The sequence below is a fragment of the Agrobacterium sp. 22-210-1 genome, assembly GCF_053522525.1.
The window spans coordinates 379,983-607,326 of the sequence record NZ_JBNWCI010000001.1 but is presented as its reverse complement, the minus strand read 5'-3'; the positions used below and the strand labels follow the sequence as shown (position 1 = coordinate 607,326).

General features: G+C 59.1%; 218 protein-coding genes, 2 tRNA genes and 2 other RNA genes (2 of these 222 only partly in view). 103 read left to right on the top strand and 119 right to left on the bottom strand.

Translation table 11 applies throughout. The features are described from left to right. Nucleotides 1–893: the 3' portion of an alpha/beta hydrolase gene (locus tag ACQZ5F_RS02990; protein ID WP_052817959.1), read on the top strand. Its footprint begins 76 nt before the window's first position; only the last 893 of its 969 coding nucleotides appear in the window; its start codon lies off the left edge, out of view; its stop codon occupies nt 891–893. Between the two features lie 37 nt (nt 894–930). Here the strand turns inward: ACQZ5F_RS02990 and ACQZ5F_RS02985 are convergent, their stop codons facing one another. Then, nucleotides 931–1,356, bottom strand: coding sequence for a DUF1801 domain-containing protein (locus ACQZ5F_RS02985; RefSeq protein WP_052817960.1), 426 nt, complete (start codon nt 1,354–1,356; stop codon nt 931–933). Nucleotides 1,357–1,519: 163 nt separating this feature from the next. Between ACQZ5F_RS02985 and ACQZ5F_RS02980 the strand changes: the two genes are divergently transcribed. Together ACQZ5F_RS02980 and ACQZ5F_RS02975 are read left to right on the top strand one after the other, a co-directional pair. After that, complete coding sequence (locus ACQZ5F_RS02980; protein ID WP_046798139.1) at nt 1,520–1,975, top strand: PRC-barrel domain-containing protein; 456 nt, start codon at nt 1,520–1,522, stop codon at nt 1,973–1,975. Nucleotides 1,976–2,177: 202 nt separating this feature from the next. Further along, on the top strand, nt 2,178–2,747 hold the full coding sequence (locus ACQZ5F_RS02975; protein ID WP_263647256.1) for a DUF922 domain-containing Zn-dependent protease: 570 nt from the start codon (nt 2,178–2,180) through the stop codon (nt 2,745–2,747). A gap of 7 nt (nt 2,748–2,754) precedes the next feature. Here the strand turns inward: ACQZ5F_RS02975 and ACQZ5F_RS02970 are convergent, their stop codons facing one another. Next, entirely contained in the window at nt 2,755–3,357 is a 603-nt protein-coding gene (locus tag ACQZ5F_RS02970) for a J domain-containing protein (RefSeq protein WP_046798137.1), read from the bottom strand. 397 nt (nt 3,358–3,754) lie between these two features. On the opposite strand from ACQZ5F_RS02970, the gene ACQZ5F_RS02965 reads away from it, so the two are divergent. Then, nucleotides 3,755–4,108 (top strand): nuclear transport factor 2 family protein, encoded by a 354-nt coding sequence (locus ACQZ5F_RS02965; protein ID WP_046798136.1) that lies wholly within the window; start codon nt 3,755–3,757, stop codon nt 4,106–4,108. Nucleotides 4,109–4,272: 164 nt separating this feature from the next. Here the strand turns inward: ACQZ5F_RS02965 and ACQZ5F_RS02960 are convergent, their stop codons facing one another. Both ACQZ5F_RS02960 and ACQZ5F_RS02955 read right to left on the bottom strand, forming a co-directional pair. Further along, nucleotides 4,273–5,508 carry a tyrosine-type recombinase/integrase gene (locus ACQZ5F_RS02960; RefSeq protein ID WP_448730978.1) on the bottom strand — a complete coding sequence of 412 codons (1,236 nt, stop codon included), beginning with the start codon at nt 5,506–5,508 and terminating at the stop codon, nt 4,273–4,275. Beyond that, entirely contained in the window at nt 5,505–5,954 is a 450-nt protein-coding gene (locus tag ACQZ5F_RS02955) for an Arc family DNA-binding protein (RefSeq protein ID WP_448730979.1), read from the bottom strand. The genes ACQZ5F_RS02960 and ACQZ5F_RS02955 overlap by 4 nt, the downstream gene beginning before the upstream one ends. 84 nt (nt 5,955–6,038) lie before the next feature. Here ACQZ5F_RS02955 and ACQZ5F_RS02950 point away from each other — a divergent pair, with 84 nt between their 5' ends. The 15 genes from ACQZ5F_RS02950 to ACQZ5F_RS02880 all read left to right on the top strand — a co-directional run bounded on the left by ACQZ5F_RS02950 (nt 6,039) and on the right by ACQZ5F_RS02880 (nt 17,132). Next, nucleotides 6,039–6,203 carry an Arc family DNA-binding protein gene (locus ACQZ5F_RS02950; RefSeq protein WP_448730980.1) on the top strand — a complete coding sequence of 55 codons (165 nt, stop codon included), beginning with the start codon at nt 6,039–6,041 and terminating at the stop codon, nt 6,201–6,203. A 70-nt stretch (nt 6,204–6,273) separates the two neighbouring features. Then, nucleotides 6,274–6,630: a hypothetical protein gene (locus tag ACQZ5F_RS02945; protein WP_448730981.1), complete on the top strand. Its 357-nt coding sequence runs from the start codon at nt 6,274–6,276 to the stop codon at nt 6,628–6,630. Continuing rightward, complete coding sequence (locus tag ACQZ5F_RS02940; RefSeq protein WP_448730982.1) at nt 6,623–6,826, top strand: DNA-binding protein; 204 nt, start codon at nt 6,623–6,625, stop codon at nt 6,824–6,826. Before ACQZ5F_RS02945 ends, ACQZ5F_RS02940 begins: the two co-directional genes overlap by 8 nt. A gap of 284 nt (nt 6,827–7,110) precedes the next feature. Then, a complete protein-coding gene (locus ACQZ5F_RS02935) occupies nt 7,111–7,923 on the top strand; it encodes a hypothetical protein (RefSeq protein WP_448730983.1) in 813 nt (270 codons plus the stop codon). Continuing rightward, a complete protein-coding gene (locus tag ACQZ5F_RS02930; protein WP_448730984.1) occupies nt 7,920–8,216 on the top strand; it encodes a DUF6074 family protein in 297 nt (98 codons plus the stop codon). The genes ACQZ5F_RS02935 and ACQZ5F_RS02930 overlap by 4 nt, the downstream gene beginning before the upstream one ends. Then, a complete protein-coding gene (locus ACQZ5F_RS02925) occupies nt 8,213–8,599 on the top strand; it encodes a hypothetical protein (RefSeq protein WP_448730985.1) in 387 nt (128 codons plus the stop codon). Before ACQZ5F_RS02930 ends, ACQZ5F_RS02925 begins: the two co-directional genes overlap by 4 nt. Nucleotides 8,600–8,613: 14 nt before the next feature. Further along, nucleotides 8,614–9,474 (top strand): hypothetical protein, encoded by an 861-nt coding sequence (locus tag ACQZ5F_RS02920; RefSeq protein WP_448730986.1) that lies wholly within the window; start codon nt 8,614–8,616, stop codon nt 9,472–9,474. Between the two features lies 1 nt (nt 9,475). Next, complete coding sequence (locus tag ACQZ5F_RS02915; protein WP_448730987.1) at nt 9,476–9,817, top strand: hypothetical protein; 342 nt, start codon at nt 9,476–9,478, stop codon at nt 9,815–9,817. Further along, nucleotides 9,777–10,100 (top strand): phage tail assembly protein, encoded by a 324-nt coding sequence (locus ACQZ5F_RS02910; protein ID WP_448730988.1) that lies wholly within the window; start codon nt 9,777–9,779, stop codon nt 10,098–10,100. Before ACQZ5F_RS02915 ends, ACQZ5F_RS02910 begins: the two co-directional genes overlap by 41 nt. Further along, a complete protein-coding gene (locus tag ACQZ5F_RS02905) occupies nt 10,097–10,417 on the top strand; it encodes a phage tail assembly protein (protein ID WP_448730989.1) in 321 nt (106 codons plus the stop codon). Before ACQZ5F_RS02910 ends, ACQZ5F_RS02905 begins: the two co-directional genes overlap by 4 nt. A 310-nt stretch (nt 10,418–10,727) precedes the next feature. After that, on the top strand, nt 10,728–12,884 hold the full coding sequence (locus ACQZ5F_RS02900) for a phage tail tape measure protein (RefSeq protein WP_448730990.1): 2,157 nt from the start codon (nt 10,728–10,730) through the stop codon (nt 12,882–12,884). Then, nucleotides 12,884–14,188 (top strand): S49 family peptidase, encoded by a 1,305-nt coding sequence (locus tag ACQZ5F_RS02895; protein ID WP_448730991.1) that lies wholly within the window; start codon nt 12,884–12,886, stop codon nt 14,186–14,188. Before ACQZ5F_RS02900 ends, ACQZ5F_RS02895 begins: the two co-directional genes overlap by 1 nt. Nucleotides 14,189–14,200: 12 nt before the next feature. Continuing rightward, the gene (locus tag ACQZ5F_RS02890; protein ID WP_448730992.1) at nt 14,201–15,232 is read left to right on the top strand and encodes a major capsid protein; all 1,032 of its coding nucleotides are present in this window, start codon (nt 14,201–14,203) and stop codon (nt 15,230–15,232) included. A 67-nt stretch (nt 15,233–15,299) separates the two neighbouring features. Further along, nucleotides 15,300–16,385 carry a phage late control D family protein gene (locus ACQZ5F_RS02885; protein ID WP_448730993.1) on the top strand — a complete coding sequence of 362 codons (1,086 nt, stop codon included), beginning with the start codon at nt 15,300–15,302 and terminating at the stop codon, nt 16,383–16,385. A 237-nt stretch (nt 16,386–16,622) separates the two neighbouring features. Continuing rightward, the gene (locus ACQZ5F_RS02880; protein WP_448730994.1) at nt 16,623–17,132 is read left to right on the top strand and encodes a hypothetical protein; all 510 of its coding nucleotides are present in this window, start codon (nt 16,623–16,625) and stop codon (nt 17,130–17,132) included. Nucleotides 17,133–17,260: 128 nt separating this feature from the next. Here the strand turns inward: ACQZ5F_RS02880 and ACQZ5F_RS02875 are convergent, their stop codons facing one another. The 5 genes from ACQZ5F_RS02875 to ACQZ5F_RS02855 all read right to left on the bottom strand — a co-directional run bounded on the left by ACQZ5F_RS02875 (nt 17,261) and on the right by ACQZ5F_RS02855 (nt 19,037). Beyond that, the gene (locus ACQZ5F_RS02875; RefSeq protein ID WP_448730995.1) at nt 17,261–17,941 is read right to left on the bottom strand and encodes a hypothetical protein; all 681 of its coding nucleotides are present in this window, start codon (nt 17,939–17,941) and stop codon (nt 17,261–17,263) included. Between the two features lie 16 nt (nt 17,942–17,957). After that, complete coding sequence (locus tag ACQZ5F_RS02870) at nt 17,958–18,251, bottom strand: hypothetical protein (RefSeq protein WP_448739309.1); 294 nt, start codon at nt 18,249–18,251, stop codon at nt 17,958–17,960. Further along, nucleotides 18,248–18,508, bottom strand: a complete 261-nt coding sequence (locus tag ACQZ5F_RS02865) for a pyocin activator PrtN family protein (RefSeq protein WP_448730996.1) — start codon at nt 18,506–18,508, stop codon at nt 18,248–18,250. Before ACQZ5F_RS02865 ends, ACQZ5F_RS02870 begins: the two co-directional genes overlap by 4 nt. A gap of 2 nt (nt 18,509–18,510) precedes the next feature. Further along, nucleotides 18,511–18,801 (bottom strand): hypothetical protein, encoded by a 291-nt coding sequence (locus ACQZ5F_RS02860; RefSeq protein WP_448730997.1) that lies wholly within the window; start codon nt 18,799–18,801, stop codon nt 18,511–18,513. A 160-nt stretch (nt 18,802–18,961) separates the two neighbouring features. Beyond that, nucleotides 18,962–19,037 (bottom strand) — tRNA-Thr (locus ACQZ5F_RS02855). A gap of 210 nt (nt 19,038–19,247) precedes the next feature. Here ACQZ5F_RS02855 and ACQZ5F_RS02850 point away from each other — a divergent pair. After that, on the top strand, nt 19,248–20,987 hold the full coding sequence (locus tag ACQZ5F_RS02850; RefSeq protein WP_225339160.1) for a GGDEF domain-containing protein: 1,740 nt from the start codon (nt 19,248–19,250) through the stop codon (nt 20,985–20,987). A 33-nt stretch (nt 20,988–21,020) separates the two neighbouring features. Here the strand turns inward: ACQZ5F_RS02850 and ACQZ5F_RS02845 are convergent, their stop codons facing one another. From ACQZ5F_RS02845 to ACQZ5F_RS02825, 5 genes are all read right to left on the bottom strand, one after another. Further along, entirely contained in the window at nt 21,021–22,130 is a 1,110-nt protein-coding gene (locus ACQZ5F_RS02845) for an endonuclease/exonuclease/phosphatase family protein (RefSeq protein WP_448730998.1), read from the bottom strand. A gap of 59 nt (nt 22,131–22,189) precedes the next feature. Next, nucleotides 22,190–23,218 carry an ABC transporter ATP-binding protein gene (locus ACQZ5F_RS02840; protein WP_225339159.1) on the bottom strand — a complete coding sequence of 343 codons (1,029 nt, stop codon included), beginning with the start codon at nt 23,216–23,218 and terminating at the stop codon, nt 22,190–22,192. Next, complete coding sequence (locus ACQZ5F_RS02835; protein WP_137084767.1) at nt 23,206–24,900, bottom strand: ABC transporter permease; 1,695 nt, start codon at nt 24,898–24,900, stop codon at nt 23,206–23,208. Before ACQZ5F_RS02835 ends, ACQZ5F_RS02840 begins: the two co-directional genes overlap by 13 nt. A 9-nt stretch (nt 24,901–24,909) precedes the next feature. After that, nucleotides 24,910–25,893 carry an ABC transporter substrate-binding protein gene (locus tag ACQZ5F_RS02830; RefSeq protein WP_149900249.1) on the bottom strand — a complete coding sequence of 328 codons (984 nt, stop codon included), beginning with the start codon at nt 25,891–25,893 and terminating at the stop codon, nt 24,910–24,912. Between the two features lie 331 nt (nt 25,894–26,224). After that, on the bottom strand, nt 26,225–27,469 hold the full coding sequence (locus ACQZ5F_RS02825; protein ID WP_137084771.1) for an aminotransferase-like domain-containing protein: 1,245 nt from the start codon (nt 27,467–27,469) through the stop codon (nt 26,225–26,227). A gap of 274 nt (nt 27,470–27,743) precedes the next feature. On the opposite strand from ACQZ5F_RS02825, the gene ACQZ5F_RS02820 reads away from it, so the two are divergent. Continuing rightward, entirely contained in the window at nt 27,744–28,217 is a 474-nt protein-coding gene (locus ACQZ5F_RS02820; protein WP_137084773.1) for an RbsD/FucU family protein, read from the top strand. After that, nucleotides 28,204–28,770: a hypothetical protein gene (locus ACQZ5F_RS02815; protein WP_137084775.1), complete on the top strand. Its 567-nt coding sequence runs from the start codon at nt 28,204–28,206 to the stop codon at nt 28,768–28,770. Before ACQZ5F_RS02820 ends, ACQZ5F_RS02815 begins: the two co-directional genes overlap by 14 nt. 52 nt (nt 28,771–28,822) lie before the next feature. Here ACQZ5F_RS02815 and ilvC read toward each other — a convergent pair whose 3' ends face one another. The 3 genes from ilvC to ACQZ5F_RS02800 form a co-directional block, all read right to left on the bottom strand. After that, nucleotides 28,823–29,842, bottom strand: coding sequence for a ketol-acid reductoisomerase (ilvC, locus tag ACQZ5F_RS02810; protein WP_046798127.1), 1,020 nt, complete (start codon nt 29,840–29,842; stop codon nt 28,823–28,825). A gap of 49 nt (nt 29,843–29,891) precedes the next feature. After that, the gene (locus tag ACQZ5F_RS02805) at nt 29,892–30,545 is read right to left on the bottom strand and encodes a TetR/AcrR family transcriptional regulator (RefSeq protein ID WP_046798126.1); all 654 of its coding nucleotides are present in this window, start codon (nt 30,543–30,545) and stop codon (nt 29,892–29,894) included. A 409-nt stretch (nt 30,546–30,954) separates the two neighbouring features. Further along, on the bottom strand, nt 30,955–31,863 hold the full coding sequence (locus ACQZ5F_RS02800; RefSeq protein ID WP_137084777.1) for an AraC family transcriptional regulator: 909 nt from the start codon (nt 31,861–31,863) through the stop codon (nt 30,955–30,957). Between the two features lie 189 nt (nt 31,864–32,052). Between ACQZ5F_RS02800 and ACQZ5F_RS02795 the strand changes: the two genes are divergently transcribed. Next, nucleotides 32,053–33,099 carry an NAD(P)-dependent alcohol dehydrogenase gene (locus ACQZ5F_RS02795; RefSeq protein ID WP_052817970.1) on the top strand — a complete coding sequence of 349 codons (1,047 nt, stop codon included), beginning with the start codon at nt 32,053–32,055 and terminating at the stop codon, nt 33,097–33,099. A 228-nt stretch (nt 33,100–33,327) separates the two neighbouring features. Here ACQZ5F_RS02795 and ACQZ5F_RS02790 read toward each other — a convergent pair whose 3' ends face one another. Together ACQZ5F_RS02790 and ACQZ5F_RS02785 are read right to left on the bottom strand one after the other, a co-directional pair. Continuing rightward, complete coding sequence (locus tag ACQZ5F_RS02790) at nt 33,328–34,593, bottom strand: NAD(P)/FAD-dependent oxidoreductase (RefSeq protein WP_225245604.1); 1,266 nt, start codon at nt 34,591–34,593, stop codon at nt 33,328–33,330. A 71-nt stretch (nt 34,594–34,664) separates the two neighbouring features. Next, nucleotides 34,665–35,420 (bottom strand): pyridoxine 5'-phosphate synthase, encoded by a 756-nt coding sequence (locus tag ACQZ5F_RS02785; protein WP_137084779.1) that lies wholly within the window; start codon nt 35,418–35,420, stop codon nt 34,665–34,667. Nucleotides 35,421–35,653: 233 nt separating this feature from the next. On the opposite strand from ACQZ5F_RS02785, the gene ACQZ5F_RS02780 reads away from it, so the two are divergent. Further along, nucleotides 35,654–36,349 carry a MerR family transcriptional regulator gene (locus tag ACQZ5F_RS02780; RefSeq protein WP_137084781.1) on the top strand — a complete coding sequence of 232 codons (696 nt, stop codon included), beginning with the start codon at nt 35,654–35,656 and terminating at the stop codon, nt 36,347–36,349. Between the two features lie 78 nt (nt 36,350–36,427). Here the strand turns inward: ACQZ5F_RS02780 and ACQZ5F_RS02775 are convergent, their stop codons facing one another. Beyond that, nucleotides 36,428–37,555, bottom strand: a complete 1,128-nt coding sequence (locus ACQZ5F_RS02775; RefSeq protein ID WP_046798120.1) for an ATP-dependent DNA helicase — start codon at nt 37,553–37,555, stop codon at nt 36,428–36,430. Between the two features lie 124 nt (nt 37,556–37,679). On the opposite strand from ACQZ5F_RS02775, the gene ACQZ5F_RS02770 reads away from it, so the two are divergent. Then, on the top strand, nt 37,680–38,966 hold the full coding sequence (locus tag ACQZ5F_RS02770; protein WP_225339158.1) for an SDR family oxidoreductase: 1,287 nt from the start codon (nt 37,680–37,682) through the stop codon (nt 38,964–38,966). Beyond that, nucleotides 38,966–39,448: a DUF2269 family protein gene (locus ACQZ5F_RS02765; RefSeq protein WP_225339157.1), complete on the top strand. Its 483-nt coding sequence runs from the start codon at nt 38,966–38,968 to the stop codon at nt 39,446–39,448. Before ACQZ5F_RS02770 ends, ACQZ5F_RS02765 begins: the two co-directional genes overlap by 1 nt. A gap of 6 nt (nt 39,449–39,454) precedes the next feature. On the opposite strand, the gene ACQZ5F_RS02760 is transcribed toward ACQZ5F_RS02765, so the two are convergent. Together ACQZ5F_RS02760 and ACQZ5F_RS02755 are read right to left on the bottom strand one after the other, a co-directional pair. Then, a complete protein-coding gene (locus ACQZ5F_RS02760) occupies nt 39,455–39,937 on the bottom strand; it encodes an SRPBCC family protein (protein ID WP_080841961.1) in 483 nt (160 codons plus the stop codon). Continuing rightward, nucleotides 39,934–40,293, bottom strand: a complete 360-nt coding sequence (locus ACQZ5F_RS02755) for an ArsR/SmtB family transcription factor (RefSeq protein ID WP_046798117.1) — start codon at nt 40,291–40,293, stop codon at nt 39,934–39,936. The genes ACQZ5F_RS02760 and ACQZ5F_RS02755 overlap by 4 nt, the downstream gene beginning before the upstream one ends. A gap of 142 nt (nt 40,294–40,435) precedes the next feature. Here ACQZ5F_RS02755 and ACQZ5F_RS02750 point away from each other — a divergent pair, with 142 nt between their 5' ends. Genes ACQZ5F_RS02750 through ACQZ5F_RS02740 form a run of 3 tightly spaced genes read left to right on the top strand, consistent with a single transcriptional unit; the run spans nt 40,436 to nt 42,142 of the window. Next, nucleotides 40,436–40,816, top strand: a complete 381-nt coding sequence (locus tag ACQZ5F_RS02750) for a COG4315 family predicted lipoprotein (protein ID WP_080841959.1) — start codon at nt 40,436–40,438, stop codon at nt 40,814–40,816. Beyond that, nucleotides 40,800–41,357, top strand: a complete 558-nt coding sequence (locus ACQZ5F_RS02745) for an RNA polymerase sigma factor (RefSeq protein WP_225339156.1) — start codon at nt 40,800–40,802, stop codon at nt 41,355–41,357. The genes ACQZ5F_RS02750 and ACQZ5F_RS02745 overlap by 17 nt, the downstream gene beginning before the upstream one ends. Then, complete coding sequence (locus tag ACQZ5F_RS02740) at nt 41,354–42,142, top strand: anti-sigma factor family protein (protein ID WP_225339155.1); 789 nt, start codon at nt 41,354–41,356, stop codon at nt 42,140–42,142. The genes ACQZ5F_RS02745 and ACQZ5F_RS02740 overlap by 4 nt, the downstream gene beginning before the upstream one ends. Before the next feature lie 6 nt (nt 42,143–42,148). Here the strand turns inward: ACQZ5F_RS02740 and ACQZ5F_RS02735 are convergent, their stop codons facing one another. Beyond that, nucleotides 42,149–42,742 carry a LysE family translocator gene (locus ACQZ5F_RS02735; RefSeq protein ID WP_046798113.1) on the bottom strand — a complete coding sequence of 198 codons (594 nt, stop codon included), beginning with the start codon at nt 42,740–42,742 and terminating at the stop codon, nt 42,149–42,151. A gap of 163 nt (nt 42,743–42,905) precedes the next feature. On the opposite strand from ACQZ5F_RS02735, the gene ACQZ5F_RS02730 reads away from it, so the two are divergent. Further along, on the top strand, nt 42,906–43,751 hold the full coding sequence (locus ACQZ5F_RS02730) for an aldo/keto reductase (protein ID WP_225339154.1): 846 nt from the start codon (nt 42,906–42,908) through the stop codon (nt 43,749–43,751). Between the two features lie 135 nt (nt 43,752–43,886). Here ACQZ5F_RS02730 and ACQZ5F_RS02725 read toward each other — a convergent pair whose 3' ends face one another. The 4 genes from ACQZ5F_RS02725 to ACQZ5F_RS02710 all read right to left on the bottom strand — a co-directional run bounded on the left by ACQZ5F_RS02725 (nt 43,887) and on the right by ACQZ5F_RS02710 (nt 47,302). Next, nucleotides 43,887–44,420: an SRPBCC family protein gene (locus tag ACQZ5F_RS02725; RefSeq protein ID WP_225339153.1), complete on the bottom strand. Its 534-nt coding sequence runs from the start codon at nt 44,418–44,420 to the stop codon at nt 43,887–43,889. Further along, nucleotides 44,413–44,781 (bottom strand): ArsR/SmtB family transcription factor, encoded by a 369-nt coding sequence (locus ACQZ5F_RS02720; RefSeq protein ID WP_046798434.1) that lies wholly within the window; start codon nt 44,779–44,781, stop codon nt 44,413–44,415. Before ACQZ5F_RS02720 ends, ACQZ5F_RS02725 begins: the two co-directional genes overlap by 8 nt. Nucleotides 44,782–44,916: 135 nt before the next feature. Further along, entirely contained in the window at nt 44,917–45,489 is a 573-nt protein-coding gene (gene ilvN / locus ACQZ5F_RS02715; protein WP_003507555.1) for an acetolactate synthase small subunit, read from the bottom strand. Nucleotides 45,490–45,508: 19 nt separating this feature from the next. Further along, a complete protein-coding gene (locus ACQZ5F_RS02710) occupies nt 45,509–47,302 on the bottom strand; it encodes an acetolactate synthase 3 large subunit (protein ID WP_046798110.1) in 1,794 nt (597 codons plus the stop codon). A 381-nt stretch (nt 47,303–47,683) separates the two neighbouring features. On the opposite strand from ACQZ5F_RS02710, the gene ACQZ5F_RS02705 reads away from it, so the two are divergent. Beyond that, nucleotides 47,684–49,693, top strand: coding sequence for an ATP-binding protein (locus tag ACQZ5F_RS02705; protein WP_225339152.1), 2,010 nt, complete (start codon nt 47,684–47,686; stop codon nt 49,691–49,693). Between the two features lie 9 nt (nt 49,694–49,702). Here the strand turns inward: ACQZ5F_RS02705 and miaA are convergent, their stop codons facing one another. Continuing rightward, complete coding sequence (miaA, locus tag ACQZ5F_RS02700; protein WP_448730999.1) at nt 49,703–50,599, bottom strand: tRNA (adenosine(37)-N6)-dimethylallyltransferase MiaA; 897 nt, start codon at nt 50,597–50,599, stop codon at nt 49,703–49,705. Between miaA and serB the strand changes: the two genes are divergently transcribed. Together serB and ACQZ5F_RS02690 are read left to right on the top strand one after the other, a co-directional pair. Next, nucleotides 50,598–51,488: a phosphoserine phosphatase SerB gene (serB, locus tag ACQZ5F_RS02695; protein ID WP_137084793.1), complete on the top strand. Its 891-nt coding sequence runs from the start codon at nt 50,598–50,600 to the stop codon at nt 51,486–51,488. The genes miaA and serB overlap by 2 nt on opposite strands. Then, on the top strand, nt 51,485–52,057 hold the full coding sequence (locus tag ACQZ5F_RS02690) for a GNAT family N-acetyltransferase (RefSeq protein ID WP_046798106.1): 573 nt from the start codon (nt 51,485–51,487) through the stop codon (nt 52,055–52,057). Before serB ends, ACQZ5F_RS02690 begins: the two co-directional genes overlap by 4 nt. Before the next feature lie 24 nt (nt 52,058–52,081). Here ACQZ5F_RS02690 and ACQZ5F_RS02685 read toward each other — a convergent pair whose 3' ends face one another. The 7 genes from ACQZ5F_RS02685 to ACQZ5F_RS02655 form a co-directional block, all read right to left on the bottom strand. Then, nucleotides 52,082–52,831 (bottom strand): SDR family oxidoreductase, encoded by a 750-nt coding sequence (locus tag ACQZ5F_RS02685; protein ID WP_052817980.1) that lies wholly within the window; start codon nt 52,829–52,831, stop codon nt 52,082–52,084. Nucleotides 52,832–52,919: 88 nt separating this feature from the next. Then, a complete protein-coding gene (locus ACQZ5F_RS02680) occupies nt 52,920–54,464 on the bottom strand; it encodes a Do family serine endopeptidase (RefSeq protein WP_052817981.1) in 1,545 nt (514 codons plus the stop codon). A 304-nt stretch (nt 54,465–54,768) separates the two neighbouring features. After that, complete coding sequence (gene hflC / locus ACQZ5F_RS02675; protein WP_046798103.1) at nt 54,769–55,695, bottom strand: protease modulator HflC; 927 nt, start codon at nt 55,693–55,695, stop codon at nt 54,769–54,771. 1 nt (nt 55,696) lies between these two features. After that, a complete protein-coding gene (hflK, locus tag ACQZ5F_RS02670) occupies nt 55,697–56,818 on the bottom strand; it encodes an FtsH protease activity modulator HflK (RefSeq protein WP_046798102.1) in 1,122 nt (373 codons plus the stop codon). A gap of 143 nt (nt 56,819–56,961) precedes the next feature. Beyond that, a complete protein-coding gene (locus ACQZ5F_RS02665) occupies nt 56,962–57,489 on the bottom strand; it encodes a dihydrofolate reductase (protein ID WP_225339150.1) in 528 nt (175 codons plus the stop codon). Beyond that, complete coding sequence (locus ACQZ5F_RS02660; protein WP_137084801.1) at nt 57,486–58,280, bottom strand: thymidylate synthase; 795 nt, start codon at nt 58,278–58,280, stop codon at nt 57,486–57,488. The genes ACQZ5F_RS02665 and ACQZ5F_RS02660 overlap by 4 nt, the downstream gene beginning before the upstream one ends. Nucleotides 58,281–58,372: 92 nt before the next feature. Then, nucleotides 58,373–58,681 carry a DUF2853 family protein gene (locus tag ACQZ5F_RS02655; protein WP_035242256.1) on the bottom strand — a complete coding sequence of 103 codons (309 nt, stop codon included), beginning with the start codon at nt 58,679–58,681 and terminating at the stop codon, nt 58,373–58,375. Between the two features lie 142 nt (nt 58,682–58,823). On the opposite strand from ACQZ5F_RS02655, the gene ssrA reads away from it, so the two are divergent. The 5 genes from ssrA (at nt 58,824) to ACQZ5F_RS02630 (ending at nt 61,043) form a co-directional block, all read left to right on the top strand. Continuing rightward, nucleotides 58,824–59,197, top strand: a transfer-messenger RNA (tmRNA) gene (gene ssrA / locus ACQZ5F_RS02650). A 229-nt stretch (nt 59,198–59,426) separates the two neighbouring features. Further along, complete coding sequence (locus tag ACQZ5F_RS02645; protein ID WP_046798099.1) at nt 59,427–59,939, top strand: SspB family protein; 513 nt, start codon at nt 59,427–59,429, stop codon at nt 59,937–59,939. Nucleotides 59,940–59,982: 43 nt separating this feature from the next. Further along, the gene (locus ACQZ5F_RS02640; RefSeq protein ID WP_046798098.1) at nt 59,983–60,186 is read left to right on the top strand and encodes a DUF4169 family protein; all 204 of its coding nucleotides are present in this window, start codon (nt 59,983–59,985) and stop codon (nt 60,184–60,186) included. A 105-nt stretch (nt 60,187–60,291) separates the two neighbouring features. After that, the gene (locus tag ACQZ5F_RS02635; RefSeq protein WP_137086027.1) at nt 60,292–60,501 is read left to right on the top strand and encodes a ribbon-helix-helix domain-containing protein; all 210 of its coding nucleotides are present in this window, start codon (nt 60,292–60,294) and stop codon (nt 60,499–60,501) included. 212 nt (nt 60,502–60,713) lie between these two features. Continuing rightward, nucleotides 60,714–61,043, top strand: coding sequence for a hypothetical protein (locus tag ACQZ5F_RS02630; RefSeq protein ID WP_225339149.1), 330 nt, complete (start codon nt 60,714–60,716; stop codon nt 61,041–61,043). Nucleotides 61,044–61,284: 241 nt separating this feature from the next. Here the strand turns inward: ACQZ5F_RS02630 and ACQZ5F_RS02625 are convergent, their stop codons facing one another. The 4 genes from ACQZ5F_RS02625 to ACQZ5F_RS02610 form a co-directional block, all read right to left on the bottom strand. Next, on the bottom strand, nt 61,285–64,983 hold the full coding sequence (locus ACQZ5F_RS02625; RefSeq protein WP_448731000.1) for an AsmA family protein: 3,699 nt from the start codon (nt 64,981–64,983) through the stop codon (nt 61,285–61,287). A 91-nt stretch (nt 64,984–65,074) separates the two neighbouring features. After that, the gene (locus ACQZ5F_RS02620; protein WP_225339147.1) at nt 65,075–66,487 is read right to left on the bottom strand and encodes an FAD-binding oxidoreductase; all 1,413 of its coding nucleotides are present in this window, start codon (nt 66,485–66,487) and stop codon (nt 65,075–65,077) included. A gap of 134 nt (nt 66,488–66,621) precedes the next feature. Further along, nucleotides 66,622–69,771 (bottom strand): efflux RND transporter permease subunit, encoded by a 3,150-nt coding sequence (locus ACQZ5F_RS02615; protein WP_080841956.1) that lies wholly within the window; start codon nt 69,769–69,771, stop codon nt 66,622–66,624. Continuing rightward, entirely contained in the window at nt 69,768–70,934 is a 1,167-nt protein-coding gene (locus tag ACQZ5F_RS02610; protein ID WP_225339146.1) for an efflux RND transporter periplasmic adaptor subunit, read from the bottom strand. Before ACQZ5F_RS02610 ends, ACQZ5F_RS02615 begins: the two co-directional genes overlap by 4 nt. Nucleotides 70,935–71,160: 226 nt before the next feature. On the opposite strand from ACQZ5F_RS02610, the gene ACQZ5F_RS02605 reads away from it, so the two are divergent. The 3 genes from ACQZ5F_RS02605 (at nt 71,161) to ACQZ5F_RS02595 (ending at nt 75,066) form a co-directional block, all read left to right on the top strand. Further along, nucleotides 71,161–71,571, top strand: coding sequence for a carboxymuconolactone decarboxylase family protein (locus ACQZ5F_RS02605; RefSeq protein ID WP_225339145.1), 411 nt, complete (start codon nt 71,161–71,163; stop codon nt 71,569–71,571). 102 nt (nt 71,572–71,673) lie between these two features. Next, nucleotides 71,674–74,148, top strand: coding sequence for an ATP-dependent helicase (locus ACQZ5F_RS02600; RefSeq protein ID WP_225339144.1), 2,475 nt, complete (start codon nt 71,674–71,676; stop codon nt 74,146–74,148). 105 nt (nt 74,149–74,253) lie between these two features. Further along, a complete protein-coding gene (locus ACQZ5F_RS02595; protein WP_225339143.1) occupies nt 74,254–75,066 on the top strand; it encodes a glycosyltransferase family 25 protein in 813 nt (270 codons plus the stop codon). 173 nt (nt 75,067–75,239) lie between these two features. Here the strand turns inward: ACQZ5F_RS02595 and betI are convergent, their stop codons facing one another. Continuing rightward, nucleotides 75,240–75,839: a choline-binding transcriptional repressor BetI gene (betI, locus tag ACQZ5F_RS02590; RefSeq protein ID WP_225339207.1), complete on the bottom strand. Its 600-nt coding sequence runs from the start codon at nt 75,837–75,839 to the stop codon at nt 75,240–75,242. Nucleotides 75,840–75,940: 101 nt separating this feature from the next. On the opposite strand from betI, the gene choX reads away from it, so the two are divergent. From choX to ACQZ5F_RS02570, 4 genes are all read left to right on the top strand, one after another. Beyond that, a complete protein-coding gene (gene choX, locus ACQZ5F_RS02585; RefSeq protein WP_225339142.1) occupies nt 75,941–76,873 on the top strand; it encodes a choline ABC transporter substrate-binding protein in 933 nt (310 codons plus the stop codon). Next, nucleotides 76,870–77,703, top strand: coding sequence for an alpha/beta fold hydrolase (locus ACQZ5F_RS02580; RefSeq protein ID WP_225339141.1), 834 nt, complete (start codon nt 76,870–76,872; stop codon nt 77,701–77,703). The genes choX and ACQZ5F_RS02580 overlap by 4 nt, the downstream gene beginning before the upstream one ends. Before the next feature lie 132 nt (nt 77,704–77,835). Continuing rightward, entirely contained in the window at nt 77,836–78,318 is a 483-nt protein-coding gene (locus tag ACQZ5F_RS02575) for a DMT family transporter (protein WP_225339140.1), read from the top strand. Further along, on the top strand, nt 78,315–78,740 hold the full coding sequence (locus ACQZ5F_RS02570) for a DMT family transporter (RefSeq protein ID WP_225339139.1): 426 nt from the start codon (nt 78,315–78,317) through the stop codon (nt 78,738–78,740). The genes ACQZ5F_RS02575 and ACQZ5F_RS02570 overlap by 4 nt, the downstream gene beginning before the upstream one ends. Before the next feature lie 16 nt (nt 78,741–78,756). Here ACQZ5F_RS02570 and ACQZ5F_RS02565 read toward each other — a convergent pair whose 3' ends face one another. After that, a complete protein-coding gene (locus ACQZ5F_RS02565; protein WP_448731001.1) occupies nt 78,757–80,025 on the bottom strand; it encodes a DUF2778 domain-containing protein in 1,269 nt (422 codons plus the stop codon). Nucleotides 80,026–80,476: 451 nt separating this feature from the next. Between ACQZ5F_RS02565 and pncA the strand changes: the two genes are divergently transcribed. Further along, on the top strand, nt 80,477–81,103 hold the full coding sequence (gene pncA / locus ACQZ5F_RS02560; RefSeq protein ID WP_046798431.1) for a bifunctional nicotinamidase/pyrazinamidase: 627 nt from the start codon (nt 80,477–80,479) through the stop codon (nt 81,101–81,103). Nucleotides 81,104–81,111: 8 nt separating this feature from the next. On the opposite strand, the gene ACQZ5F_RS02555 is transcribed toward pncA, so the two are convergent. Continuing rightward, entirely contained in the window at nt 81,112–81,348 is a 237-nt protein-coding gene (locus tag ACQZ5F_RS02555) for a DUF2164 domain-containing protein (protein ID WP_046798086.1), read from the bottom strand. 180 nt (nt 81,349–81,528) lie between these two features. On the opposite strand from ACQZ5F_RS02555, the gene ACQZ5F_RS02550 reads away from it, so the two are divergent. Then, complete coding sequence (locus ACQZ5F_RS02550; protein WP_052817995.1) at nt 81,529–82,248, top strand: AzlC family ABC transporter permease; 720 nt, start codon at nt 81,529–81,531, stop codon at nt 82,246–82,248. Further along, entirely contained in the window at nt 82,245–82,559 is a 315-nt protein-coding gene (locus ACQZ5F_RS02545; RefSeq protein ID WP_052817996.1) for an AzlD family protein, read from the top strand. Before ACQZ5F_RS02550 ends, ACQZ5F_RS02545 begins: the two co-directional genes overlap by 4 nt. On the opposite strand, the gene ACQZ5F_RS02540 is transcribed toward ACQZ5F_RS02545, so the two are convergent. Beyond that, complete coding sequence (locus tag ACQZ5F_RS02540; protein ID WP_448731043.1) at nt 82,556–84,397, bottom strand: aminopeptidase P family protein; 1,842 nt, start codon at nt 84,395–84,397, stop codon at nt 82,556–82,558. The genes ACQZ5F_RS02545 and ACQZ5F_RS02540 overlap by 4 nt on opposite strands. A gap of 293 nt (nt 84,398–84,690) precedes the next feature. Here ACQZ5F_RS02540 and ACQZ5F_RS02535 point away from each other — a divergent pair, with 293 nt between their 5' ends. Beyond that, nucleotides 84,691–84,864 (top strand): hypothetical protein, encoded by a 174-nt coding sequence (locus tag ACQZ5F_RS02535; protein ID WP_003522343.1) that lies wholly within the window; start codon nt 84,691–84,693, stop codon nt 84,862–84,864. Between the two features lie 148 nt (nt 84,865–85,012). Here ACQZ5F_RS02535 and ACQZ5F_RS02530 read toward each other — a convergent pair whose 3' ends face one another. From ACQZ5F_RS02530 to ACQZ5F_RS02520, 3 genes are all read right to left on the bottom strand, one after another. Next, nucleotides 85,013–85,891, bottom strand: a complete 879-nt coding sequence (locus ACQZ5F_RS02530; RefSeq protein ID WP_046798082.1) for a 50S ribosomal protein L11 methyltransferase — start codon at nt 85,889–85,891, stop codon at nt 85,013–85,015. Between the two features lie 93 nt (nt 85,892–85,984). Beyond that, a complete protein-coding gene (gene sco, locus ACQZ5F_RS02525) occupies nt 85,985–86,584 on the bottom strand; it encodes a cytochrome oxidase assembly protein Sco (RefSeq protein ID WP_046798081.1) in 600 nt (199 codons plus the stop codon). Between the two features lie 141 nt (nt 86,585–86,725). Further along, on the bottom strand, nt 86,726–86,884 hold the full coding sequence (locus ACQZ5F_RS02520; protein ID WP_175414491.1) for a hypothetical protein: 159 nt from the start codon (nt 86,882–86,884) through the stop codon (nt 86,726–86,728). A 226-nt stretch (nt 86,885–87,110) separates the two neighbouring features. On the opposite strand from ACQZ5F_RS02520, the gene ACQZ5F_RS02515 reads away from it, so the two are divergent. After that, complete coding sequence (locus tag ACQZ5F_RS02515; RefSeq protein WP_448731002.1) at nt 87,111–87,578, top strand: chemotaxis protein CheW; 468 nt, start codon at nt 87,111–87,113, stop codon at nt 87,576–87,578. Between the two features lie 78 nt (nt 87,579–87,656). Here ACQZ5F_RS02515 and ACQZ5F_RS02510 read toward each other — a convergent pair whose 3' ends face one another. The 4 genes from ACQZ5F_RS02510 to gcvA are packed head-to-tail and all read right to left on the bottom strand — an operon-like array spanning nt 87,657 to nt 90,348. Continuing rightward, nucleotides 87,657–88,202, bottom strand: a complete 546-nt coding sequence (locus ACQZ5F_RS02510) for a GNAT family N-acetyltransferase (RefSeq protein WP_225339134.1) — start codon at nt 88,200–88,202, stop codon at nt 87,657–87,659. Nucleotides 88,203–88,255: 53 nt separating this feature from the next. Beyond that, nucleotides 88,256–88,747 (bottom strand): CreA family protein, encoded by a 492-nt coding sequence (locus ACQZ5F_RS02505; RefSeq protein WP_225245630.1) that lies wholly within the window; start codon nt 88,745–88,747, stop codon nt 88,256–88,258. Between the two features lie 46 nt (nt 88,748–88,793). Next, nucleotides 88,794–89,402: a 3'-5' exonuclease gene (locus ACQZ5F_RS02500; RefSeq protein WP_046798079.1), complete on the bottom strand. Its 609-nt coding sequence runs from the start codon at nt 89,400–89,402 to the stop codon at nt 88,794–88,796. Between the two features lie 43 nt (nt 89,403–89,445). Continuing rightward, complete coding sequence (gcvA, locus tag ACQZ5F_RS02495) at nt 89,446–90,348, bottom strand: transcriptional regulator GcvA (protein ID WP_137084826.1); 903 nt, start codon at nt 90,346–90,348, stop codon at nt 89,446–89,448. 197 nt (nt 90,349–90,545) lie between these two features. Between gcvA and ACQZ5F_RS02490 the strand changes: the two genes are divergently transcribed. Continuing rightward, nucleotides 90,546–91,472, top strand: a complete 927-nt coding sequence (locus ACQZ5F_RS02490; protein WP_052818001.1) for a DMT family transporter — start codon at nt 90,546–90,548, stop codon at nt 91,470–91,472. Nucleotides 91,473–91,765: 293 nt separating this feature from the next. Then, nucleotides 91,766–92,302, top strand: a complete 537-nt coding sequence (locus ACQZ5F_RS02485) for a GNAT family N-acetyltransferase (protein ID WP_225339133.1) — start codon at nt 91,766–91,768, stop codon at nt 92,300–92,302. A gap of 4 nt (nt 92,303–92,306) precedes the next feature. On the opposite strand, the gene ACQZ5F_RS02480 is transcribed toward ACQZ5F_RS02485, so the two are convergent. From ACQZ5F_RS02480 to ACQZ5F_RS02440, 9 genes are all read right to left on the bottom strand, one after another. Beyond that, on the bottom strand, nt 92,307–93,203 hold the full coding sequence (locus ACQZ5F_RS02480; RefSeq protein WP_225339132.1) for an aminoglycoside phosphotransferase family protein: 897 nt from the start codon (nt 93,201–93,203) through the stop codon (nt 92,307–92,309). Nucleotides 93,204–93,267: 64 nt separating this feature from the next. Further along, nucleotides 93,268–95,442 (bottom strand): NAD-dependent DNA ligase LigA, encoded by a 2,175-nt coding sequence (ligA, locus tag ACQZ5F_RS02475; RefSeq protein ID WP_225339131.1) that lies wholly within the window; start codon nt 95,440–95,442, stop codon nt 93,268–93,270. Nucleotides 95,443–95,556: 114 nt separating this feature from the next. Then, the gene (gene recN / locus ACQZ5F_RS02470) at nt 95,557–97,230 is read right to left on the bottom strand and encodes a DNA repair protein RecN (protein WP_225339130.1); all 1,674 of its coding nucleotides are present in this window, start codon (nt 97,228–97,230) and stop codon (nt 95,557–95,559) included. A 15-nt stretch (nt 97,231–97,245) separates the two neighbouring features. After that, on the bottom strand, nt 97,246–98,112 hold the full coding sequence (locus ACQZ5F_RS02465; RefSeq protein ID WP_046798072.1) for an outer membrane protein assembly factor BamD: 867 nt from the start codon (nt 98,110–98,112) through the stop codon (nt 97,246–97,248). Between the two features lie 235 nt (nt 98,113–98,347). Continuing rightward, nucleotides 98,348–99,307: a UDP-3-O-acyl-N-acetylglucosamine deacetylase gene (gene lpxC, locus ACQZ5F_RS02460; protein ID WP_142840265.1), complete on the bottom strand. Its 960-nt coding sequence runs from the start codon at nt 99,305–99,307 to the stop codon at nt 98,348–98,350. A 270-nt stretch (nt 99,308–99,577) separates the two neighbouring features. After that, nucleotides 99,578–101,326 carry a cell division protein FtsZ gene (ftsZ, locus tag ACQZ5F_RS02455; RefSeq protein ID WP_052818007.1) on the bottom strand — a complete coding sequence of 583 codons (1,749 nt, stop codon included), beginning with the start codon at nt 101,324–101,326 and terminating at the stop codon, nt 99,578–99,580. Nucleotides 101,327–101,418: 92 nt separating this feature from the next. Then, nucleotides 101,419–102,750, bottom strand: coding sequence for a cell division protein FtsA (ftsA, locus tag ACQZ5F_RS02450; RefSeq protein WP_003522206.1), 1,332 nt, complete (start codon nt 102,748–102,750; stop codon nt 101,419–101,421). After that, the gene (locus ACQZ5F_RS02445) at nt 102,747–103,679 is read right to left on the bottom strand and encodes a cell division protein FtsQ/DivIB (RefSeq protein WP_052760216.1); all 933 of its coding nucleotides are present in this window, start codon (nt 103,677–103,679) and stop codon (nt 102,747–102,749) included. Before ACQZ5F_RS02445 ends, ftsA begins: the two co-directional genes overlap by 4 nt. After that, a complete protein-coding gene (locus tag ACQZ5F_RS02440; protein WP_046798069.1) occupies nt 103,667–104,593 on the bottom strand; it encodes a D-alanine--D-alanine ligase in 927 nt (308 codons plus the stop codon). Before ACQZ5F_RS02440 ends, ACQZ5F_RS02445 begins: the two co-directional genes overlap by 13 nt. 543 nt (nt 104,594–105,136) lie before the next feature. Here ACQZ5F_RS02440 and ACQZ5F_RS02435 point away from each other — a divergent pair. Continuing rightward, nucleotides 105,137–106,441, top strand: coding sequence for an MFS transporter (locus ACQZ5F_RS02435; RefSeq protein WP_046798068.1), 1,305 nt, complete (start codon nt 105,137–105,139; stop codon nt 106,439–106,441). A 167-nt stretch (nt 106,442–106,608) separates the two neighbouring features. Here the strand turns inward: ACQZ5F_RS02435 and ACQZ5F_RS02430 are convergent, their stop codons facing one another. From ACQZ5F_RS02430 to ACQZ5F_RS02360, 15 genes are all read right to left on the bottom strand, one after another. Further along, nucleotides 106,609–106,872 carry a hypothetical protein gene (locus ACQZ5F_RS02430; protein WP_225339128.1) on the bottom strand — a complete coding sequence of 88 codons (264 nt, stop codon included), beginning with the start codon at nt 106,870–106,872 and terminating at the stop codon, nt 106,609–106,611. A gap of 6 nt (nt 106,873–106,878) precedes the next feature. Next, nucleotides 106,879–107,844, bottom strand: coding sequence for a UDP-N-acetylmuramate dehydrogenase (gene murB, locus ACQZ5F_RS02425; RefSeq protein ID WP_225339127.1), 966 nt, complete (start codon nt 107,842–107,844; stop codon nt 106,879–106,881). Continuing rightward, complete coding sequence (gene murC, locus ACQZ5F_RS02420) at nt 107,841–109,256, bottom strand: UDP-N-acetylmuramate--L-alanine ligase (protein ID WP_052818011.1); 1,416 nt, start codon at nt 109,254–109,256, stop codon at nt 107,841–107,843. The genes murB and murC overlap by 4 nt, the downstream gene beginning before the upstream one ends. Beyond that, entirely contained in the window at nt 109,253–110,389 is a 1,137-nt protein-coding gene (murG, locus tag ACQZ5F_RS02415; protein WP_225339126.1) for an undecaprenyldiphospho-muramoylpentapeptide beta-N-acetylglucosaminyltransferase, read from the bottom strand. The genes murC and murG overlap by 4 nt, the downstream gene beginning before the upstream one ends. Before the next feature lie 6 nt (nt 110,390–110,395). Next, entirely contained in the window at nt 110,396–111,550 is a 1,155-nt protein-coding gene (ftsW, locus tag ACQZ5F_RS02410; RefSeq protein ID WP_046798063.1) for a putative lipid II flippase FtsW, read from the bottom strand. A gap of 5 nt (nt 111,551–111,555) precedes the next feature. Next, nucleotides 111,556–112,965 (bottom strand): UDP-N-acetylmuramoyl-L-alanine--D-glutamate ligase, encoded by a 1,410-nt coding sequence (murD, locus tag ACQZ5F_RS02405; RefSeq protein WP_225339125.1) that lies wholly within the window; start codon nt 112,963–112,965, stop codon nt 111,556–111,558. A 3-nt stretch (nt 112,966–112,968) separates the two neighbouring features. Then, a complete protein-coding gene (mraY, locus tag ACQZ5F_RS02400; protein ID WP_046798061.1) occupies nt 112,969–114,069 on the bottom strand; it encodes a phospho-N-acetylmuramoyl-pentapeptide-transferase in 1,101 nt (366 codons plus the stop codon). A gap of 23 nt (nt 114,070–114,092) precedes the next feature. Continuing rightward, on the bottom strand, nt 114,093–115,526 hold the full coding sequence (locus ACQZ5F_RS02395; RefSeq protein ID WP_046798060.1) for a UDP-N-acetylmuramoylalanyl-D-glutamyl-2,6-diaminopimelate--D-alanyl-D-alanine ligase: 1,434 nt from the start codon (nt 115,524–115,526) through the stop codon (nt 114,093–114,095). Beyond that, on the bottom strand, nt 115,523–116,983 hold the full coding sequence (locus ACQZ5F_RS02390; protein ID WP_225339124.1) for a UDP-N-acetylmuramoyl-L-alanyl-D-glutamate--2,6-diaminopimelate ligase: 1,461 nt from the start codon (nt 116,981–116,983) through the stop codon (nt 115,523–115,525). Before ACQZ5F_RS02390 ends, ACQZ5F_RS02395 begins: the two co-directional genes overlap by 4 nt. A gap of 59 nt (nt 116,984–117,042) precedes the next feature. Further along, complete coding sequence (locus ACQZ5F_RS02385; RefSeq protein ID WP_046798058.1) at nt 117,043–118,785, bottom strand: peptidoglycan D,D-transpeptidase FtsI family protein; 1,743 nt, start codon at nt 118,783–118,785, stop codon at nt 117,043–117,045. Continuing rightward, on the bottom strand, nt 118,785–119,339 hold the full coding sequence (ftsL, locus tag ACQZ5F_RS02380; RefSeq protein ID WP_046798057.1) for a cell division protein FtsL: 555 nt from the start codon (nt 119,337–119,339) through the stop codon (nt 118,785–118,787). The genes ACQZ5F_RS02385 and ftsL overlap by 1 nt, the downstream gene beginning before the upstream one ends. A 1-nt stretch (nt 119,340) precedes the next feature. Then, nucleotides 119,341–120,366, bottom strand: a complete 1,026-nt coding sequence (gene rsmH / locus ACQZ5F_RS02375; protein ID WP_225339123.1) for a 16S rRNA (cytosine(1402)-N(4))-methyltransferase RsmH — start codon at nt 120,364–120,366, stop codon at nt 119,341–119,343. Nucleotides 120,367–120,380: 14 nt separating this feature from the next. Then, on the bottom strand, nt 120,381–120,821 hold the full coding sequence (gene mraZ, locus ACQZ5F_RS02370) for a division/cell wall cluster transcriptional repressor MraZ (protein WP_046798055.1): 441 nt from the start codon (nt 120,819–120,821) through the stop codon (nt 120,381–120,383). Nucleotides 120,822–121,441: 620 nt separating this feature from the next. Next, the gene (locus ACQZ5F_RS02365) at nt 121,442–122,443 is read right to left on the bottom strand and encodes an NADP-dependent oxidoreductase (protein ID WP_225339122.1); all 1,002 of its coding nucleotides are present in this window, start codon (nt 122,441–122,443) and stop codon (nt 121,442–121,444) included. 50 nt (nt 122,444–122,493) lie between these two features. Continuing rightward, nucleotides 122,494–123,309, bottom strand: coding sequence for an oxidoreductase (locus ACQZ5F_RS02360; protein WP_225339121.1), 816 nt, complete (start codon nt 123,307–123,309; stop codon nt 122,494–122,496). Nucleotides 123,310–123,398: 89 nt separating this feature from the next. Here ACQZ5F_RS02360 and ACQZ5F_RS02355 point away from each other — a divergent pair, with 89 nt between their 5' ends. Then, nucleotides 123,399–123,830 (top strand): winged helix-turn-helix transcriptional regulator, encoded by a 432-nt coding sequence (locus ACQZ5F_RS02355; RefSeq protein WP_448731003.1) that lies wholly within the window; start codon nt 123,399–123,401, stop codon nt 123,828–123,830. Between the two features lie 75 nt (nt 123,831–123,905). Here the strand turns inward: ACQZ5F_RS02355 and rnpB are convergent. From rnpB to ACQZ5F_RS02325, 6 genes are all read right to left on the bottom strand, one after another. Continuing rightward, an RNA gene (gene rnpB, locus ACQZ5F_RS02350) (RNase P RNA component class A) lies at nt 123,906–124,307 on the bottom strand. A gap of 56 nt (nt 124,308–124,363) precedes the next feature. Then, a complete protein-coding gene (locus tag ACQZ5F_RS02345) occupies nt 124,364–125,554 on the bottom strand; it encodes an NAD(P)/FAD-dependent oxidoreductase (RefSeq protein ID WP_225339119.1) in 1,191 nt (396 codons plus the stop codon). 59 nt (nt 125,555–125,613) lie between these two features. Continuing rightward, nucleotides 125,614–126,801, bottom strand: coding sequence for an NAD(P)/FAD-dependent oxidoreductase (locus ACQZ5F_RS02340; protein ID WP_225339118.1), 1,188 nt, complete (start codon nt 126,799–126,801; stop codon nt 125,614–125,616). 153 nt (nt 126,802–126,954) lie between these two features. Then, nucleotides 126,955–127,494 (bottom strand): lytic transglycosylase domain-containing protein, encoded by a 540-nt coding sequence (locus ACQZ5F_RS02335; RefSeq protein ID WP_046798048.1) that lies wholly within the window; start codon nt 127,492–127,494, stop codon nt 126,955–126,957. 247 nt (nt 127,495–127,741) lie between these two features. Continuing rightward, entirely contained in the window at nt 127,742–128,521 is a 780-nt protein-coding gene (locus ACQZ5F_RS02330; protein WP_046798047.1) for an N-acetylmuramoyl-L-alanine amidase, read from the bottom strand. After that, complete coding sequence (locus tag ACQZ5F_RS02325; RefSeq protein ID WP_035220735.1) at nt 128,518–129,258, bottom strand: J domain-containing protein; 741 nt, start codon at nt 129,256–129,258, stop codon at nt 128,518–128,520. The genes ACQZ5F_RS02330 and ACQZ5F_RS02325 overlap by 4 nt, the downstream gene beginning before the upstream one ends. A gap of 331 nt (nt 129,259–129,589) precedes the next feature. Here ACQZ5F_RS02325 and ACQZ5F_RS02320 point away from each other — a divergent pair, with 331 nt between their 5' ends. The 7 genes from ACQZ5F_RS02320 to ACQZ5F_RS02290 all read left to right on the top strand — a co-directional run bounded on the left by ACQZ5F_RS02320 (nt 129,590) and on the right by ACQZ5F_RS02290 (nt 137,302). Next, complete coding sequence (locus ACQZ5F_RS02320; RefSeq protein ID WP_046798429.1) at nt 129,590–130,801, top strand: pyrophosphate--fructose-6-phosphate 1-phosphotransferase; 1,212 nt, start codon at nt 129,590–129,592, stop codon at nt 130,799–130,801. A gap of 51 nt (nt 130,802–130,852) precedes the next feature. Continuing rightward, nucleotides 130,853–131,488 carry a LysE family translocator gene (locus ACQZ5F_RS02315; protein WP_225339116.1) on the top strand — a complete coding sequence of 212 codons (636 nt, stop codon included), beginning with the start codon at nt 130,853–130,855 and terminating at the stop codon, nt 131,486–131,488. Nucleotides 131,489–131,613: 125 nt separating this feature from the next. Continuing rightward, nucleotides 131,614–132,696, top strand: coding sequence for a lytic transglycosylase domain-containing protein (locus ACQZ5F_RS02310; RefSeq protein WP_137084861.1), 1,083 nt, complete (start codon nt 131,614–131,616; stop codon nt 132,694–132,696). Nucleotides 132,697–132,955: 259 nt separating this feature from the next. After that, nucleotides 132,956–134,206 (top strand): BtaA family protein, encoded by a 1,251-nt coding sequence (locus ACQZ5F_RS02305; protein ID WP_225339115.1) that lies wholly within the window; start codon nt 132,956–132,958, stop codon nt 134,204–134,206. Continuing rightward, nucleotides 134,203–134,919 carry a class I SAM-dependent methyltransferase gene (locus tag ACQZ5F_RS02300; RefSeq protein ID WP_225339114.1) on the top strand — a complete coding sequence of 239 codons (717 nt, stop codon included), beginning with the start codon at nt 134,203–134,205 and terminating at the stop codon, nt 134,917–134,919. The genes ACQZ5F_RS02305 and ACQZ5F_RS02300 overlap by 4 nt, the downstream gene beginning before the upstream one ends. 253 nt (nt 134,920–135,172) lie before the next feature. After that, nucleotides 135,173–135,952 (top strand): glycoside hydrolase family 25 protein, encoded by a 780-nt coding sequence (locus tag ACQZ5F_RS02295; RefSeq protein WP_046798428.1) that lies wholly within the window; start codon nt 135,173–135,175, stop codon nt 135,950–135,952. Between the two features lie 123 nt (nt 135,953–136,075). Next, nucleotides 136,076–137,302: a lytic murein transglycosylase gene (locus ACQZ5F_RS02290; RefSeq protein ID WP_046798042.1), complete on the top strand. Its 1,227-nt coding sequence runs from the start codon at nt 136,076–136,078 to the stop codon at nt 137,300–137,302. 463 nt (nt 137,303–137,765) lie between these two features. Here ACQZ5F_RS02290 and metF read toward each other — a convergent pair whose 3' ends face one another. The 3 genes from metF to ettA form a co-directional block, all read right to left on the bottom strand. Then, nucleotides 137,766–138,659 carry a methylenetetrahydrofolate reductase [NAD(P)H] gene (metF, locus tag ACQZ5F_RS02285; RefSeq protein ID WP_052818025.1) on the bottom strand — a complete coding sequence of 298 codons (894 nt, stop codon included), beginning with the start codon at nt 138,657–138,659 and terminating at the stop codon, nt 137,766–137,768. Between the two features lies 1 nt (nt 138,660). Further along, nucleotides 138,661–139,674 carry an ArsR/SmtB family transcription factor gene (locus ACQZ5F_RS02280; RefSeq protein ID WP_046798040.1) on the bottom strand — a complete coding sequence of 338 codons (1,014 nt, stop codon included), beginning with the start codon at nt 139,672–139,674 and terminating at the stop codon, nt 138,661–138,663. 161 nt (nt 139,675–139,835) lie between these two features. Further along, the gene (gene ettA, locus ACQZ5F_RS02275; protein ID WP_046798039.1) at nt 139,836–141,485 is read right to left on the bottom strand and encodes an energy-dependent translational throttle protein EttA; all 1,650 of its coding nucleotides are present in this window, start codon (nt 141,483–141,485) and stop codon (nt 139,836–139,838) included. Nucleotides 141,486–141,632: 147 nt separating this feature from the next. Here ettA and ACQZ5F_RS02270 point away from each other — a divergent pair, with 147 nt between their 5' ends. From ACQZ5F_RS02270 to ACQZ5F_RS02255, 4 genes are all read left to right on the top strand, one after another. Further along, the gene (locus tag ACQZ5F_RS02270) at nt 141,633–142,583 is read left to right on the top strand and encodes an alpha/beta fold hydrolase (protein ID WP_052818349.1); all 951 of its coding nucleotides are present in this window, start codon (nt 141,633–141,635) and stop codon (nt 142,581–142,583) included. A 100-nt stretch (nt 142,584–142,683) separates the two neighbouring features. After that, nucleotides 142,684–143,886, top strand: a complete 1,203-nt coding sequence (caiB, locus tag ACQZ5F_RS02265) for a succinate--glutarate CoA-transferase (protein WP_225339112.1) — start codon at nt 142,684–142,686, stop codon at nt 143,884–143,886. Next, the gene (locus ACQZ5F_RS02260) at nt 143,883–145,550 is read left to right on the top strand and encodes a thiamine pyrophosphate-binding protein (protein WP_448731004.1); all 1,668 of its coding nucleotides are present in this window, start codon (nt 143,883–143,885) and stop codon (nt 145,548–145,550) included. The genes caiB and ACQZ5F_RS02260 overlap by 4 nt, the downstream gene beginning before the upstream one ends. Nucleotides 145,551–145,630: 80 nt before the next feature. Further along, the gene (locus ACQZ5F_RS02255; RefSeq protein WP_137084867.1) at nt 145,631–146,395 is read left to right on the top strand and encodes a HugZ family pyridoxamine 5'-phosphate oxidase; all 765 of its coding nucleotides are present in this window, start codon (nt 145,631–145,633) and stop codon (nt 146,393–146,395) included. Nucleotides 146,396–146,606: 211 nt separating this feature from the next. On the opposite strand, the gene ACQZ5F_RS02250 is transcribed toward ACQZ5F_RS02255, so the two are convergent. From ACQZ5F_RS02250 to ACQZ5F_RS02240, 3 genes are all read right to left on the bottom strand, one after another. Further along, nucleotides 146,607–146,948 (bottom strand): RidA family protein, encoded by a 342-nt coding sequence (locus tag ACQZ5F_RS02250; RefSeq protein ID WP_052818029.1) that lies wholly within the window; start codon nt 146,946–146,948, stop codon nt 146,607–146,609. 48 nt (nt 146,949–146,996) lie between these two features. Next, complete coding sequence (locus tag ACQZ5F_RS02245) at nt 146,997–147,335, bottom strand: protein tyrosine phosphatase family protein (RefSeq protein ID WP_046798035.1); 339 nt, start codon at nt 147,333–147,335, stop codon at nt 146,997–146,999. A gap of 131 nt (nt 147,336–147,466) precedes the next feature. Further along, a complete protein-coding gene (locus tag ACQZ5F_RS02240) occupies nt 147,467–148,300 on the bottom strand; it encodes an aldose 1-epimerase family protein (RefSeq protein WP_046798034.1) in 834 nt (277 codons plus the stop codon). A gap of 156 nt (nt 148,301–148,456) precedes the next feature. Between ACQZ5F_RS02240 and ACQZ5F_RS02235 the strand changes: the two genes are divergently transcribed. Continuing rightward, nucleotides 148,457–149,848: a L,D-transpeptidase family protein gene (locus tag ACQZ5F_RS02235; RefSeq protein WP_080842543.1), complete on the top strand. Its 1,392-nt coding sequence runs from the start codon at nt 148,457–148,459 to the stop codon at nt 149,846–149,848. 67 nt (nt 149,849–149,915) lie between these two features. Here the strand turns inward: ACQZ5F_RS02235 and ACQZ5F_RS02230 are convergent, their stop codons facing one another. From ACQZ5F_RS02230 to ACQZ5F_RS02190, 9 genes are all read right to left on the bottom strand, one after another. After that, nucleotides 149,916–151,121, bottom strand: a complete 1,206-nt coding sequence (locus tag ACQZ5F_RS02230) for an MFS transporter (protein ID WP_225339110.1) — start codon at nt 151,119–151,121, stop codon at nt 149,916–149,918. Between the two features lie 46 nt (nt 151,122–151,167). Further along, nucleotides 151,168–151,791: a TetR/AcrR family transcriptional regulator gene (locus ACQZ5F_RS02225; RefSeq protein WP_448731005.1), complete on the bottom strand. Its 624-nt coding sequence runs from the start codon at nt 151,789–151,791 to the stop codon at nt 151,168–151,170. Nucleotides 151,792–151,959: 168 nt separating this feature from the next. Next, nucleotides 151,960–152,676, bottom strand: coding sequence for a ParA family protein (locus ACQZ5F_RS02220; protein WP_225339109.1), 717 nt, complete (start codon nt 152,674–152,676; stop codon nt 151,960–151,962). Nucleotides 152,677–152,840: 164 nt separating this feature from the next. Continuing rightward, complete coding sequence (locus ACQZ5F_RS02215) at nt 152,841–153,215, bottom strand: hypothetical protein (protein ID WP_225339108.1); 375 nt, start codon at nt 153,213–153,215, stop codon at nt 152,841–152,843. A gap of 18 nt (nt 153,216–153,233) precedes the next feature. Further along, entirely contained in the window at nt 153,234–154,379 is a 1,146-nt protein-coding gene (locus tag ACQZ5F_RS02210; protein WP_225339107.1) for an iron-containing alcohol dehydrogenase, read from the bottom strand. Beyond that, nucleotides 154,376–155,764, bottom strand: coding sequence for an aldehyde dehydrogenase family protein (locus ACQZ5F_RS02205; protein WP_448731006.1), 1,389 nt, complete (start codon nt 155,762–155,764; stop codon nt 154,376–154,378). The genes ACQZ5F_RS02210 and ACQZ5F_RS02205 overlap by 4 nt, the downstream gene beginning before the upstream one ends. An 18-nt stretch (nt 155,765–155,782) precedes the next feature. Continuing rightward, complete coding sequence (locus tag ACQZ5F_RS02200; RefSeq protein ID WP_448731007.1) at nt 155,783–157,150, bottom strand: glutamine synthetase family protein; 1,368 nt, start codon at nt 157,148–157,150, stop codon at nt 155,783–155,785. A gap of 63 nt (nt 157,151–157,213) precedes the next feature. Continuing rightward, entirely contained in the window at nt 157,214–158,728 is a 1,515-nt protein-coding gene (locus tag ACQZ5F_RS02195) for an amino acid permease (RefSeq protein WP_046798029.1), read from the bottom strand. Between the two features lie 213 nt (nt 158,729–158,941). Beyond that, nucleotides 158,942–159,715, bottom strand: coding sequence for an N-formylglutamate amidohydrolase (locus ACQZ5F_RS02190; RefSeq protein ID WP_448731008.1), 774 nt, complete (start codon nt 159,713–159,715; stop codon nt 158,942–158,944). Between the two features lie 177 nt (nt 159,716–159,892). Between ACQZ5F_RS02190 and ACQZ5F_RS02185 the strand changes: the two genes are divergently transcribed. The 6 genes from ACQZ5F_RS02185 (at nt 159,893) to ACQZ5F_RS02160 (ending at nt 166,193) form a co-directional block, all read left to right on the top strand. Then, a complete protein-coding gene (locus ACQZ5F_RS02185) occupies nt 159,893–160,771 on the top strand; it encodes a MurR/RpiR family transcriptional regulator (protein WP_046798027.1) in 879 nt (292 codons plus the stop codon). Between the two features lie 291 nt (nt 160,772–161,062). Then, on the top strand, nt 161,063–162,169 hold the full coding sequence (locus ACQZ5F_RS02180; protein ID WP_046798026.1) for an ABC transporter substrate-binding protein: 1,107 nt from the start codon (nt 161,063–161,065) through the stop codon (nt 162,167–162,169). A 103-nt stretch (nt 162,170–162,272) separates the two neighbouring features. Then, nucleotides 162,273–163,157 carry an ABC transporter permease gene (locus tag ACQZ5F_RS02175; protein ID WP_225246434.1) on the top strand — a complete coding sequence of 295 codons (885 nt, stop codon included), beginning with the start codon at nt 162,273–162,275 and terminating at the stop codon, nt 163,155–163,157. Further along, nucleotides 163,154–163,936 carry an ABC transporter permease gene (locus tag ACQZ5F_RS02170; RefSeq protein ID WP_046798024.1) on the top strand — a complete coding sequence of 261 codons (783 nt, stop codon included), beginning with the start codon at nt 163,154–163,156 and terminating at the stop codon, nt 163,934–163,936. Before ACQZ5F_RS02175 ends, ACQZ5F_RS02170 begins: the two co-directional genes overlap by 4 nt. Nucleotides 163,937–163,949: 13 nt before the next feature. Then, nucleotides 163,950–165,008, top strand: coding sequence for an ABC transporter ATP-binding protein (locus ACQZ5F_RS02165; protein ID WP_225339105.1), 1,059 nt, complete (start codon nt 163,950–163,952; stop codon nt 165,006–165,008). A gap of 141 nt (nt 165,009–165,149) precedes the next feature. After that, nucleotides 165,150–166,193, top strand: a complete 1,044-nt coding sequence (locus ACQZ5F_RS02160; RefSeq protein ID WP_046798422.1) for a zinc-dependent alcohol dehydrogenase family protein — start codon at nt 165,150–165,152, stop codon at nt 166,191–166,193. 44 nt (nt 166,194–166,237) lie between these two features. Here the strand turns inward: ACQZ5F_RS02160 and ACQZ5F_RS02155 are convergent, their stop codons facing one another. After that, the gene (locus ACQZ5F_RS02155; protein ID WP_225339104.1) at nt 166,238–166,882 is read right to left on the bottom strand and encodes a hypothetical protein; all 645 of its coding nucleotides are present in this window, start codon (nt 166,880–166,882) and stop codon (nt 166,238–166,240) included. A gap of 329 nt (nt 166,883–167,211) precedes the next feature. Here ACQZ5F_RS02155 and ACQZ5F_RS02150 point away from each other — a divergent pair, with 329 nt between their 5' ends. Beyond that, nucleotides 167,212–167,988 carry an AAA family ATPase gene (locus ACQZ5F_RS02150; RefSeq protein WP_052818038.1) on the top strand — a complete coding sequence of 259 codons (777 nt, stop codon included), beginning with the start codon at nt 167,212–167,214 and terminating at the stop codon, nt 167,986–167,988. Between the two features lie 79 nt (nt 167,989–168,067). Further along, the gene (locus ACQZ5F_RS02145; protein ID WP_225339103.1) at nt 168,068–169,399 is read left to right on the top strand and encodes an MFS transporter; all 1,332 of its coding nucleotides are present in this window, start codon (nt 168,068–168,070) and stop codon (nt 169,397–169,399) included. A 66-nt stretch (nt 169,400–169,465) separates the two neighbouring features. Here ACQZ5F_RS02145 and metH read toward each other — a convergent pair whose 3' ends face one another. Beyond that, nucleotides 169,466–173,239, bottom strand: coding sequence for a methionine synthase (gene metH, locus ACQZ5F_RS02140; RefSeq protein WP_062654270.1), 3,774 nt, complete (start codon nt 173,237–173,239; stop codon nt 169,466–169,468). Between the two features lie 179 nt (nt 173,240–173,418). Between metH and ACQZ5F_RS02135 the strand changes: the two genes are divergently transcribed. After that, a complete protein-coding gene (locus tag ACQZ5F_RS02135; protein ID WP_448731009.1) occupies nt 173,419–174,678 on the top strand; it encodes an AGE family epimerase/isomerase in 1,260 nt (419 codons plus the stop codon). Nucleotides 174,679–174,793: 115 nt separating this feature from the next. Here the strand turns inward: ACQZ5F_RS02135 and ACQZ5F_RS02130 are convergent, their stop codons facing one another. Further along, nucleotides 174,794–175,354: a dual specificity protein phosphatase family protein gene (locus ACQZ5F_RS02130; RefSeq protein WP_052818352.1), complete on the bottom strand. Its 561-nt coding sequence runs from the start codon at nt 175,352–175,354 to the stop codon at nt 174,794–174,796. A gap of 210 nt (nt 175,355–175,564) precedes the next feature. After that, a complete protein-coding gene (locus tag ACQZ5F_RS02125; protein WP_225339101.1) occupies nt 175,565–176,017 on the bottom strand; it encodes a hypothetical protein in 453 nt (150 codons plus the stop codon). A gap of 442 nt (nt 176,018–176,459) precedes the next feature. On the opposite strand from ACQZ5F_RS02125, the gene ACQZ5F_RS02120 reads away from it, so the two are divergent. Both ACQZ5F_RS02120 and ACQZ5F_RS02115 read left to right on the top strand, forming a co-directional pair. Continuing rightward, on the top strand, nt 176,460–177,092 hold the full coding sequence (locus ACQZ5F_RS02120; RefSeq protein ID WP_052818041.1) for an outer membrane protein: 633 nt from the start codon (nt 176,460–176,462) through the stop codon (nt 177,090–177,092). A gap of 217 nt (nt 177,093–177,309) precedes the next feature. After that, entirely contained in the window at nt 177,310–177,684 is a 375-nt protein-coding gene (locus ACQZ5F_RS02115) for a hypothetical protein (RefSeq protein ID WP_448731010.1), read from the top strand. A gap of 151 nt (nt 177,685–177,835) precedes the next feature. Here ACQZ5F_RS02115 and ACQZ5F_RS02110 read toward each other — a convergent pair whose 3' ends face one another. Together ACQZ5F_RS02110 and ACQZ5F_RS02105 are read right to left on the bottom strand one after the other, a co-directional pair. Next, on the bottom strand, nt 177,836–178,537 hold the full coding sequence (locus ACQZ5F_RS02110) for a hypothetical protein (protein ID WP_448731011.1): 702 nt from the start codon (nt 178,535–178,537) through the stop codon (nt 177,836–177,838). Nucleotides 178,538–178,819: 282 nt separating this feature from the next. Continuing rightward, a tRNA-Ile gene (locus ACQZ5F_RS02105) sits at nt 178,820–178,895 on the bottom strand. A gap of 181 nt (nt 178,896–179,076) precedes the next feature. Here ACQZ5F_RS02105 and ACQZ5F_RS02100 point away from each other — a divergent pair. Then, the gene (locus ACQZ5F_RS02100; RefSeq protein WP_225339099.1) at nt 179,077–179,820 is read left to right on the top strand and encodes an SIMPL domain-containing protein; all 744 of its coding nucleotides are present in this window, start codon (nt 179,077–179,079) and stop codon (nt 179,818–179,820) included. A gap of 165 nt (nt 179,821–179,985) precedes the next feature. Here the strand turns inward: ACQZ5F_RS02100 and ACQZ5F_RS02095 are convergent, their stop codons facing one another. Next, nucleotides 179,986–180,327: a hypothetical protein gene (locus tag ACQZ5F_RS02095; protein WP_046798013.1), complete on the bottom strand. Its 342-nt coding sequence runs from the start codon at nt 180,325–180,327 to the stop codon at nt 179,986–179,988. Nucleotides 180,328–180,476: 149 nt separating this feature from the next. Then, nucleotides 180,477–180,899 carry a secondary thiamine-phosphate synthase enzyme YjbQ gene (locus ACQZ5F_RS02090; protein ID WP_225339098.1) on the bottom strand — a complete coding sequence of 141 codons (423 nt, stop codon included), beginning with the start codon at nt 180,897–180,899 and terminating at the stop codon, nt 180,477–180,479. A 266-nt stretch (nt 180,900–181,165) separates the two neighbouring features. Here ACQZ5F_RS02090 and ACQZ5F_RS02085 point away from each other — a divergent pair, with 266 nt between their 5' ends. After that, nucleotides 181,166–183,718, top strand: a complete 2,553-nt coding sequence (locus ACQZ5F_RS02085; protein WP_448731012.1) for an HWE histidine kinase domain-containing protein — start codon at nt 181,166–181,168, stop codon at nt 183,716–183,718. Nucleotides 183,719–184,142: 424 nt separating this feature from the next. Here the strand turns inward: ACQZ5F_RS02085 and ACQZ5F_RS02080 are convergent, their stop codons facing one another. The 3 genes from ACQZ5F_RS02080 to dnaG form a co-directional block, all read right to left on the bottom strand. Continuing rightward, nucleotides 184,143–185,063, bottom strand: a complete 921-nt coding sequence (locus tag ACQZ5F_RS02080; protein ID WP_225339096.1) for a DUF930 domain-containing protein — start codon at nt 185,061–185,063, stop codon at nt 184,143–184,145. 197 nt (nt 185,064–185,260) lie between these two features. Continuing rightward, nucleotides 185,261–187,315: an RNA polymerase sigma factor RpoD gene (gene rpoD, locus ACQZ5F_RS02075; protein WP_046798009.1), complete on the bottom strand. Its 2,055-nt coding sequence runs from the start codon at nt 187,313–187,315 to the stop codon at nt 185,261–185,263. Between the two features lie 393 nt (nt 187,316–187,708). Next, nucleotides 187,709–189,694: a DNA primase gene (gene dnaG, locus ACQZ5F_RS02070; protein ID WP_046798008.1), complete on the bottom strand. Its 1,986-nt coding sequence runs from the start codon at nt 189,692–189,694 to the stop codon at nt 187,709–187,711. Nucleotides 189,695–189,892: 198 nt separating this feature from the next. Here dnaG and ACQZ5F_RS02065 point away from each other — a divergent pair, with 198 nt between their 5' ends. Both ACQZ5F_RS02065 and ACQZ5F_RS02060 read left to right on the top strand, forming a co-directional pair. Then, the gene (locus ACQZ5F_RS02065) at nt 189,893–190,174 is read left to right on the top strand and encodes a BrnT family toxin (protein WP_225339095.1); all 282 of its coding nucleotides are present in this window, start codon (nt 189,893–189,895) and stop codon (nt 190,172–190,174) included. Continuing rightward, complete coding sequence (locus tag ACQZ5F_RS02060; protein ID WP_225339094.1) at nt 190,137–190,466, top strand: BrnA antitoxin family protein; 330 nt, start codon at nt 190,137–190,139, stop codon at nt 190,464–190,466. The genes ACQZ5F_RS02065 and ACQZ5F_RS02060 overlap by 38 nt, the downstream gene beginning before the upstream one ends. Before the next feature lie 289 nt (nt 190,467–190,755). Here the strand turns inward: ACQZ5F_RS02060 and ACQZ5F_RS02055 are convergent, their stop codons facing one another. Then, nucleotides 190,756–191,205: a GatB/YqeY domain-containing protein gene (locus ACQZ5F_RS02055; RefSeq protein ID WP_170979832.1), complete on the bottom strand. Its 450-nt coding sequence runs from the start codon at nt 191,203–191,205 to the stop codon at nt 190,756–190,758. Nucleotides 191,206–191,543: 338 nt separating this feature from the next. Between ACQZ5F_RS02055 and carA the strand changes: the two genes are divergently transcribed. Continuing rightward, a complete protein-coding gene (gene carA / locus ACQZ5F_RS02050; protein ID WP_046798420.1) occupies nt 191,544–192,749 on the top strand; it encodes a glutamine-hydrolyzing carbamoyl-phosphate synthase small subunit in 1,206 nt (401 codons plus the stop codon). 141 nt (nt 192,750–192,890) lie between these two features. Here carA and ACQZ5F_RS02045 read toward each other — a convergent pair whose 3' ends face one another. Next, nucleotides 192,891–194,288 carry an MATE family efflux transporter gene (locus ACQZ5F_RS02045; RefSeq protein WP_052818047.1) on the bottom strand — a complete coding sequence of 466 codons (1,398 nt, stop codon included), beginning with the start codon at nt 194,286–194,288 and terminating at the stop codon, nt 192,891–192,893. Between the two features lie 329 nt (nt 194,289–194,617). On the opposite strand from ACQZ5F_RS02045, the gene mcpU reads away from it, so the two are divergent. Together mcpU and ACQZ5F_RS02035 are read left to right on the top strand one after the other, a co-directional pair. Beyond that, a complete protein-coding gene (gene mcpU / locus ACQZ5F_RS02040) occupies nt 194,618–196,708 on the top strand; it encodes a methyl-accepting chemotaxis protein McpU (RefSeq protein ID WP_349506706.1) in 2,091 nt (696 codons plus the stop codon). Nucleotides 196,709–196,997: 289 nt separating this feature from the next. Further along, complete coding sequence (locus ACQZ5F_RS02035; protein WP_046798003.1) at nt 196,998–197,477, top strand: DUF2938 domain-containing protein; 480 nt, start codon at nt 196,998–197,000, stop codon at nt 197,475–197,477. Nucleotides 197,478–197,518: 41 nt separating this feature from the next. Here the strand turns inward: ACQZ5F_RS02035 and ypfJ are convergent, their stop codons facing one another. Both ypfJ and ACQZ5F_RS02025 read right to left on the bottom strand, forming a co-directional pair. Continuing rightward, nucleotides 197,519–198,451, bottom strand: coding sequence for a KPN_02809 family neutral zinc metallopeptidase (gene ypfJ / locus ACQZ5F_RS02030; RefSeq protein ID WP_225339093.1), 933 nt, complete (start codon nt 198,449–198,451; stop codon nt 197,519–197,521). A gap of 99 nt (nt 198,452–198,550) precedes the next feature. Further along, entirely contained in the window at nt 198,551–199,039 is a 489-nt protein-coding gene (locus tag ACQZ5F_RS02025; protein ID WP_225339092.1) for a DUF2306 domain-containing protein, read from the bottom strand. A 47-nt stretch (nt 199,040–199,086) separates the two neighbouring features. Here ACQZ5F_RS02025 and ACQZ5F_RS02020 point away from each other — a divergent pair, with 47 nt between their 5' ends. The 3 genes from ACQZ5F_RS02020 to ACQZ5F_RS02010 all read left to right on the top strand — a co-directional run bounded on the left by ACQZ5F_RS02020 (nt 199,087) and on the right by ACQZ5F_RS02010 (nt 204,075). Continuing rightward, nucleotides 199,087–199,953 (top strand): LytTR family DNA-binding domain-containing protein, encoded by an 867-nt coding sequence (locus ACQZ5F_RS02020; RefSeq protein WP_225339091.1) that lies wholly within the window; start codon nt 199,087–199,089, stop codon nt 199,951–199,953. Between the two features lie 157 nt (nt 199,954–200,110). Beyond that, on the top strand, nt 200,111–203,599 hold the full coding sequence (gene carB / locus ACQZ5F_RS02015; protein ID WP_046797999.1) for a carbamoyl-phosphate synthase large subunit: 3,489 nt from the start codon (nt 200,111–200,113) through the stop codon (nt 203,597–203,599). Nucleotides 203,600–203,886: 287 nt separating this feature from the next. Further along, nucleotides 203,887–204,075 (top strand): type II toxin-antitoxin system antitoxin, encoded by a 189-nt coding sequence (locus tag ACQZ5F_RS02010; protein WP_046797998.1) that lies wholly within the window; start codon nt 203,887–203,889, stop codon nt 204,073–204,075. Here the strand turns inward: ACQZ5F_RS02010 and ACQZ5F_RS02005 are convergent. From ACQZ5F_RS02005 to ACQZ5F_RS01995, 3 genes are all read right to left on the bottom strand, one after another. Next, a complete protein-coding gene (locus ACQZ5F_RS02005; protein WP_052818052.1) occupies nt 204,072–205,211 on the bottom strand; it encodes a GGDEF domain-containing protein in 1,140 nt (379 codons plus the stop codon). The genes ACQZ5F_RS02010 and ACQZ5F_RS02005 overlap by 4 nt on opposite strands. 147 nt (nt 205,212–205,358) lie before the next feature. After that, nucleotides 205,359–206,810: a UdgX family uracil-DNA binding protein gene (locus tag ACQZ5F_RS02000; protein WP_225339090.1), complete on the bottom strand. Its 1,452-nt coding sequence runs from the start codon at nt 206,808–206,810 to the stop codon at nt 205,359–205,361. Then, nucleotides 206,810–208,042, bottom strand: a complete 1,233-nt coding sequence (locus ACQZ5F_RS01995; RefSeq protein ID WP_046797995.1) for a putative DNA modification/repair radical SAM protein — start codon at nt 208,040–208,042, stop codon at nt 206,810–206,812. Before ACQZ5F_RS01995 ends, ACQZ5F_RS02000 begins: the two co-directional genes overlap by 1 nt. Before the next feature lie 222 nt (nt 208,043–208,264). On the opposite strand from ACQZ5F_RS01995, the gene greA reads away from it, so the two are divergent. Together greA and ACQZ5F_RS01985 are read left to right on the top strand one after the other, a co-directional pair. Beyond that, complete coding sequence (greA, locus tag ACQZ5F_RS01990; protein WP_026363859.1) at nt 208,265–208,741, top strand: transcription elongation factor GreA; 477 nt, start codon at nt 208,265–208,267, stop codon at nt 208,739–208,741. Between the two features lie 87 nt (nt 208,742–208,828). After that, on the top strand, nt 208,829–209,884 hold the full coding sequence (locus tag ACQZ5F_RS01985) for a glycosyltransferase family 4 protein (RefSeq protein ID WP_052818055.1): 1,056 nt from the start codon (nt 208,829–208,831) through the stop codon (nt 209,882–209,884). Nucleotides 209,885–209,915: 31 nt separating this feature from the next. Here ACQZ5F_RS01985 and ACQZ5F_RS01980 read toward each other — a convergent pair whose 3' ends face one another. Beyond that, nucleotides 209,916–210,383 carry an Lrp/AsnC family transcriptional regulator gene (locus tag ACQZ5F_RS01980; protein WP_175414496.1) on the bottom strand — a complete coding sequence of 156 codons (468 nt, stop codon included), beginning with the start codon at nt 210,381–210,383 and terminating at the stop codon, nt 209,916–209,918. 249 nt (nt 210,384–210,632) lie between these two features. On the opposite strand from ACQZ5F_RS01980, the gene trxB reads away from it, so the two are divergent. From trxB to ACQZ5F_RS01960, 4 genes are all read left to right on the top strand, one after another. Next, nucleotides 210,633–211,607: a thioredoxin-disulfide reductase gene (gene trxB / locus ACQZ5F_RS01975; RefSeq protein ID WP_052818057.1), complete on the top strand. Its 975-nt coding sequence runs from the start codon at nt 210,633–210,635 to the stop codon at nt 211,605–211,607. A gap of 24 nt (nt 211,608–211,631) precedes the next feature. Continuing rightward, nucleotides 211,632–212,528: a LysR family transcriptional regulator VtlR gene (locus ACQZ5F_RS01970; RefSeq protein WP_046798419.1), complete on the top strand. Its 897-nt coding sequence runs from the start codon at nt 211,632–211,634 to the stop codon at nt 212,526–212,528. Nucleotides 212,529–213,129: 601 nt separating this feature from the next. After that, entirely contained in the window at nt 213,130–213,420 is a 291-nt protein-coding gene (locus tag ACQZ5F_RS01965) for an ArsR/SmtB family transcription factor (RefSeq protein ID WP_046797991.1), read from the top strand. Between the two features lie 127 nt (nt 213,421–213,547). Beyond that, nucleotides 213,548–214,660 carry an alkene reductase gene (locus ACQZ5F_RS01960; protein WP_046797990.1) on the top strand — a complete coding sequence of 371 codons (1,113 nt, stop codon included), beginning with the start codon at nt 213,548–213,550 and terminating at the stop codon, nt 214,658–214,660. Nucleotides 214,661–214,714: 54 nt separating this feature from the next. Here ACQZ5F_RS01960 and ACQZ5F_RS01955 read toward each other — a convergent pair whose 3' ends face one another. Next, complete coding sequence (locus tag ACQZ5F_RS01955; RefSeq protein WP_225339089.1) at nt 214,715–215,104, bottom strand: DUF6220 domain-containing protein; 390 nt, start codon at nt 215,102–215,104, stop codon at nt 214,715–214,717. Continuing rightward, nucleotides 215,104–216,138 (bottom strand): NAD-dependent epimerase/dehydratase family protein, encoded by a 1,035-nt coding sequence (locus ACQZ5F_RS01950; RefSeq protein ID WP_225339088.1) that lies wholly within the window; start codon nt 216,136–216,138, stop codon nt 215,104–215,106. Before ACQZ5F_RS01950 ends, ACQZ5F_RS01955 begins: the two co-directional genes overlap by 1 nt. A 90-nt stretch (nt 216,139–216,228) precedes the next feature. Between ACQZ5F_RS01950 and ACQZ5F_RS01945 the strand changes: the two genes are divergently transcribed. Then, the gene (locus ACQZ5F_RS01945; protein WP_046797987.1) at nt 216,229–217,173 is read left to right on the top strand and encodes a LysR family transcriptional regulator; all 945 of its coding nucleotides are present in this window, start codon (nt 216,229–216,231) and stop codon (nt 217,171–217,173) included. A 108-nt stretch (nt 217,174–217,281) separates the two neighbouring features. Here ACQZ5F_RS01945 and ACQZ5F_RS01940 read toward each other — a convergent pair whose 3' ends face one another. Continuing rightward, nucleotides 217,282–217,548 carry a DUF2188 domain-containing protein gene (locus ACQZ5F_RS01940; RefSeq protein WP_046797986.1) on the bottom strand — a complete coding sequence of 89 codons (267 nt, stop codon included), beginning with the start codon at nt 217,546–217,548 and terminating at the stop codon, nt 217,282–217,284. A 194-nt stretch (nt 217,549–217,742) separates the two neighbouring features. On the opposite strand from ACQZ5F_RS01940, the gene ACQZ5F_RS01935 reads away from it, so the two are divergent. After that, nucleotides 217,743–218,849 (top strand): calcium:cation antiporter, encoded by a 1,107-nt coding sequence (locus tag ACQZ5F_RS01935; protein ID WP_225339087.1) that lies wholly within the window; start codon nt 217,743–217,745, stop codon nt 218,847–218,849. A gap of 210 nt (nt 218,850–219,059) precedes the next feature. On the opposite strand, the gene ACQZ5F_RS01930 is transcribed toward ACQZ5F_RS01935, so the two are convergent. Continuing rightward, on the bottom strand, nt 219,060–220,262 hold the full coding sequence (locus tag ACQZ5F_RS01930; RefSeq protein ID WP_052818061.1) for a pyridoxal phosphate-dependent aminotransferase: 1,203 nt from the start codon (nt 220,260–220,262) through the stop codon (nt 219,060–219,062). 211 nt (nt 220,263–220,473) lie between these two features. On the opposite strand from ACQZ5F_RS01930, the gene ACQZ5F_RS01925 reads away from it, so the two are divergent. The 4 genes from ACQZ5F_RS01925 to ACQZ5F_RS01910 all read left to right on the top strand — a co-directional run bounded on the left by ACQZ5F_RS01925 (nt 220,474) and on the right by ACQZ5F_RS01910 (nt 223,601). Further along, complete coding sequence (locus ACQZ5F_RS01925; RefSeq protein WP_137084934.1) at nt 220,474–221,397, top strand: EAL domain-containing protein; 924 nt, start codon at nt 220,474–220,476, stop codon at nt 221,395–221,397. Between the two features lie 146 nt (nt 221,398–221,543). Next, complete coding sequence (locus tag ACQZ5F_RS01920) at nt 221,544–221,852, top strand: hypothetical protein (protein WP_080841942.1); 309 nt, start codon at nt 221,544–221,546, stop codon at nt 221,850–221,852. 183 nt (nt 221,853–222,035) lie between these two features. Continuing rightward, nucleotides 222,036–222,938, top strand: a complete 903-nt coding sequence (locus ACQZ5F_RS01915) for a DMT family transporter (protein ID WP_052818063.1) — start codon at nt 222,036–222,038, stop codon at nt 222,936–222,938. 447 nt (nt 222,939–223,385) lie between these two features. Further along, nucleotides 223,386–223,601, top strand: coding sequence for a cold-shock protein (locus tag ACQZ5F_RS01910; protein WP_003494703.1), 216 nt, complete (start codon nt 223,386–223,388; stop codon nt 223,599–223,601). 85 nt (nt 223,602–223,686) lie between these two features. Here the strand turns inward: ACQZ5F_RS01910 and ACQZ5F_RS01905 are convergent, their stop codons facing one another. Then, a complete protein-coding gene (locus tag ACQZ5F_RS01905) occupies nt 223,687–224,331 on the bottom strand; it encodes an MBL fold metallo-hydrolase (protein WP_046798418.1) in 645 nt (214 codons plus the stop codon). Between the two features lie 233 nt (nt 224,332–224,564). On the opposite strand from ACQZ5F_RS01905, the gene ACQZ5F_RS01900 reads away from it, so the two are divergent. The 4 genes from ACQZ5F_RS01900 to ACQZ5F_RS01885 form a co-directional block, all read left to right on the top strand. Beyond that, the gene (locus tag ACQZ5F_RS01900) at nt 224,565–225,170 is read left to right on the top strand and encodes a DUF1236 domain-containing protein (protein WP_046797980.1); all 606 of its coding nucleotides are present in this window, start codon (nt 224,565–224,567) and stop codon (nt 225,168–225,170) included. 199 nt (nt 225,171–225,369) lie between these two features. Beyond that, a complete protein-coding gene (locus tag ACQZ5F_RS01895) occupies nt 225,370–225,897 on the top strand; it encodes a MarR family winged helix-turn-helix transcriptional regulator (protein ID WP_052818353.1) in 528 nt (175 codons plus the stop codon). A gap of 2 nt (nt 225,898–225,899) precedes the next feature. After that, nucleotides 225,900–226,613 (top strand): response regulator, encoded by a 714-nt coding sequence (locus tag ACQZ5F_RS01890; RefSeq protein WP_046797979.1) that lies wholly within the window; start codon nt 225,900–225,902, stop codon nt 226,611–226,613. A 30-nt stretch (nt 226,614–226,643) separates the two neighbouring features. Further along, on the top strand, nt 226,644–227,344 hold the 5' portion of the coding sequence (locus tag ACQZ5F_RS01885; RefSeq protein ID WP_225246569.1) for an ATP-binding protein. It continues 679 nt past the right edge of the window; only the first 701 of its 1,380 coding nucleotides appear in the window; the start codon lies at nt 226,644–226,646; its stop codon lies beyond the right edge, outside the window.

Genomic DNA, 227,344 nt, shown 5'->3' with positions numbered 1-227,344 from the left:
CCACTTTCCACAGCGCCGCCCTCAACGTGCCGCTTCCCGTCAACATCTACCGCCCGGACGGCACGCCGCCCGAAAACGGCTGGCCGGTGCTTTATCTCCTGCATGGCCATGATGGCGATCAGAACAGCTGGCGTGATCTCGGCAATATCGAAAAGACGCTCGACACGCTCATCGAAGCAGGCGCCATCCGTCCGTTGGTGGTCGTAATGCCCGGTGTCGAAAACAGCTGGTACGTCGATTCCGCCGCCGTCGGTGGTCCCGGCGACTATGAAACGGCCCTGACCGGCGATCTGCGCCACCAGATCGAAAAAAACCTGCCGGTGCGCAAGGATCGTGAAGGCCGCGCCATTGCCGGCCTCTCCATGGGCGGTTTCGGCGCGTTGCATCTCGCCTATGGCCACGAAGACCTCTATGGCGCCGTCGCCAGCCTGTCTGGCGCAATCTGGCAGAACGTGCCCGCCTCCGATCTCGACAAGACGCCCGCCGAACTGAAGCTCATTCAGGACAGCGCCTTCTTCCATCGCATCGACCCCACCACCGTCACCAGCGGCATTGTGCTGCCTTCCACCGGCGATCATTTTTCCGGCGCCTTCGGCACACCTTTCGATGCAAGGCTCTTTAATGAAAAAAACGTCTTCACCCTCGTCGCGCAGCACGTCGCCGAAAGCCAGGATCTTCCCGCCACCTATCTGACCGTCGGCGACGATGACGGCTTCTTCCTCTGGCGCGGCGCCATCGCCCTGTATGAGACGCTACAGGCCGACAAGCGCAAATCCGAACTGCGGGTGACCGATGGCGATCACGTCTGGTCTGTGTGGAAGGTTTCGATCATCGACGCGCTGAAATTCATCGACAGCGAATGGGACAAGGCAGCGGATGTCGCGCAAGATTGAGGAACCCGCCTGTCTTCTTACTGCCGGATCAGCCTGATCATTTCCCAGCCCGCTTTTTTCCGGTTTTCACCGACGCGTTCAACGCCACGGCAGCCCGGATCAACGTTATCAGCGCTTCCTCATCCACCACATCCCCTTCGTGAAAATCGATTGCCCGCCGCATATTGCCCTCAAGGCTCGAATTGAACAGACCCGTCGGGTCAGCGAGTGAAGCACCCTTGGCGAAGGTCATCTTCACGGCGTTCCTGTAGGTTTCACCGGTGCACAGAATGCCCGCATGCGACCAGACTGGCACACCGCGCCATTTCACCTCTTCGATCACCTCCGGATCGGCCTTTTTGATCAGCGCTCGGACATGCGCGAGCGTATCGCCGCGCCAGTCGCCTAGTTCCGCAATTTTCCGGTCGATGAAGGCCGATGGTGCTATATCCCCCGCATCTTTCTCCGCTGTCGTTTTGGCCATGACACTCTCCCGATTTCACTGCGCCGCGGCTGCCGGCCCGCCTCGCGACTGTTTCGTCTTTCAGCATAGACCAAATTTTCATGTCCTCCCACGCGGAACCAAATTCCCGTTTCACCGTTTCCTCCCCGAACGCAACGTTCAGCATACAAAGGGAAGAAACATCATGAAAATCAAGGTCATCGCGCTCGCTGCCGCGGCAGTGCTCTCTTCTTCCGTGGCTTTTGCCCAGACGGCCACCACCGCCCCCGCTGCCGGCGCGGATGCCGCTTTGTCCGGCCCGGGCATCACCATGGGCACCAAGGCCAACGGCCCGCTGAAGTTCGTTAATGTCCAGAAGACCGACCTCACCGCCTCCCAGCTCGACGGTCTCGACATCTACAATGCCCAGAACGAAAACATCGGCGAAATCGAAGATGTCGTCATCGGCGACGGCAAGTCGGTGATCGGCCTTGTGGCCAGCGTCGGCGGTTTCCTCGGCATAGACAAGAGCTACGTGGTGCTCGACCCGGCCTCCGTCGCGGTTCACAACGACAACGGCACCTGGAAGGCCTATGTCGACACCACCAAGGAAGCGCTGCAAAATGCGCCGAAGCTCGACTACGACAAGCTGGACGACTGATTACCCCTGCAGTCGCAAGCTTGCCCCCGCGATCCGTCATCGCGGGGGTTTTTCATGCGGCATATTCCGGCCAGGCATCTGGCAATCCCATCGCACAGACCCTTGCCTGACAGCCCGCCTCTCGCCTATCTTCGGCTCGCAAATCACCAAGGATCCATGCGTGCCCGCCAAGACCATATCCGCCCTCGCCACCAGCACCGTCATGATGTTGCTAAGCGCCGTTCCGCTGTCCGCACAATCCACCGGCTGGAAACCCGCAGAGCAGATAAAAACCTATGCCATCAGCGGTAATACCGGCGGTGCACTATACCAGTCGATCGGCGAACGCGGCCCGACCGCCGGCGTGCAGGCGATCGCCCACACGACCTTCAAGCTAACCTGGCGGCGGGATTATCGTCCGCAGCCAGACGGCGCCTGTGTGCTGGCCACCGCAAGGCCCAATCTCACCATCATCTACACCTGGCCGAAAGCACCGGCGCAATTGCCACCCGCCGTTGCCGCCAGCTGGAAAACCTTCATTTCCGGCGTCGAAACCCATGAACGTGTCCATGGCGAACATATTCTCGACATGGTGCAGAAGATCGAAGCCTTCAGCACTGGCCTCCGGGCAGAAAACGATCCGAAATGCCAGAAGGTGCGCGTTGTCCTGCAGCAACGGCTGGGCGAGCTTTCCAACGAGCAGCGCCAGCGCGGCCGTGATTTCGACCGCGACGAGCTTTCCCCCGGCGGGCGGGTGCACAAGCTCATTCTCGCACTGGTCAACGGTCCCTGAAGAGCGATTATTCCGCCGCCTCGCCTTTCAGCAGCGGCTCGGAAAGCACCATGGTCTCCAGCTCATAGGAATAGCCCTCAAGCATCGTATAGGCCTGCTCGATTGCCTCGATCTGGGCTTCCGCATTGCGGATGGCTTCGGCGATCGACTGGCTGCGGGCGCGCAGCATGGAACTCAGCACATCAGTCTCCGGCTTGCGGCCAAGACGATCCATATGTTTGCGAACCCGCGTGCGGTGCCGTTCAAGTTCCAGAATATGGAAGCGGCTTTTGAGAATATCGTCGGTCAGCTTGCGGCGCATGGCGGCCACGGGATCAAAACTTCCGGGCTCGCGCTCATCCAGAATGAACTCGTTGACCAGCGTTTCAAGCATCAGCAGGCCCTTCAAGTCCTTGGCATCGGCAAGCTGCGGGTCGTAACCTGTGTCATCGAACACCTTGCGGCGCACCGGATCCTTCAAAAGCTCGTAGGCCGTTTGCAGGCGGGCGAATTGATCCGCGTCGCCACCGCTGTCGGGATGGGCTGCCTTGGCAACCTTGCGATAAGCCGACTTGACCGCCGCCTCGTCGGCATCGCGCTCCACGCCAAGCAAAACATAGGGATCGATCACAAAAACACCTTCAAACGCAAACTGTTACCCGCATGCCTGATACCACCGTCACAAGACCTGCGGGCGGATCATAGGCCAAATCCACCCCGCGCGGCACCCCGCACCGGCGGTTAAACCGGCAAAGCCCACATAAAAGCCTCATGACACTCCGCAGGATGACCGGCGGAAAAGCCCTTGATGCCGAAATTTGTCGGACCCAAGGCGACTATAATGACAGGCGGGACAAAATTGTGGAAAGCGGCAGCAAAACATGCCGCCACTCAGCACGACGCCTTTGTGGCAGGCCACCGTAAAACACTTTTGCGAAGGCGTAACAGGCACGTTTTCAGGAGGTTATGGTGGAAACTCACCAACGGGTGTAAGCTCTGCTTTTGGATCTGAAGGGAGGGATGATCCGATGCCGCAAACCATTACCCAGACCGTCACGGACTATGTGCACGCCATGGCCTATGCCGATGAGGGCCTGATGCGTGACGTTTTTGATCCCCGCGCCAGCATCGTCGGCACCTTCGAGGGCGAGACCGAATGGCTGTCTCTGGAGGACTTCGTTGACCAGATGCGAAAAACCGAACGCGGCCTTCCCGATCACGACCCCACGTTCGAAATCATCGGCATCGACAAGGAGGGCGACAGCGCCTCGGTGAAGCTGACGACAAGTTTCGATGGGATGGATTTTTACGAATACCTGTCCCTGCTGGAACACGAAGGCAACTGGTCGATCGTGCACAAGCTTTACCACATCAAGCGGTAGATACGGTCCGGAAGAGCAACAGAAGTGCGGGTGGGGACAGGTTCAAGCTAGTGAAAATACTGGTGCCCCCGACAAGGTTCGAACTCGTGACCCCCTGATTACAAATCATAATCTACTGCCCGGAGAATATGGGGTTTTGCCTTACATGTTGCGTCTGTGTCGCGTCAAGATAAAAAGAAGTCGGCTGCGTTCGCCAGTTCTGAGCCGTCGTCATCGCGCGGGAAAAGGTGTCCGTACGTATCCATCGTCATTGCGATAGTAGAATGCCCCATGCGCTCTTGAACCAGCTTTGGAGGCAGGCCGAGCCCTCCATCTTCACGCCGATTTATACACCACGACGCGAACCAGTGGCGTAGGCAATGAAGGCCGGAGTATTTCGGCGCCAGCACGGGCTTTCCGTCCTCATCGAGTTCGCCACTATCAGTTACAATTCCGGCTTTCACCCACAGTGGATGGATGCCCCGGCGCAAGATATTCTTCAAGCTTTCAACCTTCCCTAAGCCGTTCGGGAAAACTAAATCGTGGACCGCGATCGGATTGCCATCGGCGTCAGTTTTACCGGTGTCGCGGCGTGGGCATGCAAGTTTCCATTCTTTGAGGGCATTGATCACAAGCGCGGGGGCCGGCACAGTCCGTTCTCCCGCAACAGATTTCGGCCGGCCGATATCGTTGAAACGATCCGCGCGCTGGTGAACCCGAACCTGCTTTTTTTCGAAATCAATATCTTGCCATCTAAGACCGCGCAGTTCCGACGCCCTGAGGCCGCAGAACGCGGCCGTCAGAATAAACGCCCGCCATCGGCCCTCTGTCACGCTCAGCAGCGCTTTCACGTCTTCTCGCGTTGGAATATCTACGCCGACCTTCAATCGGCCCTTCTGACGCTTCTCATGGCGGTTTGCGCTCTTTCCGCGCCTGGCTTGCATTTCGCGGGCTGCATTCCTGATAACGAGGCCGCGTTCCTGCGCATCCGCCAACAATGTGCCGAGCGTCATCATCACCCGCTTGATCATCGAGGGAGATCGGCCCTCCTCGCGCAACTTATCCTCAAACGAGCGCAGACGCGCGGTATTCAGCGTGTTGAGTTTGCTCTCACCGATGAACGGGACGATATGGAGCCGGAGAGTTCTCTCATAATCCTCGATTGATGATCGCTCCAATCCGGCGGCCGTTGCGGACACTATCCATAGCTTCCCCGCTTCCGCGACTGTCACCGTGGCCTTATCCGCCACGTGGACACCTTCGCGCACTTCGACCGATGCCGTTGTAGCGAATGCATCGGCCTCCTTTTTCAGACGGAACGTTTTGAGCCTTCGCTTGCCTGTTGTATCAACGTAATCCGCAACCCAAGCAGACTTTTTCTCGCCCTTGGGTGTGGTCCATTCCCGCTTGCGGACGCTCATTCCTTCCCGCCCCCGGCTACGTCTGCTTCTCGATCGCGGCGCGCGTCAGCTTTAGCCAGAGCACGAACGAAATCTCGCACTCGCTCTTTTGCTTCCTCCTGATCAGGTTCGCCGTTGGGGTCGAATTTCCATATCGCCGTGTATTCCTCGACTGTGCGCCGCAAAGACGCGAGTTGCGCTCGCATCTCTCGCATCGATTTATTTAATTCCGCAGGGTCGAAGCCTTCCGCGTCGAAGATATCGAGCGGCCTTTGATCCGGTACAAAGGTTCCGGCCGCGATCGCTTCCAGTTTTTGCTGCAAATTGCCCTGCGTTGGAAGGCTACCTCGCAGCCTCAATACGATTTCAGCGGTTAACGATCTGCCGTTCTCCAAAGCAGCTTTTTCAAGCTCCTCTTTCAAGTCCGCCGGCATTCTCAGGTTCACTTGTGGTTCGTTTCTAGCCATGGCTGAAATAAAGCACGGTGCTTATTGACTTGCAATAAAGCACTGTGCTTTATTAAGCACCGTGCTTAACAAGAGGTAACAGCTATGGCCCGAAAAGACCCCACGTTAATGATCAGGCTTCCCAACGACTTAAAGGAACGTATCCGCGTTTCCGCTGAGAAAAACCGGCGGACGCTGACAGGTGAAGTCACCTTTCAACTCGAAAAAATTTTCTCGGAAAACAGCGGCGAAAAAGAACGGGCTGCCTGAGAAGGCATAGCCGATGCGGCTGCAACCGCATCGGCCCGTTCACGAAACCGCAAACATCAAGGAGTTCGACATGTCTAACAAAAATATCGACACTGCGAAAGCTGCCCCCGAGGAGTTTTTCGCCGCAATGACGCTCCCCGACCTGGAGAGCGCGCTTTCCGCTCTCGTATCAATGCGCACAACGGCGGGGCTCACATCCAACCTCGCCAACCATATGAAGCGCGATGAGCTTGAGGACTTCGCGGACGCTCTCAGCGAGGCCCTTGGCGATCAGATCGAGGCCATCGAAACGGAATTGCTCGGCCGCTCCCCGCTTGATGCGGCGGATATTGCCGATCGAGACGAACTTATCGCCGTCGCCGCGAACGCGCTGCGCCCGGGAGAGCATGGAGCCGATCTCCGGATCGGGAGGGTTTCCAATGGCTGAGGCAGCAAAAGCAGATAGTCTTGACCTTGTGTGGGGCGCCGACGCTATTGCGAAAGTGATCGGCAGGACAAAGACACAGACCTATCATTTGCTCGCCACGGGCTCTGTACCCGCAAAGAGCATACAGGGCCGATGGGTTGCCTCCCGCAGCAAACTTCGGCAGCATTTCGAGGGCGACGCCAGTGAGCAAAATTGACCATTCCAAGCGCGCGCGGGCCGACCGCGCGCGCCGCCATGGGGCCGAGGCCGTAGACGATCTTGGCCCAATATTCCCGACGAACGAAAACGAGGCCGGCGAAAAGCCGGCCTTCGAAAGCTGCCATCCGCAGCGAGGCGGAGAAGGCGGTTGCGAAAATCACGCGCACTATCACATGCACGGGCTGCGGTCACTCGGCCGATGTCGTCTTGCCGGCGTCAGCGGCCGGCAAGCGGCTACGCTGCTCGGTCTGCCAGATGGCCGCAGGTTGAGGAGCGGCAAAGATGCGAAGTAAGACATTCATTGCAAGTCGCGAAAACACAGATCACGCGCGGAAGATCATCCGCCTTGATTATCAGGATGGAGCCGGCACACCCTCACGCCGACATAAGGAGTGGACGCCCGAAGAAATGTTCGCCCTGTCCGTGCGCAAGGCCCTCAAAGGCCTCGCGCGGCATCGGCGGGCGCAAGGGAAGTCTGTTGGACACCTTCCGGCTTGGATAACCGTCGCAGCCGACATTTCGGCCGCGCTACACGTCACTGTGACGGATAGAACGGTCGAGGCCGTCTGTGTCTCCATTGGTATTGATCTAAGGGATGGCACTCAGCAGATTATCGCGCCGATAGCAGCCCGCGCGGCGGCGGCGCGCCGCGCAGCGGGATCGCAGCCTTTCAAAATGATGGACGGCGAGGCGGTGGGGCTATTTGTTGAATTGACCTCGGACGAGCGCACGCTCCTCGGTATCCGGAACATCGGTTCTATCGATGAAAATAAGGATGATAGGCGCAAACGTCTCGATCGAGAAAGACAGCGCAGGAAGCGTGAGGCAGGGGGCGCGACGCCGCGCCCCCAATCTGCGGCGCAATCCAAACCTTGGGAAGATAAAGGCATCAGCCGTTCCACATACCATCGACGGAAAGCGAAATGGGACGAAAACGTCACGCTATCCGTATATAAGGGGAATGTGGACGAAACAGTCTCAAATTCCGGAAAAGCGGACGAAATAGTCTCACTCTTTGCTGACGAAACAGTCTCACCCTCCGTCTCCATGGGGAAAGCGGACGAAATAGTCTCAAAACGCGAGGGTGAGGTATGAGCGACCGCAACCAACTCGACCTATTCGATGTGTCGAGGCCCGCAGCTAAGATTTTTGCTTTTCCGCTTTCGCGGCAGGTTGGCCGAGCCCGGATCATCGCAGAGCGTATTTTCAATGGACCTCACAATAAGGCTCAATCGGCTTACAATCGTGCAACGCGTCAACTGGTTTCCGAGCTCAGCGAGTTCGGTTTTGACAGCGATGCGATAGATGCCGAGTTGAGCGCATTTACCGAGGTAGTGAACGCCGAAATTTCGATCTTGCTCAATAGTGAGCATCGAGGTGTTCGATGAATTCATGCGAGGAAAAAGCATTTCCTGTCCCGATGGCGGAAGCCGAAATTATCAGCCTGAAAGAGGCGCGGCGAAGATCGGGGAAGGACATCAAGACAATCAAGCGCTGGTGTATCAGTCATGGCATCGGCCGTCAGCCAGGCAACTGCGGCCCATGGCAAATTTCTGGCCCCGCCCTCGAAATGTACCTCAACGGCGACATGGAAGCGCTTGAAATTTTCCGCACGGGAGATCGATTGCATCCGAGGCTGATAAAACATTTTTCTCGTCTCGTTCTCCCGCCGGTCCCGCCCGGCGAGATGAATGTCGCGCGCAAAAGGGCGGCCGTGTCCAGCCGTGCCACCTTATCCCGATCTGCTGAAAATGGTGAATTGGCTCCGTAACCCGGAGCCAATCGATGCAATTCTCTCCCGCACAGCTAAAGAAACTTCCCTCGAAAGCCCGAGAAAAGGCCATCAAGCTTGGTGAGCGGTCGGAATATCATCTTGGGGCAGTCAGACAGGTCTACGCGCAGAAGGATGACCTTCATAAGCGGGCCAATGACATCGTTATCGAGCGCTCCGAGTTCGTCGCCCGCCTCGGCGGTCAGAAACTCAGCACCGACGCCGAGAAGGGATTTAACGAGCGCAAGGCAGCGGTCAGCGTCCAGATCAAACAACTCGCGGACGAAATTCCCAAGTTTCGCGATGCTTGGGAGGAGTTCGATAATCTCCTCCGTAAGTGCGCCGCCGTTATCGATGATCACAGTGGATTGTTTGAGCCAGCGAAGCCAACCACGCGGCCGCGGTCAATCGATGAAACGCGTGGGCGGATTGCGGCGCTCAAGAAGCAACATGCCGATGTTTCTATCGCTCCCATCCCACGCGATCAGTACATTGCCGCTGTCAAAGTGGCGCTGGATAAAGCGGCGAAGGCAGGCGAGACCTTTTTCGATCCCCGTGTCCATTCCGGCGATCCTTTCCGCCTCGCCTCAGTGATCGACAATGACGGGCGATCTTCGGGCATAGGAGCCGGAGCACTTCTACTGGCAATCTTCCGTGACGAGGTTCTCGCCAAGCTCGAAGCGATGATCCTGCCGGATAGTCCGGATACGCTGACGGAAGAACAGCGAGCCAAAAAACTCGCCAAGATCGACGCCGATTTGCTTCAAGCGGAGCGCGAGGAGGAGGCGTTCATTGAGGCCGCCGACGCGGACGGATGGCGCATCGCCCGCCGAGCGGACGCGAACCCTCTCGCGATCCTCGGTATCGAGGCCTGACATGCTGACTGTTCCACTCTCTCGACCATTGTTGCTGGATGGGTCCGTTTCGGTCGGTCGAATTGTTGTTCGCAAACCGTCTGACGGCTGCCTTAAGAGCATGCGGAATTCGAGAAGTTCCGTCGCAGGCTTCACCTATTCGCAAGTAATCTGGTTCGCCTGCCGCATGACTTGCTACGGCGAAGTTGCGCTTCGGAACCTCAGTGCCGCCGATTTTGCCGAACTCTCGCGCGCGATCGAGGAAATCTATCAAGCCTGCCAAGGCGAAATCTTTCTCGAAAGCGAGAACGGTAAGGCGATCCTTGATCAAGGCAACGGGGAGCGTCCCGATGCAGCGAATTGATCTCTCTCGCCCAATTCAGCTTGCCGGTCGCGAGATCACTTTCATTGAAATCCGGACGCCAGGTCGCGCCGCCTTCGATCGGATAACTGCCGTTGCCGATCCGACGCTTGATGAGGCGATCCGACATGTCTCCCGCCTGTCGGGAGCCTCAGAGGCGACGATAAGAAAACTTCACCCTGCCGATCTGCGGCGCGTCCTCGGCGCGGTCGAGGAAGAGATTGCCGCCATGCGGAAGGCTATGCGCGTCAGAAAAGCCCAATCCAAAAACGGAGAAATGAAATGATGCAGGACACCCAAACCCCTGTCGCAACTTGGCGAACCGTTGAGCACAAGCTCATTCACCCCGTTGCCGGGCCTGATGGCAATATTTCCTCGGTCGTTTTGAAAGAACCTGACATCGAGGCGCTCGAAAAGATCGATGATCTCGGCATCATCGAAGGAAAGCCGATGAAGGTCGCGCAGATCAGGGGCATCATCGGCGCTGTCTCCGGCCTTCCTGATGAGGCGCTCAAGCGCATCCATCGCGACGATTTCGCCGCCCTCGGAGAGCTTGCCGTCCCTTTATTGGCGGCGCCGGAGAAGGAGAAGGGCAAGGATTGAACCTTGCCGTCATCCTTCTTTGGGCACGCGCCCGTGGCGGCCTCGATCGAGTTGCGGCCGAAATCTCGGCCGTCCTCAGCACTCCTTTCCCAACAGTTAGATCAACCCGCATCTCGCTCATCATGCGAATGCATAAGGAGGTTGAGCGCATAAAGCGCTCCTCGATGTTATGGCAGCAAGTTCGCTAACCTCCTCTCTGGTCGTTCGTCTCATCGATCAGGTTACGGCTCCGGCCCGGGCAGCGTCAAAATCGCTGCTCGGGTTGAACCAAGCCGCCAACGCTGGTCTCGGTAACCGATTGTCGGTGGCAATGGCGCAGAACAACGCAGCGCTTGACCGTGCCCGAGGCGGTCTCGCAGATGCGGCGATCGGCTTCTATGCTCTCAAATCCGCAATACAAGCGCCGCTAACGGCCGCCATGGACTTCGAAAGCGCGATGGCTGACATCGCCAAGGTTTCCGGCTTTGACGATGCCGGGCTCGCGGCCTATGCAAAGCAGCTTCGAAATCTCGCAAAAAACGAGATACCTATGGCCGTAAGCGATCTGGCCGCGCTCTCTGCGGCTGCGGCTCAGGCTGGCGTACCGGACGAGGATTTGTACGATTTCACTCGCTTGACGGCACAGGCCGCCGTCGCGTGGGAAGTAACGGGCGGCCAAGCTGGCGAAGCCCTCGCAAAAATCCGCACGGCCCTCAATCTGACGAACGCGCAGACGGCCGCCTATGCCGACGCGATCAACTATGTTTCGGACAGCCTGGCAACGAATGCACCCGAGCTCATCGATTTTACGAAGCGGGTCGCAGTGCAGGGGGAGTTCTTTGGTTTCGCGAAAGAGCAGTCGGTTGCATTCGGCGCCGCGATGATCTCCGCCGGCTTCAATGCCGACGTAGCGGCTACCTCGTTCCGCAACATGGGCCGCGCGCTCACCAAGGGGGCCAGCGCCACAAAAGCGCAGCGCGGAGCGTATGAGACGCTTGGCCTAGACGCCAAGAAGGTTGCCAAGGCGATGCAGAAAGACGCTGTTGGCACAACCATGAAAGTTATCGAGAAGCTCGGCCAGCTTCCCGAGCATATGCAGGCCGCTGTAATGTCCGGTCTGTTCGGGGATGAGGCCGCCGCACTCGTTCCGCTTCTCAAAAACACAGAGCTCCTCCGAAAAGCTCTGTCGCTGACTGCCGATGAGCAAAAATACCTTAACAGCGTCGGCAAGGAGTTCGAGAAGCGCGCCGCCACGTCGGCTTACAAGTGGCAGATGTTCAAATCTCAAATTTCGGACATAGCGATGACGATCGGTGGGGCGCTGTTGCCGGCACTCAACCAGACCATGAAAGCACTCGGCCCGGTCCTGCTCAAATTGTCGGACTGGTCGGAAGCGCACCCCGAACTTATCCGCAACCTCGTTGCGGCAACAACTGCTGTTGTCGGCTTCAAGGTTGCCGTTGCGAGCCTCAAATTCCTTGGCCTCATGGGCCGAGGCGGCGCGCTCTCGATGCTCGCCCTCGGTTACAACACTGTCGGCAAGGCGGCGATTTTTGCCGGCAGAGGTATCAAGGCTATGGCCTTCGGGCCGATCATCGCCGGTATCTCGGCCGCCCGCCGAGGCCTTGTAGGCTTTGCCGCCTCTGCGGCGATCCTCGGGCCAAGCGGGGCGGCTGCCATCGCTTTCAAGAGCTTGGGGAAAGGGGTTCTCTCTATCTTGAACCCCCTCAACCTTGTGCGTCGATCGGCATTCCTGTTGCGCGGCGCTTTGATGTTTACAGGCGTCGGGGCCGTCATCGCCGGCATCGCTGCGGCCGGGACGCTCATCTATAACAATTGGGATGGTTTGGTCTCGTTCTTCCAAGGCGTGGGAAAGGGCTTCATGGAAGCCCTCGAACCGGTTCGCCCCATCATGGAGCCGATCGCCGGCTTTGCTGAGCGGATATATTCGGCCGTAAGCAACATGCTCGGGCCGATCAAAGCCACAAACACCGAATGGCGTGCGTGGGGCGAAACTGTCGGCGGCGTTGTCGGCGGTGCCGTCCGTACTGTTGTCGAGGCGATCAATGATTTGATCGCGAAGATACAAAACGCGGTGCAGTGGGCGCAGAACCTCGGAACCTCGATCAAGAATGCCCTGACATGGGGAGGCGGCGAGGCCGAGGGCGGCGCCAGTGGCGGCGCTGGCGGAACGCCCGAATATGACAGCATGGGCAATGTTACCGGCCATCGAAAGAACGGCGGTCCTGTCTGGCCCGGCGGTTCCTTTATCGTCGGTGACGGGGACGAGCCAGAGGTTTTCAGACCTAAGACGGCCGGAACGATCACGCCGGCAAGCAAAGCTGGCGGCGTCCGCGACATCAAAATCATTAACCACATCAACGGCGTGACAAATCCCGAGGAGGTTGCGCGCGAGGTCGAAAAGCGAATTCGAAACAGCCTCCGCGACCAGATGCACGGCGCGTTCTCAAATTCCGGAGTTAGATAATGTCCGATAATTTTCTCCCCATGATCGCGGATCGCATCCTTAACCGGCCGCTTTTGGTGCATCCGGACAAGGCGGCAACCATCCTTCATGTGCTTGAGGGCCGCATCACGCTCGGCCGCAGCGCCGATCAGGTGGACGCAAGCCGGTTCGTCGGAACGACGGCGCGCGGCGACGGGACCGGCCGCCGGTTCACCCGGGCGGCTGGCAAAACGGCGATTATCACGGTTGATGGATCGCTCGTTAACCGCGGGGCTTGGGTCGGTGCAAGTTCGGGCTTGACCTCGTATGAGGGTATTGCTGCGCAGCTTGACGAGATCGCCGCCGAGGTTAAGGCCGGGCGGCTCGAAAACCTCGTCATCGACATGAACAGCTATGGCGGTGAAGCTACCGGCATGGCGGCCGTTGCGGCGAAAATCCGAAACCTGCGGAAATCGATGCACGTCGTTGCTGTCGTAAACGACGTGGCGGCGAGCGCAGCTTACGGCATCGTGAGCGCGGCCGATGAGATCGTAATTTCCCCAACCTCCCTTGTTGGCTCGATCGGTGTCCTGATGATGCATATGGATCGGTCGCGCGAAATGGACGCCAAGGGCATCAATGTCACCTTCATCCACGCTGGCGCGAAAAAGGTGGATGGCAATCCTTTTGCGCCTTTGCCTGAGAACGTCCGCGCAGACATGCAAAAGGACGTTCTGGCTTTCTACGATCAGTTTCTTGAGACTGTAGAAGCCGGGCGCGGCAAGGCGCGATTGAGCGCCAAGAAAGCGCGCGAAACCGAGGCGGATGTCTTTATCGGAAAGGAAGCGATCGCCGCCGGGCTGGCGGATCGAATGGCCTCTCTCGATGAGGTTCTAGCCGAATTATCCCGCCCCGCTCGGGCTGCGGGCAAACCCCCACAGAGGACATTAACGATGGACAGAGAAGACTTGCCCTCGGCTCATGCCGAGGCTGAAAAATCCGCATCTGCAATCTTGCTGGCTGCGACGAACGAGCGCGAGCGCATCAAGGCCATTCTCGCGCTGCCCGAGGCGAAGGCTCGGCCGGCAACTGCTCATGGCCTGGCGTTCACTGCCGGCATTTCAGTCGATACGGCAAAAACGGCGCTGGCGGCCATGCCTGAAGAAGTTGCACCGGCCGCAGACGCCAACCCGGCGCCGAATGCGCGGAGAATTCCATCGATCGCAGAGCGAGCCCTCGAACAGCGCGAGGTAGGCCCGACCGGCAGGCCCGAGGGCGCAACACCCGACACCATAAAGGCGGGTTGGGCCAGCGCCGCCAACAAAATCAATTCCCGTTACGAATAAAGGAAAAAAGCAATGTTGGACATTTTCAATCAGGACGCTTTCAGCGTCACCTCTCTGACGGACGCGCTTCGCGACGTGAAGCCGCGCCCCTCTCGCATCGAGAACATGGGTCTTTTTCGAGGAAGCGGCGTTCGCACTTTGACAATCGCAATTGAGCGAATTGGCGATATTCTGCAACTTGTTGCCCCCACGCCTCGCGGCGGCCCGGGCGAAACGCGCGATATGCCCAAGCGTTCTGTCGAAAACCTGTCCATTCCACATTTTCAGCGTGATTGGGCAGTTTACGCCGATCAGGTTCAGGGCGTGAGGGCGTTCGGCAGCGAAACCGCTCTGCGCCAGGTACAAGACGTTGTGATGGAGGAAATGTCGGCCAACCTTGCCGACCTCGATCTTACCGATGAATATTCCCGCATCGGCGCGATCCAAGGCATTGTCACCTATAAGGGTGGGCAGACGCTCGATCTGTTCACAAAATTCGGCGTTGCGCAGTCGGACGAAATCAACTTCGATCTCGACAACGCCAACCCCGCTGATGGCGCTCTCCGAGAGAAATGCGCCAACGTAATCACGGCGACACGGAAAATCGTTGGCAGTCTCGTCTTTGAACACGTTCACGCTTTTGTGGGGGAGGATTTTTTCAAGTCGCTTCTACGGCATCCGGAAGTTCGCGAGACATACAAGGGATGGGATCAAAACCGCATTCTCCGCGAGAGCTATGTCGGAAAAAATCGCTCGTCCAATCCGATTTTCGAGTTCGGCGGGATCGTTTGGGAAAACTACGGCGCCCTTGAGGATAGCGGCGACGGCGCGTTGATTGGCATCCATAAGGACAAGGCTCGCTTTTTCCCTGTCGGCGTTTCCGATCTTTTCCGCACTTATTGGGCGCCGGCCGATTACAACGATACCGTCAACACTGTTGGCCTGCGGACTTACGCGAAGCAATGGCCGATGCCCAATGACAAGGGCATTTTTGGCGAAACGCAGCGCAACGTTTTGCACATCTGCACCCGCCCGGCAGCACTCATGCGCGGACGCCGGGCGTAATTTCGCAACATGTGGCGGCGCCGGCCTGGTGTCGGCGCCCCGTGTCCTTCAACGCGAGATTTAGATCATGAAAAAAGCCATCGCTGAAATTTGGGTTGACGGCGTGAACGTGACGGATCGGATATCTCCGCTCCTGATCAGTCTGAGCGTTTCCGACCGGGCGGGAATGTCGAGTGATAGCGCCTCGATCGAGCTTGACGACACCAACGGGCGCGCAATTCTGCCGTCCGGTAAAGCGGCAGTTTCCATCAAGCTCGGATGGGAAGGGGAAGGCGTTGCAGAGGTTTTTCGAGGCACGGTTGACGGTTCCCCGCGTGCAAACGGCGGCCGCAGCGGCCGAACGATCTCGATCACAGCAAAGAGCATGGATGTGCGCAGCAAGGCTAAGCAGGGCCAGCGCAGGCATTTCGATGATGAAACAATAGAGAAAGCCTTGCAGGAAACCGGGCGCGAGGCCGGTATCACCGTTGCCGTCGATCCCTCCTTTGCGTCAATCACGCGCGATTACATCGGTCTAGACAATGAGAGCTTCGCAGAATTTGGCGAGCGTATCGCGCGCGAGGTGGGCGGGACATTCAAGATCGTTGGCGATCGAGCGATACTCGCCAAGCGAAACGGAGGCGTAAACGCCGCCGGCGCGGCGCTTGCGACCGTTCGGGCGGTATGGGGTGAAAACCTGCACGATTACGACATCGCGCCGATCGCCGGCCGCTTTTTGGAGAAATCCGCTCAAACACGCTGGTATGATCCAAAAGCGGCCGCACACAAGTTAAAGGACGCTGAGACCGAGACCGAGGACGCGACGACAACGTACTACGACCGATTTGACGCGAGCGATGAGAGTAGCGCTCAGCAGAGATCATCCGCCCTTGCGGCCGAACTGGATAGGGAGAGCGGCGAGGGAACGGTAACGATCGAGGGGAACATCGGCGCGCAGCCCGAGGGCTCATGCGTGGTTGCCAAGTGCCGGCCCGGGATCGATGGCACATATCGGATCAAGGGCGTAACTCACAATTATTCTCGCTCAGGATGGATCACGCGCCTTGAGCTCGGCCAGCCGAAAGGCGACGCCGGGAAGGACAAGCGCGGGAAGGCATCGAGCGGCGGCGATGACGATGATTTCTCTCTCCCGGCCGATAGTGAACTCGGCTGAATGTCGCGGTTTTGCACGCGGCGGGCAGGTGGACAAACATCGTAATGCGTAACGTGACGCCGTGACATCATGTGACATGTCGTTGATGCCCGATCTAGGGCGGGACGCTCTCAAGCGTCCCTCAACCTCTCCCCCCCTTCAAGGGACCGTACGGCGGGGGCGCCTTACGCGGGTACGATTACCCCCGGCTCCTGCCTATTTTTTTGGTTTTCGTTTTTCCATTTGGAGTTGGAGAAAATGGCATCAAAATCGACCAATCCCACTATCGAATGCGACGGCCAATCGCTGATCTCGCTTGAGGCCGCCGGGAAGCTGCTCGGCCTGAGCGCGGAGCGCATTCGCCTTCTCGTAAAGGATGGTTTTATCGAACGGCCGGCACCTGGTCGCGTCACCCTCGGGAGTGTGGCGCGCGGATATGCCCGCTATTGGCAAGAGAAGGCTTCACAGCAAACCAAAACCTCGGAGGATCAGCGCGTAAAGAGAGCCCGCGCCGAGGAAATTGAACAGCGTATTGCCGAGCGAAACCGCCGGCTTGTTCCCGCCGAAGAAGCTATCGCGGCGATTGATCACATCGTCGGGGCATGCGTTGAGACCTTCAACGCGCTGCCTGCGATGATCACGCGTGACATCCCAGAGCGAAAGCGAATTGAAACCGTTGTCAGAAACGCGCAGCACGGAGTTGCGCGGCGATTAGGGGAAGCTGCGGACCTTGTTAGAAAAGGTGGGACGCTTCCCGGTTCCGAATAGCGAAGCCATCGCGTCGGCCCTCCCCGGTTGGAAATGGAAATGGAAAAATTGAAATCAGAAAAACAGCGAGAAGCCGGGGGGCGGTTGACCCGCATAGGGGGCCTCCCGGGTACGGTCCCTAAAATGTTTCAGGCGTACCTTTCCAGCATCCTTTTGTGGAATATAAGTTCCTTATCAAGAACCTCAATGCAGTCTTCGAGATAGGCGCGTGCCGAGGCAATACACAGGTTAAACGCGAAATAGACGATCGCTTCGACATGTTTAGGGGGAGAGACATCGATGTCGGGACCGAAATTGCTGAGATATTGATCAATGTCTGCAACGGCCTTTTTCGCGTTGACCCGCCACATGTGCGCGATGTTTTTTTCCAACCAAGCAAAGTCGTCACCGGCAATCACGTCCCTTACCGACTGAATTTGCTTCCGGAGTTCCTCTGGGCCTGCGTATTTCATCCCATCTTTTCGTTCGTATCCTCTCACTTCGGAAAGCAAACGAGAGGAAACTCCCCGTAGATCAGCCGCGGCCACCTGGTCTCGTTTTATCGAGACCCATAGCGTGTCTTTCCCGAGCATCCGTTGCAACTCAACCTGCTTAAATACGAACCATGCTGCCGGGATTGCTGCGATTAATGCCGCCCATGATCCCGTCGCGCTCAGCCACTCGCGGAAACAGTCAGTTTCATCTTTGGCGCATGCGACAGCTTGCAGATTTGGTGATTGCCACACCACGGCAACGAAAAAGACGGAAGCAAGGCCGAAGGCAGCAAGCCAGCCAGTCCAATAACCGAGTTCTTCATGTCTGTTTTTCATGCTGCCCGTCGCCCCATCAAGTCCTAGTGCGGCGCCGGCGGCGCCACCGCTTCAACCCGAGCATAATTCCGATTTCCTCATTAGAAAATGCCCGCTTCGCCTTGAGGGCCTTCCACTCGGCCTCCCTCTCGGGCGGCACGTCGTAACCACGACGGGCCGCGTTACTGAGGCGCTGCATTTCCTCGCGCCTTGTCTTGAAGCGCTCCCGGCCCCGCTCATCGCGGGCCGAGGCAAAATCGGGATCGGCATGAAGCTGGCGAAGTAAGTGAGCACCGGGCGTATCTTTGGGCTTGCGGCGCGGGCGGTTCAACGGAGGAATGCCTCCATTTCGCTCTTTGCGACCGTCCGGCGAGCGTCTATGTATTCAGCCAGATCATGCACGTGAATGCCCTTGGCGGCCTTCTGGCTCGGCTCGATGGAAATTAGCGGGAGCTTGATCTCTCCGCGCATCGCCTTACGCACGAAATGATTGACCGTTAGGTGAGGAAAGTAATCACGGCACACCAGTTCGACAGGGACAATCGCTCGCCCGTCGTATTGCGCCATTAGCAGAAAAACAGTCTTCACCGCTAAACCTCGCTTGAAAAGCTCTTTCGATATCCCGCAAACTTCGCGTTGATTAGATCGATGCCGAATTTAATCGCCGGAGCTTCGACATCAATTGAAACATCCTCAGTAATCGTTCCCTTTGCCGCAACCAGAGCTTTTTGGTGAAGCTCATCAAGCCACGAAAGATCATCTACACCTTTCGTCTGCGCAAGCGCTTCTATTGCGTCGTCTAGAGCATTACTCACGGCGCCGAGAGCCGTAGACAGGAACAGGGTTCCGTTCTTCGCCTCGAAAGATAAATTCGTTTCCATTCGCGCTCTCACTTGTTGCATTTCATGTTGCGTCGAGTAGCCGCAACTCCCTGAAAATCAGTAAAAACCCATACAAATCAATGCAACAGGGACGCGACAAGAAAAATCAAAAATCGGGAAGTTTTGACGGTCCAATGCGTTGAAAACATTAGACAAATACTGGTGCCCCCGGCAGGGTTCGAACCCGCGACCCCCTGATTACAAATCAGGTGCTCTACCAACTGAGCTACAAGGGCAATCCAGTGCCTTGCCAACTATCAGATTCTGATCTGGTGTAAAGCAAAAACTGATGACACGGCATCAGCGAATATCTTTTCCACATCACATGCGCTTAACGTCTCGAAGACCATCATCGCGGCAAAAGCCCGGAAAATAAGCGAAGTATTTACGCAGCGCCGGTAAGATGGCGATGAAACATAACCATTGCAGCGAGAAATACGCCTCAGATGCGCGCGAGCATACAGAAAATACAGCTGACAGGCACGATCGTCATCGCCGCGAGTTCAATTCTGCTGGCCACTCTCGCCGCGGTGCCGAGTGTCTCCAATTATCTGCGTTACCGCGCCAATGCCGCCCAGCTCACCCGTTTCGAAACAGCACTTCAGTCCGCATGGCTGATCTCGGCCGAGCGCGGCCCTGCAAACAATCTGATGGGCGCACCCGTCCCCGATCCGAAACTGGTCGAGGGGCTTGCAGCTGCGCGCAAGGCGACGGATGACAAGCTGTCGGAGCTTGAAGTTTCCTTCACCGAGGAAATCAAGACGCAGCCCGAACTGGCGAAATCACTGGCTGAAACCCGCCAGAAGCTCGCCCAATCCCGCGAAGCGGTGGATCGCGTTGCCGCGCTCCCTTCTTCCACGCGCAGCCAGAGCGCCATGTCCAACGCGATTCTATCGATGTTCAAGGCAGCCGATAGCGTCAACCTGCTGCGCGGCAAGGCGGCACGCGCCGTCATCAAGGTCACGCCCGACGTGGCGATCGACATCGCGATGACCGGCACTGCCGGCGTAATGCGCGACAGGATTGGCCGACTCGGCTCCTATGTAGTGATGAGTCTGCGCGCAAACCGGCAGGATAAGCTGGGGTATCGCGCCAAGTTCGATAATGAAATGCAGGGCCTTCTGTCGCTGAAAGCCTCGCTGATCAACTACACCGCCGCCTACCTGTCGACGCCGGGACTGGACAAGGCGTTTCAGGATATGGAGACCTATTATTTCGGTCAGGCACTGCGTTACGCGCAGAATACGATCGTGATAGCCATGCCCTCCGCCCAGCCGAGCATTCTTGAATTCTCCAGGAACTATATTGCCGGCATGCGCTCGTCCGATACGCTGCGCGACCTCATTCTCTCCGAAACGCGGGCAAGACTCGAAAAAAGGAAGAACGAGGCTCTGGTCTTTGGTGGAGCATCCCTTCTTCTCGCCGCCATCGCGGTTCTGGTTCTGCTGCGGCTCACTTCCGTCTATAGAACGGCGCTGTTCCAGCCCATGCAATCCGTCCGGGCGCAGATCGCCGCGATCGCCGCCGGTGACCTTTCCGAAACCCGTTGTGAAGACAGGGTTGCCCCGGAAGTCAAGAAGATGTTCGAGGAACTTGATTTCCTGCGCGAGCAGCTTCGCCAGAAGGGCGAAATGGAGAACCAGCAGCGCGCGCTGGCCGAGCAGCTACGCACGCTCTCTGAAACCGATTCCTTGACGGGCGTCTTCAATCGCCGTGCGCTGGAAAAGGCCGTTCGTGCCATATTGAGCGGCGAGGAACAGTATCAGTCGCTCGGCGTGATGATTGTCGATATTGACCACTTCAAATCGATCAACGATCGTTATGGCCACGCCATGGGCGACCTCGCGCTGCAAAAGACGGCGGGGCTTTTGCGCAGCGCATTGCGCAAGAACGATATTCTGGCCCGTTACGGCGGTGAGGAATTCGTCGTCGTGCTGCAGGATGTCAGCCATGCCACCGCGACGGCAACCGCCGACCGCCTTCGCCGCCTGATCGAAGCCCAGGTGATTGATGAGCAAAGCGGCTTGTCGCTGACCGCAAGCTTTGGCGTTGTGTGGCAGGAAGCGCGGGCGATAAGCAGCTGGGACGAGTTGATCGCGATCGCCGACGACCGGCTTTATGAAGCCAAACGCGCCGGCCGCAACCGCGTCTGGGCCACTTATTTCCCAAAGGTCGCCAACGGATAGATGCTGGCATGGATCGGCAAACTACCGGCGGTTCTAGATCAAATCCAGCGTCATCACCACCGGGCAGTGATCGGAAGCCTTGGGGCGATCCCAGCCGGTGCGCGGATAACGCTCCACTTCCTGCCCCGGCGGAAAGATGGTGCGATACGGCTGGCCCGCCCGGATGATTTCAGGAGCCCTAGTCGCGTTGATTTCAGCCAGGCGCGGTGAAAGCCAGATATAATCCAGCTGGCACAGGTGCTGCTCCTGCGGCCCGCGGGAATGATAGAGCGTCCAGCGATCCATGACATCACGGCGCAGCATCGGATTGGTAACGAAATCATCGGCGGTGAAGACATCGAGCGCGCTCCGCGCTTCCTCAATGGGCGTGAAGCCGTAGCCGTTGCGCCGGTCACCGGAAATCGCCACACGCTCCTGATAATCGTTCATATCGCCGCAAATGGCGAAATTCTTGTTACGTGTATTGCCGACACCCCAGCGATTTTCGATGATACGGCGCACGGCCATGGCTTCCGCCTCGCGGATCGGCATGGTGGCGAGCCGCGCATCGACCGGGTCGCGGGAATTGGTCATGGATTTGAAATGCGTGACGTAAAGCGTCAGCGGCTTGCCGCCGATCCGGAGGTCTATTTCCAGGCAATCCCGTTTGAAAATCTTGTCGTCGATCTGGTTAGTCGCAGCCAGCGCCGGATTGAAGAGATCGAGATTGCGATAGGTCAGCGCCGCATGGCTCTTGATGTCGACCACCTCGATTTTGTCACCATCACGGGTCTGCTCGCGCATGACGACGGCGACATCGATGCCGCGGCTGTCATTGCCCTCGACCAGATATTTCTGCAGGTAGCCATTGCCGACCATGCGGTAAAGATAGCCATATTCGAAGGCCTGCAACGCGGCCATGTTATCGACCTCCTGCAGGCAGAGAATATCCGCATCCGCGTCAGCTATGGTGAGCGCCGAAAGCTGGCGCGTATCGTCGGTGGAGGAGACTGTCCGCGCGCTTTCAAGCGCCTGATAGGTCGCCTCGTCCCTGATATCGAACAGCTGGATCGCCCTGTCGCGCCGTGTCTGGTTGCGAAACCCGGTGAAATCAAAACGGGTAAGAAGATTTTCGATATTGAAGGTGGCAAGCCGAAGCGACATGTTTCATTCCTGTTGCTGGAATAGGAGCTTAGCCGCTCCTGCCCCGCCTCGCCAATAGTTTAAAGACGCCAGGCCGCACGAATGGCAACCGGCAAACGGTCTCCGATGGCAACCGCCTCCCGCGAATAGGCCCTGAGCGCCTGCCCATCCGGCAGGTCAAGACGGAGAGCATAACGCTCCCCCTCGTAAAGGACCGAAGTGACGGTGCAACTGACACCCTCAGCGTCCCGCACCACATCCTGTGGCCGCACAAGAAAATCCGCCTGCGGCAAGTGCCTGCCGCTCTCCATCGCCGCCCGAAGCGCCGTCCAGTCAAGATCGCGCGAAACCCCTTCTGCTATAGGCAGGGTCAGGATCGCGCCCTGCCCCACCAGCGAACCGACCAGCCGTCCCTCCGGCCGCGCATAAAGCTCTGCCGGTGGCGCCACCTGCAGCAACCTGCCTTGCGACATGACGGCCACATCCGTCGCGAGCGCCATGGCCTCGGCCTGATCATGGGTGACATAGATCATCGTCGCGCCGGAGCGGATATGGAACTCGCGAAACGTTTCCTCCATCTCCTGACGCAGATGCCGGTCGAGATTGGCGAGCGGTTCGTCGAGCAGCACCACATCAGGCTCGGTAACGAGGCAACGGGCCAGCGCCACGCGTTGCCGCTGGCCACCGGACAATTCAGCGGGGCGGCGATCCGCGAAACTTTCGAGACGCACGGCCGCCAGCGCCTGGCGCACCTTCTCGCGATATTTCTCACCGGAAATGCCGCGCACCTTGAGGGGATAACCGACATTGTCGGCAACCGACATATGCGGCCACAAGGCATAGGACTGGAACACCATCGCCATGTTGCGCCGCTCCGGCGGCACCATGCTGCCCCCATCGGCCAGCACGCGCTCCCCAAGCAGGATGGAACCGTCGGTCGGCTGTTCGAAACCGGCGATCATGCGCAGCACCGTCGTCTTGCCGCAGCCGGAAGGCCCGAGCAAGGCGAGAAAGCCGCCGTCGCGTACGGTGAGCGACACGTCATCGACGGCGGGCTTCGATCCGGCTCCGAAATTTTTCGACAGGCGGTTGAGAATCAGTTTCGCCAAGGAACCACTCCTTTCGGCAGATAGCGCCCCAGAATTTCGAGCAGAGCCATGAGGAAAATCACCATGATGACGACAAGCACCGAAAGTGCCGAAGCAAGATCGAAGCTGCCGCTGTCATCGAGATTGTAGATGAGCACACCGAGTGTCTGCGTGCCGGCCGACCACAGCAGTGCCGAGACCGTCAACTCGTTGCAGGCGATCAGGAAAACGAGAATGACTGAAGCGCCCGCCGCCGGCCCGACCAGCGGCAGGATGATATCCGTAAGCCGCCGCCAGAAACCGGCGCCGGACAGCCTTGCGGCCTCTTCCAGCGACGGATCGAATTGCAGGAAGGCGCTGACCATGGGTTTCAGGCTGACGGCAAAGAAGGAGGAGAAATAGGCGAGCAGGATGATCCAGATCGTGCCGTAAAGCGTGATGCCTAACAACGGAATGGGAGCCGCAAAAAGCAGCACGAAGGACACCGAGATAACCACGCCTGGCAATGCATAGGGAATATCCACCAGCGCCGAGAGCAGGAACATGAAACGGCTTTTGCCCCGCACCAGAAAATAGGCGGTCAGCACCGTAACCGCCAATAGGCAAAGCGATGTGGCGGTTGCTAAAAACAGCGAATTGCGGAAGGCGGTACGGGTTACGCTCTGGCGATAAAGCAGCTCCTCATAGGCATGCAGCGTCGCGGTCTTGAGGCTGAGCGGCACGCCATAGGCGGGAGCAAGCGAGCTTGCCATCAGCGCGGCGAGCGGCGCAACCAGCATGAAGAACAGCACCAGCCATAGGGCAAGCTCCACCGGTATCCGCCAGCGCGCCAGCCCGAAGGTCGCGGCCTTGCCGGAAAGGCCGATGATCCGATAATCCCTGCCCTTCATCGCCCGTTCCTGAAGAGCAAGCCCGGCGACCGAGATGATGGCGATCATGGTGGAGAGAATGGCGATATCGCCGAATGTGCTGGTGCCGAAACTGGCGAAACGGCTGTAAATCAGCGTCGGCAGGGTAAAGATCGAGCCAGGTATGCCGAGGATTGCCGGAATGCCGAAATTGCCGACATTGGACACGAAGGAAATCGCCGCCCCGGCGATCAATCCCGGCGTGGAGAGCGGCAGGATGATATCAAACAGCACACGCCGCGGCGAAGCACCGGAAAGCTTGGCGGCCTCGATGCCATCCTGCGGCAGCGCAAGCAGACCGGCGCGCAGCGACAGATAAACGAGCGGCGCGTGCTGCACGCCGAGCAGCAGCGCGATGCCCGCAATCGAATAAAGCGGCTGCGGCGATCCCATCGGCGGCGCAAGGCCGATGGCCTTCAACAACGTACTCGACGGACCGGTCATGCCGATCCACGACAGCGCCGTCACCTGCGGCGGGATCATCATCGGCAGCATGAACAGGAAGCTTAAAATCGACTTGCCGCGAATGTCGCAGAGCGTCAGCGAAAGCGCGAAGGCGCCGCCAATCGCCAGCGAGATCAGCATACCGAAAAACGAGGTGGAAAGCGTGTTCAGCGCCGCATCCCAAAGGGCTGGATCAGCGAGAAGCCGCCATATGTCACCATTGAGTGATGAGATGATGCCGGTATAGGCCAGCCGCCCGAGCGGCAGGGCGCTGAGCGCAAAAACAACGCTGACCACAAAAGGAAACAGCCAGCGCGGCTGGCTGCTTCCATAGGCACTTGAACGGGACATGCCGCACTATCAGCCCTTGGAGCCGAAAATATCGGAGAAGGTCTTCAGGTCCTGCTCGGAGTTCTTCAGCGCATCAGCGGCGCTGAGCGGCAGAACCTTGATCTTGTCGCGGGCCGGGAAGCCTTCCGGCATGCCGGCATCGGCACGAACAGGGATGTAACCGAGCTTGACGAAGCCCTGCTGGCCCTTTTCAGAAAGCACGTAATCGACGAACTTCTTGGCCGCTTCCTCGTGCTTGGTGCCCTTGATGATCGCGACCGGTTCGGTGACGGCCGAAACGCCCTCTTCCGGGAAGACGAACTCGACCGGTGCGCCCTTGGCCTTCTCGCGGATCGGCATGTAATCGACGACCACGCCATATGCCTTTTCGCCCGAAGCGACCGACTTCAGAACCGCACCGTTGCCGCCGCCGGCAATGGCTTCATTGGCCTTCAGCTGCTTGTAATAGTCCCAGCCGAGACCATCGGCGGCAGCGAGCGTCTGCGCATGGATCAGCGCCGCACCCGAGGTCAGCGGGCTTGGCATCGTCACGAGACCCTTGGCTTCAGCCTTGGCCAGATCCTTCCAGCTCGTCGGCTTCATTGCGGCAGCGGTGTTGTACATGATGCCTGTTGTGATGAGCTTGGTGGAATAATAAAAGCCGTCCGCATCATAAAGCGAAGCGTCGATGTTCTTGGCTTCGGCAGACTTGTGGGCCAGCAACTGGCCAGCCTGCTTCATGCGCTCGAGCGTCACGGTATCGGCGATCAACAGCACGTCGGCAACCGGATTGCCGGCGCTGATCTCGGCCATCAGCTTCGCCATGATCTTCGGCGTTCCGTCACGCACCCATTCGACTTCGAGACCCGGATTGGCGGCCTTGAAACCATCAACGGTCGCCTGCGCGTCCTCGTTCGGCTGGCTGGTATAGAGCACCAGATCGGCAGCATTGGCAGCGGTGGCGATGAAGCCGAGCGATACGATGGCGGTGAAAGCGGAGAGCAGCGTTTTCATGGGTCCAGTCCCTGTTGTTGGTGGGACCGCTAAAACATGATTGCATAACATGTATGTGACAGGCAGGATTTTTGGGGGATGATCTTTTGGGGCCGTCGGGATTGAGAGGAACAATGCTCCCTGGTAATCGCGGCTTACCCCCCTCTGCCCTGCCGGGCATCTCCCCCACAAGGAGGGAGATCGGCAAGAGGCTCTCTCACAACTTCATTCTCAAACCTTGAGATGGGCGATACCTCGCCACGGGTCGATCTCCCCCCTTGTGGGGGAGATGCCCGGCAGGACAGAGGGGGGTAACGCCACAACCTCCACCGCTACCGAAAGCCCCGCGCCCTCAGATCGCCGGAAGCACTTCGCCCGTTTCCGCCTGTGCCGTCGTAATCAACCGGCCAAGCCGCTTCATACCCTCTTCGATCATCGCCTCGTTGGCGCAGGAGAAGCTGATGCGCAGCGTGTTCGTACCCGAGCCATCCGCAAAGAAAGCACGGCCGGGAACGAAGGCCACCTTTTCCGTGGCGATGGATTTCGCCAGCAGCGCGGCCCCATCCATACCCTCAGGCAGCGTCACCCAGATGAACATGCCGCCTTCCGGCTTTGTCCAGTGTGTACCCTTCGGCATGTACTTGTCGAGCGCGGCCAGCATCGCATTACGGCGGGCGCTATAGGCGGCCTTGATCTTGGCGACTTGGCTGTCGAAGCCACGCGAGGCAACGCGTTCGATGGCGATCTGGTTGATGGTCGAAGAATGCAGGTCGGCGGCCTGCTTCATCAGCACCAGCTTGCGGATCACAGGCGCGGAAGCGACGATGTAACCGACACGAAGGCCTGGCGCGAGCGTCTTCGAAAAGCTGCCGCAATAGATGGTGCGGGTGTTCTCGATGCCGCCCGAACGGGCGATGTCGAGCGCCATGATCGGCGGAACAGCCTCGCCATCGTAACGCAGCGACTGGTAGGCGGCGTCTTCGATGACGGCGATATCCAGCTCGTCTGCCAGCGCCAGAACCTTCTCGCGGCCGGCCAGATCAACGGTTTCGCCGGTGGGGTTGGAGAAATCGGCCGAGAGATAGGCGAACTTGACCGCACCGCCATGCTTGGCGGCGGTTTCGCGATAAGCCTCGGGCGTACGGTTGCCGCCGGGATTGAGCTGATCGTAATTCGGCTCATAGGCGTTGAAGGCGGAGAGCGCGCCGAGATAGGTCGGCCAGGTGACCAGTGCCGTATCCTTCGGCGACAGGAACAGCTTGCCGAGATAATCGAGACCCTGCTGCGAGCCGGAAACGATGAAGACGTTGTCGGCGGTGCAGTCGATGCCGATGTCGGCCATCTCGCCCGCCAGCCATTCGCGCAGCGGCTTGTAACCCTCGCTCACCGAATATTGCAGCGCTGCATTGACCTGCGCACCGGAAAAAATTTCCGCATAAGCCTGCTGGAATTCCTCTGCGGGAAAAAGAGCCGGGTCCGGAATGCCACCGGCAAAGGAAATGATATCGGGCTGCTCGAGCAGCTTCAGCAGCTCGCGGATTTCAGACGCTTTCATGCGCGAAGAGCGCGTGGCGAAAATTTGTTCCCAATCAAGCATGGGTACGTTTCCTCTTGTGTCGTTTTTATGCGTGCATCTTTACAGAAATGTCGATATGTCAGCAATACTGACTTATCAGTTTTTCGAATTATTTCTGCCTCCCTGCACGGTGTCCGCCACAGCCTCGCATTCGCGGCCGTTTTTCCGGACAAAGCCAGATACACCCTCCGGTAAAGCTTAACAATCTTCCGTTTGAGATTGACGCCACACCCATTTCCGGCTGGATTGCGCGGCAGTGCCGCAAATGGCGTGACCATGATGGGAGTTCGAACACATGTTGAAAAATATCGACCCGGCGCTGAATGCCGATGTTCTGCACGCGCTGCGCGCCATGGGTCACGGCGATACGCTGGTGATATCGGACACCAATTTCCCGTCCGATTCGGTTGCCCGCCACACCACGATCGGCAAGGTGCTGCATATCGACAATGTCTCGGCCGCCCGCGCCATGAAGGCAATCCTGTCAGTGCTGCCGCTCGACACGCCGTTGCAGCCCTCGGTCGGGCGCATGGAAGTGATGGGCGCGCCCGATCAGCTGGAGCCGGTGCAGGCCGAGGTGCAGAAGGAAATCGACGCGGCGGAAGGAAAATCCGCGCCGATGTACGGTATCGAGCGTTTCGCTTTTTACGAAAAAGCCAAACAGGCCTATTGCGTCATCACCACTGGCGAGACGCGGTTTTACGGCTGCTTTCTGCTGACGAAGGGCGTTATCCCTCCACATGCCGGGAAGAGCGATGGCGAGAAATAAAGTACCCAAGATAGACAGAGATCTCTGCAAACACGCATACACTGATGCCGTTGAGGCCATCAGCCGATTAGCATCATATGCAACATCTCGAAGTTTGAAGATTTTAGACCATGGCGAATATTACAGCGTCGCGGAAAATTTATGCAGAAAAGACTTGCTGATCTTATGCATATCCGCGAGGCGATTTGCTGAAATCACCCAAACCGTCCCGATCCTAAAATCGAAAAACGTCCGGATATCAGACGAGACGCCAGCCAACAGTGAGAAAGTCCGCGTAGACAGCGCTTGGAATATAATAGGAAACGTTATTCACGGAAACGAAATCACTGTATTTAAGGATTTTGGAACCATGGAGTACGTTGCCGGACGTATTGATCTGAATAAATGGCTCGATATAAGAGAAGAAATCGATGCTGCCATCTCAATAAAATCGGATAAATTCGATAGGAAATACTTTGCTCTAACTGACCTTCTGGTCGCGATCAACACTTATATTGAAAGTGTTTCAGACAGTGTAGAGGGCATATTTCTAGGGTCCGCTTATGAATTATAAAAAGGCCGGAGCTTTCGCTCCGGCCTCCATATCTCCTACCAAACAATGAAGCCTAGTTGACAGCCTTGTCGACCAGCTTGTTCTTGCCGATCCAGGGCATCATGCCGCGCAGCTTGGCGCCGACTTCTTCGATCTGGTGGGCGTCGTTGTTGCGACGAATGCCCTTGAAGCGGGCGCCGCCGGCCTTCCATTCCTGCATCCACTCGGAGGTGAACTTGCCGGTCTGGATGTCGTGCAGGACGCGCTTCATTTCAGCCTTGGTGTCGGCGGTGATGATGCGCGGGCCGGTGACGTATTCGCCCCACTCGGCCGTGTTGGAGATCGAGTAGTTCATGTTGGCGATGCCGCCTTCATAGATAAGGTCGACGATCAGCTTCACTTCGTGCAGGCACTCGAAATAGGCCATTTCCGGTGCGTAACCGGCTTCGACCAGCGTTTCGAAACCGGCGCGGATGAGCTCGACGAGACCGCCGCACAGAACGACCTGTTCGCCGAAGAGGTCGGTTTCGCACTCTTCCTTGAAGTTGGTTTCGATGATGCCCGAACGACCGCCGCCAACGCCGCAGGCGTAGGAGAGAGCGAGTTCAAGCGCATTGCCGGAAGCGTTCTGGTGAACGGCAACGAGGCAGGGAACGCCGCCGCCCTTCTGGTATTCGCCGCGAACCGTGTGGCCAGGGCCCTTCGGTGCGATCATGACGACGTCGAGCGACGCCTTCGGCTCGATGAGGCCGAAGTGAACGTTGAGGCCGTGTGCGAAAGCAATCGCTGCGCCGTCGCGGATGTTGCCGGCGATGTCGGCCTTGTAGATGTCGGCCTGGAGTTCGTCCGGGGTCGCCATCATCAGGAGGTCGCCCCACTTGGCAGCTTCGGCAACGGTCATGACCTTGAAGCCGTCGGCTTCGGCCTTCTTGACGGTCGGCGAACCGGCCTTCAGAGCGATGACGACGTTCTTGGCGCCGGAATCCTTGAGGTTCAGCGCATGGGCGCGGCCCTGGGAGCCGTAACCGACGATGACGACATTCTTGGACTTGATGAGATTGAGATCGGCATCACGATCATAATAAACGCGCATTTTATGGTCCTTCCCTAATGCTTGTCTCTCAGTTGTCTGAACCGGAATGTCAGGCGGGTTTGCCGCTGAGTTCCGAATGTACCTTTTCCGTGCCGTAGAGGGTCAGAAAGGCGACGACTGCCTTCTTCGCCCGGCCGGAAAAATCCTTGTCCGGCGCCTCGCCCAGCAGCATGCGCACATGCAGATCCGAAACGATGAGGCCGTAAAAACTGCGATATGCCTCTTCGGCATCATCGAAACGCAGGTAGCCGGAACGGCGGCCCGCCTCGATCAGCCCGCGGGCGCGACGGTCGATCTGGCGACGGCCGCGTTCGAGAAGCAGATCGCCGAGCTTGGAACCGTCGCGGCTCGCCTGCCCTATCGCCAGACGGTTGAGCGCCAGCGACACATCGCCCGCCAGAACATCCAGCAGATCATGCGCGAAAACTTCGAGATGATCGGCCAGCTGCGGCGCGGAGACGCGGTCGCCCGCCTTCTCGAAGGTGCGCACCTTGCTCTGCTGAAAGGTGATCATCGCCGCCAGCAGACCGTCCCGGTCGCCAAACCATTTATAGAGGCTTTCCTTGGAACAGTTGGCCGCGCGCGCCAGACCGGATGTCGTCAGCGCTTTCTCTCCGCCCTCGACCAGAAGACGCAATGCCTGGTCCAGAACGGCGTTCTGGCGCGGCGAAAATTCCTGCGCTGTGATCGGGTCGGAAGCCAAGTCTTTTCCACTCCAGAGGCTCGATTAATGTACCGTACGGTACGGTTCGAGCGCCATTTAAGCGGAGGCTGCGTTAGGGTCAAGCGGATTCTTCAGGGGAGGATGAGAATTGACGTGCTGCCCCGGAGTATGACTGCAAGCTTGAGGTGAGCCTCCAGGGAATTTTGCGTGGGTAGCGGACCGAGGTGGGTGGGATTTACCCCCCCTCTGCCCTGCCGGGCATCTCCCCCTCAAGGGGGGAGATCGACTCGTGGTTTGGTCTCGCCCATCTCAACGTTTGCAAATGGAGCGACGGTAGGGCCTCCTGCCGATCTCCCCCCTTGAGGGGGAGATGCCCGGCAGGGCAGAGGGGGGTAAGCCCCACGCACCTCAGTCCGCTGTTAATGAACCACTGTCCCAAAGAACGACTCTACCCAGCCGCGCTGATCTCCCGCGAAGCATCGATATCCCGCGACGGCGATAGCCCATAGAAGCGGCTATATTCACGGCTGAACTGCGATGGGCTCTGATATCCGACGCGATGGCCGGCGGTGCCCGCATCCAGCCGCTCCAGCAGCATCAGCCGCCGCGCCTCGTGCAGGCGCAGCTGCTTCTGGTACTGGACCGGTGTCATGGCCGTGATCGTCTTGAAGTGATGGTGGAAGGACGACACGCTCATGCCGATATGTTCGGCAAGGTCCTCGATGCGCAACTGGCGTGCGAAGTTCTCGCGCAGCCAGGCGATGGCCCGGGCGATGCGGTTGCCATGGCTGCCGGCCGCGATGATGTTCATCAATTGCCCGCCCGCCGGCCCGGTCAGGATGCGGTAAAGGATTTCCTGTTCGATCAGCGGCGCCATGGCGTCAATGTCGGCTGGACGATCGAGCAAACGCAACAGGCGGATAGCCGCATCGAGAAGTTCCGGCGTTGCCGTATTGACGACGATGCCGCGCTGAGCATTCGCCGGCTCAGCGGGCGGATCGATGGGCACGCGGCGCATGAGATCGAGCAGCTTTTCACTGTCGATGGCAAGCGCGATGCAGAAATGCGGAACCTCCCTGCTCGCCTCCACCACCCGCCATGCAACCGGCAGGTCAAGCGAGGTCAGGAGATAGTCACCCGCGCCATAATTGATGGTGTCCGTTCCCAGCTGAACGCTTTTCGACCCCTGGATCACCATGGCAAGACACGGGCGATAGCTGCCGTGGCATGGCGCACTCGGCGTCGTGCGCCGGCTGATGCCGAGAGATCCGATCGCCGTCTGCACCTCGCCCTCGCTGGTGGCGTGCCGCGCGGCAATGGAGGCGATCTCCTGATAGACATTGAACGGCAAGGACATAGGGGAAATCCCTTAACTGAAGGAAGAGATACGTCTGATGCCTTTTATCTAGAAAGCCTCTGCGTCTGCGCAAAGAGCGTGCCCGCATATTTTTGCAGGATCGTGCAAAAAGGCTGGAGGATCGCTCTAACGCCCTGTCGCGCTTCCATCGCATATTCCGTCGTCCCCAACCCCCGAAAGGATATTCAGATGGCTATTGCTAGAGGTTACGCTGCGACCGATGCGTCGAAGCCGCTTACCCCGTTCACCTTCGAACGCCGCGAGCCGAACGATGACGACGTCGTCATCGATATCAAATATGCCGGCATCTGCCACTCGGACATCCACACCGTCCGCAACGAATGGAAGAATGCCGTCTACCCCATCGTTCCCGGCCATGAAATCGCCGGCGTCGTGAAAGCCGTCGGCTCCAAGGTCACGAAGTTCAAGGTCGGCGACCATGTCGGCGTCGGCTGCTTCGTCGATTCCTGCGTCGGTTGCGCCACCCGCGATCTCGACAACGAGCATTATATGCCCGGCCTCGTCCAGACCTATAACGACGTCGATCCGTTCACGAAAACCGCAACCCATGGCGGTTATTCCGACTCCATCGTCGTCAAGGAAGGTTATGTCCTGTCGATCCCGGACAACCTGCCGCTCGACGCTTCCGCGCCGCTTCTGTGCGCCGGCATCACGCTCTATTCGCCGCTGCGCCGCTGGAATGCCGGTCCCGGCCAGAAGGTCGCGATTGTCGGCATGGGCGGCCTCGGCCATATGGGCGTCAAGCTCGGTGCAGCCATGGGTGCGGATATCACCGTTCTCTCCCAGACGCTGTCGAAGAAGGAAGACGGCCTGAAGCTCGGCGCGAAGGAATATTACGCCACCAGCGACGCCTCGACCTTCGAGAAGCTGGCCGGCACTTTCGACCTGATCATCTGCACGGCCGGCGTCGCCATCGACTGGAATGCCTATCTCGGCCTCCTGAAGCCCAAGGGCAGCATGGTCGTCGTCGGCGCACCGGAACATCCGATCCCGGTCCACGCCTTCGCGCTCATTTTCGGTGCGAAGAACCTGTCGGGTTCGATGATCGGTTCGATCAAGGAAACCCAGGAAATGCTGGATTTCTGCGGCGAGCACAACATCGTCTCGGAGATCGAGACGATCAACATCCAGGACGTCAACGAAGCCTATGAGCGCGTGCTGAAGAGCGACGTGCGTTACCGCTTCGTCATCGATATGGCGTCGCTCGACGCTTAAGCGTTGGATCGGGCAAACACGCCACATCCACACGCCGTCACCCCGGACCAGATCCGGGGTCCAGCCAGCCCAAGTCCTTGGGCTGAAAAACTCTTCTCGCCGCGCAGACGCGCGTCGACTGGATGCCGGATCAAGTCCGGCATGACGGAGGAGTAGTTTGGGGCAGCTGTCAGAACATAAGGGCGGGAAGCACATGCTTCCCGCCCTTTCTTGTTGCCCACCCCGCCTTCAGGCCTCGTCCTTCAGCGTCTCTTTCTGGGTAATCAGCCGCGCGCTATGCTGCCCGCTCAGATAAATCCACAGCCAGCTCCATGCCACGGCAAGCCGCGAACGTGTTCCGATCAGGAAGTAGATATGGGCAAGGCCCCAAATCCACCACGCCAGCACGCCCTTCAGCTTGAACCTGCCGAAATCGATCACCGCCGCACGTTTGCCGATGGTGGCGAGATTGCCCTGATGGCTGTAGCGGAAGGGTGCAGGCGATGGTTTGCCGTCCAGCCGCGCCCTGATGACCTTTGCAACATAAGCGCCCTGCTGCTTTGCCGCAGGCGCAATGCCCGGCACCGGCTTGCCGTTTTCCTGATTGACGGCGGCCGTATCGCCGATGACGAAGATGTCAGCATCGTCTTCCAGGTTGAGATGCGGCCCGACAATCGCGCGTCCCGCCCGGTCGGCAGCGGCATCCAGCCACTTCGCGGCGGGAGACGCCTGCACGCCGGCGGCCCAGACAACGGTGCGGCAGGCATAATAGGTCTCGCCCACCGTCACGCCCTCATCGGTGCAGGCCGTCACCGGCGTACCAAGCAGAACCTCGACGCCGAGCTTTTCAAGCGCTTCCTTGGCATAGGCGGAAAGATCCTCAGTGAAAACCGGCAGGACGCGGGGTCCGGCCTCGACAAGCAGTACGCGGGTCTGCCGGGTGTCGACATTGCGGAATTCCGGCGGCAGCGCCTTGTGGGCCAGTTCAGCAATCATGCCTGCCATTTCCACGCCCGTCGGCCCTGCGCCGATAATGACGAAGGTCAGCAGCGCCTGCCGTTCCTCTTCGCTGGTGGCGAGTTCGGCCCGCTCAAAAGCCAGAAGCAGACGGCGACGGATTGTCGTCGCATCTTCAAGCGTCTTGAGGCCGGGGGCGGAACGCTCCCACTCGTCGCGGCCGAAATAGGCGTGGCGGGCGCCGGTTGCCAGCACCAGCGTATCGAAACCGATCACCTGACCCGAACTTAAATGCACGGTCCGCGCCGCCCGGTCTATGCCGGTCACCTCCGCAAGCAGGGTCGTCACCTCCTTGCGGTCGCGGTATAGATGACGGATCGGCCAGGCGATTTCAGATGTCGCGAGAGCTGTCGTTGCAACCTGATAAAGCAATGGCTGGAACAGGTGATGGTTGCGGCGATCGATCAATGTAATGCGGACAGGGGCCCCCTCCAGCCCATGTACCAGTTGCAAACCGCCGAAGCCTCCACCCACGACGACAACATGATGTTCTTGCATATGTCTCTGCCTTCAAAAGCTCGCGCACGGAGCATGCGCAGGCAAAGCATAGGCGAAAAAATTGACTTTGGTTATGAAATAGGCTGACCGCAGGCCTGACAAAAACGCCGGACTGTTTCAGCCATGCCATATTCCAGCGCATCCGCCGTCAGCCCGTGGCCGATGGAAACCTCGGCCAGATAAGGAATGCGTTTCATCAGCATGGGCAGATTTGCGACAGTCAGATCGTGGCCTGCATTGACAGCAAGTCCGAGCGCTCTCGCATGATCCGCCGTCTGTCCGAGCTTTTCGAGAAGCGCGCCACCCTTTTGCGGATCGTCAAAGCAGCCGCCATAGGGGCCGGTGTAAAGTTCGATACGCGCCGCACCTGTCGCAGCCGCCAGTTCCACCGGCTCGCGTTCCCCGTCACCATCGGCAAACAGCGAAACCCGCATGCCACCGGCCTTCAGGCGTCCAACCACTTCCTTCAGGAAAACGCCGTGCTTCCGGAAATCCCAGCCATGGTCGGATGTCGCCTGCGAGGGATCGTCAGGCACAAGCGTTACCTGCTCCGGCTGGGTCTTTTCGCAAAGAACGAGAAAATCTTCGGTCGGATAGCCTTCGATGTTAAATTCAGCCTTGGGGAAGCTGTCATCGATCAGAGCGCGTAGCACCGGCAGGTCTGAAAAGCGGATATGGCGCTGATCGGGACGAGGGTGTACAGTCAGGCCGCTTGCACCCGCAGCGAGTGCCAGTTGCCCGAAATGCGCGACATCCGGCCACGGAAGATCGCGGCGGTTCCGCAGCATGGCGATTGCATTGAGATTGACGGAAAGTTTTGCGGGCATGGCGTCGGGCTCCGGTTCGGAATCTGCATCCTGTTTCACGCAGGTTGACGCCGACCGCAAGGAGGCCGATAAAATTTTTTGGAACACGGGAACGAAAACACACAATACACGTTACGGTTCTTATGTAGCATTTGGCATGATGTCTTGATCAGAAGACAGACCGTTGCGGGGGAACAAGCAACGGAGGTCTTTTAAAAGCAGGCACGCCGCCAAAGAGCGCAAAGGGGGAAACAATGCAGGATGGCCGTATGCCGTTTGAACACGGCGACGAGGACAAACCCAATCTAAGGCTCAGCAGCTTTTTACCTGACATAAGCCTGCCCTCTTCCCTGCCCGCCGAACCGGTACCCATTGCCGATATGGCCAATATCTTTGGAGTGACCCACCGAACGCTTCATTTTTACGAAGAAAAGGCGCTGCTCACCTCGAAGCGCATCGGCCAGATGCGGGTCTACACCCACCGCAACGTCCAGCGCATGGCCGTCATCAATGTCTGCCGCGAAGTCGGCATTTCGGTTGCCGCCATTACCGAGATCATGGAAAAACTCGTCCGCTCCCTGTCGCAGGAAGAGGCGGACGACATATTCCACGTCGCGCTGAGACAGCGGAAGAGAGAGTTGACGGCCGAGCTTTCCACCCTTCAGCGTCAGGCACAGCAGATCGAGGAATTGCTCGTCATCGATAGCGATGCGGACGGCTTCGACGGTGCTGAACGCGGTCCGGCAAAGGACATAGCCCTCACCGATACCGAACGGAAATGTCTGGAACTGATGGCGGAAGGTTATGCCCCGGTGCGGCTCGCCCGGGCTCTTGGCCTTTCGGGCAGCGATCTCAATGCGCTTGAGGCGAAGATCATCGGCAAGTTCAGTGCCAGCAACCGCTTTCAGGCGGTCGCCAAGGCGGTCCTGCTGGGTGTTATCCGCGCATAAAAGCCTGTCGAGGAAAAGTGCATAGCGATTTTCCCCCCGGGCAATGCGCAGACAAGGAGATTGAGCCAATGCTCTATCTCAACGAACGATCGTAAGCGTCTCGGCCGCGCGGGTAATGGCGGTGTAAAGCCAGCGTTCGCGTGAATCCCGAAATGCATAGCTCTCGTCGAAAAGAACCACATTGTTCCATTGCGAACCCTGCGCCTTGTGCACGGTCAGCGCATAACCGAAATCGAACTCGTCGTAACGCTTGCGGGTAGACCACGGTATTTCGGTCTCGACATCCTCGAAAGCCGCCTTCAGCAATTTGATCTTGGCTGCGCCGCGATCCATATCGTCGTCTTCCGGCCGGATCATCAGGTTGATGCCGGGCTTCACCGTCTCGCGCGACGAACTCATCACCTGCCAGAGCGAGCCGTTCAGCAGGCCCTTGGCCGGATCATTCCGGAGGCAGACCAGCTTGTCACCCGATTGCGGATAATCCGCCGAAAAGCCCTTCAGTTCGCGAAGTCGCTGATTGTAACGGCGGCGCGTGCGATTGGTGCCGACCAGCACCTGATCGGCTTCCAGCACCAGCGATTGCGTCACTTCTGACTTCGAGATCACCTGCGCGGAACCATAATCGCCGCGCATGATCTCGCGGCCCTCGCGCACATCCATGGCAAGATGGATGATGGGATTGTCCTTGGCCTGACGGTGGATTTCCGAGAGAAGATAATCCGGCTCCTGCTCGGTGAAGAAACCGCCGCCCGATACCGGCGGCAACTGCCCCGGATCGCCAAGCACGAGGATCGGCGTGCCGAAACTCATCAAATCCTTGCCAAGCTGTTCATCCACCATCGAACATTCGTCGATGATGATCAGCGCCGCCTTGGCAAGCGGGCTCTGGCGGTTGATGGAAAACATCGGCGCCACCGAGGTCTTGCCGGTCTCCTCGTCTTCCACCGTTTCTTCACCGCGCGGGCGATAGATCAGCGAATGGATGGTACGGGCATTGGTTGCCCCGCGCGAGCGCAACACCTGCGCCGCCTTGCCGGTGAAGGCCGCAAACAGCACTTCGCCATCGACATTTTCCGCGAAATGTTTGGCAAGCGTCGTCTTGCCCGTTCCGGCATAACCGAACAGCCGGAAAACCGGCGTCCGGCCTTCCTTCAGCCAGCGGGAAACAGCCTTGAGCGCTTCGTCCTGTTGCGGTGAAAATAACATGCGCCCTCATCGCAGGATTCGAGCCTCATGCGCAACAGAAAAAGAACGAAAGATGAATCGCGCCCCCAGAATGCGGCAATAAAACACGGCTGGTTTTTAAATCACGACGGGTATCATGCCGCGTATGAAGATATTGATTCTCGGCGCGACAGGTTTCATCGGTTCGGAGGTAGTGCGTAGCCTCCACGGCAGAGGTCACGCCGTCACCGGGCTGGCACGCTCCGTCGGACGCGCCAAAGACAAGTGGCCTTTCGCGAACTGGATTGCCGCCGATCTCGCCCGCATGACGCACCCAGGGAATTGGGATGCGCTGGTCAGGGATCATGACGCCATCGTCAATTGCGCTGGCGCGCTTCAGGACGGTCTTTCGGACGACCTTGCCGCGACACAGGAAAAAGCCATGCTGGCGCTATACGAGGCTGCGGCGCAGGCGGGCGGCAAGCTGCTCATCCAGATATCGGCCCGCACGGCGGGAGCCGCAGCCGACCTGCCCTTTCTCGCGACCAAACGCCACGCGGACGCGGCACTGGCCGCAAGCGGCCTGTCTTACGTCATTCTTCGCCCTGCCCTGGTTGTCGGGCGCAATGCCCATGGCGGCACGGCACTGGTGCGCGCGCTTGCCAGCTTTCCGCTCATGCTGCCACTCGTGAACGGCACGATGCCGGTCCGCACGGTCGCGGTCGAGGAGGTGGCGGCAGCCGTCAACGCGGCGATCGATGGTGAAATTCCGGCGGGCAGCGATCTCGAACTTGCTGCCGGGGAAGCACTGACATTGCGGGACGTGGTCGTCACCCACCGGCAGTGGCTCGGCCTGTCTCCTGCCCCTGTCATAAACCTTCCCGCGGCCTTCATGCGTCCCGTCAGCCTTGTGGCGGATGCCGCGGGCGCGCTCGGCTGGCGCTCGCCGCTGCGTTCAACCGCCATGACGGTCATGTCGGAAGGCATTGTGACGGAGGGTGAGGCGCGACCGAGGACGTTGTCGCTCAAGACCCTGACGCAGACGCTGGCCGCCCACCCCTCCGGCGTGCAGGACCTGTGGTTTGCCAGATCATATCTGCTCAAACCGCTGGTCATCCTCTGCCTGTCTTTATTCTGGCTGCTGTCAGGCATCGTGCCGCTGCTGAACATCAACGGAGCGGCGACGCATTTTCTGCCCTTCATGCCGCAGTCACTGGCCGTGACCCTCACACTCGCCACCTGCCTCATCGATATCGCCCTCAGCGTTACCGTCCTGTTTCGCCCGCTCGCCAGAAAGGCGCTCATCGGCATGCTGCTCGTCAGCGCGGCTTACCTCGCCGGTGGCAGCCTGCTGGAACCGGGCCTGTGGCTCGATCCGCTCGGCCCCTTCGTCAAGGTCCTGCCTTCCATCGCCCTGACGCTTGGCGCCCTCGCCACGCTGGATGAACGCTGATGACGCTCGAGGAACTGCTGCGGCTCGCCCATGTCATCGGCGCAACGGTGCTGTTCGGCACCGGCGCAGGCATCGCATTTTTCATGGTCATGACGCGGCGAACGGCAAACCCGGCGCTGATCGCCCATGTGGCGGGCACCGTCGTTATCGCCGATACGATCTTCACCACTACAGCGGCGATCATCCAGCCGGTTACCGGCTATTTTCTGGCGCGCATCATCGGCTGGCCGCTGACCGAAGGCTGGATCGCCCTTTCGCTTGGCCTTTATGTCTTCACCGGCATTTTCTGGCTGCCGGTGGTGTGGATACAGATTCAGCTGCGCAATATCGCCCGAGACTGCGCCGCCACGGGACACGCCCTGCCGGCGCAATGGTTCCGCCTTTACCGCATCTGGTTCGCCTGCGGTTTCCCCGCTTTCTTCGCGGTCCTCGGCATCATCTGGCTGATGCTCAACAAGCCGGATATTCCTCTATTCGGCTGATACCGTTCAATGGGCCGCCTGCTTTTCGACAAGCTGCGCCAGCTGCTCCGCAACCGTGTTCCAACCGTCGAAGAACCCCATCTCCGCGTGCTTATCGCGATCCCCGGGGTTTCTGTGCATGGCATAGGCCACATATTCCATACCTTCGGGATGATCGCGGAATTGCATGACGGCGGTGAGAAACGGTTGGGCGGAGGGGCGAAAGCCCGCCGTCAGGGCATCAGTGAAAACCAGACGCTCCCCATCATCCACCGCCAGAAAACAGCCGCTGATATGGTCGCCGAATATCGTGCCATCCTCGCTGTAGCGCGTCTCGAACGCGCCGCCGGGATAAAGCTCCATTTTTTCCACCCGGCACTGGCCGGGATGCGGCACCCACCATTGTTCAAGGCTGGTCTTGTCCACCCACGCATTCCAGACAAGCCGGCGCGGCGCCCTTATGATACGTGAAATCTTCAGGTCGAGATCGGGATTGAAAGTCTCGGTCATTGGTCATTCTCCCCTTTGCTTGACGCTCTATCCTGTTGCGCCATGACGAATTGTTCGAGCCGGTCCGTGCGGCCTTCCCAGATGGCGCGCTGTTGCGACAGCCAGCCATCGAGCATGGAAAACCGCTGTTTCTCCAACGCGCAGAACCGCACTCGGCCCTGCTTGCGGGTCACGATCAGCCCGGCCTCTTCCAGCTGGCGAATGTGTTTCATGAACGACGGCAAAGCCATGTCGAAAGGTTCGGCCAGCGTTCCGATGCTCGCCTCCCCACCGCCCAACCTCAGGATCACCGCCCTGCGGGTCGGATCGGCAAGAGACTGGAAGATATCGTCGAGCGCGTCTGAATAGTTTTCCATAAGGCTAACTATCACGATAAAATACTTAGCTCAATGGATAAGTTTTAAAATTGCAAAAATCGTGTCGCGACAGGGAATAAACCCGCCGGCTGCGGTGTCTCTTGATCTGTTGGCGGCAAAGCCCGCCCGAACCAAGGAGGATATGTCCATGAAGATCCGCTTTATCGTTCCCGCCCTCATTCTGGCGTTTGCCGGAACGGCCTATGCAGCCCCGGCGGTCGAAACGGTCAAGACTGACAAAGGCAATGTACTTGCCGGCGAAAAAGGCATGACGCTCTACACTTTCAAGAACGACAAGAAGGGCGTATCCAATTGTTATGACAAATGCGCGGTGAACTGGCCGCCGTTTTTCGCAGCCATGGGCGACAAGGCCGAGGGGGCCTATACGACCGTGACGCGCAAGGACGGCAAGATGCAATGGGCCAAGGACGGCATGCCGCTCTATTACTGGGCCAAGGACATGAAAAAAGGCGACGCCACCGGTGACGGTATGAACGGTGTATGGGATGCCGCAAAACCCTGATGGCACGAATGGCAAAACGCGGGGGAGCCTCTCCCCCGCAGCCGGCACCTTCGAAGCGGAGGTTCTGGCGCTGATACCCATGCTGCGCCGTTATTCCCGCAGCCTTTCCCGCTCGGATGCAGATGGCGAAGACCTTTTGCAGGACTGCGTGGAAAAAGCGCTTATCAATAAAAGGCAATGGCGCGGAACGGGTTTGAAATCATGGGCTTACACGATAATGACGAATCTTTATCGCAACCGCCACCGCGCTGAGAAACGCCACCCGTCAGAGAGCCTCGACGGCCATGAGACCATCGCCGTCACCGATCAGCTGTCCGATACGCTGGAGAACGATCGGCTGCACGGCGCGCTCGCCCTTCTTTCACCCGACATGCGGGCGGTTTTGATGCTGGTGACGGTGGAAGGCTACAGCTATCAGGAGGCGGCCGAAACGCTATCGATCCCGCTCGGCACCGTCATGTCCAGACTGTCCCGCGCCCGCGAAACCCTTCGCCAGCAGCTGGCGGCGGACAATATCATTCCCCTGCGGAGACCACGATGAAACGGCCCGATGCCATAACCGAAGACGACCTGCACGCCTATGTCGACGGGCTTCTTTCCGACGACGACCGCGCGGCTGTCGAGGCGTGGCTCGCAGAAAGACCTGAAGAGCAGGCCCGCGTGCAGGATTGGAAACAGCAGGCCGAGATTCTTCGCAATGCCTTCGCTTCCTATGCCGCCGCCCATCCGCACGACGCATCGATGCTCAGCCCACCGAAACCGGACCGTACATGGCGACTGAGACCGGCGCTCCTCAAAACGGCAGCAGCCCTCATGATCTTCGCGGCGGGCGCCGCGGCCGGCAGGCTTCTGCCGCCATCCGTCTCCACACCGCAGGATGTGACGCTGGCGTCGCTGACGACGGATATTCCGGCACAGGCAAAATCCGCCTATCTCATCTATGCGAGCGAAGTGCGCCACCCCGTCGAGGTTGGCGCGGGAGAGCAGCAGCATCTCGCGACATGGCTCGGTAAGCGGCTCGGCTATCCCTTTGCGATCCCTGATCTTTCCAAGATCGGATACGACCTCGTCGGCGGGCGCCTCATTCCCGTCAGCGGCAAGCCGGGCGCGATGCTGATGTATCAGGACAAGACCGGCCGCCGGGTGACGGTATTGATCGGCCACAACGAGGAAAACCGCACAACCAGTTTCCGCATGGCCAGCGCCGACGGCATCGAGACTTTCTACTGGATCGACAACGAACTGGGCTACGCCGTGTCGGCCGAACTCACACGCGACGAGGTGCAGGCGATCGCCGAGGAATGTTATCGGCAATTCCCGACGTAAAGACTGTTATTTCAGCATCGGCCAGAGACTGATGACGAGCAGCACGGCCATGGTGATGTTGAACCATTTGAGCCGGATCGGCACGGACAGCCAGTCGCGCAGCGCGGAGCCGAAACCCGCCCAGGTGGACACGCTGGGAAGATTGACGGCGGCGAAGGCCACGCCAACCACCAGAACGGTGACGAAGTATTGCGCCTCGTTGGTATAGGTCGCCATCGCCGTCACCGCCATCACCCAGGCCTTCGGATTGACCCACTGAAAGGCTGCGGCGGCAAGGAAGCCCATTGGCTGCGATGCGGCGGCCCCTTCATTCAGGCTGCGGGAAGTGCCGATCTTCCACGCGATCCAGACGAGATAAAGCCCGCCGGCGAATTTTAGCCCGGTGTAGAGCAACGGCACCGAATGCAGCACCGCACCAAGGCCGAAACCGACCCCGATCAAAAGCGACAGGAACCCCACGCCGATACCCAGCATATGCGGGATGGTGCGGCGGAACCCGAAATTCACGCCTGACGTAAACAACATCATATTGTTCGGGCCGGGCGTGATGGAGGTGGTGAAGGCAAACAGCACCAGTGCAGCGAAGGTTTCAACAGTCATGATCTCTCCTGTGAAGGAGACCCTAGCCACCCGACCACTATCAAACCAGCCCGGCAGACCGATGGCCGGGGTCAATTTTTTTGATGGATCGATCCCTCCCGTGCCGGGTTTGAGAAGTCGGCACAAGGGGTTATTCTCCCCCGACAACCGCTGGAGCGAAACAATGTATGACGATATTCCTTCCGTTACCCTGCCATCCGGAAAAGAGGTTCCAGCCCTTGGCCTTGGCACCTGGAACATGGGAGAAAACAGATCGTCCGCGCCTCAGGAGGTCGAGAGCATCCGCAAGGCGATCGATCTCGGCATGACGCTGGTCGATACTGCCGAAATGTATGCCGATGGCCGATCCGAAGAGGTGGTCGGCACGGCAATTGCCGGCCGCCGTGACGACGTGTTTCTGGTCAGCAAGGTATACCCGTGGAACGCCAGCGCTAAAGGCACGGTGGAGGCCTGCGAGCGCAGCCTTGCAAGGCTCGGCACCGATCATATCAATCTCTATCTGCTGCACTGGCGCGGCGAGCACCCGCTGAACGAAACCGTGGCGGCTTTCGAAAGACTGAAGAGCGACGGCAAGATAGATGACTGGGGCGTCTCCAATTTCGATACCGACGACATGGAAGAGCTTTTCGCCGTGCCCGATGGCAAAAACTGCGCCGCCAATCAGGTCCTTTACAACCTGTCGCGGCGCGGCCCCGAGTTTTCGCTGTTGCCATGGTGCCAGGAGCGCGGTGTACCGCTGATGGCCTATTCCCCCATAGAGCAGGGCCGCATCCTGAAAAACCACGAACTCATCCGCATCGCCAAGGCCTATCAGGCGACCCCGGCGCAACTGGCGCTGGCCTTCCTGCTGGAAAGAGACGGCGTCATCGCCATCCCGAAATCCGCCAGCGCCTCCCGTGTGGAAGAAAATCGCGGCGCGACCGATCTTGAAATAAGTGACGAAGACTGGACCGCCCTCGACGCCGCCTTCCCGCCGCCAACGCGCAAGACGGCACTGGAAATGCTCTGACGCAGCAATGGGTTAAGAGACTTTTCGGAATCGGGCGCTGAGGCGGTTGAATCAGAACGTGAGAACCGGGGCCACCGCGCTACAGCTCCCCCTTGAACGGCGCGGACCAGCCGCGCCATTCAGGCCTGATGTAGTTTATGAGCCTATGCGCTGCTCATACTCTTTTCTCAGTTTCAGCCATGCATCCCAGAAGGGTCCAGGTTCCTTATCCTGAAGGCGGTCAGCGAGAATATCGAGATGTGCGTGCCAGCCGGAGCTGACATCGAGCTTGCTCTTCCGATCCGAAAGCCGGCTATGAATAAGCGTCAGAAGCACCTCCCTGCCGAGGGACTGGAGTTCGATCGACACTTCTGCACCCTCACCCCAACTGAAGACGAGGCGATGCGGCACAACAACAGTGATGATGCGTGACGCCATCTTTTCCTCTTCGGAAAAGCCTTCCGGACGGTGGCCGGGTGGATTGGAAAGCTCGTCATTGCGCCAGACCAGTTCAAAGGGTGCATCGGGCGCCAGCCGCATTTCGCCTGATGCCAGCCAGCGGCGGCGAAGATCGCTTTGTGTCAGATAGGCCCACACCCGCTCAATCGGTCCCGGCAACAGCCGTTCGATCTTCAGGGTCGCAGGCTCCACGAGCCGGCCATAGGCGTCAGGTATTGCGATATCAGCCATTGTCATTTCCTCCATTTGCAGGGGTTTTCCCCTGATCATCCTCCCGGAGCATCTGCTCAAGAATATCGAGACGACTGTTCCAGAACTGCCGGTAGAAGCCCAGCCATTCATGCGCCTGCGCCAGGGGTTCCGGCGCAAGACGGCACACATGGGTACGCCCTTTCACCTCACGGCGGATAAGCCCGGCATTCTCCAGTGCCTTGATGTGCTTGGAGGCTGCGGCAAGCGAAATATCGAATGGCTCGGCCAACTGGCTTACCGTTCGTTCGCCAAAAGAAAGGTCCCGCAGCATCGTGCGCCGCGTCGCGTCGCCAAGAGCATGAAAGACAGTGTCGAGTTGTGGAACAGATAATTCAACCATGTTGTTGAATATAGCGCACCAATCCGAAAAGTCAACCATATGGTTGAATATAGATTCCCTGCGCGAAAACCCATAAAAAAACCCGCGGCGAACCGCGGGCTTCGATGGTCAGAATACATATTGTGAATGCAGAGACTACATCCCCTGCGAGCCACGGTTCATCGCGGCAATACCCGTGCGGCAGATCTCGATCAGGCCGAGCGGCTTGATGATGGCGACGAACTGGTCGATCTTAGACGACTTGCCGGTGATTTCGAAGATGAAATGCTCAACAGTCGCGTCCACCACTTTGGCCTGAAACGCATCGGCAAGGCGCAGTGCTTCTGCGCGCACTTCACCCGTGCCGGCGACCTTGATCAGCGCCACTTCGCGCTCGATCGGCCGCTCCTGCCCCAGTTCGCGGGCGCGGACGGTGAGGTCGAGAACCCGATGAACCGGCACGATGCGTTCCAGCTGCGCCTTGATCTGCTCCAGCACGATGGGGGTGCCGCGCGTCACGATGGTGATGCGCGACAGATGCGCTTCATGTTCCGTTTCCGAAACCGTCAGGCTTTCGATGTTGTAGCCCCGGCCAGAAAACAGGCCAATGACCCGGGCAAGGACGCCCGGCTCGTTGCTGACGAGAACCGACAGCGTATGATTTTCGACGGCAGCCGTTTCCTTCTGGATGAAATAGGCGGAGCCGGTGGGTTGTAGGTGTGCGTTCATGTCCTTTTCCTCTCCCGGCTCAGACTAGCTGACGGCCCTTGGCATCAATGGCGTTGGCAACCGCTTCATCCGTCGCCTCATCCGGCAACAACATCTCGTTATGGGCTTTACCAGACGGGATCATCGGGAAGCAATTGGCAAGATTGGCGACGCGGCAATCGAAGATGACAGGCTTGTTGACCGCGATCATCTCGGCGATCTTGTCGTCCAGCTCCTTCGGGTCGTCGCAATACATACCGACCGCGCCATAGGCTTCCGCCAACTTGACGAAATCAGGCATGGCTTCGGTATAGGAGTTCGACAGACGATTGCCGTGCAGCAATTGCTGCCACTGCCGCACCATGCCCATATACTGGTTGTTGAGGATGAAAATCTTCACCGGCAGACCGTACTGGATGGCGCAGGACATTTCCTGGATACACATCTGGATCGAGGCGTCACCGGCGATATCGATGACCAGCGCTTCCGGATGCGCGACCTGCACGCCGATGGCCGCCGGCAGGCCGTAACCCATGGTGCCGAGACCGCCCGAGGTCATCCAGTGATTGGGCTCCTCGAAGCCGAAGAACTGCGCCGCCCACATCTGGTGCTGGCCGACTTCGGTGGTGATATAGGTGTCGCGTCCCTTCGATGCCTCATAAAGCCGCTGCAAGGCATATTGCGGCATGATGACATCTTTGGAGTTCTTATAGGCGAAGGAATTGCGCGCACGCCAGCGCTCGATCTGCGACCACCAGTCCGCCGTCTGGGCTTTCTCCGGCTTCTTCGGCAAAGCGCGCCACAGGCGAACCATATCTTCCAGCACATGGCCGACATCACCGATAACAGGCACATCGACGCGTACGGTCTTGTTGATCGAGGACGGATCGATGTCGATATGGATTTTTTTCGAATTCGGCGAAAACGCGTTGATGCGTCCGGTAATCCGGTCGTCAAAACGCGCGCCGACGCAGACCATGACGTCGCAATCATGCATCGTCATGTTGGCTTCGTAAGAACCGTGCATGCCCAGCATGCCGAGCCAGTTCTTGCCGGAAGCCGGATAAGCGCCGAGACCCATCAGGGTCGAGGTGATCGGGAAACCGGTCAGCTCGACCAGTTCGCGCAGCAGCCGGGTCGCTTCCGGGCCGGAGTTGATGACGCCGCCGCCGGTGTAGAAAACCGGCTTTTTCGCCTTGGACATCAGTTCGATGGCAGCGTTAATGGCATTGAGGTCACCCTGGACCTTCGGCTTATAGCTTTTTTGCTGAACGGCAGCGGAAGGCGGTGTGTAGGTGCCGGTGGCGAACTGGATATCCTTCGGAATATCGACAACAACGGGACCGGGACGACCCGTCTGCGCGATGCGGAAGGCTTCATGGATGATGCCCGCCAGCTCATTGACGTCCTTTACCAGCCAATTGTGCTTGGTGCAGGGGCGCGTGATGCCGACGGTATCGCATTCCTGAAACGCATCCGAACCGATCAGCGATGTCGGAACCTGGCCGGAAAGGCAGACGAGCGGAATGGAATCCATCAGCGCATCCTGCAGCGGCGTCACCGCATTGGTGGCGCCGGGACCGGACGTGACGAGCATGACGCCGACCTTGCCGGTGGAGCGGGCATAACCTTCGGCCGCATGGCCGGCGCCCTGCTCATGGCGCACGAGAATGTGCTGAATGTCTTCCTGCTGGAAAATCTCGTCATAAATCGGAAGAACGGCACCGCCGGGATAACCGAAGATGTGCTCGACGCCATTGTCCTTCAGCGCCTTGAGAACAATCTCCGCACCTGTCATGCGATTGCTGTTTTCCGTATTGTCCTTATCCGTCATTGCCTGTTTCCATCCCGCTTTGGCTTTGGATATCGAGGAGCCCGAGGGCCTGTTTGAAGACATAAAAAAAGGCCCCTTAAGGAGCCTCGTTCAGCGCATGGGTGCTTTCGCCGGATGGTTACACCATCCTGCCCATGCGCCGTCCCACCACGATAAGTACGTTAAGATTTTTCATGGGCCGGAGTGTTAGCCACAAAAGCCCCAGCCGTCAACGCATATTGCGGAAAAAATCGGCGACCGCTTCTTTTATTACGCAAAAGCGCCAATCGACGAAATTTTCGAACGCAATTGATACACCTGTTGTTAAATATAATCTTTTATTATCGAGGGCGCAGGTACTGCCCGAACCACCGCGATCATCCGCATGTCCCGGGATAAGATGTGAATAATAACGAGTTTCATAGAGCGTCCGGCGTGGACGAAACCGAACGGCGATCCGCTCTGCAACCGGCAGACCGCATGCTTGGCCGCGTCATCGCCTGCGACGGCGCCCATGCCACCATCGCCGCGGAAACGGAGCCGGGCTCGACCGATGTTGCGCAACTCTGGTCCGTCGGACGCCTGATCTCCATCGAAATGGGAACGAGCCGTGTCGCGGCACTGGTCTTCGCCATGCGCACCGATGAAAGACAATGGTCCTCGGACAGGTCGAACAGGTTGCTGATCGACGTGGAACTGATGGGAGAGGTTTATCGCACCGACGACGGCAGCGAACGGTTTTCCAGCGGCATTTCCCGTTATCCCTATCTCGGCGCCGTGGCCCATCGCATCCGCACCGGCGACCTTGCCAAGATCTACGACAGCAGCAAGCGTGACAGCTGCATCATCGGCAAACTGACACAGGATGATACGATCGGCGCGGCCATCAATATTCCGCAGATGCTTTCGAAGCATTTCGCCGTCGTCGGTTCTACCGGGGTCGGCAAGACGACTGCGGTTTCACTGCTCTTGAACAAGGCGATCGCGACGGACCCGAAACTGCGCGTCCTCATTCTCGATCCGCACAACGAATTTGCAGCCGCTTTTCCCGATCATTCGGTTGTCATCGATACCGATACGCTCGACCTTCCCTTCTGGCTGATGCGCCTTGAGGAATTCGCGGAAGTGGTTTTCCGTGGCCGCAAGCCTGTGCCGGAAGAGATGGACGTTCTGCGTGACGTCATACCCGAGGCAAAAAAGGCATTTCGCGGTACGGATGGTTCCGCCGTCCGCCGCACCTCCGACAAGAGCGCGATCACACCGGATTCGCCGGTGCCCTATCGCATGGCCGATCTTCTGGCTTCTATCGATGAGCGTATCGGACGGCTGGAAGGGCGCGGCGAAAAGCCGGCGCTGCGCTCCCTGAAAGGCCGTATCCTCTCGGCCATCAACGATCCGCGCTACAACTTCATGTTCTCCAGCAATACGATCAGCGACACCATCCTGGAGACGGTGGCGCATATTTTCCGTATTCCCGGGGAAGGCAAGCCGATTTCAGTGTTCCAGCTCTCGGGCATTCCCTCCGAGGTGGTGAACTCGGTGGTCTCCGTTCTCTGCCGCATGTCGTTCGAGCTGGCGGTGCTGGCGCGCGGGTCGCTGCATATGCTTGTGGTTTGTGAAGAAGCCCACCGTTATGTTCCGGCTGACCCCGAGCGCGGCTTTTTCCCGACCCGACAGTCGATCGCCCAGATCGCCAAGGAAGGCCGCAAATACGGCATTTCGCTCGGCGTCATCAGCCAGCGGCCAAGCGAGCTGGATCAGACCATCCTGTCGCAATGCTCGACCGTTTTCGCCATGCGGCTGTCAAACGAGATCGACCAGAAGATCATTCTGTCGGCCGTACCCAACGCCTCGGCCTCCACCACCAGCTTTCTTTCTTCCATTGGCAATGGTGAAGCCATCGCCTTCGGCGAGGCGGTGGGTGTGCCGATGCGCATGCGTTTCGACCGTGTGCCGGCGATCAAATTGCCGAAGGCAAGCGGCACGGTCAGCCACGCGCCCCACGAAACACCGGACACCGTCGACCTCAACAGCATCGTCACCCGCATGCGGGCCACAGCGAGGCCGGTCATCACCGGCTTCCAGCAAAGCGTCGAAGCGGCCTTTTCCGATCTGCCGGAATCGCCCGTGGTGCCCGGAGAAGCAGACGACATCGATCGCTGGAAGCGAGAATTGGGAACACCCGCAACGGAGGGCTATGAGCCTTACCGCCCGGACATGTTGCCCGGACGCACATCGCCACCGCCACAAAACCCGGAGAGGATGGACAGCGCCTCTGGTGCAGTCAACGACTTGCGCCGAGCCGGTTTCCAGATGCAGACGCAAAGTGGTCCCCCGCCGGCCGATACGCGCCCTTCGCTGCGCGAGAGCCTCCTGAAAAAACCACTGGGCAGTCTTTATCGCAAGGACTGACGCCAGCCTTCAAGGCTGGATGCGAGTCCAGTCCTCCCCCATCTGGTTGCGGAACCAGGTCATCTGCCGTTTGGCATATTGGCGGGTCGCAGCGGCCGATTTTTCGATCACCTCCGCCTCGCTCATGCGCCCGGCCAGCATATCGGCGATCTGAGAAACGCCGATCGCCTTCATCGCCGTCGCGTCGGGCGCAAGCTTGAGAGCCAGAAGCGCCTCCACCTCCTCCACCGCGCCGCTTTCCATCATGGCCTCGAAACGCCGGTTGATGCGGTCATGCAGCACAGGCCTGTTGGGCAAGACGACGAATTTCTGCGCCCGGTCAGGATCGACGATCACCGGGCCGTTGGCCTTCTGGTAATCCCGGATCGATTTTCCGGTCGCCTCGATCACTTCCAGCGCCCGGACGATACGCTGGCCGTCTCCCGGCTGCAGGCCCTCAGCCATCACGGGATCGCGTCGCGACAATTCCGTGTGGAGAACCGCCGGCCCTTCTTCAATCAGCCGACCGCGCAGCCTGTCGCGGATTTCCTCCGGGATGGCAGGCATGTCCGACAATCCCCCGGTCAGCGCCTTGAAATAAAGCCCCGTGCCGCCGACGATGACGGGAAAACGCGCCTGCCCACGCAGATCCGAAAGCAGGACGGAAAGATCCCGCAGCCATTCACCCGTGGAATAGAGGCTGCTTGCCGGCACATGGCCGTAAAGCAGATGCGGCACGCCCTGCATTTCTTCTTCCGAAGGCCGGGCGGTCAGCACCCGCAGCGTGTCATAAACCTGCATGCTGTCGGCATTGATGACGACGCCATTCCGCTCCCGTGCCAGACGAAGCGCAAGCGCGGACTTGCCGCTTGCCGTCGGGCCGGTTATCAGGATCGCATCAAAATTCTCATCAAGGTTTTTCATCATGGCTCTCGTTGCCACGCTTATCGCCAATCCGTCAAATCCTGTTCTGACACCGGCCCTCGGCGAAACCGCCGCAAAGGCCGTCAACGCATCCGGCCTTTATTGGCTGGCCGATGGCATTGCCTGCGATATCGCACTGCCCGAAGGAACGGACATGGAGGCGGCGGATCGTCTCCTGCGAATGGCAATCGTCGATCGGAAAATCGACATCGTCATCCAGGAACAGGATAAGCGCCGCAAGAAGCTCCTGATCGCCGATATGGATTCGACCATGATCGGCCAGGAATGCATCGACGAGCTGGCCGCCGAAGTCGGCCTGAAGGACAAGGTGTCCACCATCACCGCCCGCGCCATGAATGGCGAGATCGCTTTTGAGCCGGCACTCCGGGAACGCGTGGCGCTGCTGAAGGGCTTGCCGGTCTCGGTGGTTGACGACGTCATCGAAAAGCGCATCACGCTGACATCAGGCGGCAAGGAACTGATCGCCACCATGAAGGCGAAGGGCTACTACACTGCCCTCGTTTCCGGTGGCTTCACGGTCTTCACCGGCCGGGTCGCGGCCATGCTCGGTTTCGATGAGAACCGCGCCAATCTGCTCGGCGAAGCCAATGGCGAGCTTGACGGCACCGTTGCCGAACCCATCCTCGGCAAACAGGCCAAGGTGGACGCACTGAATGACATTGCCGCAAAGCTCGGCATCTCGCCGGAAGAGGCAATGGCGGTCGGCGATGGCGCGAACGATCTCGGCATGCTGCATCTGGCCGGCGCAGGTGTTGCCCTGCACGCCAAGCCCGCCGTCGCGGCTGAAGCGCAGATGCGCATCGACCACGGCGATCTCACCGCGCTGCTTTACATTCAGGGCTACCGCAAGACGGATTTTGTCACTCCATGATCATCCGCGAAACACCAAGGCTCATTCTGCGCGAGTGGAAGGAGAGCGACCGCGACCTGTTCCGGGAAATCAATGCCGACGAAAAGGTCATGGAGTTCTTCCCCTTCCGCCGCAGCCATGCGGAAGCGGATGCGGTTCTGGAAACAATCAACGGCATGATCCGTGGCAGCGGTTATGGCTTCTACGCCATGGAGCTGCGCGAAACCGGCGAAGTCATGGGTTTCTGCGGCATATCGCCCGTCATGAACCTCGATCCGCCCTTCCCGATTGGTACCATGGAGATCGGCTGGCGGCTGGCCACCCGTTACTGGGGCCACGGTTATGTCACCGAAGCCGCACAATCGCTGCTCGTCATGGCCTTTGATGAAAAGGAGACGCCGGAAATTGTCTCCTTCGCCGTCCACGACAATCACCGCTCGACCCGCGTGATGGAGCGCATCGGCCTGAAGCGTGACCCGTCACGCGATTTCGATCATCCACGCGTGCCTGATGACACCCATCCGCATCTGCGTCCGCATGTGACCTATGCGCTGACGCTGGCGGAATGGCGGGAACGGCAGTCGCAATAACGCCCTCCCCGCCAGCCTCGAACTTTACTTCACCGCGGCATTGCCGCCATCGGCAAACAGCGCCGCCCCGGCGACAAAACTCGACATCGGGCTTGCCAGGAAAAGTGCGGCCTGCGCCAGTTCTTCCGGCTCGGCGATGCGTTTCATCGCATGCAGGCCTGCAGCCCATTCCTTCTGGGCCGCATCTCCGGCCATGGGTGTGTCGACCCCGCCGGGAAGCAGCCCATTGGCGCGAATGCCCTGCACGGCATAATCTGCGGTAATGCCTTTCACCAGCCCCATCAGCGCCGCCTTCGACGCACCATAGGCCGTCATGCCCGGTATGCCGGCACTGGTGCCGACGAAGCTGGAGATAAAGACGATCGAGCCACCGCCCCGCTTCAGCATCAACGGAATCTGGTGACGCGCCCCAAGATATGCGGAAGTGAGATTGGCTGTGAGCACGTAATCCCATTCCTCGGCGGAAATCTCCGCCAGCGGCTTCATGGCTCCGACCGCGCCTGCATTGTTGACGGCGATATCGAGACCGCCGAAAATGCTCACGGCCGCATCCGCCAGCCGGGAATGGGTTTCCTCAAGATTGACATCGCCAACAACGGCATGGACACGGCCGCCGGTCTCGCGAATCCCGGCGGCAACCTCTTCCAGCGCAGCAGCACCCCGCGCATTGATGACGACGGCTGCCCCTTGCGAGGCAAACAGCCTCGCCGTCGCCCGGCCGATGCCGGATGACGCTCCAGTGATGATGGCAACCTTGTTTTCGAGTAATTTCATATCCTTGACCTCCGTTGATGGAGACCAAGGATTAGAGAGAGGCCGGGACCACAACCACCCGATTCCTGCCGAACCGGTGGAAAGCGCTTTACTCCAGCGGCAGCGCCACCACGCGCAGATTGCCCTGCGCATCTGCAACCATCATATGCGCATTCTTGCGGCCTTCGGATTTCAGGCCGTTGATCCGCACCAGCACGTCACCGGGAACTTCCATGAAGTCCTGCCCGACTTCGACGATGATGTCGCCCGGTTTCATGCCCTTCTGTTCGGCCGGCGAACCCGTATCGACGCTTGCGACCAGCACACCTTCAACGCTTTCGGCAATGCCCTTTTCCGTGCGCAGCTCATTGCTGAGGACGACCAGGTTCATGCCAAGCACGCTCTGCGGCGCTTCACGCACTTCCGGCGTCTGGTCCTGCGCCTGATCGTCGGTGCCGCCATCATCATCAGGCGCAACCACGCCGCCATCGCCATCTTCGGCCTGCGGGTCTTCGGTCGCGGCCTTTTCTTCGGTCGTATCCTGCAACTGGCCGAGCTTGACCTTGACGGTCTCCTCCTTGCCGTCGCGCAGGATCACCACATCGACTTCCTTGCCAACCGGGCTTTCCGCCACGATCCGCAAGAGATCACGCATTTCATGAATGTCCTTGCCGTCGAATTTCAGCACGACATCGCCGGCCTGGATAGGGCCGTTCTCTACCGGGCCGCCCTTGGCGACGCCGGAGATAAGCGCACCCTTGGCACTTTCCATGCCAAGGCTTGCCGCCACATCATCCGTGACGGGCTGAACGCGAACGCCGAGCCAGCCGCGACGGGTCTCGCCGAATTCGATCAGCTGCTGGACGATATTCTGCGCAAGTTCCGTCGGAACGGCGAAACCGATACCGATCGAACCACCACTCGGGGAAATGATCGCGGTGTTGATGCCGATCACCTCGCCCTTCATGTTGAAGAGCGGACCACCCGAATTGCCCTTGTTGATCGCCGCATCCGTCTGGATGAAATTGTCATAGGGGCCGGCATTGATATTGCGGCCACGCGCGGAAATGACGCCGACAGTCAGCGAACCGCCAAGGCCGAAGGGGTTGCCGATGGCCATTACCCAGTCGCCGATGCGCATGCTGCGCGAATCGCCGAACTTGACGGCCTTCAGCGGCGTTTTCGGCTCTACCTTCAAGACCGAAAGGTCGGTCTTGGTATCGGTGCCAACAAGCGTTGCCTTTAGCTTCGAGCCATTCGGGAAAATCACCTCGATGGCATCAGCACCCTCGATGACGTGGTTGTTGGTGACGACATAACCGGCGGGATCAATGACGAAACCGGAACCCAGTGAATTGACCTTTTCACCGCCCTCCGGCTTCTGGCTGTCGAAATAATCCTTGAAGAATTCCTGGAAGGGCGACCCCTCCGGGAGCTTTGGCGGAACAGGTCCCTTGCCCTCGGTCTTGACGTTCTGCGACGTCGAAATATTCACCACCGCATCCAGAAGCGGCTCGGCAAGATCGGCCACCGATTCCGGCCCATGGCTCTGCGCTCTCGCAGCAACCGGTGCCGAAAGGCTACCCGCCACAAGCGCGATGCCCGCGACTGCGGCAATGCTGTTGCGAAAAGGCGAAAGAAGGGTCACGGCCATAAGCGTCCTCGCGTTTCAGATAGTCTCGCCTTGCATATATCGACAAAGCATAAGGCGGAATGATGAAGTGTAAAAATACCTTTTCGTGAACAGGCAGTTGATGCCTTGCCCCTGCCCACAGCATTGGCACGAAACGGGAGTGAAAAGAAAGGGCCGGCCAAAACCAGTCCTCAAATTAGCAACAACGGCTGCTCGGCCCTCTCCTCCGTCATCCTCGGCTCGTGCCTGAGGATGACGTCGTGCGGGGCCTGTCAAAAAGAAAGGGCCGGTAAAACCGGCCCTTTCAAACTCTTTTGATCCGATATCAGTTCGCCGGCGCGGGCGCTGCGGGTGCGGCCGGAGCCGCAGACGGAGCACCGTTGATGTCGTTGAAGTAACGGAAGAAGGTCGAGTCCGGGGACAGGACCAGCGTCGTACCGGTGCCGTTCAGCGAATTGGAATAGGCCGCCATGGAGCGATAGAACTCGAAGAAGTTCGGATCGCGCTGGAAAGCTTCGCCGAATATGCGGTTACGGTTGGCATCACCTTCACCGCGCAGTACTTCAGACTGACGACGCGCATCGGACTCGAACTCGACGACCTGACGGTCGGCGATAGCGCGGCGGCGCTGGGCTTCTTCATTACCGCGGGCGCGGATGAGTTCAGCTTCAGCCAGACGTTCCGACTTCATGCGCTCGAAGGTCTGCTGCGACACTTCCTGCGTCAGATCGGTACGGCGGATGCGGACATCCACGATGCTGATGCCGAGCGATTCCGCATCAGGGCGCAGATCGTCACGCACTTCCTGCATCATCGATGCGCGTGCATCAGAAAGTGCCGATTCAAAGCCGCGAAGACCGTAGACCCGGCGCAAAGATGCGTCGAGACGGGTGCGAAGACGCGATTCGGCCGACATCTGGTCACCCGAGACCGTCTGGCGGAACCGGCGTGCATCCGTGATGCGATAGACGACGAAGGCGTCTACTTCATAGAACTTGCCGCCCGAAACCTGAACACGGATATTGTCGTGATCGAAGCGCAACGCCCGGTTCTCGACATATTGCACCCGGTCGGCATCCATGAACGCGAAGGGCAGCTTGAAATAGAGGCCCGGCGCGGTTTTTACATCCTGGATCTGACCGAAGCGCACGACGATTGCCTGCTGGCGCTCGTTGACGACGAAGATCGATGAATAGCCAAGGAAAAGCACGGCGGCGAGACCGACGAGAATGGCAGTAAGACGGTTACCCATATCAGTTGCCTCCCTGCTGTGCTGCGCCTGTATTGCCGCGCATGATCTCGTTCAGAGGCAGATAAGGCACCACGCCCTGCTTTTCGTCGATGATGACCTTGTTGGAGCCCTTCAGGACCTGTTCCATGGTTTCAAGGAACATGCGCTGGCGGGTCACATCAGGTGCTGTGCGATACTGATCATAGATGGAGATGAAGCGCTGCGCCTCACCCTCGGCCTCGTTGACGACACGCGACTTGTAAGCGTTCGCCTCTTCAACGATCTGTGCCGCCTGACCGCGTGCCGCACCCAATTTCTGGTTGGCATACTGGTTGGCTTCCTGAACGAAGCGATCTTCATCCTGCTCGGCGCGCTGCACTTCATCAAAGGCATCGGCCACTTCGCGCGGCGGCGCCGCATCTTCGATGGCGACCGCATTGATGGAAATGCCGGCGCCATAACCGTCCATGGTGGACTGGATGATGCTGCGTACATCGCCCGCAATGGCCTGACGGTTATCGCGGAAAATATCCTGCGCCGGACGACGGCCGACCACTTCGCGCATGGCGCTTTCGGAAACCTGCTGCAGCGTCTCGGCTGGGCTGTCGACGTTGAAGAGATAGGATTTCGGATCAGAGACCGTATAGAGCACCGAGAACTGCACGTTGACGATGTTCTGGTCGCCGGTCAGCATCACGCCGCTCGATGAGGACGACGAGGCGCGCGAGCCGATATTCTGCTGTTGTTCGGTGACCTTGACGATCTCAACCGTCTCGATCGGCCACAGATGGAAATGCAGGCCGGGCATCGAGATTTCGTCCTTGGGACGTCCGAAACGCAGCTCAACGCCACGCTCATCCGGCTGGACGGTATAGATGGACTGGATGCCGAGGAAAACGAGGACGACAAGAACGAGAATCGCAACCGCGCCACCGTTGAAGCCACCCGGCAGGACATTCTTGAAACGGTCCTGACTGCGCCGGATGATCTCTTCCAGATCAGGTGGGCCGCCATTGTTGCCGCCACCGCCGCCGCGAGGCCGGTTAGGCCCCTGTCCCCACGGGCCGCCACCGCCACCCTGGTTGTTTCCTCCACCGCCGCCGCCCCAAGGGCCGCCGCCGCCATTCTGATTGCTCCAGGGCATCAATACCTCTTTATAAAAGCCTCTCCCGGTTCCGTTCGAAAGCGATTGCTCGCGTGCGGCGGGAATATCGACCCGTTATAAGAAGGAGAAGCGTCCGTTTCAACGCAGAGGTGGTAACTAAATACCCAATCGCGGTAAATAGTTCACTTTGACGCGGCTCTTCGCAAATAAGTGGTGAACAGAACCGGATAATTGTCCCGTTCCCCTGCGGGAACGGCATTCTCGTCCGTTTTTTCAAAGACGTCAGGATCGATATCCGGAAAAAAAGTGTCGCCATCGAGCTTTACCGCCACATGGGTGACGGAAAGTTGATCGGCAAACGGCATCGACTGACGGTAAATTTCCCCGCCGCCGGCCACGAAAACCTCATCCACGCCCAGTTCCGCGGCCTTGTCTTTGGCAAGCTTCAAAGCCTCTTCCAGCGACGAGACGACATCCACCCCATCCGGCCTGTAATCGGCATTGCGGCTGACGATGATATGCGGCCGGCCCGGCAAGGGGCGCTCGCCGACAGACAAAAAAGTCTTGCGGCCCATGATGAGCGGCTTGCCCATCGTCATCGCCTTGAAGCGCTTGAGATCGGTGGAGAGCTTCCACGGCATGTCGAGGTCACGGCCGATGACGCCGTTTTCCGAGACGGCAACGATGATGGTGACACGCGCCTCGCTCATACCGCGATCGGTGCCTTGATGCTTGAATCGGCCTCGTAATTCTCAAGCGTAAAGTCTTCGAACTTAAAGCCGAAAAGGTCCTTCACATCAGGATTGAGGCGCATTGTCGGCAGGGCTTTCGGGGTGCGGGTCATCTGCAGCCGCGCCTGATCGAAATGGTTGGCGTAGATATGCGCGTCGCCGAGCGTGTGGACAAAATCTCCCGGTTTCAGACCGGTCACCTGCGCCACCATCAGCGTCAACAGCGCATAGGATGCAATGTTGAACGGCACGCCGAGGAAGATATCAGCCGAGCGCTGGTAAAGCTGGCAGGACAACTTGCCATCCGAGACATAGAACTGGAACAGGCAATGGCAGGGCGGCAGCGCCATTTCGTCCACCAGCGCCGGGTTCCAGGCTGAAACGATGTGGCGGCGGGAATTGGGATTGGTTTTCAGCGCCTCGATCAAAAGCGCGATCTGGTCGATATGACGGCCATCCGGTGCCGGCCACGAGCGCCATTGCGCACCATAGACGGGGCCGAGATCACCATTTTCATCGGCCCACTCATCCCAGATGGAAACGCCATTCTCCTTGAGATAGGCGATATTGGTGTCGCCCTTCAGGAACCACAGCAGTTCGTGGATGATGGAGCGCAGATGCAGCTTCTTGGTGGTGAGGACCGGAAAGCCTTGCGAAAGATCGAAACGCATCTGGTAACCGAAGACCGAGCGCGTGCCGGTGCCGGTGCGGTCTCCACGGTCGGAGCCGGTGTCCATCACATGCCGGAGAAGATCGAGATATTGTTTCATGCGTTCTGCCGCCGATTCCCTGATATCAGGAGAATATAATAGCACAGGGCGGCAGAACCAATCACCTAATGCGGGCTTATCCCCGCCTCAAATCAAAGCGACTGGAGTTTGCCCAGTTCCTTGGCCACCAGATAATAGAAGGTCACGCGCGACTTGGAGCGGTCCGCAGCCATGGCTTTCGCAGTGGCGTCGATCGCCTTGTCGGCGCTATCGTCGGTCACGCCGAGCTTCTTGCCGCACCAGCTTGCCTTGACGCGCGCAAGCTCTTCCGGATCGGAAGCGGACACCAGCGATGAATCCCGGTTGCGCAACGCAATGCCGAGATGCTTGACGATTTTGCCAACGATGGCTTCGTCGGCTGCCGCATCGTATTTCTTCACATCTGCGAGATAGTCGGTCATATCAACTCCTTCGTGTGTCCCCGGCGCCACGTTGCTTCTGGTGACCGGTTGCACGGAGAATGTGACAGCAATCTCTCGTCGTCAAGAATTGTCTAAATTGTCAACGTCAAACACGAAACCTTTTCATGGAATTGTCATAGCCCCCCTTTTCTCCGCCGGGCGAAACGCCTATATGAGCTTTGCCGGGGCAACCCGGCTATGGCGATAAACGGTCGGTGTAATAAACCTATTGGACCCGGGGGCGGTACCCGGCGCCTCCACCAAAAACCGGCGGACTTCTTTTAAGGGAAGGCCGGCTTTTGATGGGGGCGAAATAGGATCGACAAGGGCGTAAAGATCGAACTTTTGCTCGGCATGATACCGCCGTTATCGGGTCACAAGTGTAGTTGCAAACGACAACAACGCTAAGGAATACGCTCTCGCTGCCTAATGGCGGTGCGGGAATTCCGCTCTAAGTCCTTACGGTTAGCCCCGTAAGGCGGGGTTCGGAGGTACCTGGCAACAGAAACCTCCACCTTCTCCATTTTGCCTGAATTGGTTATATGATAGCTGACTTGCGAACGGCATCGGCTTTTCCGTTGCTGCCGTTCGGGACATTGCGTATACTTGGGTAACGCGCAGCCGTCTGGATCGAGTTCGATCTCCGGTTCAGGATTGCGCAAAGATTCAAAGTGTTACAGCGTCCTTGGCGCGCAAGGCGCGCAGCGCATTAAAAGACGTTCGAATAAGGGAAAGACAGGACCGCATGGGGCAGGATCATATCCGTTACGACATTCTCGCACAGGATGCCCTTCGCGGCGTTATTCGTAAGGTTTTGGGTGAAGTGGCCGCAACCGGCCGCCTGCCCGGCGACCATCATTTCTTCATCACATTCCTGACCGGCGCGCCGGGCGTGCGGATTTCCCAGCACCTCAAGTCGAAATATGCCGAGCAGATGACCATCGTTATCCAGCACCAGTTCTGGGATATGAAGGTAACGGAAACCGGCTTCGAAATCGGTCTGTCCTTCTCCGATACGCCTGAAAAGCTGGTTATCCCTTATAACGCCATTCGCGGTTTCTACGATCCTTCCGTCAATTTCGAACTTGAGTTCGACGTGCCTCTGGCCGATGAAGAAGAGATGGAAGAGGCCGAAATCACCGCCTATCCCGTTTCCAACGAGGCAAAGCCCGCTTCCACCTCCGAGGCCCCCAAGGCAGGCGAGGAAAAGAAGGAAGGCTCCGTCGTTTCGCTGGATGCCTTCCGCAAGAAGCAATAACGGCCTTTCTTCCGCCACCCGAAACCCAAGGAGACATATCCGCATGGCCGCCGATATCGTCAATCTGCGTCAGTTTCGGAAGCAGAAAGCCCGCAACGAAAAGGAAAAACAGGCGGAACAGAACCGCCTGTCCTTCGGTCGCAGCAAGACCGAGAAAAATCTGACATCGGCCCTCAATGAGAAAGCTGAAAAGGCGCTAGATCAAGGGCGGCTCGAAAAGGGTGATGGCGGGGCCGACAGGGACTGACGATCGGACCTGCCGCAGCGAACTCCCCGCAAAATCGGAAATCAATCGCAAAACAGAGGCTTGCCGGCGAAACATGATTCAGATTTCCAGCCGGAGGCCGATCTGATGATCCGCAAGCACTCAGCAACATTACACGGCCACCGCACCAGCATTTCACTTGAAGATGCCTTCTGGGAAGAACTGAAGATGATTGCCGAAAAGCGCAAGATCAGCTTCGCTGCCCTGCTCGCGGAAATTGATGACAACCGGCCCGTCGACAGCAATCTGTCCTCGTCTTTGCGCGTTTATGTGCTGAACTGGCTGAAGACCCGGTAATCTTTCCGTCCAGCCAACGACATGGGCGCCGCCCCTGATCTGCCGGCCCACAGACTACAAACATTCGGGCCGAAAAACTCGTAACGTCGCGAAAGCATTCATTAAACATTAGCAGCCTAATCTGCGCTGCAAGGCATTCCCGTATTGCGTAGCCTTGTTTTCAGTCTTTGTTTCATAACTTTCCAATCCACACATCCGCCACGAGGCGACCCATGGTTTCTGCCGTTTCGGGAACAAGCATTGCTGTTTCCGTCCTATCTTCTTCATCCACCTCCTCTTCAAGCGTTTCCGAGCTGAAATCGCAGATTGCCGAAAAACAGTCGGAGTTGGCCCAGACCACCGAAGCGAAAGCCCAGGAGGAACTGAAGAGCGCCATCGCCTCGCTCAAGGCTCAGCTTGAGGCTCTCGAAAACAGCGCCGACAAATCGGCAGCTTCAGGCGGCAGCGCGGATAAGCCCAGCCTGTCGGGAGAGAGCAGCAGGATTGGCACGAAAAACTTCGATGCCGACACGCCCTTCGGCGAACGAGAGAGCTGGATTTAATCGGCTGCCGGGTAACTCTGGAAAGACCGCCAAAAACACGGGTATCCAGACCGCACCAACATTTGTCCTGAGACGATGTCACCAGCCGTTACCTGACACCCCTCCTCTGACTTGACCCGAAGTTTCGCAACCGGGCGCGACGATGGCCATAGATCCCGGGAAAGGGAAGGAACCCGTTTTAGGGTGCCAGCCTCCACATCCTGCAAATCTGAAGGCGATCCACCTCCACTTTTCAAACAAGCTATGGATTGGCCGGCGCGTTTTCCGGCGCCAGGTCGCGGATCGCATTTTCCGTCGGTGGCACGACCAGAATCGGCGCCGATTGCCGCTCGGGCACGGGTTGCTGCTGTTGCTGCAGCAACCGCTCCTGCTGTTCTTTCTCCTGGCGAAGACGCTCCTCGGCCGCAGCCTTCAGCCGCGCCTCCTCTTCCGCCTTCGCTTTGGCTTCCGCTTCTGCCCGTTCCTTTTCAGCCTGCCGCTCAGCCGCCTGGGAGCGGTAAAGCGCCACTTCGCGGCGCAGGCGCTGCTTTTCAAGAACGCTGGCCTGCATGGCCTCCACCCGACGGCGCTCCTTTTCGAAAGCCCTGAGCGACAGGTAATTGCTGAGTGTCGAAACATCGATCGTCAAAGCCGGTGCCGCCAGCGGGCCATTATAATTCAGGCGTAGAGACGGCTCGGCTCCGGCAACCGCTTCGGTACCGGGATTAAAGAGAAGATCGAGATCGCCATTCAAGGTCGATGCGGCAATATCCACCGTCGCATCACCGGCAAGCGTCACCGGATCAATCCCGGCGCGCAAATTCTGGAAATGAAGCGCACCACCATTCAGCGAGAACGGCAGGGCCACATCGCCAAGCCCGATTTCACCCTGCCACAGGTTCTGGTCCACCAGCGGCCGAACTTTGGGCGCATCGATAGGCTGCTGCAAACCATCCGCCGCCTGCAGGATCGGCGGCAGCGCGGCGGGATTGAGCCCCTTCAGCACCAGCCCGCCGGCACGGATTTCACCTGAACCACCCGCCGACTTCAGAATTTCGCCGACACTCTTGCCGGTCGATTCAGCCGTCAGGTCGATGGCAATTCGGCCGGTCGCCACAGGCCCATTGGCGTTCGCCCACAGGATAGGCTCCGGATTGGCGTCGGTCACCGCGATCTTGGTGCGGAAAATCCCGGCCCCTTCACCCGTGGACATGGCAAGCCGGCCGGTCAATTTGCCGCCCATGAAGCCGCCCGTGACCTCATCGAGCGAAAGACTGCCCGAATCATGCGTCACCTTGGCCGCCAGCCCCGTGATCGTGCCGAAGGGACCCGCTTCGAAGTTTTCCGCCTTCAGCGACAGTGAGGCCTTGAGCTGTGGGAAAGCCGCCATGGCCAAAGGCTTGGCATTGAGCGCGCCATTTTCCGGGTCAATCACCGGGCCGTAGATCGCATCACCCAACCAGGCGAGATCGGCGGTCCTGACCGACAGATCACCGCTGACGGGATAAGGCGCGGCGCGCTGAACCGCGAGATCGCCGGAGAAGGGATTGCCACCCACCTGCCCGCCAACCGAGGAAAAAGCGATCTTCTGCGCATCGACCGCCACTTTCGCATTGGCCTTCACAGCCATGCCACCGCCGAGTTGCGGCAACCCTACCGCATTCATGATGAGATATGGCTCGATATCAGCACTTTCGAGCGCCACATCCGCGCTGCCCTCACCGAAATTGGCGGCAGCAACGGCAAAGGAGCCACTCATCGAAAAATGCGTACGCTCCGTTGAGAAGCGGATATCGGTCTGGGCCGGCGAGCCGAGCGTGCCATTGAGCTTGACGGACAGAAGCCCCTCGCCATCCGCATCGAACGGCAGCGGATCAAGCCCCGCCTGCCCGAACAGGATCGCCGTCGACTGGTTTTTCAACACCGCTTCCAGCGACATCGCCGTATCATCGGTGATCGACAGGAAATCCGGCATCTTGGCAACGGCCGACAGGCGGCTGCCATTGACGGTGCCTGACACGGCCACATTGGCCCCGCCATTTTCACTGTTCACCGAAACATCTACGGCAAGATCGGAATTGGCGTACCAGGGCGCGCTGGCGGCCAGACGGCTGAGGAAGGGGTGGTTGGGCAATTTCTGCTGCAACATGGTAAAGAACGGCTGCATATCCGGAGCATGCAGGTTTACCGTGCCCTTGCCCGCATATTTCAGCAACGAACCCTGCAACTGCCCTCTGGCCTTGACCTCAGCGCCGGCAATATCGCCGGCCGTCATGTTTTCAAGCGTCAGAACACCACCGGCCATGGTGAAGGCGGTCTCGACATGATTTGCGGTCACGCCGGCCATGTTGAACCGGTCGGCCTTGAACTTGGCGTCGATGCGATGATCGAGAACCGAGCTTCCGACCTGATCGCCCAGCGCCAGACTACCGAGCGCCTTCAGCGCATCGAGATCGATTTCATTGCCGGCAAGATCGATGGAGAGATTGGAAGTCTTGCCATCCGAGCGCCGCTCCAGCTCGCCCTTCAGCGAAGCGTCGCCGATGGCAAGCTCGAGATTGTTGAAACGCTGGTTGAGCGTCGTCAGCGAGACATCGGCGGAAAAACCGGCCGCATTCAGCTGCCGTATCGCCGGATCGACCGAGCCGGAAAGCCAGTTCGCCAGCCCCGACGGCTGGTTGGATGCAACAAGCAGATTGCCGTTGAAGGCCGGGCCGCCAAGCAATGTCAGCGAGCCCTTGGCTTCCAGCTGCGTCCTGCCCGGCAGCGTCGCAACCGCATTCACCACCTGCCAGCCGCTGCCATCAGGGCGCACATCCAGCCTGATGTCACGGATGGTCGTATCGTCGGAAACCAGCGCGGGAAGGCTGATGCTGGCCTTGCCCGGCACCTGCGGCACCGGAATGCGCGCCACCATGGCCGCAAAGGCCTCGATGCGCTGGCGCACAGAGACGGTGGGCTGGCGCGAGGTCTTGCCCGTTTGTACGACGGGTGGCGCAAAGCGGGCGACATCGATCTGCTGGCCATCCGCCGTCAGCAGGAATTCCGGCTTCGCACCGGTATCCAGCGTCGCCTCGCCGGTCACGACGTAAGGGTTTTCGCTGCCGCCGAGTTCCATGCGGTAGCTCGATATGCGCACGCTTTCATTGGTCAGTTCGAAACTGCCGCGTGTACGCGGCGAGGAAAACAGCGACTGTCCGGCCTGTTTCTGCTTTTCATCTTCCCGGAAGCTGAAAGCAAAGGAACCGCTATAGGCAGGCTTTCCCGCCGTTGCAGCAATCGCGCCGTCCAGATCGACCTCGACCGGATGTTCATCCGGCACCACCCGCACCCTGAGCCCCATGCGGCCAGCGGCATAATCGGGTTCGCTGCTGGAGAGGGAGAAAGAGCCCGGATGCCCGTCAACGGCAGCACGCCCTTCCGCCTTCCACGGCCCGGCCAGCGAATTGGCGGACATGTCGGCGTTAAGGCCGGTCACCACACGGTTGCGGCCGGATTGCTCATCGATGAATTCGATCTGCCCGCCTTCGATCTGCACGCTTTCCAGAACCACGGTGCGGGCGGGAATTTCCGCCCGGCTGCCACGCATCCAGTCCAGCGTGCCGTCCTTCAAAAGCCTGATCTTGGCCTTGGGCTCCTCTATGCGCATGTCGAAGATGCGCGCCTCGCCGGAAAGGAAAGGCGCAAGCTCGGCATCCATGGAAAAACGCGCAACCTGGATGAGCGGCGAACCATCCGCATCCGTTCCGGCGCGCACATCATGCAGCGTTACCGAAGGGAACGGCAGGATACGCGCCTCGACCCGGCCGTGCACCACCACCTTCTTGCCCAGAATGCGGCTCGCCTGATCTTCAAAATCGCGACGGAAATCCGTCCAGTCGACGAAATAGGGAATGAGCAGCGCCGAAAACAGCACCAAGGCCAGCAGTCCGCCCAGAAAAACCAGAATACGCCCGAGCACTGACCTGCATCTCCCTTCGCGAACGCTGCAAACCTATTCTTTTCTGCCTTAACGGCAAGCAGCCTTTTGTACCAATCAAATGTGAGAATGATCAGACAAGCCGGAACAACTTGCCCGGATTGAAAATGTTATCCGGATCGAGCGACGTTTTGATGGCACGCATCACATCCAGCGCATTTCCTGCTTCTTCGGCCAGAAAACTCATCTTGCCTTGACCGATGCCATGTTCGCCGGTGCAGGTGCCCTCCATGGCGATCGCCCGGCGGTTGAGGCGGGCGACAAAAGCCTCGGTTTTCGCGACGCTTTCGGCATCCTTGCCATCGAACAGAATAAGGACATGAAAATTCCCGTCGCCAGCATGGCCGACGATTGGCGCCAGAAACCCGTTTTCAGCAATATCCTGCTGCGTTTCCACCACGCAATCTGCAAGGCGCGAAATCGGCACGCAGACATCGGTGGAAAGCCCGTCAAGATGCGGCGCAAGCGCCCGCGACGCCCAATAGGCATCATGCCTTGCCTTCCACAACTTGTTGCGCTCGGCAGCATCGCCCGTCCAGCGGAAATCGACGCTGCCGCATTCGGCCGCGATTTCGGCAAATTGCTGCGATTGCAGCGCCGCCGTTTCCTCCGTGCCGTGGAACTCCACGAACAGCGTCGGTTTCTCCGCGTAATTCAGGCCGGAATAGGCGTTGCAGGCGCGCACCTGCACCTCATCAAGCAATTCGATGCGGGCAACCGGAACGCCCATCTGGATCGTCATGATGACAGCGTCGCAGGCTGCCTTGATGCTATCGAAGGTGCAGACCCCGCCGGCGATCTTTTCCGGAATGCCCTGCAGCCGCAGCGTGACCGAGGTGATGACGCCGAGCGTCCCCTCCGCACCGACGAAAAGCCGCGTCAGATCATAACCGGCGGACGATTTGCGCGCACGGCGCGCCGTGCGGATTTCCTCGCCATTGGCGACGACGGCGGTGACGGCCAGAACATTATCCTTCATCGTGCCGTAGCGCACGGCATTGGTGCCTGATGCACGCGTCGAGGCCATGCCGCCGATCGAGGCATTGGCGCCCGGATCGATCGGGAAAAACAGGCCGGTATCGCGCAGATGGACATTCAGGTCCTCGCGCGTCACGCCCGGCTCCACCGTCACGTCAAGATCTTCGGCATTCACCTCAATGATGCGATTCATCCGGCTGAAATCGATGCAGATTCCACCGTTGGGCGCATTGACCTGACCTTCCAGCGAAGACCCCGTTCCGAACGGAATGACCGGCACCTTATATTGCGCGCAGACCTTCACCACGGCCTTCACATCATCGGCGCTCTCGGCAAAGACAACGCCGTCAGGCGCCTGCAGGGTCAGATAGGTGGTGGTGTGGCCGTGCTGCTCGCGAAACGCCTGGCCGGTCTGGAGCCTGTCGCCAAGCTGCTGCTTCAGCACCGCGAGCGCAGATGCAATACCCTCTTCGTTCCGCTTTCCCGCCACCACATCTTTCAGCGCCATCATCCATCTCCACCGCAACATCTGCCCGTAACGGAGCAGATCCGTTACGAAATTCCGTCAGGTGGTATGGGGTAAGGTTAACGCTTTGTCCAGCATCGCAATTGCGCCGGACGGTAATTGGCGGCAACCGTTTTTTATTCCGCCGCCAGAAGCGGTTTGTCTTCCTCCAGCGCCTTGCGGCGGGCGGCAAGTTCCAGTTCGCGGTGGAGGCGGATTTCCTCATCTGCCTGCGGTTTGGCGAAGCGGGCGATCAGCAGATAGGAAACCGGGGTGATGTAAAGCGTCACCAGCGTCGCAAAACCGAGGCCGCCGACGATGACCCAGCCGAGCGCGATGCGGGCTTCCGCACCCGCCCCTTGCGCCAGCACCAAAGGCACACCGCCGAGAATGGTGGCGATCATCGTCATCATGACGGGGCGCAGGCGGATGCTGGTGGCCTTCTCGATGGCCTCGCGCACGGTAGCGCCCTGATCCCGCAGGTGATTGGCGAATTCGACGATCAGAATGCCGTTCTTGGCCATGACGCCGACAAGCAGCACGAGGCCGATCTGGCTATAGACGTTGAGGCTGGACCCGGTGACCAGCAGCGCGATGACCGCGCAGGCAAGGCCAAGCGGCACCGTCGACATGATGATGACCGAACTCAGCACACTTTCGAACTGCGCAGCCAGCACGAGGAAGATGATGGCGATAGCGAAACCGAAGGTCAGCAACATGCCGCTCGAATTTTCCTCAAGCGTCGCCGCTTCACCGAGCGGCAGCAGGCGGGCGCCGGGCGGCATTACCGATTGCGACAGCTCATTCACCTTTTGAAGGGCCTCACCAAGCGAAACGCCATCCTTGAGGTTGGCGGTGAAGCCGACGGAGGCAAGCTGCTGCTCGCGGTTCAGCTGCGGGGCAACCGCATTTTCCTTGAGTGTGGCAATGACCGACATCGGCACGATCTTGCCGTCGCCCGTTTTCAGGAAGACGTTTTCAAGATCGGTCGGATCGTTGATCGGCCGGGTAGACGATAGCAGCCGTACGGGGATCGCATCGCCATCCACGAAGACGTCGACGATCGAGCGCCCTTCCAGCAGCGACTGCATGGCGCGTGACAGGCCGGTAATGTCGATCCCGAGATCCGACGCACGCTCGCGGTCGATGGAGACGGAGATCTGCGCCTGATTGGGTTCATTGTCGAAGCGCGGCGTGTCGAACAGGCCGCTTTCCTCCATCGAAAGCAGCAATTTCTGCGTCGCCGCCGTCAGCGCCGCATAGTTGCTGCCGACCATCGCCATCTGCAACCCATTGCCGGCGCCGCGAATTCTGAGGCTGTTCGGCTGCATCGCATTGCCGCGCAGCGCGGGCACCCTGTTGGCGGCGGAGGTGACATCTGCGGCGATCTGGTTCTGCGTCCTCTCACGATCTGCCCAGGGGGCGAGCGTCAGCACCATGAAGCCGGTATTGGACGAACCGTTCATGCCGGTGATGGAGTAGATATTGCGGATTTCGCCACTGTCGCGCAGCGGCTGCAGGTTTTCCTCGATCCGCTGCAACTGGTCGCGCGTATATTCAAGGCTGACACCCTGCGGCGCTGTCACCCGCATCATGATCGAGGCGCGGTCCTCGCGCGGCGTCAGCTCATTCTGGATCATGCCGAAGGCGATCCACGACAGGCCGGAGAAGATCAACGCCACGACGATGACGATCAGCGGATTGTTGAGGCAGGCGGAAAGCGTCGACTTATAGGTGGAGGCAAAGACATTACCGAACCAGGCAAGCGGTCCCGTCGGTTCCTTCAGCCCCTCCTTCAGCATGCGCGAAGCCAGCATCGGGCAAAGCGTCAAGGCCACGATCGAGGACAAGCCCACCGCGAAGGCCAGCACGAAGCCGAATTCGCGGAACAGGCCGCCAAGCTGGCCCGGCAGGAAGGAAAGCGGAATGAACACGGCGGCAAGCGTCGCCGTCGTTGCGATAACCGCGAAGAACACTTCCTGCGTGCCGAGAACGGCAGCGGCCCGCGGCCCCATGCCTTCCGTGCGGCGGCGCACGATGTTTTCAAGCACCACGATGGCGTCATCAACCACCAGGCCGGTCGCCAGAACGATGGCGAGCAACGTCAGAATATTGACCGAGAAGCCGACCATATAGATCGCGACAATGGTGCCGATCAGCGCCACCGGCATGGTGATTGCCGGAATGAGTGTGGCGCGCCAGTCGCGCAGGAACAGGTAAAGCACCACGACGACGATAAGCGCGGAGAGTCCAAGTGCCAGCTCAACCTCGTGCAGCGCGCCTTCGATGAAGACGGCGTCATCGCTGGTGATGACGACACGCGTACCATCAGGCAGGTTGGCCGACATGGCATCGACAGCGGCCTTCACGCCCGTGGAAATACTGAGCGTGTTCGACTGCGCCTGGCGGATGACGCCGAGACCGACGCCCTGCACGCCATTGGAACGCAGCGAGGTGGATTCATCATCCGCCCCCAGCATGACGGTCGCGACGTCCCTGAGGCGAATATTGTTCTTGATCAAAAGATTGGAAAAATCTTCGGGCTTCGTCAGGCTGGCCGTGGCGCGCACGACGATATCCTGCGTCGTGCTTTTCAGCGATCCCGCCGGCACGTCGAGGGCCGCACTCGCCAGCGCGTTGGAAACATCGGTGACGGTCAAACCACGGCTTGCCAGCGCCGCCTGATTGAGATCGACGCGAAAAACCTTTTCCTGATCGCCGTAAAGCTCCACATCGGCAACGCCGTCAACGGCGGCCAGACGGTCGATGATTTCGTCATCCACCAGCTTGGTCAGGTCTTCCATGCTGAGCGTGGTCGAGGTGACGGCAAGGCGCATGATCGGCTGGCTGTCGGAATCCGCCTTGATGATCTGCGGTTCGTCGGCATCGTCAGGCAGCTGATTGGTGACGCGGCCGATGGCGTCGCGCACGTCGTTGGCGGCGACAGCCAGATCGACATTGTCGCCGAATTCCAGCGTCACGCGGCTTGTGCCGAATTGCGAATTGGAAGAGATGGACTTGACGCCGCTGACACGTGCCACCGCACCTTCGATGGTCTGCGTCACTTCCTGGTCAATTGTTTCCGGCGCCGCCCCGTCATAGGTGGTCCTGACGCTGATGATCGGCCGGTCGACATCCGGCAATTCGCGCACTTCGACGCCAACCAGCGCGGCAAGGCCGGCGACGACCAGCAGCGTGTTGAGAACCGCCGCCAGAATGGGCCTGCGGACGAACAATGCCGTAAAGGCGAGCTTGGAATCCTTAACCGAAGGCGGCGGTGTCGTCATTGGCTGGCAACCTCCTCGGGCTTCGGCTGATTGCCGACGCGGACCACGCCGCCTTCTCTCACACGTTGCAGACCCTCGATCACGACGGGCTCACCCTCCGCCAGTTCCGCCTTGACGAGAACGGCATCGGGGTTGCGCTGCACGATCTGCACCCGCACCTTGTTCGACTTGTTGTCGGTAACGCGCCAGACATAGGAGCCTTCCGCATCCCACTGCACGGCAAGCGGGTCGACCGAAGCATAGGTTTCCCCGGCAAAACGCATGGTGACGCCGAAGGACATGCCGGCCCTCAGCTCGTCTTTCTCATTGCCGAACTTCGCCCGGATGCGGATCGTGCGGCTTGCCTCGTCAACACGGTTATCGACGGCCTCGATCTCACCCTTGAAAGTCTCGCCGGGCCGGGAAATCGACGTCGCCTCCACCGGCATGCCGACCTTGATCGCGGTTGCGAAGCGCTCGGGAGCCCAGAAATTGACAAGAATTTCGGAACGGTCGTCAATGCTGACGATGGTCGATTGCGTGGTGACGTTGTCGCCGATATTGGCGGCAACGATGCCGGCCACACCTTCGATCGGCGCGACGATGTCGCGACGCTTGAGATTGAGTTCGGCCGTGCTCAGCGCAAGCTTGGCAGCCTCTTCGGCAATCTGCGCATCCAGCACGTCAAGGCGGGAAACGGATTTCAGGTTCTTGTAGGAATTGGATTTTTCAACCGCGCTGCGCAGCGTGACCTGCGCCTTGTCACGCTCGATCACCTGCTCCTCATCGTCGAGCCGCGCGAGCACCTGCCCCTTCACGACGCGGGCACCGGAGGAGGTGCGGATTTCCGAAAGCGTGCCGGAGGCCTGCGGCATGACGACGACCGACTGGATCGCCTCGCCATTGCCAATGGCATTCAGCCGGTCATTGACCGTACCTTTTTTGACGGGAGCCATGACCACCAGAGTGGCATTGCCGTTGCGACGCGCGCCGCCAGCATTCTGGCCCGCTGGCGTGCCGGAGGTTCCGGCACCGGATGCGGCAACCTCGATCGCACCGGCCGGCATTTTGCCAAGCCCGATGGCAGCGAGAACATTGCGGGCTTCGGGCGAATAAAAGCCCCAGAGACAGAGCCCCGCTCCCACCACGGCAACACTGACACCCACCTGTTTCCAGACCCGCATATATTTCTCCGGTTGATCCGCGCAGTAAAATGGAGTTCCAAACCGAACGCCGTTGGAACGTGCAAAGTATTCCCGCTTGCCTTGACGAAGGCAACGCACAAAACCGTTCCTTACATAATTGTAATTTGTGATGAATTTTCGTCGGGACGCATCGCGCAACCGTTTCTGTCGCAAATCTCCGCCGATCGGTTACTCTAAAAGCCGAAAACCATTCCCGGAGGAAGCCATGAGCACGGTGACGAAAGCCGAAAATCCCGAAGCCGACCCACGCGTCAAAGCAGTGTTCGATGATATCCGCACCACCCGCAAATCGGATTTCATCAACAATATGTGGCTATACCTCGCCTTCGATCCCGATCTACTGGAAAACACCTGGGCCGAGGTCAAGGCGGTGATGGCGACGCCTTCGGCGCTCGATCCCTTGGTCAAGGAAATGCTCTATATCGCCGTTTCCGTAACCAATGGCTGCTCCTATTGCGCTCATTCCCACACGGCCGCCGCAAAAGCCAAGGGCATGACCACCGAACAACATGCCGATTTGATGCGCATTATCGCGCTTTCAGCCAAGACCAACCAGCTTGCGGTGGCGCTGCAAGTACCCGTTGACGCTGCTTTCGATGCCGACAGAGGGGCTTGAGACGAAGAAAATGCCTTGGAATAGGCGTTTTGACTGACGATACCGGAATAAAAGCAGAACGCGGTTCTGGCCTTTATATCCCGAATCACTACATTGGGCCGCATGAGCAACAGTTTCGACGATATGCCGTTCTTCGATGAAGAACCCGCCGCACCGCGCAGGGCAACGAACAATGCCCCTTCGGAAAACGGCGGCGGGCTTGGCATTGCCGCCCGCGCCATGGCGGCGCGCGATCAGGCGCGGCCAGCACCTGACTATCTGTCCGGTCTCAACCCGGAACAGCGCGATGCCGTGGAAACGCTTGACGGACCCGTTCTGGTTCTCGCGGGCGCCGGCACCGGCAAGACCCGCGTTCTGACGACCCGCATCGCCCATATTCTGGAGACCGGCCGCGCGTGGCCGAGCCAGATTCTCGCCGTGACCTTCACCAACAAGGCCGCCCGCGAGATGAAGGAGCGTATCGGCGTTCTCGTCGGCGGTGCTGTCGAGGGCATGCCCTGGCTGGGCACCTTCCACTCCATCGGCGTCAAACTCCTGCGCCGCCATGCCGAACTCGTCGGTCTGAAGTCGGATTTCACCATTCTCGATACCGACGACGTGGTGCGGCTGATCAAGCAGCTCATCCAGGCCGAAGGTCTTGATGACAAGCGCTGGCCCGCCAAACAATTCACCGGCATGATTGACGGCTGGAAGAACAAGGGCCTGACACCGCCGGATATTCCGGAGGGCGACAGCCGCGCCTTCGCCAACGGCAAGGGCCGCGACCTCTATACCGCCTATCAGAACCGGCTGAAAACGCTGAACGCCTGCGATTTCGGCGATCTGCTGATGCACCCGATCAGCATCTTCCGCCGCCACAGTGACATTCTGAAAGAGTATCACCAGAAGTTCCGTTATATTCTGGTGGACGAATATCAGGACACCAATACGGCGCAATATATGTGGCTGCGGCTTCTCGCCCAGCGCGCCAAGGGCGAGCCACAGAACGTCTGCTGCGTTGGCGACGACGACCAGTCGATCTATGGCTGGCGCGGCGCCGAAGTGGACAATATCCTGCGTTTCGACAAGGATTTCCCCGGCGCCAAGGTCATCAAGCTCGAGCGTAACTACCGCTCCACCGAACATATTCTCGGCGCGGCCGGCCATCTGATCGCCCATAATGAGGGCCGTCTCGGCAAGACGCTGTTCACCGAACGCAGCAGCCCTGACGATGAAAAGGTCATGGTCCATGCCGCCTGGGATTCCGAGGAGGAAGCCCGCGCCGTCGGCGAAGAAATCGAGCAGCTCCAGCGCAAGAACCACAAGCTGAACGACATGGCCATCCTCGTTCGCGCCTCCTTCCAGATGCGCGAGTTCGAAGACCGGTTCGTCACGCTTGGTCTCAATTACCGCGTCATCGGCGGCCCGCGCTTTTATGAGCGCCTCGAAATTCGCGACGCCATGGCCTATTTCCGCCTCGTCTGCCAACCGGCTGACGATCTCGCTTTCGAGCGTATCGTCAATACACCCAAGCGCGGCCTTGGCGATACGACGATCCGCAATCTGCATGACTATGCCCGCGCCCGCGATATTCCGATGCTGGCGGCCGCGGCCGATATTATAGAAACCGACGAGCTGAAACCGAAGGCGCGCAAGGCGCTGTTCGACGTGGTACAGGATTTCCGCCGCTGGCAGGGCCTGCTGGAAAACACCGAGCATACCACGCTTGCCGAGCAGATCCTCGACGAAAGCGGCTATACCGCCATGTGGCAGGCCGACAAGACGGCGGAAGCCCCCGGACGGCTGGAGAACCTCAAGGAGCTCATCCGTTCGATGGAATCCTTCGAAAGCATGCGTGGATTTCTGGAACACGTCGCACTCGTCATGGACGCGGAACAGAATGCGGAACTGGATGCCGTGTCCATCATGACGCTGCATTCCGCCAAGGGTCTGGAATTTGACACCGTCTTCCTGCCCGGCTGGGAAGAAGGCCTTTTCCCGCACCAGCGGGCGCTGGACGAAGGCGGTCGCTCCGGTCTCGAGGAAGAACGCCGTCTGGCTTACGTCGGCATTACCCGCGCCAAGAAGCTCTGCCATATCTGGTTCGTGTCGAACCGGCGTATCCATGGTCTATGGCAATCCACCCTGCCCTCACGTTTTCTGGAAGAATTGCCGCCCGCCCATGTGGATGTGGCGGCATCCGACAGCAATTATGGCGGTTATGGCGGACGCGGGGGATACGGTCAGTCCCGCTTCGACAAGGCGGAACCCTTCGCCAATAATTATTCCACTCCCGGCTGGAAACGTGCGCAGGCCAACAAATCAGATGCCACCCGCGATAATTGGGGCACACGCTCCGGCCATGCGGTCGAGCGGATTGGTTATGGCGAAAGCGGCCCGCGCACCCGCACGATTGATGGCGAGCTGGTGGCCAAATCCGTTGCCGACACACCATCGAAATTTTTTGTCGGTGACCGCGTCTTCCACCTCAAATTCGGTAATGGCAATATCTCCGCCATCGAGGGCAACAAGCTGACCATCGATTTCGACCGCGCCGGACAAAAGCGCGTGCTGGATGGATTTGTGGAAAAGGTTTGATTCGAACGGTTAAGACAGGTTCGAGACAGCTTTTTCCATAGCCCGCGTCATGCCGTTGCAATAAAGAAATTGCTACACGACAGCGAAAACCGGGCGAGGACCGCTTTGCATATTTTACCGAAAAGCCAGCGCAAGCTTGCCGTTTTCCTGATCAACATGGACAGCGCCACGAAGCGCCTTGAGGATATGACTGCCAGGCTCGACGCCATCGGGCTGCAGGCGGAGCGTATCGCCGGCGTCAATGGCCGCGAACTGAATTATCCGATCCCGGAATTCAGCGAGGTTTCCTACATGCTCATGCATGGCCGGCGCACCTCGCCGCCGGAAATAGGCTGTTATCTCAGCCACGTCGCCTGCGCCAATAAATTCATGGATGGCGACGCCGATGTCGCGCTCATCCTTGAGGACGACGTGGTCTTCGACAATGATTTTCTGAATGTAATCGATGAGGCGGTGCTGAACGGCGGCGACTGGGATCTGTTGCGACTGACGACGGTCAGCAACGGGCGCAAATTCCCGTTTCGTCCGCTTTCCAATGGCCGCTCACTGGCCATTGCCCTGACACGGGAAAAGGGCTCCGGCGCTTATCTCGTCAACCGCCGCGCCGGAAAATGGATATCGAAACTGATCCCCATGCGGCTGGCTTATGATATCGCATTCGATCTGGAATATCTCGCGGGGCTGAAGGGGGCTTTCATCTACCCGCTCTGCGCCACGCAGGATGCGGATGGTGAGAGCCAGATCCAGAACAATCTGCGCATTTACCGCCTGCCGCGCTGGCGTTATTTCACCGTGCTGCCCTATCGCGCCTATCTGGAAACCAGCCGTTTTCTTCTCCGCGGCCTCCGCTTCGCCATCGCCAAGCTGAGTGTCGCGCTGCAAGGCGGCAAGGGCAAGACTGCTCCCGCCGGCAATTAGACAAGCTGGATCATGCCTCGCCGGGCGTAAAGCCGATGAGATAAACCGCGGCGATCACGGCTGCGAGAATGAAAATCGAAATGACGAAAATCGTCATCCGGTTCAATGGCTTGCGCGTTGTTTTCTTCATGGTGGAATAATGCGGGCGTGCCTTTACTGGTTCCCTGCCAATTTCATATCGCCGCAGCGGGTTGTTCACCCGGCAATCTGTGGGAGAGGTAATCCCGCATCTGGTCCATGGCTTCCTGCCTTGTCAAACCTCCCGATTGCAGGCCTGAACGCAGCCACAGCCCGTCGATCAGCGTGGTAATGCCAAGCGCAACGGCTTCGCACTCCTCTTTCGGCAAAAGATGCACCAAAGCGGAGAGAAGGTTGGACCGCATCCGGGCATGGATCACTTTTTGAATACGGGCAAGCTGCGGTTCGCGGGGAACCTCCGCACAAAGCGACAGCCAGGCGTGGCAAATTGACGGCTGAAAGAAGCTTTCGTCAAAATTCCCATCGATAATCGCATCGAGCCGCTCGCGCGGGGTGGTGGCATTGTTGAGGCGCGCCACAACCATCTCCGTCAGCTTTACGTTGGCTTCACGCATCGCATGCTCGAACAATTCCTGCTTGCTGGCGAAATAATGCAGCACGATGCCTTTGGAGGCACCGGCCTGCGCCGCCACCCTTTCAAGCGTCGCCCCCGCCATCCCCTCTTTTTGCAAAACCTCGAACGCTGCCCGCCTCAACTCGGCCCGGCGGATATCGCTTATTTTGGTCAGTCGCATTTCAGTCTCCTTGCAGAGAGAAATATTGACAAGTTTTCCGCAAAGATCAATTATTGCCCAGCGGGTCAATATAATGACCATAAAGACAAAGTGGGTGAGCGATGCAAAAATGGCTTGGATTACTGTCGGCGGCGGCACTTCTGGCGAGCGTGGAGACATCAGCTGCGGAAGCCGAATCGTGCAAGGTCGTGCGTCTGGCCGAGCCGGGCTGGAATGATCTGGCTTTTACGACCGGCATCGCCATGTCGCTTTTGAGGACGCTCGGATACGAACCGCAGAGCCAGCTTCTCGGCATCGACGTCATCTACACCAGCCTGAAAAGCAAGGATCTCGACGTCTTTATGGGATATTGGGATCCGGCGATGGTGAATTACTACAAGCCGTACAAAGAAGACGGATCGGTAGAAAAAGTCCGAACCAATCTGGTCGGCGCCAAATACACTTTCGCGGTCCCGACCTATGTTTGGGAAGCGGGCGTCAAGGATTTTTCCGACCTGCAAAAATTTGCCGACAAGTTCGACAGGAAACTCTACGGCATCGAACCGGGCTCCAATCAGTTGATGCTGGACGCCGTCAAAGACCCTTCGCTGGGCCTTCAGGACTGGGAAGTGGTCGAATCAAGCGAACAGGGAATGCTGTCGCAGGTAACCCGTTTTGCTCGCAACAAGTTCTTCATAGTTTTCCAGGGGTGGGCTCCGCACCCGATGAACAGCAAGTTCGACATCAAATATCTGACTGGTGGCGACAAGTTCTACGGTCCGGACTTCGGTGCCGCCACAGTCGATACGCAGGTGCGCAAAGGCTACCTGCAGGAATGCCCCAATGTAGCCAGGCTGCTCGAAAATCTCGCCTTCGACGTAGACTACGAAAACAAGGGCATGGACTACATCATGAATGGCAGCATGGCGCCGGAAGACGCGGCGACACAGGCCATCAAGGACGAGCCACAACGGCTGGATGCCTGGCTGAAGGACGTATCGACATTCAAGGGACAGGATGGTCTTGCCGCCGTCAAAACGGGGTTCGGCTTATGACATCAGCCTTTTTTGACGATTGGGAGAGGCGCAAGCAGTATGTCGAATTGCCGCTTGGTCGCCGAATAGCGTTCATAGACAGTGGCGGACCCGGCCCGGTGCTTCTGATGTTGCACGGCTTTTCCGACACAAGCCGCAGTTTTTCCATGCTGGAGCCGTATTTCCGTGAATACAGGCTCATTGTTCCGGACTTGCCCGGACATGGAGTCTCTTCCCTCGGACGAGGCCTCAATGTCGCGGATTTCGCCGAAACGATCGATCATTTTCTGACGCTCATGGGCGTTTCACGGATATTCTTGCTCGGCCACTCCATGGGCGCGATGACCGCGATCGAACTTGCCGCCCGGCGCGGTGACGCAATCCGGGCTCTTGCCCTCATTTCGGCAACCGTTGAACCGGATTTTGGTCCGGAAAGTCAGTTGACCAAAGACATTCTCGCTCTTCGAGACCCGATCAGGCCCACCGCAGGTTTTCTTCACGACTGGTACTCCTGCAGTCAGCCAGTGGATTTTGGCTTTCTATCGAAAATGAAACAGGCTGCGGCCAACATGCCCGCCGCAATCTGGCATGGGGTGCTGAGAGGCTTTGCCGACACAAATCTGCATCACAGCGCTTCCAGAATTAAAAAACCGGTATTCTGCATTGCCGGTTCGGAAGACCCTCTCTTCGGAGAAACACATCGTCAACGACTGCACGAAGCCTTCCCCGAGGCTCGAACCATCACCCTTGCTGGCCATGGCCACAATCCACATTGGGAAGACCCGCAGCGTGTATCGGCGCTGATTGCGGATTTTTTTGCCGATGTGATGTCGGACGTCAGCCATTCGTGATGCCGAACGCTAACATGCGGGAGAACGCCGAAGCGTTTGGGAGCCCATGATGTTAGAAACGCCAAACAAATCGATTTCGATTTATAGACCGATACTGTAACGCTTCGTTATATCATCATATTTCGGCCCGTTATGACAGACACGACACATCCCCGCCTTAACCCGCTGCATCTTGCCGCCGCTTTCGCCAGCGGTTGCCTTCTGACCCTGATGGTGCATTTCAACGGCCAGCTTGCCCATTACGGCAGCGCGCTGTTTTCCTCATGGACGGCGCATGGCACAGGTACGGTGGCAGCGCTGATCTATCTGGCCATCATGCGCCCGAAGAAAGACGCGGGCGCACCGGAAAAACCGAAAGCGCCGCTCTGGGCCTATTGCGGCGGGGTCGTGGGTGCGGCCATCGTCGTCCTCACCTCCACCGCCGTCAATTCGCCGCTGGCGCTTTCCGGCACCATCGCGCTGGGTCTCGGCGGACAGGTGATCTTCAGCCTGTTGGCCGATCTTTTCGGCCTCTTCGGCCTGCCGAAACGGCGGCCGGATATGCGGGACATGGCAGCGGTGGCGCTGATCCTCTGCGGCAGCGCACTTATCATTCTTGTCGGGAGAACGGCATGATCGTCTGGATCGCCATGGCCTTTGCCGGCGGCGTCTTCGTGGCGCTGAGCCGCCAGATCAACGGCCGCTTGAGCCTGTCGAACTCACCGCTTATCGCTTCCTTCTGGAACCATATCGTTGGCTTTGTCGTGCTGACCGTCATCGGCCTCATCGTCGGCGGCCTCATTCCGCCTGGCGCGGCTGATGCCCCCTGGCTTGCCTTTATCGGCGGGCCGATCGGTGTTGTCTTCATCGCCTCGGGAAGCTGGCTCATCCCGCGCATCGGCGCGGTCAATACCGCACTTCTGGTCATCAGCGGCCAGATGGTGTCGGGCGTTGTGCTCGATCTTTTCAGCGATCATCCGCCGAAAATCTGGGCAAGCGCGCTTGGCATTCTTCTCATCCTCGCCGGCATGGTGCTGACACAGCGACGCAGCCGTTGATGAAATTCAAATAAGCTCAGGAATCGTTGCCGCGCGAGAACATGCTGAGCAGCGTCTTGCCACCACTTTTCCCGCCGCTGCTGGCAAGCGTCGGACGGTTGCCGTTGAGCTTGGGCACCACGACCATGCGCTTGACTTCGCCGCGTTTGAAGGCCGCAAGGAAGCGCGAATAATCCCGGAACACGACACAGCCATTCGATTCGCCGCGTTTCGCCAGCATGTAGGTATGGGCAAGAAGACCATCGCGGCCATGCGGGTTGACGCCGTTTTCCGGTGTCAGGCGAATAGCTTCGACGCCATGAAACCGCGCTTCGCGCATCGTCAGACGATAGCTGGAGGGCGGCGTAGAGCCGCGCATTCTGACGTGAACAAAGTCAGGATTGTCGCGCATCTTGCCGATGCCGGAATGCGCTTCCAGCTTCTCGCCATTCGGCATGTGAACCGTTCCGGAGGAAATATCGTAAATCGCCGTGCCATTGCCGCGATCCGGCCACGGAACCGCATCCATCTTGCTCGGCTCGCGCATCGGATTATCAGGCTTTGCAAAGGCGAGCATGGCACCGGTGCTCTGCTTCGGCTGCTGCGGCGCGCGCAGCGGAACCGGCGCATCAAAATCGGGGGCTGAAGCAACGGCAGTCTTGGAAAGGGCGGGGCGCGGCGACGGCTCAACCGTCTCGGCCGCCGCCACTTCGGGCCGGAAGCTCGGAAGCGGCACGTCATCAGGAAGCAGGCTGCTCGCCTCTTCCTCGATCTGCGGGCGTGCAAGCGCCACTTCGAATGCTGGATGTTGCGAGGCAGCGCTCTGATAGGCCACATCAGTGGTGCGCCCAAGCGCCGAATCGACGATTGCCGAAGGCCTGAGCGCGGCAAGTTCCTTCACCGTCGCCTGCCCTTTGGCATTCGCCGCCGCGCCAAAACGCTCACCGAATTCCTTAGCGCCGATCTCCGGCATGATGCCGGCAAGGCGAACGGCCTTCTGCGGGCCATGGCTGTGATCGCTCAGACGGGAAAACTTGCGGACGTGAATATCCCGCCCCGCCGCGTGGCCGATCGCCGTCTCGGCGGAATCGAGCCGGGCCACCAGCGTCTTTTCAAATTGCCCGACGCCATGCGAGGCCGCCGCCATGCTGTGCAGCGATGCGAAGGCGGCAAAGGCGAAAAGACCGGCAAAGGCACCGCCGCCGAGCAGCGCGGACATTCGGCCAAGCGAAAAGGATTTGCCTTTCTTGAGGCAGGACGACCCGGCAAGACCGGCGCCATTATAGGCCGCAGCAGAAAACGCCATGATACTCGTTACTCGAACCGTTCACGCACACCCGGCCAATGCCGGTGGGATTTTGGGGCATCCAAAGAGCGGTTGAACACCAAGCCGCTTTCGGAACTGACTGGTTCGAAGCATGACGAATTATGGTAACCAAAGTGTTTACGAGTCCCTGCAAAAATACTTCGTTAAGGTCTGCGCATGTCAGGCGAAGGCGAGACGATGACTGTGCGGGAACGGCGTGCACTGCATCGCTCGTCCTGAAAAATGCCCCGCGAGGCGTCATCGGCCTTTAAAGTTTCCGTCGCCGCATCGTCAGGTAAATTCCGACTTGGCCGGAAATTTGCTGTAAATGCGGCAGGACTGCGACGGGACAGGCCGCCGTCATCAACCAGCCACGTGGGCACAAAGGTTGAATGAGTACTTGATCCGCCAAAGCCAGCTTGGCATCCTGTTGGCAAAAGGGAGGCATATCATGAAGGCGCTGCTGCTCATCGACATCCAGAACGGCTTTTGCCCGGGTGGCAATCTCGCCGTTGCCGAAGGGGACAGGATCGTACCCGCCGCCAATGCCCTGATTGACAATGGCGGTTATGATCTCATCGTCGCCTCGCAGGACTGGCACCCGGAAAACCACGGCAGTTTCGCGTCCCAGCATCCGGGCAGGAAACCTTTCGACATGGGCGAGCTTTCCGGTAAACCACAGATGATGTGGCCGGACCATTGCGTGCAGGGCACGCAGGATGCGGAATTCCACCCCGATCTGAAGACGGAAGCATTCGACTATATTCAGCAGAAGGGTGAAAACCCCGCCGTCGACAGCTATTCCGCCTTTCGCGACAACGACCAGTTGGCGACGACGGGCCTTGCTGATTATCTGGCCCGTCAGGGCGTGACGCAGCTCGACATATGCGGCCTCGCCACCGATTATTGCGTCAGTTTTTCGGTGCTCGATGCCATCGACATGTTGCCCGGCATCAAGGTCCGTTTCATCGAGGATGCAAGCCGCGGCATCGATCCGCAGGGCATAAAGGCCGCGATTGCCGCCATGCGGGAAAAGGGCGCAGCAATCGTCAACAGCCGCGACATATTGCGCGACTGACCGCCACTTTAACGCAGCCTCGGTTTTTCCAGCACGTCGATATCACCGGCCGCGTCCTCAAGACGCCGCAGAATTGCAGCATGTGCATCCTTTAGCCCCTGATTATAGAAAACATATCCGACCTCCTCGGCCAGAAACTCCACGAAGATTTCCGCCTCAAGAAGGCCCATCTCGGTTTCGGTCTCCCGGGCAAGGTAGTCCTTGATACGCGCGGCCAAGACCGCCTTTTCCTGCTTTTCGAGCATTGATCTTCCATGATGTCACGGTGTGAGTGCGCCGACGAAACCCGATGCGATCTTTCGTCCGGCGTTGCCTGTCGGCGTTACCGTAACGGAAGCTTCAAGGGAATCAATCGATCCATTCATGCAATTCGTTTGCCAGCTGGCCGGGACGGCGATAGAGCGGCGGCAAGGAGTTTCCAGAGAATGTTCAATAAAGATTTTCGCGAGGGACTGAGCACGGGTTTCCCGATCGCCCTTTCCGCCGCCCCCTTCGGCGCGCTGTTCGGCGCGGTTGCAGTCGATAACGGCCTAAGCGTCACCGAAGCCACGATTATGAGCGGCACCGTCTATGCCGGCGCGAGCCAGCTTGTCGGCATCGAACTGTTTGGCCAGAAGGTCGCTCCCTGGCTGATCGTTCTTTCCGTCTTCGCCGTCAATTTCCGTCACATCCTTTATTCGGCGGCCATTGCCCGAATGATCTCCGGCTGGTCGCTTATGCAGAAAGCGGCCGGCTTCTTCGTTCTGGTCGATCCGCAATTCGCCGAATCGGTCCGAAAATATGAAAACACCGGTACGGTCGGTTTTTCCTGGTATATGGGCTTTGCCGCGCCGGTTTATGTGCTGTGGCTGGCCATGACCGTTCTCGGCGCCTCGCTCGGCAACCTCATCGGCGATCCGAAGGCCATCGGCCTTGATGTGCTTTTGCCGATCTATTTCATGGGCATGGTCTTGAGCTTCCGCCAGCGGGAGAATTTTTACCCGGTGATGCTGGCAAGCGCGGTCGGCGCAACAGTCGCCTATCACTTCGTCGGCTCGCCCTGGCATGTCAGCCTCGGCGCGGTCGCCGGCATTCTCGTCGCCGTCCTTTATCCGCCCAAACCCAACGGCGAGGCCAATCCTGAAAACGGGGTGGAAACGCCATGAGCGACATGCTCCACGCCGACACGATGATCCTGATCGCGCTCGCCGCAATCGCCACCTATCTCACCCGCATCGGCGGCTATGTGCTGATGACGCGAATGAAATCCATTCCGCCGCGCATGGAAGCCGGCCTGAACGCCGTGCCCGTTGCGGTTCTGACCACGCTTGTCGCACCCGCCTTCTTTGAAGGCGGATACGAAGTGAAGATCGGCATGGTGGCAGCCCTTCTGGTCTGCCTGCGGTTTCCCGGCCTGACGATGCTGGCAATCGGCTGGGCCGTCGTCATCGCCATCAGGCATTTCGGGCTGCTTTAAGCGATCCTTTCCAGTGGCTTGGTCGCGGCAACAAGCCAGGCTTTTACCTCTTCATCGGTGATCAGCGGAGAGAGCTTCTCCAGAACATCCGCGTGATAGGCGTTCAGCCAGTTGAGTTCCTCGTCGGTGAGGAGTGACACAACGACAAGCCTGTTGTCGATGGGGCACCAGGTCAGCGTCTCGAAGGAGAACATTGGCTGGTCGCCGCCGGCCACTTCCTCCGCATCACGCACATAGATCAGGTTCTCGATACGGATGCCGAAAGCGCCGGGGCGGTAATAACCCGGCTCATTTGACAGGATCATGCCCGGCAGCAACTCCTGCGTCGAAAGCCTTGCGATACGCTGCGGCCCCTCATGCACCGAGAGATAGGAGCCGACACCGTGGCCGGTGCCATGGGCATAATCCGCCCCGGCCTTCCAAAGCGCGATGCGTGCCAGCGGATCAAGGTCGCAACCGCGCGTTCCCTTCGGAAACCGTGCGGTGCTGATACCGATCACCCCCTTCAGCACCAGCGTGAAGAAACGCCTCTGCTCTTCCGGCACCGTGCCGATTGCGACGGTGCGGGTGATATCAGTGGTGCCGTTGACATATTGCGCACCGGAATCGACGAGGAACATCTCGCCATCGGCAAGTGGGCGGTCCGTGTCGGTGGTGACGCGGTAGTGGATGATGGCAGCATGCTCGCCAGCGCCGGAAATCGTATCGAAAGACACATCCTTCAACGGATTCTGCATCGCCTGCCCCACCCTGGCCCGCGTTGCCTCCAGCGCCTTGACCGCCACGATTTCGGTGACGCTGCCCGGCTGCTGGCGATCCAGCCAGCTCAGATATTCGACCATGGCCGCACCATCCTGCACGTGTGCTGCGGCTGAACCGGCAAGCTCCGCCTTGTTCTTGCAGGCGCGCGGCAGGCGAACGGGATCGGCCGCTTCGACCAATGTGCCGCCCGCCGCCGTGATTGCTCCCGTTAGGGCCACCGGCGCCAGATCGGCATCGACCATGACCCGGCCCTTGGCACTGGCAATCGCATGCAGGCGGTCGGCAATCTTCGATGGCGGTAATTGTGTCGCCATTTGCGCCAGATAGGCCTCAGCCTCGATGCCGGTCTTGCGCTTGTCGAGAAAAATATCCGTCCTTCCATCGGCGTAGATGATGGCACGGGCGAGCGGATGCGGGGTATGCGGCACGTCATTGCCGCGAATATTGAAAATCCATGCGATGGAGGACGGATCGGTAACCAGCAGGGCATCAGCCTGCCTGGCCGAAACCGTCTCCGCCAGCAGCGCGATCTTTTCTTTCGCCAACTTGCCCGTAAAGGCTTCCGGCTGGATAACAACGGGCTCCAGCGGCTCGGACGGGCGGTCCTGCCACAGGGCGTCAAGCGGATTGCGCTCCAGCAACACGACGGAACCGCCCTTGGCCGCAAGCACCTTTTCCAGCCGCTTCAATTCAGCGCCGGTATGCAGCCACGGATCGATCCCCAGTCGAAAGCCCTGCGCCGCATGTTCGGATAGCCAGACGGAAGGCGGCGCCCCGACCAGATCACCGCCCGTGAATACCGATTGGTCGACCTGCGACTTGAGCTGTGTCGTATACCGGCCATCTACGAAAACCACGGCCTCGCCGCGTGTCACCAGCGCGATGCCGGCCGAACCGGTGAACCCCGTCAGCCAGGACAGGCGCTCGGCGCATTCAGGCACATATTCCCCCTGATATTCATCGGCGCGCGGCACCAGGAAACCGTCGATACCGAGGGCGTCGAAACCGGCGCGCAGCGCCTCGACGCGGGCCTTGCCGAATTGCGGCGCGGATTTGTTTTCGAAGGTCTGGAACATGGGCGTCTTTCGGGAACTGTCATGAGGAAAGCTGTTCATTCACGCCGTCAAATCATTGGCGCACAACGACAATGCCACGTGGGCAAACCCGGTTTCAAGCCATATATGACAGAACCGATTGCGGTGATAAATTATGCATATTTTGCGAAATAAGTAATACTAGAAAACAAGTGATATGCATTCTGCGCATATCAACATTGATACATCCCATCTAACCAAACAAAATCACATCGCTTATATCTGGATCAACACAGCGAGAGAGACACTCTCCTGGCAACCAAGGATTTGAAGCAATGGCAAAATCTTTCCTCCGCACCGCCTTCGATCGCGTCGTTGAAGCACGCGAGCGTCAGGTCAGCCGCCATGTCAACGCAGCACTTTTGAACCTTGACGACAAGTCGCTCGAAGCGCTGGGCATGAACCGCGCCGACCTGCGTCGCAAGGCGAAGTCCAGCTACGTATTCTGATCACGTCAGGCGCGGCGATCCTCCCTCCACCGCGTCTCACCAGGAATACGTCGACCCGCTTGAGCAAGCTCCTCCCATATGCTCGCGGGTTCCAGGCGGCGCGAAAGCGCCGCCTTTTCTTTTGCTCGAAAGCAATGTCGAAAGAGCGTCAGTCTTTACGCAGATGCAGCGTCACCCAGCCATTGCGCCAGATGGTGCGGATATGGGAAAGCCGCGCGCCATTATAAGCGGCGAGAACCTTCCAGCGCTGTGAAGCGAGAATACCCGACAGGATGACGGTGCCGCCGGGCGCCAGATGCGTGACAAGCTGCGGCGCCATCTTGATCAGCGGCCGCGCCAGAATATTGGCGATAATGAGATCGAAAGGGCCATGCTTGCGGAAGGCATCGGAGTGAAAGCCGGGTGCGGTTTCCAGCGCCAGCCCGGAAACGATGCCATTCAGCCGCACATTTTCCTTGGCCACCTTGACGGCAATGGGGTCGATATCCGTCGCAAGCACGGGAATATGGCGCATCTTGCGCACCGCAATCGCCAGAACACCGCTACCGGTGCCGAGATCGAGCGCGTTTCGCACCGTCCGGGCACGCAGAACATCCTCGATCATTTCAAGGCAACCCGCCGTCGTGCCGTGATGGCCTGTGCCGAAAGCCTGCCCCGCCTCGATCTCGATAGCCAGATCGTGCGGCTGCACCTTGTCGCGATCATGCGCGCCATGGACGATGAAGCGCCCTGCCCTGACCGGCTTCAGCCCCTCTAGCGACTTGGCGATCCAGTCGACATCGGGAACGATCTCTTTTTCAATGACGAGACCGGGAAATGCTGGCGCAAGCAAAGCGCTGACGCGCTCGCGGAACTCATCCTCCTGCTCGGCCATCAAATAGACGGAGGCTTCCCAGATGTCGCGCTTCTCATCCACCTCGGTCGTGGCGATCGCAACATCCTCCTCGCCGAAATAATCCGACATGAGATCGAGGATTTCGCCGGCCTTGATTTCGGTCGTGGTGACGTAAAGTCGGATTTCGCTCACGGCAGGCTGCTTTCTCTGGCTGAGGTTGTTGTCTTGCCTTTGCCACAAAAGCTGCGCCAGTCCAATAAGCCTGGCGCAATTATGCCGGCTCTATCAGCCCTTCAGAAGATTCTGGAGCTTCTGCTCGGCAACTTCAGGGTTTTCGCCATAAGCAATGGTGCCTGAAAAACGGCCCTTGGCATCGAGCAGGATGACGGACGCGGTATGATCCATGGTGTAATCGCCATTCGGATCCTTCTCGTCCACCGGCACCTTCTTGGCATAGATGCGATAGCCTTTCAGCGTCTCGGCAATCTTGTCGGCCGGACCGGTAATGCCGGTAATCCGCTTCGAAACGTTGGAAACATATTGCTGCATGATCTCGGGCGTATCACGCTCGGGATCGACGGAGACGAAATAGGCCTGCATCTTGTCGCCGGCAGGATCCACCTTTTCCATCCAGCCGTTCAGCTCGAACAGTGTCGTCGGGCAGACTTCCGGGCAATGGGTGAAACCGAAGAACAAGGCCGTCGGCTTGCCCTGAAACGCCTTTTCGGTGATCGGCTGACCGTCCTGCGCGGTGAGCGCGAAAGGCACGCCATAGGCCGTTTCAACCATCTCCTCACGGGTCTTCGTCATTTCGATCGTCAGCCAGCTGACGACACCGGCGAGAACGACCACCACGGCCCACAATACGATGCGAATATTTCTCATTGTCCAATCCTACCCCGAAAGCCTGCAGCATATCGCAAGCCCTGGCAGACTGATAACGAACGGCGACTGCGACCGCAAATCAACTGGACGTATTTGCGGGAACCGCGCTGATTTGTCACAAAGCCGCAACTGCCGGGCGGCTTACAGACACCAGGCGATACCGCTCTGCACGGTTGAAAGGAAAATATCCGTGCTGTGTCGCACCCAGCCGTCGAAGGCAAGAAGCACGATGGCCAGCGAAGCGACGACCGCAAGACTTGACAGAATAAACTTCAGGGGGTTGGAAACGAGTGCGTTCATAGAGCCATCATAACCTTTTTACACCGACGCGAAAACCGCCAAAATACTGGGTTTTGCGGGGGAGAGAGCGGCAATTGTTAGGGAAAGTTTAAAATCTTGCTGTGCATTATGACCATAGCGGTTTTTAAAGCCTCGACATGATGTCTCCCGGTCCATTCCCCGGCCACCGCATAAAGCTCAATCCTGCGTGGGCCTGTTAGAGAGCCATCAGAGGAAACCTGCCGTCATGTCCAACGCCATCAAGCAATCCGGCGCATATCTCGAAATCGTTTCCTTCCATCTGGGCGATCAGGAATTCTGCATCGACATCATGGCGATCCGCGAAATCCGCGGCTGGGCGCCGGTTACCCCGATGCCGCACACGCCGCCCTATGTTCTCGGTCTCATCAACCTGCGCGGCGCCGTCATTCCCGTCATCGACATGGCCGGCCGCCTCGGCATGAACATGACCGAACCCTCTGAACGCTCCGCCATCATCGTCACCGATATCGGCGGCAAGCTGGTCGGCCTCCTGGTGGAACAGGTCTCCGACATGATGACCATCCGTTCCGAAGACCTGCAGCCCGCGCCGGATATCATTCCGGAAGAACAGCGCAGCTTCTGCCGCGGCATCGTGGCGCTGGAAAAGAGCATGGTCTGCTTCCTCAACCTCGACACCGTCATTGCGGACGAGTTGGCGCGCGAAGCGGCCTGAAGTTTACCAAAAGCCCCCCGGCTTTCTTAAAAAAGTACAACGAGCCAGACAATCGATGTGTCTGGCTCAGGATGAGGCTTACACACTCTGGGAGGCTGCGGCCCACCTTGAGCGCCCCAACTCGTACCGGACTTCACCATGCTCACTGCCCGGAATGGGGTCTGGCCAGTCAAAATAGTCAGTGTGAACATGAATCATTCCAAGCTTTTCCATCACGCGGCGCGATCCAAGGTTCACAGCCATGGTTGAAGCCACGATCCTTTCATAGCCACCGCCTCCGAAGCCCCAATCAATGAGAGCGGCGGCCCCTTGCGATGCCAATCCCTGACCCCAGTCCAGCCGACGCAGCCGATACCCGATTTCCGCCAGGGTTTTGCTCTCGGGAAACAAACAGAACCAGCCCACAAACGCCCCATTGTTCGTTCGCCGCGCCGTCCAGACGTAAGGTTCCGTTCCCCCAGGCATGAGAAAAGTTGCGTTTTCCGGGGCAATCTTTGCGCGGTCCACCGCGCCGCCGTGCAAAAAGCGCATCACCTCTGGATCGAGTTCAAGGTCGATGAAGTCTTGGAGGTCACTCGGCCGACAGGGGTTAAGGGTCAAGTCCATTGTCTGGAGAAGCACCATTGCAAATACCTTAAAAGCGGAGTGACTATAACTGCCTCAGTTCAGGCAAACCCTCACGGCTTGCCCTTTTCCCACGTCACCTGCTGATTATAGAGCGGCACCGTGGAAATGGCCATCTTGGCCGAACCGTCGGTCAGTTCCCGCGCATGTATCAGATAGATCAGCGTGTCATTGGCCTTGTCATAGACGCGGCTGACGACGAGCTTCTTCCAGACCAGCGACATGCCCTGCCGGAACACCTCTTCCCCGCCCTTGGAGAGATCGATGTCGCCGATTTCCACCGGCCCCGTCTGGCTGCAGGAAATGGCGTTGTTCGACGGGTCCTCGAACCAGTTGCCGTTCTTCAGCCGATCAATGACGCCGCGCTCGAAATAGGTCACATGGCAGGTCACGCCCTTGATCTTCGGATCGGCGATCGCCTCGATGACGATATCGTTGCCGATCCAGTCGACCCCGACCTCACCCACGACCTGCGAATGCGCAACTGTTACCGGAAGCAACGCCAGAAAGCCCGCAAACAAACCCGACAGAGTTTTCATCGTCATCGCATCTTCTCCGTTACGCTGCTTCAAACATAGGTGGGCGACACCATTAAGCAACCCGGGCGACAGCGCGTTTTTTCATGCTGCAAGGCTGGTAGCCGGTGGATGTGAGGCGGCCGGCGACCATGCCGATCTTTTCCGGCAGATCGCGGATATGGGCGACACGCAAGGCCTTCGCCGCAGCAATCGATGCAGCAGCACAGACAACCGCGTCTTCGGCGGCATTGTGGTGCACGAAACGCAGCTGGAGATGATGGGCAATCACATTCAGCTTGTGCGATTCCAGATGTGGCCAGACATGCCGGGCAATCTTGACGCTGCACAGGTAGGAAAGGTCCGGATAGGACTGCCGATATTTGTCGAAGGAGGCCCGCATGACGCTGAAATCGAACGCGGCATTGTGGGCGATCATGGTGGCGCCATGGAAGTCGTCGATGAACTCTTCCATCACTTCAGGAAATTCCGGCGCGTCCTCGACATCATCAGGGCGAATTCCGTGCACGGCGATGTTGAAGGACGAAAACCGCATGTCCTTCGGGCGGATAAGACGTTCCTCGACACGAACGATATTACCGTCTTCTATCCATGCAAGCCCGACGGAGCAGGCACTGCCCCGCTCCTCATTGGCGGTCTCGAAATCGATGGCGATGGTTTTCAAGAGTGATTCCCGTTGTTTCATTCCGGCATAGACCGGATTGGCATCAAAGAGAACCGGCCTCGGCTGAACGCGCTTGCGAAAGCATCCATTCGATGAGCGTCACCAGATCGGGATTATCAAGCATGCGTCGCGGATAAACCAGAAAATAGGCAAGCGTGCTGGCCATGTCTTTCCCGAAGGGTGCGATCAATGCACCTTCCGCAAGTTCGCGGGAAACCAGCGAACGGCGGGTCAACGCAATGCCGTGCCCGGCTTTCGCCGCATCCAGCGCGCCATTGCTGTCGATGAAGACCGTGCCGCCGGAGGCATCCACGTCTGACGCCCCCGCCGCCTCCAGCCAGCGCCGCCATTCATTGCGGTTCTCATCGTGCAGAAGCGGCACGGATTTCAGGTCGCTCGCCTCTTGAAGTGACCCATATTTTTCCAGGAACTGTGGGGAGCAGACCGGCAGGGTGCTGTCATCGATGAAACGGATACTCTCCAGCCCTTCATAACGGCCAAAACCGTGCCGCACCGCCAGATCGACATCGTCCCTTGAAAAATCCACCAGCCGGTTCGTCACGCTGATGCGGACATCCACATGCGGGTGCTGCTGCTGGAAGCCGGGCAATCTCGGCATCAGCCATTGCACGGCGAAAGTCGGCGTGCAGCTCAGCGTCAGAACGGTTATCTCGGAGCGAGCCGTCAGTTCCGCCGTCGCCTCGCGCATCATCCGGAAGGCGGTGCGAAGCGCGCCGTAATAACGTTCCCCTTCACGCGTCAGCTGGATGCTGCGCGGCTTGCGGAAAAACAGCTGCACGCCAAGACGCGTTTCCAGCTCCCGGATTTGCAGGCTGACCGCGCCGGGTGTGACATTCAGCTCGTTGGAGGCGAGCGTGACACTGCGATACCGCGCCGCGGCTTCAAAGGCCTGCAAACCTTTCAGAGAAGGTAGTTCGGCTGCCATGATTTAGCTCATCTCAATTATCGTGCGAGAAACAATCGTTTGAAGATATCATAAAACAGGGAGTAAATAGGCACAACAAGACATGAGACGCCGTGAAAACACACATTGTCGGCTTGAGCTGAACTCAACTGATATCGGGTGGATGGCGGTGATCCCGTCTGCGATCATGTCAATGCTCATGCTTTTGGGAGACGAAAATGGCGATACAGAAACAGATGGATGCCCGCGAATGGGCAATGCTCGTCGCGCTTTCGCTCCTGTGGGGCGGATCCTTCTTTTTCATCGGCGTCGCGGTCAAGGAACTGCCGCCCGTCACCATCGTCACGCTGCGCGTCAGCCTCGCGGCAATCGCGCTTCTCATCGTCTGCCGCATCATGGGCCTTCGCCTGCCGCGAGAATGGGCGGTGTGGCGCGCCTTTTTCGGCATGGGCCTGCTCAACAACATCATTCCTTTCTGCCTGATCGTCTGGGGCCAGACCCAGATTGCCAGCGGGCTTGCTTCGATCCTCAATGCCACCACGCCGCTCTTCACCGTCATCGTCGCCCACTTCCTCACTGCCGACGAGAAGATGACCGGTAACAAGCTCGCCGGCGTGCTGATCGGCTTTGCCGGCGTGGCGACCATGATCGGCCCGGCAGCCTTCGGCGGATCATCCGGCCTCTGGGGCCAGATCGCCATTCTCGGCGCGGCCATCTCCTATTCCTTCGCGGGCATATTCGGCCGCCGTTTCAAGGCCATGGGCGTACCGCCGCTGATGACCGCCACCGGCCAGATATCCTCTTCGACGCTGATGCTGATCCCGGCCGCCCTTCTCATCGACAAGCCGTGGACGCTCGCCATGCCGAGCCTCGGCACCTGGGGCGCGCTTATCGGCATCGCCCTGCTGTCGACGGCGCTCGCCTATCTGATTTTCTTCCGCATTCTTGCCAGCGCCGGCGCCACCAATCTCGCCCTCGTTACTTTCCTCATTCCCGTCAGCGCCATCCTGCTCGGCTCACTGCTTCTCGGCGAGCAACTGGAAATGAAGCATTTCGCCGGCATGGCGATGATCGCTGCCGGGCTGGCCGCGATCGATGGCAGATTGCTTTCCAGATTGCGCCAGCCTCGCCAACGGCTGCAATGAGGGCGGGAAGATCGGGCCGGCCTGCAAAAGAGCTGCCTCATCCTTTCCTCTCACCCGGTATTTTTCGGGAGTGAACCCTGCCGTGCCGCCTTGACGCCCAGTGGCTCCTCTGGCCTTATGCAACCATGACCGGCTTTGCTACCCACATGCATCTCACCGTGACCATTCGCCCCGCAGGGCGCGTGGCGGTGTCAGTGCGTTAGTCAGCTGGTCATCCGTCCACCACCCTGCCGCATATTGGCAGGGTTTGGTGATCCCGCTCTGCCTCGGCCGAATATCCAAGGAGAGCAGACATGCCGGAATGCGAGATACCCTCACCCCTTGACCCTGATGCGCGCTGGCCCGAAGGCCTGTGCATTCGCGCCCGCACCCCAGCAGATGCGCCGGGGATAACAGCACTGCACAACATGGCCGGATTTCGCTACGGAACGCTGCGCTGGCCGCATCAAAATCCGGAAGATATTCGCAAGGGCATCGAAACCCAGTCAGCCAACAGCTTTGCGCTGATCGCCATCCTTGACGGCAAGATCGTCGGTGATATCGGCTTGACGCGCCACACCAACCGCCGGGCCCATGCGGGCAGCATCGGCATGGGTGTTCATGATGCCTATAAGGGACGAGGAATTGGCAGCGCCATGATTGGCGAAATCCTCGCCATTGCCGACCGCTGGCTGGACCTGAAACGGATCGAACTGACCGTTTTCACCGACAATGAACCGGCGCTGGCGCTTTATCGCAAATTCGGCTTCGAGGTCGAGGGCCACCTGAAATCCTTCGCCTTCCGCGACGGCGAATATATCGATGCCTATTGCATGGCGCGTCTGCGGTAGTGGTTCAGACGGCCAAGGAATGATCTTCAAATATTTCCCGAATGGTCCGCCGCGACCATTCGGCCATTTTTTCGTTCCGCCCGCGCTCGGCATCCAGCACGATCAGCGCCTTCCACAGTGCCCAGCCGCGGCCGCGCTGCCATGTAGCCCCATCCAGATTCAGCGCCCGGCGAAAAACAGCCCGACTTTCCGCATCAAGCACATTCCACGCGAGAATGAGGTCGGACGACGGATCGCCGATGCCGGAACTGCCGAAATCGATGACGGCCGAAAGGCGCCCCTCCTGCACCAGCAGATTGCCCTCGGCAATGTCGCCATGCACCCACACGCCCTGCCCCCGCCAGCGGCTCGAAAGCGCAAGCTGCCATATCTCCATGGCCAGTCCCTGATCGACTTCATCGGAAAGGCGCGCCGCCGAGGCTCGCGCCTCCCCGTCATAGACCGCAAGCGATCCGCCGCGATGGAAATTATGTGCGCCCGCAGGTGGGCCATCCGAAACATTGATGGAATGCAGGGCTTTCAAAAACGCCGCAACATCACTGGCGATGGCCGAAAGATCGATGCTGTCGAGCTGGAGAGCGAGAGGTTCACCCTTTAGCCAGCGATAAATGGACCAGCAGAACGGATAATCCTCGCCCGGCTGTCCAAGCGCTAACGGTGCTGGAATCGGAACAGGCAGAAGGGGCGCAAGGGCCGGCAACCACCGATGTTCCTTCTCCACCTGCGCCACATAGCGCTCAGCACTTGGCATGCGGATCAGCATGTCGTCGCCAAGGCGGAAGCTGCGATTGTCCCAGCCGCTTGGTTCCACCGGCCGAACATCAAGGGCCGCCCATTGGGGAAACTGGCGGGCAATCAGCGTGCGAACCTGCTGGGTGGTGACGACAATGCGGTCATCCATGATGCGTTCCCCGTTTCAGGCGCAAACCTCTAGCGGTGCAGGACAACACGGCAATGACGGCATATCAGCCACCAATCAGCGCCAGCCACTCATCCTCGTCCATGGTCTGCACGCCAAGCTCCGCCGCCTTGGCCAGCTTGGAGCCGGCCCCCGGCCCCGCCACCAGAATATCCGTCTTTTTCGAGACGGAACCGGCCACTTTCGCGCCCAGGCTTTCCGCCCGGGCCTTGGCCTCGTCCCGGGTAAATTTCTCCAGCGAGCCGGTGAAGACCACCGTTTTGCCCGCCACAGGGCTACCTTCGGTGGACGGCTTTTCGGCCTCCTTCGGCTGCAACTCCCGTATCAGCCGGTCTATAACATCGAGATTGCGTGGCTCCTTGTAGAACTCGATGATGGCGCGGGCCACCACCTCGCCGATGCCGTCAATACTGTTGAGTTCGGCCCAGGCATCGCTTGCCGGATCGGCTGCCGCCTTCATGGCCTCTTCGAAATGTTGATAGGTGCCATAGGAACGCGCCAGAAGCTTCGCCGTGGTCTCGCCGACATGACGGATGCCGAGCGCAAAGATCAGCCGATGCAGATCGATCTCGCGGCGGGCGTCGATGGCATCGAACAGCTTCTTGACGCTGACCTTGCCGAAACCGTCAATATTTTCGAGCTTGGTCAGGTGGGAGGCTTCCTGCCGCACCTTCAGCGTGAAAATATCAGGAGCGGTTTTGATCGAAAGCGCTGGATCGTCGCTTTCGAAAAAGAAATCGATCTGCTTGGTGCCCAGCCCTTCAATATCGAAGGCATTACGCGAAACGAAATGTTTCAGATGCTCTACCGCCTGCGCCCGGCAGACGAAACCGCCGGTGCAGCGCGTGACCGAATCGAGCTTGCCAGTCTTTTCATTGCGTTCCCGCACCGCATGGCTGCCGCAAACAGGACATTTCTCCGGAAACGCATATTTCACCGCTTCGGCAGGGCGTTTTTCCAGCAAAACATCCAGCACCTGCGGAATGACATCGCCAGCACGCTGCACGATAACAGTATCGCCGATGCGAATGTCATGATCCTCAGGGCGAATGCGCTCCCCACTATTGCCAATGCCTTCGATGTAATCGGCATTGTGCAGCGTCGCATTGGTGACGACGACGCCGCCGACCGTGATCGGGGTCAGACGCGCAACCGGCGTCAGCGCCCCGGTGCGCCCCACCTGGATTTCGATATTCTCGACCGTGGTGAAAGCCTGTTCGGCCGGAAACTTGTGCGCTGTAGCCCAGCGCGGGCTGCGCGAACGAAAGCCCAGCCGCTCCTGCAGATCAAGCCGGTCGACCTTGTAGACGACACCATCGATATCATAATCGAGATCGGGCCGCGCGATGCCGATTTCATTATAATGCTCAAGCAATTGCTGGGCGGAGGTGAATCGCTTCATCAGCGGATTGACCGGAAATCCCCACTCCCGGAATTTCTCGACGATACCATATTGCGTATCGGCAATCCGCGCCGGCTGGCCGCCGTCAGAGACTTCACCCAAGGCATAGGCAAAGAACCGCAGCTTGCGTTTCGCCGTCACATTGGCGTCCAGCTGGCGCAGCGAACCGGATGCCGTATTGCGCGGGTTCACATAGGTCTGCTTGCCTTCGGCCTCCATCTGGGTGTTGAGCGCCATGAAGTCGCTCTTGGCCATATAGACCTCACCACGCACTTCCACCACATCGGGTGCATCGGCAGGCAGCTCGTTCGGGATTTCCTTGATGGTCCTGATATTGGCGGTGACGTTCTCGCCGGTCGTGCCATCGCCGCGCGTCGCCGCCGTCTTCAGCTTGCCCTTCTCATAGCGGATCGACATGGAAAGCCCGTCGATCTTCGGCTCGGCGGTAAATGCGATGGAATCGTCAGGCAGATGCCCGAGGAAACGATAGACGGAACTGACGAAATCCCGCAGATCCCCTTCCGAAAACGTGTTGTCGAGCGACAGCATCGGGCGGGCATGCACGATGGGCGCAAAGGTCGGAAGCGGTGCGAAACCAACTTTTTTCGATGGGCTGTCAGCCCGCACCAGCGCCGGAAAAGCTGCCTCGATGGCGTCGTTGCGCCGCTTCAGCGCATCATAGTCGGCGTCCGAAATCTCCGGCGCGTCCTTGCCGTGGTAAAGCGCATCGTGGCGCGCAAGCTCAGCGGCCAGAAATGCCAGCTCCGAAGAGGCTTCAAGCTCGGTGAGGTTTTCGACGGATTTCTGGTCTTTCGACATGACGGCCTCTTTTCGGATTTACCGAACGCTTTTAGCCGAAATAACAAACATTAAAAACAGTTTTGCCGTTGGACTCACAAGCCGAATCCGCTCGCGCAACTCTATCGGCAGCAGTCAGTCCTTGGCTGCCAGCAGACGGGCCGCCGCAGCCCTCGCCTCATCCGTTACCGACGCGCCGGCAAGCATGCGGGCAATCTCTTCGGTGCGGTGTTTCGGCTCCATGGTAGCGACGCGGGTGGCGATGCGCTCGCTGCCATCGCCGGATGGACCCTTGGAAATGAGAAGATGGGTCGCAGCCCGCGCCGCCACCTGCGGCGCATGGGTAACGGACAGAACCTGCACGGTCTTCGACAAGCGACGTAACCGCTGGCCGATAGCGTCCGCCACAGCACCACCAACACCCGTATCGATTTCATCGAACACCAGAGTCGGTGCCGAACCGCGATCCGCCAGCGCCACTTTCAGCGCCAACAGGAAGCGGGACAATTCGCCGCCCGAGGCGACTTTCATGATCGGCCCCGGCCGTGTGCCCGGATTGGTCTGAACGTGGAATTCCACCGTGTCGATGCCGTCGGCCGTCGCCTGCTCGGTATCGGAGGTTACCTCGACGGTGAACCGCGCCCGCTCCAGCTTCAGCGCCGGAAGCTCGGCCATCACAGCACCGGAAAGTGCATCCGCCGCATGGCGGCGTTTGTCGGAAAGTGACTGGGCAGCACGGTCAAAATCAGCTTTGACGACGCCGAGATTGGCCTCCAGCTTGCCAAGCTTTTCTTCACCGGCATCGAGATCAGCGAGATCAGCCACCATTTTTTCGGCAAGAGCCGGCAGGTCAGGCACCGCGACATTATATTTACGGCCGGCGGCGCGCAGCGCGAACAGTCGCTCCTCCACCCGCTCCAGCTCACGCGGATCGAACTCGGTGCGGCGCAACGCCGCCTCCACTTCCATCTGCGCATTGGAAAGGTTGTCAAGCGCGGCATCCAGCAATTGCACGGTGTCTTCCAGCAATCCCGGCGCTTCATGGCTCTTGCGCTCGAGCCGACGCATCATGGATGCTATGACAGGCACGGGCGAAGCATTGCCGTTCAGAAACTCGCTGGCTTCAGCGATATCGCCGGCGATGCGTTCGGATTTCTGCATCACAGCACGGCGCTCGGCCAGTTCATCCTCTTCGCCGTCACGCGGCGAAAGCCCTTCCAGTTCCTCGACGGAAGAGCGCAGATAATCCGCCTCGCGGGCTGCTGCCTCCACCTTGGCGCGGTGGGTCTTCAGGGCACGCTCGGCGTCTTTCCAGGTGCGGTAGAAACCCTGAACGGCGCGGGCCTCATCGGTAAGCCCGGCAAAGGCGTCCAGCAGCGTGCGGTGGGCATCGGTATCAACAAGGGCGCGGTCATCATGCTGGCCGTGAATTTCCACCAGCAATTGCCCGAGCTGGCGCATCATCTGCACGCTGATGGCCTGATCGTTGATATAGGCCTTGGTCCTGCCGTCGGCGGATTGCACCCGGCGGAAAATCAGATCGCCATCGTCATCGAGACCGTTTTCGCGCAGCAGCAGCCGCGTCGGATGATTATTCGGCACTTCGAAAGCGGCGGTAACCTGCCCTTTCTCTTCGCCGTGGCGCACGAGGCCGCCATCACCCCGGCCGCCCAGCGCAAGGGAGAGACTGTCGAGCAGAATGGATTTGCCCGCGCCCGTCTCACCCGTCAACACCGAAAGGCCCGCCTCAAAACCGAGGTCGAGCCTTTCAATCAGGACGATATCGCGAATCGAGAGCTGGACCAGCATGGCCTATGCCCCGTCTCAGGCGCCGATAAGCTTCTTGCCGGCGCGCGAAATCCAGGACCCCTTGTTTTCACGCGGCTCCAGCCCCTGACCCTTCAGCAGCTTGTAGGAGTCCGCATACCATTGGCTGTCGGGATAGTTGTTGCCGAGAACAGCGGCCGCAGTTTGCGCCTCGTCGGCAAGACCCATCGCATAATAGGCCTCCGTCAGACGCGCCAGCGCTTCCTCGATCTGGTTGGTGTTCTGGTACTGCTCGACGACGATTCGGAAACGCGAAACGGCGGCGAGATATTCCTTGCGCTCAAGGTAATAACGACCGACCTGCATTTCGCGGCCGGCGAGCTGGTCGCGGGCGAAACGGATCTTGGCCTGCGCATCGGCGACATATTCCGAATCGGGATAGTCGTTGACCACCTTGTTCATCGCCTCGACCGTGCGCTGGGCTGCGCGCTGGTCCTGCGTCACGTCGGAAATCTGCTTCGAATAGGCAAGGCCGATCATATACTGAACGTAAGCGGCATCCTTGGAACGCGGATATTGCCGCAGGAAGCGGCTGCCGTTGGTGATGGCCACATCATTCTTGTTGGTGCGCGTCGCAATGAAGGTCTGCATGACAAGCGCCTTCTGGCCCCATTCGGTGAATGGATATTGCTTGTCGATCGCCTCGAACTTGCGTGAGGCTTCCGTCATGTTGCCGGCGTTCATGTTGGCAAGCCCCTGCTTGTACAGAACATCAGGCGGATCGGATTCAAAACCGAGCTTGGTAATGTCGATATCCGGATCGGACTGGCAGGCCGTGACGGCAACACTTGCACCGACCAACAACAACGAAACGGCGATCCCCCGCATCGTACCCTTCATCGCACCAGACCCTACATGCTTCATTCGACAGTTCCCACTTCCCGCGCAAATACATAAGCATCGGCTTTGCACTGGCGTTTCTAGCCATAAAAGCATCCGCAGGGCAACGCAATGATGACGCATTAACGCATTTTTATGGCATCCGCGCGCGCAATCGCATGAATATCAGGCGATATGACGAAACATCTTGCCCTGCATCATAAAAAAGCCGCCCCCAAGGGAGCGGCCTTTTCTGTCAATCGATAGCCTGCGAACAAACTTAAGCAGACCAGGGCGCAAATTCCGGCATGTTGACCGGTACGAATTCGCGGGCGCGCACCATCTGGTTGCGGGCAGCCGGTGCCTCGACGATCTCGTAAGCCGTGCGGTCGCTCAGCAGCGCCTTCAGCGCATTGGCATTGACCTTGTGGCCACCGCGATAGGAGCGATAGCAGCCGATGAACTGCGCGCCGGCAAGCGCCAGGTCGCCCACGGCGTCCAGCGTCTTGTGACGGACGAATTCGTCCTTGGCGTAACGCAGGCCTTCCATGTTGATGACGCTGTTGTCATCGGAAATGACGACCGAATTCTCAAGCGAGGAGCCGAGCGCGTAACCGGCAGCCCACAGGCGCTCCACGTCACGCATGAAACCGAAGGTACGGGCGCGCGACAGTTCATTCTTGAACGTCTCAGCCGTCAGGTCGCCCTTCCAGGACTGCTTGCCGATCAGCGGCGTGTCGAAATCGATGTCGACCTCAAAGCGTGTGCCGTCATAAGGACGGAATTCCGCCCAGGACGCGCCCGAGTCGATGCGCACCGGCTTGGTGACGCGAATATAACGGCGCTTCGCACCGAGGTTCTTGATGCCGACCGATTCGATGGCTTCGATGAAGGGAGCAGAGCTGCCATCCATGATCGGCGCTTCCGGACCGTCAACCTCAACGACGAGATTGTCGAGGCCCATGGCGTAGATGGCGGCCATGACGTGCTCGATCGTCGCCACTGACTGGGACAGCGAACGGCCGAGCACGGTGCACAGGTCGGTATTGCCGACATTGGCCGAAACCGCCTTCAACTCGGTGACGTTGCCATTGTCATGAAGGCGATGGAATACGATGCCCGTTCCAGCTTCTGCGGGCTGGAACGTCATAGAGACCGGATTGCCGGAATGCACGCCAATGCCTTTAAGCTGAACAGCATTTGCGATAGTTGTCTGAAATCCGAGCAGTCCGATAGTCATGCGTATATGCCTTGTTTTGCAAACCGCGCCGTTTGGTGAAGCGCCGTTCAAGTTTTAAAGCCGGTTTTGGCGACCGGCCAAGTCCGTATTTTCCTTTACCCAGCCTCATACATACGCACATGTAGGTGCCACGACAAATCACTGTTCGTTTCGGATTGTTACACGCCTAAACCATTGAAAACGAAAATTAATTTAGTGTTAATCACGCAAAATAAACGAAACGCCCGGGTCGTGAAACCCGGGCGTTTGAAGAGGCGGATGGAATCGCCTTTAGTTAGACTGGCGGCGCAGGAAGGCCGGAATTTCCAGCTGGTCGTCATCATGATGGCTGGACGATGCGGGCGTTGCGCGACCGTGGTCGTCAAGCTGGCCACGACGCGGTGCGTAGAGGCTGGCTTCCGGCGAAAGCGGCGCGCGGCGCTGCGGCGCCATGCTCGGCGCATCCATCATGTCGGAGGGAACTTCTTCCTCTTCGCGGCGGCCAAGCGAGTTGGTGATGCGCTTCAGAAGACCCATCGGGCCACGCTCTTCCTGTGCAACCGGAGTAGCGCGATCACGATGATCCATCTCGGCCTTCACGACCGGCGGGAAGTCCTCAACCTTCGGCATACGTACCGGCTCGGGCTGGCGGGCAACCGGCGCCTGTTCCTGATAGACAGGAGCCTGCGGCTGCTGCATGCGCGGAGCCGGGGCGGCAACCTGTTCCGGAGCGTGGTAGACCGGTGCCGGAGCAATCGGGGCCGGAGCGGCCTGCTGAACCGGCTGGGCCGGACGCAGAGCCGGCGCTTCAGCCGGGGACGATGCGAACAGCTTGCTCTGCGGACGGAAATCCTGGGCCGGCTGCTGGTGTGCGGCGAAACCGAGTTCGCGTTCCATTTCAGCTTCCGCCGAACGGATGGTCTGGGCGATCGGGTCTACGGTCTTGGGTGCCTGCGATACTGACTGGGCAGGCTGAACTGCGGCCGGAGCAGAAGCAACGGCCGCGGAAGGACGGATAAGCGGCTTGGCGGCAGCAGCGCGCATTTCGGCAACATTCTGTTCGCCAATGCCCGCAACGCGGTCGATGCCGGTGGCGACGACGGACACGCGGATGAGACCTTCCAGAGCTTCATCGAAGGTGGCGCCGAGGATGATGTTGGCATCCGGATCGACTTCTTCGCGGATACGGGTTGCAGCCTCGTCGACTTCGAACAGGGTAAGGTCGCGACCGCCGGTGATGGAGATCAACAGGCCCTGTGCACCCTTCATCGAGGTTTCGTCGAGCAACGGGTTGGCGATTGCCGCTTCCGCAGCCTGCATTGCACGGCCCGGACCGGAAGCTTCGCCGGTGCCCATCATTGCGCGGCCCATTTCACGCATGACCGAGCGGACGTCGGCGAAGTCGAGGTTGATGAGACCTTCCTTCACCATCAGATCGGTGATGCAGGCAACGCCCGAATAGAGAACCTGGTCGGCCATGGCGAAGGCGTCGGCAAAGGTCGTCTTGTCATTGGCGATGCGGAAAAGGTTCTGGTTCGGAATGACGATCAGCGTATCGACGGACTTCTGCAGTTCCTCGATGCCCTGTTCGGCAAGACGCATGCGGCGGCCGCCTTCGAAATGGAAAGGCTTGGTGACGACGCCGACCGTCAGGATGCCCTTGTTGCGGGCCGCCTGTGCGACGACAGGTGCAGCACCGGTGCCGGTGCCGCCGCCCATGCCGGCGGTGACGAAGCACATGTGGGTGCCGTTCAGGTGGTCGATGATCTCATCGATGCATTCTTCAGCGGCGGCGCGGCCGACTTCCGGCTGGGAACCGGCGCCGAGACCCTCGGTGACGTTGACGCCGAGCTGGATGACCCGATCTGCCTTCGTCATGGTCAGTGCCTGGGCATCCGTGTTGGCGACGACGAAGTCGACACCCTGGAGGCCGGCCGTGATCATGTTGTTGACAGCGTTACCGCCACCGCCACCAACACCGAAAACGGTGATGCGTGGCTTCAGCTCGGTGATATCAGGCTTTTGCAGCTGTATCGTCATTTTACCATTCCTTCTTTCTCTGGCCGCATCGCCCCGCTGGCCGATTCTTGAAAACTCAACTCTGAAACCTCCGGCTTACGCCACGAGGCCACTCAAAAACTCTCTTTCAGCCATTGCCCCACCCGGGCTATCCGGCCGCTACCCGTACCAAACGGCGAGAACATTCCGCCTTGCGCCGCATGAATTTCGATGTCCGCCACCTGCGGATAGATCATCAGTCCGCAGGCGGTTGAAAATGCCGGTCCCTTTGCCGCTACCGGAAGACCGGCCACGCCCATGGGGCGACCGATGCGAACGTTGCGGGCGAGAATGCGCCGTGCCGTTTCCGGCAGCCCCGTCAGCTGGCTCGCGCCGCCGGTCAGGACAACGCGCTTGCCGACGATGGGGCTGAAGCCGGACTTCTGGATGCGATCACGGATCAATTCCAGCGTCTCTTCGATACGCGCCCGCACGATGCGGGTTACAAGTGCTCTTGAAACTTGCGATGGTTGATCGCGATCATCTTCGCCAATCGGCGGGATCGAAATCATGTCGCGCTCATCCGCGCCATTCAGCAAAGCCGAACCATGCACCACCTTCAGTCTCTCCGCATCTTCGATTCGTGTCGAGAGGCCACGTGCAAGATCTGTGGTGACGTGATGGCCGCCAAGGCCGATCGCATCGGTGTGAATGAGCCGGCCTTCGGCGAAAACCGAGATTGTCGTGGTGCCGCCGCCCATGTCGATGGCCGCACAGCCGAGTTCGACTTCGTCATCCACCAGCGCCGCAAGACCGCTGGCATAGGGCGTCGCCACCATGCCTTCGACCGAAAGATGCGCGCGATTGACGCAAAGCTCGAGGTTCTTCAGCGCCGTGCGTTCGACTGTCACCACATGCATGTCGACGCCAAGAAGGTCGCCATACATGGAGAGCGGATCGCGAATGCCGCGCTCGCCGTCCAGCGAATAGCCCGTCGGCAGCGAATGCAGGATCGCCCGGTCCTGGCGCATGGACTGCTGGCTTGCCGCCACCAGAACCTTGCGCAGGTCGCTTGCTTCCACTTCCTGTCCGCCAAGATCGATGCTCGCGGTATAGATATCGCTCGCCAGCCGTCCTGCCGAAACATTGACGATCAGGCTGTCGACGGTAAGCCCCGCCATGCGTTCGGCCGCATCGACCGAAAGACGGATGACGCCTTCCAGCGCGTCGAGATCGGCGATCACGCCTGACTTCACGCCGCGCGAACGCTGATGGCCGATGCCGATGATTTCGACCTTGTGGGTGCGACCGGGTAGGATTTCGCTCTCCTGGCGCGGCGTCAGCCGGCCGATCATGCATACGACCTTGGTCGAGCCGATATCCAGCACCGAGACGATGTGGCTACGCTTGGAGGAAAGCGGCTTCAGGCGAGGCAGGCCGAAATGGGAAGAACCGAATAAGCTCATGTGTTCTTCTCCGCCTTCTTGAGAGCCTTGGTGCGCGCATCGACGGCGGCCTGACGGCGCTCTGTCGCCCCTTCGGTCAGCTGGATCGTGGTGCGGTCCGCGAGCCTGAGATCGACCGCGGCGACATCGCGCGACAGAACCTTTTCCTCGAGATCGAGCCGCGCCAGCAGTTGCAGCGCCTGCGGCAGGTTTTCTTCCGGCAGCTTGACCACGATGCCGTTATCGAGATGCAGATCCCAGCGACGGCCGGCAATGCGGACATAGGCACGGACACGGTTGCGGATTTCCGGCCAGTCGGCCAGCTGCCCGACAAAACCGGCAGCACCGGTCTCCGCATCACGTCCGACAAACAGCGGCAACTCGGCGAATTTATTGTCACGCAGCGGAGCAATCACGCTGCCGCTTTTTTCGATCAGCGACAGTTCCGTTCCGTGCTGCCAGATGCCGAAGGCTTCACGCTCCTTCAGGCGAACCTCGACGGTCTTGGGATAGACCTTGCGGATATCGACATCTTCCACCCAGGGAAGCTGCACGAGCTTACGGCGCGCCGCATCGATATCGAGCGCGATGAGCGAGGTGCTGCCATCGAGGCCGAGAAGCTGGAAGACTTCGATTTCCGACGTCTGGCGATTGCCGGAGACCTTCACGTCTTCAACCGCAAAGCCCGCAGCCGATGTCGTGGTCTGGGTGACGATGTTGGTGTGGCCGCCGAGCGACATGCCGTAAAGCCCGGTCACCGCGTAAAAAGCGATGGCCGAAATCGTACCCGTATGGGCGGGAATGTGAATGCGTCCGGTCGCAAGGCTGACACCGAAACGCACGAAGCGACGCAGCGGACGCGGCAGCACCCTGCGATCGTCGGCACTGGCCGCCGCCGCATATTGCTCGCGCTTTTTTGCCGTCGACTTTTTGCCGGTCACCGCAAACACGAAGCGTCCTCCACCATCCAGCTGACAAGGTTACCAAAGGAGCGGCCAGCATGGGCCGCCATTTCCGGCACCAGGGAGGTCGGCGTCATGCCCGGCTGTGTATTCACTTCAAGCCAGATAACTTCGCCATCTTCTGAGAAGCGGTCGTCGTAACGAAAGTCTGAACGGCTTACGCCACGGCACCCGATCGCCCGATGCGCCATAACCGCCAGTGTTTGAATTTTTTGGTAAATTTTCGGTGAAATTTCTGCGGGAATGACATGTTTCGAGCCACCAGCCGCATATTTCGCATCATAATCATAAAAATTGTGACCGAGCGGCACCACTTCCGTGACGCCAAGCGCCTCGCCATCGAGCACGCCGCAGGTCAGTTCGCGGCCATGAATATAACGTTCGACCATGACCTGATCGCCGTAGCGCCATTCCGACGAGGTGAGGATTTGCGGCGGATGCGACTGGTCTTCCTTGACGATCACGACGCCGAAGCTCGAACCTTCACGCACCGGCTTCACCACATAGGGCGGCGCGAGCGGGTGTTCGCTGGTGAAATCGAAGCGGTTCATGACGCGCTCGGCAGCAACCGGAATGCCGGCGGCGGCAGCAACCTTCTTGGCCTGCGCCTTGTCCATGGCGAGCGCGGAAGCCAGCACGCCGGAATGGGTATAGGGAATGGCCAGATATTCGAGAATGCCCTGAATGGTGCCATCTTCACCGAAGGGGCCATGCAGCGCATTGAAGGCAACGTCCGGGCGCAGTTCCGCGAGAACGGCAGCGACATCGCGCCCTACATCGACCCGGGTGACCTTGTAGCCCTCGCCTTCCAGCGCAAGCGCGCAAGCGTTGCCCGACGAGAGGCTGACCGGCCGCTCCGACGAAAACCCACCCAAAAGAACAGCTACGTGCTTGCCGCCCATCGAACCCTCTGACACCAACTCTCCGTTACGAACCACGCCCAAACCGACCGAATTTGACGGACGGTGATTCTGGCACATGACCCTTGAGATCAGTTAAACGCCATTAAGGTTAATGAATCGTTTACTTTCGTTAACCACCGCGCCCAACATGCCGAGTTCCATTAAAGAATCAGCATCGATCCGGATTCCCTCCTTGGAATCAGAGAGTTGCATGGATTGCAACATGCAGGTTTTCAATGATCGGAAATAAAGCCCCGACAACGCGCCTGCCGCTCCCCGCTGAAAGCAAGGCCGAAACGTTAACGAACGGCGCTTTTCCCCAGTGAAAATTATCTGACGTTTCAGCGTTTTAAATCCGCGGCCTGAATCAGTCTCTCAATCACGGAATCGCATCCGGAGGCCGCCCATCAGACCCGTTGCTTTCAAAGATCACATTATTTGCATTATTTCTTTTTTAGCATTCCATAAGAACAAAAATTGCGTTAACGCAGTCCCTGCCTCCCAAGGCATGACATTCCAATCATCTGAAATGGAACCCAAACCATGACTGACGCGATATCTCCGGTATCGTCGACAGCTGGCAATTCGAACGTTGTAAAGACAAATTCGCCTGCACGAGTTCTCACTGCCAGCCTGGTCGGCACGACCATCGAGTTTTTCGATTTTTACGTTTACGCCACGGCCGCAGTGCTCGTGTTCCCGGCATTGTTCTTCCCGAACAACGATCCGATGACGGCACTTCTGGCGTCCTTCGCCACCTTCTCCATCGCCTTTTTCGCCCGCCCGCTCGGCGCTGTCGTCTTCGGCCACTATGGTGACCGCGTCGGCCGCAAGACAACTCTCGTTGCCGCCCTTCTGACCATGGGTGTTTCAACGGTCGTGATCGGCCTCCTGCCCTCCTATGAAACCGCCGGCGTTCTTGCGCCGCTGCTGCTCGCGCTTTGCCGTTTCGGCCAGGGCTTCGGCCTTGGCGGCGAATGGGGCGGCGCGGTCCTGCTCGCCACGGAAAACGCACCTCCGGGCAAGCGCAGCTGGTACGGCATGTTCCCGCAGCTTGGCGCACCCGTCGGCCTGTTCCTCTCCTCCGGTGTGTTCTGGATTCTCCTGCACTTCATGTCGCAGGAAGCGCTCTTAAGCTGGGGCTGGCGCATTCCCTTCGTCGCCTCGATCATCCTGATCGCAGTCGGCATGTGGGTTCGCCTGTCGATCACCGAAACGCCCGACTTCCAGAAAGCCATTGAAAAGGAAGAACGTGTGGCCGTGCCGGTCGCGGAACTGTTCCGCAACCACAAGCGCAGCCTCGTGCTGGGCACCTTCGTGGCTCTGGCCACCTTCGTGCTGTTCTACATCGGCACCGCCTATCTGCTCTCCTACAACGTCAAGGTTCTGAAAATCCCGTTCCTCGACGCGCTGGAAGTGCAGATCCTCGGCTCCATAGTTTTCGGCATCTTCATCCCGATCGCCGGCAAGCTCGCGGAGAAATTCGGCCGTCGCGAAATCCTGATCCTGACGACAGTGCTGATCGGCCTGTTCTCCTTCCTGCTGCCCAGCCTGATGACCGGCAGCGAAGGTTCGATCTTCGTCTTCGCAGCTCTGGCCATGACGCTGATGGGCATGACCTATGGCCTGATCGGAACGGCGCTCGCCGCCCCCTTCCCGACCCGCGTGCGCTACACCGGCTCGTCCATCACCTTCAACATGGCCGGCATCTTCGGCGCATCGCTGGCGCCCTATATCGCCACATGGCTGCAGGTGAATTACGGCATGGGTTACGTCGGTTATTACCTCTGCGTCTCCGCCATCATCACGCTTGCCTGCATTCTTCTGTCCCGCAAGGACGAAGTCTGAGCCGCATAAATGCTGACAGCAAAAAAGCCCGCGAAACTGTCGTTTCGCGGGCTTTTATTTGGGTGTCTATCAGCGCCCCGGATGTTTGTAGTGGTCGTAAACCAACCAGCACAAGCCTATCGCCGAGACTAGCCAGGGAAACACGTACCAGATGAATATCTGCGAGGTCATAGTCTTAGGCCTCCAAGCACACGTCTTGCTATCAAATGTAGTATAACAGCCCCTAAAATCCAACCTGTCATGACGACGATACTGAAAACACTCGCCGACGCCGGCGTCAACGACAATGCCTGACCGACAACGCCGAGGGCAATAAAGGCCGTAGACAACCGATCCAGCGCATTGGCCATGAGCTTGCGGCGCTCGTTGGAAGCAATGTCCAGCCGACGCCGCTCCCGCTCGTCTTCAACCGTTGCGCCTTCACCGGCCATTCATTCTCAAGCCCCCAGGAAAGGCTCCACTTCCCGACCCGGCATGAACAGGCCAAGGCGCTTGATTTCCCATTCCAGCCGAATGCCCGACTTTTCGAATACCCGCCTGCGGATGGTCTCGCCGAGATATTCCAGATCGTAGCCGGTCGCATGGCCGGTATTTATCATGAAATTGCAATGCAGCGATGACATCTGCGCGCCGCCGATGACCAGACCGCGGCCACCCGTCTCGTCGATCAACTCCCAGGCCGAATGACCTTCGGGATTCTTGAAGGTCGAACCACCCGTCTGCTCGCGGATCGGCTGCACGGTTTCGCGGTGATGGCGCACGGCGTCCATATCGGCGCGGATTTTCGCCTTGTCTTCCGGATAACCTTCAAACAGCGCACCGGTGAAGATCAGGCCGACATCGGCGCCGGAATGGCGGTAGCTATAGCCCATATCGGCATTGGAAAGCACATGCTGGTTACCCTGCCGGTCGACCGCATAGACTTCCACGACGCGATCGCGCGTCTCGCCGCCATTGGCGCCGGCATTCATGCGCAGCGCGCCACCGATGGAACCGGGAATGCCGTAAAAGAAATGGAACCCACCGATACCGTTATCCATGGCCATGGCGGCAATATGCTTGTCCGGGCAGATCGCGCCAGCCTTGATACGGTTCTCGCCGGCAAGCTCCACCTGGCCGAAACCCTTGGCGGACAGACGGACGACGACGCCCGGAATGCCGCCATCGCGCACCAGAAGGTTCGAGCCGACGCCGACCACGGTCAACGGCACGTCTTCCGGCAGAATTTTCAGGAAGGCAATAAGATCATCAGTGTCGTGCGGCTGGAACATGACTTCCGCCAAACCGCCGGCTCTGAACCACGTCACGCGGTCCATGGGCGCATCCGGTGTCAGACGTCCCCGCAATTCCTTTACCCCGTCGCCGAGCCTCCCCAGCAATTTTACCCCATCGACCTGTCTCATTCAGACTTTCCTGATATGCTCTTCAATTCCGAAGGCAGCACCGCTGCCCATTGCGTGATATTCCCAGCCCCCAAGAGAACCACGAAATCACCCGGTTTCGCAATGGCTGCAACCTGCGACGCAAGGTCCTCCCGCTTTTCGAGAAAACGGGCGTCGCGGTGGCCGGCAGCCTTGATGGCCGACACCAGCGCTTCCGAACTTGCGCCTTCGATCGGATCTTCGCCCGCGGCATAGACCGGAGCAAGAATAATCGTGTCAGCATCGTTAAAGCAATGCGCGAAATCGTCAAACAGGCTGGAAAGACGGCTATAGCGGTGCGGCTGGTGCACGGCGATGATGCGCCCCTTGCAGGCCTCCCGCGCCGCGGCCAGCACAGCCTTGATTTCAACCGGATGATGACCGTAATCGTCGAAGACCTGCACGCCATTGGCTTCGCCTGTCAACGTGAAGCGGCGTTTGACGCCGGCAAAGGAGGCAAGCCCCTTCTTGATGTCGGCTTCCGAAATACCGAGACGATTGGCGACGGCAATCGCCGCAGTCGCATTCGACACATTGTGGCGGCCGGGCATCGGCAGAACGAGATCCGTGAAGGAAAATATCTTGCCGGTGCGGCGACGACGGATTTCCACATCGAAGATGGACCGCGTGCCGTCGATGCGCACATTCGAAAATCGCACATCCGCCTGCGGGTTTTCGCCATAGGTAATGACCTTGCGGTCCTCGATCCGGCCAACGAGCGCCTGAACCTCGGGATGGTCGAGACACATGACGCCGAAGCCGTAGAACGGCACGTTTTCAACGAACTGCCGGAATGCGGCGCGCACGGCATCGAAATTGCCGTAATGATCCAGATGTTCGGGATCGATATTTGTAATGACGGCCACGTCGGCCGGAAGCTTCAGGAAAGTACCGTCGGATTCGTCGGCCTCCACCACCATCCACTCGCCCTCACCCATGCGGGCATTGGTGCCATAGGCATTGATGATGCCGCCATTGATGACGGTCGGATCGAGATTGCCGGCTTCCAGCAGGGTCGCAACCATGGAGGTGGTCGTGGTTTTGCCATGGGTGCCGCCGATGGCGATGGCATTGCGGAAGCGCATCAGCTCGGCCAGCATTTCGGCGCGGCGAACGATCGGCAGGTGCTTCTCCCGCGCCGAGATCAATTCCGGATTATTCTTCTTGATGGCGGTGGAAACAACCACAACTTCTGCATCACCGAGATTATCGGCGGTATGGCCGACAAAAACCTCGATGCCCTTGTCGCGCAGACGCTGCACATTGGCGCTATCGGACTGGTCGGATCCCTGAACGCGATGGCCGAGATTGTGAAGCACTTCGGCAATGCCGCTCATGCCGATCCCGCCTATGCCGATGAAATGGACAAGGCCTATGGCTTTCGGCATCTTCATGCCCCAACTCCTTCATTATTCTTTTTAAATTCCTGTACGGACCGGCCTTCGGCAATCGCCTCCACCAGATTGGCCAGCACTTCCGCCGCATGCGGTTTCCCGGTTGCCTTGGCCGCCGCTGCCGTTGAGGAAAGACGATCCGGTTCCGAAAGCGCCGACGACAGCAGGCCGGAGAGTTTCTGCGGCGACAGTTCCGACTGCTTGATGACGCTTGCACCGCCGGCGGCCGAAAGTGCGGCCGCATTGGCCGCCTGATCGTGGTCGAGCGCATGCGGATAGGGCACAAGGATCGACGGACGACCGATCACGGAAAGCTCCGACACCGTCGAAGCGCCAGAGCGGCTGATAACGAGATCGGCCTCAGCGATGCGCGAAGCCATGTCACCGAAGAAGGGTGAAACGTCAGCCTTCACACCAAGCTTCTGGTAGGAGGCTATCACGCTGTCCTTGTCTTCGGGCCGGGCCTGCTGGGTCACGACGACGCGCTTGCGCTGCTCGTCCTTCATCAGGCAGATCGCTGCCGGAACGGCGCTCGAAAAGAACTGCGCACCCTGGCTACCGCCGAAAACCACAAGCTGGAAAGGCTCCCCCGTCTGCGATGGCGTATAGGGAATTTCAGAGGCCGCCAGCACCGCCGGGCGCACCGGATTGCCGGTCGCCACCGTCTTGTCGGAATATTGGCCATTGGCAGGCGGCAGGAAACCGCCGGCGATTGCCTTCACCCGCGCTGCCAGCGCCTTGTTGGCGCGGCCCATCACCGCATTCTGCTCATGAATGATTGAGGGAACGCCAAGCCCGGTCGATGCCAGAAGCGGCGGCACGGTGGGATACCCGCCGAAGCCGACAACCGCGACCGGCTTCAGTTTCGTAACCAGCCGACGCGCCGCACGAAGACCTACCCACAGCTTCCAGAGCGAACGCACCACGGAAATCGGGTTTTTCGAGCCGATGGTGGCCGACGGCACCACATGAATTTCATCCGCCGGAAACTTGCCGGCATAACGCTCGGCGCGGCTGTCGGTGACGAGATGCACCTGATAACCGCGCGCAGTCAGCGTATGCGCCAAGGCCTCTGCCGGAAACACATGGCCGCCGGTTCCACCGGCGGCAAGAAGAACAATACCCTTGCTCATGATCGTTTACTCCGCGGGAACGCCGGAACCGACGCGGAAGAAACTCCGCTCCTGCGCCCGCTTTTCGGGTCTGTGGCGTGTCAGCGCCAGAAGGAAGCCGGCGGTCACGCAGATCGCCATCATCGACGAACCGCCATAGGAAATCAAAGGCAGCGTCATGCCCTTGGCGGGCATCAGCTCCAGATTGACGCCGATATTAATCATCGACTGCATGCCGATCTGCAGCACGAGACCGGCGACGGCAAAACGGCAGAAATCGTCCTTTTCCTTGAAGGCGTGCGACAGGCCGCGCAGCACGATGAAGGCGAAGATGGCCACCAGGAACATGCAGAAGATGATGCCGAATTCTTCCGCCGCCACCGAGAAGATGAAGTCGGTATGGCTGTCGGGAATGATGCGCTTGACGATGCCCTCGCCCGGTCCGCGCCCGAACCAGTCGCCGCGAATGATCGCCTCACGCGCCGTATCCACCTGGAACGTATCGCCTTCGCCGGTCCAGAAACGGTCGATACGGCCGGCCACGTGCGGCAGCATCAGATAGGCGGAGATGATGCCGCCGACACCGACACCGCCGAGCATGATGATCCAGAACCACGGCACGCCCGCCATGAAGAACATGCCGCCCCAGACCACCGAGGTCAGGATCGTCTGGCCGAAGTCCGGCTGGGCGATCAGAAGTGCCGCCACGATGCCGAAAGTGATGATGGCGAATAGATTGCCGGGAATTTCCGGGTGACGCGCCCGTTCGGCGAACAGCCAGGCGCAGACGATCACAAAGGCCGGCTTCATGAATTCCGACGGCTGGATCGAGAAGGTGCCGATGGAAATCCAGCGCCGTGCACCCTTGACCTCGATACCGAAGAACAGCGCGAAGATCATCATCAGCAGCGAAGCGATCAGCATGATGACCGCCACACGCCGCACCTGACGGGGCGACAGGAAAGACAGGCCGACCATGATCGCCAGAGACGGCACCATGAACATCGCCTGGCGTTCGACGAAGAAGAAGCTGTTGAGGCCGATACGCTCGGCAACCGCAGGCGACGCCGCAAAGGACAGCATCAGGCCGATGCCCATCAGCGCGACAAACGCCGCCAGAAAGAAACGGTCGATAGTCCAGAACCATTCCGCAACCGGACCGCGATCAACTCGGCTTACCATGGCCTTCAGCCCCCTTTTCCAGAGTGAACGAGCATCGTCATGCCGTCGAGCGCCGCAACCTGTGCGACGAACGAATCACCTCTGATCTCAAAGTTCTTATATTGATCGAAGCTTGCGCAAGCCGGGGATAACATAACGACATTGCCGGCCGTTGCATCTTTCTCCGCATCTGCCGCCGCATGCTGCACAGCCTTGTCCAGCGTGCCGGATATTTCGTATGGCACCGCCTCGCCGAGTGTCGCGGCAAACTCCGCCGCCGCTTCACCGATCAGATAGGCTTTGGCGATGCGCGAAAACAGCGGCGACAGGCTGGTTATACCACCCGCTTTGGGCAGACCGCCGGCGATCCAGTAGATGCGGTCGAAACTCGAAAGCGCCGGTGCAGCAGCATCCGCATTGGTCGCCTTGCTGTCATTGACGAAGGTGACGTTGCCACGCTGTCCAACCGGCTGCATGCGATGCTTGAGGCCCGGGAAAGATTTGAGACCGGCGCGCACTTCGTCTTCGGAAACGCCGACCGCAAGGCAGGCGGCGATTGCCGCCGCAGCGTTCTGCGCATTGTGGCTGCCGCGAAGGGTCTGGATACCGTCGAGATCGACCAGCAGCGACGACGTGCCGCCATGTGCCCGCAGGATGCGGCTGCCTTCGGCATAAAGACCTTCGGAAACGACGTTGCGCTTGGAAATACGCTCGACCTTCACGCCAGCGCGTTCGATACGGTCGGCAATCAGCGTCGAATGGCTGTCATCCACACCGACGATCGCAGTGTTGCTACCCGCCACCAGCCGTTCCTTGACGTCGGCATAATGCTGCATCGTCCCGTGCCGGTCGAGATGGTCGGGCGTCAGATTGAGCAGGATACCGGCGGTCGGATTGATCGTAGGCGCGAGATCGATCTGATAGGACGAGCATTCAACGACATAGAAACGCTGCGCTTTCGGCGGATCAAGGCTCAGCACCGCCGTGCCGATATTACCGCCAAGCTGCGTATCGCGGCCGGATGCCTTCAGAATATGGGCGATCAGCGCCGTCGTCGTGGACTTGCCGTTGGTGCCGGTAATCGCGATGAAGGGGCAATCCGGCGCATGGGCGCGGCGCTCGCGAATGAAAAGCTCGATATCGCCGATGATCTCAACGCCCGCTGCTTTCGCAAGGTCCACCGACCAGTGCGGCTTTGGGTGCGTCAACGGCACGCCGGGCGCCAGCACGAAGGAAGAAAACGAGGGCCAGTCTATCGTTCGAAGGTCCGCCGTCGTGATGCCTTCGGCCTGCGCCTTCGCAACGCTGTCGGGATTGTCGTCGAAAGCGACGACTTCCGCACCACCGGCAACCAGCGCCCGGGCCGTGACGAGACCTGAACCGCCAAGCCCGAAGAGAGCGATTTTCCTACCTTTGAACGACGTGACCGGGATCATCGCTCACCTCAGCTTCAGGGTGGCGAGGCCGAGCAGCGCGAGGCCAACGGAGATGATCCAGAAACGGATAACCACCTGGCTTTCCGTCCAGCCCTTTTTCTCGAAATGGTGGTGGATCGGCGCCATCAGGAAAACGCGCCGGCCGGTGCGCTTGAACCAGAACACCTGAATGATGACCGACAGCGTCTCCATGACGAACAGGCCACCGACGATGACCATGACGATCTCATGCTTGGTGGCGACGGCGATGGAGCCGATGAGGCCGCCGAGCGCCAGCGAACCCGTGTCGCCCATGAAGATGGCGGCGGGCGGCGCGTTGAACCACAGGAAACCGAGGCCCGCGCCGATGACCGCACCGACGATGACGGCGAGTTCACCGGTGCCGGGAACGAAATTGATCTGCAGGTAGTTGGCGAAAACCGCGTTGCCGGCGAGATAGGCAATCACGCCGAAGGTGGCGGCAGCGATCATCACAGGCACGATGGCGAGACCATCGAGGCCATCCGTCAGGTTCACCGCATTGCCGGCACCGACGATTACAAAAGCACCGAACAGCACAAAGAAATAACTCAGATTGATCACGAATTCCTTGAAGAAAGGAAAGGCGATGGAGCTGCCGAGCGTGCCGCCATGCGGCGCGGAAGCAAGCGCCATCTTCATCATGAAGAACACGGCAATCGCCGCGATCACAAATTCGATGCCGAGACGGGCCTTGCCGGAAAAGCCCTTGTCGCTCTGCTTCGTCACTTTGAGATAATCGTCGTAGAAGCCGATTGCGCCGAAACCGAGCGTCACCATCAAAACGGCGACGACATAGACATTCGACAGGTCACCCCAGAGCAGCGAACCGCCGAGAATACCCGCAAGGATCATCAGCCCGCCCATGGTCGGGGTACCGGCCTTCTTGAAATGGGTCTGCGGCCCGTCGGCGCGGATCGGCTGGCCTTTGCCCTGGCGAACGCGCAGCGAGTTGATGATTGCCGGTCCGAACAGGAAGACGATCAACGCAGAGGTGAACATTGCGGCACCCGCCCGGAAGGTGATGTACCGGAAGAGGTTGAAGACTTGAACTTTATCCGACAGTTCGACGAGCCAGATCAGCATATTTGCCCTTTCAAAAGGCTATTTCAGACTTGGCGTTCCGTCTCGGGGAATGCCGGATACTTGTCAAGCAGGGCGGCGACAATCTTGCCGAAACCAAGCCCCAGTGACGATTTTACCATGAGCGCGTCTCCCGGTTGCACCCATTGCAGGGCGAAATCGGTGAGTTCCACTGTTGTCGGGAACCAGATGACGGTGACGCTGTCCGGCAACGCATCGCGAAGAGCGGCCATCGCCTCTCCCGCCAGCCAGACATGTTCGATACCCGCCGCAAGCAACGGCCCGGCCAGCTCCTCATGCAGCTGCGCGGAAAACTCACCCATTTCCAGCATGTCGCCGAGAACTGCAACGCGTCGGCCGTGGCCCTGCGTTTCAGTTTCCGCCAGCACGGCAATCGCTGCCCGCATGGAGGCCGGATTGGCATTGTAGCTCTCGTCGATCAACAGGAAGGAGCCGCCGTCGATTGTCAGGCGGTGGCGCTGGCCACGCCCTTTCACCGCCTCGAGTGTTCCAAGCGCCTCAAAAGCCCGGTCGAGATTGGCGCCGGTCACGGCAACAGCACCAAGCACGGCCATGGCATTATCGGCAATGTGACGACCGGGAACGTTCAGGTGCAATTCGCTGGTCTCGCCGTTCACGATCGCCCAGATGGTTGAACCCGAAGGCGTGCTTTCGAAATCGGCAAGCCGGAAATCGGCTTTTGCATGCTGCCCGAAGGTCAGAACATGCTCGATGCCCTGTTCCTGCGCGACCTCTTCAAGCTGCTCGAACTGGGCATTGTCGCGGTTGAGGATGACGGAGCCGCCCTCCTCCAGACCTTCGAATATCTCCGCCTTGGCGGCTGCGATTTCTTCTATGTTCTTGAAATTGCCGAGATGGGCAGCAGCGATGGTGGTGATGATCGCCACATGCGGGCGCACCATCTTCACCAGCGGGCGGATTTCGCCGGAATGGTTCATGCCGATTTCGAACACGCCGAATTCGGTATCAGCGGGCATGCGCGCCAGCGTCAGCGGCACACCCCAATGATTGTTGAAGGAAGCGACCGCCGCGTGAACCCGGCCCGACGGCTCCAGAGCCTGCCGAAGCATCTCCTTCGTCGTCGTCTTGCCGACCGAACCGGTCACCGCGATGATGCGCGCCGACGTTCTTTCACGTGCTGCAATTGCGAGCTTGCCGAGTGCGGCGAGAACATCCTCCACCACGATCATCGGCACGGTCAGCCGGCCGAGCGCTGGCAGCTTGCCTTCGGCCACGACCAGAAGGCCGGCACCATTTGCAACGGCAAAGCTGGTATAATCATGGCCATCGACCCGATCACCCTTGATGGCGAAGAAGGCCTCTCCGGGTTTAACGGTCCGGCTGTCGATGGAAATGCCGGTGATTCCGGTCGGCAGGTTGCCCACCGGGCGTCCTGCCGTGATGGCGATCATATCGGCGACTGTCCATAACCAGCTCAAATCTTCAATCCTTCCAGCGCAGCGCGCACCTGTTCATGATCGGAAAACGGCAGTGTCACTGAACCGACGATCTGCCCCTCTTCATGCCCCTTGCCCGCGACGATCAGCGTATCGCCGTTTGAAAGCAGCGACACCGCATGGTGGATCGCCTGCGACCTGTCGCCGATTTCCACAGCACCCGGCGCCGCCGCCATGACTTCGGAACGGATCGTTGCGGCATCCTCCGAGCGCGGATTGTCATCGGTGACGATGACGATATCGGAAAGCCGCGTTGCCACTTCACCCATGATCGGGCGTTTGCCCTTGTCGCGGTCGCCGCCACAGCCAAAGACGGTGATGATGCGGCCTGAAGTGAAAGGTCTGACCGAGGTCAGTACATTCTCCAGCGCATCCGGCTTATGGGCATAATCCACATAGGCAAGCGCGCCGTTCTTCGTCTGGCCCACGAGTTCCAGACGACCGGCAGCGCCGATCAGCTTTTCAAGCGCCTTCATCGCTACAGTGGCGGAAACGCCGGTGGACATGGCAAGGCCGGCCGCCACGAGAGCGTTGGCCACCTGAAAATCGCCGGCGAGCGGAATATCGACTTCGTAAATCACGCCGTCATGATGCACTTCGATCATCTGTTTATGACGGAAATGCTCCACCCGTTTCAGCGTCAGGTAATCGCCCTTGCGGCCGACAGTGCGAATATCAAGGCCCGCATCACCAGCGGCGCGGATCGCCTGCTGCGACCAGGGATCGTCGGCAAAGATCACCGCCGGCGCACCTTTTTCCATCAACGTGTCGAACAGCCGCATCTTCGCGGCCATATAGTCCTCAACGGTCGGATGATAATCCATGTGATCGCGGCCGAGATTTGTGAAACCGGCCGCTGCAAGCTTCACGCCATCGAGGCGGCGCTGGTCGAGGCCGTGGCTCGAAGCCTCCATCGCAGCGTGCGTTACGCCTTCGGAGGCAAGCTCGGCCAGAAGTGCATGCAATGTCACAGGGTCGGGCGTCGTCAGCGCGCCATAATCCTCGCGGCCGGGCGCAATGACACCCGTCGTGCCAATCTGTGCGGCGGCATGGCCGGCAAAGGCCCAGATCTGCCGCACGAAAGAGGCGACCGAGGTCTTTCCAGCCGTGCCGGTGACCGCAACCATGGTTTCAGGCTGTTTTCCGTAGAACCGGGCTGCGGCAAGGGAGAGATAGAGGCGCGGGTCCGTAACGGCCAGCACCGGCACGTCAGCTTGCGCCGCATGTGCAGAAACGACGGCAACCGCACCCTTGGCAACCGCGTCCTTCACATAGGCCGCACCATCCGCCTTCGTGCCCGCAACCGCCACGAACAGGCTGCCGGGCTGAACCTTGCGGCTGTCTGCCGTTATTCCCCCGATTTCGATCGCCCCGATCTCAGACAGGAGCAATTCTTTCAATTCCGGAAACGCGTTTCCGGATATATCTCGCAAATTCATCGACTGTGTCCGTCTTGTCCCCCCGGCGCGAATCGCCGGAACATCATAAGCTCTAACAATCAATAAGACACGAGCAAGGCCGAGCCATCCTTGCCGAACTTCGGCTTCACACCCAGCACTGCCGCCGTGCGGGCGATGATATCGCGCACCATCGGCGCTGCGGACGTGCCGGCGAGTGCTGCGCCATTGCCCTTGTCCGTCTTCGGTTCATCAATGAAGGTCAACACCACATATTGCGGGTCGTCGATCGGGAAAGCCGACAGGAATGCGTTGAAGTTCTTGTCGCGCACATAACGGCCATTGACGACCTTGTCCGCCGTGCCGGTCTTGCCGCCGACGTTAAAACCGTCGACGCGCGCATTGCGGCCGGACCCGTTCACGCCGTTCCATTCAAACAGGAAGCGCATGTCCTTGCTGGTGGTGGGCTTCAGAACCTGCTTTGCCACCATATCGGCCTGTTCGCGGGTGCGCGGCAGGAAGGTCGGCTCGATCAGCTTGCCGCCGTTGACGAGTGCAGCCCCGGCAACCGCCGTCTGCAGCGGTGTCGTCGAAACGCCGTGACCGAAGGAAATGGTGATGGAGTTGATCTTTTTCCATTCACGCGGCTGCGATGGCAGCGCTACCTCCGGCAATTCCGTCTGCATGCGGGTCAAAAGCCCAAGCTTCGTCAGAAACTCCTTGTGGCCTTCGGTGCCGACGGTGTCGGCGATCTTGGCCGTACCGATATTGGACGAAAACTGGAAGATTTCCGGCACCGACAAAACGCGGTTCTTGCCGTGGAAGTCCTTGATGGTGAAACCACCGATCCGGATCGGATAACGGGCGTCGAAACTGTCACCCAGACGCACACGACCCGAATCGAGGCCCATGGCGATGGTGAAGGACTTGAAGGTCGACCCCATTTCGAACGTACCGTTCGACATGCGGTTGAGCCAGCCCTCTTTCGCCCCTTCGGCCGGGTTGTTCGGATCGTAATCCGGCACCGAGGCCATGGCGAGAACTTCACCCGTATGCACGTCCAGCACCACGGCGCCAGCGCCGATTGCCTGGAACTTGGCGATCGCCGACGTTACGACTTCACGCACGATGGACTGCACGCGCAGATCGATCGAAAGCTTTACCGGTTCCAGCGGTTGATCGCTGGTCATGCCAAGCGCCGTCAGATCGGCAAGTCCCTGATTGTCGACATAACGCTCCATACCCGCCACGCCGCGATTGTCGATGTTCACATGACCGACGACATGGGCAGCCGTTGGCCCACCCGGATAGAACCGGCGTTTTTCCGGGCGGAATCCCACACCGGGAATACCGAGCGCCAGAATCTGGCTCTGCTGTTTGGGCGTCAACTGACGACGCAGCCATTGGAAACGGGAATTTGAGGTGAGCTTCTGATAGGTGCCGCGCTGATCGAGATCAGGCAGAACGGTGCGCAGCTTCTCGATCGCCTCGTCGATATCGACAATGCGATGCGGCTCGGCAAATAGAGAGACAGTGCGGATATCGGTGGCGAGAACCTCGCCGTTGCGATCGAGAAGGTCCGGGCGCGACGCCATCAGCCGGTCTGCGGGTGCGATGCTCGAAACGGTTTCTTGTTCCGCCATGCCATATTGCACTAGACGGCCGCCCACGACGCCGTAAAAAGCGACGAATCCGAAAATGATCAGGCCGACGCGGCTCTTCGCCTGCGCCGCCCTTTTCTTGCGGGCGCCCTCGAAAGCCGCATGGTCGGTATAAACGCCGGTCGTGCTGGCGGAAAAATGAGCCTTGCTCTTCAAAACCATGACGCGGGAGAGAAAAGACATCAGCGGTTCACCGATCCTGTTATCGTGTCATCCATGTCATCGGTTTCATCACCGGCAACGGCGGAGACGGCCGGAGCCGCTGGGGGACGGGAAACGCGTGCCCGCGGCGTCGGAACCGGGGCGCCATTGGCGGCGATCTGGCCGGCCGGCGGCGATTTCTTTTTGGTGGCCGCGCCAAGCGTCGCGCCCGGCTTGGAACCGTTGACGGCGGCGGCAATCACATCCTCGACGCTCATGCCTTCCGGCTCAGGCGGTTGCGGCAATTGCGAGCGCAGCATGGGCAGCTCGCGCGGCTGCGCCAATTGTGTTGGCAGCGTCGGCGAAAGACCAAGCTCGTCCTGATAGGCATTGACCAGACGATGCAGACGGTTCGGCTGCGTCAAGAGCGCCCAGTCGGCCCGCAGCAAATCGATCGTATCCTTTTCAAGCTTGATTTCGGCCTCGAGCTTGCGGACCTCTTCGAGCTTCAGATCGGCCTTGTGCTTGATCGAATAGGTGACGACGGCCGCCGCGACCATGACCCCCATCAAGATGACATCGAAAGTACGCAGCATATCAGCCTCCCATCTTTTCAAGGCTGGCGAGATCGGGAAGCTCGAAGATCGAGAAATCCGCCGCGCGCGCTGGCGCGGTCGTGCGCAGACCGGCCCGCAGCTTGGCTGAGCGGGCACGCGGATTGAGTTCCGCCTCCGCATCGCTGGCGGCGATCATCGGCTTGCCGATATTGTCGAAAATGGCGGGCTTGTCTTCGACCATCGGCAGGTGCCGGGAACCGGCGGCCTTGCCCGAACGGTCGGAGAAGAATTTCTTGACGATGCGGTCCTCCAGCGAATGAAACGTGACGACGACCAGGCGGCCTCCTGGCTTCAAGGACCGCTCCGCGGCGAAAAGCGCCTGCGCCAACTCGCCGAGTTCGTCATTGACGAAAACCCGAAGCGCCTGAAACACCCGCGTCGCAGGATGGATCTTGTCTTTCGCCTTGCGCGGCGTGACGATCTCGATGAGACCCGCAAGATCGCGCGTGGTGCGGAAGGGCTCGTCTGCCCTCCTCTTCTCGATGGCGCGGGCGATGCGGCCCGGCTGTTTTTCTTCACCGAGAAAACCGAAGATGCGGATGAGATCACCGACTTTCGCGCGATTGACGACATCCGCCGCCGAAACGCCGGAAGCGGACATGCGCATGTCGAGCGGGCCATTCTTCTGGAAGGAAAAACCGCGCTCGGCCTCGTCGATCTGCATGGAGGAAACGCCGATATCGAGAACGACGCCGTCAAGGCCGCCTTCCGGCGCGTGCCTCGCCAGATCGGAAAATTGCGATTGAATGAGGCTTAACCTGCCGCCATTGGCGGCAACCATCGCCTGACCGCCGGCTATCGCGGTTGGATCGCGGTCAAGCGCGATGACGTTGGCGCCCTGATCGAGAATGGCCTGGGTGTAACCGCCGGCACCGAAAGTGCCATCAAGGATGATCTTTCCGGATGCGGGTTCAAGCGCGGCAATGACTTCGCGAAGCAGGACAGGGATGTGACGCTGAGGTCCGCTATCGGCATCAGAAGATCGTCCGCCAGAATTCGCCGCCATTCCGTGTCCCCGTCCTATGCGGGGCGAGCAGCCGAAAAACCGCGCCCCGCTCTTGCTTCCGCCTGCGCGCCCAAAAACGCATTCGGTTGCCAAAGCTGAAAATGATCCGCCCGTCCGACGAAGGTGACCTCGGTGGATATGCCGGTAAATTCCCGCACGAAATCCGTCACCATCAACCGACCTTCCTGGTCGAGCTTCATGAAGACACCGCCGCCGTGAACCAGCAGCGACATCGCGTTCGCTTCCGGCGAGAAGGCATCCATGGATGCGATCTGCCGCTCGTAGCGCTCCAGCAAATCCGGACCGCCGACACTGATTGCCGGGAAAGCGAAATCCTGAAGGCAATAAAGCTCCTGGATACCGCGCCTCACCAGCACCGAACGAAACGGAGACGGAACCGAAACGCGCCCCTTGGCGTCGATCCTGTTCGTTACGTTCGATAAAAAGCGGTCCATTACTCAACTCGCCCAAACCGCAATCCGCCAGACGAACCATCCGCCCCACAGACAACACCGGTACGCACGACACATCGCCAAGCGCCAGGGCAACATGCCCTGCAGCAGCCCCTTGCAGGCTCCTCACTCGTTTCAGCGATTGCGGGTCAAAAACACGACCCAGTGTGGTGTGTGTTTGGGATATCATGGGACACTATGGGCGTCAATGGGAGAAGCCGGCACGATACCGACTTCGCATCGGAAATTCATAAGCCGTTAAGTTTAACGAATGGTTTACTTCGGCCGCAAAGGCGCTTTTTCACGGCACGCCAAAGCGCGGTGAGATCGACATTTTTCCGTTTTGAAACAAGGAAATGATTTCGGCGGCGCCACTTTTGATCGCCGGCCGGACGAAGGCGCCTCTTCGCCCGGCTCACGGCCTCAGCCGGAATGGACAGAAAGCCACGTCACGATTGCGCTCTGCGCCACCGGCGACGGAGATGCAGCGTCATACTTCATCGGAAACACTTCGGCAAAAGGCCTGATGGCTTCAGGGGCCGCCCGATAGGCCGGGAATCGGCCCCAAATTTGCCCGGCAATTGAACCGCAAAAGGAATTGCTGGCCCCACGGACCGGAAACGTCACTTCACCGTAATGACGACCTTACCCTTCGCACGACCGGTCTGGATATAGTCCAATGCCTCATTGGTCTTTTCGAACGGGAATATCCGATCCATCACCGGACGTATGTGGCCCGCCTCGATCAGAGCGGTAATCTTTTCAAGCTGCCCGCCATTCGCAGTCATGAAGAGAAAAGAATAGCCGATCCCCCGGCGTTTCGATTTCCTCCTGATGCCAAGGCTTAACAGGCGCATGACCTGCCGAAGCGGCCAGCCGGAGCCATTCTGCCGTGCGAAATCCGGATCGGGTGGGCCGGAAATCGAAATCAGCTTACCGCCCGGCTTCAGCACCGCAATGGATTTTTCCAGCGTGTCCTTTCCGAGGCTGTTCATCACGACATCATAACCGTGCAGCACTTTTTCGAAGTCTTCCTTCTTGTAGTCGACCACGACGTCTGCACCGAGGCTTTTTACCAGATCCACGTTGGCTGTACTCGTGGTTGTGGCCACATAAGCCCCGAGATGTTTGGCAAGCTGGATCGCGATAGTGCCCACGCCGCCGGAGCCGGCATGGATCAACACCTTCTGTCCCTTCTGCACATTGGCCCGCTCGACAAGCACCTGCCACGCGGTCAAGGCGACAAGCGGCAAGGATGCCGCCTCTTCCATGGTCAGATTATTCGGCTTCATCGCCACATCGGCCTCATCGATGGCAATATACTCGGCAAATGTCCCGATACGCGCCTGGTCCGGACGGGCATAGACCTCGTCACCGGGCTTGAATTTGCGGACATTGGCGCCGGCGCGGATCACAACACCCGCCACATCGTTGCCCAGCACCAGCGGAAGGCGGTACGGCAGGATGAGCTTGAAATCTCCGTCCCTGATCTTGTTGTCCAGAAGGTTGACGCTGGCGGCGCGGATTTCGACCAGAATGTCGTTTGCGCGCAATTCCGGCTCGGGGATTTCGCCGAGCCGCAATGCGCCGCCTTTCTTGTAGCGATCGATCAGAAATGATTTCATCGGACTAACTCTCGTTTCTGCGGCCGGCACGCGGCACCGGCAATAAAAGCTCAATCGGCAAGTCTGCTGAATTTCCGAAAGCTCCTGTCGACGAAGGACTCAGGGAGGAAGCGGCGGATGAAGCGCGCCTGCCCCGCAGCTTTTCCGGCAGTATAGCGCCGTTTCGGCGATGCCGCATTGGCAGCCTCTAGAACGACTTTTGCGACCACCTCCGGGGCATCGCCCTTTCCAATGACGTCACGCATCAGTTTCTCGGCGTCGGCGCGAACGGTATCGTAAATCGCAAGCGGCCGGTCAGGCCGCGTGATGTTCTCTTCAAAGGGGGTGCGGGTAACGCCAGGCTCGACAAGTACGATGCGGATGCCCTGCGTCCGCACTTCGTGATCAAGGGATTCCGAATAACCTTCGACGGCGTGTTTGGTCGAGGCGTAGAGCGCATTATAGGGGGCGGGAATCAGCCCAAGGATGGAACTGAGGTTGACGATACGGCCGCGACGCTGCCGCCTCATGACGGGCAGGACGGCGTTCGTCATTCTCATGACGCCGAATACGTTGACGTCGAATACGGCCTTCGCCTGCTCCGTCGTCGATTCCTCCGCACCGCCCAGCAATCCGATCCCGGCATTGTTGACGAGAAGATCGATCCTTCCCGCACGGCTCAAAACCTCGTCCACCGCGCGCCGTACGGACGCATCGTCGGTAACGTCGCAGACCAGCATCGAAATTCCATCCTCAATGTCCGGCATCGGCTTTCGGCTGGTGCCGAACACACGGTAACCGTCGCGCCGGAGCGCCTGCGCCGTAACCAGCCCGATGCCGGAGGATGCGCCCGTCACCAGGGTAATGCCGCGTTCTGTCTTGCTCATCTGCGTCCACTTTCATTTTGTTATGGAACAACAATGAGCATTGAGTTACTATCAAATCGATACAAAGTCACTACTAAAAAGATATCGACATGAAAAATCTCTCGGACCAGCCCTGCCTCATCGCCCGCAGCCTCGCCCTTGTCGGCGATGCCTGGAGCATGCTGATCATGCGCGATGCCCATGCGGGCCTCACCCGCTTTGATGATTTTCGCAAGAGCCTCGGCATCGCGCCGACGATGCTGACGGCGCGGCTTTCATCGCTGACCGAAGAGGGATTACTGGTGAAACGCCGTTATTCCGATCGTCCGCCACGCTACGAATATATGTTGACGGAAGCCGGCCGCGATTTTCTGCCGGTGCTGTTTGCAATTGGCGCATGGGGAAACAAGCATCGCAGCGGCGGTGAGGTAACCCGTTTTTTCGACGCTGAGACCGGAACGGAAATCGATCCCGTCACCATAGACCGCGTGACCGGCGCCCCGGTCGGAACCCGTCCCATCCGTATCGAGAAACCCGAGTGAGCACGCGTCGCAGAAAGTGATCACCACCGCAAATGCTCCGGATTAGCAGCGGAGCATCGCACACAGGCAGGAAAATTCGCCAGTTGGCCTGTAAGCCGGGTTCTGTATGGCTCCGGTTTGACCCGGAACGTGGCAGCCATTCATCTGGGACGGCATTTGCATGCCGCCTCGCGCAACCCACCCGGATGACGGACCCGGAAACCGGCTGTAAACGGGCTTTCGCCCGTCCCGTGTCATCCCTATTCGGTCTTGCTCCCGGTGGGGTTTACCTTGCCACCACTGTCACCAGCGGCGCGGTGGGCTCTTACCCCACCCTTTCACCCTTACCATGCAAGGCATGGCGGTTTGCTCTCTGTGGCACTTTCCCTGGGGTCACCCCCGCCGGACGTTATCCGGCACCGTATTTCCGTGGAGCCCGGACTTTCCTCACCTTACCGTCTTTCGACATTGGTAAAGCGCGGCTGCCCGGCCAACTGGCATGGGCTGCATAACCATGTTCTGGAGCGAAAGCCACCGAAAAGCGCAATCAAGGATCAAAGAAATGCGGGCGTGAAATCCGTCGTGAAAGCACCGTCGGCGATTTCTCCATCCCGCAGCAGTGCGGCACCCAGCCGCCCGATCTCATCGGAACTCTTGGCCGCGGTTCCATTGCCGCCGGTCAGAACCGCGATACGCGGCGAGGCGGTAAAGCCGATAGCGGGATAACCGCTCCGCGTTTTGGAGACGACGCAGGCGGCCATCGAAACACGCGAAAGATCGACGGCAGGTACCAGCGTTCCGACGATCGCCGACAGGTGATCACGCACGCTTTCACGTCCGCCGGACCGGAACCATTCCCGGATTTCCGGATCGCTGCCAACCGCCTTGTCGTCGGGATCACCACCGATTTTGAGATAGAATTTGCCATCGGGATACCGCACGGGCGGCAGAAGATAGATATGTTTCGTGGTGTCGTGCGGCTCGTAGATCAGCGACGGCATAGCCGCATATTGCCCAAGATCTGCTTCATCAACCTCGAAGAAAGCGATGGTCCGCGCATAGACATTGAGTTCGACAGGCTTCGGCAGCAAATCTTTCGTAATCGAGAAACCACCGGCCGCCACCAGCACCCGATCTGCGGTATAAACCGCCCCCGAAGCCGTCTGCACCGAAGCGCGGCCATCCTCTTCCCGCGTCGAGACGACGATATCGTCGATCAGCTTAACACCGGCCTTTTCCGCCAGAATGGCCTGCGCCTTCACCAGCCCACGCGGGTTGACGTAACCGGCATTGTCCCTTTCGAACACGCCTTCACAGCCCGGTTCGAAGGAAAAATAGGGAAACCGGCTTTTCAGGCTTTCGCCATCCAGCAATTCCGTTGCAACACCGAGCCGCGTCGCCGCTTTGCGAACATCATCGATAAAGGGATTATCCCCGCCCCGCTGAGGCCCCACCATCAGGCAACCGACCGGCGCGTAAAATTCCACGCCGCTTCTCGCGGCAATATCGGCATAACGCGCAATCGAGCGGTTGGCGAGCAGCGCCCAGTCGGCATCACCATCGATGGTGCGGGTAATCCGCGCTTCATCATAGTGACTGGCGAAAACGCCATGATGTGATTTGATATCGGCGGGTTCACCGGGGCCGATCAGCGCCACGCCATCCACCGTTTCGGCCAGATGTCGGGCAGCGGCGGCACCCATCATGCCGCGACCCACGACGATATAGTTGAAATGTCCCGACATGCCGCCCTCTTCATTCACCCAGTTCGATAGCAACCTTGTAGCCGCTTCGCAGAGGCATGTCAGACGAAAACCGGCGACATTTCGGCCGCGAACTCATCCTCGGTCAGTTGACCGTTCAAAAGCAGCATTGCGCCCAGCCGTCCGATCTCGTCCGAAGACTTGGCGGAGACGAAATTGCCGCCGGTCAGAACTGCGATATTGGAGGATTGCGTATAGCCGATATAGGGATAACCACTGCGGGTAATCGATGCGACACAGGAGCCGGAGGTCACGGGGCAGCCGGCAAGTTCGGGCATCAGCGACAGGGCCTTCCTCGTCAGGAATTCCACCTCGCCCGGCGTGCCGTCGGAATGGAACCAGTCCACCGCCTCGGCCAGTGTCTCGAGCCTGCCCTTCTCGCTTTCGCCGCCGATCTTCAGATAGACCTTGCCATCGGGATAGCGTACCGGCGGCAGGATGTAGACGATGTCGTCCTCCGTCTCCGCCAGCACGATGGTTGACGGCATGGCGCCGAACAGCGCTTGCCTTGTCTCATCGAGCTCGAAAAATACGATGGTGCGACCGGTGGCCGCCATATCGACCGGCGAAGGCAACAGCTCAGCCATATTGGTGAAACCACCCGCGGCCACGATGACCTTTTCAGCGGTGTGAACAGCACCTTCCCGCGTTACCACCTCGACGCCATGCGAGGTATCGCGAATATGCGCCGCGGTCTCACGCACCAAATGCGCGCCCTGCGCCCCGGCAATCGAGCACTGCGCCCTCACCAACGCGCGGGGATTGATGTGGCCGGCATTACGGGCCTCGAAGCAACCACCGTGATCGGCAGGCAGCGAGAACATCGGAAACCGGCCAGCCAGCGCGTCAGCGCCGAGCGTTTCCACACCAAGACCGAGACGGTCGGCAGAGGAAAGCGCCCGCGACATATAATCTCCGGCAAGCCCCTTGCCGTTTCCGGTAAACAGGCAGCCCGCTTCGCTGAAGAAACCGATGCCGCTTTTGGCCTCAATCTCCGCATAACGGCGGATGGAACGTTGCGCCAGTTCCGCCCAGACCGGATCGCCGTCAAACCCACGGGTAATGCGCGCTTCGTCGTAGTGGCTCGAAAATACGCCTTTGTGGGTCTTGCGATCGGCGGGCTCGGCGGGCCCAATCAACGCCACACCATCCGTTTGCGCCGAAAGGTGCCGCGCCGCGGCCGCACCCATCATCCCGGCCCCGACCACGATATATTTGAAATCCGGCATGACATGCTCCGTATCAGATTTATTCCTGACTACAGCATGCCCGCGCGAACCGGAATCGCTTTTCGCAAAAGCTTGGGGCGTTGTCGGATTTCCGGGCGGAAAAACCGGTTCCGCTTTACCAGGAAATGCTTCCTGAAAAGATACGCAAAAACCTCAGCTGGCCAGCAACGCCTGCACCTTGCCGCAATAACGCTTGGACACCGGGTTCATTCGTGTGGCGCCATGGCCGGCATTATAACGCAGGATCGTGCTGCAGACCTGCCCGCCGCCAAGCTGGTGGGCGGTCGCCAGATATTGCATGCCCCAGCGAATATTGGTCTCGGGATCGTAGAGCGCCTTTGTCGTGCCGCGAAAGCCCATCATGCGCGCCGTTGCCGGCTTGATCTGCATCAGCCCGACCTCGCCTGCGCTGCCGCGAGCCTTGGGGTTGAACCTGCTTTCCACCGAAACCACGGCATGCGCCAGATTGGTGGGAACGCCATAACGCTTGGCATATTTGACGATCAGATCGGAATAGTCGTTCTTCAGCGACGCAGGCAGACTCTTTTCCGGAATGGGATAACCGGGCTTGCGGAAGAAGGTCTCCAGCGTCACCGTTTTGGTCTTGACGTCCTCGTCTTTGGCAAAAGCAATCCCCGCCTGTGAAGCGAGCATAACAACACCCGCCGCAACAGCAACAACAACCCTGTTCATATGTAGAAAAAGTCTCCAGATCGGATGACTGAACCAATGAAGCGACACAAATATTCAGCGCCCGGAAAGTCGATCGCGACCTTCCGCAGTCCAGTCTCCTTGATTGATATTGACGGTTGGTTCCCCTGAAGAACGACACCGCATGCAGTGCTGTTCTTAAACTTCCTCAATGCGGATTAACTGTGGCACATCAAAAAAAGCGACTTGAACGCCCGGAAAACAGGGAACTATTTTCCAGAATTCGCGTTTAAGCGGCCGAAAATTTCGGCAGGCTGGCAATCAACCGGTGAAGCGTGTCGATGGTGGAAAAATCCGCGATGCCATCCACCAGAGCCGGACGGAAATGCCGCTGGAAGGCAGCAACGGCGCCTTCGGTCTTTTCGCAATAAGCGCCTGTTATTTCAACGCCATATCCATAAATGGACAGCATCGACTGAAGTGCTTCCACCGGCTGCCCATGGTCGCCGCGCTGGAAAAAGCGCCCGCCGCGGATCGGCGCAGGCTCCACCCAGTGACCGACACCGTTCTGCGACAGGATGTCCCACGGGAATTTTTCGCCCGGATCGACCTTGCGGATAGGCGCTACGTCCGAGTGGGCAAGCACCCGTTCAGGCGCGATATTCCAGCGCTGGCCGCAATCGCGACACAATTCGATGACGGCGTCGACCTGTTTCTTCGGGAATTCCGGCAAACCGCCGGGGTGGCCCTGATTGGCGATTTCGATGCCGATGGAGCGGGAATTGATGTCCTGATCCCCTGCCCAGGTGCTTTTGCCCGCATGCCAGGCGCGGCGGGTTTCCGGCACCATCTGGATGACGCGGCCGTCCTCGAAAACGAAATAATGGCTGGAGACCTGGCTTTCGGGATTGCAGAGCCACGACAGCGCGCCGTCCGCCGTCGTCATGCCGGTATAATGCAGAAGAATGATATCGGGGCCGACCACATCAAGTCTTTCGCCATGGTTAGGCGACGGCGCAACGGCTGCGCCCGGAAAATCCGGGGTAAAATCCGGCAGACATTCACTCATGCGACGCGGCGTTCTTTCTCGATGGCCGCATAGGCGGCATTGAGAGCCGCCATACGCTCATTGGCGGCAGCATGCAATTCCATAGGCACGCCGCGTGCAATGAGCTTGTCGGGATGGTGTTCGGCAACCAGCGAACGGTAACGCTTGCGAATATCCAGAAAGTCGTCCGAGGGCGAAACGCCAAGCACACGATAAGGATCGCGCCCGTCCATATGGACATGCCGCGCCATGATCGTTTCGAAGTGGTCTTCGGTGATATGGAATATCTCAGCGATACGGCCAAGGAAGGCCAGTTCCCGCTCGTGGATCAGCCCATCGGCCTTGGCAATATGGAACAGTCCGTCGATGACGCTTTCCAGCATCTCGCAATTATCGTGCCCGGAACCGCAGAGACCGGCAAGGCGCTCGGCATAGGCCTCGTATCCGGCAACGTCCTGACGCGCGAGATTGTAAAGACGGGCAACGTTTCGCGCTTCTTCTTCGGGAAAATCGAAGATTTGCCGGAAGGCGCGCACCTCGGCATCGTTGACGACGCCGTCAGCCTTCGCCATCTTGGCGGAGAGCGCGATAATCGCGACGGAAAAGGAAACCTTGCGCCGCGTCTCCGGGTCCCCTTCAAAGAGGGTGCGGATGGCTTCAACCACGCGTCCAAGCGCACCGCCTGCCGCGTCGCCGATTGCGCCGAGCAGCCGCTCCCACAGGGATGAAATTTGCAGACAGGCAAAATCGAACATCATGCCGTCAAGCATGACGGGATATTGCCGTGAATGCAATATGTCCGGCAGTGCTGCGGCATTAACTTTTATTCATCTTTGCGACAGTTTTGCTTCAGGAACAAGAAGGGGGCAAACGGCACGGCCGGGGTTTTCCACAGGTGACGCAAGCGGACACAGGCAGTTGGTGGCCTCGATGCGGATTGAAACGATTATATTCCGTCAGTTTCCTCAAGCCGCTGAAAAGCCGCGAGAAATCGGCGTTTTTCTTGATAAATTCACTTTACACCTACACGCGGCTGTCGCATCCATTTGCCAGACATGTCTTTGAGTTTATGTAAAAAGGAGAGCCATGATGGCCAAACAGAAAGTCGCAATGCTGACCGCGGGTGGCCTTGCGCCCTGTCTCTCTTCCGCCGTCGGCGGCCTGATCGAGCGCTATAGCGACATTGCGCCTGAGATCGACATCGTGGCCTATCGCTCCGGTTATCAGGGCGTTCTTCTGGGCGATCGCATCGAGATCACCAGCGACATGCGTGAAAAGGCCCCGTTGCTGCACCGATACGGCGGCTCGCCGATCGGCAACAGCCGCGTCAAGCTCACCAACGCCGCCGACTGCGCCAAGCGCGGACTGGTGAAAGAGGGCGACAATCCGCTTCGCGTCGCCGCCGAACGGCTGGCCGCTGACGGCATCACCATTCTCCACACCATCGGCGGCGACGATACCAATACGACGGCCGCCGACCTCGCCGCCTATCTCGGCGCCAACGGCTATAACCTCACCGTCGTCGGCCTGCCGAAGACCGTGGACAATGACGTGGTGCCGATCAAGCAGTCTCTCGGCGCATGGACAGCTGCCGAAGTTGGCGCGTCCTTCTTCGACAATGTCAGCAACGAACAGAGCGCTGCGCCGAAGACCTTCGTGATCCATGAAGTGATGGGCCGCCATTGCGGCTGGCTGACGGCGGCAACCGCGCGCGCCTATATCCAGAAGACCAGCGGCAATGAGTATGTCGAAGGCCTGATGATGAACACGCAGATGAAGAATATCGACGGCATCTACCTGCCGGAAATGGCCTTCGACATCGAAGCGGAAGCCGAACGCCTGAAGGCGATCATGGACAGACACGGCTACGTCACACTGTTCGTTTCCGAAGGTGCCGGCCTTGATTCCATCGTTGCCGAACGGGAATCGTCTGGCGAAGCCGTCAAGCGCGACGCCTTCGGCCACGTGAAGATCGACACCATCAATGTCGGTGGCTGGTTCCAGAAGCAATTCGCCGGCCTCATCGGCGCCGAGCGCTCCATGGTGCAGAAGTCGGGCTATTTCGCCCGGTCCGCGCCCGCCAATGGCGATGATCTGCGGCTCATCCAGGGCATGGTCGATCTCGCCGTCGAAAGCGCGCTCAACAAGGTCTCCGGCGTCACCGGCCATGATGAAGATCAGAACGGCAAATTGCGGACGATCGAGTTTCCGCGTATCAAGGGCGGAAAGCATTTCGACCTTTCTGCAAAATGGTTTACCGAAGTGATGGAACACGTCGGTCAACCGTTCACAGCGGCCTAATTTTACGATAGGCTAATTAATGCGGTGACAGGGAGGGCAAGGAGGAAAAGAATGTCTGGACAGGCCTGGCTGATTTTTTGTGCAGCATGTGCCGTTGTGTTCGCACTTCCCTCTCCCCTTGTATTCTCTGTCGCCTCTTATGCCGCCATCCGCGGCAAAAAGACCATCTTCGCCTCCGTCAGCGGCGGGGCGCTCGGCGTCGTCACGGCCATGACGATTTCGGCCATTCCGGTGGCCGCTCTGGCCTATCTGCCGCAATCCTTCCTGGGCATAGTGCAATGGGCCGGCATCGGCTGGCTGATGCTGTTCCTGTTGTGGACTTTTGCGACACCCGCCGCACAGGCGGCCAATGCCGATAACGACAATCTGCCGGGCAAATCATGGAGCGGCATTTTCCGCGATTCTTATGCAATTGCCGCGTTGCGCCCGCGCTACTTCACATTCTTTCTGGCGCTGTTGCCGCAATTCATTTCCACCTCCGGCAACGCCGTGGAAACGCTGGCGGTGGCGCAGGCCGCAATCCTGCTTTTAGCGCTTGCCGTTCTCACCGCACAGGCGCTGTTTGCCGGCTCAACGCTGGCGCTGGTGCGCCGCATGTCGGGCGAGAAGAAAATCCGGCCAAAATACCGCACCCACTTCATTTCCGGCCGCGCCGTCAGCGCCGGTTACAGGCGCATCGCAGCCTGAAAAACCGGGATGCCACGTCCCGGCTTGCCGCTATCCTTACAATAGGTTAATGAAGGCTCGACGGGACACTGCCTGCTTCGCTTGACGCGGGGGTATCGAGAGACAGGCATAACGAAGGCGGCAACATGCGAAATTCGGGCAAATTCCGCGGAAGAAGTGCACTTCTTCTGTCTTCCACCGTGGGTCTGGCATTGGCATTAAGCGGCTGTACCAGCGTCGAATATACCGCGAAGGAAGGTCCGAACGGCCCGAAAATCGCAACAGTCAACCCCGCTACGGCACCCGCCCAGGCATCGACGCAGACGGCAGCAGCCGAAACGGTACCCGGCGCAACAGCCGCCGCACCGGCGACCCAGACCGCTGATGCGGCAACCTCTTCCCAGCCTGCAGCACTTCCCACCGCAGTCGCCGTCAAGGGCGGACGCGTGGCCCTGCCGCCGGCCTCTGAAATCGCAGCGGCAGCCGCCATTAGCGCGCAGATGCAACCGCAGCAGAATGAAGTCGCTCAGGCGACGGTGATGACATCCGCGCCGACCACGGTCGCGGCCCTCGCACCGACAGGCGTCACTCCGGCAGCAGCCGCGATTGCTACCGCTGGCTCAGCGGCACAGCCGACCATCCACAATGCCGCAGCCGATCTGCCGCAGGTCGTTGCCGTAAAGGGCAGCTTCCCGCCCGCACCGCCACCGCCCGGTTCGCCTTCCATCGGCACTGAACTGACGGCGGAACGAAAAGTCATTCCGTTGCCGAAGCCGGACAGCACGGTTCTTGCCTACGCCTCTGGCCCCACCAACGCCGCCCTTGCCGCCATCCGACAGAACGAAGCGATGACGACGCCGCTCAAAGCAGCGCCCGCCGGGCGCGAGAAGCTGAGCGGACTGATTTCCAAATATGCCGTCATGTATAATGTGCCGGAAGATCTGGTTCACCGCGTTGTGCAGCGTGAAAGCATGTACAATCCCGGCGCCTATAACAGCGGCAACTTCGGCCTGATGCAGATCAGGCACGCCACGGCCCGCTCCATGGGCTTCGATGGCCCTGCCTCTGGCCTGTTTGATGCTGAAACCAACCTCAAATACGCCGTCAAATATCTGAGCGGCGCATGGGTGGTGGCCGACAACAACCGCGACAACGCGGTCCGTCTTTATGCCCGCGGTTATTATTACGACGCCAAGCGCAAGGGCATGCTGCACGTTCTGCGGAAGTAATAGCCTCCGGCTGCATTGGGAATGCCGTCTGAATTCGTTCGGCTTCTCGAGACCGGTGACAAAAGCGCCTGAAATTTTCTCTCCGTCATTCTCAGGCTTGACCCGAGGATGACGTCGCGTGTGACGAGGTTTCGTTCGCAACTTAGACGCCGATGGTTTCCCACAGTCTCTTTGATTCGTTGCTTTCACCCACAGCCCCTGTCATCAAACTGTAGCGTCACGGCTGTAGACGCCTCTCAATCGACTGAGAGGTGAACATATGACGAGTGCGGCACCCAAGACCGGCTTCAGCAAAAACACGAAACTGAAGTCCGCATTGCTACAGCACAAGGCACTCTCGAAAAGCGGCCTTTCAGAAAGGTTCTTCGGAGTTCTTTTTTCCGGTCTCGTTTATCCGCAAATCTGGGAAGACCCGGAAATCGACATGGAAGCGATGGAGCTTGGCGAAGGCCACCGGGTCGTCACCATCGGTTCGGGCGGCTGCAACATGCTGGCCTATCTCTCCCGCAACCCTGCCAGCATCGATGTGGTGGATTTGAACCCGCATCACATTGCCCTCAACAAGTTGAAGCTCGCCGCCTTCCGTCACCTGCCCGCCCATCAGGACGTCGTGCGTCACTTCGGCCGCGCCAATACGCGCAGCAACAGTCATGGTTATGACCGTTTCATCGCCGACCATCTCGACGATACGACCAAGGCCTACTGGTCGAAGCGTACCCTCTCCGGCCGCCGCCGCATCTCAGTGTTCGACCGGAACATCTATCGCACCGGCCTGCTTGGCCGTTTCATCGGCGCCGGCCATTTGATGGCGCGCCTGCACGGCGTAAAACTCACCGAAATGGCCAAGACCCGCACGCTGGACGAACAACGCCAGTTTTTCGACAGCAAGGTCGCCCCCCTGTTCGACAAGCCGGTGGTGCGCTGGCTGACGAAGCGCAAAAGCTCTCTGTTCGGCCTCGGTATTCCGCCCCGTCAATATGATGAGCTGGCGAGCCTTTCCTCTAACGGCACAGTTGCCGCCGTGCTCAAGGAACGGCTGGAAAAGCTTGCCTGCAACTTCCCGCTCAGCGACAATTATTTCGCCTGGCAGGCCTTTGCGCGCCGTTATCCCGAGCCACATGAAGGCGCCCTGCCCGCCTATTTGAAGCCGGAATATTACGAGACGATCCGTAATAATACGGCCCGCGTCGCCGTGCACCACGCCACCTATACCGAGCTTCTTTCCAAAAAGCCGGCAAGCGGCGTTGATCGCTACATTCTCCTCGACGCGCAGGATTGGATGACGGACGGGCAACTCAACGAATTGTGGTCGCAGATCAGTCGCACAGCCGCTCCCGGCGCACGCGTCATCTTCCGCACCGCCGCCGAAAAGAGTGTTATCGAAGGCAGGCTCTCCACCGACATTCGCAACCAGTGGGTCTATCTCGAAGAGCGCTCGCAAGAGCTGAACGCCATGGATCGATCGGCCATTTATGGCGGTTTCCATATCTACCAGAGGGTTATGGCATGAAAACCATTGGCGAGAATGTGGGCCTTGCAGACAGCGCGCATGCGGGCCTGATGGACCGCATGTATCGCCACCAGCGGCATATCTACGATATCACCCGCAAATATTACCTTCTGGGCCGCGACAGGACCATTTCCGGCCTCGATGTGCCCGATGGCGGCACGCTGCTGGAAGTTGGCTGTGGCACCGGCCGTAACCTGCTTTTGGCCAGCCGGAAGTTTCCGCAGGCAAAACTCTTCGGCCTCGATATCTCATCTGAAATGCTGCTGACCGCGTCGGAAAATTTCGCCGGCAAGGCGGAGCGCCCCATTCTGCGCGTGGCCGATGCCACTGCCTTTCGCACCGCTGAATTCGGCCAACCCGACGGTTTCGATCGCGTCATGATCCCCTATGCGCTGTCGATGATACCGGAATGGGAAAAGGCGATCGAACAGGCGCTCACGGCGCTCAAACCGGGCGGTTCCCTGCATATTGTCGATTTTGGCCAGCAGGAACAATTACCGAAGTGGTTCCGCACCCTTCTGCAGGCGTGGCTCACCCGTTTCCACGTCACGCCGCGCGCCAATCTTCGTTATGTTCTGGCCAATATGGCTGGCCGCTTTGACGGTAATCTTGAATTTGAAGAGATCGCCCGCGGTTACGCGTGGCGGGCCGTCATCACGCTTCCGGTCGCCGAAGTGCAGCCGAAAATCAGCCGGATGCTGGCGGACGCCTGATTCTCGAAAAAGATTCCGGCGCCTCCGCAGGAACAGGGGTTCGCTGCCAACACGCGGCGTACCACTTGCGAATCCTTGCCGTTATTCCCGCCGCCGCGCCACAAATCGCTTCAAATCCAGCGACTTGCGATGTCGAAAAGGGCCATTGCCCCTTGCCATATCAATTTGTTTACCATGTTATGGGTAAATCGGGAGATGCGCCGCGCCATGTTGCGGCTGCGGGATGGGCAACAACACTTTCATCAGGGTTCCAATGCGGCTGCGTTTTTCGGCACTATTGTCGGCTTTGCTCTTGATCGGCGGCTGCACGTCCACGAGTTACGACCTGCTTGAAACCGCATCCGTTTCCAAGCCGAAATTCGCCGATACCGACCCACAGGATTTCGGCATGAACAACCCGCATCGCCACGAGGTGCACGGTATCGACGTGTCCAAATGGAATGGCGATGTCGACTGGCAGACCGTGCGCAAGTCAGGTGTGTCCTTCGTCTTCATCAAGGCGACGGAAGGATCGGACCGCATCGATCCGAAATTCGGCGACCATTGGCGCAGCGCCGCAGCGGCGGATATCCTCCACGCGCCCTATCATTTCTATTATTTCTGCTCGACGGCCGATGCTCAGGCCGACTGGTTCATTCGCAACGTGCCGAAGGAAGCCGTCACCCTGCCGCCGGTTCTCGACGTCGAATGGAACCCCGCCTCCCCCACCTGCAAGACAAGGCCCGCACCCGGCATCGTCCGCGCCGAGATGCAGCGTTTCATGGATCGCCTCGAAGCCCATTACGGCAAGCGCCCGATTATCTACACCTCTGTTGATTTCCACCGCGACAATCTCGTTGGCCAGTTCAAGAATTACCATTTCTGGGTGCGCTCCGTCGCAGCCCATCCGGCCAAGATCTACGAAGAACGCCAATGGGCCTTCTGGCAATATACGGCAACCGGCGTTGTGCCCGGCGTAAACGGCCCGACCGATATCAATGTTTTTGCCGGCAGTGAGAAAAACTGGCGGAAATGGGTCGCTTCCGCCAAATAAACACGGCCAAGAAGCAACACATTCGAAAAAACCGCGTTCTCACCTGTCGTCTGGCTGCGAGACCCGTTTTTTTGTCGCAAACATATGGGTAAAGCGGGCCTACAACCCATTGAGGAAATTCCCATGTCTACCTTCCGGTCGCGCAGCATCATTTTTGCCGCCGCTTTGTCGCTTCTTTCCACTGGCTCCGCCCTTGCCACGCCGCCCGTTGCCTCGCCTGACGATCCCAAGCAGGTCGCCTGCGGCGGTGATCTCGGCGCATTTCTCGAGGGCGTGAAAGCCGATGCGCTGGCCAAGGGCATTCCGGCCGACGCGATCCAGAAGGCGCTTGCCGGCGCGCAGATCGACCCGAAAGTGCTTTCGCGTGACCGTGCACAGGGCGTCTTCCGCCAGACCTTCCTGGAATTCTCCCAGCGCACCGTCAGCCAGGCCCGTCTCGATATCGGCCGCAGGAAGCTGCAGGAGCTCTCCTCCACCTTCGCCCGCGCCGAAAGTGAATACGGCGTACCGGCTGGCGTCATCGCCGCGTTCTGGGCCATGGAAACCGACTTCGGTGCCGTTCAGGGTGATTTCAACACCCGCAATGCACTGGTGACCCTCTCGCATGATTGCCGCCGCCCGGAACTTTTCCGTCCGCAGCTGCTGGCGCTCATTGAAATGGTCCAGCATGGCGATCTCGACCCCGCCGCCAATACCGGCGCATGGGCCGGTGAAATCGGCCAGGTGCAGATGCTGCCCAAGGACATCATCGCCTTCGGTGTTGATGGTGACGGCAACGGCCACATCAACGTCAAGGATAGCGCCCCGGATGCCATCCTGACCGCTGCAAAATTCATCCAGCATCTCGGCTTCAAGAAGGGCGAGCCGTGGATTCAGGAAGTCTCCCTGCCGGAAAACCTGCCATGGGAAAAATCCGGCCTCGGCGGTCCGCTCACCGCCGGTGAATGGTTCGCGCTTGGCGTGACGCCGCGTGACGGCAACAAAAACTTCGCTTCCCTGCCCGCAGCCCTCATAATGCCGCAGGGCCGCAAGGGTCCGACCTTCATCACCTATCCGAATTTCAACATCTATCTGGAATGGAACCAGTCGTTCATCTACACGACTTCGGCGGCCTATTTCGCTACCCGCCTGATGGGTTCGCCCGTCTACAATAAGGGCAATCCCGAGCCGGGCTTTGATGATGCGACGATGAAGCAACTTCAGACCAAGCTTGAGGCACGCGGACACAATGTCGGCAAGGTCGATGGCATCCTGGGTTCCGGCACCCGTGTCGCCATCCAGAAGGAACAGCAGCGCCTCGGCATGCCCGCGGATGGCTGGCCGTCGGCGGCTCTTCTGCAGGCGCTTTAAGCAATCTTAACGGCGCCGTCAGGCCTTTAATCTGTCCGCCGGAATCAAGGCGAAATCGTTAATCTCGACTGGATGACTGGGGATAACACCCCGGTCATTTACTTTTTTTAAACATATGAAGCACTGCGTGAAAGAGAAATAATCTTTTATTTTCAGATAATTACAGAATCTTCTTTTTTATGTCGCCTCAAAGCGTGCTGCACTGCATCACAGAAACCGCTTTTCAACTGCCACAAAACGGTCATATTATCGAACCTGTCAACAACAGGAGGCACCCATGGGACTTACAAAATCTCTCAATGCCTTGGCAGTCGGTTTGGCGTTTTTGTTCGTAGCGATGATGCTTTTCATCTGACGAGACGTGAAGACCAAACGCAGATAAGAACCGTAGATGACACGAATTTAAAAAGCGCAGATCCTTTCGGGTCTGCGCTTTTTTCATGTCGAAAATAGAGTTTTTAAATCAGGCCGCGCTGCGGCGCAGGCGTTCCAGCCCGAGATTTTCAAGCACCGCATTGACTAGCGGCGCGCGGTTCATGGTGTAGAGGTGGAACTCGTTCACGCCGCGCCGCTGCAGATCCGCGATCTGCTCTGCGGCAACCTCGGCGGCAACGCGGGCGCGCCCTTCGAGGTCATCGTCATAACCTTCGAAACGCTCATCCAGAAAACCGGGAACGCTGGTGCCGCAACGGCCGGCGAAACGCTTCAGCTGGGTCAGGTTCTGGATCGGCATGATGCCCGGCACCACCGGAATGGTGATGCCCGCCGCCGTCACCCGCTCCATATAACGCTCGAACACATCATTATCGAAGAAGAACTGGGTCAGCGCACGGGTGGCGCCATTATCCGCCTTGCGCTTCAGCATGTCGATATCAACAGCCTCGCTTGCGCTTTCCGGATGTTTTTCCGGATAGGCCGAAACGGAAACCTCGAAATCGCCGATCTCGCGCAGGCCCTTCACCAGAGCGGCGGCGTTTTCGTAACCTTCCGGATGCGGCTTGTATGCAGTGCCGATGCCGGTCGAGGGATCGCCGCGCAGCGCCACGAAATGGCGAACGCCGGCATTGCGAAACTCTTCGACAACCTGATGCACATCGTCACGGCTCGCATCCACGCAGGTCAGATGCGCGGCTGTCGGCAGATGGCTGTCGCCGATCATACGGCGCACAGCATCCAGCGTCGGCGCCTTGGTGGATCCGCCCGCGCCATAGGTGACGGACACGAAATCCGGGTTCCATTTTTTCAGCTCGGCAACCGTTTCCCAGAGATGGGTCTCCATCTCGGCATTCTTGGGCGGGAAAAACTCGAAAGATAACCGGATATCGCCATCGTGGCGCGCGGTTTCCGACCTCAACATATCATGCCCTCCGGGAGCCAAGTAAAACCGCCTCTTGCACCACATCGTCTGCCATCAGCAGCCGTTGGTCGCGGGCAACCCATATCGTCACGTCCAGAGCTTCGTCGGACGCTTTTTCAGAATGAAGATCAACGGCGCGGTCGGGCTCAAGCCCGGCCTTTTTCAGCCATTCTTCCATAAGCGGATGCGAAAAACCGAGCCGCACATGCGCGTGCTCGTCGCGCAGATATTCGAAGGAATGCGGCGCCAGATCGATGACGATCAGCCGCCCACCCGGTCGCAGCATGCGTGCTGCCTCGGAAAGCGCGATTTCCGGCTGGTCGAGAAAATGCAGAACCTGATGGATGACGATCAGATCGAAATCCTGTCCTTCCAGCGGCAGGTTGAGAATATCGCCATGGCGGACGGACGCATTGACCACACCCGCCTTGTCGAGGTTGGCGCGCGCCACCGAAAGCATGTCGCGGCTGGCATCCACCCCGATCGCACGGCGATAGACGCCGCTCAGAAGCTGGAGGATGCGGCCAGTGCCCGTGCCGAGATCAAGCAGCGAATCGACGGGCGTGGTGCCAACCAGCGTCAGCAGCGCGCCTTCCACGGCCTCGTCGCTCACATGCAGGCGGCGCAGCTCGTCCCAGGCGGAAGCATTGCGGCTGAAATAATCCTGTGCACGTTCCGCCCGCACCCGCTTGACGGTGGCAAGCCGCTCGCTGTCACGCTGGAGAACGGCGTCGGAGGGCGATGCAGCGCCAAGCAGCTGCCTGATGACAACGGCGGGCTCACCATCCTGCCGCAGACGAAAATAGGCCCAGGCGCCTTCCTGATAACGCTCGATCAACCCCTCTTCCGTCAAAAGCTTGAGATGACGGGAGATGCGCGGCTGCGACTGGCCGAGAATTTCGGTAAGATCGGTAACCGTCAGATCGCCGGCAGCCAGAAGCGCCAGCAGCCGAAAGCGCGTCGGTTCACCCGCCGCCTTCAGGAGATCCACCAATTTGTCCAAACCGAACGCCACGTCTGCCGCACCTCGCAAGCTAATCAACATATAAAGATATCTTTATGTCGATGTGGCGATCGATGCAAGCGCAAACTGTGCTGCACCTCCATCAAGTCCACTTATTACACGAGAAAAGGCCCGCTTTGCGGCGGGCCTTTTTGAAGAGATATGGAGAGGGATCAGCGCGTCAGGCGCTTGTAGCTCACCCGGCCGGGCTTGATGCTTTCCGGGCCGAGACGGCGGACCTTGTCCTTTTCGTAGTCTTCGAAGTTGCCTTCGAACCATTCCACATGGCTGTCACCCTCGAAAGCGAGGATGTGGGTGGCCAGGCGGTCGAGGAACATGCGGTCGTGGCTGATGATAACGGCGCAACCGGCAAAGGCTTCCAGCGCTTCTTCAAGCGCTGCCAGCGTTTCCGTATCAAGGTCGTTGGTCGGTTCGTCGAGCAACAGCACGTTGCCGCCGGCCTTCAGCATCTTGGCGAGGTGAACGCGGTTGCGCTGACCACCCGAGAGATTGCCGACCTTCTGCTGCTGATCGCCGCCCTTGAAGTTGAAGGCGCCGCAATAGGCGCGCGAATTCACTTCGAACTTGCCGAGCTTGATGATGTCGTTGCCGCCGGAGATTTCCTCCCAGACGGTCTTGTCACCCGCCAGCGTATCGCGGCTCTGGTCGACATAGCCCAGCTGTACCGTTTCACCGACAGTTACCGAACCGCTATCGGGCTGTTCCTGACCGGTGATCATGCGAAACAGGGTGGTCTTGCCCGCACCGTTCGGACCGATGACGCCGACAATACCGCCCGGAGGCAGCTTGAAGGTGAGGTTTTCGATCAGCACCCGGTCACCATAGGACTTGGTGAGGTTTTCCGCTTCGATAACGACACGGCCCAGACGCTCGGCGACCGGAATGACGATCTGCGCGTCGCCGGGACGACGGTTTTCAGCGGCTTCCACCAACTCGTCATAAGCGCGGATACGCGCCTTGGACTTCGTCTGGCGAGCCTTGGGGCTGGAAGCGATCCACTCCTGTTCGCGGCTGATAGCCTTCTGACGCGAGGCGTCTTCGCGGGCTTCCTGCTGCATGCGCTTGGCTTTCGCCTGCAGGTAAGCGGAATAGTTGCCTTCGTAAGGAATGCCGCGGCCACGGTCCAGCTCGAGAATCCAGCCGGTCACGTTGTCGAGGAAGTAGCGATCGTGGGTGATCATCATCACGGCGCCCGGATAGTCGCGCAGGTGCTTTTCCAGCCACGCGATGGTTTCGGCGTCAAGATGGTTGGTCGGTTCGTCGAGCAGCAGCAGGTCGGGCTGCGAAAGCAGCAGCTTGCAAAGCGCCACGCGGCGGCGCTCACCACCCGAAAGGCCGGTCACGGGTGAATCGCCGGGCGGGCAACGCAGCGCGTCCATGGCCATTTCGACCTGATTTTCCAGATCCCACAGGTTCTGGCTGTCGATCATGTCCTGAAGTTTCGCACCCTCATCCGCCGTTTCGTCGGAATAGTTCATCATCAGTTCGTTGTAGCGGTCGACGATTGCCGTCTTGCTCGCCACGCCTTCCATGACGTTCTCCATCACGGTCTTGTTTTCGTCGAGCTTCGGCTCCTGTTCGAGATAACCGAGCGTCGCGCCTTCGGCGAGCCAGGCTTCACCGGTATATTCCTTGTCGAGACCGGCCATGATCTTCAAAACGGTCGACTTACCGGCGCCATTCGGGCCGAGGATACCGATCTTGGCATCAGGGTAGAAGGAGAGATGGACGTTCTCCAGAACCTTCTTCGCGCCATAGGACTTGTTCAGCCCAGCCATGTGATAGATGAATTGACGTGCCATTGTAGCGAATGCTCCACATCGGAATTTTAAGAGTACGTATCGGGAAATTTGCCGCTATGTAGGGTAAATAGGACCGTGGGGCAACCTCTGGCACGATTATGACCCCATGATTATGACAAGCTGCGTGATGATACGATGGGTACGATGATGAATGAGACGACGGACGACTCCGCCTTCAGCCGGATTGAAAGGCTGGACGCTCCCTCCGGCGCATCCATTGCCTTTCGCCACCAGCCCTCCGCTCTTTCTCCGGCGCGCGGCGTATTGATGGTTTGCCACGGGCTGGTGGACCATGCGGGCCGTTATCGTCGGCTTGCGGATGTGATGTCGAAGCAGGGCTTCGAGGTCTACGCCCACGACCATCGCGGCCATGGCCGCACGAAGGCTGCGGACGCGCCTCTCGGTCGCTTCGCTTGGAAGGACGGAGCAGGCAAGGTCGTCGCCGATGTCATGGCGATACGTCGGATGGTCGGCGAAAGGCACCCCGGCCTGCCGGTGGTCCTGTTCGGCCATTCCATGGGCGGCCTGGTGGCGCTCAACACCGCCGTCAGCCACCCGGATGCCTTTGATGGCCTCTCCATCTGGAATTCCAACCTCAATCCCGGCCTCATGGGCCGCGTCGCGCAGGTTCTGCTGCGGCTGGAAAAGATGCTGAAAGGCTCGGACGTGCCAAGCGCCATTCTGCCGAAAGCGACTTTCCGCGTCTGGAACGCCAGAATGCCGGAAAAACGCACCCATGCGGACTGGCTGAGCCACGACAAGGCGGCGGTGGACGCCTATGCGGAGGATCCGCTGTGCCAGTTCGAGGCCAGCGTCTCCCTCTGGCAGGATGTTTTCGAACTCTCCTATCGCGGCCCGAAACTCATGGAGCGCCTGCCGAAAACCCTGCCGATCCTTTTGATCAGCGGCGATCAGGACGCCGCCACCAACAACGGCAAGGAAATCGTCTGGCTTGCGGAGCGCTTTCGCGAGGCGGGCTTCAGCCATGTCGAGCATACGATCTACCGGGGCATGCGGCACGAGACCCTGAACGAAATCGGCTGGCAGGCCGTCGCGGCGGATTTCGCCGCCTGGTGCAGCCGCGTCGTCGGCGACTGAGGAGCCTTTGCCGAAACGGAATAAGTCCATGAGATAAAATCACATGCGGCAGGGCAAGCAGCGGTCTATAAACCGGCAGGCCGACAATACCGGGGGACAGATGACCGACATGCCGAACAGGAAACAGCCGCTATCCGGCATTCGCGTCATCGAGCTGGCGCGTGTTCTGGCCGGTCCCTGGGCGGGGCAGATGCTGGCCGACATGGGCGCTGACGTCATCAAGGTGGAAAACCCCGAGGGCGGCGACGATACCCGTACATGGGGGCCGCCCTTCGTTGAAGGCGCGGATGGAGAAAACCTCTCCGCCGCCTATTATCACGCCACCAACCGCGGCAAGCGCTCCATCGTCGCCGATCTGAAAACGCCTGATGGCTGCGAGCTGGTGCGCCGGCTGGTGCGCACCGCCGATGTCGTCATCGAGAACTTCAAGCGCGGCGGGCTTGCCAAATACGGCCTCGATTACGAGAGCCTGAAGGTGCTCAATCCGAAGCTGATCTATTGCTCCATCACCGGCTTCGGCCAGACCGGGCCCTATGCCGATTTCGCCGGTTATGATTATATCGTGCAGGGCATGTCGGGTTTCATGTCGATCACTGGCGAACCGGACGGCCAGCCGATGAAGGCGGGCGTCGCCGTCGCCGATATCTTCACCGGCATCTATTCCGTGACAGCCATTCAGGCGGCGCTGATCCACGCCATTCGATCAGGCGAAGGCCAGCATATCGACATGGCGCTTCTGGATGTGCAGTCGGCCGTGCTCGCCAACCAGAACATGAACTACCTGATTTCCGGCAAGCCACCCGTCCGGCTCGGCAACGCGCATCCGAATATTTCCCCCTATGAAGTGGTGCCGACGGCCGATGGTTTCCTGATCCTCGCGGTCGGCAATGACGGTCAGTTCCGCCGCCTCTGCAACATCCTCGGCATAGGCGCAATCGCCGATGACGAGCGCTTTGCAACCAACAAGGCCCGCGTGGCGCACAAGGTGGACGTGCGGCAGATCGTTTCCACCGAAACGCTGAAATGGCAGAAGCGCGATCTCTTGACCGTCTGCGAAAAGAATGCCGTACCGGCCGGGCCGATCAACTCCATCGAGGAAATGTTCGCCGATCCGCAGATCAAGGCGCGGGGCTTGCGTGTCGATCTCGAAGCGGAAGACGGCACCGTCATTCCCGGCGTGCGCACCCCCATTGTGCTCTCGCAAACCCCCTTGCGCTATGAACGCCCCAGCCCGAAGCTCGGTGAGCATCAGGCACAGGTGCTGGCCGAACTGGAAAACATCGAAAGGACCACCACGCCATGAAAACAACAGGCAATACCAGAACAGGTGGGCAATTGATCGTCGAAGCGCTGAAGGCCAACGGCGTCTCCCGCGTTTCCTGCGTTCCGGGCGAAAGCTATCTGGCCGTGCTGGACGCGCTTTATGAAAGCGGCATCGAAACCGTGGTCTGCCGCCAGGAAGGTGGCGCCGCCATGATGGCCGATACCTGGGGCCGGCTGACGGGCGAACCCGGCATCTGCATGGTGACCCGCGGCCCGGGTGCCACCAACGCCTCGGCCGGCCTGCACATCGCAAGGCAGGATTCCATTCCGATGATCCTGTTCATCGGCCAGGTGCAGCGCGACGCCCGCGAGCGCGAGGCCTTTCAGGAAGTGGAATACCGCCGCGCCTTCACCGAATTCGCCAAATGGGTGGGCGAGATCGACGATGCGCGCCGTATCCCGGAATTCGTCACCCGCGCCTTCACTGTTGCCACCTCCGGTCGCCCCGGCCCGGTGGTGCTGACGCTGCCTGAAGACATGCTGGTGGAAGAGGTCGAAGCGCCCGAGGCAAAGCCCTATACACCCGTCGAGGCACATCCCGGCCCGTCACAGATGGCCGCCTTCGCAAAAATGCTGGGCGAGGCAAAACGTCCGATCTTCATCATCGGTGGCACCCGCTGGTCCGAGGAAAGCGTGGCGACCTTCAGGGCATTTGCCGAAAATCACAAGCTGCCCATCGGCTGTTCCTTCCGCCGCCAGATGCTGTTCGATCATCTGAGCCCTTCCTATGCCGGCGATGTCGGCATCGGCATCAATCCGGCACTGGCAAAGGAGATCAAGGAATCCGATCTCGTGGTGCTGCTCGGCGGCCGCCTCTCCGAAATGCCGTCTTCCGGTTATACGCTGCTAGACATCCCCTACCCGTCGCAGAAACTCATCCACATCTATCCGGAAGCCGAAGAGCTTGGCCGCGTTTACCGTCCCGATCTCGCAATCTGCGCCGCGCCGGATGATTTCGTCGCCGCCCTCTCCTCCATCTCGCTTCCGGCAAACGCCGCATGGGCTGAACGCACGGCCGCCATACATGGGGCTTACCTCAACTGGTCCACGCCGCCGCAGAGCGGCCCCGGCCCGGTGCAGATGGGTCCGATCATGGACTGGATCGAAGCCAATGTGCCCGAGGATGCGATCTTCACCAATGGCGCGGGCAACTACGCCACCTGGGTGCACCGTTTCCACCGTTTCCGCCGCTTCAACACGCAATCGGCGCCAACATCAGGCTCGATGGGTTATGGCCTGCCGGCGGCGGTCGCCGCCAAGCATCTGTTCCCGGAGCGTGAGGTGATCTGCTTTGCCGGTGACGGTTGTTTCATGATGCACGGGCAGGAATTCATCACCGCCGTGCGTTATGGACTGCCGATCATCACCGTCCTGGTCAATAACGGCACCTACGGCACCATCCGCATGCATCAGGAACGGGAATATCCCGGCCGTGTCAGCGGCACCGATCTCGTCAATCCGGATTTCAACGCTTTTGCGAAGGCCTATGGCGGCCACGGCGAAACGGTGGAAAAAACCGAGGACTTCGCCGCCGCCTTCGAACGCGCACGGGCAAGCGGCAAGCCCGCCATCATCGAGGTGAAGCTGGACGCCGAGGCCATCACGCCGACGCGCACGCTGACGCAGATCAGAACCCGGGCCTGATATCGCCCTTCGATATTGGTGATGGACACGGCTCCGGCATGGTGTAAATCCTGACTGAAACTTACAGCTTAGGAAACGACATGCCGGATGCAGCCCCTCCCGTCATCACCCCACGCGGCGCGAAGATCGAGCCCTCGGCCGGCGCACCTTTCGAGGCGGTGCGCGTGGCCCGCGATGTGCTGCACACATCCCGCACGGCAGCGCTCGCTACCCTCGATCCGGTCAGCGGTTATCCTTATACGACCGCCACCAATATCGGCATCGAGCCTGATGGTACGCCGTTCTTCTTCGCGGCGGGCCTGACGCTGCACGCCCGCAACATGGAGGCAGACCCGCGCATCTCGCTGACGCTCGCCCCCTTCGGCAAGGGTGATGCGCTGACGCTGCCGCGGCTGACGCTGGTGGGGAAAGCGGAACTGATCGACCCGGCTGAGGTGCCGCTTGCGAGACAGCGCTACATCGCCCGCTATCCCAAGGCGAAACTTTACCTCTCCCTTCCCGACACGAGGCTTTACCGGCTGCGAACGGAAGGCGTACAGATCAACGGCGGCCCGGCCCGCAATGCCAGCAACATCACCCCGGCCGACCTGCGCACGGAGCTTTCCGGCGCGGCGGAACTGATGGCGGTGGCGCAAAGCGAAGCGACCCGCCTCAATGCCATCAAGGGCGAAGCGGCCCGGCTCGCCGTTCTGGCCGGCGCGAAGGCCGGTCGCTGGACGATCACCTCCATTGACCCTGATGGCATCGATCTCGCTTCGGCCAGCGATCTGGCCCGGCTGTGGTTTGCGGAGCGGGTGACTACGTTGAAGCAGTTTGAGAAGGCGCTTGCTTTGCTTGTGAAATGAAGGGCGCAAACGACTCACAAACCTGGGACAATCGTCTCTCTTCCGTCATGCTCGGGCCTGTCCCGAGCATCTGCCACCTATCAAGTTGTGATACGTGAGTGGATCCTCGGGACAAGCCCGAGCATGACGAAACGAGCGTTTCGAATTTCCCATAAAAAAGGCCGGGCTGCATTCCGCGACCCGGCCTTTCTCAGAAAACTCAGACGGATGCTCAGAGAGCAGCAGTCACGATGAACTCAACCTTGTAGTCCGGGGTAGCAAGCGCTGCTTCGCTGGTGGCCCGGGCCGGCGGGTTTGCCGGGTCGATCCAGCCTTCCCAGACGGCATTCATTTCGCCGAAGGTGGACATGTCGGAGAGATAGATGATCGTCTGCAGGACTTTCGACTTGTCGGAACCGGCAGCGGCCAGCAGGCGATCGACTTCCGCCAGCGCCGACTTGCTCTGTTCCGTCACGCTCGTACCCTCGCCGACCTGGCCGGCCAGATAGACGGTGTTGCCGTGTACGACGGCGCCGCTCATGCGCTTGCCCGGCTCGATACGCTTGATGGTCATGGAAAACTCCTGTTGATTGGCATTAAAAATAGAACGATGCGCGGAAAATCAGCCGCGCAGATGATGGGTCTTTTCGTAGATCGCCGTGGAGCGCGCGCCGGAACGGCAATAGCCGAGCATCGGGCGCTGCAATTCATCGAGCGCATCCACCATGCCGGCAACGGCATCGGCGTCGACGCCATAGCGACCAACCGGTACATGCATGATGGTGAGGCCAAGTTGCTCTGCGCGCTCGGCAATATCGGCGAAAAGCGGCTGGCCGTCTTCTTCGCCGTCAGGGCGGTGGCAGACGATCGACTTGAAGCCGAGTGCCTTGACCTCATCCAGATCGGCGACGCTGATCTGTCCCGTTACCGAATATTCGTCGTCTATGCGCCTGATATCCATGTCTGCCTCCGCTGAAACCGGCGTCCGCGCCGCTGGCTGTCGCCCTTCAAAATCCGCATCCGATGTAAGCGGTCAAAACCCCTGCGTCAATGACGGCGCACCGTCATTCGGCATGGCATTCGCTACGGCATTCAGAGGATTGAAAAGCGCAGACCGAACCTGCGGCTTTCACCCGGCTGGAGAATATTGAACTCGCCGGCGGTCTCAAGCTCGCTCCGCCCAACCCAGCGATGCGAAACCGGCTCGATGCCGAGCACATTGGCGGGGTCCTGCTGGTTGCGCCACATCTGGAGATAGGGCAGCGTCTCCGTGCGAAAACGCACGGTCAGCGTCTTCCCGCCGATGGCCGCAATCGGGCCAAGCTTCAATTCCGCCCATTCGTCCTTGCCGGCAGAGACGCAGAAAACAGTTCCCGGCTCCTCGCCGAAACGCCAGCCATGGCCGCCGCCTTCAAGCATGGCGCCTTCAAGCCGCACGGCGTCGTCAAACAGGCGCGCGCCGACATTCATGTGATACATCAGAAAGACCGGGATCGGCCGCGAACTCGTATTGACGATCCGGTCGTCAAGGCTGACTTCGCCGCTTTCACCATCGATGCGCCATGTCCGTTCCAGAAGTGCGGTGCCGCCATCGGCAAGCTTCACGGGAACCTCCACACGCGCCAGCGCATTGGACTCATGAACGTCGAAAGCGATGATCGTCGCGGGATGCGAGGAAAAGGACCCATGCAACGGATATCGACGCCCCTCGCCGTCACCGTCGATCAGTTCGGGATGACGGATATGATCCGGACCGCAGGTGAAGAGAAAGCCCTCCAGCGAATGGTCGATGCGTGCATCGCCATCATCGGGAATGGCGCGGCCGGGCGCGATGTCAGTGCCATCAACGATACAGGAACCAATATCGAAAACAGAGGTTTCATCGAGGAAAATATGGGGCGATCTGCCGGCCTGAAACGAACGCAAGACAACCTCTCCTGTGGCAGTAAAAACGCATGAATCACGGAAACGCTACTAGCCGTGACGGAAATTAAGATTGCATTAACCGCGAATTCACCTTTTTCACAATAGGGTCAAGATTGCGGTGTGTTTATGGGCGAACGAAGCAAGGATAGCAGAATCGTGAAACAGTTTCTTAACGCAGCTCTGGGTCTGACAGTCGCGGTAGTGGCGGCTTTCGCCCCGCTACAGGCTGGCGCGCAGCAGCGTTATGGCGACCAGCAGACGATGCTGGTAACACCTGACGGTCGCGTGCTCGACTTCATGCCAGAGCGCGGCGACATCGTCATCAGCCGCGATGCGATGGGTCGCACGGTGTTTTACGACCAGTACGGCAATCTGCTGGCCACTGAAATGCCTTCCGGCTATCAACAGCGGCAGCAGGCGCGCCAGCAGCGTGACACCACCTATTATCCGCCCGCCCCCGGCGGCCAGTACCGTGAGCCACCGCGCGATTACGGTTATCAGGACAATGGCAGCGTGCGTGATTATCGCGAATATCGCGGTGATGGCTCCGGCGACAATGTCTATACCGGCTCAGTTCCCGGCCCCGGCGCGGTGGAAAGCGGCCCGCTCGGCCAGCCCATGCCCGGCGAAAGCACCACGGCCGCCGTCCCACAACCCGATCACCTGATCGAACGCCACACCCCGGTCACCACACCGGTCAACCGTTCGCGACAGGAGATCGTCGCGCTCCAGACTTTCCTCGACCGCGAAGGCATCTCGCCCGGCGTTATCGACGGCAAGATGGGTGACAACGTCAACAAGGCGATTGCCGCCTGGCAGGACATGACGGGCGAAAAGCTCGACCCGAACAATTCCGACGACATTCTGGAGCGCCTGCGGTCCTCCGGCGGCATGCCCATCGTCGATTACACCATCACCGCCGCCGATGCGGCCGGTCCCTATGTGGCTTCGATTCCGGATGACTATGCCGAAAAATCGCAGCTGCCCGCCTTGTCCTTCACCAAGACTTCGGAAGCGCTCGCCGAACGTTTCCACATGGATGAGAACTATCTGAAGGAACTGAACCCCGGCATCGATTTCTCCGTGCCCGGCACGATCATCAAGGTCGTCAATCCGGGTGACGCGAAAAAGGGACAGGTAGCCCGCATCGTCGCGCATAAGGGCATCAAGCAGGTCTTCGCCTATGGCGAGGACGGCAATCTGATCGCCGCCTACCCGGCCACCATCGGCTCCACGGACACGCCTTCCCCGAGCGGCACGCATACGGTCGAGCGCATCGCGCTCAATCCGGGCTACACCTATAATCCGAAGATCAACTTCAAGCAGGGCCAGAACGACAAGATCCTGCAGATCCCGCCGGGTCCGAACGGTCCGGTCGGCACGGTCTGGATTGCGCTGTCAAAGCCGACCTACGGCATTCACGGCACACCGGAACCCTCGAAGATCGGCAAGACCAACAGTCACGGCTGTATCCGCCTGACCAACTGGGATGCGACCGAACTGGCGAAAATGGTCCGCGCCGGCGTGGTGGTCGAATTCGCGGAATAATCGACCGGAAGAAAAGAAAAGCCCGGCGGATTGTGGTCCGCCGGGCTTTTTTTCATTTAATCGCGTTTCAGTCGCGTTTTTCCGTGAGGAAATATAGAAGGGCCGCCACCGGCAAGGCGAAGCCGATCCACGAGGCAGCCCCCCATTCTCCGACAGCATAAGCCCAGCCACCCACGGCGGAACCGATGGCGCCGCCCATGAAAAACGTCGCCATATAGATGCCGTTCAGGCGGCTGCGGAATTCCGCACCGAGCGTGAAGATGGCGCGCTGGCCAAGCACCAGATTGGTGGTGACGCCGAAATCCAGAACGATTGCCGCAACCACCAGAATGGCGAGCGCCAGATGCGACCCTTCGGGCGCAAGATGCGTGACGGCGAAGGAAAGCGCCACCGCCACCAATGCAATGAAAGTTGCCGCACGGGTCCAGCCGCGATCAGCCATCCGCCCTGCAATTGGCGCGGCCACGGTGCCCGCAGCACCGGCAAGCGCAAAGAGCGCAATCTCACCCTGGCTCAGGTTGAAATGCGGTCCGCTCAGATAAAGCGGCGTCGTGGTCCAGAACAGGCTGAACGCTGCAAACAGGAAAGCATGGTAGATCGCCCGCCGCCGCAGGATCGGCGTGTGGAGGGCAAGCCTTCCCATCGAGGCCATCAGCGAGCCATAACCCAGCCGTGCCTCCGGCATGCGGGCGGGCAGAAGCCGGAAAAGCACCACTGCAAGAAGCGCCATGACTGCCGCCGACGTGAGAAACACTCCGCGCCACGAAACCACTTCCGACAGCAGGCTGGATACCGGCCGCGCCAGCATGATGCCGGCCATCAGCCCGCTCATGACATTGCCGACCACCCGCCCGCGAATGGCGTGCGGCGCCATATGGGCGGCATAGGGGACGATAACCTGCACCGCCACCGAACTGACACCCACCAGGAAGGCCGCGATGAGAAACGGAGCCGCATGCGGCGCGAATGCCGCGGCCAAAAGGGAAAGCACCGCCATCGCGACAGAACTCACCACCAGCCTGCGGTTTTCGATGAGATCGCCGAGCGGCACGACGAACAGCAGGCCGACACCGTAACCGATCTGCGTCAGGGTCACGATCAGCCCGGTGGCACCGGCGGAAAGACCAAGCTCCGCCCCGATGATGCCGGCAAGCGGCTGGGCATAATAAAGATTGGCGGCAATCAATCCGCAGGCTGTCGCCAACAGAAAGGTCAGAGCCGGGGACATGGATGTTGCCTCAACATCCTCCCCTTCAATTACACGCGTCGTCATCATCTTCTCCAATATGGAAACATTCGTTTCCTAAATAGTCACAAAATCACTCGGCAAGTTTCATGGCAATATCCACCACGGCCACCATGTCTTTGAGGCTGCGCCCTGTCTTTCCCACCACACGCATGCCATACATCATGCACAGCATCGCCCGGGCGAGATCATCGGGATCGGCCTTCGAATGCACCGAACCATCCTTCTGCCCTTCGGCAACGAGACGGGCGACAATCCGCTCCCTCGCCTTCACGGCCCGCTCGACCACGACGGCAATATCATCATCCAGCGCCGCCAGATCGGCAGCAGCACCGACAACAAGGCATCCATCAGAGCCGGCACCGCCATGCGACCGTTCCGCATAGAACATCAGCCCTGCCCTCAGGCGCTCGTTACCGGTATTGTAACCGGCCACCGCCGCCTCGAAACGCTCGGTCTGCACAATCCTGTAGCGTTCCATCGTGGCAATAAAGACGGCCTTTTTGTCCTTGAAGGCCTTGTAAAGACTGCCCTGTGCCAGCTCCATCGCATCGGTAAGATCACCCACGGAGGTGGCGTGATAACCGCGCCTGGAAAAAACCCTGATCGCACCATCGAGCGCTCGGTCGATATCGAACTCACGCGGCCTGCCGCGATGGCGCTGTTCCTCGGACTGGTTGTGGCTGATATTGCTCATGGTCGGAATATAGGAAACTATCGTTTCCAAATCAAGCAAATAATGAAGCTGACAGGAAAAGGCCGTGACCGCACTCGGGCGAGCCAAACGGCAGTCAAGCATCTCGAACATCATCCCGCCTCTGCGGCGATGAACACCGCAGACGGGGCGAACGTTGAAAACAGTGTCTCAGGCGGCTTTGCGGGTGAAGAGGCGCGCGGGTGGCGTGCCGAGCCGCAACAGGCGTTTTGGCAACAGGCCAAGCACTTCGCCGGCGAATGCTTTGGCATTCTCGACCGCCTTGTCGATATTGCTCACCTTGTTCTTATCGAGACAGAGAAGCGTGCCGCCAAGATCGAAAATATCGCGATAGGCCGCTCTCTCGACAATCGGCGTATTGAGAACCGAAACATTCTTTTCCGCCAGCAGCATCTTGACGAGCAGCAGCGAGCGCGTCGCCACCATGGCGTTCACTCGCGTCAGCACGATGGAATGGGCAATCGCCTTGCCCATCTTGCGCTTCAGGAATTCGATGTGGTCCAGAACCTCGGCAGCGCCGCGCGCATCCATGGCGCAGCCCTGAACCGGGATCAGCACATGATCGGAAATACCGAGAGCCATGGTCAGAAGCGGGCTTTTCGCACCTGGCAGATCGATGATGAAACAGTCGGTATTGGTTTTGTTTTCGCGAATATGGCCCTCGAGCGAGGCCATCGTCACATGCGAAATCACCGAGAGATTTTCGATCTCGCCTGATAATTCGTACCAGCGGGAAATCCACAATTGCGGATCGGCATCCAGAACCGTCACGCGGTGGCCGCTGCGGGCCAGTTCGGTCGCCAGAAGCAGCACGGCGGTCGTTTTTCCGGCGCCGCCCTTGGTATTGGCGAAAGTGATGACTGACATGACACCCCCTGTTGGTCAGAGCCGTTTCATGCTCATTCACGCACCGAAGCAATTCATGGTGCTTTCCGTAATCTTAACGAACAGGGTTAATAAAAGGCTAAGATCGTTTTGGGGACAACAAAAAGCCCGCGATTGGTATTGCGGGCCCCCTGTCATCATATTGATCACGTTAACTTTCGGCAGGAGCCCACATCGTCAGCCCGCAGGCGGCCGGCTTTAAGGTCTTCATATTTCGGCAGGTTCAGGGAACCGCCCAGCCTTTTCTCAACGGTTGCACGATCAAGCGTGATCATGCGTCCGGCGCTTGTGAAGGACACCATGCCGTTTTTTCCGGAATACGCCATGGTCGCGCGCATTTCACAGAAATAGCGGTCAGAGCCCTTGGAAAAATTCCATCCCCGGATTCCTGCCTTATTGCTCGACAGAGCTCCGACTTTGTAACCCTGACCGGAAAGCTCCTTAAAAGAAGCGGCTTGCGCCACAATGGGCAGGCTTAAAAACGCCACTGCGAGCAATGGCGAAAAAACTGAAAATCTCATGGTTTCCACAACGACCCTCTAAAAGCAGTCCTCGAACAATTTCCTGGTATTCTCCAGCGTCATCGGCACCGGATTGCCGCCGCAGCTCGGATCCTTAATCGCCTCCGCCGCCAGTTCGTCGATACGGTCCGGCTTGATGCCCATGGCGGTCAGGTTTTCCGGCACGCCGAGTTCCTTGCGAAGTTCCAGCACGTAGTCATAAAAGCCGTCAAAGCCGCCGGAGATACCGAGATAGGCTGCCGCGCGGGCAATCTTGTCCTCGATGGCCGGCCGGTTGAAACGCAGCACCGCCGGCATGACGACGGCATTGGTCATGCCGTGATGTGTGTTGTAGACCGCGCCGATCGGATGCGAGAGCGAGTGAATGGCGCCGAGACCTTTCTGGAAGGCCACCGCCCCCATCGCCGCCGCCGCCATCATATTGGTGCGCGCCTCAATGTCAGTTCCGTCCTTATAAGCGCGCGGCAGGAATTCCTTGACGAGCCGCAGGCCCTCCAGCGCCACACCGGCGCTCATCGGATGATAGAAGGGCGAGGAATAGGCCTCGAGGCAATGGGCAAAGGCATCCATGCCCGTGCCCGCCGTGATGACCTTCGGCATGCCGACCGTCAGCTCTGGATCGCAGATGACCACGCCGGGCAACAGCTTCGGATGGAAGATGATCTTCTTCACATGGGTCTGCGAATTGGTGATGACGCTGGCGCGGCCGACTTCCGAACCGGTGCCCGCGGTCGTCGGAACCGCGACGATAGGGGCGATCTTGGCGGCATCCGCCCGTGTCCACCAGTCGCCGATATCCTCGAAATCCCAGACCGGGCGCGTCTGCCCGGCCATGAAGGCGATGGTCTTGCCGAGATCGAGGCCAGAGCCGCCGCCGAAGGCGACGACACCGTCATGGCCGCCATCGCGGTAAGCCTTCACGCCGGCTTCCATGTTGATCTCGTTGGGGTTCGGATCGACTTCGGCGAAGATCGCCCGGCCAAGTCCCGCCTCTTCCAACACGTCGAGCGCGTGCGCGGTAATCGCCATATTGGCAAGGCCGCGATCCGTGACGAGAAGCGGCTTCTTGATACCGAGCGTCTTGCAGGCTTCCGCCAGTTCCTTGATCCGGCCACGGCCAAGCTTGACGGCGGTGGGGTAGCTCCAGTTGGCGACGATATTCATTTCGTGACTTTCTTCAGATGGTAGGATTTCGGACGGGTCAGGTTCTGGAAACCGAGGACGGAGAGCGAACCGCCACGGCCGGTTTCCTTCACGCCGGTCCAGCAAAGGGCGGGGTCGAGATAATCGGCGCGGTTCATGAACACGGTGCCGGTTTCGATTTCGCGACCGATGCGCCCGGCACGCGCCGCATCCTGCGTCCACAGCGAAGCGGTGAGGCCGTATTTGCTGTCATTCATCAGCGCGATGGCTTCATCGTCGTTTTTGACCTTCATGATGCCGATGGCGGGACCGAAAGTCTCTTCGGTCATGAATTCCATGGAATGGTCGACATTGACGAGGATCTGCGGTGCAACATAAGCGCTCTCGCCGTCATCGGCCGGGAACAGTTTCGGATCGACCAGCGCCTTGGCGCCCTTGGCAACGGCGTCCGTGATCTGCGCCCGCACCACCTTGGCGAAACGCTTGTTGGCCATCGGCCCGAGCGTGGTTTCCTGTTCCAGCGGATTACCGAGCTTGTAGTTGGACACCCAGGCAACGGACTTCTCGACGAATTCGTCATAAAGGTTTTCGTTGACGTAGATGCGCTCGATACCGCAGCAGCATTGCCCGGAATTATAGGTGCCGCCATCCATCAGCGTATCGACGGCGGCGTCGAGATCGGCATCCTCCATCACATAACCGGGATCCTTGCCGCCGAGTTCAAGCCCGAGGCCGGTGAAGGTGCCGGCAGCGGCGCGCTCGATGGCACGACCGCCTTCCACCGAACCGGTGAAATTGACGAAATTGAACAGGCCCTCGGAAATCAGCGCCGAAGTCGTGCCATGGTCGAGGAACACGTTGATGAAGACGTCTTCTGGCACGCCAGCCTCGACGAAAGCCCGCACCATGCGTTCGCCGACCAGCAGCGTCTGCGCCGCATGTTTGATGACGACCGTATTACCGGCCATCAAGGCGGGTGCGACGGTGTTGATCGCCGTCATATAGGGATAGTTCCACGGCGCGATGACGAAGACCACGCCATGCGCCTCGCGCTCGATGCGGCGTTCGAAATTGCCGCTCTCCTCGATGACGAGCGGCGCCAGCGCATCGGCCGCAATGGAAGCGACATAGTTGGAGCGCTCGTTGAAGCCCTTGAACTCGCCGCCATAACGCACCGGACGGCCCATCATATGCGCCAGTTCCGGCACCACCTCCGCCACCATTTCGTTGAGGCGCGCGACACCCTTCAGAACCAGCTGAACGCGGTCCTCAAGCGGGCGGCGAGCCCAGTCCTTTTGCGCCTTGCGTGCCTTCGAAACGGCGGCCCGCGCCGCCTCCAGCGACATCGCCTCCCGCTCGGCATAAACCGAACCGTCGATGGGCGAGATATTCTGGATCATGGTCATGATGTTTTCCCGTAATGATTAGGCTCGTTCGAAACCGCGCGCCACTTCCCAGTCGGTCACGCGGCGGTCGTATTCTTCCTGTTCCCACCGTCCGGCATGGACGTAATGATCGATCACATCGTCACCAAAGGCCGCACGCAGCATTTTCGATCCATCCAGAAAGGCGGTGGCGTCACGCAGTGTCTTGGGTATCTCGCGCACATCCTTGCCGCCATAGGCATCACCGACAAAAGCGGGCTCAAGTTCGAGTTTATTTTCGATGCCGTCAATGCCCGCCGCAAGCAAAGCCGCCATGGCGAGATAGGGATTGAGATCGGAGCCGCCGACGCGGCATTCGATGCGGATGCCCTTGGTGCCTTCGCCGCACAGGCGATATCCCGCCGTGCGGTTGTCGAGGCTCCAGATCGCCTTGGTGGGCGCAAACGTGCCGGCCATGAACCGCTTGTAGGAATTGATGTAGGGCGCCAGAAAATAGGTGATCTCGCTGGCATGGGCGAGAAGTCCGGCAACATAATGCCGCATCAGCTCCGACATGCCATGCTTTGCGTCCTTGTCGAGGAAAGCAGGCGTCTTGCCGTCAGCGCTCCAAAGCGACTGATGAATATGCGAGGAACTGCCAGCGGCGTTATAGTTCCACTTGGCAAGGAAAGTCACCGCCTTGCCCTTCGACCAGGCGATCTCCTTGGTGGCGTTCTTGATGATGGCGTGCCGGTCGGCCATGGTCAGCGCCTCGGCATAACGCACATTGATTTCGGCCTGGCCGGGAGACGCCTCGCCCTTGGAGTTCTCGACCGGAATTCCCGCCCCCTGCAGACCCTTGCGCAGCGCCCGCATGACGTCCTCTTCCTTGGTGGTCTGGAAGATATGGTAATCCTCATTATAACCGCTGGCGAGGTTCAGGCCCTTGTAGCCGCTGGCGCGCGCCGCATCGAAGGTCTGGTCGAACAGGAAGAATTCCAGCTCGGTCGCCATATAGGCCTTCAGCCCCATGGCCTCCAGCCGCGCCACCTGCTTTTTCAGGAGCGCACGCGGCGAATGCGGCACTTCTTCATGGGTGTGATGATCGAGCACATCGCACAGAACCAGCGCCGTGCCTTCCAGCCACGGCACACGCCGCAGCGTCGAAAGATCGGGTTTAAGCACATAGTCGCCATAACCCTTTTCCCAGCTGGAGGATTTATAGCCGGGAACGGTTTCCATCTCCATATCGGTGGCAAGCACGTAATTGCAGCTATGGGTTTCCTCATAGGCGCTTTCAACGAAAAATTCGGCCTGAAATCTCTTGCCCATCAGACGCCCCTGCATGTCGACAAGGCAGGCCAGAACCGTGTCGATGCGCCCCTCGGCGACATCCATCTTAAGCGCGTCGAATGTATAGCTCGTCATTTTGTCCGTTCCCTTTATTGTCTTGGTCGGGCGGCCGCATACGGCCGCCCGTTTGTTTGAGCATCAGGCCTTTGCAGCCGCCGCTGCCATCGCAGCCTGCTTGTGCTCCAGCGCAAATTCCTCTTCCGGCGACAGGATGAGGCGATGGCGTCCGACAAAGGCGAAATAAGCGATCGCCACGGCAAACCAGACCGCGACCCACAGCACGCCTTTGCTGAAGTTCGGATCCTGGATCTGGTAAAGCAGCGTGACGATGGCGATGATGATCGTCAGCACCGCACCCGGAATACCGAAGGGCGAACGGAACGGCCGCTCGATATGCGGCAGGTTCTTTCGGAGCAGAATGAAGGAAATCGCCTGCAGGATGTAGGAGAACATCGCGCCGAACACGGCCATGTTCAAAAGCACGCTGCCGATGATGCTGCCGCCCTGTTCCGCACCCAGCGAGAACCAGATGACCAGCATGACCGCAAGACCAACAATCGCGCCGGCAATGTTGGCGACGAAGGGTGTGCGGTATTTCGAGTGGGTGATCGACAGCACGGTCGGGAAATAGCCCGCACGCGACAGCGAATAGATCTGCCGGCCCTGCGCATACAGAATCGTATGGAAGCTGGCGATCAGGCCGGTGAGCGCCACGAGACCAAGCAGCACCACGCCGCCATCGCCGTAAATCGCCTTGAAACCATCAAGCAGCGGTTCCAGCGAAGAACCGAGATGGAAGGCGCCGACACCGGGCAGCGACGGGTTGAGCAGCACGATCATGAAGGCCGAAACCATCAGTGTGATGACGCCGAGAATAATGCCCTTCGGCATATCACGTTTCGGATCGACCGATTCTTCCGCCGCCAGCGGCAGCTGTTCAATGGCGAGGAACAGCCAGACCGCAAAAGGCAGCGTGGCGAGAACGCCCGAAAAACCGAAGGGGAAGAACGAACCGCCGCCCTCTGGCAGCTCCACAGCCTTGCCATCAGGACCAACGCCGATATTCAGCGCGAAACGCGAGAAATCCATGTTCGGAATGGCGCTGATCCAGAAAAACACCAGAACACCGAGCGAAATCAGCGTAATGACCAGCGTCACCTTGAAGGAAAGCTCCAGCCCGAAGACGTTGAGGGCAAGGAAGATCAGATAGAAACCTATCCACACAAAGGGTGAATAGGCCGGATCGAGCCCCAGAATGGAATTCATATAGGCCGTGATGAAGGTGACGATGACCGCCGGCGTCAGCACATATTCGACATTCTCGCAAAGCCCGGTGACGAAGCCGCCCCAGGGACCCATAGCGGTACGGGCGAAGGAATAGGCCGCCCCCGTATGCGGCAAGGCCGGGCTCATTTCCGCGATCGAAAATGTCAGTCCCAGATACATGATGGCGATGATGATGCCCGCCACCAGCATGCCGCCCCAGCCGCCGGTGGAAAAGCCGAAATTCCATCCGGAAAAATGCCCTGATATGACCGCCCCGACGCCGAGCGCCCAGAGCGACCAGACGCCCGCATAACGGGATAGTCCGCGTTTTTCGAAATAGGATGCATCAGCCTTCTTGTAGCTGACGCCTGACGATGAACTGTCCATGCCCTTCTCTCCTGAATAAGAAAAAAACAAGCCAGTCAGCCGTTATTGGCCGATTGTGCCCCAGTTTTCAGCACTTGCGGAAGGTTTCCGCGCTGTGCCGCACGCATTTGCTGTTCCCTTGCCGCTTCATGCCTTTCCGGCTTTCCTTGAATGTCGGCAGTCTCGTCTGGTGGCCGGCCCCGGTGTTTTCACCATCGGCCAGCCCTTGCTCCCTCACTCATCGATTGATGAGAGCGCCTTCCCCGTAAGCTCGTGGAGGAACCCGGCAATTGCCGCCTGCTCCCCTTCATTGGTGATGAGATCGTTGCGAATCTCGATCATGACGTTCAAAAGCCCGCCCGGCAGCGCATGTAGCCTCAGCGTATGCGTCACGCCATCTTCCGGACCATAGGGATCGTTGCGTTTGACCGTGAGCGCCGACCCTTCGGCGCCAGCCAGCATCGCATCGGCCAGACGGCTGTCGCTATCATGCAAAATGCCAATCTGGACCGCGCGAAATTGGCCGTGATAGACCGGTGTGAAACTGTGGATCGTCACCACGACCACCTTGCGCCCGGAGGCCTGCCGCTCGGCGATGATCTCGCTGACGCGGTCGTGAAACGGAACATAAAGCGCAGAAGTGCGGGCGAACCGCTCCGCTTCGGAAAGATCGAAATTGCCGGGAATATCGTAAATCTCGCTTTTCACCGGCATGGCGGAAGGCGATTCGGGCGGCCGGTTGCAATCATAGACCAGACGCGAAAACCGTTGATGGACGAGCGTGGCGTCAAGGCTTTGCGAAAGCAGTCGCGCCACGGCAAGGGCACCTGGATCCCAGGCCGCATGGCTCGAGAGCACCTCCGGCGACAGACCGAGCGTACCGAATTTTTCAGGGATGGTGGCGGAAGCATGTTCGCAGACGAGAAGGACATCGCCCTTTCCCGCAGCGTTCTCGACGCCAACCGCCTGTCCTTCCACCTGCTTGAAAAACCGTGAACGCACCGTCATGCACGAACCCCATCCGGAAACCCGCCGTTCCGTCAACGACGAAAAGAATTCTTCACATTATTGCCAGTGTCAAATGGAATTTTGAAATTTTCTCTTCATTTTTCCCATTGACTCGATCGCCGACACAGATGTTTATTTTAGTGGAAGCACCGGCAGAAAGACCGGAAGGGGAAAGATTTGCGCAGCACGACGGCGACCGTGTCGGATGTCATCCATGCCCATTATGATGCGCTGACCCGTTCGGAAAAACGGCTGGCGGAGAGCCTGCTCGGCAACTACCCCGTCTCGGGCCTCGGCAGCATCACCACCATTGCCGAAAATGCAGGCGTTTCAACACCGACCGTGGCGCGCATGGTGCAGAAGCTCGGCTATAAGGGCTACCCGGAATTTCAGGCGCATCTGCACCAGGAGCTTGAAGCGACAATCTCCGGTCCGGTCGCGAAACACGACCGCTGGGCCACCAATGCGCCGGGGCTGCATATTCTCAACCGCTTTGCCGACGCCATCACCGGCAATCTGCGCGACACGTTGAGCGACCTCGATACCGCCGTCTTCGACAATGCGGCAGCACTGCTTTCCGACCGCAAACGCAGCATCTATTTCGTCGGCGGACGCATTACCGGCGCGATCGCCGAATATTTCTTCACCCATATGCAGGTGATCCGGCCGAAAACGACGCTGATGTCATCAAATTCCAGCGCCTGGCCGCAATATATGCTGAATATGAGCGCCGGCGACGTGCTGGTAATCTTCGATATCCGTCGCTACGAACACGATATGACGACACTCGCCGAAGTTGCGAAAGCAAACGGCGTGCAGATTATTCTCTTCACCGACCAATGGACATCACCGGTGGCGCGCCACGCGCTGCACACTTTCCGTGTGAAGATTGAGGCACCCTCGGCCTGGGATTCCTCAGTCGTCACATTATTCGTGGTCGAAGCGCTGATCGAGGCGGTGCAAAGCGGCACCTGGGATGAAACGAAGCAGCGCATGAACGCGCTGGAGGGCCTGTTCGAGCAGACGCGGCTGTTCCGCCGGCCGGACAGAACATGAGAAATTATATAGCCGGCAACTTGCTTGACGCGGATGCCGCACGCTGATTGGATACCTGTGATCGCTACCAGCACGAAAAACAGGGTACATAACCAAGCTGGGGAACAGATCTGGCCAATAGGATGATGAGGGGATTATCCCGCAATTGCAGGCATAAAAGCCTGACGATGGCGGAAAATGGGCGTAAAGTGACGGAATCCGGATAAATAAATTGCAATCCAGCCGTCACATTAGCTTCATCTAGAATCCGTATCAGCGTCCGCAATATGAGAACACGAAGAGGAGAAAAAAGTGATCTCTCACTGCCGCCGACTGCTTGCTACGACCACTGCACTGGTCATCGCCTCCACCGCGATCGCCGCTGCTGAACCGAGCGCCGAACTGATCGCTGCCGCCAAGAAGGAAGGCATGCTGACCACCGTTGCGCTGCCGCACGACTGGTGCGGTTACGGCGACGTCATCGCCGCCTTCAAGGCGAAGTACCCGGAAATCACCGTCAACGAGCTGAACCCCGACGCCGGCTCCGCCGACGAAGTGGAAGCAGTCAAGGCAAACAAGGACAACAAGGGCCCGCAGGCGCCTGACGTCGTCGACGTCGGCCTCGCTTTCGGCCCGCAGATGAAGGCTGAAGGCCTGCTGCAGCCCTACAAGGTCTCCACCTGGGATGAAATTCCTGACAACGTCAAGGATGCCGACGGTTACTGGTACGGCGACTATTACGGCGTGATGTCGATGTTCGTGAACAAGGACCTCGTCAAGAACACGCCGAAGGACTGGGCCGACCTGCTGAAGCCGGAATATTCCGGTCAGGTAGCACTCGCAGGTGATCCGCGCGCTTCCAACCAGGCGATCCTCGGCGTTCTCGCCGCTGGTCTTGCCTCCGGTGCGAAATCCGGCAAGGAAGCCGGTGAAGCCGGCCTGAAGTACTTCGCCGACCTCAACAAGGCCGGAAACTTCCTGCCGGTTATCGGCAAGGCCGGCACGCTGGCGCAGGGCGCGACCCCGATCATCATCGCCTGGGACTATAACGCCCTTTCCTGGAAGAAGACGCTGAACGACAACCCGCCGACGGAAGTCGTCGTCCCTGAGAAGGGCGTTCTGGCTGGCGTTTACGTTCAGGGTATCTCCGCTTACGCGCCGCATCCGAATGCCGCCAAGCTGTGGATGGAACATCTCTATTCCGACGACGGTCAGCTCGGCTGGCTGAAGGGCTATTGCCACCCGATCCGCTTCAACGCCATGGTCAAGGCTGGCAAGGTTCCGCAGGAACTGATCGACAGCCTGCCGCCGGCAGCCGCCTATGAAAAGGCGATCTTCCCGACGCTCGAGGAAGTTGACGCCAACAAGGCCGCCGTTACGGCCGGCTGGGACAGCGTCGTCGGCGCAAACGTGAAGTAAACTGTTGAAAAAGCACCCCGGCTGATCAAAAAGCCGGGGTGTTTCTCTTATAATGAAGACCTTAATAGACAGACCGTTCGAAAACGGCGTTTGGGGACAAGGCATGCCATCAACCAACACCGGCGGACCATCCGACGCGGGCAGAAAGTTGCCGCTGCACTGGATAGGCGTCGTACCTTTTGCCGTTTTTGTTCTGCTGTTTCTGATCATGCCGACGATGAAGATCGTCATTGGCGCGTTTCAGCATGCCGATGGCAGCTTGACGCTGGAAAACATCGCCGGGCTTTTCACCCCGTCCATTCTTTCGGCCTACTGGATTTCGATCAAGATCAGCCTCGCCTCGGCGGCTCTCGGCTGCCTGATCGGTTTTGCCGTGGCCGCCGCCGTCGTGCTCGGCGGCCTGCCGCAGCGCATCCGCGGACCGCTTCTCACCTTTTCGGGCGTCGCCTCGCAATTTGCCGGCGTTCCGCTTGCCTTCGCCTTCATCGCCACGCTTGGTCCGGTTGGCCTGCTGACCGTCTTCCTGAAGACGCAGATCGGCATTGATCTTCGGCTCCTCGGCTTCAACATCCTGTCCTTCTGGGGCCTCACGGTCACCTATCTGTTCTTCCAGATACCGCTGATGATCCTCATCATCACGCCGGCGCTGGACGGGCTGAAGCGTGAATGGCGCGAGGCTGCGGAAATCCTCGGCGCGACCGGCCTGCAATATTGGCGCATGGTGGCCTTCCCCATCCTTTTGCCGTCGCTGCTCGGCACCATGTCGCTGCTGTTTGCCAATGCTTTCGGCGCGGTGGCCACCGCAATCGCGCTCACCGGTTCCTCGCTCAACATCGTGCCGATCCTGCTTTTCGCGCAGATCCGCGGCGATGTTCTGGGCAATCCGCATCTTGGTTACGCACTCGCCTTTGGCATGATTGTCGTCACCGGCATTGCCAATGCGCTATATATCTGGCTGCGCGCCCGCAGCGAAAGGTGGCTGAAATGAAGCGGTTCTTCGCCTGGGGCGCGCTGATCTTCGGCCTGCTTTATTTCGCCCTGCCGCTGATCGGCATGACCAACTTCTCGCTGAAGATGCGGCGCGGCGAATATTCCTTCGACGCCTATGGCAAGGTGCTCACCGACCCACGTTTCCAGGAAACCTTCAGCTATTCGGTGGTGATGGCGCTGTTCACCATCGTTTTCGGGGTTCTGCTGGTGGTGCCGACGGCCTATTGGGTGCGCCTGAAACTGCCGCACCTGCGTCCCTATATCGAATTCATCACGCTCCTGCCGCTGGTCATCCCGGCCATCGTCATCGTTTTCGGTTATATCAGGCTTTACAACACCTCAAGCTGGCTGCCGCTGACCGGCACGACCTTCGGCACCAACCTGCTTCTGATGTTCGGTTATGCCACACTGGCCTTGCCCTATATGTACCGCGCCGTCGATACGGGCCTCAGGACCATCGATGTTTCGACGCTGACGGAAGCCGCCCAAAGCCTCGGTGCAGGCTGGACGACCATCCTGTCGCGCATCATCCTGCCCAATGTTCTGGTCGCCGTGCTGTCCGGTGCGTTTTTGACTTTCGCCATCGTCATCGGTGAATTCACCATGGCGGCCCTTTTGAACCGCCCGGCCTTCGGCCCCTACATGCAGCTGCTTGGCGCCAACCGCGCCTATGAGCCGGCAGCACTTGCCGTGATTTCCTTCGGCATCACCTGGGGTTGCCTTGGTCTGATCCAACTCGTTTCACGCTACCAGAAGGGCGCGCCTCCCAAGGCCTGAGGACAAGATTTTCATGAGCTTTTTGACACTTAGCAACATCAAGAAATCCTTCGGCTCCGTACAGGTCGTGCATGATTTCAACATGGCCATCGAAAAGGGCGAATTCGTCTCCTTCCTCGGGCCATCGGGCTGCGGCAAGACCACCGTGCTGCGCATGATAGCCGGCTTCGAAATCCCGACAGGCGGCTCCATCGTCATCAACGGCAAGGACCAGACGACGCTGCGCCCCAACCAACGCAATATCGGCATGGTGTTCCAGGCCTATGCGCTGTTCCCGAACATGAATGTCTATGAGAACGTCGCCTTTGGCCTGAAAGTCGCCGGCAAGCCGAAAGCCGAGATCGATGCGCGCGTGAAGGAAATGCTCCAGCTCATCCATCTGGAACATCTGGCAGACCGCTATCCCTACCAGATGTCGGGCGGGCAGCAGCAGCGCGTGGCGCTTGCCCGCGCGCTCGCGCCGAAGCCGGAAGTGCTTCTGCTGGATGAACCGCTCTCCGCGCTCGACGCCAAAATCCGCGTGTCGCTGCGTGAGGAAATCCGCCAGATCCAGCAAAAGCTCGGCATCACCACCATTTTCGTGACCCATGATCAGGAAGAGGCGCTGTCGATCTCCGACCGCATCGTGGTGATGAATGGCGGCCGTGCCGACCAGATCGGCACGCCCTTCGATATCTACAACAAGCCCGCCACCCGCTTCGTCGCCTCCTTCGTCGGCACGCTGAACCTCATCGACGCCACCATCGTCGATTCCGCGTCCAACATCATCCGCGTCGGAGAGCAGCAGATCACGCTCCACAAGCCGGTCGAAGCCGCAAACGGCGAAAAAATCACCCTCGCGCTCCGCCCGGAAGCGGGCTCGCTCGGCAGCGACGCGAAAGGCGATGTCGCCATTTCCGGCGTCGTCACCTCCAGCCAGTTCCTCGGCTCCGTCATCCGCACCCGTCTCGATCTCGGCGGCTCGACCCTGTCTTTCGACATGTTCAATGATCCCGGCACCGCGCCGCCCGCCATTGGCGAACAGGTGACGCTCAAATTCGCAGCCGGCGATCTGATGGTGATCAAGGACTAAACCGCTTTTCTCCATCGGTGGAAGAGGCTAGAGCATTTCCAGTAAAAGTGCGTAGCGGTTTTGCGTCCGGAAAATGCGAAGAAATAAAGATATAGAGCAGGTATTGAATACGAACCTGCATGCCAGCGATATGAGGCCATGATGCGCGCGCTTTTTTACGAACGATTTGGCGAAACCCCTGTCGTCGCATCCCTGCCCGATCCGGAGCCAACCGATGGTGGCGTGGTCATCGAGGTAAAAGCGACAGGCCTCTGCCGCAGCGACTGGCATGGCTGGATGGGGCATGACACGGATATTCGCCTGCCGCATGTTCCAGGCCACGAATTCGCCGGTGTCATCGCCGCGGTCGGCAAGAACGTCACCCGTTTCAAGACAGGCGACCGTGTTACGGTGCCTTTCGTTTCCGGCTGCGGCCACTGCCATGAATGCCGCTCCGGCAACCAGCAGGTCTGCGAGGCGCAGTTCCAGCCGGGTTTCACCCATTGGGGTTCGTTTGCCGAATATGTCGCCATCGATTATGCCGACCAGAACCTCGTGCATCTGCCTGATACGATGAGCTACGCCACCGCTGCCGGCCTCGGCTGCCGTTTCGCCACCTCCTTCCGCGCCGTGACCGATCAGGGGCGCCTGAAGGGTGGCGAATGGCTGGCGGTGCATGGTTGTGGTGGCGTCGGCCTCTCCGCCATCATGATCGGCGCGGGCCTTGGCGCGCAGGTTGTCGCCATCGACATTGCCGAAGACAAGCTCGAACTCGCCCGCCAGCTCGGCGCGACGGCCACCATCAACAGCCGATCGGTCGCCGATGTTTCGGAAGCGGTGCGCGAGGTGACGGGCGGCGGCGCGCATGTGTCAATCGACGCCCTCGGTCATCCGCAGACCTGCTGCAATTCCATCAGCAATCTGCGCCGGCGCGGACGCCATGTTCAGGTTGGCCTCATGTTGGCCGATCACGCCATGCCCGCCATTCCCATGGCTCGGGTCATCGCCCACGAGCTGGAGATTTACGGCAGCCACGGCATGCAGGCATGGCGTTATGAAGACATGCTGGCCATGATCGAAAGCGGCAAGCTTGCACCGGAAAAACTGATCGGCCGCCACATCACCCTCTCCGACGCCATCACGGCCCTGCCCGCCATGGACAGTTTCCAAGAAAGCGGCATCAGCATCATCGACCGGTTCGAATAGTGCAGGCTCCCGCAACCACCTGAGATTCGCAAATTGCGTCCGGTTCAGGCACCCCTGCGCCCGAATGCCCGGACCGGAGTGGCTCCCCGGGCAGACGCATGGGCCGGCGATGCTGCCGGGATATGCGCCGCGTGATCGGTCTGGCTATCGGTCCATTGACGGTTTATCAGCTGTTTCTTGCGGACCTCCAGCGGGTCGGGGGCATCCTCCTCCTGCTGTTGCTTACTTCCCGCAACTGCGGAGGTCGTCGCCAATCGCGAAATCCACCGCACGACCTGCATGCCCTTGTGAACAAGCACAAAGATACCAACAATTCCGACCGCTATGATAATCACGAGGTTCCAGGGCGCGTCGCTGCCCCTCGCCGCCCGCTCCATGCGGTCTTTTGTCGTCGGATCAAAACCAAGCGTCGCCTTCAGCCTGGCGATGTCCGCATCGCTGAGCTTGCTGTACCGCTCTCCACGATACAGCACATAACCGCTCCTATCCCCGCTGTTGAGATAGCCAACGTCGAATGCTTCCCCGTCGCGAAGAAAAGGCTCGTTGTCCGGCAGATCGTAAACGAGATCGACCGTCTCGCCGCCGCCAAATCCGGGGATGACAAAAAACCGAGACCTTCGCGCCTCAGCTTCGCTCACGAATAACGCAGAAAATAGAACAGCAACCGAAAAAAGCGCAACATGCTTCATTCACTCTCTCCAACAACAACGAGAATGATGATAACTGGCATTACTGAATTAATTTAAGATTTATACTTAAATTAAAATCATAAATTTCAGATATTTATTATATTTATCTAAAATATACAAATTATTACTTTATGTATACCATCTAATTTATAATAATATGATCTTCTAAAGAGGCGGCATGGCGTATTCCGCCAACACTGCAAACCATTGCGCACATAGGGCCCCACGTTAAGCCGCAATCACACGCAATTGCTTTGAGACCAGGGCCGCGATGATGCGACAGAGCGCAACGTCGGCGAACATGACGGATTAGATGCAAGGACCGTGACATGCTGTTTCTCGATAGCGTAACCATGAAAGAAACCCCGGGCGGACGGGACGACTATCCTTTCTCGGTTCCGGCGCTACGCCAGCTGGAACGCCTGGAATTCAAGACGCCGATCACTTTTTTTGCCGGCAATAACGGCTCCGGTAAATCAACGCTGCTGGAAGGGCTGGCGGCCGGAATGACGGCCTATGCCATCGGCAACCACGGCCAGGTTTCGGGCGATCTGTACCTTCAGCATGCCGAGACCGTGGCAAAGGCCTTTTATTTCGCCCGCAAGAAATATCCGAAAATCCGCATGTTCATGCGCGCCGAAGATGTGCTTGGCTATATCCGCCGGCTGAATGAAGAGACGCTGGACGATTTTCGCTGGGAGCGGGAAAAAGCCCTGAAAAAAGGCGAGGACTTTCCGGAAGAAACCCCGGAGACCTTTCGCAGGATCGTGAGAAACAACACCATCGACCGGCGGTCGCATGGCGAAGGATTTCTCGATATCATGCAGCAGCGGGTGCATGGCGCCGGCCTCTATTTCCTCGACGAACCGGAAAGCCCGCTTTCACCGCAAAAACAGCTGGAGCTTGCGGCCATCATCCGCCACGCCGCCGACAGCGGCGGGCAGCTGATCATCGCCACCCATTCACCCGTGCTTTTGGCCATTCCCGAAGCGACGATCTATTATTTCGATGAGAACGGCATCACCGAACGCCTCTATGACGAGCTGGAGAACATCACTTTCCTGCGGCGCTTTCTCGATCGTCCATCAAAATTCATAAGCGATTGAGAGCCGATAAAGCTTGAAATCCCGCTTCTCTTGCAGCATGCCCATTAGCAACATGTGAATTAGAAAAAGAAGCAGGCCTATGTCTCCCACCAACACACCGGCAGCTGCCCGGCCCCTGAACAGCCAGGATTACAGAACTCTTGGCCTTTCGGCCCTCGGCGGCGCGCTCGAATTTTACGATTTCATCATTTTCGTGTTTTTCGCCACCGTCATTGGCCATCTGTTCTTCCCGCCGGAAATGCCGGACTGGCTGGTGATGATCCAGACCTTCGGCATCTTCGCCGCCGGTTATCTGGTGCGACCGCTCGGCGGCATCGTCCTGGCGCATTATGGCGACCGTTATGGTCGCAAGCGCGTCTTTGCCTTCTCCATCCTCCTGATGGCGCTCTCCACGCTGGGCATGGCGCTGATGCCGACCTATGCCACCATCGGCGTGGCCGCTCCCATCCTGCTCATCATCCTGCGCATGCTGCAGGGCGCGGCCATCGGCGGTGAAGTGCCGGGCGCCTGGACCTTCGTAGCCGAACACGTGCCCTTCCGCCGCGTCGGGCTTGCCTGCGGTTTCCTCACATCGGGTCTTTCCTTTGGCATCATGCTGGGCTCGTTGATCGCCTTTGCCATCAATTCCCTGTTCTCGGCAGAAGATGTGGCGGCTTATGCCTGGCGCATTCCCTTCCTGCTCGGCGGCATCTTCGGCCTGATCGCCGTCTATCTGCGCCGCTGGCTGGAGGAGACGCCGATCTTCAACGAGATGAAAAAATCGAAATCACTGACGGACAAGCTGCCGCTTGGGCTGGTGCTGAAACATCATATGCGTGGCGTCATCATTTCCGCCCTGCTGACCTGGGTTCTGTCGGCTGCCATCGTCGTGACGACGCTGATGACAGCCACATTCCTGCAAAAGCTTTATGGCTACACCCCGACGCAGGCGCTCGCGGGCACCAGCTTCGGCACGCTGTTCCTGATCTTCGGCGTCATCATTGCCGGCGCGCTCATCGACCGCGTCGGCTCCGGCATCTTCTTCATGGCGGCAAGCATCTTCTTCGGCATCGCCACCTTCACCTTCTACAGCTACGCTGGCGCGTCGCTTGAAACCATGTTCATTCTCTACGGCGTCATGGGCCTTTCGGTCGGCATGGCGGGAGCCGTGCCCTATGTCATGGTGCGCGCCTTCCCGGCATCGGTCCGCTTCTCCGGCCTCTCCTTCGCCTATAACGTCTCCTATGCCGTCTTCGGTGGACTGACACCGATTGGCGTGACCACGGCACTTGCCGCCAATCCCATGGCGCATGCCTGGTATCTGGTGTTCATAGCCGTCCTCGCCTTCTGCATTGGCCTTTACCTCTATCTGCGCGGCAGCGAGGTCGAGAGCCATGTCGGCATAGAAGAACTGGCGGCGTTGAGGTCGTAAGCTTAACGGCCAATAAAAAAGCGCGGGCAGAACCCGCGCTTTTTTGTTGCAGCAACGCTCGAAACATCACGCCGCGCTGTCTATTTCCTCCGCGCCATTTGTCGGCACGTAGTTGAGTACCGGCCCGAGCCAGCGCTCCACCTCTGTGACCGGCATATCCTTGCGGCGCGAATAGTCGAGAACCTGGTCCCGCTCCACCTTGGCGACACCGAAATAATAGCTTTCGGGATGGCCGATATAGATGCCGGAGACGGAGGAGCCCGGCCACATGGCATAACTTTCCGTCAGCTCCACACCCGCCGCATTGGTGGCGTCGAGCAGGGCAAACAGCGTCTTCTTTTCGGTATGGTCAGGCTGCGCCGGATAGCCGGGTGCAGGGCGGATACCGGCATAGGCTTCACCAATCAGTTCATCGCCGGCAAAAGCCTCTTCCGGTGCATAACCCCAGAATTCCTTGCGCACCCGCTCATGCATGCGCTCGGCAAAGGCTTCCGCGAAACGGTCGGCCAGCGCCTTGACGAGAATGGACGAATAATCGTCATTCGCCCGCTCGAAACGCTCCGCAATCGCCACTTCCTCGATACCTGCCGTCACCACGAAGCCACCGACATAATCGGCAACGCCGCTATCGACAGGTGCCACGAAATCCGACAGCGCCACATTCGGGCGTCCATCGCGCTTGGAAAGCTGTTGGCGCAGCGTGAAGAAGGTGGCGAGTTCTTCGCCTCGGCTTTCATCCGTGAACAGCCGGATATCGTCGCCCACCGTATTGGCTGGCCAGAAGCCGATCACCGCCCGCGGCCGGAACCACTTTTCCTCAATGATCTTCGCAAGCATTGCCTGTGCATCGGCATAAAGCTGCCGTGCCGCTTCGCCCTGCTTTTCGTCTTCAAGGATCGCCGGAAAACGGCCCTTCAATTCCCAGGTCTGGAAGAACGGCGTCCAGTCGATGTAACGGGAAAGCTCCTCCAGATCATAGGTCTCAAACACCTTGGTGCCGAAGAATTGCGGCTTGACGGCGCTGTAGCTCGACCAGTCGATCTTGTGCGCATTCTCACGGGCGCGGGAAAGCGGCAGACGCTGCTTTTCGCGCTCGTTGCGGGCATGGGCTTCCGCCACCTTGGCATATTCGCTGCGAATACCATCGATATAAGCAGGCTTCTGCTCGGCGGAGAGAAGCGCCGAGACAACACCCACCGCACGCGAGGCGTCGGTCACATAGATCGCCTGCCCCGCCTCGTAACGCGGATGGATTTTCACCGCCGTATGCACCCGGCTGGTCGTCGCGCCGCCGATCAAGAGCGGAATGTCAAAACCCTGCCGCTCCATTTCGGCGGCCACATGCACCATTTCGTCCAAAGAGGGCGTGATAAGACCGGAAAGACCAATCACATCCACCTTTTCGGCAATCGCCGTTTCCAGGATTTTCGTCGTCGGCACCATGACGCCGAGATCGATGATCTCATAATTGTTGCAGGCGAGAACGACGCCGACGATGTTCTTGCCGATATCGTGCACATCGCCCTTCACGGTCGCCATCAGCACCTTGCCGGCGGCACTGCGCTCGGAGCCGCCATTCAGGCGCTTTTCCTCTTCCATGTAGGGAAGCAGCACGGCAACCGCCTGCTTCATCACGCGGGCGGATTTCACCACCTGCGGCAGGAACATCTTGCCCGAGCCGAACAGGTCGCCGACCACGTTCATGCCGGCCATCAGCGGCCCTTCAATGACGTGCAGCGGACGGGCAGCCTTTTGGCGTGCCTCTTCCGTATCGGCTTCGATATATTCGGTAATGCCATTGACCAGCGCATGTTCCAGCCGCTTCTCGACGGCAAGCTCGCGCCAGGAAAGATCCTGCACCTTGGTGTCCTTGGCGCCCGTGCCACGGAAACGCTCCGCCACTTCAAGCAGGCGCTCCGTCGCATCATCGCGACGGTTCAGCACCACATCCTCGCAGGCTTCGCGCAGTTCGGCATCGATATTGTCATAGACAGCAAGCTGCCCGGCATTGACGATGCCCATATCCATGCCGACCTGAATAGCATGGTAGAGGAACACGGCATGCATCGCCTCACGCACCGGCTCGTTGCCGCGGAAGGAGAAGGACAGGTTGGAAACACCGCCGGAAATATGCGTCAGCGGCATGGTTTCGCGGATGGTCTTGGTGGCCTCGATGAAGTCCACCCCGTAATTATTATGTTCTTCGATGCCCGTCGCCACGGCGAACACATTCGGGTCGAAAATGATGTCTTCCGGCGACAGGCCGGCCTTTTCGGTCAGCAGCTTGTAGGCGCGTGAGCAGATTTCCACCTTGCGCTGATAGGTATCCGCCTGCCCGACCTCGTCAAAGGCCATGACCACGACGGCCGCACCGTAATTGTGGACGAGCCGCGCCTGCTGGAGAAACTTCTCCTCGCCTTCCTTCAGCGAAATGGAGTTGACGATCGACTTGCCCTGAACGCATTTCAGGCCAGCCTCGATGATCTCGAACTTGGAGCTGTCGATCATCACAGGCACACGGGCGATATCAGGCTCGGCGGCGATGAGGTTCAGGAATTCCACCATCGCCTTTTCGGAATCGATCAGGCCCTCATCCATGTTGATGTCGATGATCTGCGCGCCGTTTTCAACCTGATCGCGGGCAACAGCCAGCGCCGCCGTATAATCACCGGCGGTGATGAGCTTGCGGAAGCGGGCCGAGCCGGTGACGTTGGTGCGTTCGCCGACATTGACGAAGGGAATATCCTTGGTCAGCACGAAAGGCTCGAGACCCGAAAGCGACATGAAGGGCTTGTGCTCGGGAATTTCGCGCGGCTTGTAACCTTTGACAGCCTCCGCAATCGCCCGGATATGCTCCGGCGTGGAGCCGCAGCAGCCGCCGACAATGTTGACGAGACCGTCGCGGACAAAGCCTTCCACCTGACGCGCCATCATCTCCGGCGTTTCGTCGTACTGGCCGAATTCATTCGGCAGGCCGGCATTGGGATAGGCGCAAACGAAGGTATCTGCCACGTCGGACAGTTCCTGCAGATGCGGACGCATGGCATCCGCACCCAGTGCGCAGTTCAGGCCGATGGTGAAGGGGTTGGAGTGGCGCACCGAGTTCCAGAACGCGGACGGCGTCTGGCCGGAAAGCGTGCGGCCGGAAAGGTCGGTGATCGTGCCCGAGATCATCACCGGCAGGCGAATGCCCTTGGCCTCGAAACGCTCCTCGCAGGCGAAGATCGCCGCCTTGGCGTTCAGCGTATCGAAGATCGTCTCGATGAGGATGATATCGGCGCCGCCGTCGATCAGACCATCGATCTGCTCGCCATAAGCGATACGCAGGTCGTCGAAACTGACGGCGCGATAACCGGGATTGTTGACATCAGGCGAAATGGAGGCCGTGCGGTTGGTGGGGCCGATGGCGCCCGCCACGAAACGGCGGCGGCCGTCCTCCCGCTCGGCGCGCTGGGCGGCACGACGGACAATCGCTGCGCCCTCGCGGTTGAGGTCGTAGACGGCATTTTCCATCTCGTAATCGGCCTGCGCAATGCGCGTCGACGAAAACGTGTTGGTTTCGAGAATATCCGCACCCGCCATGGCGTAGCGATAATGGATTTCCTCGATTGCATCCGGCTGGGTCAGGATCAGAAGGTCGTTATTGCCCTTCTGGTGACAGGCACAGCCGATAAAACGGTCGCCACGGAAATGGTCTTCGTCAAAACCCAGCCCCTGGATCTGCGTGCCCATGGCGCCATCGAGAATGAGGATGCGTTCGCTTGCGGCCTCGCGCAGCGCCTTGAAAATTTCCGCGCCGTCGCGCTTTGCCCCTTCAGGGCCAAACAGGTCGTCAAACACGGGCACACTCCTCATTTCGATTTGCAAGATCGCAAGCCGTCAAGTCACATAAAGATATGTTTATGTCAATATATCTTCAAGGGACAGGCATAGCTTTGCGTCGTTGCGGCAGACTACGAAATTTCACTGACAGATGACAGGTTTATACGGCAAGGATATAAGCCAAGGCAGCGAACCGCATGGAGGACGAAATGCCCGAGGAAGATCACAACAGCCGCAACTGGAACACCCTTCCCTGGCACCGCCAATGGCTGGTGAAACAGGCCGAAGGACTTTTCGATTTCTTCCAGTATCGCGCCGTGAATTCCGCCGGCGGCTTTTTCGACCTCGATCCCAAGGGCGCGCCGCTGCAGAAAAATGACCCCGTGCGCGGCATCCACGCCTCGGCCCGCATGGTGCATTGCTTCTCCATCGGCCATCTGCTCGGCCGCCCGGGCTGCGGCGATATCGTCGACCACGGCATGACCTATCTCTGGAACAAACACCGTGACAGTGAGCATGGCGGTTATTTCTGGCAGGTGAACGATGCCGGCCCGGTGGACGCCACCAAGCAGGGTTACGGCCATGCCTTCGTGCTTCTGGCCGCCTCTTCCGCCAAGACCGTCGGGCATCCGCTGGCCGACCGGATGCTGGCCGATATTACCGAGGTGCTGGAAACCCGCTTCTGGGAAGAAAAACACGGCGCCATCGCCGAGGAATTCAACCGCGACTGGTCGCCCATCGATAATTATCGCGGCCAGAATTCCAACATGCACCTGACCGAAGCGCTGATGGCCGCCTATGAGGCGACAGGCGACAGCAACTATCTCAGCAAGGCCGAACGCATCGCCGATCTCGTCATCCGCCGCCGCGCCGGCGAACTGGACTTCCGCGTGCCGGAGCATTTCGACGAGAACTGGACGCTGGACAAGGAGTATCGCGGCAACGAAATGTTCCGCCCCTCCGGCTCCACCCCCGGCCACTGGCTGGAATGGGCACGTCTCATCCTGCAATTGTGGGTGCTGGGCGAGCGCCGCCACGACTGGATGCCGGTGGCCGCAAAATCGCTATTCGTGCAATCCATGGCGCTCGGCTGGGACCGGGAAAAGGGCGGCTTCTTTTACACGCTCGACTGGAACGACAATCCGGACAAGACGGCAAAGCTCTGGTGGCCGATGTGCGAGGCGGCGGGTGCTGCCCACTTCCTGAACGAAAACCTGCCGGCGGACCCCTTTTACGAAGACAGCTATCGCCGCATCTGGAGCACCATCTCCAACAACTTCATCGACCATGACAATGGCGGCTGGCACGAGGAACTGACGGAAAATCTGGTTCCGGCGCATACATTGTTCCCCGGCAAGGGCGATATCTACCACGCGCTTCAGGCCTGCCTCATCCCGCTTTTCCCGGCCACGGGAAGCCTGACGAAGGTGATTGCGGAAACCGGCGGGGATTATTGAGGCGCGTTGCGGCCATGCTCGGGCTTGTCCCGAGCATCTGCAACCTATCTGCCGGACGCAACGTGGTTAGATCCTCGGCACAGGGCCGAGGATGACGTCGCGTATAAAGCAACCCTCAAAACCCGATGGTTTCCTCAAAATCATCCCAGGACTGGTACATCTCATATCGGCCGATCCCCGGGATCGGCACATGCCCGTAATAGGGCGAAAGCTGGAATTCGGCCGCCGCCTCGCCCTTGCCGGCCACGGCTCCCACATAGATTGCCGAGGCAAGCCCCGTGCGGTTGGCGCCGTGTTCGCAATGGATAAGGATGGGTTTTTCCGCATTCTGCAGCACGGCCACCAGCGTTTCCGCATCTTGCGGCGAAAGCTTTTCGCTTGAACTCATCGGATAATCGACCAGCCGGATACCGTTTTTCTTCGCCGCCTGGCTTTCGGCGTCATACCAGCCCTCGCGCTTTTCATCGCGCAGGTTGATGATGGTCTTTATGCCGTAAGCCTTTGCATAGGTTGCGATATCCTTGCCGCTCGGCTGGGCTGAACGATAAAGTTCGCCGGGGATGACCTCATGAAAATTTCCGGTCAGCTGGCCGATACCCATATGTGCGCCCGCCAGAACCGGCAGGCCGACAAGGCCGATGGCCGTGATTTTCAGAAACTTCAAAATAATACGCAAAACATCAACCCGCGACATTCATCGGACGGTGGCGAGATGGCATTGCAAACCGGCAAAAACAAGTCCGCCACCGGCCAAACAGGCAGCCGCTTGGCAGGCAATCGGCTGACGGCCCGCACAGATCCGCTGCACCGCAAGGGTTTTCACGCCGCTGCGCGGCAGAGGTGGAGTTTTCAAAATGCCGTGATGGCCGCACCCGCGACCGCTGGTTCAATCAAACTCAGCCGAAATAACGGTAACGCGCCATTCCAGCCGTTGGGGTTCCACTCTTTCATTGTTGCGCAACCGGAAAGCGCGGCATGCGGCGAAAGTCTCCCCCGCCTCGATGCGCCTTTCGTTGACCTGATAGGGATCAAAGGCGACGGAAGCGCGAAAGGCGGGCTCGAACCCTTCGAGCGTATAGGTCAGGCGCTGTACCGCGACATTGTTGTCGTTGCGGAAACTGACGCGAATCGGCAAAGCCGGATCCGGGCAGGCGGCATCGAAACTGGCTGTCGCAATGACATGGCCGAGCCGCTGGCTGCCGCGCCACCAGTCATAAATGACAAAGGCAGCGGTCGCCCCCCAGATCAGCAGCAGGCAGATGACGACGGGTTTGAGATGCCGCGGAAATGCGATGAGGGTCAGAAGAAGAACGGCACTGAGAACGGCTCCGACGATCACGTCGCCCCTCCCTCATAAAAACAAACCCGCATGCGATCCTGCCCTCCCTTACCCATTTCCGTCCATGGCGACCCGGCGTGATAGCGACGTTTCAACCGCTCACCACATCCTTTCCGATGTGAAGCGGCTGGAGCGCCGAAGCGGCGGTCCTGCCACGGACAGGCACAACTCTATGGTCGTGCCCCCCGCTGTCAAGACAACCAAGCGTGACACCGGACAGCCAGTTCGCCGGCCCGCTGACGGAAAGACAAAGGGAACCAAACACCGCTGAAGACGTTCGCCGCATCACAACAGCATGGCGGGGCGAGAAAAAACGCCGCGATCCGGGCACGACAGTCAAGAACACCGGAGGACACAGCGCCTCTTGGAACTGCCAGGCCCGAGACCATATTAAATGCGACTAATATATGCTATAGACGACAGTAGCTCAGGGAGAATAACGATGAAAACGTTGATCGTAACGTCACTTCTGGCCCTTTCGGCCAGCACCGCAATGGCCGCGGATGCCGTCTACGAAACGCCGGCACCTCCGGTCGCGCAGGAAACCCTGCCGGTCTTCACCTGGTCTGGCCCCTATCTTGGTATTCAAGGCGGCGCGGGCTGGGCGAATGGCGATTTTTCGGCTGGCGGTCCCGTCGCTTCGGATAATTTCGATGGCGGCATTCTGGGTGCCTTTGCCGGTTACAATTACCAGTTCGATAATAATTTCGTCGTCGGCATCGAAGGAGACGTCGATTATAACTGGAATGACAATGACTATGCCGGCGTGCAGATCGGCACCGACTGGCAGGGCTCCGTCCGCGGCCGCGTCGGTTATGCCTTCGACCGCGCCCTGCTCTACGGCACGGCCGGCTGGACAGCCACACGTGGTTTCATCGAAACCCCCGGCGCCGGCAAGGACAGCACCACGTTCAACGGCTTCACCGTTGGCGCGGGTCTCGACTACGCCTTCACCGACAATGTGTTCGGCCGGCTGGAATATCGCTACAACGATTATGGCGACAAGGACATTTTCGGCGTCAATACCGATTTCGACCAGCACACCGTCAAGGTGGGTCTCGGCGTGAAATTCTGATCCTGTCCAACCAGCTTCAGCGTGAAAAAGCCCGGCCCTTCGCCGGGCTTTTTCTTGGCCAGAAGAACAATGCCCGCCTCAACCTGCCGACTTTAGCGATGCTAAAAACATGAACCCCTCAACAACGAAACATTCACAAACCGTTCAGCAGACCCGTGCCATCATGCGGGCATAATGAGCCTCTATCTCCCAAGGCAGGCTTATGGAGTAGCCCCCGATGAAAAAGATCACTCTTTCCACCCTTGCCGCGCTGGTCGCCACCGGCAGCGTCTTCGCATCCTACGGCACCGCTGCCGCGCAGGATTATCCCTATCGTCCGCGCTACGACCGTGGTTATGACCGTGGCGGCCCACCCCCGCCGCCCTACCGCGAACACCGCCGCCACAATGATGGCGCAGCAATCGCCGGCGGCCTTGCCGCAGGCGTCATCGGTGGCCTGATCGGCGGCGCCATCGCCAACGGCAACAACAACGCCCCCCGCTACTACGAACCCCCGCCGCCGCCCCGCCCGCGCTGCTGGTTCGAAGACCGTCGCGTTCCCAATTCCTATGACGGTGGCTGGCACACCGAAAGCATGCGGGTTTGTAACTGACCGCGAATCGTCTTGATCCGGCTTGCCCCATGAGGCGAGCCGGACTAACAGAAAACTAGTTTTTGACGGTTGCGTAGTGAGCTTTCGGGTCAGTAGGATAGAAGGATTGAAGCCGGCGATACAACCATCCTTGATGGAGCACTTGTGACAACTACACCTTGATCCATCTGCAGAAGCGTTGCGGGTTATGGATTGTCACAATTAGAGGTTCTTTAACCTCACGATGGTTCTCCCAAATCATTCGGTATTCCGCTTGGTCCTCGTATTTTTTCTCTTTAAGGAAGTAGACCTTAGGACCAGATATCGAATTCGACACTTCGAGTATCTTTTCCATTACGACGTTGCCGTTGCCATCCTGGAGAGACTTGATATCTGTAGCACCCTTCATACTCTGCAAGATGCGCCTTTCAGCGTAGACGCAGGGTCCGATCATCGCATTCTCGGAGCCAGGCAAGTCATTGGCGATCTCCGCGAGAAAGCCAAGGGGTTCGAAAATCTCAATTACGGCGTCGCCAAAAACTTTATCAAGCTTGTTCATTCGTGATGTAAAGCTCGAAATATAGGCGTGTTGTCCCAGCTCCGCGAAAGCGCCAAACGACAAGTCTGCTTTCTTATCATTGATCAATAGCATGGCTGTGCCCTCAGACTTATCACCTTGCTGTTCGTTGGTGTGTTTATAGAACTGTCGGAAGCATGAAACCCTAAAAGATCCAGTATCGAAAAAGCTTTCGACGTACTGCTTAGGCAGGTATCTATAAAGAGTAGGAACAAAGATGGAGAGCGGTTTTTGCAAATTAAGAGTTATATGCGAAAGGTGCGCGGCATTATGGAATTCGTTATTTTCGTTTGACATCGGCATTTCTCCATCAATAGCAAGTAATACGCTGGGGAAAGCTATAGCCTCACCTGGGAAAATTCCATACCGTTCGTTGAACCGCGCGCCCGACTTATTAAGGCAGCGTATGAGAATCATACTTCAGATCGAAGCAAGATTGTCAGAGCTTTTCGAAAATGCGTTAATTCCGATTTCTGGTGTCAAAATTCCAAAACCGCGATACAGGGTACATGCGCCGACAGCCTGCGAGTTGCGTCACACTTTCGCTTCTTCATTTTCATTCGAAATATAAAAGAAAAATGGTGGGCCTGGAGAGACTCGAACTCCCAACCAAGCGGTTATGAGCCGCCGGCTCTAACCATTGAGCTACAGGCCCTTATCGGAACAAGGTGATCCGAAATACCGGTTTCGCAATGGCTCGAATCCGGTGGGTCACGCTCTAACGTAATTTTTATAGCCCGACAAGCCATTGATGCTTCCGCAAGGCAGCGCCGCCGTATTAGCTACACAATCTAAGGCAATACCCTGCAAAGGGACACAATCAACGAGGAAACACCATGACGACAAAAAAGGCCCGCCTTTTCGCACTCACCGCTTTGACCGCAGCAGCAATGGTGCCGCTGGCAAGCCAGGTGCTTGCGCAGGACGCCACCCCGCGCGAAGCCACCATCAGTGTTTCCGGCGAAGGCCAGGCTGCCATTGCCCCTGATATGGCTATTCTCTCCTTCAGCGTCGTCAAGCAGGCGGAGACGGCAGCTGCCGCGCTCACGGAGAATTCCAAGGCGCTCGCCGATGTTCTCAAAGCGCTGAAAGAAGCCGCCATCGAAGACCGGGATCTGCAGACCAGCAATTTCTCGGTACAGCCGCTCTACAAGCATTATGAGCCGAAGGACGGCGTTTATGTCGCGCCTGAGATCACCGGTTATCAGGTTTCCAACGGCCTGACTGTGCGGGTGCGCGACCTGAAGAAGCTCGGCGCGATCCTCGATACCTCCGTCAAGCTTGGTATCAATCAGGGCGGCGATATCACCTTCACCAATGACAAGCCCGAAGCCACTGTTACCGAGGCCCGCAAGCAGGCCGTGGCCGATGCTATCGCCAAGGCAAAAACGCTGACGGAAGCGGCAGGCGTGAAGCTCGGCCGCGTCATTCAGATCAGCGAAAACTCGCAGCGCCCGATGCCGATGCCAGCCGGCGCGATGCGCGCTTCGATGATGAAGGAAGCCGACAGCGTGCCGATCGCTTCGGGTGAGAACAATTACAGCGTGGTGGTCAACGTCACCTTCGCCCTCGACCAGTAAGAACAATGGAGGGGCGGCACCTGCGTGTCGCCTCTCGCCCATTCTTAAAATCCGGCCATCGGCCGGTTAAAAAAGAAATGCCCCTCGCCTGCCTTTCCGGACAAGCGAGGGGCATTTTTTATCCATCCGGCGGACGGGGATGTCACCGGATCGATATTGTCCGCTTTAGCGGCGGATGACCGGGCAGCCACGCTCATTGGCGAAGACGATGCGGTCACGGCCCCGACGGTCGAAGCCTGCAACCACAACGCGGCGCGGCGACACATCAACAACGCGGGCACGGCGAAGACCCATGCGGCTTGCCTTTTCTTCCGCAAAGCGCGGCGAGCAACCAAAGCGCGGGCGATCGGGACGACCCCAGCCGCGGCCTCTGTCATGGCCATAGCCATCCTGAACCTGAACTCTGAACTGAACATCCGAGCCAGCCGAAGCCGCAGGAGCGGTGGCGGAGATGCCGCCGAAGGCAATGAGAGCGGCAAGGCCGGCTTTTGCGAAGGTGTTGAACATGAACTCACTCCATTTGTTCTTCGCCGGCAGGGAACGTCCCTCAGCGATTGACGAGACCCTAGCCCCACCCGTCTGAATATTAACAGAACCGCATGTTCAGCAGGGGTTCATTGTTATTAACGGGAAAACACACATTCCCTAACGGAAGATCAGGCGGAAATATGCAGCACGATTTCGCGGCGGTGCGGCCGGTCGCGGTGCTCGAAAAGATAAATCCCCTGCCAGGTGCCAAGTGCAAGCCTGCCCTGCCCGATCGGCACGCCGATCGAAACCGCAGTCAGTGCCGATTTGATATGGGCAGGCATATCATCAGGGCCTTCCAGCGTGTGGGTGACCCAGCGCATCGAGGCATCGTCCGAAGGCGGCACGAGGCGGGAGAAAAACACCGAGAGATCGCGCCGGACATCCGGATCGGCATTTTCCTGGATAAGCAGCGAGCAGGATGCATGCCGCACAAAGACGGTCAGCAAGCCTTCGTCCACGCCGCTCTCTCTCACGAAACCCTTGGCCTCCGATGTAAACTCGTAGAGCCCCTGCCCATGGGTGGCGATGGTTATTGTCTTCTGCGGCACATTTTTTCTTTCAAACAGGCTGGAACAAAATCGGCGTTGCAAACGTTACGCCATGTCAAATTCTACCCGATGGGGGTAGAGATAAAACAATAACGTGACGGCGGGCCGTAACAACTAACGGAAAAGCGGCGTCACGGTTGCAAGAAAACGGGGAAGGGTTGGCAATATCAGAATGAACTATTCAGGCTTCCCCGTCCCTCGACGAACAGAATATTTTCAGCGCAAGACAAGTACCAAGCCAGGCACAGGGTGCGAAAGACGTATTCATGGCATCCACTGACTATCAAGTCGACCTGACCAATTGCGATCGCGAACCCATCCACATTCCAGGTTATATTCAACCGCATGGCTGTCTGATCGCCTGCGACAATTCCCTGCGCATGGTTCTGCGTCATTCGGAAAACTGCCGCGACATTCTGGGCATTGAGGGCGATCTGAACGGCAGGACTGCCGAAGAGGTGCTCGGGAAAGACCTCGTCCACGATCTTCGCAACGCGCTGACTGTAACCGGCAGAACCACGCGCCCCGCCATGCTGCCCAACATGCAGATGAGCGATGGCCGCAGCTTCGATATTGCTCTGCACCGCTACAAATCCACCACCATCATCGAGTTCGAACCATCGCAAAGCGAAACGCAGCCGCTTGGCACGGCGCGCAAGATGGTGGATCGCATCCGTGAGGCTGACAGCGTCGAAAGCCTGATTTCAAGAACGACCCGGCTGATAAAGGCGACGTTGGGTTATGACCGGGTGATGATCTACCGTTTCGAGGATGACGGGGCCGGCAAGGTGGTGTCGGAGGCAAAGCAGCCGGAACTGGAAAGCTTTCTCGGACAATATTTTCCGGCCAGCGACATACCGCAGCAAGCCCGGGCGCTTTATCTCAAGAACACGCTGCGCATCATTTCCAATGCCAGCGGCGCGCGCGTTGCCATCCTGCCCGCTTTCGATGCCTCCGGCGAACCGCTCGATCTGTCCTTCGCGCATCTGCGCAGCGTCTCGCCCATCCATTGCGAATATCTTCGCAACATGGGTGTCGGCGCCTCGATGTCGATTTCGGTGATTGTCGATGGTGCTCTCTGGGGCCTCATCGCCTGTCACCATTATTCTCCGCGCGTGCTGACAATGCCGGTCAGGATCGCCGCCGAAATGTTCGGAGAGTTTTTCTCCATGCATTTGCAGGTTCTGAAGCAGAAACGCCGGCTCGATACCGTCAACCACGCCCATGCAGCACTTGACCGCTTCCTGCGGCTTGCCGCCCATCACACCAACATCGAAGAATTGCTGATCGACAGTTTCCAGGATTTCGCCGATCTGATGCCCTGCGATGGCGTCGGGCTCTGGGTCGGCAACAACTGGCACGGCCATGGCGCAACGCCGCCACAGGATGCCATTCCACGGCTGGCGCGCTTTGTCGCCTCGGCTTCGGAAGGTAAGGTCTGGGCCACCCATGCCATGTCGCAAGCCATACCGGAAACGGAAATCTATGCCGGCACCGCCGCCGGGATGCTCGCCATTCCGTTGTCGCAGGTCAAGAACGACTACCTGCTGTTTTTCCGCAAGGAGATCGTGCAAAATCTGAACTGGGCAGGCAATCCCGAAAAATCCTATGAGACCGGGCCGTTAGGTGACCGTCTCACCCCCCGCAAGAGCTTTGCAATCTGGAAAGAAACCGTTCGCCTGCAGGCACAACCCTGGTCGGAAGCCGACCGGGAAATTGCCGAAGCGGCCAGGATTGCGCTTGTCGAGGTCGCCTTCCATCACAGCGAGCTGATGGCCGGGGAAAGGGAGCGAGCGGAAGTGCGCCAGCGCATGCTGAACGAGGAGCTTAATCACCGCGTTAAGAATGTTCTGGCCATCATCAAATCGCTGGTCGGCAATCCCTCGCAGGAGGGCAAGACGCTGCAGGAATATGTCACCGCCTTGAAGGGTCGCATTCAGGCGCTGTCATTCGCCCATGACCAGATCATTCGCGGTGAAGGCGGTGGCGCGTTGCGCGATCTGCTGGAAGCTGAACTGTCGCCGCATCGTTCGCCGGAAACGGCGGTGAAACTTGCAGGCCCGCAGATCACGCTTGATTCGCGCGCTTTCTCCGTCATGGCCCTGGTTCTGCATGAACTGGCGACGAATGCCGCTAAATACGGTGCGCTTTCGCAGACCGGCGGGCAATTGCACGTACACTGGGATGTCAACGAGAACCGCGATTGCGAAATTCAATGGCGTGAAACCCTGCCGACCAAGCTGCCGACGCCGTCGCGCGCCGGTTTCGGCACGGCGCTCATCAGTCGCAGCATTCCTTACGATCTCGGCGGACGCAGCACGATGCGATATTTGCCGGACGGGCTGGAGGCGGACATTGTCCTGCCCTCCCGCCACGTTTCATCGGCCACGGCGGCTTCCACCGCAAAAACCGAGGAAGAAATCGCGCCGCAGGCCAGACGTTACAATCGGGAGGAACCGTTGAAGATATTGCTCGTCGAAGACCAGATGCTGATCGCCATGGATGTCGAAAACATGCTGGAAGACAACGGCATCAAGACGATCGAAACGGCAACCTCATCGGCGATGGCGATCGAAAAGCTGAAGAGCTACATGCCTGACGTCGCCATCCTCGACATCAATCTCGGTTCCGACACCTCGATCCCCGTCGCCCGTGAACTCCACCGCCGCGGCGTCCCCTTCCTCTTCGCCACCGGTTATGCGGATGGCAGCATGGTGCCGGACGAATTCGGCAACGTGCCGGTGATCAGGAAGCCTTATGATGAGGATGCGCTGATGGCTGGCATCGGGCTTCTGGTGGGGGATGCGGAGCGGGTATAATGCCGTTGATTCGCGAGAACGTTGACGCCGTACTCTAAGACATCCTCGGGCTTGTCCCACTACTGTCCGGTTTGAATTTCCGTGCAGGCTGCAGTCCCCTTGCCGTGAATCGTGAAGGGTGCGCATTCTCTCAACGTCATCCTCGGCCCTGTGCCGAGGATCTAATCACGTCGAATGAAATCAATACGTTGGCAGATCCTCGGGACAGGCCCGAGGATGACGTCGGCGCGATTGGCTCGACTCTTCTTCCCATCTGACGCCGCCGCTCTTCTTTGGTGTCCGGTTAAGGCAGGAATCCTAAAAGCCCATTCGAATGAGAGTCTACGCTTTGTCCGGAAATTTAAACCGGACAGTAGTGGGACAAGCCTGAGGATGACGAAAGAGATGTTGGGAGTTTCACCGGCGACCTTAGAATCTACCACCCTTACTGGAAACGCGTGAAGCCCCGCTTTTTCGCATCTTCCGGGCTGATGGCGTTCCCGATTTTAAACCGGAATTCCGTGACTGCGTAGTTTTCCAGATCGACGTCACACTGGAACGATACATCATACCAGGTTCCACCCACGTTGAATGCGCCGCCAGTCGCGTCGATCGAACTTCCGGAAATCTTACGACCGGTATCCGATGTCGGTATCATACCTCTGGCAGCAAAACCCGCATTTTGAATTTGGGCCAGAGCTTCCGTGCTGCAAAGATTAACAATACGGCGGCGGGGCGGCAGATCACCGAACATCTGACGTCTCTGGGCGGGGGAAAGCAGCGACGAGGAAAGCAGGCTTTTGGCCGCCGGAAGTTTTGCGGGCTTCTCTTCCGCCGCGTCCGCAGGCTTTTCCTCAGTCGGCTTTGCCTGCGGCACGGGCGGCTGATCCGGTTGCGATTCTTCCTTGATGGGTGAGACCGCGATTTCCCCCTGCTCGGCGGAAGCCTGAAGATCGCTGTTGGCGGCGACAGGTGCGGGCTTTTCCTCGGCCGTCTTTTCAGGCTGGCTTGCGGGCTCCTTGGAAGGCTCGGTCTTTTCCGCTTCCTCAGTCTTTCCCGGCTTGTCTTCGCGGTCCGCCTGCATTTCCTCAGGCCTCATGGCGATGGCCGGCAACGTCGCCTGCGGCTGCGGCAAAGGTTTTGCCTCTTCTGCCGGAGGAGTGGGCGGCGGCGGTGGAGGTTGCGGCTTTTCCTCTTTCGCCTTCTCTTCGCCCGGTGGCGGAGCCTCTTCCGCCTTTTTTTCTTCGGGCGGCGGCACCAGATCGACGCTGATGCTCTCCGGCTCCTGCGGCTCGGCTATCCGCTCCGGCAGTTGAAAAAAGAAGAGAGCGACAACGGCAATATGCAGCAGCACGGAGACGGGCACAGCCCATCCTCCCCGACGCCATCTGCTTGCCGAAACCTGTTGCATCTCATCGAACCAAATCGAACCTGCGCATATCCACCAAAAGCGGAATGCTTCGTCCTCACACATAAGGCTTGTCGCAGAGTTCACCAGTGCGGGAAACAAAAAACCCGGCCAGAGGTGACTGACCGGGTTCAATTTTAAAGGAAGCGGAACGCTTAGCTGTCGAGGAAGCTGCGCAGCTTTCTCGAGCGGCTCGGATGCTTCAGCTTGCGCAGCGCCTTCGCCTCAATCTGACGAATACGTTCGCGCGTAACCGAGAACTGCTGGCCGACTTCTTCCAGCGTATGGTCGGTGTTCATGCCGATGCCGAAGCGCATACGCAGAACACGTTCCTCGCGCGGCGTCAGCGAAGCCAGAACGCGGGTTGTCGTCTCGCGCAGGTTCGCCTGAATGGCGGCGTCAATCGGCAAGAGCGCATTCTTGTCCTCGATGAAGTCACCGAGATGCGAATCTTCTTCGTCACCCACGGGGGTTTCGAGCGAGATCGGCTCCTTGGCGATCTTCAGAACCTTGCGCACTTTTTCAAGCGGCATGGCCAGCTTTTCGGCCAACTCTTCCGGGGTCGGCTCGCGGCCGATCTCGTGCAGCATCTGGCGCGAGGTGCGAACGATCTTGTTGATCGTCTCGATCATGTGAACCGGAATACGGATCGTGCGCGCCTGATCGGCGATCGAGCGGGTGATCGCCTGCCTGATCCACCAGGTCGCATAGGTCGAGAACTTGTAACCACGGCGATATTCGAACTTGTCGACCGCCTTCATCAGGCCGATATTGCCTTCCTGAATGAGATCGAGGAACTGCAGGCCGCGATTGGTGTATTTCTTCGCAATCGAGATAACCAGACGCAGGTTGGCCTCGACCATCTCCTTCTTGGCGATGCGCGCTTCGCGCTCGCCCTTCTGCACCATGGAAACGATGCGGCGGAATTCGGCAATGGAAATGCCGGTTTCCGTGGAGAGGTTCTGGATTTCCTGACGGATTTCGCGGATCGTGTTGCTTTCCTCGCGGGCGAATTCCTTCCAGCCGCGGGCGGCCAGATTAGCGATCGACTTCATCCAGTTCGGATCGAGTTCCGCACCGTGATACTGCTCGAGGAAGCTGTCGCGCTTGACGCCGTAGGATTCGGCAAGGCGCAGCAGCCGGCCTTCATTCTGCATCAGACGCTTGGAAATGTCGTAGAGCTGCTCGACGAGGCTGTCGATACGGTTCTGGTTCAGCGACAGCGACTTGACGGCCGTGATCAGCTGATCCTTCAGTTCCTTGTAACGACGCTCCTGGCCGGAAGAAAGCGTGCCCGTGCAGGCCAGACGCGCCTCAACCTGCTGGTCCTGAAGCTTGCGCAGCTTCTTGTAGGTATCAGCGATGGTGTCGAGCGTTTCCATGACCTGCGGGCGCAGTTCGGCTTCCATCGCGGCAAGCGAAAGATTGGACTCGTCGTCGTCCTCCTCTTCCTCTTCCGGCGGCAGGCCATCGCCACCCACATCGGTCACGTCATCGTCGCCGGTCGGCGCACGCAGCTTGCGGGTCTTTTCCTTTTCTTCGGCAGCCTTGCGGTCCGCCTCGATCTTTTCCGGGCTCTGGAACTGCGGCGCAGCCTTGGCCTCCGGACCCGAATAGGTGGTCTCGAGATCGATGATCTCGCGCAGCAGCGTCGTGCCTTCATTCAGCTCGTCGCGCCAGATGATCAGCGCCTGGAACGTCAGCGGGCTTTCGCACAGGCCCGAAATCATCGTTTCGCGGCCAGCCTCGATGCGCTTGGCGATGGCGATTTCGCCTTCGCGCGACAGAAGCTCGACGGAACCCATTTCGCGCAGATACATGCGCACCGGGTCATCGGTACGGTCGGTCGGTTCTTTCTTCTTGGCGGTCGCAAGTGCTGTGCCGCCGGAGGGCGCCAGTTCGCCGCCTTCGGAATCTTCCGATTCCGAATCGTCGCTTTCAGCCTCGCCAGACGCTTCTTCCGCATCCTCGTCCTCGATGACGTTGATGCCCATATCGGACAGCATAGCCATCGTGTCTTCGATCTGCTCGGACGTCACCTCTTCGGACGGCAGGACGGAATTCAGCTCGTCCATCGTCACATAGCCGCGCTTCTTGGCGGCCTTGATCATTTTCTTGACCGCGTCATCCGAAAGATCGAGAAGCGGACCGTCCGTCGCACCGTCGCGTTCGTTTTCTGCTTCTTCGTTTTCTTTGACTTTGGTTGCCATCTATCTCGTCGCTTTCCCTCACGCTAACACCTGTTCCGCCGCATCGCCGTCCGCCCCATGAGCATCCAGCGGTTTGCCGCGAATCACTGTCAGACACCTAACGGAGTGATCTTTAATTGCCGATTAACCACGGCAGCCTCAGGCAGAATGCAAAGACAGTGCACCCGGAAATGCTTGCTCATGCAATTTCTATCCGCCAAGGCTCATTCCACCTTACTTTTCCTGAAATGGTGATTCCCGCTATTTCCCGCCCCGTCAAGCCTTTGAGGGCGAGACAGCCACGGAAATTCTCAAAAAAGGCCGCATTTCGCGGTTATCACCAGACTATCCCCTATTTAGGACGCTTGCCGCAAAAGGCAACCCCACACGTCTTTCAATTCTTGGCCAGCCCTCTCAGCCATGGCCGAAGGCCGGCCCCTTCACCCGCCCGGACATAACCCCGAAACCATCGATGATCGCCTCCTGATTTTCCATTCGGCCGATTTCCAGCTGAACCTCGGCCAATGCCCGTACCAGAAGCGTGCCACGCTCGTCATCCGTCGCCTCGGCAATTTCCCGTTCCAGCTCCCGCTTCTGCCAGAGCAGGGATTTGGTTCGCTTGTGCAATGAAAGCGCCTGCACATAACCTTCACGCGCATCTTCCATCGCCGCCTGTTCAGTCGCCGTCCACAGCCGGGCATTACGCACCTGCTGGTCCATCGTCTTCAAAAGCGCCTCGAAATCCTGCTGCGACAGGCGCTCGATCAGCCCGGCCCGCGATATCTCCGCCGCACTTTCCGCCGCATAGGTCAGCACCGTCGACCACAGACGTTGCAGATCACGGTTCTCATAGTCTATGGCAGCGATCTCGTCATATTCCTCGAGCAGCAATTCGGGATGGTTGACGATGGTGATGGCAAGAACGCTTTCCCGGAGCGAGGGCTTGGTCTGATACCCCCTCACCAGGCCCGATTGCGCCAACCGGTCCGAAATACTGCTGGCAGGCGTCGACATCGCCCCGCCCCGTCCCGGCGCATTGCGCTGGAAGCCACGCCCGGCTCCCTGCCCGCCATCGCGACGGAAGTTACCGCCCTGTTGCCCGCCCTGCTGAAAGCGGGGCTGGAAGAAGCCATTCAGCCTGTCGCGCATATCCTGCTGATAAAAACGGCGCACCGTCTCGTCGCCGATCACGGAAACGATCTGTCGCAGGCGGCTTTCAAGCTGGGCTCGCTTTTCGGGCGTATCGAAGGTAACGGCGGATGTCTCACGGCTCCAGACCATCGCCGCAAGCGGCTTTGCTTCCGAAAGCACCCGGTCAAAAGGCGCGCGCCCCTCCAGCCGCACGAGATCATCCGGGTCCTTTCCGTCAGGCAACAACGCAAAGCTGACGGAGCGGTCCGGCTTGATATGCGGCAGGGCCAGATCCGCCGCACGGTTGGCGGCGCGAATGCCGGCGCCATCGCCATCGAAGCATAGGATCGGCTGCGGCGACATTTTCCACAGGAGATCGAGCTGGCTTTCCGTCAGCGCCGTACCAAGCGGCGCGACGGCGTTTTCGACACCGGCCTGATAAAGCGCGATGACATCCATATAGCCTTCAACGGCGATGACCGTGCCGCCGGCAGCCTGCGAGGCGCGACGGGCGCGGGCAAAATTGTAAAGAACATTGCCCTTGTGAAAAAGCTCGGTCTCGTTGGAGTTCAGATATTTCGCCACCGCATCCGCCGCCATGGCGCGGCCGCCGAAAGCGATCACCTTTTCCCGCGACGACAGGATCGGGAACATGATGCGGTCTCGGAACCGGTCATAAGAAACCGGTACGTTTTCATGCACCACCAGCCCGCAGGCCTCCATCTGCTCGCGCGCCACACCCTTGCTCGCCAGATGCTCTTTGAGAGCATTGCGGCTATCCGGCGCAAAACCAAGCCTGAAGGTCTCGATGGTGCGCCCGGTCAGCCCGCGATCGCGCAAATAAGCCCGCGCCCGCGCGCCAAGCGCCGTCTGTAACTGATCCTGAAAGAACAGCGTCGCCATTTCCATGACGTCCTGCAGCGAGGTGCGTTCACGCTCGCGCTTTTCCGCCTGCGGATCGGGCTGCGGCATGGAAATGCCGGCCATATCGGCAATCTGCTGCACGGCCTCGGGAAAACTCAAGCCCTCAAGGTCGGTCAAGAACCGGAAATGATCGCCGGAAACACCGCAGCCGAAACAATGATACCGCCCCTTGCGGTCCTCACAATGGAAACTGGGGCTTTTTTCACCGTGGAACGGGCAGCAGGCCCAATAATCGCCCCGCGGCGTATTGGTCTTCTTCTTGTCCCAGGACACACGTCGGCCGATCACATCGGAGATGTTCACGCGGTCGCGTATCTCATCGAGAAAAGAATTGGAAAAGCGCATGGGTTACCTGTTCGAGGCCAGTCTTTCATATAAGCGCATAAAGGCCGCAATACAAAATGGGTAGGTAAATAATACCCACTATTCACAGGCGGCATTGACATCAGTGTATATACAGAAGAATATACGATTGTATATACATGCACGGCGCATGAATGCCTATGAGCTGAAAGCAGCGGTAGGCAACTCATGGATATCGTGATGAAAGATTTCATTTCCTTTGAGTGGGATGAAAACAAGCGGCTAAGCAATATCGAGAAGCACGGCATCGACTTTCCAAGGGCGGCAAGAGCGCTTTCACAACCCCATCTGGAAAGTCGCTCCGATCAAAATGGGGAGTGTCGTATTCTGGCGATATGCCCGGAAACAGACGATCTCATCGCAATCGTTTATACGATGCGGGGCGAGGTCTGCCGGATCATATCGGCAAGGGCGACAAGGAAAAATGAGCGAAGAACGTATCGTCAGATATTCTCTGGATGAGATCCGGAAAAAGATCGCCAGGGGTGAAGATCGCAGCGATTGGGCGCGTGTCGACGCCATGACCGACGAGGATATCGACCGCGCCATGCGCGACGATCCGGACTGGGCCGGCTTTGAAGACATCGACTGGTCGAAGGCCGAAGTGGTTTTCCCCACCCCCAAGCAATCGATTTCCATTCGCGTGGACCAGGATGTCGTCGATTTTTTCAAATCCACCGGCAAAGGCTATCAAACCCGGATGAATGCGGTTCTGCGCCACTATGTGCATGAGCAGAAAAAACGGCCAGGTTGAAGATGCAAAGCCGCCATTGCGCCTGCTTCCGGCGAATTTATGGCAGTGCAACATCACCAAAAATTATGTTTTTGTAATTTGAGCGCCCCGTCGCGACGGTGTAAAAACAAAACACAGTCAAAGGCAGTGCGTGAACATTTCCATAAATCTGCCGACGCCCACAGGCACGTCCCCCTAAAAAAGCCTGTGAGGACCGCATTTTGATCCGCCGGAATGCGCTTTCGTCGACAGAAAAAAGGCAGGGTAGCCTCGGCTACCCTGCCTTTACTTTTTTCAACATGGTGGAAGTCTACTTCAGCAAGTCCTTGACAACGCCGGAGGCCTTCGCAAAGTCGATCTGGCCGGGATAACGTTCCTTCAGCGCGTTCATGCACTTGCCCATGTCACGCAGACCGGAGGCGCCGGTTTCGCTGATGACGGCCTGGCACAGTTCGCGCACCTTCTCGGCCGGGATTTCTTCCGGCATGAATTCCTTGATGATGACGATTTCCTCGCGCTCCTGCGCGGCAAGCTCGGGTCGGCCGGCACCGTCATAGATGGTGGCGGACTCTTCGCGCTGCTTTACCATCTTGGTCAGGATCTGCATGATATCTTCGTCGCTGACGGGGTCCTTGCCCACGCCGCGATTGGCGATATCGCGATCCTTGATGGCCGCCTGAATGAGACGCACGGTCGATGTACGTCGGGCGTCACGAGCCTTCAGCGCATCTTTCAAAGTATTTGCGAACGTGTCGCGCATCATTTTTCTTCTCCTTGGGAAAGCCCATTCCGCAGCTTCGCGATAGGCAAACTTTCCACCTTATTTTTCGCAACGACATAAACGAGCAACTACGCTCAAGCAAATCAATTGCATAAGCCCTTGAATCCACGGCATCTTAAATCCGCGTAAATCTTGAGCCTATGGTTGACCGCTTGGGCTGCTTTCGTTATTTTCCGGCACCTGCACGAGATTTTAACGAAGGGTCGGAACGCGAGCTTTATCGCGCGCCCCTTTATGTCACGAAGCCTGCGACAAAAATGGCCCCTTACCCCCTGCCTTTCAAGAGGCGGGGTGCGAAGCGGCAGAAACGGAACGAGATGACCGAGACAGCGCCCTGGACTACCCGCAAACCGACCGCAATGCTTGTTCTTGCCGATGGCACGGTGATCGAGGGCACAGGCATCGGCGCAACCGGCAAGGTTCAGGCCGAAGTCTGCTTCAACACGGCGCTGACGGGTTACGAGGAAATCCTCACTGACCCATCCTATCTCGGCCAGATCGTCACCTTCACCTTCCCGCATATCGGCAATGTCGGCACCAACGAGGAAGACATCGAAGACCTGACTCCCGCCGCCCGCCGCGGCGCCGTTGGCGTCATCTTCAAGGCCGACATCACCGATCCCTCGAACTTCCGCGCCGTCAAGCATCTGGATGCCTGGCTGAAGGCCCGCGGCGTCATCGGCCTCTGCGGCATCGACACGCGCGCGCTGACGGCATGGATCCGCGAAAACGGCGCGCCGAACGCTGTCATCGCCCATGATCCGAACGGCGTCTTCGACATCGAGGCGCTGAAGGCCGAAGCAAAGGCCTGGAGCGGCCTTGTCGGCCTCGACCTCGCCATCGAAGCGACCTCCGGCCAATCCTCCAGCTGGGCTGAAACGCCGTGGGTCTGGAACAAGGGTTATGGCACGCTCGGCGAAGCCGATGCCAAATATCACGTCGTCTGCGTGGATTTCGGCGTCAAGCGTAACATTCTGCGCCTTTTCGCCGGTCTCGATTGCAAGGTGACCGTAGTTCCCGCCCAGACTTCGGCCGAAGACATTCTGGCGCTGAAGCCGGACGGCGTGTTCCTGTCGAACGGCCCGGGAGACCCGGCGGCTACAGGCGAATATGCCGTGCCGGTCATCCAGAACCTCATCAAGAGCGAGCTGCCGATCTTCGGCATCTGCCTCGGCCACCAGATGCTCGGCCTCGCCGTCGGCGCAAAGACCGAAAAGATGCATCAGGGTCACCACGGCGCCAACCATCCGGTCAAGGACTTCACGACAGGCAAGGTTGAAATCGTCTCGATGAACCACGGTTTTGCGGTTGATGCCAAATCGCTGCCTGATGGCGTCGAAGAAACCCATACGTCGCTGTTCGATGGCACCAATTGCGGCCTGCGCATCGTCGGCAAGCCGGTCTTCTCCGTCCAGCACCACCCGGAAGCTTCACCCGGCCCGCAGGACAGCCATTATCTCTTCCGCCGCTTCGTCAACCTGCTGCGCGAGAGACAAGGCGAGGCTGCGCTCGCCGAGCGCTGATAGACCATCCCCATACTCTGCGTCATCCTCGGGCATGACCCGAGGATCCATAGAGACCGGGCGGAATGGATCCTCGCCTCAAGGGCGAGGATGACGGCGGAGAGTTTCGAATACACTCGTCATTACACTTACGGCCCGCTTTTAGCGGGCCGTTTGCATTTCGCGCTTCACCAGAATGACGAAGCGGACGGTGAGCAAAACAGCTGCCGTCGAAAGACCGATCACGAAACCGAACCAGACGCCACGCCCGCCAAAACCGAGCGGAAAGGCCATGGTCCAGGCAAGCGCCAGGCCGATCGGCCAATAGGAGATCAGCGCCAGCATCGCTGGAATGCGGGCATCCTTCAGCCCGCGCAGCAGCCCCGCCGTCACGGCCTGAATGCCATCCACCAGCTGGAAGACGCCGGCGATCACCACGAGGCTGCTGGCATAGGCGAGCACTTCCGCGGCTTCCGGCAATTTTGGATCGAGGAACCATTTCGCCAGAAAGTCCGGAACGACCGCAAACAGGATGCCGCCGCAAAGTGCAATGCCACAGGCAATGGCGTAGATCATGATGGAGGCGCGAATGAGATTTTTGAAATCTCCCTGACCGCGGGCAATGCCCACGCGCACGGTTGCCGCCTGCGACAGGCCAAGCGGGATCATGAAGGCGATCGAGGCAAGCTGCAGGGCAATGCCATGCGCCGCAAGCTGCACGGTGCCAATCTGTCCCATCAGAATCGAGGCGGCGGCAAACAGCGTCACTTCGGCAAGGATGGTGATGCTGATCGGCAGGCCGAGACGCAGCACTTCGAAAAGCGCATGCCAGTCCGGCCGCCAGAAACGCACGAACAGCTCGTATTTCTTCGTCTCCTCACGCGTCTGTACATAGAAAACGATGAAGATGAAGCTGAAGGCATTGACGATGACGGCAACGACGGCAGCACCATTCATGCCCATTGCCGGCAAGCCGAAATGGCCGAACACGAGCGCATAAGCCATCACACCGTTCATCACCAACATGATGATGGTGACATAAAGAATGATGCCCGCCCGGCCGATGGCGCTGACAAGTCCGCGCAGCACGTAGAAAAGCAAAGCTGGCAGCAGGCCGAATTTGGCGATGGCGAGATAATGGCCGGTCAACGCCGCCACGTTGGGATTCTGCCCGAGATAGACCAGAATCCGCTCGGCATTGAAGAAGATCGGCAAAGCGAGGATCCAGTAGGCGATAGCCACCCACATGCCCATGCGCAGCGAGCGGCGGGCCGCCGTCGCATCGCCCTGCCCATAAGCCTGCGCCACCATTGGCACCACGGCCACGGAAAAGCCCGAGCCAAAAATGAAGACAACGAAGAAGAACTGCCCGGCCAGCACCATGGCCGCCAGCTTTTCAGCCCCCAGCTGCCCGACGATGACCATGTCAGTGGTATGGATGCCAAGCTGCGCGAGCTGCGCACCAATAAGCGGAATTCCAAGCGCAAGCGTAGCCTTGAAATGCGAAAGCCACGACCCCGATCCGGAGGGAACGGTTTCTGCAACAACCGACGAAGACATTGTAATTCACCTGAATTTTGGCCATTGCCCGCGAATTGCGCAACGGCAGCAGGGTGATGAATAAAATATTCCCTTCCTGCACGCAACCTTTGCAGCCCGATGATCAAAATTTACGCAAAATGGCAAAACCTGCCGGCACAGTCTGAAACGGCATGAACCAAAACAAATTTAGTCGAATTTTACCATTTCACTTTACGTATTAGAACATCGCGTAGTTCTTTTAAATCATAAGCTGCATGACGCAGAATATTCCCGCCCTAGAGGCATGTCTTTCCCCCCATTCTCCAAGATGACCCGACCGGGCATATCTGGTTTCAAGGACGTGTAGCTTGCCAAAAAAATCCAACCTCATGACGCGCATTCTGTTTGCGGCATCATCACTTGTTGTCGCCGCCTTTGCGGGATTTTCTTTCTATATCGATAGCCTTCAGCACCGGGTCACGACGGAAGCGGTGGCGGAAAACATCGATTCGTCCGGCAAGCAGGCCGCACAGAGCATCGCAAACTGGCTGAACGGTCGCATCATGCTCACCGACACGGTGGCGAAAACGCTTGCGAAGCTTCCGGAGGACGATGCCAAGCTGCAGTTCCTTCAGAACGACGTGCTGACAGCGCAGTTCATGTCCACCTATTTCGGCAATGCCGAAAACGGCGTCTTCACGACGTTCCCGAAAACACCGCTTCCGGAAGGTTATGACCCGCGCAAGCGCCCCTGGTATCTGGATGCGGTCAAGGCCGGCAAGCCGGTGCTGACCGAACCTTACACCGACGCCTCGACCGGCGGCCTCGTCATCACTGCAGCGATGCCCGTTTCCGTTGATGGCAAGTTGGCTGGCGTGACGGGAAGCGACTTCTCGCTGGATTCGCTGGTAAATATGATCAAGTCCGTAGATGCCGGCACGGACGGTTACGCCTTCTTGGTTAGCAAGGACGGCAAGATCCTTATTCATCCCGATCCGAAACTCGTCGATAAGCCGCTGAGCGATCTTTTCAAGGTCAACACACCGGCAATTTCCTCGGCGATTTCCCAGACCGAAATTGACGGCAAGGGCAAGATCACCAGCTTCATCCCGGTTGCCGGCCTGCCCTCGGTCGACTGGTATCTCGGCTTTGTCGTCGATTCCGATATAGCCTACAGCGCAATCGGCCAGTTCCGGCTGGCAGCGACCATCGCCACGGTTCTTGCCGCTGCAATCATGATCGCGCTGCTTGCAACCGTGCTCTCCCGTTTCATCGTCCGCCCCGTCACACAGATGACCTCGGCCATGGAAGGCCTTGCGGCCGGCAATCTCGATGTCGCCATTCCCGGCCAGGAGCGCACCGACCAGATCGGTTCGATGGCCGCGGCAGTCGCCGTTTTCAGGTCGAACGCCATGGAGCGCCTGCGTCTCGAAGGTGACGCCGAAGAAAACCGCACGCTTTCCGAACAGGAGCGCAACGAGCGGGAGAGAAGTTCGGCGAAAGACGCGGCGGACATCCAGTTCGCGGTCGACTCGCTCGCCAAAGGTCTGGCGCATCTTTCGGACGGCGATCTCAATTACCGCATCGACACGCCTTTCGTGAGCCGCATCGACCGCCTGCGCGACGATTTCAACAATTCCGTCGCCAAGCTGAATGTGGCGCTCAGCACCGTTGGCCAGAATGCCCGCGCAATCGACGCCGGTGCTGGTGAGATTCGCCAATCCGCCGACGATCTGGCACGGCGCACGGAGCAGCAGGCAGCCTCGGTGGAAGAAACCGCCGCGGCGCTCGAGGAAATCACCACCACCGTGAAGGACTCCGCCCGCCGCGCCGAGGAAGTCGGACGTCTGGTTGATCGCGCCCGCGGCAATGCCGAACAATCCGGCATCATCGTCGAAGATGCGGTTCGCGCCATGGAAGGCATTGAAAAATCATCGTCGGAGATCAGCAACATCATCGGCGTGATCGATGAAATCGCCTTCCAGACAAACCTTCTGGCGCTGAATGCCGGCGTGGAAGCGGCGCGTGCCGGTGAAGCCGGCAAGGGTTTTGCCGTCGTCGCACAGGAAGTGCGCGAACTTGCCCAGCGCTCCGCCAATGCCGCCAAGGAAATCAAGACGCTGATCAATGCCTCGACATCGCAGGTGCAGTCCGGCGTCGATCTCGTCGGCAATGCCGGCAAGGCGCTGGAAACCATCGTCCGCGAAGTGCAGGAGATCAATCGCCACATCGACGCCATCGTGACGTCGTCGCGCGAACAGTCGACCGGGCTTCAGGAAATCAACACCGCCATCAACACCATCGATCAGGGCACGCAGCAGAATGCCGCCATGGTGGAGGAACAGACGGCTGCAAGCCATGGCCTTGCTTCGGAAGCGGCGGCGCTCAACGATCTGCTCGCGCAGTTCCAGCTCGCCACGGCAACGCGACGGCAGGCGGAATATGGGCGGGCTGCTTAGGGGAACCGCCTGCTCGTTTAGTGGAGGCAACGCATACAAACGCCGTCACCCCGGACTAGATCCGGGGTCCAGCGCGATCAAGTCCTTGATCGCGAAAGACTCATTCCTCACGGCGCAGACGCGCCGTAGCTGGATGCCGGATCAAGTCCGGCATGACGGAGGATAGGTTTCAACCTCTTTCATGGCCGGATCGATCCGGCCATTTTTATTTGCTGTGCGAAAGATACCCCGTTCTCTCCACCGGCCCGATCCGCTAGAGCTTGATCGATCATGATATGCGGAGGGATCTATGCTGGAACTGATTTGGCGCGGCATTGCCATGGGCATTGGCGGCACGGTGTTTATGGATATATGGGCGATTGTGCTGCATCGGTTTTTTGGCCAGTCAGCGCCGAACTGGGCGCCGGTCGGCCGCTGGTTCTGGCATGTGCCAAAAGGTACGATATTTCACGATAGCATCGCCACAGCCGCGCCTTATGAACATGAACTGGCGCTCGGCTGGATTTCGCACTACGCCGTCGGCATCCTCTACGGCATCATTCTGGCGCTGGTGGTGCCGGCTGCCTGGTTTGCAAACCCGTCCTTCATCCAGCCGTGGATCGTCGGCATCGTCACGGTGGGCGCGGGCTGGTTCCTGTTGCAGCCGGGTCTCGGCATCGGCTGGGCGGCCTCAAAAACGCCCAATCCCACCAAGGTTCGTGTTCTCAACCTCGTTGCCCATACGGTCTTCGCACTCGGCATGTATGCCGTGGCACTTTTGATGCGCTAAACAAAAAAAGGGGGCTGAAAGGCCCCCTCCTCTCTTCATTCTCAAAGATTGGCCGAGAACGTATCGCAATCCTCGACACGGCCGCTCTGGAAACCGCGCTTGAACCATTCCGCGCGCTGTGCCGAGGTGCCGTGGTTGAAACTATCAGGCACCACATAACCTTGGGTCTGCTTCTGCAACGTGTCGTCACCGATCTGATGGGCGGCGTTCAACGCTTCCTCAAGGTCGCCGGTTTCGAGAATGCCCTTCTGCTCGGTGAACTTGCCCCAGATGCCGGCATAGCAATCCGCCTGAAGCTCCACGCGCACCGACATCTTGTTGGCATCCACCTGGCTCATCGACTGGCGGCGGCGGTTGAACTCCGGCAGAACGCCGGTCAGGTTCTGGATGTGGTGGCCCACCTCATGCGCAATCACATAAGCCTGCGCGAAATCGCCGGCCGCGCCGAAACGCTGGTCCAGTTCCTTGAAGAAGCTGGTGTCGAGATAGACCTTGCGGTCGCCCGGGCAATAGAACGGACCGCTGGCGGCAGAAGCATAACCGCAGGCGGAAGACACCTGACCGGAGAACAGAACCAGCGTCGGCTTCTGATAGGTCTCGCCGGCGGACTGGAAAATGCCACTCCACGTATCTTCGGTCTCGGCCAGCACGGTACGAACGAAAGCCGTCGTCTCGTCAGATGATTGCCCCTGCGGACGCGTGCCGGGCTGCTGGGTTCCGGATTGCTGCGTTGTGCCACCACCATCCAGTGAAATATCGCCGCCCGAAAGCAGCGTCAGCGGATTGATGCCAAGCACCCAGCTGATCAGCAGGATGACCAGAATGCCGCCGATGCCGATGCCGCCGCCGCGGCGCCCAATCGGCACACGCATTCCCCCTCGGGAAAAAGGATCGTTGCCCGAAGGCCCCGAACCCGCTGACATGCCGCGCCGGTCCTCGATATTGTCCGATTGGCGACGCCCTCTCCATTCCATGCTCTTCTCCCGGCGAATATCGCCTCAACAAGCTGCCTTATAACGGCACTATAATACATCTTGTTCCGGAAGAAAGCAGAGGCGAAAAAACGGAGGCCTTCATGCGGTTCGGCGTCTTTGTTTCAGCACGGTCAGAAACAGGAAGGCAACCACGAGAATACCGGCGAAAACGGCCGCAAAACCAGCTTTACCGTCTCCGAAAGCAATCTGATGCATGATGCGTCCCGGAACGAAGGTGAAGCCCCCGGCAATCACGATGCCACCGAGATAAACGCTCTGCATGATCCGCATGTGGCGTCCGATATCGCCGCGGCGCGCGAAATAGACCGATTGCAGACAGCCATATATGGTGAAGACGGACAGCAGGTGGATCGGGCTGAAGCCGTAAAACATCCGCAATTCGTGGATGAAGAAAGTGGAAATGGACGTCGCGACCATCAGCGACACCCAGATCTTACCGAGCAGCCGGTGGATGGCGGTTCCCTTGGGGCGCAGGAAGATGAAGGCCCCTAGAATGGCTGCAGGCACGACGGTCAAGACATGGAATTGCACGGCGAACGGTGCGTCTAACAAAGGCTGGAGTGACATGGGTGCTGTTTCGGCTCTGTTGAAATCACCGGCAATTTCGGCAAAACATGCGTTCAGGAAAAACGGATTGGCGCCATCGGCAGGAAAACTTCGTGGATCACCCATATCTGCAATCCACGCTTCGTGAAATGCACGCGATCCTGCAATCGCGAAGGCTGTGGCTGACATTTCTCGCCGTGCTGGCGATCTTCATCGTGACCGGGCCCTTCGGAACCAGCGAAACCATGAGCTTCGCCGACCGGCTGCTTTACTGGACAATCATACAGGCCGGCGCCTGGACATTTGCCATATCCTTTTCCATCATCGCCAACAGCATCTTCGCCGGCAGCATCGGCAATATGCTGACGCGCATGATGATCGGCTCGCTGACGGCCGCCCTGCCGATCGGGCTGCTGCTCACCATCACGAACCGGGTCTTCTCGGGCAAGGAAATGGGTTTCGGGCCCTTTCTGCAAAGCAGTCTGTCATCCCTGCCTCTCTGTGCCATTTTTTGCCTGCTGAGCTATCTCACCGCCTGCCAGGCGCTCGAAACGGCGGCAGATGCCGTTACCGAGACAAACGGAGATGCCAGACGCGAGGTAAAAAGCGCCGCACCGTTGCTGGAGCGGCTGCCGCCACAAAAGCGCGGCGCATTACTGCGCCTGTCGGTGCAGGACCATTATACGCAAATCGTCACCACGCGCGGTCATCAGCTCGTTCTGTTGCGTTTTGCCGATGCGCTGAAAGAAATTGGCCAGACGGAGGGCTTGCAGATACACCGGTCCCACTGGATTGCCGATGCCGACGTTGTCTCGCTGCGTAAACAGGCCGGCCGTCTGCATGTCATTACGGGAGACGGTTCGGAAATCCCCGTCAGCCGCTCCTATAATGCAGCCGTGCAGACCCGTTTTGCCGCCCTTGTCCCTACACGTTAAGAGTTTCTGTCGATTCCGGAATTTATGGGGTTCCGTTCTCAAAAACATTTGCCTATAAGCCGCTTCTAGCCTGAAAACATTTGAATTGCGCTCCCCGGCCGGTGATCTTCCACCGTGGCCGGTGTTTTGCGCAACCAAAAAGCGGAACGAGAGAGCCATGCCGAAGCGCCAAGATATCAAGTCCATCCTCATCATCGGCGCGGGACCGATCGTCATCGGTCAGGCATGTGAATTCGACTATTCCGGCACGCAGGCCTGCAAGGCGCTGAAGGAAGAGGGTTACCGGGTCATTCTGGTCAACTCCAACCCCGCGACCATCATGACCGATCCGGGCCTTGCCGACGCCACTTACGTCGAGCCGATCACGCCCGAAGTCGTGGCGAAGATCATCGCCAAGGAACGCCCGGACGCGCTGCTTCCGACCATGGGCGGCCAGACCGCGCTCAACACTGCGCTTTCTCTCAAGCGCATGGGCGTTCTCGACCGTTACAATGTCGAAATGATCGGCGCAAAGCCGGAAGCCATCGACATGGCCGAAGACCGCGCTCTCTTCCGCGAAGCCATGGCGCGCATCGGCCTTGAAACGCCGAAATCTATGCTGGCCAATGCCACCGAAATCAAGGATGCCGACCGCAAGACCCATGAGGCGGCGCGCGCTGAGCTGAAGGCAAAGCTTTCCGGCGCTGAACTGGACAAGGCGCTGGATGATCTCGAAAACCAGTGGAACCTCGGCGAGACTGACCGCAAGCAGCGCTACATGGCCCATGCGATTGCGATTGCCGCGCAGGCAATCGACCATGTCGGCCTGCCCGCCATCATCCGCCCGTCCTTCACGCTCGGCGGCACCGGCGGCGGCATTGCCTATAACCGCTCGGAATTCTTCGACATCGTCTCGGGCGGCCTCGACGCCTCGCCGACCACCGAAGTGCTGGTCGAAGAATCGGTTCTCGGCTGGAAGGAATATGAGATGGAAGTGGTCCGCGACACGGCGGACAATTGCATCATCATCTGCTCCATCGAAAACATCGATCCGATGGGCGTCCACACGGGTGACTCGATCACGGTTGCGCCGGCGCTGACCCTGACCGACAAAGAATACCAGATCATGCGCAACGCCTCGATTGCGGTGCTGCGCGAGATCGGCGTGGAAACCGGCGGCTCGAACGTGCAGTTCGCCGTCAATCCGAAAGATGGCCGCCTCGTCGTCATCGAAATGAACCCGCGCGTCTCGCGCTCTTCGGCTCTCGCTTCCAAGGCGACCGGCTTCCCGATTGCCAAGATCGCCGCCAAGCTCGCCATCGGCTACACGCTGGACGAGCTGGAAAACGACATTACCGGCGGTGCGACGCCCGCTTCGTTCGAGCCGTCCATCGACTATGTCGTCACCAAGATCCCGCGTTTCGCCTTCGAGAAATTCCCGGGCGCTTCGCCGATCCTCACCACCGCCATGAAGTCGGTCGGTGAAGTCATGGCCATCGGCCGCACCTTCGCGGAATCGCTGCAAAAGGCTCTGCGCGGCATGGAAACCGGCCTCACCGGTCTCGATGAAATCGAAATCCCCGGCTTTGAGGAAGGCGAAGGCTCCAAGAACGCCATCCGCGCCGCCATCGGCACGCCGACGCCGGACCGTCTGCGCATGGTCGCCCAGGCGCTGCGCATGGGCATGACCGAAGAGGAAGTCCACGAAAACTCGAAGATCGATCCGTGGTTCATCGCCCAGTTCAAGGCCATCGTCGACATGGAAGCCCGCATCCGCGAGCACGGCCTGCCGCAGGATGCCGAAAACCTGCGCATGCTCAAAGCCATGGGCTTTTCCGACGCCCGCCTCGCCAGCCTGACGTCCAAGCGCCCGAAGGAAGTGGCCGAGCTGCGCAACAGCCTCAATGTTCGCCCGGTCTTCAAGCGCATCGACACCTGCGCGGCCGAATTCGCTTCACCGACCGCTTACATGTATTCGACCTATGAAATCCCCTTCGTCGGCGCAGCCCGTTCGGAAGCGCAGGTTTCCGACCGCAAGAAAGTCGTTATCCTCGGTGGTGGTCCGAACCGCATCGGCCAGGGCATCGAGTTCGATTATTGCTGCTGCCATGCCGCCTTCGCGCTGAAGGATGCCGGCTTCGAAGCGATCATGATCAACTGCAACCCCGAAACGGTTTCCACCGACTACGACACCTCCGACCGCCTCTATTTCGAACCGCTGACGGCCGAAGACGTGATCGAGATCATGCGTGCCGAACAGGAAAAGGGTGAACTCGTCGGCGTCATCGTGCAGTTCGGCGGCCAGACCCCGCTGAAGCTTGCCGAAGCGCTTGAAAAGAACGGTATCCCGATCCTCGGCACAGCGCCTGACATGATCGACCTTGCCGAAGACCGCGACCGCTTCCAGAAACTGCTGATGAAGCTGGACCTCGCTCAGCCGAACAACGGCATCGCCTATTCGGTCGAGCAGGCCCGCCTCGTCGCGTCTGAAATCGGCTTCCCGCTGGTGGTCCGCCCGTCCTACGTTCTGGGTGGCCGCGCCATGCAGATCATCCATTCGGAAGGCCAGCTCCAGACCTATCTGCTCGACACGGTTCCGGGTCTCGTGCCTGAGGACATCAAGCAGCGTTACCCGAACGACAAGACCGGCCAGATCAACACCCTGCTCGGCAAGAACCCGCTTCTGTTCGACAGCTACCTGACCAACGCCGTCGAAGTGGACGTCGATGCGCTTTGCGACGGCGAAAGCGTCTTCGTTTCCGGCATCATGGAACACATCGAAGAAGCCGGCATCCACTCGGGCGATAGCGCCTGCTCGCTGCCGTCCCGTTCACTGAGCAAGGAAACCCTTGACGAACTGGAACGCCAGACGACGGCACTTGCAAAAGCGCTCAATGTCGGCGGCCTGATGAACGTGCAATACGCCATCAAGGACGGCACGATCTACGTTCTCGAAGTCAACCCGCGCGCCTCGCGCACCGTGCCTTTCGTGGCGAAGACCATCGGTGCGCCGATCGCCAAGATCGCCGCCCGCGTCATGGCCGGTGAAAAGCTCGGCGCAGCGATTGCGGCTTACGGCGAAAAGCCGGATCCGCGCAACCTGAAGCACATCGCCGTCAAGGAAGCCGTCTTCCCCTTCGCCCGCTTCCCCGGCGTCGACATTCTGCTCGGACCGGAAATGCGCTCGACCGGTGAAGTCATCGGCCTCGACACGGATTTCGCGCTCGCCTTCGCCAAGAGCCAGCTCGGTGCCGGCGTTGATCTGCCACGCTCCGGCACGGTCTTTGTCTCGGTGCGTGACGACGATAAGGAAGGCGTTCTCCCCGCCATCCGCATTCTGGTGGAAAGCGGCTTCAAAGTCGTGGCGACCGGCGGCACCCAGCGTTTCCTCGCAGAACGGGGCGTCAACGCTGAAAAGATCAACAAGGTGCAGGAAGGCCGTCCGCATATCGAAGATGCCATCCGCAACCGTCAGGTCCAGCTCGTCATTAATACCACTGATAGCAACAAGGCGATTTCCGATAGCAAGTCGCTGCGCCGTGCAACACTGATGCAGAAGGTACCCTACTACACAACAATGGCCGGCGCGGAAGCCGCCGCCCTTGCCATCAAGGCGCTGAAGGCCGGCAATCTGGAAGTGAAGCCGCTGCAGAGCTATTTCCAGTAAGCGGCCCGCGGGAAATCCGCGCCGTTACGTGCTGAATGAAAACGAAACGCCGCGGGTCGCAAGATTCGCGGCGTTTCGCATTGCGTAATCCCCCTGCAATCCGTTTCCGGTATCAAAAACGCATCATTCCCACATGAGGTTCATGATGCCCTTATCGAAGACCGACATACCGCCCTCGGCTACAGGCGGATATATTTCACCTGTGCTTGCCCGCATGATCGCCGGCATTTCCGCGCCTGTTGACCCAACCCCGGTGATCGACACCGCAACCTTGCGGGGTTAAAGCTATGGCAGGACGTCCGCCGGGACCGGAACGGGTGGCTTTTCCGCTGCGGATCGAACCCGCAATATTGAACGTGATCAGGAACACGGCCAGCGGCGAATTGCGCAGCATCAATGCCCAGATCGAGATCTTGCTCAAGGAAGCCCTGCACCATCGCGCCGCGGCGGATGAAGTGAGCGAGCCGCAGGGCTAGGCCGCCAGCGCCTCGCGCACACAGTTACGCCCTTCGCTCTTGGCCCGGTAAAGGGCGCGATCCGCCATTTCCGCCAGCGTCTGCAGGTCGCAGCGCATCTCGCCGGCGGTCGCAACGCCGATGCTGATCGTGACACCAACGCGCAACCCACCGCAATCAACGTCATTGACCGCAACTGCATTGCGGATACGCTCACCGATAACAGAGGCTTTCTGACCACCCGCACCCGGCAGGAAGATGATGAATTCCTCGCCACCGTACCGCGCCAATACATCGCCGCCGCGTATGCTGCCGCCGATGCGTTTTGCCACTTCCTGAAGGACGCTGTCACCGACGGCATGGCCAAAACGGTCGTTGATCGATTTGAAGTGATCGATATCCAGCAGCATGGCCGCATCGGCAGGATCGGGCGCCGCAGGCATCGCCTGGAAAAAGAACCGGCGGTTCTTGACGCCGGTCAGCGGGTCGGTATTGGCAAGAACCAGCAATTTCCGTTCGGACCGCTCGGCCACCAGCATCATCACGAACAGCGCGATGGCGAAATTCAACATGATGATGAAGAAAAACGCATTGACCAGATTGATGGTGGCATAGTCCGGGAAAAATATGCTCTTCACCACGGAGAGCGAAATCAGACCGGAAATCCCGGCGATTGCGCCAAGCGCCAGACGGGAGAGAAGCCGCTCCTTGCGCCACCTTGCGAAAAGCCCAACCGCGCCCGCAAGATAGGCGAGAGCCGCGCAGCCATTGAACAAAGCCGCGCGATACGCATTGTTTTCAGCCACTTGCAGCGCGACGACAATCGCCAGCAGCGCGACAAGACAGAGGGCGACCACCGTCCGGCGGCCCACAGGGCGTCCGTCGCTCAGAACTTTCAGACCGAGCCAGATCAGCGCATAACCGACAATGCCGAAAACGACACTGCCGAGCCGCCATAAAGCCGGTGACATTATCCCCCATTCGCCGTAACCGGCGAGTGTGGAACCAATTGTCATGGCTGCAAAGCCGGCAGCAAGAGCAACCGGGCCACGCAATCCACGATTCGACAACTTTAGATAGATGAAACTCAACAATCCTACAATATAAGAGCACTTCTGCATCAATATGACTGTCGTGAGGTCGAGTTCACCCAACATAATATGTCCACGCAATAAATAAATAAGACCGATTCAATTATCATCGATAAGTATAAAATTTTAATAAAAATACCGAATCAAAAAACGTAAGTTATATTCATAAAAACTAAAATACATTTTTATATATAAATAGATCAATAAAACAATTTATTCGAATAATCTTAGAAACTCCATGTCCTTTTTGAAGAGCAGAGTTTCCGCCTCTCTCGCCCGCGCATCCGGCAGACGCAGCAGATAGGATGGATGCACCGTGACAAAAAGCGTCCGCCCTTCCTGCATGGGAAGAGGGCCGCTCCTAACTTCGGTGACTTTCTCCTTGCCACCGGTCAGGGCATAAAGCGCCGTAGCGCCCATGGCGACGATGAGCTTCGGCTGCACCAGTGCAATTTCCTGGTTCAGCCACCAGCGGCATTGCTGAACCTCACCCGCATCCGGCCGCTGGTGAATACGCCGCTTGCCGCGTGTTTCATATTTGAAATGCTTGACGGCATTGGTGACGTAAAGCCGCCTGCGGTCCACGCCAATCTCGCCCAGCGTTCGATCAAACAGCTGACCAGCAGGACCGAGGAAAGGTTTTCCGGCAAGATCTTCGTGATCGCCCGGCTGTTCGCCGACGATCATGACATCCGCATTTTCCGGCCCCTCGCCAAAAACAGTTTGTGTCGCCTTGCAATGCAGCGGACATCGGGTGCATTGGCCTGCCTGCCGCCTCAGGGACCCAAGCGAATCTTCCAGTTCCTGCGGGGCCTCCTTCCGCGCCGCGGCGGCAACAGCCTGCAGGCGGTGGTGAAACGGCTGCGGCTGGCTTGCCGCCTTGGCCGCCATATCGAGCACCCGCGCCTCCGCGCCCAGAATGAGGCCGGGAATGAGATCCGCTTCCGGCAGGTTCTTCCAGTATTTTTTTGGCATCTCCGCCGTCATCGCCTTGATCTTCAAGCGGGCCGGATTGAAAATATTGGCATAATAGGTCCGCCAGAGATCGTCCGTTTCATCTTTCAGGTCGGGTTGAGCGGCGGCCTCTCGCGACGTCTGCAACACGCTTCCATCCCATCGCGCAGACCCTTTCGGCGTCGCGATCAGCCAGTCCATGTCAGTGAACCGCCGCTGGAAAAACGGCGCCTCGCGCTCGACAATGAAATGATCCGGCTCAAACCAGGCGACGAAGCGCCGTCGCCCACCCTGCCCCTGCGGTAATGGTAACTCCTTGAAACGAACGAAGGCCGTCATCTTGTGACAGTCACGGCGGACGGATTTTTCGAGCAGTCGCGCTTGTGAAACATCCGGATCGGACTTGAACTGCAGCAGGGCGCGATCCTGCCTAAGCCGCCATAACAGCCGGTATAGTAACGCAAAACGGCCCTTATCGCTGTGACAGATCACCGCCTGCGCCAGCGCCACGAAGGCGGACGGAACGGAAACCTGTGCTTCCCCGACCCTGGGTGTCGGCAACGGCTCACCGGCAAAATCCAGCAGCCCCGCTTCGTCATCCCACAGCCGCCAGTCAATCGCTTCCGGTGGTATATTGGCGGCGAGCGCCATCCGAGCCGCGTCACGCCACTCGCCGAGATCGCCCCGCCCTTCCAGAACCGGGCCGTACATCACAACAGCGACAATTGTTCGGGCTGCGGCGCAAACATTGCCCGCAGATCCGGCCGTTCAGTCAGTTTGCCCGGCGTCCAGCCGTCCGCAACGATAAAGGCCTTCACTTTTTTCAGGGACACCCCAAAGCGGGCAATATCCTCCAGCCGTACCCGCCGAAACCGTCGCGACGAGAGAATGGAAGCGACCGTCTTGGTGCCGAAACCCGGCACTCGCAGCAGCATTTCCCGATCCGCGACATTCACATCCACCGGAAAACGGTCGCGATTTTTGAGCGCCCATGCCAGCTTCGGATCGATATCGAGATCCAGCATGCCATCGCCACCAATCGCGGTTATCTCGCCGATGTCAAAACCGTAAAACCGATAAAGCCAGTCGGCCTGATAAAGCCTGTGCTCACGCATCAAAGGCGGCTTGATCAGCGGCAGGTTTTTCGAAGAATCCGGAATGGGGCTGAAGGCCGAATAATAGACGCGCCGCAGACCATAACTGCCATAGAGCCTGGCGCTGGTGGAGAGGATGGTGCTGTCATCGGCACCGTCAGCACCCACGATCATCTGTGTGCTCTGTCCGGCGGGCGCGAAGCGCTTGGTCCGACGCGTCCGCGCCGTCGGCTCGCCCGCCTCCTCGATCTTCAGGCGGATATCGGCCATGGAGCGGCGAATATTGGCGGGCTGCTTTTCCGGCGCGAAACGACCAATACCGCTATCGGTCGGCAACTCGATATTGATCGACAGGCGGTCCGCATAAAGCCCCGCCTCCTCTATGAGCTTCGGCGATGCTTCAGGGATCGATTTCAAATGGATATAACCACGAAATCCATGGGTAACGCGCAGCTCCCGCGCCACGCGCACCATCTCCTCCATCGTATGATCCGAGGAGCGGATAATGCCGGAAGACAGAAAGAGCCCCTCAATATAGTTGCGTCGATAGAACTCCAGCGTCAGCCACACCACCTCTTCGGCAGTAAACCGCGCGCGCTCCACATTGCTGGAGGAGCGGTTGATGCAATAGGCGCAGTCATAGATGCAAAAATTGGTGAGCAGGATTTTCAGGAGCGAAATGCAGCGCCCGTCCGGCGCATAAGCATGGCAGATACCCGACCCCTCCGTTGAACCCAGCCCGCCAGACGCAGCGGAGCTGCGTTTCGTCGTGCCGCTGGAGGCGCAGGATGCGTCATATTTCGCCGCATCGGAGAGAATGGCCAGACGTTGCCTGATTGACTTCTTCATAATTATGTTCACTATATGTTCTATTGAAAAATGTCAATCATGCCGCTTAACTCCATGAATGGACGTATAAAATTGACCGCCTCAAATTTGCTGGCATTTCGCTGTCGTCTTCTGATATAGTCGGCTTAGTTATGATTTTGGCATGGTTCCGGAGTTCCTCTCCGGAACCTGTTTCTTTTTGTGTCTGCAAGTAAAAGCGACAGGACTGCGAAGGATAAAAAAATGGTAGAAAAAGTGCCGATGACTCAGGGTGGATTCGTCAAGCTGCAGGAGGAGCTGCGCTTTCGCCAGCAGGAGGAACGTCCCCGTATCATCGAGGCAATTGCGGAAGCGCGCGCCCATGGCGACCTTTCGGAAAATGCCGAATACCACGCTGCCAAGGAAGCCCAGAGCCATAATGAAGGCCGCATCACCGAACTGGAAGACCTGACCGCGCGCGCGGAGGTCATCGACCTTTCCAAGATGTCCGGTTCCAAGATCAAGTTCGGCGCCACCGTCAAGCTGGTCGATGAGGACAGCGACGAGGAAAAGACCTACCAGATCGTCGGCGACCAGGAAGCCGATGTGAAGGCAGGCCGCATTTCCATCTCTTCGCCCATCGCCCGTGCCTTGATCGGCAAGGAAGTTGGCGACAGCATCGAAGTCAACGCCCCGGGCGGCGCCAAGGGTTACGAAATCCTCGCGGTACAGTGGGGCTGATGAGCCTCACCGCAATGCGCCCCTCGCGGGCGCATTGCTTTCTGACGTATCAAACCGCCAAACCAGCCGCAGAGACGGAAGCCCATCTTGTCCCACGTCAGTCTGAAAGATGTGCAGGTGCTTGCGCCGAACTTCAAGCGCAGGCTCTCCGGCGTCACCTCCACCATCGTTCAGCTCATTCCGGTGCAGAACCGGCTGGGACAGAAAGTGGCCGTCATCGGCCCCGGCCTGCCACCACATCTGCCGCATGTGCGCTTCCGCGATCTGTGGCGTCTCTGGCAAAACGGGCCATTCGGCGCCCCCCGCATCTGGCACGCCCGCCGCAATCTTGAAATGCTGCCGGGCATTTTCATGCGTGATGTACTGCGCATGAAGGTAAAGCTGCTCTTCACCTCGGCCGCACAGAGGCGGCATTCCGCCTATACCCGCTTTCTGATTTCGAAGATGGATGCGGTCGTTGCGACAAACGGCCGTTCCGGCGCGTTTCTGGAAGTTCCCCACAGGGTCGTCATGCACGGCGTCGATACCGAGCTGTTTCACCCGGCGACGGGCGCCGAGGATACCATCGCGTCAACCGGCCTGCCGGGGCAATATCTGATCGGCTGTTTCGGGCGGGTGCGCCACCAGAAGGGCACCGACCTCTTCGTGCGCGCCATGATCGAGCTTCTGCCACACTATCCGGAATGGACAGCCGTGGTTTCCGGCCGCGTGACGGCGGAACACAAGGCCTTTGGCGATACGCTGAAAGCCGATGTTGCCACAGCCGGCCTTTCCGACCGCATCGTGTTTCAGGGCGAAGTCGATGACATCAAGCCCTGGTATCGGCGACTGACGCTCTATGTCGCGCCGTCACGCAATGAGGGTTTCGGCTTGACGCCACTGGAGGCCATGGCCTCGCAGACGGCGGTCGTTACCAGCAATGCCGGCGCCTATGAAGAAATGACCGTCAAGGGCGAGACCGGCATGGTCGTCGAGGCCGGGGACTATGCATCGCTCAGGGATGCGATAAAGCCCTATCTTGCGGACCCTGCTCTGGCCAAGAGCCATGCGCTCGCCGGGCTTGCGCATGTGCGCACCACATTCCCGCTGGAAAAAGAGGCGACAAGTCTCGGTGCGGTTTATGACGCGCTACGGCGCGGATAACGCTCGGCAAAGCAGCTGCAAAGCCCGCCGTTCAGATTTCCACGAGACCGACGCGCTTGACCTGGCGGATGGTGAGCATGGTGCGCACCGTATCGACATTTTCGTCCGCCGTCAGAACCTCGATGACGAAATCCTGAAACTCGGTGAGGTTTCTGGCGACGCAATGCAGCAGGAAATCGCTTTCGCCTGACACCATCCATGCCTGCCGCACCAGCGACCATCCGCCCGTCGCCGCCGCGAAGGCCTTCAGGTTGCTGTCCGACTGCCGCTTGAGGCCGACCATGCAGAAGGCAACGAGATCGAAACCGAGCTTCGGCGCGTTCAACATGGCGTGATAACCCTCGATCACATCAGCTTCCTCAAGCTTGCGGACGCGCCGGAGGCATGGCGGTGCCGAAATACCGACCCTTTCGGCCAGTTCCACATTGGTCATGCGCCCGTCGCGCTGCAATTCGCGCAGGATTTTCAGATCGATGGCATCGAGTTCGACGCTGGTCACGGAGAAGTTCCTCGTTAAGCCGTAGAAGTTCCTTGTACTATTCGGCACGGGATTCGCAACAATATGCCGCCGGCCGGTCACAAAATTGCGCGTGCATCCACAACTGCCTTGTTGGTAACGCAAGGCTGCCCTTGAATAAAGACACTAGACAACCTTAAATACCTGCCAACGAAGGGGTTGCGGCCCGTCCGCCGTCCTGCGGCTGGAAGGCCTTGAGCGAAGACCCTGCTATTGAGAAGGAATGTTCCCATGTCTGCCCGCCACACGAAGGTATTGATCATCGGCTCCGGTCCCGCCGGCTATACCGCGGCGATCTACGCGGCCCGCGCAATGCTGAAACCTGTGCTGATTGCCGGCATGGAACAGGGCGGGCAATTGATGATCACCACCGATGTGGAGAACTATCCGGGCTTTGCCGATCCGATCCAGGGCCCATGGCTGATGGACCAGATGCTGAAACAGGCAACCCATGTGGGTGCGGAAATCGTCAGCGACCTCGTCACCGAAGTTGATACCACGACCCGGCCATTTGTGGTCAAGACCGATTCCGGTCAGGTCTGGACCGCCGATACCCTGATCATCGCCACCGGCGCCAAGGCCAAATGGCTCGGCATCGAGAGCGAGCAGCATTTTCAGGGCTTCGGTGTTTCCGCCTGCGCCACCTGCGACGGTTTCTTCTATCGCAACAAGGATGTGATCGTGGTCGGCGGCGGCAATTCCGCCGTGGAAGAAGCGCTCTATCTCGCCCATATCGCCAAATCGGTCACCGTCGTGCATCGCCGCGACAGCTTCCGTTCGGAAAAGATCCTGCAGGAACGGCTGTTCGCCAAGGAAAACGTCAAGATCCTGTGGAACACGGAAATTGCCGAAATCACCGGCGCTCCGGCCAAGCCACCCATGCCACCCTCCGTCTCGGGTGTGCGTCTGCGTGACACCAAAACCGGCGTCATCAGCGACACGCCCATCGATGGTGTCTTCGTCGCCATCGGCCATGCGCCTGCGGTTGAACTGTTCAAGGGCAAGGTGAAGCTGAAAGACAACGGCTACATGTGGACCGCTCCCGATTCTACGGCAACCGACGTTGAAGGTATCTTCGCGGCCGGTGACGTCACCGACGACATTTACCGCCAGGCGATCACCGCCGCCGGCATGGGCTGCATGGCCGCCCTCGAAGCAGAACGCTATCTCACGGCGCAACAACCGCTTGCGGTTGCAGCGGAATAACCGAAAGGCAGGATAGGCATGGCAATGCCATTGGACTGGGATAAACTGCGCATTTTTCATGCCGCAGCCGAAGCAGGGTCTTTCACCCATGCTGCCGACAAGCTGCATTTGTCCCAGTCGGCCATCAGCCGTCAGGTCAGCGCACTGGAGCAGGATGTCGGCGTCAAGCTGTTCCATCGTCACGCTCGCGGCCTGATCCTCACCGAACAGGGCGAGCTGCTGTATCGCACCGCCCATGACGTGCTGCTGAAGCTCGAAACCGTCAAGATGCAACTGACCGAAACGACGGAGAAGCCAAGCGGCAAGTTGCGCGTGACGACGACGGTTGGTCTCGGCCAGGGCTGGCTGACGGACAAGGTGCAGGAATTCCTGCAACTCTATCCGGAAATGTCGATCCAGCTCATCCTCGACAACGAGGAGCTGGACGTGAACATGCGCCACGCCGATTGCGCCATCCGCCTGCGCCAGCCGCAGCAATCGGACCTTATTCAGCGCAAGCTGTTTACGGTGCACATGCATGTCTATGCCGCGCCGTCCTACATCAATCGCCACGGCGAACCGCAGTCGATCGAGGATTTGGACAATCACCGCATCATCTCCTTCGGTGAACCGGCGCCCAACTACCTTCTGGACGTCAACTGGCTGGAGAATGCCGGACGGTCTTCGGATAATACGCGCATCCCGCATCTGCAGATCAACAGTCAGACCTCGATCAAACGTGCCTGCCTGCTGGGAATAGGCATTGCCTGTCTGCCCGACTACATCGTCGGCCGCGATCCCGGTCTCATCCAACTGTCGCTGGCTGCGGATATTCCGTCATTCGATACCTACTTCTGCTATCCCGATGAAATGAAAAACGCTGCAAAGCTGAAAGCTTTCCGAGATTTCATCGTCGCCAAGGCGCGGAACTGGAACTTCTGACGTTAAAATAGTCGGAAACCCAAGATATCCGTTTAAATTCAAATACTTAAAATTGTGAATGTGAGGGCTGCCGATGGGCGGCCCTCACCAGCATTGCACATAAAATATACCGGAAATATCGAGGCCTGCATCGCGCGCATGCCTGACCTGCACAAAAAAGAGTTGTTTCGTGCACAAAAAAGCACCATATCGCTCTCAGCTGATGCACACGGTGGCTTTTCCTCCCAGTTCCACCGCATCAGCTGTTCCCCTCTGGAGGTTTTTGACCTTCACACTTAAAGGGCCCTGGATCTATCCGGCGGCCCTCTTTTTTTACCCGCAAGAATTTTCCCCAATTTGGCGAAATATCGCATGATGCAACCTTGTTTTGCATTATTAGCGCTCCCATATTTTAGTTGGCTGTCACGCTCCCATAAGGCACGCGACAGCTGTTCCCCTCTGGAGGTTTTAACCTTCAAACTTATCAGGCCGCGGAGACATCCAGCGGCCTTCTTTTTTGGGAAGCGCTCCCGTCACCCCACAGGCCCTCACGGATACGTGATTTGTATATCGTAAATCATCGATATAAACATCGCTCATGCCAGATATTAGAGAAACACCGATGAACCCGGAGGAAGTCCTCAAAGCCCTTTCCCACCCTGCGAGGCTGAAATTTCTGGAATGGCTGAAGTGCCCGGAAAATCACTTCTGCCAGGATCATCCGCTCAGCATGGGTGTGTGCGCCAACCAGTTTCAGATCAGCGGCCTGTCACAATCCACCGTCTCGTCGCATCTAGCGGTGTTGCAGGCAGCCGGCCTGATCCGGTCGAAGAAGGTCGGGCAATGGGTGTTTTTCGAACGCAACGAGGAAACCATCGACGCGTTCCGCAATTATCTGCACGCGAATCTCTGAGCCTCCCAAGCTTTGAGCCCTGGGGTGCCGGACCGGAAACCAGCAAGCGGTTCTCCTTCCGGCACCCAGACCGAAAGACAGCGCGCCCTAAGCGCAATTTCGCCAACCGACCAGAAAGTGAAGTCGCATGACCAGTCTTTTCGAACCGGCACAGGCCGGCGATATCGCACTCGCCAATCGTATCGTCATGGCTCCCCTCACCCGCAACCGTTCGCCGGGGGCAATTCCCAACAATCTGAACGCCACCTATTACGAGCAGCGCGCCACAGCCGGGCTGATCGTCACCGAAGGCACACCGATTTCCCAGCAGGGACAGGGCTATGCCGATGTTCCGGGCCTCTACAAGCAGGAAGCGGTCGAAGGCTGGAAGAAGATCACCGACGGCGTGCATTCGGCCGGTGGCAAGATCGTTGCGCAGATCTGGCATGTGGGCCGCATTTCGCATACGTCGCTGCAGCCACATGGCGGCCAGCCCGTCGCTCCTTCCGCCATCCCTGCCAAATCGAAGACCTATATCATCAATGATGACGGCACAGGCGCCTTTGCGGAGACCTCCGAGCCGCGCGCGCTCACCATCGACGATATCGGCCTCATCCTTGAAGATTACCGCAGCGGCGCCCGTGCCGCGCTGGAAGCCGGTTTCGATGGTGTCGAAATCCATGCCGCCAATGGTTATCTGATCGAGCAGTTCCTGAAATCCAGCACCAACCAGCGCACCGACGACTATGGCGGCTCGATCGAAAACCGCGCCCGCTTCCTTCTGGAAGTGGTGGATGCGGTTACGGAAGAAATCGGCGCGGGCCGCACCGGCATCCGTCTCTCCCCCGTTACGCCTGCCAACGATATTTTCGAGGCCGATCCGCAGCCGCTTTACAATTACGTGGCGGAACAGCTCGGAAAGCGCAATCTCGCCTTCATCCACGTCGTCGAGGGTGCGACCGGCGGCCCGCGTGATTTCAAGCAGGGCGACAAGCCCTTCGATTACGCCGCCTTCAAGGGCGCCTATCGCAATGCCGGCGGCAAGGGCCTGTGGATCGCCAATAATGGCTACGACCGTGCAAGCGCCATCGAAGCCGTGGAAAGCGGCAAGGTCGATGCCGTCGCCTTCGGCAAGGCCTTCATCGCCAATCCGGACCTGGTGCGCCGCTTCAAGAACGATGCGCCGCTGAATGAGCCGAACCAGCCAACCTTCTATGGTGGCGGCGCAGAAGGCTATACCGACTATCCGGCGCTCGGCTGATCATTGATAAAACCAAACGCCGCACTGCTTCTCAGCAGTGCGGCGTTTGGCGTTTCAGGATGCGATGCGCGCCTGCCGGGCGGCGAAATCGGAAAACGCACCCATGACAAAGGCATTGGCCACATGCAGCGCCTGCAGAAAGCCATTGCCCGTTTCCCGGCCGATGCTCATCAGCGCCACTTGCAGGCAATAGAGGGCAAGCAAAACCAGCGCACGATTGAGGTTCGGCCGCAAATCATCGTAACGCAGCGCAAGGACCACCAGCGACGCGACGGGGACGGCGATAAACATGCCAAGCTCCTTATGCATCGAAATCAGCGATCCGTCATAATAGATCGACAACCCCGCCAAGAGCACCTGCGCTAAAATCAGCACCGGCACGCCTGCCGAAATAACCGCGAACACGCGACGCCGCGCTGACATCCCATTTGCCGCCGTGGCCATCACACCCTGCCCCCGGCATCAGCCGGATGATGGAGGCTCGCCGGTTGCTGCACCTGTTCGAGACAGCCGAGGCTCGCCAATGTCGCCGAGACGGCTGCATCAATCGGCGTCCGTGGTTCCGCTCCAAGAAAATCCGCAAGCTTGCGGTTGCTCATGCGGATCGGCATCTGCCAGAGATATTGCATTTCCAGCACTTCACGGAACAGCGGAACGAAGGGTGCGGCCAGCTTTATGCCCGGCCAGAAAAGCCGACGCATCTTGACCGGATGACCAGCAGCCCGCTCGATTGCCCCGACCAGTTGTAACCCATCGAAATCCCAGAAACCTTCCATGTGATAAACGGCGAAAGCTGGAAGCTCGCCCGAGCGATCAAGCAACCGGCCGATCGTTTCCGCCACGTCAGGCAGATAGGCCCATTGATGTCCGGCATAGGGTGCCGCAGGGTTCTGGACGCTGCGCACCGGCTTGCCCGGCCGCACCACCATCTGTGAAAACCAGTTGTTTTTCGCATCCGGACCGAAAAAATCCCCGGCGCGGACAATCAGCACCGGCACGCCGCGCATCGACGCCATCTTCAGCCGCCGCTCCATCTCCACCCGCAACGCACCCTTGCGGGTGAAAGGCTTTTGCGGGCTGTCTTCCGTCAGAAGCGGAAAAGCATCCGGACCAAAATTATAGACACTGCCGGGAAAGACGATCCTCGCCCCACAGGCCTCGGCCGCCGCGATGCTGTTGTCGAGCATCGGCAGCACCTGCCTGTCCCAGTTGCGATATCCCGGAGGGTTGACCGCATGGACGATGAGCGATGCCCCTTTCGCGGCCTCCACCACGTCCTGCCGGTTCATGGCGTCGCCGGTCACGCACTCCATACCGTCCACCACACCGGATGGTGCCTGCTGGCGCGTCAGCGCCCTCACCCGCCAGCCGCGTTGCAACAGCATCTTTGCCACATGGCTGCCAACACCGCCATTCGCCCCGACGATCAGCGCCAGAGGCTGATTCTCTGCTGTATTTGCGTGTTTTTCATATATCATCGCCGTCACTCCTTCTTGTGGGCTGGAGTATCGTTCCGTTGCGCGATATACGAAATTGTCGAAATGAGTGGAGCAGATATACAAAAATTTATGGTCAAGAGCCGGGATGTCAGCTGGGATTTTTACCGCACCTTCCTCAGCGTGCTGCGTGACGGCTCGCTGTCTGCGGCCGCGCGTGAACTGGGCATCACCCAACCGACTGCGGGGCGCCATATCGGCGCGCTGGAAGAGGCGGTCGGCTTTCCGCTGTTCATCCGCTCTCCGCACGGGCTGATGCCAACGGAAGCTGCCCTTGCGCTCCGGCCCTATGCGGAAAATCTCGCGGCGACAGCGGCAGCGCTCATGCGTGCGGCATCCGGCGAAGTCGGCAAGATCGAAGGCACGGTGCGCATCAGCGCATCTGACATCATCGGCGTGGAAATGCTGCCGCCCATCGTCGCAGCCATGCAGGAAATTCACCCCCGGCTCGAGATCGAGCTTTCGCTATCGGATACGCTGGAAGACCTCTTGCGGCGCGAAGCCGATATCGCCATCCGCATGACCGAACCGCAGCAGGATGCGATCGTCATGCGCTACATCGGCAATTTCCGTCTGGGCTTTCATGCGACGCGCGACTATCTGGCGAAAGCCGGCATTCCGAAGGTCATGGAAGAATTAAACGAGCACCGGATGGTCGGTTTCGACCGCAAGACGCCTTTCATCAGGGCGGCCATTCAGCGGATGCGTGCCCTTGATCCGGAAATACCCGACATTGAAGACATCTGCTTCGAAATCCGCGCCGACAGCAATCTCGCCCAGCTTGCCATGATCCGCGCCAGCGCGGGCATCGGCGTCTGTCAGATCGGCCTTGCGCGCAAGGACCCGCGGCTGGTGCAGGTTCTTCCCGATATCGACATCCCGCTGCACACCTGGGTCGCGATGCATGAAAATCTGAAGACCTCGCCACGATGTCGTGCCATGTTCAGCGCCCTCGTCGAAGGCCTGAAGGCGCATCTCAAGGAGACCGACCCGGGCGCACCACCACAACGGCGTTAAGGCTGACCGGCAACGGAGGCCGAGCACACCTCGGTCCGCGATGATGTAAAACCAACTTGCGGATCATGTAAGGTGATGCCGATTTGACCGGAAATGCCGGCTCTTTCATCAAAACAGTCTGGCCGACGGTAAAGTCTTGTCCACGACCTCAGCTTCCGGCCGGTCGCCGCCCTGGCTATATTCTTCATGCCATTGGCCGCGTTCGTCCTGATAGCTGATTTCCTCGTCATCGCCGCCCACCTGCTGTTCAGCGGCAACGATACGCGCAGCCTCGACGGCATCCGCATAGGAAGGAAAAGTTTCAGAATAAGCGCCGTTCATGCGGTAAGCGAAGCCTCCGTCATGTTCGACGATTTCATACACTACTTTGGTCATGCATGTTCCTCCTGTTTCAGTAGGCGACATGGCAACCACAACCGCGTTTCAAGCATTGCACCCAACGGGGACACCGCGGCATGAGCAGCATGTCCTGCGACATCACTATCCTACCAAAAGCACTCAAGCGCAAATCCTGCTTGATCTGAGAGACGATACGTCACAGCCTGCGGCTATCAGGGGAAGGGAAATCAATGGCGGGTTCTATTCTGAAGCAGGAGCGCATATTGCTGCTCGCGATACCGGCGGCAATCGCCGCCTATATGGCCGAACATGCGATATTCGAGGCCGGAAAGACAGCCTCGCTTATTGCCGCGATCGCCCTGATCGGGCTCATCGTTCTGGTCTCGATGCGGGTTGCCCATCACGCCGAAATCCTCGCCGCCAAGGTCGGCGATCCCTATGGCACGATGATCCTGACACTCTCGGCAGTTGCGGTGGAAGTGCTGATCCTCGCCATCATCATGAGCGAATCCAGCTCACCGACACTGGTGCGCGACACGATCTATTCCGCCGTAATGATCGACATCAACGGCATTCTCGGCCTCGCCGCCCTGCTCGGCGGGCTGCGCCACGGCGAGCAGCCCTATAATGACGATTCCGGCAAGACCTACGGGGTGATGATCCTTACCGCCATGGGCATCTCGATGATCGTGCCGGAGTTCATTCCCGACGAAAGCTGGCACGTCTACTCCGCCTTTACCATCGTCGCCATGATCGCGCTTTATGCCCTGTTCCTCAAAATGCAGGTCGGTCCGCACAGCTATTTCTTCAGCTATGCCTATCCCCGCAAGGCGCATCCCGCCGGCCAACAATCCGGCAGCCACGCGGAAGAAGAGGAAGAAGGCAGCGTGTCCCTCTCCATCGGGCTCATCATCGCCGGCGTGGTGTTGATCGGTGTACTCGCGGAATTCATGGCGGCCTTCTTAAGCCAGAGCCTCGAAGGCACCAGCGCGCCACCGGCGCTGATGGCCGTGGTGGTCGCGACGATCTCGGCATCGCCGGAAATCCTCACCGCACTCCGCTCCGCCTTGCGAAACCGCATGCAGGCCGTAGTCAACATCGCCATGGGCGCATCGCTGTCGACGGTCATTCTCACGGTGCCGGTCATGGAGGGGATCGCGCTTTATACCGGCCAGCCCTTCATCATGGCGATGACACCGGTTCAAACCGTGATGGTCTTCATCACCCTCATCGCCGCCGCCATCAATCTCAATGACGGCGAAACCAATGCGATCGAGGGAATGACCCATTTCATCCTCTTCGCCACCTTCATCATGCTGCTGTTTCTGGGGCTTTAAAAAACCAGGGGCCCACCCGGATTTCCAGCATCTGAAAGGCGTCGTCGAAACCCCTACGCCGTCATCCTCGGGCTTGACCCGAGGATCCATCGCTCCGGGTTGTGGATCCTCGGGTCAAGCCCGAGGATGACGTCGAATGAGCGGGCATCTATCAAAAACAAAAAAGCCCGGCATCGCTGCCGGGCTTCTTCAATCAATATCAAAAACCGATCAACGGCAATCGGCGCAGAAACGCTGAATGCGCTTGCAGGCTTCTTCCAGCAGGCTTTCCGACGTGGCGTAGGAAATGCGGAAGTTCGGGCCGAGGCCGAAAGCCGATCCCTGCACGACGGCGACGCCTTCGGCTTCCAGAAGCTCGGAGACGAAGTCCACATCCGACTCGATGACCTTGCCAGATGGCGCGGTCTTGCCAATCAGGCCGGCGCAGGACGGGTAGACGTAGAATGCGCCTTCCGGTGACGGGCAATTGATGCCCTTGGCCTGGTTGAGCATGGAGACGACGAGATCACGGCGACCTTCGAAGATTTTCTTGTTGGTCGGAATGAAATCCTGCGTGCCGTTCAGCGCTTCAACAGCCGCCCATTGCGCGATCGAGCTGGCGCCCGAGGTCTGCTGGCCCTGGATCATGTCCATGGCCTTGATCAGCGGCAGCGGGCCGGCCGCGTAACCGATACGCCAGCCGGTCATGGCATAGGCCTTGGAGACGCCGTTCATCGTCAGCGTACGATCATAGAGCGCAGGCTCAACCTCAACCGGGGTGACGAATTTGAAATCGCCATAGGTGAGGTGCTCGTACATGTCGTCCGTCAGCACCCAGACATGCGGATGCTTGACCAGCACGTCCGTCAGCGCCTTCAGTTCGTCATGCGAATAGGCGGCACCCGAGGGGTTGGAAGGCGAGTTGAACACGAACCACTTTGTCTTCGGTGTGATCGCCTTTTCCAGCGCTTCCGGCGTCAGCTTGAAATTGTCTTCAAGCGTGGTGTCGACGAATACAGGCGTGCCGCCGCAGATCGCCACCATTTCCGGGTAGCTGACCCAGTAAGGCGCGGGAATGACGACTTCGTCACCCGGGTTGAGGGTGGCCATGAAGGCGTTGAAAAGGATCTGCTTGCCGCCGGTGCCGACAATCGTCTGCTCCGGCTTGTAATCCAGGCCGTTTTCGCGCTTGAACTTGTCAGCAATGGCCTTGCGCAGTTCCGGAATGCCGGAAACGGGCGTGTATTTGGTTTCGCCGCGCTTGATGGCGTCGATGGCCGCTTCCTTGATATTGTCGGGCGTATCGAAATCCGGCTCGCCGGCGCCAAGGCTGATCACATCGCGGCCCTTCGCTTTCAGCTCACGGGCTTTCTGGGTAACGGCGATGGTGGCGGATGGCTTTACGCGGGAGAGAATGTCGGCAAGGAAGGCCATTTTTAATCGGTCCTATTGGGGTTGACATCGGTAGACGCTGAAAAACTTGTCTTCTGCGGCACTTTCTATGTCGAAAGACAGACCTTCTTTCAAGGTCAAAAGCCGGCTTATGTGCTGTAGCAGGGAATTTAAACCTTCCTTAACCCGGAAGTAACGCTTGATACGCTATATTCGCGAGCCTAGGGGTCGTGTCTCTATAGCTGGTTGAAAAATGGCGCCCAAAAGCATCTTTTCCAGTCTTGTCCGCGAGGTCGATGGCACATGGTCCACGGCCTACCAAACATTCAACCTGAAATCTGCCCTGCAACCCATTTTCCGTCGAACGACGAGCGGCGCGCTCGACATCGATTCCTTCGAAGGTCTGGTGCGGCCGCATCGCAACGGCGAACCGGTGACGCCAGGCGAATTCTTCTCCCTCGTGGAGCCTGACGATATCGAGAATATCGACAGTATCCTGCGCACCATCCACATTCTCAATACCGGCAGGCTCAACCGTTCCCGCGCCCGTATCTTCGTCAACTTCCATCCGGGCCTGTTCCAGACGCCGGCAAAGATGCGGCAGGAAGTGGAGCGCATGCGCCTTGCCGCCCACGAGGCCGGCATGACGGCAGACCGTATTGTCTGCGAAATCTCCGAGAAAAAAGCCTCCGACACGCAGATGGTCGCAGACTTCGCCTACCACATGCACGACATCGGCTTTCGCGTGGCGCTGGACGACTACGGTGCCGGCGATTCCGACATCGACCGGGTAAAACTCATCAAACCCGATTATGTCAAATTCGAAGCGGGTTGGGTGCGCGATTTCATGCAGAATTCGGCAGGGGCCGCCCTTCTGCGCGTCATCGTCAGCCAGTTTCGCGACGATGGAATAGAGCCGGTATTCGAAGGGCTGGAGAGCGGCTGGCAGGTCGATCTGTGTGAGGAACTCGGCGTCGTGCTGATGCAGGGTTACGCTCTCGCCAAACCGGAACTCGCGCCCACAAGTTTCGACGCACGCTTTCCCGAACTCGGCAGCGCCTATTTCAACACTGCTCCGCGGACGGACCGTACGATGCCACCATTTTTCCGCGAAGAGCGCCCCACGGAGCCGCATCCACAGCGCCAGACCCGCACCTTCGGAAAACGCGGCCTCTGAGCCTATCTGCGGCAGGCAGTTCCCTGTAATCGCGTTTGCCACAATATTGCCGCAATAAATACCGCGGAACGCCAGAATTCGGTCTCCAAGCCGTCCATTTCGAAGCCTCTTTTATCCTTCATGGACAGGGACAAGAGGCAATCGCCATGTTTACCAACGACCGGACTTCCGTTGAAAGGTTAAGGGCGCAGAGAACGCTGTTTTCCCTCTGGATGGCAGCGGCTGCTTTTCTTGTCATCGTCACCATGGCCGCGGGTATCGCGACATCCGCCAATGCGGCGGCCCAAGCCGTCGATACATTGCAAACTGCCTCGATCCCGCAAGCGGCCACCTCGCAGGCGGGTCCGCACTTCCTGCTCATCATCCTTTCGGCTGCGGCCTTCATCGGCCTCGGCATCGGCGGCCTGACGCTTACCCGGCGCAGTCTCAAGGATGAAGCCCGCCGCTACAAATAAGCTGATGCCCCAAAAGCCATGGCAGTCGCCCGTCTGGCGGTGACCACCTTCCGCCGGCTTGCGGCACCGGCAGGTTGCTGCTAAAGCACCCGGGAAACCGTCTGATCGACATTTCAAAAAATCCCCGAATTGCCAGGGCCGCGATTGAATGATCTTCCGGCCCCTTGTGTGCTGGTGCCAACAATGACGCGTATTCAGGCCAATATGCTGCTTTTGCTCGCCGCAGCGATCTGGGGAGGCGGCTTTGTCGCGCAATCCTCCGCCATGGCCTCCATCGGCCCTTTCTGGTTCGTCGGTCTGCGTTTCGCCATTGCCGCAATCGCCGTGCTGCCTTTTGCGATGCTTGAAACCCGGTCGAAAAAATCACCGCCGCGCCGCAAGGAAATCGGCAGCTATATCCTCGTGGGGCTTGCCCTGTTCGGCGGCGCCACCACCCAGCAGGTCGGGCTTTTGACCACGACCGTCACCAATTCCAGCTTCCTGACCGGGCTTTACGTCATCTTCGTTCCCGTGATCGCCGTCGTGCTTTACCGGCGGCATCCCCATTGGATCGTCTGGCCCTGCGCCCTGATGATGCTTGGTGGCATCTTCCTCCTCTCCGGGGGCGCATTCGAGGCGCTGACAAGGGGAGATATTCTCAGCATCATCTGCGCCTTCTTCTGGGCGATTCAGATCACGCTTGCCGGCCGCTTCGTCTCCGAGAGCGGGCGGCCGCTGGCCCTCTCCTGCACTCAGTTCGCGGTTTGCTCCCTTCTTAGTTGCATGATCGGCATTGCCTTCGAACCCATCAGCATGGGCGCAATCGAAGCCTCGCTGGCAGAAATCCTCTATGTCGGTCTCGTATCTTCCGGCCTCGCCTTCGTCTTGCAGGTCATCGGCCAGCGTTACACCACGGCGCCGCAGGCGGCGATATTCCTATCCTCGGAGGCGCTTTTCGGCGCGTTGATGGCCTCGCTTTTCCTGAATGAGACCATTTCCCGCGCCGGTTATGTCGGATGCCTGATCATATTCATCGCCATATTGATCGTGGAACTGGTGCCTGAACTGACGCGAAAACGGCAAAAAACCGTGGCCGGAACAGCCTGACGCAAAAAGAACCGTTTTTTCTCGCTCCGCGTAAAAAACGCGTTTCGGCATCCAAAATTTTGCCGGGAACACCCGCCCCAACCGGCAATTATTTCATCAAATATCGCCTATGCGAAAAAAATGTGCGATTGCACGCCGTTATTCTACCGCAGGTTTTTTATCTGACAAAAAGCCCGTGAAAACTTTTGCTTGCCAATTTTCCATAAACGCATCACTCTACCGCGGTTCGGGCAATTTGCGAGCATGGGAAGGCCTATAAAATTTGCGCACTGGGGACGCTAAAAACCTCGGGCGGTGGGACGAAAAACGTTGGATGAGAACGCCATTACTTCCCGCTGTGAAGGTCCATTTTCTCAATAGTCAAGAACTGCCTGCCAACGCCCTCGCGGGGCAAAACTGTAATGCTGCCTGTAGCTGAACGCGGGCAGAGCGAAAAGGACCTGATGCATGGCCGAAACTGGCACCGTAAAATTCTTCAATACAGACAAAGGCTTCGGCTTCATCAAGCCAGACAATGGTGGCGCTGATATCTTTGTTCACATCTCTGCTGTACAGGCTTCTGGCCTGTCCGGACTTTCAGAAAATCAGAAAGTGAGCTTCGACACGGAACCGGATCGTCGCGGCAAGGGCCCGAAGGCAGTCAATCTGCAGATTGCTGGCTGACCCTAAAACGGCTTTCTTTTCTAGTTGAAGCCCGGCAGGAATGCCGGGTTTTTTTATGCCTGCGCCCGCGCCATGCGCAACGCGCTCAGATCCCCTGAAGATAGGGATTGTTGCGGCGTTCATCGCCCAACCGCCCGCCAGGACCATGCCCGCAGATGAACCCGACATCGTCGCCGAGCGGCAAAAGCTTGTCGCGAATGGACGCCATCAATTGCTCGTGGTTCCCGCCGGGCAGATCGGTCCGCCCCACCGACCCAGCAAACAGCACGTCCCCGACATGGGCAAATTGCTGGTCACGATTATAATAGATGACGTGGCCGGGGGCGTGGCCCGGGCAGTGATAGACCTCAAAGACATGGTCCCCGAAGGATACCCTGTCCCCGTCCTTCAGCCATTTGTCCGGCACAACATTCTGAAGACCGGCGATACCGTATTTTTCGGCCTGCACCTCGATCCTGTCCAGCAACGGCCGGTCATCCTCATGCGGACCGATCACCGGCAGCGAGAGTTTCGCGCGCAATTCCTCGGCACCGCCAGCATGATCGAGATGTCCATGGGTCAGCCAGATTTCCTTGAGGGTGATGCCGTTTTCAGCGACGACCTGAAGGATGACGTCCACATCGCCGCCGGGATCAACGACAACACCCTCTTTGGTATCCTGATCGAAGAGGATGGTGCAGTTCTGCTCGAACGGCGTGACCGGAATAATGCCCGCCTGCAACTTTCCCATATCCCGTGTCTCCTTGTCCGAAAAATCCCGCTTCCTATAGACCGCGACCGGCCCCAGTACAATGGCGGAGAAAAGATACGGCTTTTCCGTTGCCGGATTGCCTTTAAAAATAACAATAAAATTCAATAAGATAACCAGTGCATTCCTGCTCAAAACGGAAATTGCTACCGAAAAATGTGGAACGCCCGGGTGGCTCCGACGTTGTAGCTCCAGTCTTAAAAGGAGTGAGACACATGGACAAGACGCTTAAAATGCTCATGGCTGGCGGCGCTTTCGCCCTGATGGCCGGTTATGCAAACGCCGCCATGGTCGCCACCACCGCATCGGATATTTCCGTTCGCTCAGGCCCCGGCGAAGACTACCCCGAACTGGGCCTGGCCACCCGTGGCAGCAGTGCGGTTCTGGACGGCTGCATGGATGGCAGCAGCTGGTGCCGCATCGAGGTCAATGGCCTGCGCGGTTGGGCGCATGCGGACTATCTGAATGTCATGTATGAGGGTTCTCCCGTCATTCTCGAAGACCGTCGCACCGAACTCAGCGTGCCTGTCGTGACGTATGAGAAGACCTCAAGCGTGCAGGCTGAACCCAATCCCGGTGATCCGAATCTCGGCCGCGTTGGCGATGTCGACATCACCCCGCCCGAAGCGGTTATCACCTATATGGACGAACATCCTGCGGACACCGTCACCTTCGATGGCGATGTGGTCGTCGGCACAACTCTGCCGTCAGATACCCGTCTCGTTGAAGTTCCCGACTATCAGTATCGTTATGTACGGGTGAACGACGTGCCGGTTCTGGTCGAGCCATCAACCCACCGCATCGTCTACGTCTACCAGTAGACCCACTTACTGAACGGTATGAAACAACTGAAGAGCGCGGGCTTCCCGCGCTCTTTTCTATTTCCGGTAAAGGTCACTCAGGATTCCAGTTGCACCCGCACCCGCAGCATATTATCCACCGCAACAGAAAATGATCGGCGACATTCTCCCGAGCGGACGCATTTTCGGCTATGTTTACAGAATATTGGCGCATCGACGTATGTCAGCCGCAGGATATGAAGGAACCGCAGTGCCACCGCAATCGCTCAAAACCGCCGCCGCGAGGCAAATACCGGCACTCCCGAAGGTTGACGACGGCAAGATCGACTTCGATACGATCGAGGCGTTGTTTTTTGCCTATCGCGATTTCGTCTCCGATCCCGATGTCATCCTGTCGAAGCTGGAATATGGCCGTGCGCATCACCGGGTGGTCTATTTCGTCAGCCGGCAACCCGGTATGACGGTGGCGGATCTGCTCGACACGCTTCAGATCACCAAACAGAGCCTTGCCCGCGTGCTGAAGCAATTGATCGACGACGGTTATATCCGCCAGATGGCCGGTCCCGAAGACCGCCGCCAGCGGCGGCTTTATCCGACGCTGACCGGACGCGAACTGGCGCTGGCGCTGAGTGAACCGCAATCGCGGCGTATCGATCGTGCGCTGGAGGGACTTGGTCCCGATGCTCGCGCCTGCGTGCGAAAATTCCTGGCGCAGATGCGCAGCCCGACAACAGCGGAAGGCGAGTGACGATGGCGACAGCAACGACAAAGCGCCCGCCGGCTGATGATGACGCCGCCCACCTCCTCATCGTTGACGACGACGCCCGCATTCGCAACCTTCTCCAGCGCTTTCTGGGTGAGAAGGGATACCGCATTTCCGTCGCTGCAGATGCGGCCGAAGCCCGGCGCAAGATGATCGGCATCCGTTTCGACCTGCTCATCCTCGACGTGATGATGCCGGGAGAAAACGGACTTTCGCTCACCCGCTCGCTGAACGAGGACAAGTCCGTGCCGGTCATTCTGCTGACCGCCCGCTCGGAAGCGGATTCCCGCATCGAGGGGCTGGAGGCCGGGGCGGATGACTATCTCGCCAAACCCTTCGATCCGCGCGAACTCGTGCTGCGCATCAACAACATCCTGCGGCGCAACACCTCGCCAGATACACCGAAGATCGAGCAGATCATGTTCGGGCCCTACAGCTTCTCCATTCCCAAGAAGGAATTGCGCCGCGGCCCCGAAACCATCCGCCTGACGGACCGCGAACAGGAGATCATGCTGCTTTTTGCGCTCCGCGCCGGTGACACCATTCCACGGCACGAGCTAGTGGAGGCGGAATCGGAAGTGGGCGAAAGAACCATCGACGTGCAGATCAACCGTCTTCGCCGCAAGATCGAGGACGACCCCGCCAATCCGGTCTATCTGCAAACGGTACGCGGCATCGGCTACCGGCTGAGCGTGGACTGACAAGGACAAACGAAAGGCGGGCGCACGGCCATGGCAAGCCTCGATTTTCTGAGCACGGTTAAAAGAAGCGGCATAGCAAAGGCCTGGCGCATGTCCGGCCGATGGCTGCGCCACTGGTTGCCCACCGGGCTTTACACGCGTTCGCTGATCATCATCATCCTGCCGATGATCCTGCTTCAGGCCGTCGTCGCCGCCGTTTTCATGGAACGCCACTGGCAGCTGGTGACGGAACGTCTTTCCGCCGCCGTGACGCGCGATATTGCCGCAATCATCGAGCTCCTGCAAACCGACCCCGAGGAAGATGACTACCAGCGCGTCATCCGCATTGCCCGCGAGAAGCTGGATCTCAGCGTCTATATCGAACCCAAGGCAGACCTGCCCGCGCCGAGGCCGGAGCCGTTGTTTTCGATCCTCGACAGAATTCTGGCCGATCAGTTGCGTCAGCAGATCGGCAGGCCATTCTGGATCGATACCTATGGCAACGGCTCTCTGGTCGAAATCCGCGTCCAGCTTGACGACAAGACCCTGCGCGTCTTCACCAGCCGCAGCGCAGCCTATGCCTCAAATACCCATATCTTCCTCGTCTGGATGGTCGGCGCATCGCTGGTGTTGATTGCTATCTCGATCCTTTTCCTGCGCGGGCAGATCAAGCCCATCGAAGCGCTTGCCAAAGCGGCAGAGAATTTCGGCCGCGGCCAGAAACTCACAGCCTATTCTCCCCGTGGCGCAGA

Coding starts and splice junctions, on each gene's coding strand:
- caiB (WP_225339112.1), top strand. CDS start 142,684: ATGACCGACATGCCGAACAGGAAACAGCCGCTATCCGGCATTCGCGTC.
- ACQZ5F_RS02825 (WP_137084771.1), bottom strand. CDS start 27,469: ATGCTTGATTGGGAACAAATTTTCGCCACGCGCTCTTCGCGCATGAAA.
- ACQZ5F_RS01910 (WP_003494703.1), top strand. CDS start 223,386: ATGGCCGAAACTGGCACCGTAAAATTCTTCAATACAGACAAAGGCTTC.
- hflK (WP_046798102.1), bottom strand. CDS start 56,818: ATGCCCTGGAGCAATCAGAATGGCGGCGGCGGCCCTTGGGGCGGCGGC.
- ACQZ5F_RS02250 (WP_052818029.1), bottom strand. CDS start 146,948: ATGACCATCAAGCGTATCGAGCCGGGCAAGCGCATGAGCGGCGCCGTC.
- ACQZ5F_RS02795 (WP_052817970.1), top strand. CDS start 32,053: ATGGCTATTGCTAGAGGTTACGCTGCGACCGATGCGTCGAAGCCGCTT.
- ACQZ5F_RS02300 (WP_225339114.1), top strand. CDS start 134,203: ATGAAAACCATTGGCGAGAATGTGGGCCTTGCAGACAGCGCGCATGCG.
- ACQZ5F_RS02065 (WP_225339095.1), top strand. CDS start 189,893: ATGAAAGATTTCATTTCCTTTGAGTGGGATGAAAACAAGCGGCTAAGC.
- ACQZ5F_RS02225 (WP_448731005.1), bottom strand. CDS start 151,791: ATGAGCAATATCAGCCACAACCAGTCCGAGGAACAGCGCCATCGCGGC.
- ACQZ5F_RS02835 (WP_137084767.1), bottom strand. CDS start 24,900: ATGTCCCGTTCAAGTGCCTATGGAAGCAGCCAGCCGCGCTGGCTGTTT.
- betI (WP_225339207.1), bottom strand. CDS start 75,839: ATGCGACTGACCAAAATAAGCGATATCCGCCGGGCCGAGTTGAGGCGG.
- ACQZ5F_RS01925 (WP_137084934.1), top strand. CDS start 220,474: ATGGCGCCCAAAAGCATCTTTTCCAGTCTTGTCCGCGAGGTCGATGGC.
- dnaG (WP_046798008.1), bottom strand. CDS start 189,694: ATGCGCTTTTCCAATTCTTTTCTCGATGAGATACGCGACCGCGTGAAC.
- ACQZ5F_RS02645 (WP_046798099.1), top strand. CDS start 59,427: ATGGGGCAGGATCATATCCGTTACGACATTCTCGCACAGGATGCCCTT.
- ACQZ5F_RS02385 (WP_046798058.1), bottom strand. CDS start 118,785: ATGTCTTTTCTCTCCCGCGTCATGGTTTTGAAGAGCAAGGCTCATTTT.
- ACQZ5F_RS01965 (WP_046797991.1), top strand. CDS start 213,130: ATGAACCCGGAGGAAGTCCTCAAAGCCCTTTCCCACCCTGCGAGGCTG.
- ACQZ5F_RS02745 (WP_225339156.1), top strand. CDS start 40,800: ATGCCGCAAAACCCTGATGGCACGAATGGCAAAACGCGGGGGAGCCTC.
- ACQZ5F_RS02875 (WP_448730995.1), bottom strand. CDS start 17,941: ATGAAAAACAGACATGAAGAACTCGGTTATTGGACTGGCTGGCTTGCT.
- ACQZ5F_RS02320 (WP_046798429.1), top strand. CDS start 129,590: ATGGCCAAACAGAAAGTCGCAATGCTGACCGCGGGTGGCCTTGCGCCC.
- ACQZ5F_RS02490 (WP_052818001.1), top strand. CDS start 90,546: ATGGCGATACAGAAACAGATGGATGCCCGCGAATGGGCAATGCTCGTC.
- ACQZ5F_RS02210 (WP_225339107.1), bottom strand. CDS start 154,379: ATGAATATCGTCGCCAACTGGAGCTACCCCACCGCCGTCAAGCTTGGC.
- ACQZ5F_RS02975 (WP_263647256.1), top strand. CDS start 2,178: ATGATGTTGCTAAGCGCCGTTCCGCTGTCCGCACAATCCACCGGCTGG.
- ACQZ5F_RS02575 (WP_225339140.1), top strand. CDS start 77,836: ATGACAGACACGACACATCCCCGCCTTAACCCGCTGCATCTTGCCGCC.
- ACQZ5F_RS02295 (WP_046798428.1), top strand. CDS start 135,173: ATGCGGCTGCGTTTTTCGGCACTATTGTCGGCTTTGCTCTTGATCGGC.
- ACQZ5F_RS02820 (WP_137084773.1), top strand. CDS start 27,744: ATGTTGAAAAATATCGACCCGGCGCTGAATGCCGATGTTCTGCACGCG.
- ACQZ5F_RS02035 (WP_046798003.1), top strand. CDS start 196,998: ATGCTGGAACTGATTTGGCGCGGCATTGCCATGGGCATTGGCGGCACG.
- ACQZ5F_RS02430 (WP_225339128.1), bottom strand. CDS start 106,872: ATGGCCGGTGAAGGCGCAACGGTTGAAGACGAGCGGGAGCGGCGTCGG.
- ACQZ5F_RS02025 (WP_225339092.1), bottom strand. CDS start 199,039: ATGTCACTCCAGCCTTTGTTAGACGCACCGTTCGCCGTGCAATTCCAT.
- ACQZ5F_RS02845 (WP_448730998.1), bottom strand. CDS start 22,130: ATGTCGCTTCGGCTTGCCACCTTCAATATCGAAAATCTTCTTACCCGT.
- ACQZ5F_RS02735 (WP_046798113.1), bottom strand. CDS start 42,742: ATGACTGTTGAAACCTTCGCTGCACTGGTGCTGTTTGCCTTCACCACC.
- ACQZ5F_RS02925 (WP_448730985.1), top strand. CDS start 8,213: ATGAATTCATGCGAGGAAAAAGCATTTCCTGTCCCGATGGCGGAAGCC.
- ACQZ5F_RS02200 (WP_448731007.1), bottom strand. CDS start 157,150: ATGACGAGCTATACATTCGACGCGCTTAAGATGGATGTCGCCGAGGGG.
- ACQZ5F_RS02780 (WP_137084781.1), top strand. CDS start 35,654: ATGCAGGATGGCCGTATGCCGTTTGAACACGGCGACGAGGACAAACCC.
- ACQZ5F_RS02310 (WP_137084861.1), top strand. CDS start 131,614: ATGCGAAATTCGGGCAAATTCCGCGGAAGAAGTGCACTTCTTCTGTCT.
- serB (WP_137084793.1), top strand. CDS start 50,598: ATGGCTCTCGTTGCCACGCTTATCGCCAATCCGTCAAATCCTGTTCTG.
- ACQZ5F_RS02620 (WP_225339147.1), bottom strand. CDS start 66,487: ATGGCGCTGAAAGATGTGGTGGCGGGAAAGCGGAACGAAGAGGGTATT.
- ACQZ5F_RS02900 (WP_448730990.1), top strand. CDS start 10,728: ATGGCGCAGAACAACGCAGCGCTTGACCGTGCCCGAGGCGGTCTCGCA.
- ACQZ5F_RS02480 (WP_225339132.1), bottom strand. CDS start 93,203: ATGGATGACCGCATTGTCGTCACCACCCAGCAGGTTCGCACGCTGATT.
- ACQZ5F_RS02545 (WP_052817996.1), top strand. CDS start 82,245: ATGAGCGACATGCTCCACGCCGACACGATGATCCTGATCGCGCTCGCC.
- ACQZ5F_RS02215 (WP_225339108.1), bottom strand. CDS start 153,215: ATGAGATTTTCAGTTTTTTCGCCATTGCTCGCAGTGGCGTTTTTAAGC.
- ACQZ5F_RS02260 (WP_448731004.1), top strand. CDS start 143,883: ATGAAAACAACAGGCAATACCAGAACAGGTGGGCAATTGATCGTCGAA.
- ACQZ5F_RS01950 (WP_225339088.1), bottom strand. CDS start 216,138: ATGATATATGAAAAACACGCAAATACAGCAGAGAATCAGCCTCTGGCG.
- ACQZ5F_RS02175 (WP_225246434.1), top strand. CDS start 162,273: ATGCCATCAACCAACACCGGCGGACCATCCGACGCGGGCAGAAAGTTG.
- ACQZ5F_RS02655 (WP_035242256.1), bottom strand. CDS start 58,681: ATGACCGACTATCTCGCAGATGTGAAGAAATACGATGCGGCAGCCGAC.
- ACQZ5F_RS02485 (WP_225339133.1), top strand. CDS start 91,766: ATGCCGGAATGCGAGATACCCTCACCCCTTGACCCTGATGCGCGCTGG.
- ACQZ5F_RS02915 (WP_448730987.1), top strand. CDS start 9,476: ATGCTGACTGTTCCACTCTCTCGACCATTGTTGCTGGATGGGTCCGTT.
- ligA (WP_225339131.1), bottom strand. CDS start 95,442: ATGTCGAAAGACCAGAAATCCGTCGAAAACCTCACCGAGCTTGAAGCC.
- ACQZ5F_RS02930 (WP_448730984.1), top strand. CDS start 7,920: ATGAGCGACCGCAACCAACTCGACCTATTCGATGTGTCGAGGCCCGCA.
- ACQZ5F_RS02565 (WP_448731001.1), bottom strand. CDS start 80,025: ATGGCGTTTTCTGCTGCGGCCTATAATGGCGCCGGTCTTGCCGGGTCG.
- pncA (WP_046798431.1), top strand. CDS start 80,477: ATGAAGGCGCTGCTGCTCATCGACATCCAGAACGGCTTTTGCCCGGGT.
- ACQZ5F_RS02785 (WP_137084779.1), bottom strand. CDS start 35,420: ATGCCCGCAAAACTTTCCGTCAATCTCAATGCAATCGCCATGCTGCGG.
- murB (WP_225339127.1), bottom strand. CDS start 107,844: ATGAGACAGGTCGATGGGGTAAAATTGCTGGGGAGGCTCGGCGACGGG.
- ACQZ5F_RS02145 (WP_225339103.1), top strand. CDS start 168,068: ATGTCTCCCACCAACACACCGGCAGCTGCCCGGCCCCTGAACAGCCAG.
- ACQZ5F_RS02920 (WP_448730986.1), top strand. CDS start 8,614: ATGCAATTCTCTCCCGCACAGCTAAAGAAACTTCCCTCGAAAGCCCGA.
- ACQZ5F_RS01900 (WP_046797980.1), top strand. CDS start 224,565: ATGGACAAGACGCTTAAAATGCTCATGGCTGGCGGCGCTTTCGCCCTG.
- ACQZ5F_RS02305 (WP_225339115.1), top strand. CDS start 132,956: ATGACGAGTGCGGCACCCAAGACCGGCTTCAGCAAAAACACGAAACTG.
- ACQZ5F_RS02895 (WP_448730991.1), top strand. CDS start 12,884: ATGTCCGATAATTTTCTCCCCATGATCGCGGATCGCATCCTTAACCGG.
- ACQZ5F_RS02110 (WP_448731011.1), bottom strand. CDS start 178,537: ATGTCAAACGAAAATAACGAATTCCATAATGCCGCGCACCTTTCGCAT.
- ACQZ5F_RS02815 (WP_137084775.1), top strand. CDS start 28,204: ATGGCGAGAAATAAAGTACCCAAGATAGACAGAGATCTCTGCAAACAC.
- ACQZ5F_RS02335 (WP_046798048.1), bottom strand. CDS start 127,494: ATGAACAGGGTTGTTGTTGCTGTTGCGGCGGGTGTTGTTATGCTCGCT.
- ACQZ5F_RS02010 (WP_046797998.1), top strand. CDS start 203,887: ATGGCAGGACGTCCGCCGGGACCGGAACGGGTGGCTTTTCCGCTGCGG.
- murG (WP_225339126.1), bottom strand. CDS start 110,389: ATGAGCAAGGGTATTGTTCTTCTTGCCGCCGGTGGAACCGGCGGCCAT.
- ACQZ5F_RS02600 (WP_225339144.1), top strand. CDS start 71,674: ATGAGCAACAGTTTCGACGATATGCCGTTCTTCGATGAAGAACCCGCC.
- ACQZ5F_RS02095 (WP_046798013.1), bottom strand. CDS start 180,327: ATGTTCAACACCTTCGCAAAAGCCGGCCTTGCCGCTCTCATTGCCTTC.
- ACQZ5F_RS02980 (WP_046798139.1), top strand. CDS start 1,520: ATGAAAATCAAGGTCATCGCGCTCGCTGCCGCGGCAGTGCTCTCTTCT.
- ACQZ5F_RS02770 (WP_225339158.1), top strand. CDS start 37,680: ATGAAGATATTGATTCTCGGCGCGACAGGTTTCATCGGTTCGGAGGTA.
- ACQZ5F_RS02100 (WP_225339099.1), top strand. CDS start 179,077: ATGACGACAAAAAAGGCCCGCCTTTTCGCACTCACCGCTTTGACCGCA.
- ACQZ5F_RS02220 (WP_225339109.1), bottom strand. CDS start 152,676: ATGTCAGTCATCACTTTCGCCAATACCAAGGGCGGCGCCGGAAAAACG.
- ACQZ5F_RS02610 (WP_225339146.1), bottom strand. CDS start 70,934: ATGCGGGTCTGGAAACAGGTGGGTGTCAGTGTTGCCGTGGTGGGAGCG.
- ACQZ5F_RS02515 (WP_448731002.1), top strand. CDS start 87,111: ATGTCCAACGCCATCAAGCAATCCGGCGCATATCTCGAAATCGTTTCC.
- ACQZ5F_RS02055 (WP_170979832.1), bottom strand. CDS start 191,205: ATGCGCGACACGTTCGCAAATACTTTGAAAGATGCGCTGAAGGCTCGT.
- ACQZ5F_RS02115 (WP_448731010.1), top strand. CDS start 177,310: ATGAAAAAGATCACTCTTTCCACCCTTGCCGCGCTGGTCGCCACCGGC.
- ACQZ5F_RS02800 (WP_137084777.1), bottom strand. CDS start 31,863: ATGTCCTTGCCGTTCAATGTCTATCAGGAGATCGCCTCCATTGCCGCG.
- ACQZ5F_RS02775 (WP_046798120.1), bottom strand. CDS start 37,555: ATGTTATTTTCACCGCAACAGGACGAAGCGCTCAAGGCTGTTTCCCGC.
- carA (WP_046798420.1), top strand. CDS start 191,544: ATGACCGAGACAGCGCCCTGGACTACCCGCAAACCGACCGCAATGCTT.
- ACQZ5F_RS02720 (WP_046798434.1), bottom strand. CDS start 44,781: ATGGTTGAATTATCTGTTCCACAACTCGACACTGTCTTTCATGCTCTT.
- ftsZ (WP_052818007.1), bottom strand. CDS start 101,326: ATGACGATACAGCTGCAAAAGCCTGATATCACCGAGCTGAAGCCACGC.
- ACQZ5F_RS02945 (WP_448730981.1), top strand. CDS start 6,274: ATGTCTAACAAAAATATCGACACTGCGAAAGCTGCCCCCGAGGAGTTT.
- ACQZ5F_RS02850 (WP_225339160.1), top strand. CDS start 19,248: ATGCGCGCGAGCATACAGAAAATACAGCTGACAGGCACGATCGTCATC.
- ACQZ5F_RS02170 (WP_046798024.1), top strand. CDS start 163,154: ATGAAGCGGTTCTTCGCCTGGGGCGCGCTGATCTTCGGCCTGCTTTAT.
- ACQZ5F_RS02710 (WP_046798110.1), bottom strand. CDS start 47,302: ATGACGGATAAGGACAATACGGAAAACAGCAATCGCATGACAGGTGCG.
- ACQZ5F_RS02555 (WP_046798086.1), bottom strand. CDS start 81,348: ATGCTCGAAAAGCAGGAAAAGGCGGTCTTGGCCGCGCGTATCAAGGAC.
- ACQZ5F_RS02605 (WP_225339145.1), top strand. CDS start 71,161: ATGAGCACGGTGACGAAAGCCGAAAATCCCGAAGCCGACCCACGCGTC.
- ACQZ5F_RS02345 (WP_225339119.1), bottom strand. CDS start 125,554: ATGTCGGGACATTTCAACTATATCGTCGTGGGTCGCGGCATGATGGGT.
- ACQZ5F_RS02155 (WP_225339104.1), bottom strand. CDS start 166,882: ATGAAGCATGTTGCGCTTTTTTCGGTTGCTGTTCTATTTTCTGCGTTA.
- ACQZ5F_RS02255 (WP_137084867.1), top strand. CDS start 145,631: ATGCCGGATGCAGCCCCTCCCGTCATCACCCCACGCGGCGCGAAGATC.
- ACQZ5F_RS02640 (WP_046798098.1), top strand. CDS start 59,983: ATGGCCGCCGATATCGTCAATCTGCGTCAGTTTCGGAAGCAGAAAGCC.
- ACQZ5F_RS02270 (WP_052818349.1), top strand. CDS start 141,633: ATGAATGAGACGACGGACGACTCCGCCTTCAGCCGGATTGAAAGGCTG.
- ACQZ5F_RS02965 (WP_046798136.1), top strand. CDS start 3,755: ATGCCGCAAACCATTACCCAGACCGTCACGGACTATGTGCACGCCATG.
- recN (WP_225339130.1), bottom strand. CDS start 97,230: ATGCTGGTCCAGCTCTCGATTCGCGATATCGTCCTGATTGAAAGGCTC.
- ACQZ5F_RS02510 (WP_225339134.1), bottom strand. CDS start 88,202: ATGGTGCTTCTCCAGACAATGGACTTGACCCTTAACCCCTGTCGGCCG.
- ACQZ5F_RS02690 (WP_046798106.1), top strand. CDS start 51,485: ATGATCATCCGCGAAACACCAAGGCTCATTCTGCGCGAGTGGAAGGAG.
- ACQZ5F_RS01940 (WP_046797986.1), bottom strand. CDS start 217,548: ATGACCAAAGTAGTGTATGAAATCGTCGAACATGACGGAGGCTTCGCT.
- ACQZ5F_RS02165 (WP_225339105.1), top strand. CDS start 163,950: ATGAGCTTTTTGACACTTAGCAACATCAAGAAATCCTTCGGCTCCGTA.
- ACQZ5F_RS02290 (WP_046798042.1), top strand. CDS start 136,076: ATGTCTACCTTCCGGTCGCGCAGCATCATTTTTGCCGCCGCTTTGTCG.
- ACQZ5F_RS01935 (WP_225339087.1), top strand. CDS start 217,743: ATGGCGGGTTCTATTCTGAAGCAGGAGCGCATATTGCTGCTCGCGATA.
- ACQZ5F_RS02000 (WP_225339090.1), bottom strand. CDS start 206,810: ATGTACGGCCCGGTTCTGGAAGGGCGGGGCGATCTCGGCGAGTGGCGT.
- metF (WP_052818025.1), bottom strand. CDS start 138,659: ATGTTGAGGTCGGAAACCGCGCGCCACGATGGCGATATCCGGTTATCT.
- ACQZ5F_RS01890 (WP_046797979.1), top strand. CDS start 225,900: ATGGCGACAGCAACGACAAAGCGCCCGCCGGCTGATGATGACGCCGCC.
- murC (WP_052818011.1), bottom strand. CDS start 109,256: ATGAAGATGCCGAAAGCCATAGGCCTTGTCCATTTCATCGGCATAGGC.
- ACQZ5F_RS02365 (WP_225339122.1), bottom strand. CDS start 122,443: ATGAAATCATTTCTGATCGATCGCTACAAGAAAGGCGGCGCATTGCGG.
- ACQZ5F_RS02195 (WP_046798029.1), bottom strand. CDS start 158,728: ATGGACAGTTCATCGTCAGGCGTCAGCTACAAGAAGGCTGATGCATCC.
- ACQZ5F_RS02020 (WP_225339091.1), top strand. CDS start 199,087: ATGCGTTCAGGAAAAACGGATTGGCGCCATCGGCAGGAAAACTTCGTG.
- ACQZ5F_RS02860 (WP_448730997.1), bottom strand. CDS start 18,801: ATGGAAACGAATTTATCTTTCGAGGCGAAGAACGGAACCCTGTTCCTG.
- ACQZ5F_RS01955 (WP_225339089.1), bottom strand. CDS start 215,104: ATGGCCACGGCGGCAAATGGGATGTCAGCGCGGCGTCGCGTGTTCGCG.
- ACQZ5F_RS02190 (WP_448731008.1), bottom strand. CDS start 159,715: ATGACGGTGCGTTCACGGTTTTTCAAGCAGGTGGAAGGACAGGCGGTT.
- ACQZ5F_RS02905 (WP_448730989.1), top strand. CDS start 10,097: ATGATGCAGGACACCCAAACCCCTGTCGCAACTTGGCGAACCGTTGAG.
- gcvA (WP_137084826.1), bottom strand. CDS start 90,348: ATGGCAGCCGAACTACCTTCTCTGAAAGGTTTGCAGGCCTTTGAAGCC.
- ACQZ5F_RS02750 (WP_080841959.1), top strand. CDS start 40,436: ATGTCCATGAAGATCCGCTTTATCGTTCCCGCCCTCATTCTGGCGTTT.
- ACQZ5F_RS02205 (WP_448731006.1), bottom strand. CDS start 155,764: ATGACCATGATCCAGAATATCTCGCCCATCGACGGTTCGGTTTATGCC.
- ACQZ5F_RS02615 (WP_080841956.1), bottom strand. CDS start 69,771: ATGACGACACCGCCGCCTTCGGTTAAGGATTCCAAGCTCGCCTTTACG.
- ACQZ5F_RS02245 (WP_046798035.1), bottom strand. CDS start 147,335: ATGGATATCAGGCGCATAGACGACGAATATTCGGTAACGGGACAGATC.
- choX (WP_225339142.1), top strand. CDS start 75,941: ATGCAAAAATGGCTTGGATTACTGTCGGCGGCGGCACTTCTGGCGAGC.
- miaA (WP_448730999.1), bottom strand. CDS start 50,599: ATGATGAAAAACCTTGATGAGAATTTTGATGCGATCCTGATAACCGGC.
- ACQZ5F_RS02390 (WP_225339124.1), bottom strand. CDS start 116,983: ATGAATTTGCGAGATATATCCGGAAACGCGTTTCCGGAATTGAAAGAA.
- ACQZ5F_RS02150 (WP_052818038.1), top strand. CDS start 167,212: ATGCTGTTTCTCGATAGCGTAACCATGAAAGAAACCCCGGGCGGACGG.
- ACQZ5F_RS02045 (WP_052818047.1), bottom strand. CDS start 194,288: ATGTCTTCGTCGGTTGTTGCAGAAACCGTTCCCTCCGGATCGGGGTCG.
- ACQZ5F_RS02630 (WP_225339149.1), top strand. CDS start 60,714: ATGGTTTCTGCCGTTTCGGGAACAAGCATTGCTGTTTCCGTCCTATCT.
- ACQZ5F_RS02230 (WP_225339110.1), bottom strand. CDS start 151,121: ATGACGACGCGTGTAATTGAAGGGGAGGATGTTGAGGCAACATCCATG.
- ftsW (WP_046798063.1), bottom strand. CDS start 111,550: ATGGTAAGCCGAGTTGATCGCGGTCCGGTTGCGGAATGGTTCTGGACT.
- ACQZ5F_RS02725 (WP_225339153.1), bottom strand. CDS start 44,420: ATGGCTGATATCGCAATACCTGACGCCTATGGCCGGCTCGTGGAGCCT.
- ACQZ5F_RS02355 (WP_448731003.1), top strand. CDS start 123,399: ATGAAAAATCTCTCGGACCAGCCCTGCCTCATCGCCCGCAGCCTCGCC.
- ettA (WP_046798039.1), bottom strand. CDS start 141,485: ATGGCACGTCAATTCATCTATCACATGGCTGGGCTGAACAAGTCCTAT.
- ACQZ5F_RS02340 (WP_225339118.1), bottom strand. CDS start 126,801: ATGCCGGATTTCAAATATATCGTGGTCGGGGCCGGGATGATGGGTGCG.
- ACQZ5F_RS02085 (WP_448731012.1), top strand. CDS start 181,166: ATGGCATCCACTGACTATCAAGTCGACCTGACCAATTGCGATCGCGAA.
- ACQZ5F_RS02755 (WP_046798117.1), bottom strand. CDS start 40,293: ATGGAAAACTATTCAGACGCGCTCGACGATATCTTCCAGTCTCTTGCC.
- ACQZ5F_RS02880 (WP_448730994.1), top strand. CDS start 16,623: ATGGCATCAAAATCGACCAATCCCACTATCGAATGCGACGGCCAATCG.
- ACQZ5F_RS02940 (WP_448730982.1), top strand. CDS start 6,623: ATGGCTGAGGCAGCAAAAGCAGATAGTCTTGACCTTGTGTGGGGCGCC.
- ACQZ5F_RS02520 (WP_175414491.1), bottom strand. CDS start 86,884: ATGAACGCACTCGTTTCCAACCCCCTGAAGTTTATTCTGTCAAGTCTT.
- ACQZ5F_RS02985 (WP_052817960.1), bottom strand. CDS start 1,356: ATGGCCAAAACGACAGCGGAGAAAGATGCGGGGGATATAGCACCATCG.
- ACQZ5F_RS01960 (WP_046797990.1), top strand. CDS start 213,548: ATGACCAGTCTTTTCGAACCGGCACAGGCCGGCGATATCGCACTCGCC.
- ACQZ5F_RS02120 (WP_052818041.1), top strand. CDS start 176,460: ATGAAAACGTTGATCGTAACGTCACTTCTGGCCCTTTCGGCCAGCACC.
- rsmH (WP_225339123.1), bottom strand. CDS start 120,366: ATGGCGGCGAATTCTGGCGGACGATCTTCTGATGCCGATAGCGGACCT.
- ACQZ5F_RS02440 (WP_046798069.1), bottom strand. CDS start 104,593: ATGGGCGGCAAGCACGTAGCTGTTCTTTTGGGTGGGTTTTCGTCGGAG.
- ACQZ5F_RS02680 (WP_052817981.1), bottom strand. CDS start 54,464: ATGGCCGTGACCCTTCTTTCGCCTTTTCGCAACAGCATTGCCGCAGTC.
- ACQZ5F_RS02765 (WP_225339157.1), top strand. CDS start 38,966: ATGACGCTCGAGGAACTGCTGCGGCTCGCCCATGTCATCGGCGCAACG.
- ACQZ5F_RS02950 (WP_448730980.1), top strand. CDS start 6,039: ATGGCCCGAAAAGACCCCACGTTAATGATCAGGCTTCCCAACGACTTA.
- ACQZ5F_RS02360 (WP_225339121.1), bottom strand. CDS start 123,309: ATGAGCAAGACAGAACGCGGCATTACCCTGGTGACGGGCGCATCCTCC.
- ACQZ5F_RS02790 (WP_225245604.1), bottom strand. CDS start 34,593: ATGCAAGAACATCATGTTGTCGTCGTGGGTGGAGGCTTCGGCGGTTTG.
- ACQZ5F_RS02660 (WP_137084801.1), bottom strand. CDS start 58,280: ATGAAACAATATCTCGATCTTCTCCGGCATGTGATGGACACCGGCTCC.
- ACQZ5F_RS02960 (WP_448730978.1), bottom strand. CDS start 5,508: ATGAGCGTCCGCAAGCGGGAATGGACCACACCCAAGGGCGAGAAAAAG.
- ilvC (WP_046798127.1), bottom strand. CDS start 29,842: ATGCGCGTTTATTATGATCGTGATGCCGATCTCAATCTCATCAAGTCC.
- mraZ (WP_046798055.1), bottom strand. CDS start 120,821: ATGGACCGCTTTTTATCGAACGTAACGAACAGGATCGACGCCAAGGGG.
- ftsL (WP_046798057.1), bottom strand. CDS start 119,339: ATGCTGCGTACTTTCGATGTCATCTTGATGGGGGTCATGGTCGCGGCG.
- ACQZ5F_RS02955 (WP_448730979.1), bottom strand. CDS start 5,954: ATGGCTAGAAACGAACCACAAGTGAACCTGAGAATGCCGGCGGACTTG.
- ACQZ5F_RS02005 (WP_052818052.1), bottom strand. CDS start 205,211: ATGTTGGGTGAACTCGACCTCACGACAGTCATATTGATGCAGAAGTGC.
- ypfJ (WP_225339093.1), bottom strand. CDS start 198,451: ATGGAATGGAGAGGGCGTCGCCAATCGGACAATATCGAGGACCGGCGC.
- ACQZ5F_RS02740 (WP_225339155.1), top strand. CDS start 41,354: ATGAAACGGCCCGATGCCATAACCGAAGACGACCTGCACGCCTATGTC.
- ACQZ5F_RS01895 (WP_052818353.1), top strand. CDS start 225,370: ATGTCAGCCGCAGGATATGAAGGAACCGCAGTGCCACCGCAATCGCTC.
- ACQZ5F_RS01905 (WP_046798418.1), bottom strand. CDS start 224,331: ATGGGAAAGTTGCAGGCGGGCATTATTCCGGTCACGCCGTTCGAGCAG.
- ACQZ5F_RS02830 (WP_149900249.1), bottom strand. CDS start 25,893: ATGAAAACGCTGCTCTCCGCTTTCACCGCCATCGTATCGCTCGGCTTC.
- ftsA (WP_003522206.1), bottom strand. CDS start 102,750: ATGAGCTTATTCGGTTCTTCCCATTTCGGCCTGCCTCGCCTGAAGCCG.
- ACQZ5F_RS01930 (WP_052818061.1), bottom strand. CDS start 220,262: ATGGCCTTCCTTGCCGACATTCTCTCCCGCGTAAAGCCATCCGCCACC.
- carB (WP_046797999.1), top strand. CDS start 200,111: ATGCCGAAGCGCCAAGATATCAAGTCCATCCTCATCATCGGCGCGGGA.
- rpoD (WP_046798009.1), bottom strand. CDS start 187,315: ATGGCAACCAAAGTCAAAGAAAACGAAGAAGCAGAAAACGAACGCGAC.
- ACQZ5F_RS02325 (WP_035220735.1), bottom strand. CDS start 129,258: ATGATGTTCGATTTTGCCTGTCTGCAAATTTCATCCCTGTGGGAGCGG.
- ACQZ5F_RS02685 (WP_052817980.1), bottom strand. CDS start 52,831: ATGAAATTACTCGAAAACAAGGTTGCCATCATCACTGGAGCGTCATCC.
- ilvN (WP_003507555.1), bottom strand. CDS start 45,489: ATGAACGCACACCTACAACCCACCGGCTCCGCCTATTTCATCCAGAAG.
- ACQZ5F_RS02315 (WP_225339116.1), top strand. CDS start 130,853: ATGTCTGGACAGGCCTGGCTGATTTTTTGTGCAGCATGTGCCGTTGTG.
- greA (WP_026363859.1), top strand. CDS start 208,265: ATGGTAGAAAAAGTGCCGATGACTCAGGGTGGATTCGTCAAGCTGCAG.
- ACQZ5F_RS02060 (WP_225339094.1), top strand. CDS start 190,137: ATGAGCGAAGAACGTATCGTCAGATATTCTCTGGATGAGATCCGGAAA.
- ACQZ5F_RS02135 (WP_448731009.1), top strand. CDS start 173,419: ATGGAGGACGAAATGCCCGAGGAAGATCACAACAGCCGCAACTGGAAC.
- ACQZ5F_RS02465 (WP_046798072.1), bottom strand. CDS start 98,112: ATGAAGCATGTAGGGTCTGGTGCGATGAAGGGTACGATGCGGGGGATC.
- ACQZ5F_RS02935 (WP_448730983.1), top strand. CDS start 7,111: ATGCGAAGTAAGACATTCATTGCAAGTCGCGAAAACACAGATCACGCG.
- ACQZ5F_RS01995 (WP_046797995.1), bottom strand. CDS start 208,042: ATGAAGAAGTCAATCAGGCAACGTCTGGCCATTCTCTCCGATGCGGCG.
- ACQZ5F_RS01915 (WP_052818063.1), top strand. CDS start 222,036: ATGACGCGTATTCAGGCCAATATGCTGCTTTTGCTCGCCGCAGCGATC.
- lpxC (WP_142840265.1), bottom strand. CDS start 99,307: ATGACTATCGGACTGCTCGGATTTCAGACAACTATCGCAAATGCTGTT.
- ACQZ5F_RS02330 (WP_046798047.1), bottom strand. CDS start 128,521: ATGAGTGAATGTCTGCCGGATTTTACCCCGGATTTTCCGGGCGCAGCC.
- sco (WP_046798081.1), bottom strand. CDS start 86,584: ATGAGAAATATTCGCATCGTATTGTGGGCCGTGGTGGTCGTTCTCGCC.
- ACQZ5F_RS02550 (WP_052817995.1), top strand. CDS start 81,529: ATGTTCAATAAAGATTTTCGCGAGGGACTGAGCACGGGTTTCCCGATC.
- ACQZ5F_RS02730 (WP_225339154.1), top strand. CDS start 42,906: ATGTATGACGATATTCCTTCCGTTACCCTGCCATCCGGAAAAGAGGTT.
- ACQZ5F_RS01920 (WP_080841942.1), top strand. CDS start 221,544: ATGTTTACCAACGACCGGACTTCCGTTGAAAGGTTAAGGGCGCAGAGA.
- ACQZ5F_RS01945 (WP_046797987.1), top strand. CDS start 216,229: ATGGTCAAGAGCCGGGATGTCAGCTGGGATTTTTACCGCACCTTCCTC.
- ACQZ5F_RS02160 (WP_046798422.1), top strand. CDS start 165,150: ATGCGCGCGCTTTTTTACGAACGATTTGGCGAAACCCCTGTCGTCGCA.
- ACQZ5F_RS02435 (WP_046798068.1), top strand. CDS start 105,137: ATGACTGACGCGATATCTCCGGTATCGTCGACAGCTGGCAATTCGAAC.
- ACQZ5F_RS02760 (WP_080841961.1), bottom strand. CDS start 39,937: ATGACCGAGACTTTCAATCCCGATCTCGACCTGAAGATTTCACGTATC.
- ACQZ5F_RS02505 (WP_225245630.1), bottom strand. CDS start 88,747: ATGACGATGAAAACTCTGTCGGGTTTGTTTGCGGGCTTTCTGGCGTTG.
- ACQZ5F_RS02580 (WP_225339141.1), top strand. CDS start 76,870: ATGACATCAGCCTTTTTTGACGATTGGGAGAGGCGCAAGCAGTATGTC.
- murD (WP_225339125.1), bottom strand. CDS start 112,965: ATGATCCCGGTCACGTCGTTCAAAGGTAGGAAAATCGCTCTCTTCGGG.
- ACQZ5F_RS02635 (WP_137086027.1), top strand. CDS start 60,292: ATGATCCGCAAGCACTCAGCAACATTACACGGCCACCGCACCAGCATT.
- trxB (WP_052818057.1), top strand. CDS start 210,633: ATGTCTGCCCGCCACACGAAGGTATTGATCATCGGCTCCGGTCCCGCC.
- ACQZ5F_RS02535 (WP_003522343.1), top strand. CDS start 84,691: ATGGCAAAATCTTTCCTCCGCACCGCCTTCGATCGCGTCGTTGAAGCA.
- ACQZ5F_RS02665 (WP_225339150.1), bottom strand. CDS start 57,489: ATGAGCGAGGCGCGTGTCACCATCATCGTTGCCGTCTCGGAAAACGGC.
- ACQZ5F_RS02885 (WP_448730993.1), top strand. CDS start 15,300: ATGAAAAAAGCCATCGCTGAAATTTGGGTTGACGGCGTGAACGTGACG.
- hflC (WP_046798103.1), bottom strand. CDS start 55,695: ATGGGTAACCGTCTTACTGCCATTCTCGTCGGTCTCGCCGCCGTGCTT.
- ACQZ5F_RS01970 (WP_046798419.1), top strand. CDS start 211,632: ATGCCATTGGACTGGGATAAACTGCGCATTTTTCATGCCGCAGCCGAA.
- ACQZ5F_RS02570 (WP_225339139.1), top strand. CDS start 78,315: ATGATCGTCTGGATCGCCATGGCCTTTGCCGGCGGCGTCTTCGTGGCG.
- ACQZ5F_RS02890 (WP_448730992.1), top strand. CDS start 14,201: ATGTTGGACATTTTCAATCAGGACGCTTTCAGCGTCACCTCTCTGACG.
- mraY (WP_046798061.1), bottom strand. CDS start 114,069: ATGCTGATCTGGCTCGTCGAACTGTCGGATAAAGTTCAAGTCTTCAAC.
- ACQZ5F_RS02540 (WP_448731043.1), bottom strand. CDS start 84,397: ATGTTCCAGACCTTCGAAAACAAATCCGCGCCGCAATTCGGCAAGGCC.